The organism is Agrobacterium tumefaciens, assembly GCF_005221325.1.
Taxonomy (GTDB): Bacteria; Pseudomonadota; Alphaproteobacteria; order Rhizobiales; family Rhizobiaceae; genus Agrobacterium.
Genome location: NZ_CP039888.1, coordinates 2,365,172 through 2,595,857 on the forward strand (window position 1 = coordinate 2,365,172; position 230,686 = coordinate 2,595,857).

Below are 230,686 nucleotides of genomic sequence, written 5' to 3' on the forward strand. Positions count from 1 at the left end.
CCCGGACAATTGGCGCCTGTCCTTCCCCTCGCTTGAGGCCTATCGCGACGAGTGGCTGCGGCAGGCGAAAGATTTCCAGACCCAGCAATTCGCGGAAGACCCGCGCCATGCGATTTTTACGACCACCACGCTGGAAGAGATCGAAGTGGAAGGCGAGACCGCGCTGGTGCGCAAGAAGTTCGACGGCGGGCTTCGCAAGGCCGATGGCAGCTTCGACGTCATGAAGTGGCAGACGCTCTATTATTGCCGGCTGCACCAGGGCCGCTGGAAGATCAGCGGCTTTACCGGCTACATGCCCAACCCCATGCCCTGATCCAGCGGGCAGGCACGACAGGCTTGGACGCCGGGCCGGAAGCCCGGTGTTTTTTCGCCTGGCGACGACGGTGGAAAAACGCCGAAAACGGATCGCATCAGGAAAAGCCGGGCATGGAACGACAGAGTGCATGGCCCGGCTCCGTTCCTATTGGATCAGCTTGAGGACTGACAGATCGACGCGCCGATCGAGAGCAATGCCGCTTTCATCGAACAGATGACAATCCGATGCCTTGATGCCGGTGACGATCGTCTCATCCACGACGACAGGCGCAGAGCCGGGAAGCAGGGCGCAATAGTTCTCACCCGTCGGCGCGACGCCATAAGCGATGGTATTCACCCCAAGCCGCTCGATCACGCTCGGCGCGACCTTGATGTTGAGATCGGCCGCTTCGAGACCGGTGTGTTCCGGACGAATGCCGAGCGTCAGCTGCCGACCCTCGAGACCGGCACGGGCCTCCACCGGCACGGTGATCGTCTGGCCCTCATAGGCCACCGTCACGCCCTCGGCGCTGACCGATTTGCAGGTGACCTTCAGGAAATTCATTTTCGGATTGCCGATGAAGCCCGCCACAAACAGGTTCGCCGGCTTGTGGTAAAGCTCGAGCGGCGCACCGACCTGCGCGATTTCGCCGGCATTCAGCACCACGATCCGGTCCGCCATGGTCATGGCCTCTACCTGATCGTGGGTGACATAGATCATCGTCGCCTTGAGCGTCTTATGAAGATTGGTCAGTTCGATGCGCATATCGGCGCGAAGAGCGGCATCCAGGTTGGAAAGCGGCTCGTCGAACAGGAATATCTTCGGCTCGCGAACGATGGCGCGCCCGATCGCCACGCGCTGGCGCTGGCCGCCGGACAAATTGCCGGGGCGCTGCTGCAGGCGCTGGTCGAGCTGGAGAATTTTCGCGACACCCTCGACCTTCTGCTTGATCTTCTCTTCCGCCATCTTCTCGACACGGAGGGGAAAAGCGATGTTTTCGAAAACAGTCATATGCGGATAGAGCGCATAGGACTGGAACACCATGGCGATGCCACGTTTGACCGGCGGCAATTCATTGACCTTCACGCCGTTGATAACGACGTCGCCAGCGGAAATCTCTTCAAGGCCGGCGATCATGCGCAGCAATGTCGATTTACCGCATCCCGAAGGGCCGACAAAAACGACGAACTCGCCATCCCTGATGTCGAGCTGAACGCCCTTGATGACGTCGAAATGTCCATAGTTCTTGCGGACGTTGTTGAGATAAAGCTGACCCAAAACTTGCCTCTCCCGTCACCAGCCGACATCAGGCTGCGTTCAGAGACGTTCCGAAACAGGGACAAAACCGCGCTGGATCGGAACCGTTGAAAAACACGGGGAGGAGCGCCAAAAAAAGGGCGCAGGCATTCCCGCGGCGAAATTGACCGGATGCGGGCGGCCTTGCGCCCGCATCCGTATTAACAAGGAATTATTTATACTGCTCGAGAGTGGCGGATGCCTTCTTCGCGGCATCTTCCGGTGTCGCCTTGCCGGTCACGACAGACTGCACCATCTCGATCATCGTGTCCTGGAAGCCCTTGTAGTCGGTGAAGAGCGGCTCGGGACCGCCATAGGCGATACCGTCGATCAGCGGCTTCCAGAAGGGATCCTTGGCGATGAACTCATCAACCTTCGGCGACGGACGAAGCGGGGTGAGGCCAGCGCCGCCCTGCAACTCGTATTCGCCCTGCGGGCCGGGAGAGGTGATGAACTTGGCGAATTCGGTCGCCTTTTCTTCCACGCCCGTTCCCTTGAAGATGGCGAGGCTGTCGGTGATGAGCAGCGTGCCGGGACCCTTGGCTTCAGGGCCGAGCGGCAGGGTTGCGATGCCCCAGTTGATCTTGGTTGCCTGCAAACGAGTTGCTGCACCCGAGCCGGCCTGGATCATGCCTACCTTGCCGTCGAGGAAGATGGCGCGGATTTCGTTCTGCTCATAGGCCGTCGGACCTTCGACGGAATAGGGCGTGATGTCCTTGTAGGCCTTGAGAGCTTCGAGAACCTGAGGGCTGTCGACGGTGATCTTGTCGCCATCGATGACCTTGCCGTTATTGGTGTAAACCCAATGCATGAACTGGTGCATGGTGTTGTCGAAGGTCTTGGCGGGCAGGCCGTAACCGGCAATGCCGGTTTTTTCCTTGATCTGCTTGGCAAAGGCGATCTCTTCAGCCCAGGTCTTCGGCGGCACTTCCGGATCGAGACCGGCCTGCTTGAACAGGTCCTTGTTCCAGTAGAGCGCCTTGGTCGAGAACGCGACCGGCACGCCCCATTGCGTATCCTCGAAGGTGACCGTGTCGACGATGTTGGGGTAATAGGTCTTCTTTTCGTCTTCTGTCATCGGCACCGGAACGATGAGATCGTTCTGCGCGAACTGCTTCAGCGTGCGCGAGCCGACATAGGCCATGGCGACCGGCGTGCCGGCAGCGGCGAGCGTGGTGGCCTTGTCCTGGCACTGCTCCCAGCCGACAACCTCAGGCACAACCTTGAAGCCTGCGTTCTTGCCTTCCCATTCCTTGATGTATTTTTCATGGATGGGGTCCATCTTGTCGCCGCAATAGATCCAGCTGATCTCCTTGTCGGCGGCATGCGCCACCACCGTGCCAAGGGCGGTGGAACCGGCAAATGCGAAAGCGCAGAGCGCCAATCCGTAATGTTTCAGTGCCATTGTAGTCTCCCGTTTTGGTAGTCGTTCCGGTTATTGCTTATTTCACCGCGCCGGCGGTCAGCCCGCCGACGAGATATCGTTGCATCAGGAAGATCGCGATCATCGCCGGTGCGATGCCCACGAAGCTCGCCGCCATCAGCTCGTTCCAGACGACTTCTTGCCGGCCGAAATAGGCAAACAGCCCGACCGGCAGCGGCATGTATTCCGTCTTCGAGTTGAAGGTCAGCGCGTAGATGAATTGCTGCGCATAGGCCTCGATGAAGGAGGAGATCGCGACAACGGCAATGCCCGGCGTTGCGATCGGCAACACCACCCTGCGAAGCGTATAAAGCCGGCTCGCCCCATCCACATAGGCCGCTTCCTCCAGCTCCCGCGGGATACGGCGCATATAGGTCACGAGAAGCAGGATACCGGTGGGGATGATGAAAGCGACACCGGGAATGATCATCGCGAAATAGCTGTTCAGCACGCCGATGGACCGCATCAACCGAAACAGCGGGATGAGCAGCACCGCGCCGGAGAACATCTTCACCGCCAGGAATATGCCCAGCAAAAGGCCGGCTCCCTTGAACTCGAAACGCGCGAAGGCATAGGCGGCGGGTATGACGAGCACAAGCACGATCAGGGTGATCGAGCCCGCAATGAAGAACGAATTAAAAATATAAAGCGCGAAGCCCGGTACGCTCACCCACATCGTCCGGTAGGCCTCGAAGGAACCGTTCTCCGGCCAGAACCTGTAGGGTGAGGAAAACAGCAGGCTGAGCGGCTTCAGTGATACCAGAAAGCCTTCGACGAAGGGCGCCAGCACGAAGGCCAGGAATACGGCGATACCGCAATAGATTCCGACCATTTCATACCAGGTGTAGCGGTTGATCCTCGCATGTCTGTCGGTCATCGTGTGGCCTCCTGCGAGAAACGGCGGGTGATACGGAAATAGAAGAAGGTGAAGATCGACAGGAAGATGCAGATGAGCACGGCGCGCGCGGCACCTTCACCATATTTGTAGGCGCCGATCGCCGTCTTGTAGGTGTCGATGATCATCGTTGTGGTTTCGCCGTTCGGACCACCACGCGTGAGAATCCAGATGATATCGAAGGAATTGAACGTCGAAATCAGTGACAGGACCGACATGGTGATCATGGCAGGCAGCATCAGCGGCAGCGTGATACGGCGGAAGCGATAGGCGCGGCTGGCACCGTCCGTCCACGCCGCTTCGTAAAGGTCCTGCGGAATGGACTGGATTGCGGCCAGCAGATAAAGCGTCACCATCGGCACGCCGATCCACACATCGGTGACGATCGTCGCCCAGAAAGCGGTTCTGCCATAGGCGAGGAAAGCGACCGGGCCATCCACCAGTCCGAGATTCTGCAGCACACCGGAAATCATGCCGAACTGGCCGTTATACATCCAGCCCCACATGAAAATGCCGATAGCCATCGGCACGATCCATGGCGGCATGGTCAGGATGCGAAACAGCGCACGGCCGGGAACGGCGGAGTTCAGCAACACCGCACCAAATGTGCCGATGATCATCTTTATCGAGACGGAAAAGAACGTCCAGACAAAGGTCCGCGTGATGACATCGGCAAAAGTCGCGTTGAAGATCTTCTCGTAGTTGATGAAGCCGACCCAGTTCGTCACTTTTTTGAGCGACGCATCGGTGAACGACAGGATGAATGTATCCACGAGCGGGTAAGCAACGATAAGCGTGATGTACAGGAGCGCCGGCAGAAGAAGAAACCAGGCGAAAATGACTGCGCTGCGTTTTGCATCCATCGCGCAGTCCCCCTCAAGCCGATTTCACGGCGGGGGATTTCGGCTGACCGTGCAGCGCAAGATCATACTCCTCCCACACCGGTTTGAGATCGACCACCTTGCGGCCATGGCGCGCTTCATCCATGGCAAGCGCCAGAATGCCGGCCTCGATCGCGTCGAGCGCGGAAACCGGCAGGGGCGTAGCCTTGACGATATGGGCGATCACATCCTCGGCCATCTGCTCGTCCGCGCCATAATGCTGCGAGAGCGTGGTCGCCGCAGAATAGGTCTTGGCGACGGTTTTTTCATTGGTGCGGGCATTGTGAACGTTCAGGAAACCACGCACGAAATCACCCTCCGCCATGCCCTTGGCACCGATGACGCAGAAGCGGCGGAAATCGTCGGGGACGTTGAGATTGGTATGGAAGGCAAGCGAGGCGCCGTTTTCATATTCGACGATCGCCGTCTGGTAATCGATGATGTCGCCGTCGCTGTCGAAGACCTTGTCGGAGCCCATCCAGCCGCTCGGCTTGCGATGGTAAACCTCCATGTCGTTGATGCCGTCATTCTGCGGCGCGTTCGCCGGCGTGAAGCTCTTTCGCCCACCGAAGCTTGACACGAAACGCGGCCGCGCGCCGACCACGCCATTATAGAGATCGAGATCGTGGCAGCATTTTTCCAGCATGAAGGAGCCGGAGTAATTCTCGTAACGCCGCCAGTCGCGCATGAAGAATGCGCCGTGATAGGGCGGGATATGTTCGGAAGCCTCAATGGAGACGACATCGCCGAGCTTGCCCTCGGCCTGCGCGGCGCGCAGATCGCGGTAAAGCGGCGAATAACGCAGGACCAGACCGACCAGCAGCCGCTCATGGCCGTGCTTGTTGAGCAGCCGGGCAAGCTCGAGGCTTTCCTCGATGCTGACGACGATGGGTTTTTCCGAGAAGATGGTGCAGCCGGCTTCAAGGCCGATGCGGATATGCTCCAGATGCATGTGGTTCGGAGAGCCGATCATCAGAAGATCGAATTTTTCACCGGCGATCAGCGCTTCCGGGCTTTCATAGGCCTTGCCGGCCGAAATGCCCTTTTCCTGCAGACCCGGCAGACCTGCCGGATGAGGATCAACATAACCGACGATCTCGAAATCCTTGTCGATCTCGTGAAAAACGTAGCCCAGATAACCGAGACGGAATCCGAGTCCGATAATTCCCACCTTCATGAACTTTGTTCCCTGCTCACTCGTAAATAATTTTCGCAGAAGCAACCATTTCTGTGTTGGTTATTCAATTATCTGCGATAATTTCTGACCATGATGAAATTAGTTTTCACAACGGTCAAGCAAAATTCGATTTACTCTGGCAAGTCGCGGATAAGAAACCGATTCTTCCAGGCCAGCGGAGACGCGCAACAGCTATTCACCGGCAACCGATGCCAAAACAATACCAAAAAAATGCCAATCGTCTAGAGCAATTACGGCAATGGGAAAATTTTTTAGTTTAATGCGGAAATTTAGATTATATGGCCTTAATTTAAGGCATCACAACGAAAAAAGCTCCGATCAACCATACAAGTTCGCGAATGGTTCTATTTTGGTATTGCCCATCCCATCTTCTGTGGTATAGCCAGAAGCAGCCATTTCGGATTGTGACAGAGGTTATGGATGAACGGGGCAGCGCTTAATCTGGAGGACCTGCAATCAGGCGGCGGCCCGCTGTACCTGAAATTGCGCCAGACGATCGAAGACGCCATCAATGGCGGCCGCCTGAAGCATGGCGACGCCCTGCCGCCGGAACGTGATATTGCCGAAAGCGCCTGCGTCAGCCGCGTTACGGTGCGCAAAGCGGTGGACGATCTCGTCCGCGACGGCCTTCTCGTTCGCCGGCATGGTTCGGGCACCTTTGTCGTCAAGCCCATCACCCGCATGCAGCAGCCGCTGACCAAGCTCACCTCCTTTACCGAGGACATGCGCCGGCGCGGCATGACGGCAAGCACCCGCTGGCTGGACAGGGGCCTGTTCCACCCGACCGGCGATGAAATGATGGCACTAGGCCTTTCCCAATCCGCCATGGTGGCGCGGCTCACGCGCCTGCGTCTTGCCAATGACCAGCCAATCGCACTGGAAGTCACCAGCCTGCCGGGCGATATTCTGCCCGATCCGCAACTCGTCGAAAACTCGCTCTATCTGGAGCTTGAGAAAAGCGGCATCCGCCCCGTGCGCGCCATTCAGCGCATCTCGGCACGCAATCTCACGGATGAGGAAACCCTGCTCCTTGGGGTTCCGCTGGGCTCGGCAGCGCTTTCCGTTCAGCGCATGGCCTATCTGGAAAGCGGGCGCCTCATGGAAATATCCCTCGCGCTTTACCGCAGTGATGCCTACGACCTCGTCGCCGAACTGACGATGGGTCCAGAGTGAAACATTGACCAAGGACACGAAACGATGACAACCCTGATGCGCCAGGAAATCGATGAGATTCCCGATGCTGTCGCCCGCCTGTTGGATAATGCCAAGACCGACTTCCAGGAGGCCGGCAGCAAGCTGAAGGCCCGTGACCCCGCGGTCGTCGTCACCATTGCCCGCGGCTCCTCCGATCACGCTGCACATTTCCTGAAATATGCGATCGAATTGCAGACCGGTCTGCCGGTCGCTTCTCTCGGCCCCTCGCTCGCCTCCATCTACCAGACGAAACTGCGACTGGAGCGGGCAGCGGCCTTCGCCGTCTCGCAGTCCGGCAAGAGCCCTGACATCGTCGCGCTCGCACAAAGCGCCCGCAAGGGCGGCGCGCTCACCTTCTCGCTCGTCAACACCCTGCCCTCTCCCCTGGGTGAGGCGGCCGACCACGCCATCAATATCCAGGCCGGGCCGGAAAAGGCCGTGGCAGCGACCAAATCCTTCGTCAATTCCATCGTTGCCGGTCTGGCGATCCTTGCCGAATGGACAGAAGACAGCCTGCTTGCCAAGGCCGTCAGCGCCCTGCCGCAGAATTTCGCCAAGGCCATCGCGCTCGATTGGAGCCATATCGGCGAGGCGGTTAAGGGCGAAGAATCGCTTTACATGCTGGGCCGCGGCCCTGCCCTTGCCATTGCCGCGGAAGCCGCACTGAAATGCAAGGAAACCTGCGAGCTGCATGCAGAGGCCTATTCCTCGGCGGAAGTCATGCATGGCCCGGTCTCGCTGGTCGCGCCGCAATTCCCCGTCATCGCCTTTGCCGCGCGCGACCGTGCCGAGACTTCGGTCACGGATATTGCCGCAGGTCTTGCCCATAAGGGTGCGAGTGTTTTCGTCACTTCCACAAAGGGCAGCCCGGCCAAGCCCTTGCCCTTCGTGGAAACCAACCACCCGCTGACCGATGCATTGTTGCTGATCGCGCCGTTTTACGGTTTCATCGAGCAATTGTCGCGCGCGCGCGGCTTCAATCCAGATGCGCCCGTGGCATTGAAAAAGGTCACAGAAACCCAATGAGCGGCACCAAGGCATTTATCGGCGCACGCATTTTCGACGGCGCCGCATGGCACGACGGCAGGGTGCTCCTGCTCGACGACGGCCATGTTGCTGCAATCTCTGACGGCGTGCCGGCCGAAGTCGAACCGATCGATTTAAAGGGACTGCTGATCGCACCTGGATTCATCGATCTCCAAGTCAATGGCGGCGGCGGGGTGATGTTCAACAACCAGCCGGATGTTGACGGCATTGCCCGCATCTGTTCCGCTCACGCCAGATTCGGCACGACAGCGTTGATGGTCACGCTCATCACCGACCGGCCGGATGTCACCTCAAAAGCGGCGCAGGCGGGTATTGCCGCCAGCAAGCGGCAGGTGCCGGGCTTTCTGGGCCTGCATTTCGAAGGGCCGCATCTTTCCGTCGCACGCAAGGGCACCCATGATCCGGCGCTGATCCGCACGATGGAGACGGCCGATCTTGCCGTTCTGACCGGCTGCAAGGCGGAACTTGCCTTCGTGATGACGACAATTGCCCCTGAGAACGTGACCGCTGAACAGGTCGCAGCACTCAGAAAAGCCGGCATCGTTGTCAGTCTCGGCCACACCGATACCGGCCTTGATGTAGCGGCGGCCTATGCTGATGCAGGCGCTTCCATGGTGACGCATCTTTTCAACGCCATGAGCCCGCTTGGCCACCGCGAACCGGGTCTGGTTGGCGCAGCGCTTTCGAACGGCAAGCTGGATTGCGGGCTGATCGCTGACGGATTTCATGTCGATCCGGCCGCCATTGGTATTGCGCTCCGGGCCAAGAATGGTCCGGGCCGAATTTTCCTCGTTACTGACGCCATGTCGACCATCGGCACGGATGATGACGGTTTCGAATTGAACGGCCGGCGCGTCTATCGCAATGGCGGCCGGCTGACGCTTGAAGACGGCACGCTGGCGGGGGCGGATATCGACATGCTCTCCTGCATCCGCTTCGTGCATGAGAAGCTGGACACGCCGCTGGAAGAAGCTTTGAGAATGGCATCGGCCTATCCGGCTGAGGCTGTCGGCGCATCGGACAAGGGAAAACTCCTGCCCGGTTTCGATGCCGATTTCGTTGTGCTGACACCCGACCTCCAGATGCATTCGACCTGGATTGGTGGAGAAAAAATCTACGATGCCGCGCATTCCGGAGTTTAAACCATGATCGTTTGTTTCGATATTGGCGGAACGACCATCAAGGGCGCCATCGCCCATGCCCCGGACGATATTCGCCCGGTGCCGCGCATTCCGACGCCGAAAACCAGTTTCGAAGACTTCGCCGCCGGCCTCAAATCCGTCATCGATGCGAGCGGCGGCACGCCCGGCTGCGTATCGTTGTCGATTGCCGGTGTCATCGATCCCGATACCGGTAAGGCTACCGTCGCCAATATTCCGAGCATTCATGGTCGGGTCTTGAAGGACGAGCTGGAAAAAGCCCTCAACCTTCCCGTCATCGTGTCGAATGACGCGGATTGTTTCGTGATCGCCGAATCGGAAATCGGCTCGGGTCAGGGCCATCGCGTGGTTTTCGGCGTCATCCTCGGAACGGGCGTCGGCGGCGGGCTGGTGATCGATGGCAAGCTCATCAACAGCCATGGCGGTTTCGCCGGCGAATGGGGCCACGGCCCGGTGGCCGCGACATTGGCTGGCAATCCGCCGGTCTCGCTGCCCCGCTTCGAATGCGGCTGTGGCCTCACCGGCTGTGTCGATGCCATCGGCAGCGCCCGCGGCATGGAAAAGCTGCATGCGCATCTTCACGCGCAGGAGATGACCAGCGAGGACATTATCGCCGCCTGGCAGGCGGGCGATGCGCAAGCTGCAAGAACCATCGATGTCCTCGTCGATATTCTCGCCTCGCCGCTGGCGATGGTGATCAATGTGACAGGAGCGACCATCGTTCCCGTGGGCGGCGGGCTTTCGAATTCGCGGGAACTTCTCGCCGCATTGGATGAAGCGGTCAGGGCCCGCATTCTCAGACGTTTAGACCGCCCGCTGGTCGTGCCCGCCATCTGCCGCATCGAACCGGGGCTGATCGGATCAGCCGTTATCGGGTTGAAATATGCGCAGGAGATCGCCCGCCCGTCCTGATGGCCCTCACGGCGTTTCGATCTTTTCCCTTCGAAACCCCAACCCCACCAGCCGCCCCGTCAGGTGGGAAAGAAGCGGAAATCGAATGATCGCCCGCACGAAGGCAGGGGGGCCTTTGGGCTTTTCTGCCCTTTCCTCCTGCCCTTTCTTGCGACCGATACGCATCATCCGCTGCAGAAACTGCGTGGCCTTGGTCGGGAAGGACCGCCGCTTTTCGATTGCGGCGAGGTCGTCGTCACGAATGGCCCGGCCGGACACCAGCACGGGCACCAATATATTGGCAGCGGCAACCGCATCCTGAATGGCCAGATTGACGCCGACGCCGCCGACGGGCGACATGGCATGGGCCGCATCACCGATGCAGATCAGGCCGGGTTTCCACCAGCGCTTCAGACGGTCGATACGAACGGTCAACAGATGCACATCGTCCCAGCTCTTGATCTCATCGAGCCTTTCGCGCGGAAAAGGGCAGATTTCCGCGACCCTGTCCCGGAAGGCCTCAATCCCCTCCAGCTTTATGTCCGCGAAAAATCCCTTGCGCACCACATAACCGCATTGCCAGTAGTCACCCCGGTTGATCATCACGAAACCCTGCCGCGAACCGGCATGCCCCATGGTTTCGGCCGGATCGTCAGGCTGTTTCGAAAGGCGCAGCCACAGCACCTCGGTCGGAATTCCAAAGCGCTGGACCTCGAGCCCCGCCGCTTCGCGGACGATGGAGTTGCGGCCATCCGCACCAACCACCAGATCGGCAGCGATCTCGATGACGTCTTCCGGCGTTTCGACGGTGAGGCCGCCGACGCGCCCGTCCTTCTCGATGAGGCCGGTCACCGGTGCGTTCATCAGCAGGCGGAAATTTTCATATTGGCCTGCCTTGCCGACGATGAAATTGAGAAAATCCCATTGCGGCATGAAGGCGATGAAACGATGCCGGACCGGCAGGCGGGAAAAATCCGCAATCGTCACACGCTCGCCGCCGATAACCGCATTCAACCGCGGCGCACGCGTATGCGGAAGGCTTAAGAACTCATCGATGAAACCGAGCTGTTCCATCAGTTCAAGCGTGGAAGGATGAATGGTATCGCCGCGAAAATCCCGCAGAAAATCCCCGTGTTTCTCGACGACAACAACATCGATACCGCTGCGGGCGAGCAGCAGACCGAGCATCATGCCCGCCGGCCCGCCGCCGGCCACGGCAACGCAGGTGCGGATGGTTTGAACGGCTCTGCCGTCCTTTTCATGCCCGGCTTTCGCGTCTTCCATCACCCTCGCCCCTATCCCATCCCGTCCCGTTAAATGTCTTTACTTTATTTCAGCCGCCGCAGGGCTTGCATTTTTCGGCTGCGGCCAGCCCTGCGCATCGAAACGAAACAGCATTTCGGACCGGGCAAAGATAAAGGCGAAGGCCATGGCCGTCCACAGGCCGAGCAACAGCCCGGCTGCGACATCGCTTGGATAATGCGCACCGACGATGACACGCGAAACGCCGATGACAAGCGCAAGCAGCAGGAACGCCCAGCGGAAGCGCGGCATCAGCATGGCGAAAACACCGAAAAATGCCCCGGCCGCCGTCGAATGGCCGGAAGGGAAGCTCTCATAAAGATTGTCACCGGTGAAAGGCGTGAGGCTGTAGGCACCCATTTCCAGAAAAAGCTCCGGTCGCGCCCGCCCGATCAGGAATTTCAGCGTATGGACGAGAATACTCGCCGTGCCGATCGTCAGGAAAAAATAAGCGAGAAGCCGCCATGCCGTTCTCAGCCGCCCGCCATAGGTCCGCGCCTGCAGGACACGCGCGGCGACATAAGCGAGAATCGCGAGCGCGCCCGTGGAATAAAGCATCCAGCGGAAGGTTCCGAAATCGGTAATCGCGCGATTGAAGGTGACTATTCGGCCCGGCAGGGCCTGCGCGGTTTCGGAAAGGCGTGGATCGAAAGGAATGAAAACCAGAACCAGCACAAGGCTTGCCGCAAAAATCCAGCCGCTGGAAACCACGAAACGTCGCATCAACATCCTCTTGTCATTTTCTTGCATATGGCTTTGACCTTCACAAAAACAATAGCCTGGGCTTTGTCCTTGTTATGGCGGGTTTTCGCGGGTAGAGCCTAAATCTGCCAAATAAACTGACGGTCTGAAGATGACGAATACCGGTGAAGTGCCACGAAAGCTGACCATATTGGGTTCGACGGGTTCGATCGGCACCAATACGCTGGATGTCGTGCGTCAACTGGGTGGCCGCGACGGGTTCGAGATCATGGCTCTGACCGGCGCTGGAAACATCGCGCTTCTGGCGGAACAGGCGCGGGAATTTGGCGCGCAACTCGCGGTCACTGCGGAAGATGACAAATACGAAGCGCTGAAATCGGCGCTGACAGGCACCGGCATCAAGGTCGCGGCGGGCAAGGCCGGCCTTGAAGAGGCAGCCTCGATGGATGCCGGCTGGGTAATGGCCGCGATTGCCGGCACCCCCGGCCTCGCCCCGACACTGACGGCCGCCCGGCGCGGTGCCGATATTGCACTTGCCAACAAGGAATGCCTCGTTTCGGCGGGCGATGTCTTTCTGCGCACGGTTAAACAGGGCGGCGGTCGACTGATCCCGGTCGACAGCGAACACAGCGCAATCTTCCAGTGCCTGACGGGTGAACACAAAGAGGCCGTGGAACGTATCGTGCTGACGGCCTCCGGCGGGCCGTTCCGCACCTGGTCGCGGGACGAGATGTCCAACGTCACGGCGGATATCGCGCGTGCCCATCCCAACTGGTCGATGGGGCTGAAGGTCTCGATCGGCAGCGCCTCGATGTTCAACAAGGGGCTGGAAATGATCGAAGCGAAATATCTCTTCGATCTCAGACCCGATCAGGTGGAAGTGATCGTCCATCCGCAATCGATCATCCATTCGATGGTGGGTTATACAGATGGCTCCTATATCGCGCAGCTCGGCTCTCCCGACATGCGCACCGCCATCTCCTATGCCCTCACCTATCCGCAACGCGGCAATCTGAGCGTCGAGCGACTGGATTTCGCGAAACTGGCGCGGCTCGATTTCGAAGCGCCGGATGAAGCCCGCTTCCCGGCGCTGCGGCTCGCGCGCATGGCGCTGGAGCGTGGCGGTTTGCAGGGCGCTGCCCTGAACGCAGCCGAGGAGACCGCCTTTCACGCCTTCGTCGCTGGAGGCATCGGTTTTCTCGACATGGCCGAAATCGTCGAAACGGTCATGGACCGTATGCATGACGGCCGGACTGCCCAGACTATCGAGGATGTTTTCGCGGCGGACGAGGAAGCCCGCCGCCATGCGCTGGAACTCATCGCCACAAAAGAAAAGGCCGCGTAAACGCGGCCCCGATTTCTTCTACCTGAACTGCGGCCCCTAAGCCACCGCACGCGCCAGTGCGCAATGCGACCAGAGCTGGTGCAGCGCACCGACCAGATGCTCTATGTCAGCATCGCTATGCAGCGGTGTCGGGGTTATGCGCAGGCGCTCGGTCTTGCGCGGCACCGTCGGGTAATTGATCGGCTGCACATAAACGCCGTGACTATCGAGCAGGATATCCGAGATCCATTTGCACTTGGCCGCATCGCCGACCATGACCGGCACGATGTGGCTTGGATTGTCCATATGGGGAATACCGCGGGCATCGAGAAGACCGCGCAGCTTTCGCACTCGGTCCTGATGGCGCGCGCGCTCGAAGGGACTGGCCTTCAGATGCTGGATCGAGGCGATCGCGCCGGCGGCAAGCGACGGCGGCAGGGCCGTCGTGAAGATAAAGCCGGATGCGAAAGAACGGATGAAGTCGCAGACCGCGGTGGAGCCGGTGATATAACCACCCATCACGCCGAAGGCTTTGCCAAGCGTACCCTCGATGATCGTCAGGCGATCCATCAGGCCTTCGCGCTCGGCAATGCCGCCACCACGCGGGCCGTACATGCCGACGGCATGAACTTCATCGAGATAGGTCATGGCGCCGTAACGATCGGCCAGATCGCAGATTTCCTTGATCGGCGCGATATCGCCATCCATCGAATAGACGGATTCAAAGGCGATCAGCTTCGGCGCGTCAGGATCGGCAGCCTTGAGCTTCGCTTCGAGATCTTCGAGATCGTTGTGTTTCCAAATCACCCGCTCGCAACGACCGTAACGAATGCCCTCGATCATCGAAGCATGGTTGAGCGCATCCGAGAAAATGATGAGGCCCGGAATCTTCTGGCCGAGCGTACCGAGGGTAGCCCAGTTGGAAACATAACCCGACGTGAAGATCAGCGCCGATTCCTTGCCGTGCAGATCGGCGAGTTCCTGTTCAAGAAGGACGTGATAATGGTTGGTGCCAGAAATGTTCCGGGTGCCTCCCGCACCCGCGCCACAGTGATCGATGGCGGCCTTCATGGCTTCGATGACTTTCGGATTCTGGCCCATACCGAGATAGTCGTTGGAGCACCAGACGGTTACGTCCTTGCGTTCGCCATTGGCGTTGTACCGTGTCGCGCGGGGAAAATTGCCCTGCTGGCGCTCGATATCAGCAAAAACGCGATAGCGACCCTCAGAATGCAGGCTCTGCAGTTCCGTCGTGAAAAATGCCTCGAAGTCCATGCCATGCTCCAGAATTGACCAGATCGTTTTCTCCCCCGACACCGGGACCGTCAACCCTTGTGGGCCACTTTAACCGCGTCTGCGTCAATTCGCCGTTGTTTTGAACCATTCCAATAAACCGTTTATAGATGCCAATGAAAAGTACAAAATTGATTCACATCAAAAAACCGCGAGATTTGGAACCTTTTTCGCGTGACGCCGTTGTCTGGCACACAATCGATTTACGCTCACAGGAATGCCTGGAAGATGAGGCTTCCCTAAACGACATCGAATTGTTAGTTATCTGTGGCGGTCGGAGGTAGCAGTCGCCGCAGATAAATATGGGACGCCTATCGAGCCAAAGAGCTCATTGTAACGTTGGAGAGAGTTTCATGAAAAAGGCAATCATATTTGCGCTCGTCGGCCTGTCGCTTGCAAGCTGCACGCAGACTGAAAAGGGCGCTTCGATCGGTGCCGTTTCCGGCGCTGTCATTGGTGGGGCCATCACGGGTAACGTTCGCGGCGCAGCAGTTGGCGCAGCAATCGGCGGCGTCGGCGGCGCTTTGATCGGCAATGCATCCGAGCCGGGTTATTGCTATTATCGCGACCAGTACGGTCAGCGTTACACGGCACGTTGCCGTTAATCGCTTCGCGAAATACCGTTGCACAGAAGCCCCGGTCATCCGGGGCTTTTTGCGTTATGACGGGCAAAAACAAGTCAAAGGGTCCTCAAGGCCGTTTATTTATGATTAAATTGCAACGTTAACGGACAGGAAACGGGTTAGGGCGACAATAAAGGCTCAACCATAAAGCAGCTTATGCGAAGAACACGAACTAACCCGAAGACAGGTATTGCGTATCGGAAAGCTGGCACCGCTCTTGCGGTTGCTTTCACACTCGCCCTGTATCCGGCGTTTGCCCGTGATGCTTTCGCCTTCAAACTGTTCGGTATGCGTCTCTGGGGTTCGGAAGAACCGGAGGTCGAGGTTATCAACCCGGTCAAATACGCCGTCACTCTTGATGCGGCTGACGCCGACAAATCCCTCAAGGGCAGTCTGGAAAACAGCTCGCTTCTTCTGGCCGACAAAGACAAACCTGCCTCCGGCGATCTCGGCCTTCTGATTAAGGCGCGCGACGACAGGGACAGGCTGATCGCGGCACTTTATGAAAACGCCCGTTATGGCGGCATCGTCAACGTGACCGTGGCCGGAAAGAACGTTGATGACCTGCCTCCCAACCCGGTGTTCGATCACAGCACGCCCGTACCCGTGGTCATAACGGTGACGCCAGGCCCGAAATTCACACTCGGCAACGTCCGTCTTGAAGGCGATGTAGCGGGCCGTAATCTTGAGGAATATGGCCTGATCAACGGCGGCGATGCCGGGTCTCTGGCAATCATCCGCGCCGGCAACAGGCTGATCGACGATCTGAAGGCGGAAGGCCGGCCACTCGCGAAATTGACGAAGCGCGAGGCGGTCGCAAACCATGCAACGAATACGGTCGACATTACGATGGCAGCCGAGGGTGGCCCCATTGCGCCGCTCGGCACTGTTACCGTCACCGGTGAAAAAACCGTCGAAGGCGACTTCATCCGCCGTTATTCACGCCTCAATGGCGGCGAGCCCTATTCGCCGGAAAAGCTGCGCAAGGCCGCCGACCGCCTGCGCCAGCTCGGCGTCTTTTCCAGCCTGACGATCAAGGAGGCGGGAACGCTCGCCCGCGATGGCTCCATTCCGCTGACCATCGAAGTATCCGAAGGCAAGCACCGTTATTTCGGTGTCGGCGCGCAATATTCCACCACGGAAGGCATCGGCCTGCAGGGTTACTGGGGCCACCGCAACCTCTTCGGACAGGCGGAATCGCTGCGCATCGAAGGCTCGGTCTCGCGCATCGCAGAGGCATCCAGCGTCGAGGGCATGGATTATTCGGCGGGCATCACCTTCACCAAGCCCGGTATGTTCAACCCGCGCACCACATTCAAGACCAGCCTGATTGCCAAGACCGAGCATCCCGATACCTATGAAGCAAAGACGCTGACGGGCACGGCCGGTTTCGCCTATGAGCTGAACGATACCGATACCGCCGCAGCCGGCCTCGAGGTGCAATGGGCCGATACCGAAGACGCCTTTGGCAAGAACGAATATCTGACCACCTCGATACCGCTGGAATTCGTTCGCGACACGCGTGACGACAAGCTGAACCCTACCGAAGGTTTCCGCGCATCCCTGGCCGCCAAGCCAAGCTATGAAGCGTTGAACGGTACGTTCTTCTCCTCTTTCGAGGGCTCCATCACCGGTTATAAGGGACTTGGTGCCGAAGACCGGCTGATCATGGCCGGTAAGCTCTCCGGCGGTGTTCTCGTGGGTGGCAACGATCTGCAGGACATACCGACCACACGGCGGTTTTTTGCAGGTGGCGGCGGATCGGTACGCGGCTACAGCTATCAGGAAATTTCGCCCTATAATGCGGCGGGCGACGCGACGGGTGGCCGCTCCTATGTGGTCGGCTCCGTTGAAGCCCGCATCAAGGTCACCGATACGATCGGCCTCGTGCCTTTCATCGATGCCGGCGTGGTTTCGGATGAAGTGACCCCCGATTTTTCCGATATCCGGGCTGGCGCCGGTATCGGCCTGCGTTACGCGACGCCCTTCGGGCCACTGCGTCTCGATGTCGCCATGCCGCTTGAAAAATACGACGGCGGCAACAATTTCGGCATTTATGCTGGTATCGGCCAGTCTTTTTAAACGCCGCAGTCGAACACCCTTGCAACAGAGTGTAGATTAACCTGGATGAAAACGTTGATTCGATTGCTGAAATGGCTGGGCTACGCTGCACTCTGCTGCGTGGTGCTGGTGTTGCTTGCGGTTTTGTTCATCGGTTTTACGCCGATGGGCGCCCGGATTGCCGCAAAGCAGATTTCATCGCTCGTATCGACACCCGATCAGACGATCGAGATTTCTCCGCCGGCTGGCCTTCTGACCGGTCGCCTGCGGCTCGACAGTGTCACGCTTTCGGACCGTCAGGGGCCCTATGCCCGCCTGAACCAGATCGCCGTCGACTGGTCGCCTCTGTCGCTGCTTGCCGGCACCTTCCATGCCGACCGCGTGTCGGCCGTATCGATCGACGTCGAGCGCCAACCACTGCCGGCTCAGCAGACGACCAGCAAGAGCTCCAGCGGTTCTTCGCTTCCCATTGAAATCGTCATCGATAATTTCAGTTTTCCGGATATCAGCCTTGGGCAGTCGCTTCTCGGCCGTGCTTTCGACCTGACGGCGGAAGGCAACCTCAAGGCCGCGCGGGACGACATGCGGCTTTCACTCACCGCCCACAGGCGAAATGCCGTGGATGCGGAGGTCAATGCCGACGTCGCATTTCTGCCGAATGAGAACGTGCTGAAGCTGAAAGCGGAGATGAAGGAACCCGAAGGCGGCCTGCTCGCCACGCTGCTTTCGCTTCCCGGCACGCCTGCGGTGGCAATAGACCTCAACGGCGAAGGTCCGCTTTCCAGCTGGACCGGCACCCTGCGCGGCAATGTCGCCGGCAATGCGGTGGTCAACGTCACCGGTCGCCATCTCCTTGGCGATGACGGAACGCGCCGTATCGAGATTGCCGGCGGCGGCCAGCCCGATCTGCTGCTGCCGCCTGCCTTCCGCCAGCTTTTTGCCGGCGAGACGAAGCTCGATGCGAATGCCACACTCTTCCCGCAGGGCCGCATCGAAATCGGCAGCAGTACGCTTGAGACCGGCACGCTGCTGTTGACAGCATCCGGCACCGTCGATCCGAACGGTCAGAACGATCTTGCCGCCAATCTCATCGGCACCGCTGGCCCCGTGGATTTCCGTTGGCCGCTCGGCAATGGTGAAATCCAGGCCCTCATCAACGGCCTCGATCTTTCCCTGAAGGGCGGTGCAGATGCCGCGCACCTCAACACCACGGTTTCCCTGCGCAGCCTTGCGCTGCCACAGGGCCGGCTTGACGATGTCAAACTGACCGCCGAAAGCGCCGATCTCAATATTGCCAACCGCAGCGGCACGATCGCCACCGTCCTGTCGGTGGCGCAATCATCCTTCGTCAGTCCCGATATCGACCGGCTGGTGCGTGCGCCTCTCACCATCAAGGCACCGCTCAGTCTCAGCTCCTCCACCATCGGCTTTAACGGCGCAACGCTGGAAAGCGCCAGCGTCGGCGGAACCCTGAACGGCAGTTTCGATCTCACCGATAACCGCCTGACGTCAAGCGTCCAGCTCTTCGCCTTGCCCGCCACGCTTCCACCGGCTCTCGCGGAAAAATTCGATACCACCATCGCCCTTCAGGGCGATATCGATGTCACCATCGGTGGACGCACCAGCGTCGAGAACCTCGTCGTCAAGTCCGGAACGATCGAGGCGGCTGGGAATGTCAGCCTCGAGAATGATGCACTAAGCGCCGATCTCAAGGGTAAATTCCCTGCGCTCGAAAAGCTGACGCCGCAGGCGAAGGGCATCGCTGATTTTGCGATCGAAGCGAGCGGTGCGCTTGCCGCCCCTGATTTCAACGTGACCCTGAGTTCCGAAAGTGCCGTCCTTGCCGGGCGAAAACTCGAAGCACTGAAGGTCAACGCCTCCGGCAAGGCCGACCCGGCTGCACCGCAGGCAAAGCTGACTGCCAGCGGCAGCCTCGACCGGCAGAAAATCGACGCCAACGCCAACGTGGTGCAGACCGAAAATGGCACGGCAATACCCGAGCTCCATGTCGCGGTCGGCCGCAACATTCTGGACGGGAAGCTGCAATTTTCGCAGCAGTTCCTGCCGACGGGCAATCTCTCCTTCAATTTCCCCGATCTCGCCCTGCTGGCAGCACTCGCCGCCCAGCAGGCGGATGGCGATATTGCCGGCGATATCGCGCTTGATAACGCCAATGGCAAGATCGCCGCGACGATAAAGGCAAATGGCGGCAGCATCCGACAGGGTACGACGACGATTTCAAAGCTGGCCGCCGATATTTCCATCGATGACATCAAGGCGCTCGCCATCAACGGCAAGATCAGCGCCGAGAGCGTCAATGCTGGCACGGCTGCGATTTCAGGCCTGAATGCCACCATCGGACATTCCGGCACAACGACCGCGTTCGATGTCAGCGGCCGTTATGACAATGCGCCGCTTGTGGTGAAAGGCAGCGCCGATACCGGCGGTTCACCCATGACGGTGCGGGTCGATGCCTTTTCGGCCGCACCCAAGGGAATTCCCGTACGGCTTGAAAAACCAAGCACCATCGCCATCCAGAATGGTACGGCCCGCATCAGTGATCTGACCATCATCACGGGCGATGGTCGCGTTGAGGTCAACGGCACCGCCGGTTCCACCCTGGACATCAAGGCCGATATCCGCTCGCTTCCTGCGAGCCTGGCAAACGCCTTTGCCGCCGGGCTGGATGCGGCGGGCAGCATATCCGGCACGGTCAGCGCCAAGGGTGCGGCATCCGACCCCTCGGTTGATTATAATCTGAACTGGGCCAACGCAGAGGTTGCACAGACGCGTGCCGCGGGGCTTGCCGCCCTTGGCATCAAGGCCAATGGCCGGTTTGCCGGCGGCAACTTGCAGATCGACACCAACGTGACAGGTCAGGGCGGCATGTCGCTTTCCGGCGGCGGTTCACTCGGCATTGCCGGCAATCGTCCCCTTTCCATGGCTTTTTCCGGCCGGCTGCCTTTCAGCGCAGTCGCGGCACAAACCGCCGCACAGGGCCTCGATGTGGACGGCACCGCCGCCATCGACGTCAAGATCTCCGGCACCGCTTCCGCACCTGTCGTGACAGGCAGCATCACCACCGATGGCACGCGCCTGACGGATGTGCGTCGGAACCTGACGATCAATGGGCTCGGCGCAACAATCACCTTCGACCGCGACCGTGCCGTCATTTCCAGACTGACGGGTAAGCTGGCCGGCGGCGGAACGGTCTCGGGTACGGGCAGCGTCGGCATTGCCGGCGGCTCGGGTTTCCCTGCCGATATTTCGATCACGCTCGATCGCGCCGGTTATAATGACGGTACTCTGGTGACGACGGTGGTGAGCGGCACGCTGACGCTGAAAGGCCCGCTGCTGAGCTCTCCTGTCCTTGGCGGCAACCTGACGCTGGACCGAAGCGCCATCACCATTCCGGAGAAACTTCCGGCCTCGCTGACGGAAATCGATGTCAAACACAAGAATGCACCGCCAAAGGTGCGCGCTCAGGCCAAGGCGCTCGGAGCGGATCAGGGTGGAAGCGGAAGCTCTTCCACCATCAATCTCGATCTGCAGGTGAATGCTCCGAGCGGCATCTTCGTGCGCGGCCGCGGCATCGATGCGGAACTGACCGGCAACCTGACCATACGCGGCACGGCCGCCGTTCCCGTTATCTCGGGCGGCTTTGAAATGCGCCGCGGCCGGCTGGAAATCCTTACCCGCCGTCTGGATTTCACGACGGGCAATATTACCTTCGGCGGCGGCCTTGTCCCGGTTCTCGATATGAAGGCGGACTCGACCGTCGGTTCGACGACCGTCACCGTATCCGTTTCCGGCACTGCTAACGATCCGACCTTCGCCTTCTCCTCCGCCCCGGCCCTGCCGCAGGATGAAGTGATGGCGCAGCTGATCTTCGGACAGTCCATGTCGAAACTCTCCGCCCTGCAGATCGCGCGGCTGGCCGATGCCGCTGCCCAGCTGGCCGGCGGTCGTTCCACCTCGTTGTTCGACAAGCTCCGAAGCAATCTCGGCGTCGACGATCTCGATATTTCCACGGATTCCGAAGGGCAGGCTCGCGTTTCCGCCGGCAAGTATCTCAATGAAAGAACCTATCTCGAGCTGCAACAGAGCGGCGAATCCGGCGCAAAGGCGATCATCAACCTCGATGTCGGGCGCGGCGTGAAGCTGCGCGGCGAAGCGGGCGGCAATGGCGAGGGTGCGGCCGGAATATTTTACGAGAAGGAATATTGAGACGGCTTCGCATTTAGGTTTGCGAAACCATCTCATGCTACGACTCTTCCATTGAAGACGGAAACTTGATTTCCGGCTGTTCAGGCACCAGGCAGAACGCCAAATTCGCACATGCAAGTGTCGGTGCACTTGCGCCGGCCTCCACAGCGAGCATTGGGAAGAATTCTGATGGCAATGATTAACTCCACCAATTTTGGCGGTGAGACGCTCGAAATCATCGCATTCCGCCTGCATGATCAGGAATTCTGCGTCAAGACGACGACCATCCGCGAAATTCGCGGCTGGGCGCCTTCCACGCCCATTCCCCACGCGCCGAAAGACGTCATCGGCGTCATGAACCTGCGTGGCTCGGTCATTCCGATCATCGATCTGGCCCACAAGCTCGGCATGAAGAGCACCGTCGCCAACGAAAGAAGTGCCATCGTGGTGGCGGAAGTGCACAACATGGTCATCGGCATGCTCGTTGACCGCGTTTCCGATATCCTGACGATCCCGGCAAACCAGGTCCAGCCGGTTCCGGAAATCTCGGCCTCTTTCGACAAGTCCTATTCCGAAGGTATCATTGCCAACGAACATGGCATGATCTGCTTCCTGAACCTTGCCAAGATGTTCAAGGGAACCGAAGCCGAAGATCTCGCCGCCTGATCAGGCGATTAAGGTCTGATACACCGTTCACCGCTGTTATCGACAACAGAACCAGACCGCCGAAGCATCTGCCCGGCGGTTTTTGTTTTCCCGTTCGTCCTACAACTTAAATAAGAACATTTTAATATTATGGATATCTAATATTAAAAGCCGACGAACAGTACCTACCCGCATCACATCATAGGGGTCCGATCGCTGACGTAGGCCGCGAAGTCGCAAGTGCCTGCATTGCTGCCTATGGCGGCAAAACCTGTTCGTTGTTCAACATTATACGGCGTAGGACCGCACTTTGCGTGCGGCGAGCCGCTCCGTGGACCGATATTTGGGGGACGTTAATGCTGGGGTTAGGGAAAAGCGCAGATAACCGAAATATGCTCGATGCGATATCCAGATCGCAGGCGGTCATAGAATTCGATCTCAAAGGTAATATTCTCACCGCGAACAAGAACTTCTGCGAGGCGCTGGGGTATGACCTCAGTGAGATCGTCGGTAAACATCATCGCATGTTCTGCGACGCGGAGCTCACTAATTCGCGAGCCTATCAGGAGTTCTGGGACTCTCTTGCCCGCGGCGAATTCCAGGCAAAGGACTACCGTCGCATCCGCAAGGACGGGTCAGTGATCTGGATCGAGGCCTCCTACAATCCGGTTTTCCGCTCCGGTAAACCCTACAAGGTAGTCAAAATCGCTACCGATATCACTGCAAAGAAAATCAAGGCGACGGAGGATGCCGGCAAGCTGGATGCACTATCCCGGTCACAGGCTACCATCGAATTTTTTCCCGACGGTACCATCATCACCGCCAACCCGAATTTTTGCGCCACGGTGAATTACGACCTCAAGGAAATCGAGGGAAGACATCACCGCATGTTCTGCGACCCTGCCTACGCCGCATCTCCGGCTTACGCCAATTTCTGGCAGCGGCTGGCATCGGGAGAATTCATCTCGGACGAATTTGTCCGCTACGGAAAAAACGGCAAGGAAATATGGATTCAGGCCGCGTACAACCCAGTCGTGGACGATACCGGAAAAGTCGTGAAAGTGGTGAAATTCGCCACCGACGTGACCCCGCGTATGAGCGCCATCACCATGCTTGCCGATGCCCTGCAGGCGCTGGCCGAGGGCGACCTCGTGCAACGTCTGGACACCAGCTTTGTACCCAGCATGGAGAAGCTGCGTGCGGACTTCAATGAGGTCGTCGGCAAGCTGCAGGCCACCATGCAGACGATATCGCACAATGCCTCCACAATCGCCTCCGGCTCGGGCGAAATCCGCATCGCCGCCGATCAACTTTCGCAACGCACCGAACAGCAGGCAGCCTCGCTGGAGGAAACCGCCGCCGCGCTGGAAGAGATCACCACCACCGTGACCGATGCCAGCCAGCGTGCCGGCGAGGCGGGCAAACTGGTGCTGCGGACGAGAGAGCACGCCGAACATTCGGGCGAAGTCGTTCAGCAGGCAATTTCCGCCATGGATGCGATTTCGCGTTCCTCCGGCGAGATCACCAACATCATCGGCGTCATAGATGACATCGCCTTCCAAACCAATCTTCTCGCGCTGAATGCGGGCGTTGAAGCCGCCCGCGCTGGGGAAGCCGGCAAGGGTTTCGCCGTCGTGGCACAGGAGGTGCGAGAGCTCGCACAACGATCTGCCGTCGCCGCCAAGGAAATCAAGTCCCTCATCAACACCTCCCGCGAACAGGTCGCCAATGGTGTGGATCTGGTCGGCAGAACCGGTGAGGCCTTGCGAAATATTCAGTCGCAGATGGGTGAAATCGACGTCAATGTCTCGGCGATCGTCGAGGCGTCACGCGAACAGGCAAACGGGCTGAGGGAAATCAATCAGGCCGTCAACGTCATGGATCAGGCGACCCAGAAAAACGCCGCCATGGTGGAAGAAACCACTGCCGCCAGCCACGGTCTCTCCAGTGAGGCCGACAACCTCTACGAATTGCTGCGACAGTTCAGAATATCCGGCGAGGGACAGGTATCACCTGCCCAGCCCATCGATAAAAAACCCGCCAGCGTAACCCAGCTGCCGACACCACAGCCGCGATATGCCACAGCAAGAGCGCACGGCAATGCGGCGGCCGAATGGGCGGAGTTCTAAACCCGCCTATGCCGAAGCCTCACTCCGAGACTACAGAATAATACGGTCCGCACGGGTGAAGATTTCGAAGTCTTCACCCCGGACTAACGCAACAAGCGTGATGCCTGCCTTATCGGCGGTTTCGATAGCAAGCGCCGTGGGGGCGGAGATCGCCACCAGAACCGGACAGCCGAGGATCGCCGTCTTCTGCACCATCTCCACCGACAGGCGGCTGGTGACGGCCACAATGCCCGTCTCGGCAGAAATACCCGCATTCATCACCGCACCCGCCAATTTATCGAGCGCATTGTGGCGGCCGACATCTTCGCGGGCCGCCAAAAGCCCCTCACGCGGACTGTAGAACCCGGCACCGTGAACAGCCCTTGTTTCGCGATTGAGGGTTTGTGCATCGTTCAGGGCCTTCACAGCCGCAACGATGTCGTTGCCATAAACAGACGAGTTCACCCCGCTCAAATCCGGCACGACACGCACCGCCTGCTCTATCGATTCAATACCGCAGAGACCGCAGCCCACCGGGCCAGCCATATGCCGTCGTCTCGCCCGCAGGGCATCGGCCTCGGTATCCGTCAAATCCACCTGGACATCGTAACCCTGCCCCGCCTCGACCACTTCAATAGCCTGGATTTCGGAACGAATCGATATGATGCCCTCGGTAAGGCTGAAGCCGACAGCGAAATCGACGAGATCGGCAGGACTGGCCATCATCACGGCATGGGTGCTGCCGCCGTAAGAAAAGGCAACCGGGACCTCTTCCGGCACGGCTCGCTCGCCTGTGGCAAGTGCGCCCTGTCGCAAAGCGGTTCTAACAACCCTTCGATAACTTGCTTCCACCGACACAGCAATCCATCCCTCCATGACAGGAAACGCACCTTCATCGCGGCCTGTGACCGGTAAAGCGGCATTTCTCTTCGTCTTCACATTTAGCCCATCAACCCAAAAATCGGAATCGATTTCGGCAAACGCGGCACGCAGTCCGAAGGGTGCTTTGCAAGGCCACCATCCGACGTGTCCCAAGCAGTGAAAACAGGAGACAGCCAAAAACAAAAAAGCGACCGAAACGGCCGCTTTCTGTTTTAAATATTTTGTGGGCAGTCATTCTTTCGAACCCGCCCGGTGCTTTCAAGCGGCGACGAGAACCTCATGCAGGTTCGTCAGCTCATAGAGGTGCTTTTCAAGCTTGGTCAGGTGCTCGTGGTGATGATTGCCTTCCTGAATTTCGGCCTTGGCCGCATCGATGCGCTTCTGCAGCGTATCGGGAGACATATCGTCAGCCGAAACGGCGGATTCGGCAAGAAGTGTGCAACCCGTCGGAAGAATATCGGCAAAACCGCCGAACACGACGTATTTGTGCGTTTCTCCAGAGGCGAACTTCACCGTTACCAGACCCGGCTTGATCGTGGTCATCGTCGGCGCATGATTGGCCAGAACCGTCATTTCACCCAGCGTAGCCGGGATGACGACTTCCGTAACCGTTTCGGAAACGAGCAGACGCTCCGGGGAAACGAGATCGAATTTGAAACTGTCAGCCATGGCTATTCACTTCTTTTCAATTACGCGGGCGTCACGGACTTCATTGCTACAACGCTGGCATCACCATTCCGGTTTCGCCACCGTTGCCGGCAAGGCGCGCAGTTGAACCACGCGCCCGCCAATTCATAATCAGGCAGCTTCAGCAGCCAGCTTCTTTGCCTTTTCGATGGCTTCTTCCATCGAACCGACCATGTAGAAAGCAGCTTCCGGCAGGCTGTCATATTCGCCATTGACCAGGCCCTTGAAGCCCTTGATCGTGTCTTCGAGCGCAACGAGCTTGCCCGGCGAACCGGTGAAGACTTCAGCAACGAAGAACGGCTGCGACAGGAAACGCTCGATCTTACGGGCGCGGGCAACCGTCAGCTTGTCTTCTTCCGACAGTTCGTCCATGCCGAGGATGGCGATGATGTCCTGAAGCGACTTGTAGCGCTGCAGGGTCGACTGAACCTTACGGGCAACTTCGTAGTGCTCTTCGCCGACGATCATTGGGTCGAGCATACGCGAGGTAGAGTCGAGCGGGTCAACAGCCGGGTAAATACCCTTTTCAGCGATCGAACGCGACAGAACCGTCGTTGCGTCAAGATGCGCGAACGAGGTTGCCGGCGCCGGGTCGGTCAAGTCGTCGGCGGGAACGTAAATCGCCTGAACCGAGGTGATCGAACCCTTGTTCGTGGTGGTGATGCGTTCCTGCATCTGGCCCATGTCGGTTGCCAGCGTCGGCTGATAACCCACGGCCGAAGGAATACGACCGAGCAGAGCCGACACTTCCGAACCAGCCTGCGTGAAGCGGAAGATGTTGTCCACGAAGAACAGAACGTCCTGGCCTTCGTCACGGAAGTTTTCAGCGATCGTCAGACCGGTCAGAGCGACGCGGGCGCGGGCGCCCGGCGGTTCGTTCATCTGGCCGTAAACGAGCGCAGCCTTGGAGCCTTCGCCGCCGCCGAGCTTGTTGACGTTCGATTCGATCATTTCGTGGTAGAGGTCGTTACCTTCGCGGGTACGTTCACCCACGCCGGCGAATACCGAGTAACCACCATGCGCCTTGGCGACGTTGTTGATCAGTTCCATGATGAGAACCGTCTTGCCAACGCCGGCGCCGCCGAACAGGCCGATCTTGCCGCCCTTGGCGTAAGGAGCCAGAAGGTCGACGACCTTGATGCCGGTGACGAGGATCTGCGCTTCGGTCGACTGCTCGACGTAAGACGGTGCATCCTGGTGGATGGCGCGCTTCTTGGCCGTGGTGATCGGACCGGCTTCGTCAACCGGCTCGCCGATGACGTTCATGATGCGGCCGAGCGTTTCCGGACCGACCGGAACTTCGATCGGTGCGCCGGTGTTGGCGACGGCCTGACCGCGGACCAGACCTTCGGTCGAGTCCATGGCGATCGTGCGGACGACGTTTTCACCGAGATGCTGCGCGACTTCCAGAACGAGGCGGTTGCCGTTGTTCTCGGTTTCGAGCGCGTTCAGGATCGGAGGCAGTTCGCCTTCGAACGCCACGTCGACAACAGCGCCGATAACCTGGGTAACCTTGCCCGCGCCGTTCACCGCTGCGGTTTTCTTGGGGGTAGCTGCCTTAGCCATTATCCTTACCCTCTTTCCTTACCTCAGAGCGCTTCCGCGCCCGAAATGATTTCAATGAGTTCCTTGGTGATCTGAGCCTGACGCTGACGGTTGTAGGAAAGCGTCAGCTTGTTGATCATCTCACCGGCATTGCGCGTTGCATTGTCCATCGCGCTCATCTTGGCGCCCATTTCACCGGCAACGTTTTCGAGCAGAGCCCGGAAAACCTGAACCGAAATGTTGCGCGGAATAAGGTCTTCCAGAATAGAAGCCGCATCCGGCTCATATTCATAGACGGCGCTCTGCGTCGTCTCAGCCGCCTCCACAACAGGCGTTGCGGCCGGAATGAGCTGCAAGCCGGTCGGGATCTGGCTGATGACGGACTTGAATTCCGAATAGATCAGCGTGCAGACGTCGAATTCACCCGCGTTGAAGAGCGAGATCACCTTCTTGGCGATCTGGTCGGCATTTTCAAAACCGACCTTCTTCACTTCGCGCAGTTCGACGCGCTCGATGATGTTGGCTGCAAATTCGCGGCGAAGGCTGTCGTAACCCTTCTTGCCGACCGTGATGATCTTGACCGTCTTGCCTTCGGAAATCAGCTTGCGGGCATGATCGCGGGCAAAACGGGAAATCTGCGAGTTGAAACCGCCGCAAAGACCACGCTCAGCCGTGCAGACGACGAGCAGATGCACGTCGTCCTTGCCGGTGCCGGTCATCAGCGCCGGAGCAACGTCCGCCTCGACCGCCGTGGCGATGTTGGCAAGAACGGCGCTCATACGCTGAGAATAAGGCCGGGCGGCCTCCGCAGCTTCCTGGGCGCGCCGAAGCTTCGCCGCGGCGACCATTTTCATCGCCTTGGTAATCTTCTGCGTCGCCTTCACGGAGGCAATGCGGTTTTTCAGATCCTTTAGTGAAGGCATCCGTTATCCGTCCGAGTAAAAGAGCCCTGATTTAAGAGAAAGACTTGGCGAAGTTATCAAGAGCGCCCTTGAGCTTGCCCTTGGTATCGTCGCTGATAGCCTTTTCCGTGCGGATGGTGTCGAGGATCGCCTTGCCTTCCGAGCGGAGGTAGGAGAGGAAACCCTGCTCGAACTTGCCGACCTGCGCGACCGGGATCTTGTCGAGGTAACCGTTGACACCAGCGAAGATCACCGCAACCTGCTCTTCCGTCTTGAGCGGAGAGAACTGCGGCTGCTTCAGAAGCTCGGTCAGACGGGCGCCGCGGTTGAGCAGGCGCTGCGTGGAGGCGTCGAGGTCCGAACCGAACTGGGCGAAGGCAGCCATTTCACGATACTGGGCGAGTTCACCCTTGATCGAGCCGGCAACCTGCTTCATCGCCTTGATCTGAGCGGCGGAGCCAACGCGCGAAACCGACAGACCGACGTTAACAGCCGGGCGGATACCCTGATAGAACAGGTCGGTTTCAAGGAAGATCTGGCCGTCGGTGATCGAGATCACGTTGGTCGGAATGAAGGCCGAAACGTCGTTACCCTGAGTTTCGATGACCGGCAGAGCCGTCAGCGAACCAGCGCCCATTTCGTCGGAGAGCTTTGCAGCGCGCTCGAGAAGACGGGAGTGGAGGTAGAAAACGTCGCCCGGATAAGCTTCGCGGCCCGGAGGACGACGCAGCAGAAGCGACATCTGACGATAGGCAACGGCCTGCTTGGAAAGGTCGTCGTAGCCGATGAGAGCGTGCTTGCCGTTGTCACGGAAGTATTCACCCATGGCGCAACCGGCAAACGGTGCGAGGTACTGCATCGGAGCCGGATCGGAAGCCGTTGCGGCAACGATGATCGAGTACTGCAGCGCGCCGCGCTCTTCCAGAACCTTTACGAACTGGGCAACGGTCGAACGCTTCTGACCGATAGCGACATAGACGCAATAAAGCTTGTCGCCGTCAGGACCATTGTCGTGAATGGCCTTCTGGTTCAGGATCGTGTCGAGAATGATGGCGGTCTTGCCGGTCTGGCGGTCGCCGATGACCAGCTCGCGCTGGCCACGGCCAACCGGGATGAGGGCGTCGATGGCCTTGAGGCCGGTCGACATCGGCTCATGAACCGACTTGCGCGGAATGATGCCGGGAGCCTTGACATCGACGCGCGAACGCTTGGCGGCATTGATCGGGCCCTTGCCGTCGATCGGATTGCCAAGCGCGTCAACGACGCGGCCGAGCAGTTCCGGGCCGACGGGAACGTCAACGATAGCTCCAGTCCGCTTTACGGTGTCGCCTTCCTTGATGTCACGGTCAGAACCGAAGATAACCACACCGACGTTGTCGGCTTCGAGGTTGAGCGCCATGCCGCGAATGCCGCCGGGAAACTCGACCATTTCGCCGGCCTGAACATTGTCGAGGCCATAAACGCGGGCGATACCGTCACCGACGGAAAGCACCTGACCGACTTCCGAGACTTCCGCCTCGTTGCCGAAATTTTTGATTTGATCTTTCAGAATTGCGGAAATTTCCGCGGCGCGGATATCCATCAGCCAACCTCTTTCAGTGCAAGCTTAAGGGTGGAAAGTTTGGTGCGAAGAGACGTATCGATCTGGCGCGAACCGACCTTGACGATCAGGCCGCCGAGGATCGACGGATCGACGGTAACGGAAATCGTCACATCCTTGCCGGTAACGCTCTTCAGCGCCGCTTTCAGTTCAGTTTCCTGCGCCTCGTCGAGCGCATGTGCCGAGGTGACCTCGGCGGTGATTTCGCCGCGATGGGCGGCGGCAATGGTGCGGTAGGCGCGGATCATGCCGGGAACGGCAAAGAGGCGGCGGTTATTCGCAACAACCTTGAGGAAATTGAGAGCGAGACCAGCGATGCCGGCCTTTTCGCAGATCGCGGTGATTGCTTTGAACTGATCCTCGGCGGAAAACACCGGGCTCGCAACCAGACGCTTCAAATCGCCACTTTCGTCGAGAAGTGCGCCGAACTTGTCCAGTTCGGTCTGAACCGCTTCGACCGTACCCGCTTCCAAAGCAAGCTCGAAAAGCGACGACGCATACCTTTCCGCTACACCGGATGTTCCCTGGGAGGTGTCTGCCACGGGCACTTTTTCCCTGCTAATCGTCCAAGACCATCAGCGATGGGGCTCCACCGCATCAAATTCTTGAAATCGTTTCAATTTCCCCGAAAAAGACCGGAATTCCCCCCTGCCTTTTCCCAATTTCGCGGTCCGTCTAGCATAGGACGCCGGGACTCGCAACACGCGTAATAGCGGAAAGCGCCGTTTGGGCAAGGGGGAATGCGTTTAAATTTTCCGATTTCGCTCAGGATGCGGCGCATCTGCGGCACAAATGCCAAAAAGCCCGCTTCAGACCAGCCCGAAGACGTAGCTCAACGCGAGTGCGGACAGCAGAAAGTGCACAACCAGAAGTAAGAAATTCCGCATGGTTGCGCCACCATCCGACAGTATGGAGAGAATGCCGCCGAACACGCTGAGGCCGAATGCCGCACCAAAGGCGAGATAGACCATGGGCTGGGCGAGAAGCAGGGCCGCCGCACCGAGACCGAGATAGAACCCGGCAAGCGACGAGCGTACGAGCGCATAACCATCCCTGCGCTCGCCGGCCGGCTGCAAACCGAAGGCACGAAGCGTCAAGCCCGGCGCAAACATGAAAAACAGGCCGATGATGGCTGATACCACCGCCGCGCCGAAGGCCAGTTGCTCGCCGAATTCGGCCGGAAAATAAAACTCCATCTCGTTCCCCAAATCATTGTGTTGTTCGCTCGCGTTATGACACGGTCACGACAGCGGGAAAACGCCTTGATTGGCAAAGTTCAAAGGAAACTTTGCGGATCGATATCAAGCTGCACATGCACGCTGCCCCGTTCCTTGGGGCCATTGGCCAGCAGTGTCCGAAGAAAGGACTGCATGTCGGAATTGCGTCGCCCGTGCACCAGCAGACGGAAACGATGGCGGCCACGGATCAGCGCCAGCGGCGCTTCCGCCGGGCCAAGCAGCATGATGCCAGTAACCTGCGGGGCAGCCGCCCTCAAACCCCGCGCATGGGTTTCGGCCTCTCCGCGCGTATCGGCGGAAACGATGATCGAGGCAAGACGTCCAAAGGGCGGCAGAACGGCCTTTTCCCGCTCGACGATCTCTCTTTCATAAAAAGCCGAGGCATCACCCGAAACGATTGCCTGCATGACGGGATGCTGCGGCTGGTAAGTCTGCAGCAGGCCATGGCTCTTCAACCCCGTTCGTCCGGCACGGCCGGTCACCTGCGAAAGCAACTGGAACGTCCGCTCCGCCGCGCGCGGATCACCATTGGCAAGGCCGAGATCGGCATCGACGATGCCGACAAGCGTCATCAGCGGGAAGTTATGTCCCTTGGCGACCAGCTGCGTGCCGATGACGATATCCGCCTCGCCCTTGACGATGGCCTCCAGCTCCAGCCGCAGCCGCTTGACGCCCATGAGATCGGAGGAGAGCACGATGGTGCGGGCTTCCGGGAAATGTTTCTCCACCTCCTCGGCGATGCGCTCCACACCCGGCCCACAGGCCACCAGATGATCGAAGGTTCCGCATTCCGGGCAATGGTCCGGGGTCGGCTCGTTGTGGCCACACTGGTGGCACTGCAATTGATTGCGGAAGCGGTGTTCCACCAGCCAGCTGGAACATTGCGGGCACTGGAAACGGTGACCGCAGACCCGGCAGAGCGTCAGCGGCGCATAACCGCGACGATTGAGGAAGAGCAGCGCCTGCTCGCCCTTTTCGATGGTCTTGCCGATGCCGCGCAGCAGGACGGGTGAGAGAAACCCTCCCCTTTCCGGCGGATGGCGGCGCATATCGACAAGATGCAGGTCCGGCATCGCCGCATCGCCAAAGCGCGTATGCAGGTGAATGGTGTTGTAACGCCCGGAACTGCCATTGACCTGGCTTTCCACCGACGGCGTGGCCGAGACCAGCACGACAGGGAATTCGGCGATGCGCGCCCTCACCACGGCCATATCGCGGGCATTATAAAAGACACGGTCTTCCTGCTTGTAGGCCGGGTCGTGCTCTTCATCGACAATGATGAGACCGAGATTGTCGAACGGCAGGAAAAGCGCCGAGCGCGCGCCGGCCACCACTTTCACCTCACCCGTCACCGCCTGCCGCCAGACCTTTTCACGCATGCGCGGCGACAGATCGGAATGCCATTCCGCCGGCTTCGCGCCGAAGCGATCCTGAAAGCGCTCGAGAAACGCTGCCGTCAGGGCGATTTCCGGCAGCAGGATAAGGACCTGCTTGCCCTGCCTCAGCGTTTCGGCCACTGCCTCGAAATAAACCTCGGTCTTGCCCGAGCCGGTAACGCCATCGATCAGCGAGACATGAAAACCGCCCTTGCGGACATCCTCCAGTATCTCCGAAGCGGCCTGTTTCTGCGGACCTTCCAGACGTGGCTCGACATAGTCAGGGTCAGGCTCGGCGACGACAGGCGGCGCGGGCAGAAAGACCGTCTCGAACACACCCTGCTTGACGAGACCATCGATGACGCTCGTCGAGACGCCGGCAGCATGGGCAAGCCCGCTCTTCGTCCAGCCATACCCTTCCGCCGCCAGCTCCATCACCCGCTCGCGGGCGGGGGTCAGGCGCTCCGGCCGGCCTTCGGTCAACCGCAGCCCCTCGATCATCGGTTCGGGATCGAAGGCCGCGGGCGCGCGCAGTGCCATTCGTGCCACGAGGCCGGGCGGGGACAACGTGTAGGCGGCAACCCAGTCCACGAAGCGGCGCATCTCCGCCTTCAGCGGCGGGCACTCGAAACTCTTGGTAATGGGCCGAAGCTTCTTCGGATCGACGCTCTTTTCTCCGGCATCGTCCCACACCACGCCGAAGACCTGCCGGGGACCAAGCGGCACCTGAACGACGGAGCCGGTCTCCACGACCATATCTTCAGGCACGGCGTAACTGTATGGTCCTGGCGCCGGCATGGGCACGAGAACGGGCACCGTGCGCGTGAGCGACGGCGGGTCGAACAGAGCCCCAAACAGATCGGACGAATCTTTTGCCATGATGTGGCGACCATGCCCCGACGACAGGAAAAAGGAAACCGCCCGGATGTAGTGGGCGCGTCCCACAAAGTCCACCTCTTAACCAAATGCTGACCATAAGCGCATAGTTTTGAAGCATGGAATGGAGCGCCGCGTGACCGAAATCCTGACATTTGCCGAACCCGATCTTCTGAACGAGCGCCAGTCCTGGCTCGCAGCCCTTGCCGGCGAACGCCGTCTTTCCGACAATACCGTCGAGGCCTATGAGCGCGACACACGTCAGTTCCTGATCTTTCTCACCGGCTATATCGGCAGGCCCGCGGCCATAAGAGATATAGCCGATCTGCGCCCTGTCGATCTGCGCGCGTTTCTGGCCAACCGACGCAAGGAAGGCGCCGGCGCGCGTTCGCTCGGCCGGCATCTGGCAGGTCTGCGTTCGTTGCTGCACCACCTGCAGAAAAAGGGACTCGTCAATGCGGCCGGCGCCACCGCGATGCGCGCGCCTAAACAGCCGAAATCCCTGCCGAAGCCGCTCACCGACCGGCAGGCGCTGAAGATCACCACGGCCGAGGCACAATTGAACGAAGAACCCTGGATCGCCGCCCGCAATGCCGCGGTCTTTTCGCTGCTTTATGGCTGCGGTCTGCGCATTTCCGAGGCATTGGGTCTCACCCCGGCCGATTTCCCGCCCGGCGCCCGCAGCCTGCGTATCACCGGCAAGGGCAACAAGACGCGGATCGTGCCGTTGCTCGCAGTTGTCACGGAAGCGGTCGATACCTACAAGAAGCTTTGTCCCTATGCTCTGGCGGCGAATGAACCGATGTTCCTTGGCGCACGCGGCGGCAAGCTTCAGCCCGCCATCATCCAACGGGAAATGCAGAAGCTGCGCGGTGCTTTCGGCCTGCCGGAAAACGCCACCCCGCATGCGCTGCGCCATTCCTTCGCCACCCATCTTCTGGCCGGCGGTGGGGACCTGCGTACCATTCAGGAACTGCTCGGCCATGCGAGCCTCTCCACCACGCAGGTCTATACCGGCGTCGATACTGCGCGACTACTGGAAATCTACGATAACGCCCACCCGCGCGCATGATGCAGGAAATGGTTAACCATAATCATTAACCAGACATCCAAACCGCCGTTCTATAAGCGAACAAGAACCGGATTGGACCGATGCACAGCCTGATAAAACCCCAACATCTCACAGCTACCCTGATGGGCAAGACCGGCGACGCCCTGCTCTGGCTGCTGGCCGCCCTGCATGTCACCGCCGTCGCCATCCTGCTCATGACCTTGCTGTCGCTCAGTAAAGCGGAAGCAGCTGAGCAGAAGATCACCTGCACGGGCAGCGATATTCTCGTGGAGATGCGCAAGACCGATCCGCAAGGCTTTGCGAAAATCGAACAGGAAGCAGCCGCCATCCCGAACGGTAAGGGTAATTTCTGGCGCATCGAAAAGGCAGACACGGCCCCGTCCTATCTTCTCGGCACCATGCATGTCACCGATCCGCGTGTTCTGGAGGTGCCTGCCGCCGCCAGTCCCGCTTTCGAAAAGGCCGCGACTGTTATCGTGGAGTCGGACGAAATCGTCGACGACAAGAAGGTCGCGGCGTCGCTGTTGAGCAAGCCTGAGCTCACCATGTTTCTGGACGGCAAATCGATCACCGACATCCTGTCGCCCGAAAATGTTTCGCGTCTCGAAAAGGGCTTGAAGGAGCGCGGCATTCCGCTGAATGCGGTTTCGCGGATGAAGCCCTGGATGCTTTCGAGTTTCGTCGCCCTGCCCGCCTGCGAGTTCGCCCGCAAGGCGACCGGCCTCTCCTTTCTCGACAAGAAGCTGGCCGAAGACGCGATTGCGGACGGAAAACGGCTTGTCGGCCTAGAGACCATGGTCGAGCAGCTGACGGCCATGTCCGAACTGCCGATGGAATTTCATCTGCAGGCGCTGATCGAAACGCTGGAACTCGGCGACCGTATGGATGACGTTATGACGACCATGACCGATCTCTACGTCGCCGGCGATATCGGCATGACCATGCCCATGCTGAAAAGCCTGGACCCCAAGAAGGCCGCGGCAGAAAGCGAAAAGGGCTACGCCGCCTTCGAACAGCGCATCATCACCGACCGCAATCACGTCATGGCAAACAGGGCCACCCCCGAGCTTGCCAAGGGCAATGTCTTCATGGCCGTCGGCGCGCTGCATCTGCCGGGTGAGGAAGGCTTAGTCGAACTGCTGCGCGCAGAGGGCTTCACCCTTACGCGGGTCGACTGAGCCACTCAGTCCCGGTCCTGACAGGCCGGACATTGGCGCAAAACGGCCGCATCGTCGCCGGCACGATACGGCGGTGAAACGGCCCGACGGCAAGAAGATAGAGCCGCCCGAACAGGTTCTTGCGCCGGACGACGGTGGTGACGCTAACCAGCTGGCGACTTCCCACTTCCTCGAGATCGACGACGATCCGGAAATCGAGATGGCGGTCATCGAAACCCAGCACGGTCCGCTCCGGCGTGGTTGACAGAACCGGAAACCCACCCGCCGAAGTGCCTGCGGCCAACGCGACCGTTTTCAATCCGAGAAGCGAGACGATGCGGTTTCGAAGCGCCATCAGCCCGCTGATCCATGCCGGCGGATGATCGAGGAGAAGCCTGCTCACATCGAGCGAGGTCGTTCCCGGCGTCATCGTCTCCCCCTGAAAGCGATCGCACCAGTCGGCGCCCGGCAATATGTCTTCAATGTTTCGCATCCCTGAACCCCAGCCGCCCGATGCGGCAAGGACCACCATCCTCTTTTTCCAACGGGGCGGAAAGGCGACAAACCGCCGCTTAGACCCTAGCCATGCGTCATGCGCCTCAGGAGATTGGTGCGCCAGTAGAACTGGTGAACCAGAACGGCGGCGACATGGCCGGCGATCAGCACCCACATCAATGCCTTGAACGGGCCGGAATGCAGCTGCCCGGCCGGCTGGGCGCCGAAATAATACGCGGCTATACCGGACAGCGGCAGGACGAAGAACAGGGCGTAGAAGGTGAAATGCGCCACCTTGGCGGCAATCTGAAACGGCCGCGGTTCTTCGGCGGGATGCGGCGGTACACCCTGGAAAAAGCGAAGACAGAGGCGCGGGACCGCAAGCAACAGGATGGCAAAACCGACATAGGCATGGATATTGGCTGCGGAAATCTGATCCGGCGTCAATGTTTCACCCCGCCGCATCAGCCGGTAGGCATGGGCCATGGCGTCGGGAAACAGCAGGTTGAAGAAGATCAGAAGCGCCATCGCCCAGTGAATGACACGCTGCGGAACGGAGAAGGAAACTTGACTGAAAGATGCCATTTTATTGCCTTTTATCAAAAGGTTAGATAGGCCATGGCGCGAGTATGAGAAACCCCGGCCTGCATGGCAAGCCGGGGTTCAACAGATGACTGAAATTTAATATTCGAGCGTCGGGCTCTAGGCCGATCACATATGGATCGGCTTGAAGAAGGTCGCGAGCGCCGCTTCCTTCACGGCTTCCGAAATGGTCGGATGCGCGTGGCAGGTCCGGCCGAGATCTTCCGAAGAACCGCCGAATTCCATCAGCACGGTGATCTCGTGGATCATTTCGCCAGCGCCGAAACCGACGATGTGGCCGCCGAGAACCCGGTCGGTTTCCTTGTCGGCGAGGATCTTCACGAAACCATCCGTCACCTGCATGGCGCGGGCGCGGCCATTGGCGGTGAAGGGGAACTTGCCGACCTTGTAGGCAACGCCAGCGGCCTTCAGTTCTTCTTCGGTCTTGCCGACGGAAGCGATTTCAGGCTGCGTATAGACCACGGCCGGAATGACGTCGTAGTTCACATGGCCGCGCTGGCCAGCAAGAATTTCAGCGAGAGCAACGCCCTCGTCTTCGGCCTTGTGGGCCAGCATCGGGCCCTTCACCACGTCACCGATCGCATAAATGCCATCGACATTAGTCTTGAAGTGACCGTCGATTTCGACGCGACCGCGGCTGTCCAGCACGACGCCGGCTTCCGCGAGGCCGAGACCTTCGGTGTAGGGCTTGCGGCCTGTGGAGATCAGCACGACATCAGCTTCCAGCGTTTCAGCTGCACCACCCTTGACCGGCTCGAATACGACCTTAGCGCCCGCAGCGGTCTTTTCAACACCCGTCACCTTAGCGCCGAGCTTGAAATCGAGACCCTGCTTGGCCAGCAGACGCTGCGACTGCTTGGAAACTTCGCCGTCCATGCCGCCGAGGATGTTGTCGAGATATTCGACCACGGTAACCTTGGCGCCGAGACGCGACCAGACCGAACCAAGCTCGAGGCCGATAACGCCACCGCCAACGACGATGAGCTTTTCCGGAGCCTTGGAAAGAGCAATCGCACCGGTGGAGGACACGATGACGGTTTCATCGATATCGACCTGAACGCCGGGGATGCCGGCAACGTCAGAACCGGTGGCAATGACGATGTTCTTTGCTTCGATTTCCTGTGTCTCACCCTTGTCGTTGGTGACGGAAACCTTGCCGGCGGAAACCACCTTGCCGGTGCCCTGGAAAGCATCGATCTTGTTTTTCTTGAACAGGAAGGAAACGCCGTCGACATTGGCTTTCACCACGCCGTCCTTGTGGGCCATCATCTTGCCGAGGTTCAGCTTCGGCGCGGCAACTTCGATACCCAGCGTATCAACGCCATGGGCAACATGCGCAAAGGTTTCGGAAGCATGCAGCAGCGCCTTGGAAGGGATGCAGCCGACATTGAGGCAGGTGCCGCCATAGGTCGCGCGCTTTTCGATGACAGCGACCTTCAGGCCAAGCTGTGCCGCCTTGACCGCGCAAACATAACCGCCGGGACCCGTTCCAATTACAACTACATCATATGCCATGTTCTTGTTCCTGATTGATATGGGGCAGGATTTTGAACCGCCCTGCTTCCGTTTGACCTGAAACTCAGGCCGCTTTTTCCGTTGCGAGTTTTATACCGAGAGCGATGAAGACCACGCCGCTGGTGCGGTCGATCCATTGGCTGGCGCGCTGAAATGCGGCGCGCATGCGTGGCGTCGTCATGAACAGGCTGACGCCGACGAACCACAGGATAAGGCAGCTTGCCATGACAAGCCCGTATCCGAATTTGATAGCGACCGGCGTATGCGCGTGAACCACCGTCGAAAAGATCGACAGGAAGAAAAACACCGGTTTGGGATTGAGCGCGTTGGCGGCAAAACCTAGCGTGAAGGCTTTGAGCCCTGTCTGGCCGCTTCTGGCCCGAACGCCATCCTCACCTTCGGCCGTCGGCAATTCGGTCTTGCCGGCACGCAGCGCCTTGATGCCGATATAGATCAGATAGGCGACACCGAGCCATTTGACGATATTGAAGAGATAGATCGACTGGGAAATGATGAGGCCAAGTCCGAGGATCGTATAGGTGACATGGAACATCAGTGACGTTCCGACACCGAAGCTGGTGATGATGGCCTGTTTGCGCCCGTGCACCATGGCCTGACGCATGACCATCGCCAGATCGGCGCCGGGGGAAACGATCGCAAAAAAGAAGATCGCCATCAGGGATGCAAGTTCGATGAGATATTGATGCATAGACTCGACCTCAGATCAGCGCGACAAGCATGAGGACCAGACCGACGAGGGAAACCAACCACGCGATCGACCGCACATAGGGAACGCCTGCAAGATAAAGCGGGATGTAGACGACGCGCGCAACGGTCCATATCCAGCCGCCCGTCAGCCCCCAGCCGGAGGCGTCGCCGACGATCGCAAGAGCGAGAACCAGACCGACGAAAGCGGGATAGGTCTCGCGAAAATTATCCGAGGCGCGCTGCGCGCGTCCCGCAAAGACCCCTTTGAGGTCCGGACGCGCATCGCGCGCACCCGCATTCCAGGCAAGACCAACTTCCCGCGTAACGGACATGGCCTGAAGGCAGATATGCAGGAGAAGAAGAATGACGCTGAGCGCCAGCAGGAACACAAAAGCTCCATTCCCGCCGGCCAGGTTTTCCATCCCTCTTCTCCCCTGTTTTAGTCTTAGAGATCGAGAACCAGGCGTTCCGGATCTTCGAGGCTCTCCTTGACGCGCACGAGGAAGGTCACGGCTTCCTTGCCGTCAACGATACGGTGATCGTAGGAGAGCGCAAGATACATCATCGGGCGGATGACGACCTGACCGCCGATGGCGACCGGACGCTCCTGGATCTTGTGCATGCCGAGAATACCCGACTGCGGCGCATTGAGGATCGGCGAGGACATCAGCGAACCGTAGACGCCGCCATTGGTGATGGTGAAGGTGCCGCCCTGCATGTCGGCCATGCCGAGCGAACCGTCACGCGCTGCCTTGGCGAGGCGGCCGAGTTCCTTTTCGACGCCGGCGATGGAGAGCTGGTCGGCATCACGGATGACAGGAACAACGAGACCCTTGTCGGTGCCGACGGCCATGCCGACATGACAATAGTTCTTGTAGATGATATCAGTGCCGTCGATTTCAGCGTTGACGGCGGGCAGTTCCTTCAGCGCGTGGGTCACGGCCTTGGTGAAGAAGCCCATGAAGCCGAGCTTGACGCCGTGCTTCTTCTCGAACACGTCCTTGTAACGGTTGCGCAGGTCCATGACGGCGCTCATGTCCACCTCGTTATAGGTGGTCAGCATGGCAGCGGTGTTCTGCGCATCCTTGAGGCGACGGGCGATCGTCTGGCGCAGGCGGGTCATCTTCACGCGCTCTTCGCGAACCTGATCCTGTTCGGCCGAAACCGGACGGGGCGCGGCAACCGGAGCGGGTGCGGCCGCAGGTGCCGAAACGCCCTTGGCAATGGCAGCTAGAACGTCACCCTTCAGAACCTGGCCACGCTTGCCGGAACCATCGACCTGATCGGCCGAAAGATTGTTTTCAGCAAGCAGCTTGCCGGCGGCAGGTGCCGGCGGCATGGCGCTGGCAGCCGGGGCAGCGACCGCGGCAGGTGCCGGAGCGGCTGCGGCGGCAGCAGGCTTTGCAGCGGGTGCGGAAGTCGCAGCGCCGGCAGCGCCTTCGGCGATCTGGCCGAGAAGCGCGTCGAGACCGACGGTTTCGCCGTTCTGCGCAACGATTTCGGTCAGCACGCCGGAGGCGGGCGCCGGTACTTCGACGGTAACCTTGTCGGTTTCGAGTTCAACGAGCGGTTCGTCGGCCTTGACGGTATCGCCGACCTTCTTGAACCAGGTGCCGACGGTCGCTTCGCTGACGGATTCGCCGAGGGTTGGTACGCGGATTTCAGTGGCCATGATCTAGTTCCGTTATTCGGGTGTCTTTTTTGCGGGGCGATGCGGGAGAGTTCTCACTCTCCCAGCGCGTCTTCCAGGAATGCAGCAAGCTGCGCCAGATGCTTGGACATCAGGCCGGTCGCCGGAGAGGCGGCAGCCGGACGGCCCGTGTAACGGACCTTCTGGTACTTGGCGTCGATATGCGCCAGAACCCATTCCAGGTAAGGATCGATGAACGACCACGAACCCATGTTCTTCGGCTCTTCCTGGCACCAGACCATCTCCGCATGGCGGAACCGGGAAAGCTCGTTGATGAGCGCCTTGGCCGGGAACGGATAGAGCTGTTCGACGCGCAGCAGGTAGATGTCGTCGATACCGCGCTTTTCACGCTCTTCGAGAAGATCGTAATAGACCTTGCCCGAGCACATGACGACGCGGCGGATCTTCGAATCCTTCTGCAGCTTGATCGGACCGTCCTTGATGACCTCCGCATCGTCCCACAGGAGACGGTGGAAGGAGGATTCACCCGCAAGCTCCGCCAGCGAAGATGTGGCGCGCTTGTGACGCAGCAGCGACTTCGGCGTCATCAGGATCAGCGGCTTGCGGAAGTCGCGGCGCATCTGACGGCGCAGGATGTGGAAGTAGTTGGCCGGCGTCGTGACGTTGGCGACCTGCATGTTGTCCTCGGCGCACATCTGCAACCAGCGCTCCAGACGGGCGGAGGAATGTTCCGGGCCCTGACCTTCATAACCATGCGGCAGAAGGCAGACGAGACCGGACATGCGCAGCCACTTGCGTTCACCCGAGGAGATGAACTGGTCGAACACCACCTGCGCGCCGTTGGCGAAGTCACCAAACTGGGCTTCCCAGAGCGTCAGCGCGTTCGGGCGGGCCAGCGAATAGCCGTATTCGAAACCGAGGACGGCTTCTTCCGAAAGCATCGAGTTGATGACTTCGTAACGGGCCTGCGTCGGCGCGAGGTTGGCAAGCGGGATGTAACGCTCTTCGGTCTCCTGATCGTAAAGAACCGAGTGGCGCTGCGAGAAGGTGCCGCGCTCGCAATCCTGACCGGAGAGGCGGATCTTGTGGCCATCGACAACAAGCGAACCGAAAGCCAGCGCTTCCGCCATCGCCCAGTCGATGCCTTCACCCGTCTCGATCATCTGCGAGCGGTTTTCCATGAAGCGCTGGATCGTGCGGTGGGCGCTGAAGCCTTCCGGAATGGTCGACAGCTTCTTGCCGATTTCCTTCAGCTGCTTCATCGGCACGCCGGTCTTGCCACGACGCTGCTCATCGGCATTATCGGCGGCGCGCAGGCCCGACCACTGACCATCCAGCCAGTCGGCCTTGTTCGGCTTGTAGGACTGGCCTGCCTCGAACTCCTGCTCGAGATGGGCGCGCCAATCAGCCTTGATCTTCTCGAAATCGCCTTCGTTGATCAAGCCTTCCGCAATGAGGCGGTCGGCATAGATACGGGCGACGGTCTTGTGGCCACGGATGACCTTGTACATCTTCGGCTGCGTGAACGCCGGCTCGTCGCCTTCGTTATGGCCGAAGCGGCGATAACAGAACATGTCGATGACGACAGGCTTGTGGAACTTCATGCGGTATTCGGTCGCGACCTTGGCCGCATAGACAACCGCTTCCGGATCGTCGCCGTTGACGTGGAAGATCGGCGCCTCGATCATCTTGGCGACGTCGGACGGATAGGGCGACGAACGCGAGAAAGCCGGGTTCGTCGTGAAACCGATCTGGTTATTGATGATGAAGTGCATGGTGCCGGCAACGCGGTGACCGCGCAGGCCGGAAAGGCCGAGAATTTCGGCAACCACGCCCTGGCCCGCAAAAGCGGCATCGCCGTGCAGAAGCAGCGGCAGCACCTTGGCGCGTTCGGAAAGCGGAATGATGTCGCCGTCCCATGTCTTGGCCAGCTGGTCCTGCTTGGCGCGGGCCTTGCCCATGACGACGGGGTTGACGATTTCAAGGTGCGACGGGTTCGCCGTCAGCGACAGGTGAACCTTGTTGCCGTCGAATTCGCGGTCGGAGGAGGCACCCAGATGGTACTTCACGTCACCCGAACCTTCAACGTCATCAGGCTTGAACGAACCGCCCTTGAACTCGTGGAACACAGCACGGTGCGGCTTGCCCATGACATTGGTCAGCACGTTCAGGCGGCCGCGGTGGGCCATGCCGAGCACGACTTCTTCCAGACCGTCCTGGCCGCCGCGCTTGATGATCTGTTCGAGCGCCGGGATCAGCGATTCACCGCCATCAAGGCCGAAACGCTTGGTGCCCTTGAAACGCACATCGAGGAACTGCTCGTAACCTTCGGCTTCGACCAGCTTGGACAGAATGGCCTTCTTGCCTTCCGGCGTGAAGTCCACGCCCTTGTCCGGGCCTTCGATGCGTTCCTGGATCCAACCCTTTTCTTCCGGGTTGGACATATGCATGAATTCGACGCCGAGCGTCGAGCAATAGGTGCGCTCGAGAATATCGACCATCTCGCGCACGGTCGCATATTCGAGGCCGAGGACGTTATCGATGAAAATCTTGCGGTCGTAATCGCTTTCCTCGAAGCCATAGGACTTCGGCGAAAGCTCGTTGTAGTCTTCGACGGCGCTGGCAATGCCGAGCGGATCGAGCTTGGCGTGCAGGTGGCCGCGCATGCGGTAGGCGCGGATCATCATGATGGCGCGAACGCTGTCACGGGTCGCCTGAAGCACTTCGGCCTCGCTGACGGGCTTGCCGGTATCGGCACTCTTCGACTCAGCTTTCGCCTGAACCTTCTTTTCGATGGCCTTCTCGACCGTGGCCCAGTTGCCGTCAAGTGCGGATACCAGGTCGCCATTGGCCGGGATCGGCCAGTTGGCGCGCTTCCAGGAGGCGCCCTGTGCGGCCTTCTTCACGTCTTCCGGATTGTCGGACAACGCCTTGAAGAAGCTCTGCCACTCCGGCGACACGGAAGAGGGATCCTCTTCGTACCGGGCATAGAGCTGCTCGATATAGGCTGCATTCGCGCCGTCCAGAAACGACGTGATCTGAAACTGCTCGTTCGCTTCTTGCCTTGCCATTGTGTTCTTGCGGACTTGTCCGTCCGCCTCCTCGATGCCGTTAGGGCCGTTTCCGGCCTGCCGCTTTGATTATTGCTGTCTGCCGCCGGGGCGGTATGCCGTTCTGTCTGTCGTTCTTTGCGGCATCGGGCAGCGTGGCGTAAAAGCCGCGCCGCCCGTTACCGGTCTCATGTGGTCTCAGCCCTTGAGGACTTCAACCAGCGTCTTGCCGAGGCGCGCCGGGGAAGGCGATACCTTGATGCCGGCAGCTTCCATGGCTGCGATCTTGGACTCTGCGTCGCCCTTGCCGCCGGAAACGACGGCGCCGGCGTGGCCCATGGTGCGGCCCTTCGGAGCCGTGCGGCCCGCGATGAAGCCGGCCATCGGCTTCTTACGGCCCTTCTTGGCTTCGTCGATCAGGAACTGTGCCGCATCTTCTTCAGCCGAACCGCCGATTTCGCCGATCATGATGATCGACTGGGTGGCTTCGTCGGCCAGGAACATTTCCAGGATGTCGATGAACTCGGTGCCCTTGACCGGGTCACCGCCGATGCCGACAGCAGTGGTCTGGCCGAGGCCTTCGTTGGATGTCTGGAACACGGCTTCATAGGTAAGCGTGCCGGAGCGCGAAACGATACCGACCGAACCCTTGCGGAAGATGGAGCCCGGCATGATGCCGATCTTGCATTCTTCCGGCGTCATGATGCCGGGGCAGTTCGGGCCGAGCAGGCGCGACTTGGAGCGGTCGAGGCGAGCCTTGACGCGAACCATGTCCATGACCGGGATGCCTTCGGTGATGCAGGTGATGAACGGGATCTCAGCCTCGATGGCTTCGATGATGGCGTCTGCTGCACCTGCCGGCGGAACATAGATCACGGATGCATCCGCACCGGTCTTTTCCTTGGCTTCGGCAACCGTTGCGAAGATCGGCAGGCTTTCGCCCTTGGAACCGGTCCAGGTTTCGCCGCCCTTCTTCGGGTGAATACCGCCGACCATCTGCGTGCCGTAGTAGGCAAGCGCCTGTTCGGTGTGGAAGGTGCCGGTCTTGCCGGTCAGACCCTGAACGAGGATCTTGGTGTCTTTATTAACGAGAATAGACATTATTTCCGGTCCCTCAATTAGCCGTTGATCGCCGCGACGATCTTCTTAGCTGCGTCGTCCAGGTCGTCAGCAGCCGTAATCGCAAGGCCAGATTCGTTCAGGAGCTTCTTGCCAAGTTCGACGTTGGTGCCTTCGAGGCGAACAACGAGCGGAACCTGCAAACCGACTTCCTTCACCGCGGCGATAACGCCTTCGGCGATGACGTCACACTTCATGATGCCGCCGAAGATGTTGACGAGGATGCCCTCGACCTTCGGGTCAGCCGTGATGATCTTGAAAGCTGCCGCAACCTTCTCCTTGCCGGCGCCGCCGCCGACGTCGCAGAAGTTAGCCGGCTCTTTGCCGTAAAGCTTGATGATGTCCATCGTCGCCATGGCAAGACCTGCACCGTTGACCATGCAGCCGATGTTACCGTCGAGCGCCACATAAGCGAGGTCCCACTTGGAGGCTTCGATTTCCTTGGCGTCTTCTTCGGTCTCGTCGCGCAGCGCCTTGACGTCGTCATGGCGGAACAGCGCGTTGCCGTCGAAGGACATCTTGGCGTCGAGAACGCGCAGATGGCCATTTTCCATGACGATCAGCGGGTTGACCTCGAGGAGAGCCATGTCCTTCTCGTTGAAGGCCTTGTAGAGGATCGGGAACAGCGACTTCGCGTCTTCGGCTGCTGCACCCTCAAGCTCGAGAGCCTTGGAGATCGCCGCAACGTCGGCGTCGCTCACACCCTTTTCCGGGTTGATGGCGATGGTGTGGATTTTCTCCGGCGTGTCGTGGGCGACAGCTTCGATATCCATACCGCCTTCGGTGGAAACCACGAATGCAACCTGACCGACCGAACGGTCAACCAGCAGCGAGCAGTAAAGCTCGCGGGAGATGTCCGCGCCGTCTTCGATATAGAGGCGGTTCACCTGCTTGCCGGCATCGCCCGTCTGCGCCGTTACCAGCGTATTGCCGAGCATGTCCTTGGCGTGGGAGACGACTTCGTCGATCGTCTTTGCCAGACGAACGCCGCCCTTGGCGTCGGGGCCGAGTTCTTTGAACTTGCCCTTGCCGCGGCCACCAGCATGGATCTGGCTCTTGACGACGTAAAGCGGGCCGGGAAGCTGCTTTGCAGCAGCTTCGGCTTCTTCGACCTTGAGGATGGCGACGCCTTCAGCAACCGGCGCGCCGTAGCCCTTCAGAAGAGCCTTGGCCTGATATTCGTGAATATTCATGGAATAATCCCTGTTTGGAGCCGCTTGGAGTATTACTTCAGCGACGGAGCGATGTTGATGCAGGCTTCGCAAAGACCAGCGACAGCGCCGACGGATTTCTGGAAGGCGGCTTCTTCTTCCTTGTTCAGTTCGATCTCGATGATGCGCTCGATACCGCCGGCACCGATGATGGTGGGCACGCCGACATACATGTCATCAACGCCATACTGGCCAGACAGATGGGCGGCAGCAGGCAGAACACGCTTCTTGTCCTTGAGGTAGGATTCAGCCATTTCGATTGCCGAGGCAGCCGGTGCATAATAGGCCGATCCGGTCTTCAGCAGGCCGACGATTTCCGCACCGCCATCGCGGGTGCGCTGGATGATCTGCTCAAGACGCTCGGCGGTCAGCCAGCCCATCTTGACGAGATCGGTCAGCGGAATGCCGCCAACGGTGGAATAACGTGCGAGCGGCACCATCGTATCGCCGTGACCGCCGAGAACGAAGGCAGTGACGTCCTGAACCGAAACGTTAAATTCTTCAGCCAGGAACAGGCGGAAACGCGCGCTATCGAGAACGCCGGCCATGCCGACAACCTTGTTCTTCGGCAGGCCGGAGAACTTCTGCAGCGCCCAGACCATGGCGTCGAGCGGATTGGTGATGCAGATCACGAAAGCGTTCGGGGCATATTTCTTGATGCCGGCGCCGACCTGTTCCATGACCTTGAGGTTGATGCCGAGAAGATCGTCGCGGCTCATGCCCGGCTTGCGGGCGACACCTGCAGTGACGATGCAAACATCAGCACCTTCGATGGCGGCATAATCGGAAGCACCGGAAAGCTTCGCATTGAAACCTTCAACCGGACCGGACTGGGCAATATCCAGACCTTTGCCCTGTGGAATACCATCGGCAATATCGAAGAGGACGATATCGCCCAGTTCCTTCAGGCTGGCGAGATGCGCCAGCGTGCCGCCGATCATGCCAGAACCAATAAGTGCAATCTTTTTGCGAGACATCGAATGCTTCCTCTTGAGCTTCAATTCAATTTCACCGCGCCAAACCGGCAGCCAAATTGTCGCACTTCGATTAGCCCCATTGGCCAAAATTGGCAACAGATTCTTTTCTGATGAATATTTTCAATCGTTTAGATGATTATTTTCTTACGTAAACGTAAGAAAATGCGTCACGAAAGTGTCAAACTTTCTGCCGTTTTTCATGGTGCAGCGCCAGATAATCCGCGCTGCGCATTTCAAACAGACGCGAGGCCGTGCGATCGAATTCAAAACCCTCGGTCCCCTTGCGCTTGCCGAGCAAATCTTCCGGCATGGCTGCGGCGGAGGCGAAAAGCCTGACACTGTGATCGTAAAGCGCATCGATGAGGATGATGAAGCGCTTGGTCTCGTTGCGCTTGTCCGCATTCAGGAGCGGAATATGATCGATGAAGACCGTGTCGAAACGATTGGCGATGGCTAGAAAATCGGAAGCCCCGAGCGGCTTTTCGCAGAGGTCTGAGAACGAAAAGCGGGCAACGCGGCCGCTGGCGCGCGGCACCAGAATGGATCGGCCCTTCATGGGTATCTCTGTCGGCGCAACCAGGTGACCGGCAATCATGTGCCGCCATGCCATGTCCATCGCCTGATCCGCTGAGCCGTCGAGCGGCGTGACATAGACCGGCAGGCTTTCCAGCTTTTCCATCCGGTAGTCGGTCGGGCTGTCCAGCGACACCACATCCACATATTTCTTCAGCAAATCGACGAAGGGCAGGAACAGGCTGCGATTGAGGCCGTCCTTATAGAGATTGTCGGGCACGACATTGGATGTCGTAACCAATGTGCAGCCATTGGCAAACAACTCGCTGAACAGCCGGGCAAGGATCATCGCATCGGCAATATCCGTGACGGTAAACTCGTCAAAGCAAAGAAGCTCGGCTTCCGCCAGAAGCTGCGCCGCGACGGGCGGAATGGGATCGGCCTGCTTGGTTTCGCCATTCTTCAGTTTCTGCCGGTGCGCATGCACGCGATTATGCACGTCCGCCATGAATTCATGGAAGTGGCAACGCCGCTTGGACGAGACGGGCGCCATCTCGTAGAACATGTCCATCAGCATCGTCTTGCCGCGGCCTACGCTGCCATAGACATACAATCCCTTGACGGAGGTGGCAGGCCCGGCCTTGCGTGCGAACATCCAGCCGAGCGCGCTTTTTTTCTTTGCGGGCTTGCGCGCCTTCAGATCGGCAAGGATGCGGTCGAGATGCGCCGCGACGCCAAGCTGGGCGGCATCGGCCTGCAAGGTGCCAGCCGTTGTCAATGCGTTGAGCTGTTCAACGACACTATGATTGTAGTCAGGCAATGGCTTCATGGGAAAACGCCCCGGTCGCGGGCGCAGCAAAGCACCCACGAGGAATGGAATGGCTCAGAACAAGGAAAGCGATCCGGTTGCACCGGAAACGCTCTATCGGCTGAGGCTGAGCGGCTGGCCGCTATTGGTCGTGCCGTCAAAACGCGCATCGGCGCTCTTGTAGACGCGGCCGATCGTATCGCCTGAACGGTTCTTGAAGAGGACCATCTTGCCGGACACTTCCCAGGAACCCATCGCCGTCAGTTCACCGGAGCAACCACGCGTGCCGCCACGCGAACCACTGCCGAGATTGGTAAGCGTCAGGAACATGTCGCAAGTGGCACCGCCATTGGAAATGCGCCAGTTGCCGACCATGGATTCCTTGGTGACATCAAGCGCCGTCGCCGGCGGGGCGGCAGAAGCGACATTCACCCCGCCAGGTGCTGCGGATGCAGGCGCCGATGGGAACTGGCTGCCGGAAGCGCCGCCGGGCGGCGGCAAGGCGCCGGACTGGACCGATGGCACCGGCTGCGCCTGCAAGGGCGGCGTATAACCGGGATTGTTGCTGCCGTTATTGTTGTAATCGTAGGAGGTACGCTGGCAACCGGCAAGGCTCATCACAACCGCAAGGCCCGTCACCACATATCTGAATTGCATATCAAGCTCCCGATTCTCTCGCTTCAGGAAAAACCATGACCAAACAAGAAGGCTGAATTATTACCAAAGCCTTATCTCGTGCAAGCAATGGCAGGGATAATTACCATTTCGGTCGATTTTTACCGAATTTTCCCAGGTCCGGTTGTAAAAAGAGCCGCGGTCGAGACCGCGGCCCGCATAAATCGCCATTGCCAGCGAATCGCCTTAGACGCGGCGCTCGACCATCATCTTCTTGATTTCTGCAATCGCCTTGGCCGGGTTCAAACCCTTCGGGCAGGCCTGCGCACAGTTCATGATGGTGTGGCAACGATAAAGGCGGAACGGATCCTCGAGATCGTCGAGACGCTCGCCGGTTGCCTCGTCGCGGCTGTCGATCAGCCAGCGATAGGCCTGCAGCAGAACGGCCGGACCAAGGTAACGGTCGCCATTCCACCAGTAGCTGGGACAGGACGTGGAGCAGCAGGCGCACAGAATGCACTCATAAAGACCATCCAGCTTCAGACGATCCTCATGGCTCTGCTTCCATTCCTTGGCAGGCGTCGGCGAAACCGTCTTCAGCCAGGGCTCGATGGAACGGTGCTGGGCGTAGAAGTTCGACAGATCGGGAACGAGGTCCTTCACGACGGGCATATGTGGCAGCGGATAAACCTTCACCGTGCCATTGATCTCTTCCATACCCTTGGTGCAGGCGAGCGTATTTGTGCCGTCGATATTCATCGCGCACGAACCGCAAATGCCTTCGCGGCAGGAGCGGCGCAGCGTCAGCGTCGGGTCAATATTGTTCTTGATGTAGAGAAGCGCGTCGAGAACCATAGGCCCGCAATCATCGACATCGATGTAATAGGTATCGATGCGCGGGTTCTGGCCGTCATCCGGGTTCCATCGATAGATGCGGTATTCGCGCACATTCTTGGCACCGTCAGGCTTCGGCCAGACCTTGCCTTCGCTGATCTGGGAGTTCTTGGGGAGAGCGAGTTCAACCATATCCAGTTCCTCAAATCAGTAGACGCGCGCCTTCGGCTCGATCTTTTTGGGATCGATGCCGTCGGCGATCAGGTCGGTGTGAACCGGGCGATAGTCGAGTTTGACGTCCCCTTCCGGGCTGACCCAGGCGAGCGTATGCTTGCGCCAGTTCACGTCGTCGCGACCGGCGAACGGACCGTCGACGAAATCCTCGCGGGCATGCGAACCGCGACTCTCCTTGCGCGCTTCCGCACCGTAGACCGTGGTGATCGCATTGGCCATCAGGTTGTGCAGCTCGAGCGTCTCGACCAGATCGGAGTTCCAGACCATCGAACGGTCGGTAACTTTGACGTCCGGCAGCTCCTTCCAGATGGCAGAAAGGCGCTGGCAACCGCTTTCCAGCGATTCCTGCGTGCGGAACACGGCCGCATCGTCCTGCATGGCGCGCTGCATCTTGTCGCGCAGCACCGCCGTCGGCGTCGAGCCATTGGCGTAACGCAGGCTGTCGAAGCGTTCCATGATCTTGTCGCAGGCAGCAATGTCGAGCGCAGGAACCGGCGCATCGCGGTCGATGACCTGGGCGGCGCGGATCGCGGCAGCGCGGCCGAAGACCACGAGGTCGATCAGCGAGTTGGAGCCGAGGCGGTTGGCACCGTGAACCGAGGCGCAACCGGCTTCGCCGACAGCCATCAGGCCGGGCGCGATGCGTTCCGGGTTGTCGGCATCGGCATTCAGCACTTCACCCCAATAGTTGGTTGGAATGCCGCCCATATTGTAGTGAACCGTCGGCAGAACCGGGATAGGCTCGCGCGTTACGTCGACGCCGGCGAAAATCTTGGCGCTTTCGGAAATGCCCGGAAGACGCTCATGCAGAACCGCCGGATCGAGGTGATCCAGATGCAGGAAGATGTGGTCCTTGTTCTTGCCCACGCCGCGGCCTTCGCGAATTTCCATGGTCATGCAGCGTGACACGACGTCACGCGACGCCAGATCCTTTGCCGACGGCGCATAACGCTCCATGAAGCGCTCGCCTTCGGAGTTGACGAGATAACCGCCTTCGCCGCGTGCGCCTTCGGTGATGAGGCAGCCTGCGCCATAAATGCCGGTCGGGTGGAACTGTACGAATTCCATATCCTGAAGCGGCAGGCCGGCACGGGCAATCATACCGCCGCCGTCGCCGGTGCAGGTGTGGGCAGAGGTCGCCGAGAAATAGGCGCGGCCGTAACCGCCGGTCGCCAGCACCACCATCTTGGCGGAGAAGCGATGGATCGTGCCGTCATCGAGGTTCCAGGCAACGACGCCCGTACAACGGCCGTCTGCCGACATGATGAGGTCTAGCGCGAAATATTCGATGAAGAATTCCGCATTGTTGCGCAGCGACTGGCCGTAAAGCGTGTGCAGAATGGCGTGGCCGGTACGGTCGGCGGCCGCGCATGTGCGCTGAACCGGCGGGCCTTCGCCGTAATTCTGCATGTGACCGCCGAACGGGCGCTGGTAAATCTTGCCTTCAGCATTACGGGAGAAGGGAACGCCGTAATGTTCCAGCTCATAGACCGCCTTCGGCGCTTCCATGGCGAGATATTGCATGGCGTCCACGTCGCCGAGCCAGTCCGAGCCCTTCACCGTGTCGTAAAGGTGCCACTGCCAACAGTCGGGCGTCATATTGACGAGCGATGCGGCAATACCGCCCTGCGCTGCGACGGTATGGGAACGCGTCGGAAAAACCTTGGTGATGCAGGCGGTCTTGAAACCCTGCTCGGCCATGCCGAGCGTTGCGCGCAGACCCGCGCCGCCGGCGCCCACCACGATCACGTCATAGGAGTGATCGACATAGGTGTAGGCCTTGCCATTCTGGGAAGGTGAACTGATCGATGCCATGGCGGACTTATCCTGCGAATGCGATTTTCAGAATGGCGAAGATGGAAAGACCGCCAATCAGAATCGCGAAAAACGTATTGAGCATCAGAAGAACGAGCTTCGAAACCTCGGTGTGAACATAGTCTTCGATGATGACCTGCATGCCGAGCTTCATGTGGATGAGGCCGGACACCAGCACCAGAGCCATGATGACCGCAACGAGCGGGTTCGACAGCGCGGCGACGACTTCCGGATACGGCGCGCCGGCATATTTGATGAGGAAGATCACAAAGAAGATCAGCAGCGGAACGTTGGCGACCGCGGTGACGCGCTGGCGCAGGAAATGGTCAGTGCCTTCCTTGGCGGAGCCGAGACCGCGAACCTTTCCGAGAGGTGTACGCATATCCATGAAAAATCTCCTCAGCGCACGATCAGGACAATGACCCAGATCAGCGCGGTCAGACAGATCGACGCGACCCACGAGGCCTTTGCCAGCTTGGTGGTAAAGTGCTTCTCGAAGCCATGACCCAGATCCCACATGAAATGGCGAAGACCGCCCAACATGTGGTGAACCAGAGCCCAGGTATAGCCGATCAGGATGAGCCTGCCGATGATCGTGCCCATCGCCCAGCTGGCCCAGTCGTAATAGGCAGGACCAGAGGCAAGCGCGATCAGCCACCAGGCAACCAGAAGCGTTCCGAAATAAAGCGCAGCGCCCGTGATGCGGTGCACGATGGATGCAACCATCGTCGGAATCGGTTTGTAAATTTGAAGATGCGGCGACAGAGGCCGGTTATTTGTCACATTCGCCATCAGAACCTCGCGGCGTTTTCCCGTGCGCCCATTCAGACAGGACGCCCCCAAGCAACAGCACATGACGAAAGAATGTGCATTGCACCAACCGCGACGTTTAATCACATGGGGGCGTCATCACAAGCACATTTCATGACCGATTCGAATTTAATCGATTGGTTCACGAATTTTTTTTGGATTTTTTCATGTCAAAATAAAAAATCGAGCGTTTCCAAGATTTACGCCCTCAAAATATTTACCTTTACGTAATTCAGAAAAGGTGTAATTTACGATTGGTTAACCTCGAAAACCGGAGCATGACGCTCATGTTACAGCGCCGAATCGCTGCCCTGGCCATGATGGTCTCAGGCGCCATTTTCACCTTCGCGCCACCGGCAGCGGCAGAGGGTTTTTATGGCCGCCACCCATATCGGCACCATCAATCCGAGGTAAGCTTCTCCACCGATGGGTTGCCATCCGCCCTCCCCGGCGGCACCTATGTCGGCGGCATATCGGCGCTACGGGTGCGCGGAAACGGTAATTATTTCGCGATCAGCAGCGGATTTTCGCGAAGAAGTGTAACGGACAGAGCGGGCGTACAGCTAGCCCCCAAGGCGAAAATCATCTCTGTCCATGCCGAAAACGCAGACGATGCCTGCGCATACGAACATGGCGTCTGCATCATCAGGCCCTGATCAGATAAAACGCCACACCGTGGTCTTCTTCACTTCGCTGTCTTCCAGCGCCCGCGTCACCGGCACCTGATAGGTCGCCTCGGCACGAAGGCGCTCTTTGGGCAGATAGGCCCGTCCCGGATCGCCGACGAGCACGCTCACACCCTTCTCCGTCAGCTCCAGAAACCACGGCACGAGACGGTCGGCAAAGGCGCGGTCGTAGAATACGTCGCCCGCCAGCAGGACATCGGCCTCGACAGGCTTGCCGACCAGATCGAGCCCCGTAAAGCCGATATCCACACCATTGAGCGCCGCATTCAACCGAATGGCCGTTTCCGTCCACGGATCGATATCCGCGGCCAGAACTTCGCTGGCGCCGGCCTTTGCAGCCGCGATGGCAACCAGTCCGGAGCCACTGGCAAAATCCAGCACGCGCTTGCCGCAAACGCTTTCAGGATGATCGAGAACGTAACGGGCAAGCCCCTGCCCGCCCGCCCAGGCGAAAGCCCAGAAGGGCGGCGGCAGGCCGATCTCTTCCAGCTCATCCTCCGTCTTCAACCATAGCTCATGCGCCTCGGTGGCAAGATGAAGACGCAGCTCCGGCACATGCGGCGGATGCATGGTGCCGGTGTTGTCGAGAATGAAGCGCTCGGGATCGGTCCTCACCGAAGCATCAATCCGGCGATTTCGGCGGATTGGTGAGGCCGCCCATGCGGCAGACCTCAAGATATTCCTCTTCCGTCACCGGCTGCACGGAAAGCCGCATGGAGGTGACGAGCGACATCTTCTCCAGCTTCGGGTTCGCCTTCACATCCTTCAGGGAAACCGGCTGCGGCACGTCGCAGACCGCGCGAATATCGACGCAATCCCACTTCAGATCACCTTCCGCAGTCGAATCCGGATGCGACAAGGCGCAGACTTCGACGATGCCGACGACATCCAGCCCTTCATTGGAGTGATAGAAGAAACCCTTGTCGCCGATCTTCATGGCGCGCATGTTGTTGCGGGCCTGATAATTGCGCACACCGGTCCACTCTTCGCCGGCCTCGCCCTTGGCCTTCTGCATTTCCCAGGACCATTTGAACGGCTCGGACTTGTAAAGCCAGTAATTCGCCATGCTCGCTTACGCTCCCGGATTATTGAAGACCCAGTTATAGGGCTTCACGTCAACGCTTTCGAACAGGCCAGCCTTGGCATAGGGGTCGGCCTCGGCGAGAGCCTTGGCCGCTTCGATATCGGCAGCTTCCACGATCACAAGGCTGCCATTCGGCTTGCCTTCCGCATCCAGAAACGGGCCGGCGATCTTCAGCGTGCCCTCGGCATTCAGCCTGTTCAGATGCTCCAGATGAGCGGGGCGCGTTTCCATGCGCACGTTCAGATGGCCGGGCTTGTCCTTGCAGATAAAGGCAAACAGCATTGTCGTCTCCTTATGGTCGGCCAACATTCATTCAGTGGTGATGGGCCGTGTCATCAATTGTTGCATGGCGCTCGCCACATCCAGATTGCCATCGATAATGGCGGCCACCGCTTCGGTAACCGGCATGTCGATTACGTGATCCTCGCCGAGCCGGGCGGCAACGGCTGCCGCAAAGGCGCCCTCCACCAGCCCGCCGGACATGTCCTTGCCCTCACCCCGACCGAGCGCGATGCCGAAACGCAGGTTGCGCGACTGGTGGCTCGTGGCCGTCAGCACCAGATCGCCGAGGCCGGAAAGACCGCGCACCGTATCTGCCTTGCCGCCCATGGCGACGATGAGACGAGACATTTCGGCAAGCCCACGCGAGATCAGCGCCGCCCGGGCGGAATCGCCGAGCCCCGCGCCTTCGACGATACCGGCGGCAATGGCGAGAACATTCTTCAGCGCCCCGCCCAGCTGCACACCAATACGGTCTGTCGAGGCATAAAGCCGGAAGGTCCTACCCGAAATCGTGGTCGCCAGCCGTTCGGCAACCGCCGCGTCCTCTGCCGCGATCGCCATGGCGGTCGGCAAGCCGCGCGCAATATCGGCAGCAAAGCCCGGACCGGACAGAACCGCAATGGGATGATGCGGCAGTTCCGCCTCCAGAAGTTCCGTCAGCAGACGACCGGAGCTGCGGTCGATACCCTTTGCGCAGGTGACGATGATAGAGTCATTAGCCAGATAAGGGCCATAGTGCCGGGCGGCGTCGGCATGGGCCTGCGAGGGCATGGCGAACAACACGATACTGGCGCCAGCCAGCACATCCGGCTCGGCCGAGAATTCAAGTGCATCCGGCAGGTCCACGCCCGGCAGGGCCGCCTCGTGCACCCGGTCGCTCCTGAGATCAGCCACCAGCGCCGGATCGCGACCTAGCAGGGTCACATCATGCCGGTTTTCCAGCGCGATGACGACGGCGAGCGCAGTTCCGAAGGCACCGGCGCCGATGACGACGATTTTTTCCCGCTGCATCAGGCCTTCGCTCCCCTTTTTCCGAAACCGATCAATGTCTCTGCGCTACCGTCAAGCGGCCAGCGAGAGCGCGGCGCGACCTCTAGCGCATCGGCCTCCTTGCCTTCCCCCATGCGCTCCAGCCCCGCCCATGCAATCATCGCAGCATTATCGGTGCAAAGTCGGTGCGGCGGCGCAACGAAGCGGAAGCCGTTGATATCGCAAAGTGTCTGCAGGGTCTGGCGGATTTCCTGGTTGGCGGCTACGCCGCCGGCCACCACAAGAGCCGGCTGCGTTTCCAGATGCGGAAACTCCTGTTTGAAACGCGCAAGGCCACGGCCGATACGGTCTTTCAGGGTGCGCGACACAGCCTTCTGGAAGGAGGCGCAAATATCGGCGATATCCTGCTCCGAAAGCGGTGCGATGGCGGTCGCGGCCTGCCGCACCGCTGTCTTCAAGCCCGAGAAGGAAAAGTCGAGCCGTGCTTCACCCACCATCGGGCGCGGAAGCGGAAACCGGTCCGAGTCACCCATCGCCGCCGCTTTCTCGACCGCAGGCCCACCGGGATAGGGCAGGCCGAGAAGCTTCGCAGTCTTGTCGAAGGCTTCACCCAAAGCGTCATCGATGGTGGTGCCCCAGCGCTCGTAGTCGCCAACACCGCGCACCAGCACCAGCTGCGTGTGGCCACCGGAGACGAGCAGCATCAGATAGGGGAAAGACAGACCATCAGTCAGTCGCGCCGTCAGCGCGTGACCCTCCAGATGATTGATGGCGTAAAGCGGTTTGCCGGCCGCCTTGGCGATGGCCTTGCCGGTCATCAGCCCCACCAGCAGCCCGCCGATGAGACCGGGGCCGGAGGTGGCGGCAATGGCGTCGACATCGGCAAGGGTGACGCCCGCCTGCTCCAGCGCTTCTTCCACCAGCGTGTCCAGCGCCTCGACATGGGCGCGCGCGGCAATTTCCGGCACCACACCGCCATAGGCGCTGTGTTCCTCAAGCTGCGACAAAACGACGTCGGAAACGATCTCGCCACGCCCGTCCGCATGCCGAACCACAATGGATGCAGCGGTTTCGTCGCAGCTTGTCTCTATGCCGAGGATACGAAGAAAGGGGGTCATCAAATCTGTTCGTTCATTGCGATCATGCGCTGAGTTGGTCTAAGACAACTCCGGTAACAATGGATAGACGCGGATGCAAACAAAACCTTTCCGAATCGGCACGCGCGGCAGCCCGCTGGCGCTCGCGCAGGCTTATGAGACCCGCAGCCGGCTGATGGCGGCGCACGGTCTTCCGGAAGAAATGTTCGAAATCGTCGTGCTCTCCACCAAGGGCGACCGGATCACCGACCGCGCCTTGTCGGAAATCGGCGGCAAGGGCCTGTTCACGGAGGAACTGGAGAACCAGCTTCTGTCCGGCGAACTCGATATTGCCGTGCATTCCTCCAAGGACATGCCGACGGTTTTGCCTGAGGGCCTCTATCTTTCTGCTTTCCTGCCGCGTGAGGACATGCGCGATGCCTTCATCGGCCGCACGGCACCGAAGCTTCTGGAGCTGCCGCACGGCGCCGTTGTCGGCTCCGCATCTCTGCGCCGCCAGGCATTGATCCGCCGCCTGCGCCCGGATCTCAGCGTCATCGTTTTCCGCGGCCTGGTCGACACGCGTCTGCGCAAACTCGAAGAAGGCCAGGCGGATGCGACGCTTCTTGCCTTTGCCGGCCTGAAGCGGCTCGGCAAAGACAACGTGCCGACGGAAATTCTCGATCCGAAAGAATTTCCCCCCGCGCCGGCCCAGGGCGCGATCGGGGTCGAGAGTCGCATCGGTGATGCTCGCATGGATGAATTGCTGGCTCCCATAAACGACCGGCCCACCTATGACGCCGTGACTTGTGAGCGCGCCTTTCTGGCAGCACTTGACGGTTCCTGTCGTACCCCCATTGCCGGTTACGCCACCTGTGACGGTGAGGACGTCCGTTTTTCCGGCCTGATCCTCACCCCAGACGGCCAGACAAGCCACGGCATCGAAATCTCTGGCAACCGCAGGGACGCATTGATACTGGGGAAAAAGGCCGGCGAAGAGGTGCGCGCCAAAGCGGGCAGCAATTTCTTCGAAGGCTGGAGCTGAGCCGATGCGGATCGTCGTCACCCGGCCGCAGCGTTCGGGCGAAAGGACGGCCGCAAAGCTCGAAGCGCTTGGCCATGCGCCGGTGCTTCTTCCGCTGTTTCATCCCATCCATCATGGCGAACGCGCCACCTCGGCGCTGTCCACCCCGCTGGCGGCCATCGCGGTAACCAGCGCGGAAGCCGTACAGGCGCTGGACACATTCGGGGGGCAGCTGGCACCGCATCTGTCGAAACCGCTTTTTGCCGTCGGCGGAGCAACCGCGCAAGCGGCGGAAAAAGCTGGCTTCGGGCAGATATTCACCGCGTCAGGAGATGCCCTCGGTCTGACTGCACTGGTGACGGAGCACCGCGCCTTTTTTTCCGAGGAACAACCCCTGCTCTATCTCGCCGGCAGGCCACGTGGCTCAGTCTTCGAGGAAGGCCTTGCCGCAGCGGGCATTCCCTTCAGAACGGTCGATTGTTACGAGATGCTGCCCTCGGACGTCTCCGAAAACATGCTTGAAACGGCCCTTCTCCACACCGCTGCCGATGTAGTCCTGCTCTATTCGTCCGAAGCGGCACGGGCTTTTTTTAGCCATGTGTCGGCGGAAAAATATGTGGGTGCGCTGGCGGCGGTCCAGTTCATCTGCATCAGCCGCAATGTGCTTTCTCTGGTTCCGGAAATTTTCCGCTCAAAATCCATCGCCGCCGAAGAGCCGAGCGAGGCGGCGATGTTCGAACTTCTATGCCAGTACTCTGGAACCTAATTGGCGTTCGCCTCTTTCCTTTGCCGCCGTCACTGACTAGGTTTAGACTACTGCAGGCAGAAATGAGGTTGTCATGGTATCGGGAAAGCCGCCACGCCACTCCAAGTCCAAAGCCGAACCGGTCACAATCGACCTGGACGCGAAAGACGTGAAAGCGATTTCTGCCGACGGGGACACTGCCAGAGTGGACGAAAAACCCGGTGACCAAACGCCGGTCGCAACGACAGAGCCAGGTGTCGCAGAAACAAAGCCCGCAGCAGCAGCAGCGAGCAACCCTGCTCCCATCTGGGACCAGCCGCACAAAACCCCTCTTGAGCCGGAGCCTAATGTCGGCAAGACGGAATCGGCGTCTGCGGCGCCAAAGGCGGAAAGCTCTGCGGACAAGCCGAAGGAACCCGTTTCACCAACTGCCGTCCCACCAAAAGTCGATGCAGGACCGGCAACGGGCACCGCCGGGACGAGCGCCGCTTCGGCTGCCGCAGCGGCTTCCAAGCCGAGCTTTGGCTCCACGGCCTCCTCCAGCACATCCGGCAACGCCTCTTCTTCCGCTGCTGCAAAACCCTCGACCGCCACCTCCTCATCGGGGGCGGCGAAGCCCTCCACGCCGCAGCAAGTGGAGCGCAAACAGGCGGCGACCTCTGGATTGGTTGCGGCTGGCATCGTTGGCGGTCTGGTGGCACTCGCCGCCGCCGGCAGCATGCAATATGCCGGCATCCTGCCTTCCTTTAACGCAGGCAGAGCCGGAAGCGATGAAATCGCAGCGCTGAAAACCGATATCACCGGCCTGCGGCAGCAACTCGCCAACGCTCCGGCGGCAGACACCTCGGCCCTGGAACAGCGCATCGCAACGCTCGAAGGGGCGAAGGGTGAAGCTCCGCAGGTGGATGGCCTTTCGGAAAAAATCACCGCGCTGGAAACTGCCCTGCAGTCGGAGCGATCCGCGCAGGCGGCCGCTTCATCGGAACTGACGCGCCGCCTTGCGGATGCGGAAGCCAAGATCAACGAGCCGCGCGACGATATCGAAGTCGCCCGTGCGATTGCGTCGGCCGCACTGAAGGCAGCGATCGATCGCGGCGGACCCTTCCTCACCGAACTCGACACGCTCTCCAAGGTCACGCCCGACGATCCGGCCATCGCCTCGCTGCAATCCTTCGCCGCCACGGGTGTGCCGTCGCGTTCGGAGCTGATGCAGAAATTCCCTGATATCGCCAATGCGATGCTGTCGGCCATCAACCAGCCCGATCCCAATCAGGGCATCATGGAACGTCTGACCGAAAGCGCCTTTTCGCTGGTGAAAGTCCGTCCGGTCGGAAATATCGAGGGCGAGACAGCCGACGCGATGATCGCGCGCATGGAAAACAAGCTGCGCAACGGCGATCTGCAGGGTGCGGCACTTGAATGGAACGGGCTTCCCGAGGCGCCCAAGACGGCATCCGCCGACTACAAAAAATCTCTGGATGCGCGTATCGAGGTCGAAAATCTGGTGGGCGGCACGTTGAACCGTGCCATTACCAGCACCGGCAGGCAGGGGTAAGGGCATGACCAGAATTCTGACTTTCGCCGTTATCGTTCTGGCGCTCGGTTTTGGTTTCTCCTGGCTGGCGGACAGGCCGGGTGTGCTTTCCATCGTCTGGCAGGGCCAGCTGATTGAAATGAGCCTGATGGTCGCCGCCTCGATCATCGCGGCGCTGGTTGCCGCCGTCATGCTGGTCTGGTGGGTCGTCAACGCCATCTGGACCTCGCCCAATGCCGCTCGCCGCTATTTCCGTGCTCGCAAACGCGACCGCGGTTATCAGGCCCTGTCCACCGGTCTCATCGCCGCCGGCGCCGGCAATGCCATCCTCGCCCGCAAGATGACAGCCCGCACGCAAGGACTGCTCAGCGCCGATCAGGAGCCGCTGATCCATCTGCTCGATGCGCAGGCCGATCTCATCGAAGGCAAATATGACGAGGCGCGCCGCAAATTCGAAGCGATGGCCCGCGACCCCGAAACCCGCGAGCTTGGCCTTCGTGGTCTTTATATTGAAGCACGTCGTCAGGGTGCTTACGAAGCCGCCCAGCAATATGCCGAGGACGCAGCGGAAAAGGCACCCTACCTGCCTTGGGCCGCGCAGGCGACGCTTGAAAACCGTTGTCGCAATGGGCAGTGGGACGATGCCATCCGCCTGCTCGACCGGCAGAAGGCGGCAAGCGTGATTGAACGTGGTGAAGCGGAACGGCTGAAGGCCGTGCTTCTCACCGCCAAGGCCGGCGAAAAGCTGGAAAGCGATCCGGTGAGTGCGCGAGAGGACGCCAAGCATGCTCTCAAGCTCGCAAAGAGCCTCGTTCCGGCAGCGCTGATCGCGGCAAAATCCTATCTGCGCGAAGACAATCTGCGCAAGGCGGCCACGGTTCTGGAGCCCGTGTGGAAGAACGACCCGCACCCGCAGATCGCCCAGCTTTATGTCCGCGCCCGTAGCGGCGATACCGCCATAGACCGGCTGAAACGCGCCGAGCGGCTGGAAAGCCTGAAGCCCAACAATATCGAATCGCTGTTCGCCGTGGCGCAGACAGCGCTCGACGCCAAGGAATTCGCCAAGGCCCGGGCCAAGGCCGAGGCAGCCGCGCGGATCGAACCGCGCGAAAGCATCTTCCTGCTGATGGCCGACATCGAGGAGGCCGAAACCGGGGATCAGGGCCGGGTGCGCTACTGGATGGCGCAGGCGCTGCGCGCGCCGCGGGACCCTGCCTGGGTTGCCGATGGTATCGTTTCGGAAAAATGGCTGCCGGTGTCGCCCGTCACCGGCCGTCTCGATGCCTTCGAATGGAAAGCGCCTTTTGGCCAGCTCGAAGGACCCGTCGAGGACCTGGCGATCGAAAACGCGATTGCCGCAGCACCGGCAAGAGCAGCGCCGGCAAGGGCCGAACCGGCTGTAAAGACAATCATTGTCGAAGCCGCCCCGGAGGCCCGTGCGGAGCCGAAACCCGTCCCGGCCACGCCGATCGAGGTGAAGCCGATCGTCTCCACCGCGAAGGAGAATAAGCCCGTCCCGATCGAAGCGCCGGTGGGAGCCGATGCGTCGGATAAAAAGGCCGACGCCGTGCCGTTTTTCGGCGGTGCGCCGGATGATCCGGGTGTCAAGAAACCCGGCGCGGAAGCCGAACCCAAGACCCGGCTCAAACTCTTCTGACCAACAGGCTATCGATGTTCCAGCAAATACAGTCGTTCATTCAGAACCTCGTCGGCCCGAATGCGGGTGATTTCAGCCCTGATGATCTGAGGGTAGCGGTCGCCGCCCTCTGTTTCCAGGTGATGGAAGCGGATGGCACCGTCTCGAAAAGCGAGCGTCACCGCCTGCGTGAAATCCTGCACGAATATTACCATCTCGATGGCGGCAAGCTCGATGCCCTTCTCACCGCCGGTCAGGAGGCCGGCAAGGAGGCCGTCGATTATTACCGCTTCACCGCCGATATCCGCCGCCATCTCGACGAAGATCAGCGCGTGGAGCTTATTGGAATATTATGGGATATTGTTTACGCTGACGGCGAACGAAGCGAAATGGAAGATCATGTGATCTGGCGGGTAGCCGATCTGCTTGGTGTTTCCGTGCGCGACAGGGTTCTGCAACGTCAGCAGGCCGCCACGAGGTCCGGGCCCGCTGAAGAAAGCGAAAACGAAGACGATGCTGTTTGACCCCTCCAGGCAACAGAGAGAACAACCTTCGCTGCTTGTCGTCCTGCATCAGGAACGTTCCACGCCCGGCCGCGTCGGCCAGATACTGGTGGAAAAGGGATATCGCCTGGATATAAGGCGGCCGGCACTCGGTGATGACCTGCCGCAAACGCTGGCGAAACATGCCGGCGCCATCATCTTCGGCGGCCCGATGAGCGCAAATGACCCGCATGATTATGTCAAAGCCGAAATCGACTGGCTGAAGGTGCCACTGAAGGAAAACAAGCCCTTTCTCGGCATCTGTCTCGGCGCGCAGATGCTGTCCAAACATCTGGGCGGCAGGGTCGAGGCCGACAGGGAGGGCAAGGTGGAAATCGGCTGGTATCCGCTTCACGCCACCGAACACGGGCGACTTCTGATGCCGCATTGGCCGAAGATGGTCTATCATTTCCACAAGGAAGGGTTCGAGCTGCCACGCGGAGCCGAACTTCTGGCATCGGGAGAGACCTATCCCAACCAGGCCTATCGTTATGGAAAAAATGCCTGGGGACTGCAGTTTCACGCCGAACTCACGCGCGCCATGATGCATAGCTGGGTGGTGCGCGGTGCGCAGCGTTTCGGCATGCCCAATGCGCAGGTCGGCAGCCAGCATCTGGAAGGCCGCATGCTGTTCGACACACCGCTCAGGGCATGGCTCGGCAATTTTCTCGATCTGGTTTTTGAAGGCAAGGCGCAGCGCTGAGACCTTACGGTGTCATTGCGGCGCGTCCAGATTGTCGATCTTGCGCAGCTTGGAAAAACCAAGCGCCCAGATGACCGCCACCGCAAGCGTGCCCGCCCCGCCGATGACAACGGCCGGAACCGCCCCCACGACATGGGCCATGGTGCCGGCGCGAAACTCACCCAATTCGTTCGATGCGCCCACGAACACCATGTTCACGGCATTCACGCGCCCGCGCACCTCGTCCGGCGTCCAGAGCGCAATCAGGGTCTCGCGCACATAGACCGACACCATGTCCGATGCACCCATGACCACCAGCGCGGCAATAGACAGCCACGCGGTTTGCGAAAGCCCGAAGACCACGGTGGAAACACCGAAGAGACCGACGCCGACAAACATCAGCAGACCGGCATGGTGCCGGATGGGTCTGAACGCCAGAATGACCGCAACCGTGATGGCCCCAATGCCTGGTGCCGCGCGCAAGAGCCCGAGGCCCCACGGCCCGAGCGTCAGCACTTCCTTGGCAAAGATCGGCATCAACGCGACAGCACCACCCAGCAGGACAGCGAAAAGGTCGAGCGAGATCGCTCCAAGAACGATCTTCTCCTGCGAGATGAATTTGAACCCGGCCAGCATGGTTTCAAGGCTGATCGCTTTTGCCGGGCCGCGTTGTTCCGGCTTGCGGATGGCCACCGCAAGCGTTGCAGACAGGATGAAAAGCACGAACGCCACACTATAGGCGACGGACGCACCGAGGCCATAAAGCAGACCACCGGCAACCGGGCCGAGGATCGACGCCATCTGCCAGGAAGACGAATTCCAGGCGATCGCGTTCGGTAAATCCTCGACGGGCACGAGATTGGGCCCCAGCGACTGGACCGCCGGCCCCATGAAGGCCCGCTCAATGCCGAAGACGACGAGAATGGCGAAGACCGGCCAGGGCGAAAAGCTGTGCGTCAGGGTGAGACTGAGGAGCGCCACAGCACAGAGCGCCGCAATCAGCAGGCATATGGCCATGATGCGCCGGCGATTGTGCCGGTCGGCGACCGTTCCCGTGACAAGGATCAAAAGCAGCGATGGCAGAAACTGGAAAAGACCGATCAGGCCGAGATAGAACGCGTTGCCTGTCACCTCATACATCTGCCAGCCGACGGAAACGCTGACGATCTGGATGGCGAAAGCCGAAAAAAACCGGGCGCTGAAGAAGCGGCGATAGGAACTGTGCCGGAATGCGCCAAAGCGGTTTTCGGCAGAAGGCAGGGACATCGGCTGGGTGCTCGCGAGACAATATGAGAGCTTTGCAATAGAGCGATATGGCAGGAATCACCAGCCCTCAACAGCGGGATGACGAAAAGTGTGAGCGATTTTCGCCTGAAATCCCGCACAAAGCCTTGAATCAGATTGGTCTGATCGCCGGTCGACCAGACCAAAGATCATTACGATCTGGCGGAACACTTGCCGGTTCATGCGTCAATGTCTAAATGTCTAGCAACCAAGATACGGAGATATTGATGCTTGCCCTGTTTCAGACCATCGATCTGGCCTTGAACCTCTATACGTGGGTGCTGATCGCCAGCGCTATTTTTTCCTGGCTTTACGCCTTCAACGTCATCAATTCCCGCAACCAGTTCGTGAACGCCATCGGGAGTTTCCTGGTCAATGTCACGGAACCGGCCCTGCGCCCCATCCGCCGCATTCTGCCCAATCTCGGCGGTATCGATATTTCGCCGATCATCCTGCTGCTGATCATCTTCTTCATCCGCTCCTTCATGTGGAACACGCTTTATCCGATGACCGTTTGAACGGCCTCTGACGAAAACACGATGATCATGTCCGCCTGTCGGTTCGCCTGACGCCGAACGGCGGGCGGGATGTGATCGATGGCGTGGAACAGGATGCGGACGGAAACGCGCATCTGAAAGCCCGTGTCAGCGCCGTGCCGGAAGATGGAAAGGCGAACAAGGCCCTCATTGTTTTGCTGGCAAAAAAATCGGCCTGCCTAAATCTTCAATCACCTTCATTTCAGGCGAAACAGCGCGTAAAAAAATCCTCCGGATCGATACCGACCCGGAGGATTTCGAAAAGCTTTTTAAAAAGCTGGCGGTTTAGGCCTATCAGCCCTGTGCCTTGTAACGCTCGATAGCTTCGATGATCAGCTTCTTGGCGACGTCGACATCCTGCCAGCCGCCCATCTTCACCCACTTGCCGGGCTCCAGATCCTTGTAGTGCTCGAAGAAATGTTCGATCTGCTTCAGCGTGATTTCCGGCAGGTCGGTGTAATTGTGGACCTTGTCGTAACGGCGCGTCAGCTTCGGAGCCGGAACGGCGAGGATCTTCTCGTCCTTGCCGCCATCATCTTCCATGATCATCACGCCGATAGGGCGGACATTGATCACGCAGCCGGGAACCAGCGGACGGGTGTTGCAGATGAGAACATCGATCGGGTCGCCGTCGTCGGACAGCGTGTGCGGCACGAAGCCATAGTTACCCGGATAGGTCATCGGCGTGTAAAGGAAGCGATCGACGATCAGCGCACCGGCATCCTTGTCCATCTCGTACTTGATCGGGTGTCCCCCCACCGGCACTTCAACGATGACATTCACGTCATCCGGCGGGTTCTTGCCTATGGAAATTGCATCGATACGCATTCGCTTCCCTCATTCGACGGGTTGGATTTGGTTTTCGATACTGGGAAAGTCGCCGCATTGCAACACGGCTTTGGGCGCATAGGGCAGAATGAGCGATTTGAGGCCATAGCGATAACGCATCGCCCGCCAAGAAATGAAACCGGTGCTAAAATTCCCCCGTCAGTTCCAGACGAAACCGACCTTGCGTAACGACTTGCCGCCGAAATCTTCCATGCCTTCGGCAATGTCGCGGCCGCCATGCGAACGGAAGAACCGATTGGCGACGTCACTGTCTTCGAGGCACCAAACGACGATGCCATTGCAGCCAAGCGACGTCAGCAGCCTGCGGGCCTCCGTGAACAGCAGTGAGCCGAGCCCAATGCCCTGATATTCCGGCCGCAGATAAAGTTCGTAAATCTCGCCGTCATGCGGCAGCCCGCGTGCGCGGCTCAAGCCCAGCGTCGCATAGCCTGCAACCACACCGGCCACTTCCACCACCAGCATGGTGGCGGAACCTCGGGTCGCCTTCTTCCACCAGCCTTCACCCCGGCGCTCGAGCATTTGCGTCAACGGCCGGTGCGGGATCAACCCCGCATAGGCCTGTTGCCACGAGAGACGGTGCGCCTCGGAGATGGCGCGCGCATCATGCGGCTCGGCACGGCGAACATCGATGGATAACGTTTTCATAACGCGATTCTGGCCCCGGCCACGGAAACTTGCCAGTCATAAAGGTTAACGCCGGCAGGCTTACCCACAGCCTATTCATGTGGACGACCAAGAAAAATTAACGCATCCTTAACCTTTCGCACAAGCTCCTTTCGACTCATGCACACATAAAAACGAAAGCATAAAAAAACCCGGCTCAAGGCCGGGTTTTTCAAATTCGTGACGACTAACCGCAATCAGATTGCGAGCTTGGCCTTTTCAAAGCGCTTGCGGTCGTTTGCATCGAGGAACATCTTGCGCAGACGGATGGACTTCGGCGTCACTTCCATCAGTTCGTCTTCCTGAATCCAGGAGAGGGCGCGGTCGAGCGTCATGCGGATCGGCGGCGTCAGCTTGACGGCTTCGTCCTTGCCGGCGGCGCGGATGTTGGTCAGCTGCTTGCCCTTCAGCACGTTCACTTCGAGATCGTTGTCGCGCGTGTGAATACCGATGATCATGCCAGCGTAAACCTTTTCACCCGGCTCGATGATCATCGGGCCGCGATCTTCCAGGTTGAACATGGCGTAGGCAACAGCTTCGCCCGAACCGTTGGACAGGAGAACACCGTTGACGCGACCGGCAATCTGGCCCTTGAAGGGCTGATAGTCGTGGAACAGACGGTTCATGATGGCCGTACCGCGCGTGTCGGTCAGCAGTTCCGACTGGTAGCCGATCAGACCACGGGTCGGAGCGTAAAACTTCAGACGAACGCGATTGCCGCCGGAAGGACGAAGCTCGGCCATTTCAGCCTTGCGCTCGGACATCTTCTGAACGACGACGCCGGAATGCTCTTCATCGACGTCGATCACGACTTCTTCGATCGGCTCCAAGAGGGTGCCGTTCTCATCCTTGTGCATCACGACGCGCGGACGCGAAACGGCAAGCTCGAAGCCTTCGCGGCGCATGGTTTCGATGAGAACCGCCAGCTGCAATTCGCCACGGCCGGACACGAAGAACGAATCCTTGCCTTCGGCTTCTTCGATCTTCAGCGCGACGTTGCCTTCGGCTTCCTTGAACAGACGGTCGCGGATAACGCGGCTCGTAACCTTGTCGCCTTCGGTACCGGCCAGCGGGCTGTCGTTAACGATGAACGACATGGTAACGGTCGGCGGATCGATCGGCTGCGCGGTCATCGCCTCGGTGACGGACGGATCACAGAAGGTGTCTGCGACAGTGCCCTTGGAAAGGCCGGCGATGGCAACGATGTCGCCCGCATGGGCTTCTTCGATGGCCGTGCGCTCGATGCCGCGGAAAGCGAGGATCTTGGAAATACGGCCGTTTTCGATCGTCTTTCCGTCCTGGCCAAGCACCTTCACGGCCTGGTTCGGCTTGATCGAACCGGAAGCAATGCGGCCGGTGATGATGCGGCCGAGGAAGGGGTTGGCTTCGAGGATCGTGCCGATTAGACGGAACGGACCTTCTTCAACCTTGGGCTCCGGAACATGTTCGAGAACCAGATCGAGCAACGGTGCGAGACCCTGATCCTTCGGACCCTCCGGGTTGACGTTCATCCAGCCGTCGCGGCCAGAACCGTACAGGATCGGGAAGTCGAGCTGCTCGTCGGTGGCGTCAAGGTTCGCGAAAAGGTCGAACACTTCGTTGATGACTTCTTCATGGCGGCCATCCGGACGGTCGATCTTGTTGATCGCGACGATCGGGCGAAGACCAACCTTCAGCGCCTTGCTGACCACGAACTTGGTCTGCGGCATCGGGCCTTCGGAGCTGTCGACCAGAACGATCGCGCCATCCACCATCGACAGGATACGCTCGACTTCGCCGCCGAAGTCGGCGTGGCCGGGGGTGTCGACGATGTTGATGCGAACACCCTTCCACTCCACCGAGGTCGCCTTGGCGAGAATGGTGATACCGCGTTCCTTTTCGAGGTCGTTGCTATCCATCACGCGCTCTGCAACGCGCTGGTTATCGCGGAACGAGCCGGACTGCTTCAGAAGCTCGTCCACGAGCGTCGTTTTTCCATGGTCAACGTGCGCGATGATCGCGATGTTGCGAAGTGCCATTGTTCAAAATCTCTGAGGTTGGGCGCTATATTGATGAGAAACGCCAATTTAGTTTGGCGCGCTCATAACCTTTTTTTTGCAAATGCGAAAGGGGGGGCTCATGTCATAAGCCCCCTGCGCTCAGTTTCTAGCTGAGAATTATGACAGTCTTTTATAGGAGACCGCGCTTCGAAAGCATCGCATCCGGGCTTGGCATCTTGCCCCGGAAGGCGAGATAGGCCTCCTCCGGATCGATTGAACCACCGACGGAATAGATATTATCCTTCAGTCGCCGCGCCATCTCGCCGTCAAAGGCATTGCCGGTTTCCTCGAAAGCGGCAAAGGCATCGGCGTCAAGAACTTCCGACCACATGTAGGAATAATAGCCGGCGGAATAACCATCGCCCGAAAACACGTGCTGGAAATGCGGCGTCGCATGCCGCATGACGATGGATTTTGGCATGTTGAGGCCAGACAGCACCTCGCCCTGAACCACCATCGGATCGGCGACGCTGTCGCGGGTGTGGAACGCCATATCGACGATCGCCGAGGAGGTAAATTCCACCGTGCTGAAACCAGCATTGAAGGTCTGAGCGGCCAGAACCTTGTCCAGCAACGCCTTCGGCATCGGCGCACCGGTTTCGTAGTGGAGGGCGTATTTTTCCAGAATTTCCGGCACCGTCAGCCAATGTTCGTAAAGCTGCGACGGCAATTCGACGAAATCGCGCGAGACACCGGTTCCAGACACCGAGGGATAGGTGACATCGGACAACATGCCATGCAAGGCGTGGCCGAATTCATGGAACAGCGTGCGTGCATCATCGAGCGAAAGCAGCGCCGGCTTACCCTCCGCCGGCTTGGCAAAATTGCAGACATTGTAGATGATCGGAATTTCACCGACCGTGCCGTTCTTCAGCGGCAGCTTGTGCTGCGACTGGAACGAACTCATCCACGCACCTGATCTTTTGGAGGGACGGGCGAAATAATCGCCGAGGAACATGGCCTTCAGATCGCCCTTGTCGTCGCGGATTTCGAAAGTCCGCACATCCGGGTGATAGCCTGCAACGCCCTTCACTTCGACCGCATGAATTCCAAACAGCCGCCCTGCCACATCGAAACAGGCTTCGATGATCTTTTCCAGCTGCAGATAGGGCTTCAATTCCGCCTCGGAGAAATTAAACTTCTGTGCCCGGAGCTTTTCGGCATAATGCCGCCAGTCCCACGGCAGCACCTCATGGTTCTTGCCTTCCGCGGCAATGATGGCGGCAAGTTCAGCCTCTTCCTCGCCCGCCCGCTGAACGGCCTTTTCCCAAACCTGACCGAGAAGACCGTTTACCGCGTCCGGTGTCTTCGCCATCGTATCATCCAGCTTATAGGCAGCGAAATTCGCATAACCGAGAAGCTTTGCCTTCTCCTCGCGCAGTTCAAGCGTGCGGCGAACGATCTCGCGATTGTCGGTCTCGCCGCCATTCTCACCCCGCGCCACCCAAGCCTTAAAGGCCTGTTCGCGCAGGTCGCGCCTTTCGGAAAAGGTCAAGAAGGGCTCGATGATCGAGCGGGAAAGGGTAACGGCAAATTTGCCGTCCTCGCCATGTTCGCGGGCGGCCCCTGCCATCGCATCTCGCAGAAAACCGGGAATGCCCGCAAGCTCTTCTTCGGTGGAAAGCAAGAGCTTCCAGTTCTTTTCATCCGCCAGCACGTTCTGCCCGAATTTCGCGCCGAGACCGGCAAGCTCCTCATTGATCGCGGCCAGCCGCTCCTGCCGATCCCTGGGCAATTTGGCGCCGGAGCGCACGAAACCCTTCCAGTGCCGTTCGAGAACGCGGCTCTCTTCGCCCGTCAGCCCAAGCGCCTCGCGCTTTTCCCACAACGTGTCGATGCGCTTGAACAGCGCCTCGTTCATGCCGATCTTGGAATAATGCCGTGACATTTTCGGTGCGATTTCCCGCTCAAGAGCCTGGATCACAGCATTTGTATTGGCGCCGGCCCTGTTCCAGAACAACGATGAAATACGTGAGAGATCGTCACCGGCGATTTCGAGTGCGGTCACGGTGTTTTCGAAACTCGGCGCCTGCGCATTGCCGGCAATCGCATCGATTTCCTGTTCGTGGGACGGAAGGGCGGCATCGAAGGCCGGCGCGAAATCCTCATCCTTGACCGCATCGAATTTCGGCAGACCATTATGACCGTTCCAGTGAACGAGTGCAGGATAAAGCGCGGTCTTCAATGGCATTTCATCTTCCTTGTGCAATTCCGGTTCAAGCCCATATGGGCACGCCTCCACTACCAATTCAATATGCCGGATGGTGACAGACGATACGGATTTCGACCTTGCCAGCCATTTCCTGTGCCGACCGAAAATACCTTCTTTATCGGCAGGGTGGACGAGGGGGAATAAGGGCCTGAGGCCTGTCTTTTTCGCTTCGGCGTAGCAATCGACTATATTGCCGAATATCCAGCACTTGAACTGACGCATGTTTTACTCGATTTTCGACAATATGATTTATGCACCATTGATTATCGCCCGGAATTTAGTAAGGCTGACTTACGAAAAGGCGAAGCATGGGCACGAAACGCGAAAAAGATTCACTGGCATTTCTGCTGAACAGCGGCGCACGCCTGCTGAACAGTGCTTTTGAGCGCCGAATTTCTGAAGCCGGACTGGGCCTGACCCCCGGCGAAGCCCGCGCATTGCTGACGGTTGCCGTCGTGGATGGCAGCAAGCAGTCGGATATTGCCGCCCGTCTCGGCATCGAGCCCATGACGATCTGCGCCTATCTCGACAAGCTGCAATCCCTCGATCTTATCGAGCGCCAGCAGGACCCGCAGGACAGGCGCTCGAAACGCATCGTGCTGACGAAAAACTCCACCAACATGCTGGAAGCCGTGCGTCAGGAAATCGATGAACTGGTCCGTCACGCCACGCGGGGCTTGAACGAAGAAGAAGTCGCGCTTTTCCGCGACTTCCTGCAGACGCTTCGTGACAATCTCCAGCCGGAACAGCCGGGCCAGAGCTGCTGATCGCAATGCCGCCAGAACCGATCATGTCGACAAAACGCACGGCCATTCTCGGCGCGTTGCTGACGGCGCTGGCGCCGATTTCAATGGCGATCTATACGCCCGCCATGCCGGAATTGACGAGGGTTTTCGCCACGAATGAATCCGCGATAAAACTCAGCCTCTCGCTTTATTTTGCCGGTTTCGCCGTGGCGCAACTGCTCGCCGGACCTGCTTCCGATGCCTTTGGCCGGCGCAAGGCGAGCCTCGTTTTCCTCTCGGTCTTTCTGGGCGGCGGGCTGCTGGCGATTTTTGCCCCGACGATAGAAGTATTGCTCCTCGCCCGGCTCATTCAGGGCATTGGCGCCTCCGTCGGCATGACGGTGGCACGCGCTATCGTCCGCGACCAGTTTACCGGCGCGGAAGCCTCCAGCATCATGAACCTCATCGGCATAATGCTGGCCGTCGGCCCAGCCATGGGGCCGACAATCGGCGGGCTTTCGCTTGCAGCTTTCGGCTGGAAATCGGTGTTTTTCCTGATGGCCGGTCTCGGAGCCGTCGGCATTTTATCCGTCATGGTTTTCCTGCGCGAAACGACGGTCCCAGACAACAGCCTGATCCGCCCCCGCCAGCTCCTATCGGCCTACGGCACCTTGCTGACCGAACCACGCTTTCTTCTCGCCGCCCTCGTGCTCGGCGGCTCCATCGGCGCGCTTTATGCGCAGGCCACCATGCTGACCTTCATCCTTATCAACACGGTCGGCATGACACCCACCGCCTTCGGCATCGGCATGCTGATGCAGACCGGCGCTTATTTCTTCGGCTCCATCGCGCTGCGCTACATCACACCGCGACTGGGTGATCGCCGTTCGGTCATGCTCGGCCTCTGTTTTTCGGGAACAGGCGGTCTGCTCATCATGCTGTCAGTCTTTCTGATACCGCCGTCCTTCCTGTCCATCATGGGGCCCGTGGCGGTCGCAACGGTCGGTATCGCCTTGCTGACACCCTCGATGGTAACGGCGGCGCTTGCCCCCTTCCCGCATATTGCCGGCTCGGCATCGGCAATGATGGGCTTTATCCAGATGGGATCTGGTTTTGCGGGCGGCGCTGCCGCCTCGCTCATCGGTTCGCCCGTGACCGGCTTCGGCATCATCATCCCGGTGATGGAATTCACAGCCGTTGCCAGCTACATCGGCTTCCGCATCGTCTCCAGAAAAGAGACATGAAAAAACCCGCCGGCGTCACCGCCCGCGGGTTTCATTATCCTCACGTCAGCAGAATTACTTGCTGAGGTTACGCTTGGCGAGCGTGCGCAGGCGCAGGGCGTTGAGCTTGATGAAGCCAGCCGCATCCTTCTGGTCGTAAGCACCGTGGTCGTCTTCGAAGGTTACCAGCGCATCGGAATAAAGCGACTTTTCGCTCTCGCGGCCGGTCACCATGACATTGCCCTTATAGAGCTTCAGCGTCACTTCGCCTTCCACATGTTCCTGGCTCTTGTCGATCAGCGCCTGAAGCATTTCGCGCTCCGGCGAGAACCAGAAGCCGTAATAGATGAGTTCGGCATAACGCGGCATCAGGTCGTCCTTGAGATGCGCTGCACCCCGGTCGAGCGTGATGGATTCGATGGCGCGGTGTGCGGCCAGCAGAATGGTGCCGCCGGGTGTTTCGTAAACACCGCGCGACTTCATGCCGACGAAACGGTTCTCGACCAGATCAAGACGGCCGATGCCGTTTTCACGGCCGTAATTGTTGAGCGTGGCGAGAAGCGTCGCCGGCGACATTTCAACGCCGTTGATGGAGCAGGCATCGCCCTTGCGGAAACCAACCTTGATGACGGTTGCCTTGTCCGGAGCCGCTTCCGGGGAAATCGTACGCATGTGCACGTATTCCGGAGCTTCCACCGCCGGGTCTTCCAGAACCTTGCCCTCGGAAGAGGAGTGCAGCAGGTTGGCATCGACGGAGAAAGGCGCCTCGCCCTTCTTGTCCTTGGCAACCGGGATCTGGTTCTGCTCGGCGAACTGCAAAAGATCGGTCCGGCTCTTGAACGACCAGTCGCGCCAGGGCGCGATGATCTTGATGTCAGGGTTCAGGGCATAGGCCGAAAGCTCGAAACGGACCTGGTCGTTGCCCTTGCCGGTGGCGCCATGGGCGATGGCGTCAGCGCCGGTCTTCTTGGCGATCTCGATCAGGTGCTTGGAAATCAGCGGACGGGCAATCGACGTGCCGAGCAGATAGACGCCTTCATAAACGGCGTTGGCGCGGAACATCGGGAAGACGAAATCACGCACGAATTCTTCGCGGACGTCCTCGACGAAGATTTCCTTGATGCCCAGCATCTCGGCCTTCTTGCGTGCCGGCTCAAGCTCCTCGCCCTGACCGAGATCGGCGGTGAAGGTCACGACTTCAGCGCCGAGTTCCGTCTGAAGCCATTTCAGGATGATCGAGGTGTCGAGGCCGCCGGAATAGGCGAGAACGACTTTCTTAACGTCTTTCGGGAGTGCCATAATGATGTCCATCTGCATGATGACGGCATCAGGGCACCGCCATTTCCTTGGGATTTCGGCACTTTTACAGTGCAACCCGAAATGTGTGAAGCGATTTTCCGTGAGATAAGCGACAAAACAATTGATGGGCGCGCATGATGATGAATGGCGAACGGTCCCGCCGACGGGAACGAAGCAATTGTCACATGCATTTAGAAAATTCGCGCTTTATCATAAAGCGGCGCGATCGACTTGAAGACCGTGAATGAAGCCACTCAGGTTCAGGCAACGTTGCAAACCGCTGGAAACAGCAGAAACGACGCGAAGGAGAAACCTATGACGACCATCCACCCCGCATTCAAGGAAGATAATGTCGCTGTCATAACAGGTGCGGCATCCGGCATAGGACTTGCCGCCGCCCGCAAATTCGCCGGTTTCGGCATGAGCGTGGTGCTCGTTGATCTCGATGGCGAAAAGCTCGCCGCAGCACATGCGGATATTCTGACCGTCGCGAAGGACGGCGAAGCGCAGATCGTCGCCATCCCGACCGATGTATCGAAACTCGATGAGCTGGAGGCACTGGAGCGCGCCGTGATCCAGCGTTTCGGGCGCGTCCACGTTCTCATGAACAATGCCGGCATCCAGCCGGGCAGCGCCATCTTCGGACCGCAGGCCAACTGGGAAAAGATTATCGGCGTCAATCTGATGGGCGTCGTGAACGGCAGCCGCGTCTTCGGCCAGGGCATGATCGCCCATGGCGAACCGTCGCTCATCATCAATACAGGTTCGAAACAGGGCATCACCACGCCTCCGGGTGATCCGGCCTATAATGTCTCGAAGGCCGGTGTGAAAACCTTCACGGAAGCGCTTCAGCACGAATTGCGCAATGTGCCTAACACCGCGGTGTCCGCCCATCTCCTCATCCCCGGTTTTGTCTTCACGGGCCTCACTGCCCATGGCAGAACGGAAAAGCCTGAAGGCGCATGGACCGGTGAACAGACCGTCGATTTCATGGTCGAAAGCATCGGCCGCGGCGATTTCTACATTCTCTGCCCGGATGGCGAAGTGGATCGCCCGACGGATGAGAAGCGCATTCTCTGGGCAGCCCAGGACATCGTCCAGAACCGCCCGCCGCTCTCACGCTGGCACACGGAATATTCCGCCGCCTTCACCAGCTTCCTGAAAAACTGAAGTTCCAACCGCCGTGCGTAGAAGGGCGCGGCGGCTATTCTTCCCGCAGGCGCGTCGTCGCGCAAAAACATTGGCAGAAACACGAAACCGCGTTAAGCAACGGCAGTCTCCAGATTTTACGGGTGCCGCGATGGATTTCGTTCCAAGCCTGCCAACATTGATCGCCTTCACCATCGCCATTCTGCTTCTGGCGGTGACGCCGGGACCTGACATGACGCTCTGGATCAGCCGCTCGCTGCGTGAAGGCCGGGCGGCGGGCTTCATGACGCTGGTGGGGACCAATATAGGCATCACCGTGCACACGATGCTGGTCGCCTTTGGTGTAGCCGCCCTCATCGTCGCCTCGCCGACTGCCTTCACGATTTTGAAAACCGGTGGCGCCGCCTATCTGGTCTGGCTCGCTATACAGGCGATCCGCAAAGGCTCAGATTTCGTGATGGTGAAAAGCACCGGTGAAAAGGCGCAAGCCTCCCTGACGTCGGCCTTGCTGAACGGTATCTGGGTCAATCTGCTGAACCCCAAGGTCATCATCTTTTTCATGACCTTCCTGCCGCAATTCGTCAGCGCAACCGATCCGCATGTGACCGGCAAGCTGATCTTCCTCGGCATCTGGTCCATCATCGTGGCGCTGCCGATCGGTATCGGCATCGTTGTCGCCGCCGATGTTCTCTCCGCCTGGCTGCAGCGCAACCGGAAGGTTCTGCGCGGGCTGGATTATACCATCGCCGGCGTCTTCTCGCTTTTTGCAGTCAAGATTTTCTTCACGCAAACGCGCTGAGGGCAAATAAAAAGGCGCCGAAAGGCGCCTTTTCTACAATCAGCCAATCAGCAACTCGTCATCGTCAAGCGTCTGACCGCGTATCTTGCGGAACATCTCGATCAGGTCTTCGACCTCCAGGTCCTTGCGGCTGTCACCGGACACGTCAAGCACGATTTCACCGGCATGCAGCATGATGGTGCGGGTGCCGTAATCCAGCGCCTGACGCATGGAATGGGTGACCATCAGCGTTGTCAGCTTGCGCTCCGACACCACCTTGCGGGTCAGTTCCATCACGAATTCCGCCATGCCGGGATCGAGTGCCGCCGTATGTTCATCGAGTAGCAGCACGTCCGAGCCTGATAGCGTCGCCATGACAAGCGAAACGGCCTGTCTCTGCCCGCCGGACAGAAGGTCCATACGGTCCTTCAGACGATTTTCCAGACCGAGATTGAGTGAGGCGATACGTTCCTTAAAGAAATCCCGCCTGCCGCGTCCAAGCGCCGACGACAACCCGCGACGCTCGCCGCGAGACGCCGCAAGCGCCAGATTTTCCTCGATGGTGAGCGCACCGCAGCTGCCCGCCAGCGGGTCCTGAAACACGCGCGCCACCCGTCCCGCCCGGCTGGCGGTCGGCTTGCGGGTAACGTCGGCGCCGCCGATCATCACCTTGCCCGCCGTTGGCAGGACATCGCCTGCCAGAACACCGAGAAGCGTGGATTTGCCCGCACCATTGGAGCCGATGACGGTGACGAAGGAACCATCTTCAATGGTAAGATCGATCTTGGCCAACGCCTGCTTTTGCAACGGCGTACCGCGTCCGAAGACGACCTGGATATCGGAAAGCGAAATCACGATGTTGCTCCCCCACGGCGCAGTCGCGGCAGGATCAATGCGATGGCCACCAATACCGCCGTTACGAAATTGAGATCGGACGCCTTGAGACCCAGCACATCGCTCGACAAAGCGAGCTGAATGGCGAGACGATAGGCGATGGAGCCGAAGACGCAGCCGATGAGCGCGATCAGGATGCCGCGTGCACCAAACAGCGTCTCACCGATGATGACGGCCGCAAGCCCGACAACGATGGTGCCGACACCGGAGGTCACATCCGCAAAACCATTGGTCTGCGCAAACAGCGCACCGCCGAGAGCCACCAGCGCGTTTGAAAGCGCCATGCCGAGATAGATCTGGTTGCCGGTCTTCACGCCCTGCGCCCGCGCCATCCGCGCATTGGCGCCCGTCGCCCGCATGGCAAGGCCCGCATCGCTTTCAAGAAAGCGCCAGACAAGAATAACCGCGATCAGAACCAGCGCACCAACGAAGAGCGGCCGCACCAGATATTCGGAGAGGCCCAGGCCGTAGAACGGCGATATCATCGTATCCTGATTGAGCAGCGCCACATTCGGCTTTCCCATAACCCTGAGATTGACGGAAAACAGCGCGATCATCGTCAGGATCGAGGCAAGCAGGTTCAGAATCTTGAAACGAACGTTGAGCGTTGCGGTAACCATGCCTGCAGCGGCACCGGCAACCATCGCAACCGCCGTCGCGACCCACGCATTCAGACCGGCGATGATCAGCACGGCGGCCACGGCGGCGCCAAGCGGAAACGAACCGTCCACGGTCAGGTCAGGAAAATCAAGTACGCGGAAAGCGAGATAGACGCCGATCGCCACGAAAGCGAAGACCAGTCCCAGCTCCACGGCACCCCAAAAGGCGATTTGGCTCACGGTAATGTCCTTGTTATTGCCGCCATCAGGCGGATACGGGCACCATCTCGTGCCACGTAAAACGGGCGGCGAAATACCGCCGCCCGCAATTCAGTCTGGTTTCGGTTCAGTCGATGACCTTGGTGGCGCGCTTCGTGACGCTTTCAGGGAAGGTGACGCCAACTTTTTCGGCAACCTTCTTGTTGATCACCAGATCGGTGCCAACAGCCACGGTTGCCGGAATTTCACCCGGCTTTTCACCCTTGAGGATGCGGACAACGACGGCGCCTGTCTGCTTGCCAACGTCGAAATAGTTGAAGCCGAGGGCCGCAACCGCGCCACGGGCAACGGAATCCGTATCAGCGGCATAAAGCGGGATCTTCGCTTCGCTCGCTACACCGGCTGCCGCCTCGAAGGCGGAAACGATGGTGTTGTCGGTCGGAACATAGATCACGTCAGCCTTGCCGACCAGTGCGCGGGTTGCGCCCTGAACTTCAGCGGACTTGGTAGCGACGGATTCGACAACCTTCAGACCGGCCTTGTCGGCTTCGGCCTTCAGCAGGGCGAGCGTCGAAGCGGAATTGGCTTCAGCCGAGTTGTAGATGAAGCCGATGGACTTGGCGGTCGGGGAAATTTCCTTGATGAGCGCCAGGTGCTCGCCAACCGGCAGCATGTCGGAAAGGCCGGTTACGTTGCTGCCGGGCTTTTCCATGCTCTTGATAAGCTGTGCGCCGACCGGATCGGAAACCGCCGTGAAGACAACCGGAATGTCGCGCGTGGCCGCAACGACAGCCTGAGCCGACGGCGTGGAGATCGGCACGATGACGGCAGGCGCGTCACCCACGAACTGGCGCGCAATCTGCGCTGCGGTGCCGGGATTGCCCTGTGCGGACTCATAAAGGAACTTGAGGTTCTCGCCTTCCTTGTAACCGGCCTCAGTAAGGGCAGCCTTGACGCCGTCACGGGCGGCGTCAAGCGCCGGATGTTCAACAATGGCGGTGACGGCAACGGTGACGGTTTCGGCTTTAGCCGGCAGAGCGAGTGCTGTCGCGGCTGCGAGGGCCAGAATGAGTGCGCGCATAGGTGTCCTCCAGTTGGTTTCTTATTGCCGCTTTCTTAAAAACAAGACCGGCCGAAATCAATCGCACAACCGTGGGAAAGCAAGCTTTATGGCGCAACTGTGACTAATTCAGTCGTCCGCACCGTGATTGGCGATCATCATCGCCTCAAAAGCCAGTCTCTCGGTCTTGCGCATGCGTTCCGATTCCGACTTGAGCTGGCCGCAGGCGGCAAGGATATCGCGGCCGCGCGGCGTGCGGATCGGCGACGCATAACCCGCCTGATTGATGAAATCGGCAAACTTCTCGATCTGCGCCCACTCGGAGCACTGGTAATTGGTGCCCGGCCAGGGATTGAACGGAATGAGATTGATCTTGGCCGGAACGCCCTTCAGAAGCTGCACCAGCATCTTGGCATCTTCCAAGCTGTCATTGACGTCCTTGAGCATCACATATTCGAAGGTGATGCGGCGGGCATTGGAAAGACCCGGATAGTTGCGGCAAGCCTCGATCAGTTCCTTTAGCGGATATTTCTTGTTGATCGGCACCAGCATGTCGCGCAAATCATCACGCACCGCATGCAGCGAAATCGCCAGCATCACGCCGATTTCATCACCCGTGCGGAAGATTTCCGGCACAACGCCTGATGTGGAGAGCGTGACGCGACGCTTGGAAAGCGACAGGCCGTCGCCGTCGGTGGCTATCAGAAGTGCGGTCTTCACATGCTCGAAATTATAGAGCGGCTCGCCCATACCCATCATCACGATGTTGGAGACCTTGCGGCCTTCGCTCGGCACATAGGCGCCAACCGGCGTCGAACCATCAGGGAAATCACCCAGCCGGTCGCGGGCGAGCAGAAGCTGGGAAAGAATTTCCTCCGCCGTCAGGTTGCGCACCAGGCGCTGCGTGCCGGTGTGACAGAAGGAGCAAGTCAGCGAACAGCCCACCTGGCTTGAAATGCACAGCGTGCCGCGCCCTTCTTCGGGAATATAGACCGTCTCGATCTCGACGGGACGGCCAGCGCCGCGCGGCGGAAAGCGCATCAGCCATTTGCGGGTGCCGTCATTGGAGATCTGCTCCTCGACGATTTCCGGGCGGGCAATGGTGAAGGCAGCCTTCAGCTTCTCGCGAAGCTCCTTGGCGACATTGGTCATATTATCGAAATCGGAGACGCCGCGCACATAAAGCCAGTTCCACAACTGGCTGACGCGCATTTTCACCTGCTTCTGCGGCACGCCGATCTCGGCCAGCGCCTCGCCCATTTCCTCACGCGTCAGGCCGATCAGCGACGGCTTGCCGGACATGAGATCGCTATTGGCGATCAGCGGAGTTTTGATTGCCAGGCCGGCAGAAGCTTGCATTACGGACATCACGTTATCCCATCGTTCCATGCATCGCACGACCGGCCTGTCGAAAAGGCGGAAAATCGTCTGCATGTCGAGAAAATCAAAGGCGGAGCACTTTTCGCGCATCCGCCTGTCAATGTTGCCGCGCCTTTAGCATCAAACTGGCAAAAACGCAAATGGCCGGTCAAAGACCGGCCAATCACAAATCTGACAAAGCGTCAGGATTACTTGCAGCTCTCGATCTGTTTGAAAGCAGCCGAAATGCCCGACAGCGAATAGGAATATGACGTCGCAGTGCCGCGGCCGGAAACCGCCTTGACGGTCATCGACTTGCCACCCTTCATGGCGGCGACGAGGGCCGGCTCTTCAGCGGCGTTTTCAACCCAGGCGGCCTTGTCCTTGGTGAACATGACGAAGTTCTTGTTGTCGATCGTGACGTTGACCTTGGAGCCCTGCTTCAGCGGATAACCCACCATGGCCTGCGGCTCATAGGAAATGTTCTGGCCGGGACGCTGCGAGACGATGAAGAAGATATCGCCGTGGTCAACGCTTGCCGGTTCCTTGGAGGTGGGGATGGAAAGAACGTAGCAGACGGTGCTGTTGCCCGATTTGTACGAATATGCACCCCAGGCATTGAACTGCTGGATGCGCGTGGGCGACTGTGCAGATGCTACGCCGACGCTGGTCAGCAAAATGGCCGCTGCGGTTGCTACACTTCTTACAAACATAGAATTTCCTGCCGGGTTATTGTCTTCCATTGGCCCGAAGCAGCGGCGGGCTCCATTTTCTGGATCGGCCACGTTCAGGTGCGGATCGTCTTTTCTCATTGTGGTCGGAAAGCGGTTACCAAACCGTCAACAACACGCATAAAATGCCGGAAACGTCTTGCGGTGTTACAGATTGGCGACTTCCCGACGCACTGAGGAGAAAGGCGTGGCACGCCCTTCCCTCGTGTGTAAGACACATAAATTCAGGCAAGAATTTGTCACCCGCCGGGCTCTGCCGGACAGACACATCACAGAGACGTTACCCGGCTTCCTGCTGTCGCTTCAGCATGGCGTCAGCCGCGTCGTAATGCTCCATCTTGATATGGGCACGGATCATGGCGAGCGCGGCGGTGATGACCGCGATATCATCGGTAAAACCGACGACCGCCAGCATGTCCGGCACCGCATCGATGGGCATGATGAAATAGGCAAGGGCAGCCAGAATAATACCCTTGGCGCGCAACGGCGTGTCACGGTCGATCGCGCAATAATAGGCCGCAGCCGCGTCGCGCGCGAAGGGAACCTTCGCCATCACCCGCTTCAGCTTGGGCCAGAATTTGGCGCGCACGACATTCTCGCGCTCCTGCTGCTTGTCGGTTTCACCCGGCAGAAGAATTTCACCGATTTTCACATCATCCATGATCGACGATCCTCCGGTCACGGTTATTATATGGGACTGAACGCCCGCCGTTCAATTCCCCCGGCCCGCAGCCGCCTTCTGCATGGCTTCGGCCAGAAGAAAATCCCGCTCGGTCACACCCTGGGAATCATGGGTGGTGAGGCAGACTTTCACGCGGGAATAGACGTTCGACCATTCCGGATGATGATTGAGCTTTTCCGCCGCAAGCGCCGACTCGGCCATGAAACCGAAGGCTTCGGCAAAACTCGAAAACTTGAAGGAGCGAACGATCGCCGCCCCGTCCTCACGCAGCGACCAGCCCTCGAGTTTCGACAGTGCCTGCCGGATGGCGTCCGGTTCAAGTCTGGGATATTTCATGAATCTTGCCTCCGCTTGATAACCACTAACGCCTCAACGACCGGATCGACGCATCGTACATGAAACATATCACCGTTCTTTTCGTCTGCATGGGCAATATCTGCCGCTCGCCGCTTGCCGAAGGAGTTTTGAAAGACCTTGCCAATGGTGAAGGTATGTCCAACCGGATCACCGTCGATTCCGCCGGCACCGGCGGCTGGCATGCGGGCGATGCGCCCGATCCGCGATCTGTCGCCATGGCCCGGCGACACGGTATCGATATTTCCCGACAGCGGGCAAGACAGGTGACGCGGGCTGATTTCGAGGCCTTCGACCTCATCCTCGCCATGGACGAAAACAATCTGGCGAACCTGCTTCAAGTGAGCCCGGAAGGGCACCGGCACAAAATCCATCTCTTCATGGATTATGCCACGGGCCGCCGGCAGAACGTCCCCGATCCCTATTACGGGGCCGAGGACGGGTTCCTTGATGTTTACAACATGCTCTTAGCGGGATGCAGATCGTTGCTCGAAAAGATGGAGCTGGACCGCGCCTCGTGAAGCGGGAAAGCCTCCTCGACGACATAAGGCCCGCCGCCCACGGATTCCTTCGACGACATCAGCACGAAACGGCCGACCGTGAAGGGCGAGGTACGGAAGTTGCCGCGTCCGGAAAGATAGTGCACCACATCATCCACACGCGAGGAGCGCAGCCGCGCCAGCGTGACATGCGGCATGAATTTGCGCGGATCCGGTGGGAGACCGATCCTCTGACAAATTCGCTCGACTTCCGCTTGAAGCGCATGCATTTCCGGCGAGTGAGAAACCCCCGCCCAGATGGAATGCGGTTTCTTCGAGCCGAAGGAACCCATACCGGTGAGATTGAGCTGGAACTCCGGCCTTTCGATCCGATCCAGCCTATCGACAACCTCATCGGCGGTCCGTCCGTCGATGTCACCGATAAAACGCAGGGTTATGTGATAATTCTCCACATCGATCCACCGGGCTCCCGGCAGACCACCGCGCAACAATGAGAGGCTCATCGCCGCATTGCGCGGAATTTCGAGGGCGGTAAACAGTCTCGGCATGGCGAGCTCCCCGAATCTCTTGGCAGAACAAGCATAGCGAATCACGCAATGCAGACGGGCGCAAGTGCTTATTTTTTTTGCGCACCGATTGTCTTGATGAAGCTTTCAACAGCCGGCAAAGATTTCTCCACCATCATCGCCACGCCCTTGGTGTTGGGATGCATCTTGTCCTCGAGCTTCAGCGCATCATCCGTCACGACGCCATCCAGAAAGAAGGGATAAAGCGGCAGGTTGTATTTTTCGGCCAGCCTTGGAAAGATCGGGTTGAAGCGCCTGGCGTAATCTTCACCCATATTCGGTGGCGCCATAATGCCGACCAGCAGCACGGCTATGTTGCGTTTCTGTAAACCGGAAATAATGGTATCGAGGTTCTTTTCCGTCTGTTCCGGCGCAATGCCCCGCAGCGCGTCATTGGCGCCGAGCTCCAGAATGACCCCGTCGGTTCCATCGGGAACCGACCATTCCGCCCGGGCGAGACCCCCGGAGGAGGTATCGCCGGAGACGCCGGCGTTAGCGATGGCAACATTGATGCCCTTCGCCTTTAATACAGCTTCAAGCTGTGCCGTGTAGCTGTCGGTGGGCGGAAGCTGATACCCCGCCATCAGGCTGTCGCCGAGGCCGACCAGTTGCAATGTCCGCTCCTGTGCCGTCGCCGAAGCAACGGAAAAGGCGCCCGCGATAATGACGATGAAGTGAAACAGGGCAGCTTTAAATCTCATCACGGCTTTCCTAACTTGGTTCACATTGTCTGAAACACCGACCGCATCGACCGCCAGACCGCTTCATCACCCTATATAGGAACGAGAATTGTGACGAAAAGCATCATAGAGCTGAAGAAGGCCGACCTCACCCTTGGTAATGCCGCCGCCTCCGTTCACGTTCTCAAGAACATCGATCTGTCCATCGGCGAAGGTGAAGCGGTCGGTATCGTCGGCCCTTCCGGCTCGGGAAAATCGACGCTGCTGATGGTGCTTGCCGGTCTGGAGCGGCTCGACAGCGGCGAAATCGTCATTGCCGATAAGCAACTGCACAAACTCGGCGAAGATGCGCTAGCGGATTTTCGCGGCCGGAATATCGGCATTGTTTTCCAGTCCTTCCACCTCATCGCCAATATGACGGCGCTGGAGAATGTGGCCGTTCCACTGGAATTGGCCAACGCCCCCAATCCCTTCGAGATCGCTAAGCGCGAACTCATTGCCGTCGGTCTCGGCGAACGTCTCAACCACTATCCCGGCCAGCTTTCCGGCGGCGAGCAGCAGCGTGTCGCCATCGCCCGCGCGCTTGCCCCCTCACCGGCCGTGCTGATCGCCGACGAACCGACCGGCAATCTCGATACCGATACCGGAAAACAGATCGCCGATCTTTTGTTTGCCAAACAGGCCGAGCGCGGCATGACCATGGTGCTCGTCACCCATGATCCGTCGCTCGCCGCCCGCTGCTCGCGCCAGATCAAGGTGCGCTCCGGCGAGATCGAGGGCGACAGCGCCCGCCCCCAGATGGCACGGGCAGTATCGGCATGATCGGCTCGATTTTCCCATCTTTCGCCAACATCAGAAACGCCGCAAGGCTGGCCCGGCGTGAAATCCGCGGCGGTCTGCGCGGCTTTTACATTTTTCTCGCCTGTATTGCGCTGGGAACCGGTGCCATCGCCGCCGTCAATTCCGTGTCCCGCGCGGTCACCAGCGCCATTGCTACCGAAGGTCAGTCCATTCTGGCCGGGGATGTGCGTTTCGAACTGCGCAACAGGGAGGCGACGGCAGAAGAGCGCTCCTATCTCGACAGCCTCGGCACCGTCGCGGTCTCCACAGGGTTGCGATCCATGGCCCGTCTTGCCGACGGCTCCGAACAGACCCTGACGGAGGTGAAAGCCATTGACGGCGCCTATCCGCTCTATGGCACCTTCGCGGCCGACCCCAATGGGCCACTCAGCGAGCTTCTGGCCGGCAACGGCGATACCTATGGCGCCGTCGCAGCACCTCTTCTGCTGGAACGGCTTGGCATCAAGATCGGTGATGAAATTCTGCTCGGCAATACGAAGCTGAGATTGACCGGCACGGTGGTCGACGAGCCGGATGCGCTGTCGGATGGTTTTGGTTTTGCCCCGAGGCTTGTCGTCAGCCGCGATGCACTCTTTGCTTCCGGCCTCATCCAGACCGGCAGCCTCGTTGAACACGCCTACAAGATCAAGCTGAACGACCCGGCGGCGCGGGCAACCATGACAGACGCGGCCAACAAGGCCCTCCCCGACGCCGGCTGGTCCATTCGCACCAGCGACCGGGCAGCGCCCTCGCTCACCGAAAACGTCAACCGCTTTTCGCAATTCCTCACGCTGGTGGGTCTCACCGCCCTTATCGTCGGCGGGGTCGGCGTCGCCAACGCCGTTCGCGCCTTTCTCGATTCCAAGCGTACGACGATCGCCTCGCTGAAATGCCTGGGCGCACCGGCCTCCGTGGTCACCATGACCTATCTCTTCCAGATCGCCTTCATTGCTGCCGTCGGCATCGTGATCGGCCTTGTGGTTGGCGCCATCGCGCCGCTTGTCGCCGTGCGGTTTCTCGAAGGCGTGCTGCCTGTGCCGGAAGGGCTTGCCTTTTATCCCGGCGCGCTGGGTCTCGCCGCCCTGTTCGGCCTGTTGACGACGCTCGCCTTCGCCATCGTGCCGCTCGGCCAGGCGCGCGAGGTGCCAGCAACGGCACTGTTCCGCGAACAGGGTTTCGAGGAGGGTAGCTGGCCATCCTGGCCTTATCTCGCCGCAACCGGCCTGCTTCTGGCGGCGCTGGCCGCACTCGCCATCTTTTCGGCGGAAGACCGTTTCATCGCCTCGGTGTTCCTTGCGGCAATCGCTTTTGCCTTCGTGGTGTTGCGGCTGGTGGCTTCGGGCGTCAAGGCCATCGCCAAACGCAGCCCGCGCGTTCATTCAGCCGCACTTCGGTTGGCGATCGGCAATATTCACCGCCCCGGCGCGCTCACCCCCTCGGTCGTCCTATCCCTCGGCCTCGGCCTCACCCTGCTCGTGACGTTGACGCTGATCGACGGCAATCTGCGCCGCGAACTGACGGACAGCCTGCCGGAAAAGGCACCCAATTTCTTCTTCGTGGATATTCAGGGCAGCGAAGTTCAGGGCTTTCGCGACCTCCTGAAACGGGAAGCGCCCGAGGGAGCGCTGACCGAAGTGCCGATGCTGCGTGGCCGTATCATGGCGCTGAACGGCACGGATGTGACGAAAATGGAGGTGCCGCCGGGAGGACGCTGGCTGCTGCGTGGCGACAGGGGCATAACCTATTCGGAAAACGGGCCCGAAAACGCGACGCTGACAGAGGGAACATGGTGGGAGCAGGATTATAGCGGCGAACCGCTGGTCTCCTTCGCGGCGAAAGAGGCGGGGGATCTGGGCCTCAAGATCGGTGACAAGGTCACCGTCAACGTGCTCGGCCGCAGCATCACGGCCAGGATCGCCAATCTGCGCAATGTCGAATGGGAATCCCTCTCGATCAATTTCGTCATGGTGTTTTCACCCAATACCTTCCGCGGCGCACCCCATGCCTGGCTTGCGACCCTTGCCGATCCCTCGGCAACCGCCAGCGACGAGGGCCGCATATTGCGCGCCGTCACCAACAGCTATCCGACGATCACCAGCGTGCGCGTGAAGGATGCACTTGATGTCGTCAACCGGCTGGTCGGCCAACTCGCCACCGCTATCCGCGCGGCTGCGGCCGTTGCGCTCATCGCATCCGTTCTGGTGCTTGCCGGCGCACTCGCCGCCGGCAATCGCGCCCGCACCCATGACGCGGTCATCCTCAAAACGCTGGGCGGCACGCGAAACCTGCTCATCCGCGCCTTCTCCTACGAATATATGATACTCGGTCTCGCCACCGCCGTCTTCGCGCTTTTTGCCGGCGGCGTTTCCGCATGGTTCGTGGTCGCCCGCATCATGAAACTGCCGTCCAGCTTCCTGCCGGATGTGGCGATCGGTACGCTTGTCATTGCCCTCGTCATGACCGTTGGTATCGGCCTCATCGGCACCTGGCGGATCCTCGGGCAGAAGGCGGCGCCGGTTCTGCGGCAAGCGGGGGAATGATCATCGGTTGTGCGCCGCTTAACTTTAACGATTAATTCTTTGTAATGATCGCCAAAACGTGAGCGCTTTTCGCGCATATGGTGTCTTTTCGGCAGCAAAAGGCCTTGTATCGGACACGTTCTGCCATCATATTCTTGAGCAGGCTTGCTGAAGCTCCGCAGCGGCGCCCGGGAGGTATCCCGACACCGTAGCAATCACGGAGCTCAAAAGAGGAAACAATGGCTGATTTCAATAACTACCAGAACCGCATGGCGCAGACCCGTGCACAGTCTGGTGCGATGATCGATGAAGGTCTTCGCGCCTATATGCTCAAGGTTTACAACCTGATGGCGCTGGCTCTGGTCATCACCGGTGTCGCGGCGTTCGGCTTCGCCATGCTTGCTACGACAACTGATCCCGCTGCCGCGGTTGCAACGCTGCCGAACGGCAAGATGCTGACCTCCCTGGGCGCCCTTGTTTATGCGTCGCCGCTGCGCTGGGTCGTCATGCTGGCACCGCTCGGACTGGTCTTCTTCCTTAGCTTCCGTATTCAGAACATGAGCGTTTCCGCGGCTCAGTCGACCTTCTGGGTTTATGCCGCTCTCATGGGCGTGTCGCTGTCCTCGATCTTCCTCAGATATACTGAAGGAAGCATTGTACAGACGTTCTTCGTGACCGCTGCTTCGTTCGGCGCGCTCTCGCTTTACGGCTATACGACGAAGAAGGACCTCTCCGGCATGGGGTCGTTCCTGATCATGGGTCTGTTCGGCCTCATCATCGCCTCCATCGTCAATATTTTCCTTGGTTCCGGCGCCCTGCAGTTCGCGATCTCCGCGATCGGCGTGCTGATCTTCGCAGGCCTGACCGCCTACGACACCCAGAAGATCAAGGAAATGTATTTCGATGCCGACGATGTTGCCGTGGCTGGCCGCAAGGCTATCATGGGCGCGCTGACGCTCTATCTTGACTTCATCAACCTCTTCACCTTCCTGCTGCAGTTCCTCGGTAACCGCAACGACTAAGGCTGAGAGGCTTTGAGACGGACATGCGAAAGGCGGCCCTTCGGCCGCCTTTTTAATTGCGAATAGCCATTACACACATTGGCGGCCCACCCGTTCTTCATGAGAGGCAGACCCGCCAGTCAAAGTTCACTCGATGAGCTTCAGAACCTTGTCGAAAACCTTGAGAACCTGCGGCAGCTCATGGCCGCGCTTGAGAATGCGCCCGTCCACATTCACCACGCAATAGGCGCCCTGTTTCGTCGCCAGCTTGGGGTTCTTCTCGATCCTGTAAAGCGGCATTTCACCCGAACGTTTGAAGACAGAAAACACCGCCTTCTCCTTCAGATGGTCGATGGCGTAGTCGCGCCATTCTCCCTCCCCCACCATGCGGCCATAGATACGCAGGATGGCATCCAGCTCGCGGCGGTGAAAGGTGACCGGCAAAGGGTCCTTATTCGTCTTATATTCACGGAGATCGATAACGGTGGAATTGTCGCGTGAAGCGGTCTGCACCTGCTGCACATCCGGTTGATCGGTCATCCAATACCTCCGAATCCACCCAAATCATCAGATCAATGTGAGCCCGAGGCAGCGAAATTGCAAGCCTTGCGCCATCAAGAGGGTTTGACAGGCTTCGGGCAGCGATGAAGCAGGAGGCGATGCCGGACCGCCGGCCGCAAGGCCCATAAAGAGGCTGCCGCCATAAAAGCAGAGGTAAAAATTGGTAACCATTTAGGCACCCTTTTTAGGGGAGCCTGCCGTATTTCGGTCAAACCATGGCCTGAATTGGGTGGAATAGTCCTATTGTCAATTGATGCCTAGGCACCAAGATGACCCGGTCCGGTGCATTGACCCTTTACCCCCAGCCCCCAATGCCCGGATCGGATCTTCCATCGCCAGAGCGGCGATTACTGTGTTTCATTCCCCAGCAGAATACTTGCGCCGACGATAGCCGCCGGATCGCCGCTGGCATTTGCCGTCTGCAACAGCACGGCACAGCCACCCTTTTTCACCTTTGCCACCACGCTTGCCGGAAGCTTCACCGTCATCGGTGAACCATCCCACATACCGACGGTCTGCACATCGTAGACGCTGTGCCAGTAGGACATTTTTTTCCCCTGGTTCTCGCCCTTCTGCACGTCCACAGTCTGTTCGCGCGTGAAGTAGGCAACCACGACATCGGCCTTGCCATTGCCCGCGCCAATATCGATCTCCACCTCCTCACCGGCAAATTTCGACGATACTGGAACGTTCAGTCCCTGGCCTTCCCGCTTGAAGGCATCAAGCCTGTCATAGATACCACGGACGTCGGCACCCTTGACGTGGTCCCGGCCGTTCAGAATGGCCTGCGGCGTATAGACCCCGTTGCGGCCGAGCGCGCGCATATAGCCATATTGCCGGTCGGTATTTTCCTTCGATGCCAGCGAATCGGTCCAGCCGAGATAATTCCAGTAATCGACATGGTAGGAAAGACCAACGACATCGCCCTTCTGGATCATCTTGCGCAGGGCCTCATCCGCCGGTGGGCAGGAGGCGCATCCCTGCGACGTGAACAATTCGACAACGCCCTTCACGGCCTCCTGCGCCTGCGCGGAGGTGACGAGGAACGTGCCGAGAAGACATATCGACAGGGGGAATTTCAGCGGCATTACAAAAACCTTTGTCCGGAAGAAATCCAGACGAATTGATGTGATCAATCCTGCCGGGATACAAACCGGAAAATAACGTCTATTGCCCCTCAATAGAAAGTCACGAAGGGGTGAGCGACAATCACAAAAAACGAGCCCAGGAAATGGAAAGACGCCGGGATTTCTCCCGGCGCCTTGGATTGTTGAAGTTCAGGCGGCCAGATCGCGAAGAACGGTCTGCAGAATACCGCCATTGTTCATGTAGATCACTTCATCAAGCGTATCGATGCGGCAAAGAAGCGGAACTTCCTTCACTGAACCGTCGCTGTAGGTGATCTTGGCGATCTTCTTTTCACGCGGCTTGATTTCGCCTTCGAGACCGTCGATCTCGACGACTTCATCACCCTTGAGATCGAGGCTCGCCCACGTCGTGCCCTCCTCGAAGACGAACGGAACGACACCCATGCCGACGAGGTTGGAGCGGTGAATACGCTCGAAGGACTGCGCAATCACAGCCTTGACGCCGAGCAGGTTTGTACCCTTCGCCGCCCAGTCGCGGGACGAGCCGTTACCATATTCGACACCGGCAAAGATGACGAGCGGGACGCCTTCCGCCTTGTATTTCATGGCAGCGTCGTAAATCGACATCTCTTCCTTGGACGGATAGTGGATGGTGTAGCCACCTTCCTTACCGTTCGGGCCGAGCATGTGGTTGCGGATGCGGATATTGGCGAAGGTGCCGCGCATCATCACTTCATGATTGCCACGACGCGTGCCGTACTGGTTGAAGTCGGCAACGGCAACGCCATTTTCCGTCAGATAGGCGCCAGCCGGCGAGGCAGCTTTGATCGACCCGGCCGGGGAAATATGGTCGGTCGTGATCTTGTCGCCGAACAGGCCAAGGACGCGCGCACCCTTGATGTTCTTGAGGCCAGTGCCTTTTTTGCCCATGCCCACGAAGTAAGGCGGGTTCTGGACATAGGTCGACTGGTCATCCCAGGCATAGGTCTGGCCCGGCGGAACCTGAACGGCCTGCCAGTTCGCATCCCCCTTGAACACATCAGCATATTTCGTTTCATAAAGCTCGCGGGTGACGTATTTCAGGATGAATTCCTGGATTTCCTTCGAGGTCGGCCAGATATCCTTGAGATAAACAGGATTGCCATTCTGGTCGTCGCCGATCGGCTCCTTGGTCAGGTCCTTCTGGACCGTGCCGGCAAGAGCATAGGCCACGACGAGCGGCGGCGATGCCAGATAGTTCGCCTGAACGTCAGGCGAAATGCGGCCTTCGAAGTTGCGGTTGCCCGAGAGAACGCCTGATGTGATCAGGCCCTTGTCGTTGATCGTCTTGGAGATCGCAGGCGGAAGCGGACCGGAATTGCCGATGCAGGTAGTGCAGCCGAAACCGACGAGATTGAAGCCGATCGCATCGAGATCCTTCTGCAGACCTGACTTGTCGAGATATTCGGCAACGACCTGCGATCCGGGTGCAAGCGAGGTCTTCACCCACGGCTTTGACTTCAGCCCCCTGGCGACCGCATTGCGGGCGAGAAGGCCGGCGGCGATGAGAACCGAAGGGTTGGAGGTGTTGGTGCAGGAGGTGATGGCCGCAATCGCCACATCGCCATGGCCGAGATCAAAATCTTCGCCCTCAACCGCATAGCGGCTATGGAGCTGGCCGGGCTTCTTGTAGTCGTTCTCAAGAGCCGTCGCGAAATTAGGCGCGATGGTTTCGAGCGGCAGGCGGCCTTCCGGACGCTTGGGGCCAGCCATGGAGGGCACGACGTCACCGAGATCAAGTTCCAGCGTGTCGGTGAAGACGAGGTCGGAACCATCGCCGGTGCGCCACATGTCCTGCGCCTTCGAATAGGCTTCGACAAGGGCAATACGGTCCTTGGCACGGCCGGACATGGTCAGGTAGTTGATGGTTTCACCGTCAACCGGGAAGAAGCCGCAGGTCGCGCCATATTCCGGGCCCATGTTACCGATGGTCGCACGGTCGGCGAGAGACATCGAATCAAGGCCGGGACCGAAGAATTCGACGAACTTTGAAACCACGCCCTTCTTGCGCAGCATCTGCACGACGGTCAGCACGAGGTCGGTCGCGGTGACACCTTCCTTCACCTTGCCGGTCAGCTTGAAGCCGATGACCTCGGGCAGAAGCATGGAGACCGGCTGGCCGAGCATCGCCGCTTCAGCCTCGATACCGCCAACACCCCAGCCGAGAACGCCAAGACCATTGATCATGGTCGTGTGCGAATCGGTGCCGACGCAGGTATCCGGATAAGCGATGGTCTCGCCATCCTCTTCCTTGGTCCACACCGTCTGGCCGAGATATTCGAGGTTGACCTGGTGACAGATGCCGGTGCCGGGCGGAACGACGCGGAAGTTCTTGAACGCCTGCTGGCCCCACTTCAGGAAGCGGTAACGCTCGCCGTTGCGCTCATATTCGAGCTCCACGTTGCGGGCAAAGGCGCTCGGCGTGCCGAATTCGTCAACGATAACAGAGTGGTCGATGACGAGATCGACGGGAACGAGCGGATTGATCTTTTCCGGATCGCCACCCAGCGCCTTGAGGCCGTCACGCATAGCGGCAAGGTCGACCACGGCGGGAACGCCGGTAAAGTCCTGCATCAGAACGCGGGCGGGGCGGTAGGCGATTTCGGTTTCGGTCAGGCCCTTATTGTTCAGCCATTCGGAAACCGCAAGAATGTGCTCCTTGGTGACGGACTGGCCGTCCTCGAAACGCAGCAAGTTTTCGAGCAGAACCTTCATGGAATAGGGCAGCTTGGAAACGCCCTTGAGGCCATTGGCTTCAGCCTTGGGAAGGCTGAAATAGACGTATTCCTTACCATCAACGGTAAGGATGGAACGACATTGAAAACTGTCGAGTGATTTGGGCATGGATTAAAACCCCGCTTACACTGATAGCCAACACGTTCGTGCGGACACCTATGCACTCAAGCACATCAGGATGCGGGTACGACCATTTCCGCTGTCCGCACGTGAAAATTGCTCCTCGCAATCGTCAAGTCCGGCGCAAGATGATGTTCACGCCGGCCGCTGGCGTGTTGACACCCATATAGATAATTTCAGAGAAACGTGCCAGACCATTCAACGAAGCTAATCGATTTTTTTATCGAGATGACGAAATCTTAAACGGAACCGCAGCATGGATTTGACGGCGGAAAATCTTGGCGTGCGACGCGGCGAAGATTTCATATTCATGAACATTTCCTTCAAGTTAAGCGACGGAGAGGCGCTGGTGCTGACCGGCCGCAATGGCTCGGGAAAATCCACGCTTCTGCGCACGGTGGCCGGCCTGTTGCGTCCCGAACAGGGGCGGGTAAAGATAGCCGGCGAAGGAATTGACGCCGAGATGTGGCCGTCGGAGGCCTGCCATTATCTCGGCCATCGCAATGCGATGAAAACCGAACTGACGGTCGCGGAAAATCTGCGCTTCTGGAAGGACTTCCTCGGCGATTTTCCAGGTGGCACGGGCGTGGCGATCGATGAGGCAGCGGAGATCGTCGGTCTCGCCGGCATCACCCACCTGCCCTTTGGTTATCTCTCGGCCGGCCAGCAGCGGCGTTTTGCGATGGCGAAGCTCCTTGTCGCCTGGCGGCCGGTGTGGATTCTCGACGAGCCAACGGCGGCGCTGGACAGGGCTGCGGACGCCATGTTTACCGATCTCGTGAAAAGCCATCTGGGGAAAGGCGGGATCGTGCTGGCTGCGACCCATCAGCCTTTGGGGCTGGACAAGGCGCGGGAGTTGCAGATGACGGGTTTTGCGGGTGTGGAGGCTTAGGCATGATGGTGATGTGCACGCGGCTTACCCCCCTCTGCCCTGCCGGGCATCTCCCCCTCAAGGGGGGAGATCGGCAAGCGGCTCTCCCGCCACTTCATTCTCAAGCTCTTAGATGTGCGAGACCTCACCGCAAATCGATCTCCCCCCTTGAGGGGGAGATGCCAGGCAGGGCAGAGGGGGGTAAAGCCCCAGACGCGGAGCAACCCCAATGACCGCCCTCTTCCTCCGCGATATCAAACTCTCCATCCGCGCCGGCGGCGGCGCCTTGATCGGCGTGCTGTTCTTCATGACCGTGGTTGCCGTCATCCCCTTCGGCGTCGGGCCCGATCTCAACCTGCTCGCCCGCATCGGCCCGGCCATCGTCTGGATCGGTGCGCTTCTATCCGCCCTTCTCGGCCTCGATCGGCTGTTTCAGGCCGAACGGGATGACGGTTCGCTCGATCTCATCCTGATGCAGGAAACCCCGCTGGTGCTCACGGTCTTCGTCAAATGCCTGGCGCATTGGGTCACGACCGGCCTGCCGCTGGTGCTGGCATCGCCGCTGCTCGGCCTGTTCATGAATATGGACGAGGTGGCGATCGGTGCGGTGATGCTCACGCTTCTCGTCGGCTCACCCGCCATCACCTTCATCGGCGCGGTGGGGGCGGCAGTTGCCGTTGCCCTGCCGCGCGGCGGGCTTCTCGTTTCCATCCTCGTCCTGCCACTCGCCATTCCGGTGCTGATCTTCGGCGTCAGCGCTTCCTATGCGGCAGTGCAGGACCCCGCACCCTTCCTGCCGCCATTTCTCATTCTCGGCGCGATCACGTTATTTTCAGCCGTGACCGGCCCTTTCTTTGCCGCCTTGGCACTGCGCAATGTTATGGATTGACGAAACCGTGATGGACGATCCCCTGTTGACAGGGATCAATTGCGGGACGGCCATTCTCGGGTTACACAAACGACATGAACGAGCAGACCTTCACCATCACCAAATTCAGCGATCTCGCCAACCCCACCCGGTTTCTGGCGCTGGCGGCCCGCATTCTGCCCTGGCTCGCTGCACTCACGGCGCTGGTGCTGGCCGCTGGTCTTTATCTGTCCTTCACGTCAGAAGGTGATTACCAGCAGGGTTACACCGTACGCATCATGTATGTGCATGTGCCCTCCGCCTGGCTGGCGATGATGTGTTATTCGGTCATGGCGGTCTCGGCCATCGGCACGCTCGTCTGGCGTCATCCTCTCGCGGATGTCAGCCATAAGGCCGCCGCCCCCATCGGCGCGGCCTTCACGCTGATTGCGCTCATCACCGGCTCACTCTGGGGCAAGCCCATGTGGGGAACCTGGTGGGTGTGGGATGCGCGGCTCACCTCCGTTTTCGTGCTTTTCCTGATGTATCTCGGGCTGATCGCACTCAACCGCGCCATGGACGATCCTTCCAGAGCCGCCCGCGTCAGCGCCGTGCTGATCCTCGTCGGTTTCGTGAATATTCCCATCATCAAGTTTTCGGTCGAGTGGTGGAATACGCTGCACCAGCCGGCGAGTGTCATCCGCATGGGCGGTTCCGCCATCGATGCGGAGTTTCTCTGGCCGCTTCTGACCATGGCGATCGGTTTCACGCTGCTGTTCTTCACCTTGCACATCGCCGCCATGCGTAATGAAATCTGGCGCCGGCGCGTGGCCGCGCAGCGGCGACTTGCCGCACGCATGGCCAACCGGGAGGGCTGATGGGATGACACACGCCTTTTATATCGGCATGTCCTATGCAGCGACCGGCCTTGTCGTTCTCTGTCTCATCGCCTGGGTCGCTATGGACGGTCAGGCGCGCAAACGGGAACTGAAGCAACTCGAAGCATCCGGCGTTCGCCGCAGGGCGAGAGCCGGTTCTGTGGGTGATGCGCAATGACGCAGACCGACCACGACACCAAGGTCAAAACAACAGGCCGCGCCCGTTATGCGCTGGCGCTGTTGCCGCTTCTGCTGTTTGGTGGTTTTGCCCTCATTGCCGGCAAGATGCTCTATGATCAGGATGTGAATGGGCTTGATATCAGCGCCATTCCCTCCGCACTCATCGGCACCAAGGCACCCTCCTTGTCGCTGCCGCCGCTGGAGGGCTCCACCCTGCCGGCGCTCACCGATGCCGCTATCAAGGGCAAGCTGACGCTGGTCAATGTCTTCGCTTCCTGGTGCATTCCCTGCCGACAGGAGCACCCGCTGCTTCAGGAATTGTCAAAGGATAACCGCATCACCGTCGTCGGTATCAATTACAAGGACAAGCCGGACAATGCGCTGCGCTTCCTCGGTGAACTCGGTAATCCATTTGCCGCGATAGGCATCGATCCGAACGGCAAGGCGGCAATCGACTGGGGTGTTTATGGCATTCCCGAAAGTTATCTGGTTGGTGCTGATGGCACGATCCTTTATAAAAAGGTCGGTCCCTTCGATGCCCGCAGCATAGAGCGCGACCTGCTGCCGGCCATCGCGGCGGCGGCAGGAAAGTAGCCGCCGCGCCAGAAGGGTGTCATGCCTTGGTAATGACCCTCAGCGCAGGCCCTTCCGCAGGCAAACGTATGCCTTCCAGCACGACCTGATCGCGACCGCCACGCTTTGCGGCATAAAGACTGTCATCGGCCCGCTTGATGGCATCGTGAATGGAATGATCTCCCCTCGCAACAGCCGAGACGCCGAAGCTTGCAGTGATCTGGCTGGTAACGCCGCGGTTGCGCCAATCGAGAGACGAGAGACCCGTGCGCATGCCATTGGCAAGCTGGCCAGCCGCAGCGGCCGTCTGCCCGGGCAGGAAGACCACGAATTCCTCACCGCCGAAACGCGCCACCAGCGCATTCTCGGGCGCGTTTCGCCTGAGCAGATCGGAAAGGCCGATGAGCACGATATCGCCGGCCGCATGACCGTAAACATCGTTGATGCGCTTGAAGTGGTCTATGTCACAGGCGATGATCGCCCCGTCAGGCGTATCGTTGCGGAAATCGGGAACGCGCCGGTCGAAACCACGGCGGTTCAACACATCCGTCAGCGGATCATGTTCCGCCGCATTCAGGTGACGGTCGACGGTGACGGAAATCTGGCTCGCAAGCACGGACAACGCCAGCAGGAAGCCAAAGATGCTGGCGGCGAGCTGCATGTAGAAGGCATAATCCGACTCGAAGAATTCGCTGAGCTCGATCATCGAGCCACCCGGCGTCATCACCAGCAGCATGCCGATGCGCACCAGCGTTTCCAGCACCACCAGCGAAGCGATCGCCACCATCAGCCTGTCGGCGAGCGCGACGGGCCGCTTGCGCACGAGCCAGATCGGAAAGGCGAGCAGCATGGCACAGACGAGATCGCCGATGACGAGTTCGCGTTTCAGATCCGGCGTGACGAAAACATGGAAGGCGACCAGCAATACCGCCACCGCCACGACCGACAGCCGCGCCTTGGTATAAAGCGGCCGCTCAAAATGGGTGAGCAGCGCGTGGCCATAAAGGAAGAAGGAGGAGAAGAACAGCAGGTTGGAAAGGATCGCCTGAACTTCGAAAGGCAGGCCGCCAAGCACCAGAGGCGTCGCGAAACCAAACGCCGCCGCAAGATATCCGATACCCCAAAAGCGCGCCGAAGCGTGGCCGATCCTCTGCAGGAACAGGAACACCACGCCGAATGTCAGCATGATGAAGGGGAGAAGATAGGCGAAATTGTCTTGCAACGGGGTCTGCCAGGGAGAAACGGGCCTTTGAAGCCGGACGTTACCGCAATGCCCTTAAGAAAGCCTGCATATAACGCGGAGTTTCAGCACCTCTCCGCCCAAAATCCCTGCGAACCCGTTCACATTTGCGGGAGCGCGTTCTGCCATTCCTTGATCGCTTCGACGGGCCAGACCAGCATCACCACGTTCAGCGTCAGATTATCGCGGATCAGCCAGCCCGTGAAAATTTCGAAGAAGATGGCGATCAGAACCGTCAGCCACACCGGCACGCGCGCGGCAAAGAGAAAACCCAGCACCATGAAAACCGTGTCCATCGCCGAATTCAGGATGCTGTCGCCGGTGTACCCCAGCGCCATGGTCGCCGTGCGATAACGATCGATGATGATAGGCGAGTTTTCGAGAAGCTCCCACGCCGCCTCGATCAGAACCGCGAAAGAAAGACGCATGGAAAGCGGTTTGTTGCGGAACAGCAGCCAGGCGAACCAGTAGAACAGGAAGCCGTGAATGATGTGCGAAGGCGTATACCAGTCGGCCAGATGCTGGGAATTGCCCGGTGTGTTCACACCCGGCTCGAACAGCTTCACATAACCGCATTCGCAGATGGGAATACGGCCCATGGCATAGAGAATGACAATCTGCAGGAGAAGCAGCCCGGCGGCCACGCCGAACCATTTGAGCGAACGCGAACGGGAAGCCGACATCTCCGCAATTGTCATTTTTCGTCCTTGTTGAGCGGTTCAAGCGAATGGCGCATGACGAGCGGCATCTGCGCCATGGTGAAGATGATGGTGATCGGCATCGTGCCCCACACCTTGAAGGCTACCCAGGCGTCGGTGGAGAACATGCGCCACACCACCTCGTTCAGCACCGCAAGAAACAGGAAGAATACGCCCCAGCGCAGCGTCAGCTTGCGCCAGCCCTCATCCGTCAGCCGGAAGGCCGAATTGAAGACATAACCGAGCAGCGATTGCCCGAAGAACAGGCCGCCGAGCAGAATGACACCGAACAGCGTGTTGACGATGGTGGGCTTCATCTTGATGAAGGTATCGTTCTGCAGCCAAAGCGTCAGCGCGCCGAACACAAACACCACGATGCCCGATATCAGCGGCATGATCGGCAACTTGCGCGTCAGCACCCATGAGACAGAAAGCGCCAGCGCCGTTGCGATCATGAACAGGCCAGTGGCGATGAAGATCGGTCCGCCGAACTCCGTCAGCACGGGGAAAGTGGAAGCCAGCCATTCGCCGCGGGAATTGGCGAAGAAGAACACCATGAGCGGGCCAAGCTCGAGCACGAATTTCAGAAGCGGGCTGATTTCCGCTACCATCTTTTCGCTTTCCTTGGAATTGCTTTCAATATCCATACTCAAACTCCCGCTATGGCCTTGGCGAAATCTTCCGCCTCGAAGGGCTCCAGATCATCAACGCCTTCACCCACGCCGATGAAATAAACCGGCAGCTTATGTTTTGCGGCAATGGCGACGAGGATACCGCCCCGCGCCGTGCCATCCAATTTTGTCATAATCAGGCCCGAAACACCCGCAACATTGCGGAATATCTCGACCTGGTTCAAGGCATTCTGTCCCGTCGTCGCATCCAGCGTCTGAAGCACGGTATGCGGTGCATCCGGGTCGAGCTTGCCGAGCACCCGCACGATCTTTTCCAGCTCTGCCATCAATTCCGTCTTGTTCTGCAGACGGCCGGCCGTGTCGATGATCAGCACATCGCTTTTCTGCGCCCGCGCCTGCTCGTAAGCGTCGTAGGCGAGACCCGAGGCATCCGCACCGAGCTTGGTGCCGATGAATTCCGAGCCCGTGCGGTCGGCCCAGATCTTCAGCTGCTCGATTGCTGCCGCGCGGAACGTATCGCCTGCCGCGAGCATCACCTTGAGGCCCGAGCCGGAAAGCTTGGCAGCAAGCTTGCCGATGGTCGTCGTCTTGCCCGTGCCGTTCACACCGACAACGAGGATGACATGCGGCTTGTGCGAAAGATCAAGCTCCAGCGGCTTGGCCACGGGCTTCAGGACCTTGGTGATCTCACCCGCCATGATGCGCGCCACATCCTCGCCGCTGACATCCTTGCCGTAGCGTTCCGAAGACAGCGCGCCAGTGATACGCATGGCAGTCTCGACGCCGAGATCCGACTGGATGAGAAGATCCTCCAGCTCGTCGAGCGTGTCCTCATCCAGCTTGCGCTTGGTAAAGAGCGCAGAAATCTGCGTGGTCAGCTGCGACGACGTGCGGGCAAGACCGGCCCGCAGGCGCTGGAACCAGGTCAATTTTACCTGGGGTGCGGCAGGGGCAGGTTCCTGCCGCTCGCTTGCCGATGAAAAGCCCTTGGGCAAGGCGGGAGGAGTGGCAGATGATTCGACCGCGCTCGCGGCTTCCGCCTCATCGAGCAATGCATCCATGGCATCCGCATCGAGCCCGGCATCCAGGGGTTCCGGCAAAGATTTCGTCTGCTCCTCGGCAGCGGCCTCCGCCTGCAGCAAGGATAAGGGCACCAAACCCATATCGCCGGAAAGCTCGGCGCCCGGCAGAAGTGACGCGTCCTCTTCCTCATCGTCTTCAGCCCGGGCAACATCGACGGCGTCGTCAGCAGCCGGCCCGCCGGCCGTCTCCATTTCCAGTTCGGAAACCGGGTCCTTGTCGACAGGGTCATGCGCTTCAGCGTCGCTCAGCGCGGCTTCGAAGGAGGCATTTTCATTGCCGCGCGCGGGTGCGACATCCTCTTGCGGCCGCTCTTCCGTTTCGGCCTTGTCCTTGCCGAACGAAAAGACTTTTTTGATGAAGCCGAGGGCCATGGTTGTTCCCGTGTCTTTTCTCTTTAGCCGCCTCAGGCCGCATCCGCCGCCAGAAGCTTCATGTTCAGATGTTTGCCGTTGTGGCCGGTAATCGCAACCTGCGCAAGAGTGCGCGGGGCAAGATCAGGCGCCGCCACCAGCGTGAAATTGTCGGTATGGGCAAAACCGTTGTTTTCGACGAGGATCGTCTGCACCGAACCGACCATGTTTTGCAAATGCGCCTGTCTCAGCGCCTCACCGCGCGCCCGAAGCCGTGCCGCCCGCTCCTTCACCAGCGCCCGGTCCAGCTGCGGCATGCGCGCCGCCGGCGTGCCGGCACGCGGGCTGTAGGGGAAGACATGCAGGCTGGAAATGCCACATTCTTCCGCCAGCGTCGCGGCGTTTTCGAGCATCTCTTCCGTCTCGGTCGGGAAACCCGCAATCATATCCGCACCGAAGGCGATATCGGGCCGCAGCGATCGCACCTCGTGGCAGAAGCTGATGGCATGGGCCCGCAAATGGCGGCGTTTCATGCGTTTCAGGATCATGTCATCGCCATGCTGGAGGGACAGGTGCAGATGCGGCATGAAACGCGGCTCATCGGCAATCAGATCCATCAGATGATGGTCGACCTCGATACTGTCGATGGAGGAAAGGCGCAGACGCAGAATATCAGGCACCTGCTTCAGCAAAGTCTTGGCGAGGTAACCGAGGGAGGGTCCGCCGGGTAAGTCAGCGCCATAACTCGTGGCATCCACCCCGGTCAGCACGATTTCGCAATAGCCACTTTCCGTCAGCCTGCGGGCCTGATCCACCACCGCACCCATCGGCACGGATCGGGAATTGCCGCGCCCATAGGGAATGATGCAGAAGGTGCAGCGATGATCGCAGCCGTTCTGCACTTGAATGAAAGCGCGCACATGCCCGTCAATATGCTTCACCATCTGCGGCGCGGTCGCCTTGATGCTCATGATGTCGTTGACGCGCAGCTTTTCTTCCGCCGAGACGCCGAAATCCGGAAGCGCGCGATAGGAGGCGCTTTTCAGCTTCTCCTCATTGCCCAGCACCGCATCCACTTCCGGCATATCGGCAAAGGTCTGCTTCTCTGTCTGGGCGGCGCAGCCGGTGACGATGATGCGCGCATGTGGATTGTCGCGCCGGGCGCGGCGGATGGCCTGGCGCGCCTGCCGCACCGCTTCGCCTGTCACCGCGCAGGTATTGACCAGCACGGCATTGTTGAGCCCCGCCTTTTCGGCCTCCGCCCGCATCACTTCCGATTCATAGGTGTTGAGACGGCAGCCGAAGGTTATGACCTCGACGCCACTCATACAGCCCCCCGCTCGACCGCATCCCGCGCCCAGACGCCCGTGACGGGATCGACGGAACCTGACCATTCCCATTCGGCAGGACCAGTCATGATGACGTGGTTATCCTCACGCCAGTCAATGATAAGCGGCACGCGGATGGGGCTGGAGGCAACATCAATGCTGACCTTGCGGCCGGTGCGGCCAGTTCGGGCGGCGGAAACGGCTGAAGCGCAGGCGGCTGAACCACAGGCAAGCGTCAGCCCCGCGCCGCGCTCCCAGGTGCGGGTGCGCAGCGCACTGTCGGAAATCACCTGCGCCAGCGTGATATTGGCCTTTTCCGGGAACATCGGATGGTTTTCGAGAAGCGGTCCGAAACGTTCGAGATCGAACTCCATTGGATCACGATCCACCCAGAAAATCGCATGCGGATTGCCCATGGACATGACGGCCGGCGAATGCAGGATCGGCGCATCGATCGGCCCGATCTGCAATTCGATGCGGCTGGTATCGTGGAATTCTTCGGAAAGCGGAATATCGCTCCAGCGGAACCGCGGCAGGCCCATATCGACCGATATCATGCCATCTTCATGCTCGACGGCGTTCAGAATGCCGGCGACCGTCTGGAAGGTGAAGCTGGTTTTGCCGGTTTCGGAAGACAGCGCCTGCACCACGCAACGCGTGCCGTTGCCGCAAGCCTGCGCCTTTGTGCCATCGCAATTGAGAATATCGATGAAGGCATCCGTGCCGCTGACACGCGGATCGTGGATCGCCATGATCTGATCGAACTCCGTCGCGGGATCGGCATTGAGCGCGATGGCCGCACCGGGCGTGACCATATCCTTGCGGCCGCGCATATCGATAACGAGGATCTTGTTGCCAAGCCCGTTCATCTTCGCAAATTCGACCGTGTCCGCCATCGCCTTAAACCTGAAAACTGCCTGAAAACCGGGTTGCATACGGGATTTTCCCGCGCTTTCGCCCTATATGGCGGAAAGGACGGCAAATTACCAGACTGTTGCGGCGCAAAGGGGGCCGCCGTCAGGCGGAAGGTACGTCGAAAACCTCGCCGGGACGCATCGGCCGGAAACGGCTTTCCTCCACCCCCTGCTCCGTCAATGCCGTCTTGAGGGCCGCAAGCGGCGCATCCACCGCTTCATCGGTAAGCTGTACCGTACCCCAATGGTGGCCGCAGACATGCGCCGCACCGCAAAGCTTCATGCCTTCAACGGCTTCCGCCGGGTTCTGGTGCTGGCCCTTCATGAACCAGCGTGGTTCGTAAGCACCGAAAGGTAGGTTGGCGAGGCGGAACTCACCATGTTTCTTGCGCGCGGCGTGATAATTGCGGCCCTCGTGGAAGCCGGTATCGCCAATATGGTAGATCTTGCCGCCGGGCGTTTCGATGACGAAGGCTGCCCAGAGCGCCATGCGCCGATCATTCAAACCGCGCGCCGACCAATGATGGCACGGTTCGAAGTGAATTTTCACCGAACCCGTCTCCACCACATCGCCCCAGTCCCCCACCTCGATGCGTGCCGCCTGAACGCCGGTGCGGATGATGGCGTCATTGCCGAATGGTGTGATGAAAAGCGGCTTGTGCGCCACATGCAGGCGCTTCAGCGTTTCCATATCCAGATGGTCGTAGTGATTATGCGTCACCAGAACCAGATCGATGGGCGGCAGGTCTTCGAAGCGAATGCCGGGCGGATTGACCCGCTTGGGGCCGGCAAAGCTGAAGGGGCTGGTGCGCTGCGACCACACAGGATCAACGAGAATATTCAGCCCCGCCGTCTGTATGAGAAAGGAGGCATGGCCGACGAAGGTGACGCGCATATCCCTGCCCTCGATCCGCGCTTCCGGCTTCGCGAAGGGAAAGGGGCTCGGATAGCTTTCCGGCCATGTGGCCCGCTCGCCATTGAAGCGCCATTTCAAAAGGCCCATGAAATTGCCGGGCGGCGAACCGCCGGGATTGAAGAAGCGCACTCCGTCGAAATGATCGGAGATCGGGCCGCTATAATAGGCGCTGGCACTCGAACGGCGGGCATAAAGGCCGCCACCCGCCAGAGCGAGCAGGCCAACAGCGGAAAAACGAAAAAATTTTCGACGGTTCATGATGAATCTATAGGGAGCAACAGAGGGCCGTTCAAGCGCCGCCAATGGTGGCCTGCGGCCGATCACGCAAAGATGAAATGCAGGCTCTGTCGGCGGCAAGCCAGCCCCGCCTTGACTTTTCCCGCGCTTTCCTGTTTATCCCGCCCATCAGCTGGCAGTTTCACGACTCCAAGCCGCCGACCGGGACCCGAAAAGGTATAAAGAGATCCCGGAGGTCAACACCCGACAGCGCGTTGCGCCCTCGGGTGCTTTTTGGCTTTGCGTCTTGTTTTTGCCAGCGAAAGCACCGACGTTTCGGAAACCCCGGAACGAAGAAGGAAGAAACGATGTTTGAAAACCTCCAGGACCGCCTTGGTTCCATTCTGAATGGACTGACCGGCCGTGGCGCGCTGACGGAAGCCGATGTTGCCGCCGCCCTGCGCGAGGTTCGCCGTGCGCTTCTGGAAGCTGACGTGGCGCTGGAAGTCGTGCGTTCCTTCACCGACAAGGTGCGTGAAAAGGCTGTCGGCGCGGCAGTCCTGAAATCCATCAAGCCCGGCCAGATGGTCGTCAAGATCGTGCATGACGAACTTGTCGAGATGCTCGGCACCGAAGGCGTTTCCATTGACCTTCATGCGGCCGCCCCCGTCGTCATCATGATGGTGGGTCTGCAGGGTTCGGGCAAGACGACCACGACCGGCAAGATCGCCAAACGCCTGACCGACCGCGATAAGAAGAAGGTGCTGATGGCATCTCTCGACACGCGTCGTCCGGCCGCACAGGAACAGCTTCGTCAGCTGGGCGTCCAGACCGGCGTTGACACGCTGCCGATCATCGCCGGCCAGTCGCCGACCGATATCGCCGCACGCGCCGTGCAGGCTGCCCGGCTCGGTGGGCACGACGTCGTCATCCTCGACACCGCCGGCCGTACCCATATCGACGAACCCTTGATGCTGGAAATGGCCGACATCAAGAAGAAGTCCAACCCGCATGAAATCCTGCTGGTCGCGGATTCGCTGACCGGTCAGGACGCCGTCAATCTGGCACGCAATTTCGATGAGCGTGTCGGCATCACCGGCCTCGTGCTCACCCGCATGGACGGCGACGGACGCGGTGGCGCGGCCCTTTCCATGCGCGCCGTCACCGGCAAGCCGATCAAGCTGATCGGTATCGGCGAACGCATGAACGAACTCGATGAGTTCCATCCGCGCCGTATCGCCGACCGTATTCTCGGCATGGGCGACATCGTCTCGCTGGTCGAAAAGGCCGCCGAAAACATTGATGCGGAAAAAGCCCGCGCCATGGCCGAGAAAATGGCCAAGGGCAAGTTCGACCTCAACGATCTGGCCGACCAGCTTGGCCAGATGAAGAAGATGGGCGGCATGGGCGGCATCATGGGGCTGATGCCCGGCATGGCTGGAATGAAGGACAAGATGGCTTCGGCCGGTATGAACGACAAGATGTTCGACCGTCAGATCGCCATCATCTCCTCCATGACCAAGGCCGAGCGCGCCAACCCGGATATTCTGAAGCACAGCCGCAAGAAGCGCATCGCCGCCGGCTCCGGCACCGATGCCGCTGAAATCAACAAGCTTTTGAAGATGCATCGCGGCATGGCCGACATGATGAAGGCCATGGGCGGCAAGGGCAAAGGCGGCATCATGAAACAGATGATGGGCGGTCTTGCCGGCAAGATGGGGCTCGGTGGCATGATGGGCGGCGGCATGCCTGATCTGTCGAACATCGATCCGAAGCAGCTTGAGGCGCTCCAGAAACAGGCTGAAGCCGCCGGCCTCGGCAAGCCGGGTGCAATGCCCGGTCTTGGTGGCCTGCCGGGCGGATTGCCCGGTCTCGGTGGGGCAAAGCTGCCGGGTCTCGGTGGGATGCCGGGCCTGCCCGGTTTCCCGAAAAAGAAGTGAGGGCGACGCCAATGAACGATGCAGAGGTGAAAGCCCAGCTTTCCGAATACCGCCAGTCGATCGACAATATCGATGCCGCACTGGTTCACATTCTTGCCGAACGTTTCCGCTGCACCAAGGCGGTGGGCGTATTGAAGGCAAAATACAGTTTGCCGCCGGCCGACCCGGCGCGCGAGGAATACCAGATCGAACGCCTTCGCCGTCTTGCGAAGGACGCCAATCTGGACCCGGATTTCGCCGAGAAGTTTTTAAACTTCGTCATCAAGGAAGTCATCCGGCATCATGAAGCAATAGCCGCCGAACATGGCGGTAATGAAAAGACCGCCTGACCGGCGGACAAGCCATCTTAAGGAGTAAATCACATGGCACTTAAAATTCGTCTCGCACGCGGTGGTTCCAAGAAGCGCCCGTATTACCAGATCGTCGTTGCTGATGCCCGTTCGCCCCGCGACGGCCGTTTCCTCGAGAAGGTCGGTTCCTGGAACCCGATGCTTGCCAAGGACAACCCGCAGCGCGTTGAGCTGAAGGCTGACCTCATCAAGGAATGGATCGCCAAGGGCGCACAGCCGACCGACCGCGTTCTGCGCTTCCTCGCCGAAGCCGGCCTTGCCGAGCGCGCCGCTCGCAGCAACCCGGAAAAGGCACTGCCGGGCAAGCGCGCCCTGGAACGCGTTGCTGAAAAGAAGCAGAAGGCTGAAGATGCAGCCGCTGCTGCTGCCGAAGCCTCTGCTGCGGAATAATCTGCACGGAAACTTTTGAAGAACGGGTGGCGTGGTTTTCCATGCCGCCCGTTTTTTGTTTATTTTGGCGTCAACAAACCTTAAAGCTGACGCAACCAACACCAGAAGACGGACGGCCCGATGGCAAAGCTGGAAAACCCGATACTCATGGCAAAGATCGGCGGCGCGCAGGGCCTGCGCGGCGAAGTCCGTGTCAGCACCTATACGGACGACCCGATGGCGCTGGGCGATTACGGCAATCTGGTCACCGCCGATGGCCGCGTCTTTGAAATTCTGGAAGTTCGCGAGGGCAAGAATGTCGTCGTCGTCCGTTTCAGAGGCATCAACGACCGCAATGCGGCCGAAAGCCTGAACGGGCTGGAACTCTTCATTGAACGCGACAATCTGCCGGACGACGAGCTGGACGACGACGAGTTTTATTATGCCGATCTCGAAGGGCTTGAAGCTGTCGATGCCGAGGGGAAAAGCTATGGCGCCGTTAGCGCCGTCTATGATTTCGGCGCCGGCGATCTGCTGGAGCTGAAAGGTGCGGGCCGTCGCCCTGCCCTCATTCCCTTTTCGGAAGCCGCCGTGCTCGAGATCGATCTCGAAGCCGGGCGCATTCTCATCGACCCAATGGCCGCCGGCCTGATCGACAATCCAGACGCCAAGGACGAAAACGGCGTACCGCCGTTCGGTAAGAAATAAATCCATGACCTTCAAGGCGACCGTTCTGACGCTCTACCCGGAAATGTTTCCGGGGCATCTCCAATATTCGCTGGCGGGCAAGGCGCTGGAGCGGGGGCAATGGTCGCTGGATGCCGTGCAAATCCGCGAATTTGCCACCGACAGGCACAGAAGCGTCGATGACACGCCGGCAGGCGGCGGCGCCGGCATGGTGCTGAAGCCCGACGTCTTGGCCGCAGCCATCGATCATGTTTCGAACGGCGACACACGGCCACGGCTGCTGATGAGCCCGCGCGGCAAACCGCTGTCCCAGCACCGCGTGCGCGAATTGGCGGCCGGAGACGGCGCGATCATCGTCTGTGGCCGTTTCGAAGGTGTCGATCAGCGCGTCATCGAGGCCCGTGGGCTCGAGGAAGTGTCGATCGGCGATTACATCCTCTCCGGCGGCGAGCCGGCGGCACTGACGCTTCTGGATGCTGTCGTTCGCATCCTGCCGGGCGTCATGGGCAACGATCTTTCCGGCGTGCATGAAAGCTTCGAGGGCGGGTTGCTGGAACACCCGCATTATACCCGCCCGCAACTCTGGGAAGGCCGCGATATTCCTGCCATCCTCACCTCAGGCAACCACGCCGCCATCGACAAATGGCGGCACGAGCAGGCGGTGGCGCTGACGAAGGAAAGACGGCCCGATCTGCTCAAAAAAACTCAGGCCGAGACGAAATAATAGGTCGTTAGCACCAGCCCGACCGCAATCACCAGCCAGCGGATGATCCATTGCGGCACCCGCCTTGCGGTATGCACGCCCACATAGCCGCCAAGTGCCGCCGCCGGAAACATGATGAGCGCCGCCCACCAGGACACGACGCCGCCGCTGACAAAGATCGTAATGGCGATGACGGCGATCACCACCGATAGCAGGTTCTTCAGCGCGTTAAGATGATGATAGCTGCCGCCCGAGGTTATTCCGAGGATGGCCAGCATCATGATGCCCATGCCGGCCCCGAAAAAGCCGCCATAGATAGAAGCGAGCCCCTGAAAGACGAGGCTCGGTAGATTGCCGGGTGAGCGTTCCGCACTCGTCTTCGGTCGCAGCCATGGGCCGGCGGCGAAAACGGCGGTCGCGGCCAGCAGCAGCCATGGCACCAGCTGGCGGAAGGACGGATTGTCGAGGGACAGCAGAAGCAGCGACCCAGCAAGCCCGCCAACGATGGAAACGGCCGAGAGCAGGATCGCCTCGCGCCAATGCGCACGGATTTCCGGCCCATAAGCGATGACGGAGGTAATATAGCCAGGAAACTGCACGATCGCAGAGGTGGCATTGGCGACGATGGGCGGCAGGCCGGCCAGCGTCATCGCCCCGAAGGTCAGGAAGGTGCCGCCACCAGCGATCGCATTGACGACACCAGATAGAAAACCGGTCGCAAACAGCATCAGAATGACAAATATGGACATGGCCCCTCCCAAGGTTCTCATGCCATATCCGGCAGCAAGCCGCTTCGCAACTGCCGGAGCGCGGCGCGTTATTGATAAAATATTGTCATGAAAGGGATGACAAATGGCGCATGCTAGTATATGTGCGCGCTTGGAATTGGGGTTTACCCCTTTAACCGCAAGCAAAGAATGGCGAACCCGCTCCTGCCGCAAGGCATGGTCTGAAGGCATTGACCGACAGGCGAACCGTTGAGCGCTCTGGCTGTTTCAGAAGAAATCAGAGGTTAACATGACCAATATCATTCAGCAGCTGGAAGCCGAACAGGCTGCCAAGATCGAAGCAAAGCGCACCCTGCCTGAGTTTTCTCCGGGCGACACGTTGCGCGTCAACGTTCGCGTGACGGAAGGTAACCGTACCCGCGTTCAGGCTTACGAAGGCGTTTGCATCGCCCGTTCCGGCGGCGGCCTTTCCGAAAGCTTCACCGTTCGCAAGATCTCCTACGGCGAAGGCGTCGAGCGCGTATTCCCGATCTACTCCCCGCTGGTCGAAGGCGTTGAAATCGTTCGTCGCGGTAAGGTTCGCCGCGCGAAGCTCTATTACCTGCGCGACCGTCGCGGCAAGGCTGCCCGTATCGTTGAAAACACCGGTACGCGCGCACGCAAGCTGAACGAATCCGAGCGCCAGGCAGCTGCCGAAGAAAAGGCACGTCTGGAAGCTGAAAAGGTAGCAGCAGCACAGGCTCTCGCCGCCGAAAAGGCAGCAGCCGAAGCCGCAGAAGCCAAGGCAGCGGAAGAAGCAGCAAAGGCTGCAGAAGCCACGGCGGAATAAGATTTCCATTTCGATGGATGCACGAAAGGCGACCTTCGGGTCGCCTTTTTTGTGGTCTCAGCTTGTCAATCGAAAACCGCAAACGACCAATTCGATATCTGGCCTGAATTACCGGCGGTGGGCCACAAACCGTAAGAGACGCCGTCGCTTCTTCCCCGTTTAATGGTTCCACTTCAGTTTCTTCTGGATAAACCAACATATTCCAAACAGATAACGGATATTTACTTCGTTTTTTAGGCGGGCGTTTTAGCCCACCCTCGAATAGCATTGCCTAATCCCTTTTATTGTGCAATTTTCTTGCTGTTTTAGGTGTTATTATGTTTTTATTTAATTCTTTTTTAACAAAAAATAAGTCCGCTTTTTTCGCGGTTGGCCTCGCCAGCGCGTTGATGAACATCCTTAATCTTTCCGGCTCGCTTTTCATGCTGGAAGTTTACGACCGCATTTTGCCCAGCAAGAGCATTCCGTCTCTTGTGGCACTGGTCGTTCTCCTGATCGTTCTCTACGCGTTTCTGATGGGGTTCGACGCATTGCGAGGCCGCATATTGGCGCGCATCTCCGACAATATGGATGATGCGCTCAATCAGAAGCTTTTCAGGGCATCGATCAGCGCCCCGCTTCTTGCCTCCAGCAAGATCGACGGGCTGCAGATCGTCGGTGATCTCGATCAGATCCGCCAGTTTCTCTCCGGGCCGGGGCCGGCTGCCTTTTTCGATATTCCCTGGCTGCCCATCTATCTCCTCATCTGTTTTGCCCTGCATCCCTGGATCGGCTTTGCGGTGCTCGGCGGGGCCGTGGTTCTCGTCGTGCTGACGCTTCTGACCAATTGGCTGACCGAAAGGGCGACAAAGCAGGCATATACCGCACGGGGCCAGAGAAACGTGCTTGTCGGCAGCAGCCAGCGCAACATCGAATCCATCAAGACCATGGGCATGATGGGTGCGGTGACGTCGATGTGGGACGAATTGCACTCCAGATATCGCTCCGTGACCCTGTCGACTTCAGACACGGCTGGCATGCTCGGCGCCATCTCGCGAACATTCCGCCTGTTGCTGCAATCTGGCGTCATGGCCATCGGCGCCGTACTTGTCATCGACGGCCATGCCTCGGCGGGCAGCATCATCGCCGGATCGATCCTTTCCGCAAAGGCGCTCGGCCCCGTCGAACATGCGATCGCGAACTGGCGCAGCTTCATGACCGCACGGCAGGGCTGGAAACGCGTCAACGAGTTTCTGGAACTGGCGCCGGAGCCTGCACCACCGCTCTCCCTGCCGCGTCCGCAATTTACCGTTGCCGTCGATCGCGTCACCGGTGGCCCGCCGAATGGCGCGCGCGATACGGTTGCCGACATCTCCTTCACGCTGAATGCGGGCGATGGTCTCGGCATCATTGGCCCAAGCGCCTCGGGCAAATCCACACTGGCGCGTTTGATGACCGGCATCTGGCCCTATGAGCGCGGCTCCGTCCGCTTCGATGGCGCCGCACTGAACCAGTGGGACTTCGAGTTCCTCGGCAAATCCATCGGCTACATGCCCCAGCAGGTGGAACTGATGCCGGGAACGGTCGCGCAGAATATCGCGCGTTTCGACCGCAATGCGACCGCGGAATCGATCGTTGCCGCCGCCAAGGCCGCGCAGGTGCATGAGCTGATCCTGAACCTGCCGAACGGCTATGATACCTCCATAGGCGATCGCGGCGAGGCTTTGTCGGGCGGACAGAAACAGCGCATCGGCCTTGCCCGCGCACTCTTTGGCGAGCCCTTCTTCGTCCTTCTCGATGAACCGAATTCCAATCTGGACAACGAAGGTGAGGTGGCCCTGCGCAATGCCATCGGCGACATCAGGGCCCGCGGCGGCATTGTCGTCGTCATTGCCCACCGCCCCAGCGCCCTCGAAAGCATCAATATGGTGATGGTGATAAGCAATGGCCGGATGCTGCGCTTCGGCACCAAGGAAGAGGTGCTCGCGCAAATCCTGCGGCAGAATATCCGCCAGGTGCCCGAGGGGGAAGAAACGCGCAAGATCGAAAACCGGGTGAGCGAGAATGGCTGAGACAGAAAAAACCGGTACAACAAATTCGTCCATTCTCAGGCATTCGGCCGCCGTGGTCGTCCTTGGTCTCGGCCTTCTCGTCGGAATGGGCGGCTGGGCGGCTTTCGCGAAGCTTGCCGGCGCGGTGGTGGCCACGGGCCGAGTGGTCGTTGAAGGCAACTCCAAAAAAATCCAGCATCTTTCCGGCGGCATCGTCAGTGAGATCAATGTCGTCGAAGGCGACAGGGTAGAGGCCGGGCAGGTCCTTTTGCGGCTCAGTGCGACGGTTGTTCAGGCAAATCTCTCCATCGTTGAGAACACGCTTGCGCAACTTTATGCGCGTCGGGCCCGCCTGCGGGCGGAGATTGCCGAAGCACCCTCTTTCACCGTGACCGAAGACCTGACCGCACTGACAAATTCGAAGGCGGCCAAGACCTTCATCGATAGCGAACAGAACCTTTTCAACAGTCGCCGCAACGCGTTGATCGGCATGAAAAAACAGCTTGCCACACGCAAGGACCAATTGGCCGACGAGGCACACGGCCTCGACGTACAAGTTGAAGCCACGGAAAATGAACTCGCCATTGTGAAGGAAGACGTCTTCAAGACAGATGAGCTCCTGAAAAAAGGGCTCGTCACGCTCCAGCGCCTCAATCTCCTCAAGCGCCAGCTTTCCAATCTCGAAGGCCAGCAGGGCCAATATATTGCGGCTCGTGCGCAGACCGTGGGCAAGCTGAGCGAACTGGACCTGCAATTGCTGCAGCTCGATGAAGATCGCAAGTCGGAAGTCACGAAAGACCTGACGTCGATCGAAGCAACCGTTGCCGAATATGAAGAGCGGCTGGCAGCAACACGCGACCAGCTGGATCGTCTCGACATCCGCTCGCCGATTGCCGGTCGTATCTATCAACTTTCAGTGCACAACATAAACGGCGTCATTCAACCGGGTGAAGTGCTGATGCTGGTGGTTCCCGACAAGGATGAGCTTGCAATCGAAGCTAACATAACCCCGCGAGACATCGATCAGATTTACGTCGGACAGCCGGTTACCGTTCGCTTCACAGCGTTCAATCAAAGTACGACACCGGACTTGAACGCGCACGTCGCCGTCGTTGCCCCAGACCTACAGACAGATTCCCGAACTGGCACGTCCTATTATGTTCTGCGCATCAGACCAGACAAAGTCGGCAGGGCACATCTACCTGGCGGGAAGTTGTATCCGGGGATGCCGGCTGAAGTATTCATCCAGACCAGCGAGAGAAGTGTTCTCTCATACTTCGTCAAACCGTTCCAAGATAGGCTCAAAAAGACTTTTGTTCAGGAGTAAGTTACTCCTGAAATCAGCAAAATAGATAAAATCTTCCAATACACCACATACGTGATTTTTTTTAAAATTCGATTCTTCTTATATTGTATTGTGGTTTTTTATGTATTAAATATCACCCGCAATAATTACCAGAAACTTAATTTTAATTCATCGATTTCAAAGAGTTTATAGGAGTTTAAAATGGCGTTAAAAGTAACGTTCGGCAATGGCGGTGCTGCCTCGGTTTCTTCGCTCACCAGCCTCATCGACCAGGAAGCTTACAAGCTTCTCACGGAATCGACGGCCCAGGTTAAAAACGGCTCTTCGCTAGATTCAGGCACTGTCAACGTCGGCGCCGTGTCGGTTCCCGGTACCGGTGCGGGCGGTACGGTTGATGTTGGTTATGATGCCGCTTCGAACGGCTTCAAATTTGACGTGTCTTCGGCATGGAATTCGGTAAAGAACGCTCTCGCCCAGTCCGACACCTCTGAAAACCTTACCTTCAAGGATTTCGTTCAGGTCGACGTTCACCTCGGCGGCACCGGTTCCTCCACCGTGGAAGTTCTCAATGCCAAGCGTGGCAACATCTCAACCGGCGCGGGCAATGACACGGTCACCGTCTCTGTCGTTTCGAATGAAAAGACCTGGGTGAACAATTTCAACATCGACACCGGCGCAGGCAACGACACGATCGTTGTCAAGGCTGGCGCCGCATTCAATGACACATCTGCGGCTGGCACGGGCGGCCTTGCTGCCAATACAGGCGCTGTGAATGGTGGCGCCGGCATCACCGATGGCAGCTTCACCTCTGTCAAGATCGATGCTGGTGCTGGCAACGACTATATCGACCTGAGCGGCGTAAAGCTTGCTTCATCGGTTGTCACCGGCGGCAAAGGTGTCGATTACATTAAGGCAAGCGGTGGTGCCGACACCTTCGTCTTCAATCTCGGCGACATGGCCAAGGGCTCAGCTACAGACAGCATCGAAGGCTTCAACGCCTCTGTGGACAAACTGAAGCTGGTTGGCACGACCATCGATAATTGGGCAGTGAGGTTAGACGATAGCGACACTATTCTGACGTACAACGTCACTGGCGAGCACAAGGGCGAGAAGATTATTGTTTCCGGTGTTCATCTGACGGGTAGCGATTGGTTCACCGCATAATTCTCTCAAAGAGAATTTCATCGATTATCGCTTAAAATGATTGTGGCCCGGAAACATCCGGGCCACAATTTTTTACGTATGCGACGCTCGGCAATCGCGTCGCTGTCGCAATCTTCCAAAATCAGGCAGCCTTGACCTGATTGCCCATTTTACGCGTTGCGATGATGACCAGCACCCCGGCAAGTGCCAGGCAGAAAGCCAGGAAGAACATCGGTGCGATGGTGCTTCCGGTTTGATCCTTGATCCAGGGCACGACATTCTGCGCCACGAAGCCGCCGAGATTGCCAACGGAATTGATGGCGGCGATGCCCGCAGCAGCACCCGCTCCCTTGAGGAAGCGTCCGGGCAGGCTCCAGAACACCGGCTGGCCGGCGAAGATACCCGCGGCAGCGACGCAAAGGAAGGCGAACTGCAACACCGGATCGCTGAGCAATGCCGACATCAGCAGGCAGAAAGCGCCAACGAAAGCCGGGCCGACGATATAGGGCGTCTTGTTCTTCGCCTTGTCGGCTGCCGAAGGCACGACGAACAGGGCGATGGCGACGATAATCCAGGGGATGATATTGATGAAGCCGTTGGTGGTGTTGGAAACACCAAAACTCTTCACGATCGTCGGAAGCCAGTAGCTGAGCCCATAGGCGGCCAGCGGAAAGCCGACATAGCAAAGCGCCATGAACAGAACGCGCGGGTTGACCAGGGCCTTGAAGCCGTCCTCCGCATGTTCTTCCATGCCCTTGTTTTCTTCGGCCAGCCGGTTCTTCAACCAGTCCTTTTCATCCTGCGTCAGGAACTTCGCCTTTTCCGGCGTATCATCCAGATAAAAGAAGGTAACGACGCCGGCGATGACGGCAGGAATACCGGTCGCCAGGAACACCCATTCCCATCCGGCATAACCGAGGAAACCATCGAGATCGAGCAGCATGCCGCCGAGCGGTGCACCAACCGCATTGGCAAGCGCGCTGAAGATCATGAAGAGACCGATCATGCGGCCGCGATAATCGCGCGGGAACCAGAGCGTCATCAGGAACAGCACGCCGGGGAAGAAGCCCGCTTCGCAAAGTCCGAGCAGGAAACGCAGGATGTAAAACATCGTGGCATTCTGCGTATAGGCAAGCGCGATGGTAACGGCGCCCCAGGAAACCAGAATACGGGCAAACCATTTGCTGGCGCCGAAACGGTTGAGGAACAGGTTGCTCGGCACTTCGAAGAGGAAATAACCGATGAAAAACAGCGAAGCGCCAAGACCGTAGGCATATTCGCTCAGACTCAGCGCATCGACCATCTGCAGCTTGGCATAGCTGACATTCTGGCGGTCGATATAAGCGATGAGATAGAGAAGGCCAAGAAACGGCATCAGCCGCCAGGTGATCTTCGAGATGAGGGCCTTTTCGGATACCATATGCTTTCCTCCCTTCGATTTCTCGTCGAATGCAAATGATAAGGGGACCCATCTATATGTGCGCCGCAAAATAGGCAAGTTGCGCCGCACCATATCCATCGGAAAGCATTGCAACGCAGGCGATCCAACTGCGGTGCGGCGCATATGAACGAAACTACTCCATCCTTCCGCGTGTCTCCCAAGCATTCATATTGCCGTAAAACCATCGATCTGCTATGAAAGTTGCCATGGGATCTAAATTCGGATGTCTCGCTCAGAATGTTTATGTGCTGCAGGACCACAAGCGTCTGCCGGCACGGTTCTTTGCGCGCATTTCCGGGGCGCTCAACAGCCGACTTAGGCTCGCCTGACAGCATCCGCTGTCCACCGCCTTTCTGAACCCTGATTACCCTTTTCCATGACAAGGCATAGAGCCATGAGCGCACCCCGCACCTTATATGACAAGATTTGGGACGACCACGTCGTCAACCGTGACCCGGACGGAACCTGTCTTCTCTACATCGACCGCCACCTCGTACATGAGGTGACGAGCCCGCAGGCCTTCGAAGGCCTGCGTATGGCCGGCCGGCCGGTGCATTCGCCGACCCGCACGCTCGCCGTGGTCGACCATAACGTTCCGACCACAGCCGACCGGCTGGAAGGCATCAAGAACGAGGAAAGCCGCATTCAGGTGGAAGCACTTGCGCAGAACGCCAAGGAGTTCGGTGTCGAATATTATTCCGAGCGCGACAAGCGCCAGGGCATCGTCCACATCGTCGGCCCGGAGCAGGGTTTCACCCTGCCGGGCATGACGATCGTCTGCGGCGACAGCCACACCTCAACCCACGGCGCTTTCGGCGCTTTGGCGCACGGTATCGGCACGTCGGAAGTGGAGCATGTTCTGGCCACCCAGACGCTGATCCAGAAAAAGGCCAAGAACATGCTGGTGCGTGTCGATGGCAAGATTCCGGAGGGCGTGACGGCCAAGGATATCATCCTTGCCATTATCGGCGAGATCGGCACGGCCGGCGGCACCGGCCATGTGATCGAATTTGCCGGCGAGGCCATCCGCTCGCTCTCCATGGAAGGGCGCATGACGGTCTGCAACATGACGATCGAGGGCGGCGCCCGCGCCGGTCTCATCGCACCGGATGAAACGACTTTCGATTACATCAAAGACAAGCCGCGTGCGCCGAAGGGTGAGACGCTGAAACAGGCCATCGCGTATTGGAAGACGCTGAAATCCGACGAGGGCGCTCATTACGACAAGGTTGTCATCCTCAATGCTGCCAACCTGCCCCCTATCGTCTCCTGGGGTTCGTCCCCGGAGGATGTCACCTCCGTTGAAGGCATCGTTCCCAATCCCGATGATATCGAGGAAGAAAACAAGCGTACTTCCAAATGGCGCGCGCTTGACTATATGGGCTTGAAACCCGGTACGCGCATCACCGATATCGCCATCGACCGTGTCTTCATCGGCTCCTGCACCAATGGCCGAATCGAGGATCTGCGCGCAGCCGCAAAGATCGTTGATGGCCGCAAGGTGGCTCCCACCGTCTCGGCCATGATCGTGCCCGGCTCCGGTCTCGTCAAGGAACAGGCGGAACAGGAAGGTCTGGACAAGATTTTCCTCGACGCCGGTTTCGAATGGCGCGAACCGGGCTGCTCCATGTGCCTTGCCATGAATGACGACCGTCTGAAGCCCGGCGAACGCTGCGCATCCACCTCGAACCGCAACTTCGAGGGCCGTCAGGGCTATAAGAGCCGCACCCACCTCGTCTCACCGGCCATGGCTGCGGCTGCGGCAATCGCCGGTCATTTCGTCGACGTGCGTGAGTGGCAATAATCCTTGCAGATGCCAGACAACAAAAAACCCCGGAGCGATCCGGGGTTTTTCTTTGGCTCTATTCCGAAATGATCTTCACCCGCTGCCCCGGCTGAATGGTGGCGGTGGCGCTCATTGCATTGATCATGCGGAACATGTCGAGCTTCCGGTCGGTTCCCATCATCCGGGCCGCCATTGTCGCCACCGTTTCACCGGGCTTCACCGTCACCACGCGTACTCTGAGCGGCTTCAGGGAGGCAATCTCCTGTGGCGTCATCTTGCGGAAGCTCGTGCGCAGCACATTGGCGATGGAATCAAGTTGTGCATTGCCCTTCGGCACCGCCGTCAGGAACCGGAAAATCTGCTGACCGACACGAATGACGGTCACGTCGAAATCCCATTTATCAGCACTGGCGCGGGCTGTCGCCGCCTCCAGACCGTTGATCTGCGTTTCCTTGACGGTTTCCGGCAACAGGCCGGCGACCCAACCGCTGGTCAAGTAATTGGCGAGGCTCGTCTGTTTCGGATCGGCCACGCCATCGAAACGGATAGCCATATCCCCTGGGCCCGTCGCCAGAACGGCCTCCACCTTGTTGTCGATGACGAAACCTTCCGGCACGTCGAAACGGATGCCCAACGTTCCATGCAGGAATGTCTGGCCCCGGACATAACCTTCCTGCGGACTATCGCCATAAAGCAGGCCGTCTATGCCATCCAGAAACCAGTCGCGGCCACGATCCCCGACCTGCCCTTCTTGGCCGAAGGCGCGGGCATGACGGCGCGCCAGCTCGATGCGCTGCGGCGTGTTGGGGTGGCTCGAAAGGAAGTCTAGGCTCTGGTCGTTTTCGGGATCGGCCGATGAAAACCGCGCATAAGCCGCCATGGAATCCAGAAAACGCGGCGACGCATAGGGGTCGTAACCGGCTTCACCCAGCATGCGAACCCCAATCACGTCTGCCTGCAATTCCTGCTGACGGGAGAAGGCAGCAAGCCGCAGCTTACCGCGTGCCAGCGCCTGTTTGCCGGCGAGATCGCTCGACAGAACTTCCGCGACCACGCGGCTCGCAATCACCTCCGCCTCTTCGCGGCGCTGGCGTTCGATGCCATGGTTTGCGGTCACATGGCCCATCTCGTGCGACAGCACGGCCGCCACTTCCGAGGCATCATTGGCGAGCGCCAGAAGCCCGCGCGTCACGTAAAGATATCCGCCGGGCAAAGCGAAAGCATTGATGGCGGGCGAATTGAGAATGGTAATACGGTAGGATTGCTGCGGATTTTCCGAGACGGCCGTCAGCGCGCCGGCAATGCGGGCGACCAGCCGTTCCGTCTTCGCATCGCGATATTCGCCCCCGTAACTGGCCACGATGCGCGGGTGTTCGCGTGCACCCATCTGCGCGCGCGGATCATTCTTCTGCACCTGTTCCACAGTCTGCGGATTATCCGAGGGACGCAATGTGGACTGGTAGGCCGGGCTGAACAGGGATTGGCACGATGACAGCAGCACGGCGGACGCCGTCAGCGCGGACCACGCCGCAGCAAGCTGGCCGGAACGGCGAAGGCCTGAACCGGAGAAAAGCCTCCGCTGTGCAGTCATGCTATTTTTCATTCTCTATGCCTGCCCCTTAACGTTCCTGATCATCCGTTAATTGCAGACCAGAATAACAGATTCGCCCCAATGGGCGATGAATGCCAAAACGGTAAAAACGATCCATCAAGTCCGGAATATTCCTGAAGAACGCAATAATTCCCATCTTTTCTCGGGCAACAACTTGAAACTGGCAAGTGCAAATTAGCGCCATTGAAGTTATCTAAAGCGATTGCCAGCGGCACGCGTCGAAAATAAGGCGATCAGCCATTCAGAAAACTGTCGACCGCCTTCACATTTTGTGTGGCGAAGAAATCTGCGGTCGAGCCTGCATAGACAACGCGGCCGCGATCAAGAAAAACCACTCGATGCGCCAGCTTCTTTATGTCGTCGGGGTGATGCGTGACAATAATCACCGTATTTTTTGTTTCCGCGTGCAAGTCGAGAAGCAAAGACGTCATGCCCGCTCGCAGTCCCGGATCGAGCGCGGCGAATGGCTCGTCGAGCAGCATGACCGGTTTTTTCCGCACCAGCGCACGCGCCAGCGCCGCCCTTTGCCGTTCCCCGCCGGAAAGCGTGCCCGGCAGGCGCTTGTCGAAACCCGCAAGGCCGACACGCGCCAGCGCCACTTCGATCCTCTGCCGGTCTTCCGCCCGCAATTTCAGGCCAGCGCTGATGCCGAGAGCGACATTGGTGAAAATATCGAGATGGGCGAAGAGATTATTGTCCTGAAAGATCGATGAAACCGGCCTTTCCGAAGGGTCTTGCGCCGTCATGTCCTGCCCGTCGATCACCACGCGCCCGGAATCCGGCGCCTCGAAACCAGCGACTAGATTAAGAAGTGTCGACTTGCCCGAACCGGAAGCACCCACGACGGCAGTCACCTCACCTTGCGGGAAGGAGCAATCAAGTTCGAAATCCTGCGTTCCGAGCCGCAGCCTGACCTTGTCCAGCTCAACGGCAAAATCATCGCCTGTCATATGCCAGCCCTTGCTGATTGGGATTGCCTGGAAATGCCGCCTGCGGCAAGCAGCAGGCAAACGACGCCGAGGAGGAAGGCATAACCGGCGGCATCATTGGTGCGATAGCTGCCCATATTGCTATAAACCAGCCAGGGCAAGGTGACGAAATTTTCCGACCCGAACAGCGCAACTGCCCCGAGATCGCCGAGCGACAGCGCCATGGCAAAAGAAAGCGCCATCAGCATGGGCCGCCAGAGAACCGGCAGATCGGCAAACCGCAGCCGCGAATAGCCCTGAAGTCCGAGACTGGCAGAAAGCCGGCCAGTGCGCAGGAAATGGCTGGTGAAGGCCGGCTCCATCACCCGCATGGCAAGCGGCAGGGCCATCAGCATATTGATGAGCGCCACGAGAACCGGCGCATAAAAGCTGACATCGCCGAACACCCGCAGCAGCAGGAACCATCCGCTTCCCAGCACGACGGGCGGAACGAGCAGCACCAGCGACGACCCCGCCCCAAGCAGAGCGGAAAGCAGACGGAGAGGCCACGCCACCCTGCGTCTGGAGCCGACGGCCTGGCGTGCGCCGATGATCGCCATGCAGCAGAGGACGACGAGAATTGCCGACAGCACGGCGATTGCAAGACTGGTCGCCGCAGCACGCAGGAAGATCGGCGCTGTGAGCAGACGTGGCAGATCGGCCTGTAACCCCGAAACAGCTATGGCGACAAGCGGCAGCCCGACTAGGAAAACAGCAAAAACGATTGCCGCCCCGTCCCACAGGCGCGCGGCGGTACTTTTGCCGTCGAAACGGCGAATGCTGCGACCAAGCGAGGAGATTTCCGCTTCCGGTGACGGCAGAAAGGCGAGGAGTCCGAGCAGGACTGCGGTGAGGACAATCTGCAGAACCGAGAGCGCAATCGCCCGCTGAGGATCGAAATCGAACCGTAGCGCCTGATAGATCGCCACCTCCAGCGTTGTCGCCGCCGGCCCGCCGCCGAGAAGAAGCACGAGCGTGAAGCTGGTGGCGCACAGCATGAAAACCAGCCCGGCAATGCCGGGAATAAGCCGCGAGACCGCCGGCCACTCGATGAAACGGAAAACCGAAACCGGCCCCATGCCGAGACTTGCCGCCATGCGCCAATATTCCCCCGGAATACGCTCCAGCCCCGCCAGCATCAGCCGCACGGAAAGCGGCAGATTGAAGAAGACGTGAGCAATGAGAATGCCGGAAAGGCCATAGATACTGAAAGGCTCATCCGCCCCGGCAAAAACAAGAGCACTGTTCAAAACACCCTGCCGGCCCCAGATGGTGATGATGCCGAAGGCGCCGACGATCACCGGCAATCCCATCGGCACCGCCATCAATCGGATGATCCAGATTCTTCCCGGAAACTCTTTCCGCCGGGCGAGCGCCAGAGCGACGGGCAGACCGAGAACGATGGACAAAAGGGTGGACAGCGTCGCCTGGTATAGCGTGAAGCGCAGGATACGCAGCGTATAGGCATCCATGATACCAGCGGTGGATGCGCCGGCATCAAAAGACAGCAGCGCAAAAACCGCGAGCGCCATGAACAGGAAAACGGCGGCAAAAGCCGCCGTCCCGAAAATGATCGACCGCCGATAATCGCGACGCAGCATCATGCGCGGGCGTGCCTCTTCCTCAGTTCATGCTCATGGCCGAAAGCCACTCGTCGATCCACGCCTTGCGGTTCTTCGCCACTTCTTCGGGATCCATCAGGAAGGTCTTCTGCGGCACGACGAGTTTGGAAAATGCCTCGGGCAAGGGGACCGACGTTGCCGCGACCGGCATCATCCAGTTGTTTTCGGGAATGGCATCCTGAAAACCTGATGTCAGCGTGAAAGCGAGAAACTGCTTTGCCAGCGCCTTGTGCGGTGCGTTTTTGAGAAGGCCGGACACTTCGATCTGGATGTAATGCCCTTCAGAAAAGGCCGCAGCTTGATAACGGTCCGACTTTTCGACGACCATGTGATAGGCGGGCGAGGTGGTGTAGGAGAGCACCATCGGCACCTCCCCCTTGGTGAAGAGGCCGTAGGATTCCGACCAGCCCGGCGTGACGGTGAGAATACGCTTCCTGAGCTTTGCCCAGGCCTCCGGCGCCTTGTCGCCATAAACCGATTTTACCCACAAAAGCAGGCCAAGCCCCGGCGTGGAGGTACGCGGGTCCTGAATGGCGATCTTCTGCGCCGGGTCGCCTTCCACCAGCTCCTTGAGGCTCGCCGGCGGATTTTTCACCGTCTGCGTGTCATAGATGACAGCGAAATGCCCATAATCATAGGGTACGAAAACATCGTCCTTGTAGCCGCCCGGGACCTTGGCCGCCGATGCATCGATGCCGCTGGCGTCAAAGAGGCCTGTCTGTTTGGCTTCCGCGACAAGATTGGTGTCGAGACCGACCACGACATCCGCCTTGGAACCGCTGCCCTCAAGTTTCAGACGGTTGAGCAGCGCCACGCCATCCGCGACACCCACGAAATTGACGGTGCAGCCGCAGACCTTCTCGAAGGCTTCCTTCACCTTCGGGCCGGGACCCCATTCGGAAACGAAGCTTTCATAGGTGTAGACGGTCAGTTCCGGCTTGTCCTGAGCCACGGCGAAACCGGGCAGCAACAGCGAGGCGGCAATGACGGAATTCAGGAAAAGACGACGGCGCACGGGTATCTCCTCAAAAAACGAAAAGGAATAGCCGCTTGCCTTTAAGCCGTCTAATCCCTCCGCCGGTATGAACCGGATCAGGTTCTTCGGGTTGGCAAGCCTCTCAGCCTTCTGCACACGCGCACAGAAGACACCCCGTTAGATCAAGATGATGGTTTAGTCCCGCCGTCAGTGATTGGCAAGATGGCCGAGATCAGCCCTGCTCCGTCATATGCACCAGCTCCCAGACGTGCCCGTCGGGGTCCTGAAAGCTGCCGGCATACATGAAGCCATGGTCCTGAACCGGTTTCCAGCTGCTGCCACCGGAGGCAAGCGCAGTTGCGATCATGCCGTCGATCTCCTCGCGGCTTCCGGCGGAAAGGCAGGTCAGAACCTCGGTGCTCTGCTTCGCATCGGCGATATCGCCATTGATGAAATCGCGAAACCGCTCCTCCTGAAGGAGCATCACGAAGATGTTCTCCTCCACGATCATGCAGAGCGTGCGGTCGTCGGAATATTCCGGATTGAAGCTGAAACCGAGGGCCGTGAAGAAGCTTCTCGATGCCTCGATATTCTTGACCGGCAAATTGACGAAAATCATGCGCATTTTCAGACCTCCTCCAAACGAACGCGGGCATAGAACGGCAATTCCGCTTGCCTGTCAAAGGCCGAAGAAAGGTTGCGAACGGTGGGCAGCAGGCTTCAGCTTTCCAGTTCCTCGCGCAGCATCTCCAGTTCCAGCCATTCCTCTTCCATGGTCTCCAGCTTGTCGCGCAGCTTTTCCATTTCCTGCGCCAGCTTGTTGAAGGTCGCCTGATCCTTGGCGAAAAGTGCCGGGTCAGCCATGCGCTGTTCGCGTTTTGCGATCTCTTCCTGGGCCTTTTCCATCTCCTTCGGCAGATTTTCGAGGGCGAATTTCTGCTTGAAGGAGAGTTTGCCCTTGGCCTTTGCCGGCTCCTGCGATGGCGAAGCTGAAGATACGGCCTTAGCCTTTTCCTGCCTGTCGGCCTTGCGTTTTTCTTCCGCCGCACCCTTGCGCTGCGCCATCATGTCCGAATAGCCGCCCGCATATTCGATCCAGCGTCCATCCGGCTGATCGGGATTGGCGGGCGCGATGGTAGAGGTGACGGTGCGGTCCAGAAAATCACGGTCGTGGCTGACGAGAATGACCGTGCCGGAAAAACCGGCGACGATCTCCTGCAACAGATCGAGCGTTTCGATGTCGAGATCGTTGGTCGGTTCGTCGAGGATCAGAAGATTGGTCGGCCGGGCCAGAATGCGCGCCAGGATGAGACGGGCGCGCTCACCGCCGGAGAGATTGCGGATGGGGGTGCGCGCCTGCTCCGGCTGGAACAGGAAGTCCTTCATGTAACCAGTGACATGCTTCACTTCGCCATTGACGAGAAGATTGTCACCACGCCCGTCGGTCAGATAATGCGCGAGCGTTTCGTTAGGATTGAGATCCTCACGCTTCTGGTCGAGCGTGGCGATCTCCAGATTCGTGCCGAGCTTCACCGTGCCACTATCGGGCTCAAGCTGGCCCGTCAGCATCTTCAGAAGCGTCGTCTTGCCCGCACCGTTCGGCCCCACGAGACCGATGCAGTCACCACGATGAACCCTGAGCGAGAACGGTGCCACGATCACCCGCTCACCATAAGCCTTGGTGATGGCATCCGCCTCGATGACCAGCTTGCCGGATTCCCGCCCTTCCGTGACGGTCGCCTGCACGGAGCCCTGCGGCCCCTTGTGGCCGCGATAGTCCGCGCGCATGGCCTGAAGCTCGCCGACGCGGCGCATGTTGCGCTTGCGCCTTGCGGTCACGCCGTAGCGCATCCAGTGTTCTTCGCGCTCGATGGCCTTGCCGAGCTTATGCTGTTCCAGTTCTTCCTCTTCCAGCACCTTGTCGCGCCATTCCTCGAAATGGGCAAAGCCGCGATTGAGACGGCGGGACTGACCGCGATCAAGCCAGACAGTCGAGGTTGAGACCTTCTCCAGAAAACGCCGGTCGTGCGAAATCAGCACCAGTGCACTGCGCGTCTGCTGCAGCTCGCCTTCCAGCCATTCGATAGTGGGCAGGTCCAGATGGTTGGTCGGCTCGTCCAGCATCAGAATATCGGGCTCCGGCGCCATGACGCGGGCGAGCGCCACGCGGCGCGCTTCGCCGCCTGAAAGGCTCTCGGGATTTTCCTGTCCGGTGAGACCCAGATGCTCGAGAAGATAAGTTACTCGATAGGGATCGTCACCCGGTCCGAGCCCCGCTTCCGCATAGGCCTGAACGGTGTCGTAACCGGCAAAATCCGGTGCCTGTTCCAGATAACGGATGGTGGCGGCGGGATGCCGAAAAACCTCGCCCGACTGCGCCTCGACCAGACCGGCTGCAATCTTCATCAGCGTGGATTTGCCCGAACCATTGCGTCCGACAAGGCAGATGCGGTCACCGGGCTCCACCTGGAAATTGGCGCCGTCGAGCAGCGGGGTCACGCCGAAGGTCAGCTTGATATCATCGAGTTTCAGAATTGGGGGTGCCAAGGTGTCAGGCTCCGGTCAGATCATAAGGGCGGGCGAGCACGATGGCTTTGCCGCTTTTCAGCGAGAAATGCACAAGGCCGCCATTCGCGACATTGGAAATAGTGCGGGAGGAACCGAAAGCAAGCGCGAAATCATTGAGCGGATAACGCACATTGCCGATATCGAGCCCCTCAAGGGTGGTGAACCCGGCGACGGAAAACAACGATCCGGCCGGCAAATCAATGGCGAGTGAACCGGCAAGCAGCGGCATCGCCTCTTCTTCACCCGAGGTCAGGGTGACCTCGAAACCGCGCTCCGCAAGCGCCACGGCATAAAGAAGGTGCTGAAGCGCATGGTCGCTTCGTGCGCCGCCGAGCGCGCCCACCATCAGAAGCGAATGCGCGCCGCGCGAAAGTGCCTCGGAGACTGCAATTTCACCATCCGTCACGGCCTTTGCGGCCGGATAGGGTTGCCGCGTCACATCGGGCCAGGCCTCAAGCAGCTCTTCGCTGGCGGAATCGAAATCCCCGACCCACAGTTCGGGTGTGAGACCAAGCGGCGCGGCATGGCGCATGCCGCCATCGGCCGCAATCACGCGGCTATCCGCGACCGCCTGTTTCAGACGATCGGTCACCGCGACATCGCCGCCAAGCAGAATGGTGAAGCGCTCTTTGTTCATGCCCTGCCTTACCGCACCTGGCCCGAAAATGGAAAGCCGAAACCCCGATGAAATCAGCCTATATTGATTTTCGCCGGCTTCGGGATTATGAAACGCCTCAGTGGTGATTTGCCGACCGGCTTGCAGCCACTTTAAAGAAGTCGCTAAAGGGTCGAGGAAAAGGGCAATTTCCTGGGACCGGCCGCGATTTCGCTGCCGGTTTTTTGTTTTCGCAACGTTCTTTACGTGATCCGGAAAAGAGAGTTCGACATGCCGATCAAGATTCCCGATACGCTTCCCGCCTTTGAGACCCTCGTTCATGAGGGTGTGCGGGTCATGACCGAAACGGCGGCCATCCGGCAGGATATCCGCCCGCTCCAGATCGGGCTTCTCAACCTCATGCCGAACAAGATCAAGACGGAAATCCAGATGGCGCGCCTTGTTGGCGCCTCGCCGCTGCAGGTGGAATTGTCGCTCATCCGCATCGGCGGTCATCGCGCCAAGAACACGCCGGAAGAGCATCTCCTCTCCTTCTACGAGACGTGGGAAGAGGTCCGTCACCGCAAGTTCGACGGCTTCATCATTACCGGCGCACCGATCGAGCTGCTGGACTATGAAGACGTGACCTATTGGAATGAAATGCAGCAGATTTTCGAATGGACGCAGACCAACGTCCATTCGACCCTGAATGTCTGCTGGGGCGCAATGGCCGCCATCTACCATTTCCACGGGGTGCCGAAATACGAGCTGAAGGAAAAGGCGTTCGGTGTCTATCGTCACCGCAATCTCTGCCCCTCGTCGATCTACCTCAACGGCTTTTCGGATGATTTCCAGGTTCCGGTCTCACGCTGGACCGAAGTGCGCCGCGCCGATATCGAAAAAAACCCGGAACTTGAAATCCTGATGGAGTCAGAGGAAATGGGCGTTTGCCTGGTGCATGAGAAGGCAGGCAACCGGCTCTACATGTTCAATCATGTCGAATATGATTCGACCTCTCTGTCCGACGAATATTTCCGCGACGTGAATTCCGGCGTGCCCATCAAGCTGCCGCATGATTACTTTCCGCATAACGACCCGGAACTCGCCCCGCTCAACCGCTGGCGCAGCCATGCCCACCTGTTTTTCGGAAACTGGATCAACGAGATATACCAGACGACGCCCTATGATCTCCAAGCCATAGGCAAACTGGCCGCGTAACTGCGGGATTGCGAATTGCCGGAAAATGACGCAACGTCCGCCCGGCAATTCGCGACACCATGGAGAATGACGAGATGAGCGACGGTGCGGCACGAGAAGATTTCGGTTTCACGGCGACCGGTGAAAAGGTCGAACGCGTCACCATCTCGAAAGACGGTTTGACGGCGAAAGTCATCACCTGGGGCGCTGTTATCCAGGATCTGCGCCTTGACGGTCACCAGCCGCCGCTGGTTCTCGGCTTCGATAAGTTCGAGGACTACAAATATTCCTCCTATTTCGGCGCCACGCCGGGCCGCAACGCCAACCGCATCGGCAATGGCAGGTTCGCGATCGACGGGCATGAATATCAGCTGGAGCTGAACGAAAAGGGCGTGACCCATCTGCATGGTGGCAGCGACGGCATGGGCAAGCGCAACTGGATGCTGATGGAACATGGCGAAAGCCATGCCGTCCTGCAGATCATCGATCCCGACGGCCGCGCCGGTTATCCCGGCAACTGCACGGTCACGGCCACCTATACGATCCGCGATGGCGGCGTGCTTTCGGTAGTTTATGAAACGGTGACCGACCAGCCGACCATCGCCAATGTCTGCCAGCACTCCTATTTCAATCTCGACGGCGCGGATACCGCACTTGGCCATGAGATCAGCATCGCCGCTGACTTTTACCTGCCGACAAACGAACAGCAGATACCGACAGGCGAAATCCGTTCCGTCGAAGGCACCGTCTTCGACCTGCGTCACCCGACGCCGATGCGGCGCAAGGAGAATGGCGAACAGGTTCTCTACGACCACAATTTCTGCCTTTCGCCCGAGCGTCGCGCCAAGCGCAAGGTCGCCCGCGCCTATTCACCTGCCTCCGATATCGCCCTTGAGGTTCACACGACAGAGCCCGGTGTGCAGTTCTATTCAGCCTTCAAGCTCGACGTTCCCGTTCCGGGCCTCGATGGCCGTCATTATGGCCCGTTCGCCGGTTTCTGCCTTGAAACGCAGATTTGGCCGGATGCCGTCAATCACCCGGATTTTCCGCACGCCATCCTGCGGCCAGGCGAAACGCTGCGTCAGGAAACGGACTATATTTTCAGGAAGGGCTGAGGCAGAGGGCCAAAGGGCAGAGTGTAGAGATCAGTCCAGCACACAGCCGACATAGCCACCCGAGGCGCGGGCACGACGCTCGATAAGGCCGGCCAGCCGCTGCAGGCCGCGCCCGGGTTTGCTCGCAACCCGGTCAATCGGATTGGGCAGGGAGACGGCCAGCAGCGCCGCCTGACGGGAGCTGAGCTTGGCAGCCGGTATCTTGAAATGATGCTGGGCCGCCGCCTCGATGCCGTAGATTCCCGGGCCCCATTCGGCAACGTTCAGATAAATCTCCATCATCCGTTTTTTCGACCAGACGAAATCAGCCGCGATTGCCAGCGGCAATTCCAGCCCCTTGCGCAGGAATGAACGGCCGTTCCATAAGAACAGGTTCTTGGCCGTCTGCATCGGAATGGTGCTGGCGCCGCGGGTGGAGGCTCCATCAAGTGCATTGCTGACGACGGATTGCATCTGGTTCCAGTCCACACCGCCGTGGAAACAGAATTGCCCATCCTCGGACATCATCACGGATTGCACGAGGCGCGGCGAAATATCCTCGAGTGGCACCCAGCGCCTGTCATAACCCTGAAGGGTCACGAGATCGGCAAGCATCAGCGTTGAAACAGGCCGGATAAACGGCAGCGCATAAACCGGGATCAGCAGATAGGGCAGGATCAGCAATGCCAGCAAGGTCATGATGATGCGCTTTGCCAACGTGCGAAAATCCACCTTCGGACTGCTCCGGTCTTCCGCCAGCACGGCGTATTCTGCGTCGCTTTCAGGCGTACTGCTCAATATCCGTCCCCGCGCCCCACGCCAATTGAAGCCTTTCATAGTCCATTGCCGTCTTCAAGGCGAGTCCGGTCACACCGTTGCGGCTCCGGAATCACGAAAAGGTTTGCCTGCATTCGCGCGGCATGCCAAAGAGCGGCATGGACGCTCAGATGACGAATTTCGAAACGAGGCTGCGCGAAAACGCGGCGAAAACCGAAGCACTGCTTGGCCACCTGCTTTCCGGCGAGGCACGCGCGGATGAGATCACACGCCCGCAAAACCTGCTAGAGGCCATGCGCCATGGCGTGCTGAACGGTGGCAAACGCCTGCGGCCTTTCCTCGTCATCGAAAGTGTCGCCCTTCTCGGCGGAGATGCCGAAGCTGCCCTTTATGTCGGCGCAGCACTCGAATGCCTCCATTGTTATTCGCTTGTTCATGACGACCTGCCGGCCATGGACGATGACGACCTGCGCCGCGGCCAGCCGACCGTGCACCGCAAGTTCGACGAGGCAACCGCAATCCTCGCCGGTGACAGCCTGCTGACGCTTGCTTTCGACATCATCGCTTCGGATGAAAATCCGCTGGCGGCCGAGCGCAAGGCCGCACTCGTGCTTTCACTCGCCCGCGCCGCCGGCATTGGTGGCATGGCTGGCGGACAGGCGCTTGATCTTGCTGCCGAAAAGAAAGCACCTGATGAGGATGGCGTTCTTACATTGCAGGCTATGAAAACGGGCGCTTTGCTGCGTTTCGCCTGCGAGGCCGGCGCGATCATTGCCGGCAGCAATCAAGCCGAAAGGCAGCGACTGCGTCTCTTCGGCGAAAAGATCGGCCTCGCCTTCCAGCTTGCCGACGATCTTCTGGACCTGACCGCCGATGCCGCCACCATGGGCAAGGCAACCGGCAAGGATGCCGCACGCGGCAAGGGCACGCTGGTGGCATTGCGGGGCGAAGGCTGGGCGCGCCGCAAGCTGCAGGAACTGGTGGCGGAAGCCAGCGAACTCCTGGCCCCCTACGGCGAAAAGGCCGCGATTCTCATCGCGGCCGCAAGATTCATCGCCGAACGGAAAAGCTGAGCGGATACGTCTCAGCTTTTCATCATCAATCAGCCCTTGAGCGGCGAAATCAGCACTTCGACGCGGCGGTTCTGGGCGCGGCCATCCGACGTGGCATTCGAGGCGATCGGCTGAGACGGGCCAAAGCCGAGCGTCGAAATACGGCGCTGATCGACGCCGCGTGCACCGAGATAGTTTGCAACAGAGGCCGCACGACGCTCGGAAAGCGCCTGGTTGTGCTGCAGGCTGCCGGTGGAATCGGTGTGGCCGTTGATGTCGATCAGCGTGCGGTTGAATTTGTTCAGCACGATGGCGACGGAATCGAGCGTCTGGTAGAACGGCGGAATGACCTGATCCTGATCCGTGGCAAAGGTGATGTTCGACGGCATGTTGAGAACGATGCTGTCGCCACGACGGCTAACGGAAACACCGGTTCCCTGAAGCTGGGCGCGAAGCTCGGCTTCCTGTCCGTCCATGTAGTTGCCGATGGCGCCGCCAGCGAGAGCACCAATGCCCGCACCGATAAGGGCGGCGTTACGGCGACCAACCGGCGAGCCGCCGACAGCCAGACCACCGAGAGCACCAACGACAGCGCCGATGCCGGCACCGCCCGCCGTGTTCGACATCTTCTGCTCGCCCGTATAGGGATCGGTGGTGGTGCAGGCGGAAAGATAGGTGCCGCAAAGGGCGACGATCGCGATTTTTTTGATCATGTATTTTGATGCTCCGAGAGGTTCAGGAGGTAGGACAGTGGAATTCCGGCCTTTTCACGGTACTCTTTACTCCGCCGCGTCTTTCCGGCCAAAACGCTTTTCGATGTAATCGGCCACAAGCGCTTCGAAATCACCGGCAATGTTGGGACCACGCAGGGTGAGCGCCTTTTCCCCGTCGATGAAAACAGGTGCAGCCGGGCTTTCGCCGGTTCCGGGCAGCGAAATGCCGATATCGGCATGTTTGCTTTCGCCGGGGCCGTTGACGATGCAGCCCATGACGGCAACATTCAGCGCCTCGACACCGGGATATTTCTCACGCCAGATCGGCATGTTCTTGCGAATATCGTTCTGGATGTTTTGCGCCAGTTCCTGAAACACAGTGGACGTGGTCCGCCCGCAGCCGGGACATGCCGCCACAACAGGAATGAACTGGCGGAAACCCATGACCTGAAGCAGTTCCTGCGCCACCTGCACTTCGCGGGTGCGATCGCCATTCGGTTCCGGCGTCAGCGAAACGCGGATCGTATCGCCAATGCCATGCTGCAACACGTAACCCATGGCGGCGGACGAAGCGACGATGCCTTTCGAGCCCATGCCCGCCTCGGTCAGGCCCAGATGCAGAGCATGGTTGGATCGTTCCGACAACATCGAATAAACGGCAATCAGGTCCTGAACCTGGCTGACTTTGGCAGACAGAATGATGCGATTGCGCGGCAGTCCGATCTCTTCGGCAAGTTCGGCGGAAATCAGCGCCGACTGAACGATTGCCTCGCGCGTGACCTGACGGGCGGAGAGCGGAAAACCCTGCTCCTTGTTCCTGTCCATCAGCGTCGTCAGCAGTTCCTGATCGAGCGACCCCCAGTTGACGCCGATACGAACAGGCTTGTCATAACGGATCGCCATTTCGACGATCTCGCCGAACTGCTTGTCTTTCTTGTCCTTGAAACCGACATTGCCGGGATTGATGCGATATTTCGCCAGCGCTTCGGCACAGGCCGGATGATCGGCCAGAAGCTTGTGGCCGATATAGTGGAAATCACCGATCAGCGGCACATCCATGCCAAGAAGCAGCAACCGCTCGCGGATTTTCGGCACGGCGGCAGCGCTCTCGTCGCGATCGACGGTAATACGCACCATTTCCGAACCGGCCCGGAAGAGTGCAGCCACTTGGCTGACGGTGGCGTCAATATCCGCCGTGTCGGTATTGGTCATCGACTGCACGACGACGGGCGCACCGCCCCCCACGATGACGCCACCGACGTCTACGGCGACGGATGCACGGCGGGGCTTCGGGTCGTAATCGGCATGTGACGTCATGGCGGTCTCTGGAGCTTGCGGCAAGGTCTTGCAATTGAGGTGAAACAGGCAAGCCTGCTTGTCAACACCCAACGCACTGGAGCTTCTACTTTACCGCAATCATGGCAAAATTCGAGACGCCTATTCCTTGCCCGCACCATCCGCATGACGGGCGAGCCGCGAAAGCAGCAGAACCACCACATGCAGCAACGGCAGAGCGATGAAAACGCTCGCGAGACCCGTATGTTCGGCAATGAAGCCGATGGCGGAAGGAGCCACAAGAATGCCGGAGTATCCCATGGTGGTGACGACGGAGAGCCCGATCCCCGGCGCCAGTCCCGGCATGTTGCCCGCCGCCGAAAAAGCGATGGGCACCATGTTGGAAATGCCGATGCCGGCAATGGCAAAGCCGATAATCACGAAAGTCGAATTGCCGGCGAGGCCGGCAATCAACAGACCGGTGATCGACATGACCGAGCAGAACCGCAGAGTGTTGACCGCGCCGAACTTGTCACGCACTAGGTCGCCGGCAAACCGCATCGCCGCCATGGTCATGGAAAAGGCCGCGAAGGCAAAACCGGACTGCGATACGGAAGCGCCGAGTTCATTGCGCAGATAAAGCGCACCCCAATCGAGGATCGCGCCTTCCGGGATCATCGAGAACAGGGCCATCAGGCCGATGATCCAGGGCAGCGGCGTCAGCGGCAAGCCACCTTTCGGGCGCTCAGTTTCCGGATGCGGACGATCCGCCAGAACCCGCGGCCATGCGATGACCAGAAGCACGAGTGCGATGACGGTGAGTGCAATGGCATGCCCCTGCACGCCGATAGCCGTGATGAGATAACCGCCGAGACCAGCCCCGATGAGACCACCAAGGCTCCAGAAGGCATGGCAGGACGACATGATTGCTCGGCGCATATCGCGCTCCACCGCCACGGCATTGGCGTTCATGGCGACATCCATCGCCCCTGTCAGCCCGCCGAACAGGAAAACCGCAATCACCCCCGCCCAGATGGTGCCGGCCCAGGAAATGAAAAGCAGCGTCGGCAGAAAGATCGCGGCGGTGACGAGGCTCACCGTACGCGAGCCGAAACGGGCGATCTGCGATCCGGCAATCGGCATGAAAACCAGCGAGCCGATACCAAAAACCAGAATGATCAGGCCGAGAGCACTTTCGCTGAGCGACAGGCGTGCGGCAAATTCCGGGATCTTGGGCGCCCATGATCCCATCATGAAGCCATTCATCAAAAACAGCAGCGAGACGCCAAGTCTGTGCCGCGTCAGATAGGATGAGCGTGTGCCTGTCGGCGAAAATGTCGTGGGGCCATTCATCGGCAATATCCTTCAGACTCGACCATGAGAAAACGGGGCAGCGTCATCTTCGCCGCAATGAACATCTACGCCTTTTGCCGACAGCGACTCGACCAATATACGGTCGGCATCCCGTTCCAGCACAAGGCAAAGCGGTGGGGAAAAATCATGGACGTGGAAAGCGGCCTTATGGCCGAGCTTTTCCGTGGTGATGGCGGCGATGACCCGCTGGCTGGCACTACAGGCAAGGCGCTTGAACACCGCATCCTCGAAAACATCCGCCGAAAGGCCCGTCTCGGCTGCAACACCGCAAACACCGAGCACGCACAGATCGGGCCGCATCAATTCAAGCTGCCGAAGAGCCATGGCATCGATCGCCGCACCGACGGCCGGATCGACCTTTCCGCCAATCAGCACCAGACCGATATCGGCCCGGCCCGTCAACTCGGCGGCAATGGCGGGCGTATTCGTCACCACCGTCAGATTGAGGCCGGCCGGGATCGCTCGTGCAATGGCGAGATTGGTGGAGCCGGCATCGATGAAAACCACCATGCCCGGTTCAATGAGCGGAACGACAGCACGCGCCAGCACGGCCTTGCGGTCGGTATCCTCGGCAATCCGCGTTTTGAGCGGCACTGTCGTGCTATCGGAAAGCAGCGCTCCGCCATAAACGCGCAGGCATTCCCCACGCGCCGCCATCTCGCGCAGGTCGCGGCGTACCGTATCTTCGGAGACGCCGAAATTCTGAGCCAGATCCTGCGCCAGCACACGGCCGCTTTGCCGCAACTGCGCAAGGATCAGCGCCTGCCGCTCACTGACGAAATGATCACTCATTGGGACTCATGCATAAACAAGAATAAACGTGCACGAACATGCATAATCAAGTTTCTGCTTGAGTGCAATAAAAAACGCCCGCCGGGAGGGCGGGCGTCTGCAACCTATTGCCGATGAGTTGCGCCGTTATTCGGCGTAGGAGATCAACAAGTCCTTGGCATCGATCTGGTCACCGGGCTTTACCAGAACCTCAGCAATCTTGCCGTCCCGTTCGGCATGCAATGCGGTTTCCATCTTCATGGCCTCGATCGAGAGCAGCACGTCGCCGGCCTTGACCTCCTGACCCTGGTTGATGAAGACGCGGCTGATGACACCAGGCATCGGCGCACCGATATGGGCTGCATTGCCGGGTTCTGCCTTGCGGCGCACCGCGGAGCCGGAGGCGCCATGGGCGCGATCCGGTACCTTGATGCGGCGCGGCTGGCCGTTGATCTCGAAGAACACCGTTACCATGCCCTTGTCGTCCGTGCCGGACGAAGCCTGATTGACGATGACAAGTGTCTTGCCGCGTTCGATATCGGCAAACAGTTCTTCGCCATCCTCCATGCCGTAGAAATAGGCATGGGTGGGCAGCACGGAGACCGGGCCGTATGTCTCGGCGGTCAGCGCGAAATCGGTGAACACCTTCGGATACATCAGATAGGATGCGAACTCGAAGTCATCGACCTTGCGCTCCAGCTTGGTCTCGATCACCTTCCTTTCGGCATCGAGATCGGCATCCGCCAGCAGCGAGCCCGGACGCACCGTATAGGGTGCGTCACCCTTCAGCGCCTTTTTCTGCAGCACTGCTGGCCAGCCGCCAGGCGACTGTCCGAGATCACCCTTCAGCATCGACACCACCGAGTCCGGGAAGGACACTTCACGGTCAGGGTTTTCGACGTCGGCCACTGTCAGGTCCTGGCTGACCATCATCAGCGCCATGTCGCCGACGACCTTGGAGGACGGCGTCACCTTGACGATATCGCCGAACATCCTGTTGGCATCGGCATAGGCCTGCGCCACCTCATGCCAGCGGCTTTCGAGACCCAGCGAACGGGCCTGTTCCTTGAGGTTAGTGAACTGACCGCCCGGCATTTCATGCAGATAGACTTCCGAGGCAGGCCCTTTGAGGTCGCTCTCGAACGCTGCATATTGATTGCGCACGGCTTCCCAATAGAAGGAAATGCGGCGGATCCATTCGGTATCAAGACCCGTATCGCGTTCCGATCCTGCGAGTGCCTCCACGATCGAGCCGAGGCAAGGCTGCGATGTATTGCCGGAGAATGCATCCATCGCGGCATCGACGGCATCGACACCGGCATCCACAGCCGCAAGAACGGTCGCGGCGGAAATGCCCGATGTGTCATGGGTGTGGAAGTGGATCGGCAGGCCGGTCGCCTCGCGCAGCGCCTTGAACAGAACCTTGGCGGCAGCCGGTTTCAGAAGGCCCGCCATATCCTTGACGGCGATGATATGGGCGCCGGCCTTTTCCAGCTCGACGGCGAGGTTGGTATAATATTTGAGATCGTATTTCGGACGTGCCGAATTCAACAGATCGCCGGTATAGCAGATGGTTGCCTCGCAGAGCTTGTTCTCCTCGGCAATCGCATCCATCGACACCCGCATGTTCTCCACCCAGTTCAGGCAGTCGAAGACGCGGAAAAGATCGACCCCGCCCCTTGCAGCCTGACGGACGAAGTACTTCACGACATTATCAGGGTAATTCTTGTAACCGACGCCGTTTGCGCCGCGCAGAAGCATCTGCAACAGCAGGTTCGGCGCACCTTCGCGGATGAGCGACAGGCGCTCCCACGGGTCTTCGGTCAGGAAGCGCATGGAAACGTCGAAGGTCGCACCGCCCCAGCATTCCAGCGATAGAAGCTGCGGCAGCGCCTTGGCGTAAACGCTGGCGACGCGGGCAATATCATGTGTACGGACGCGGGTGGCCAGCAGCGACTGATGTCCGTCGCGCATGGTCGTATCCGTGACCAGCACGCGCTTTTCGTTTCGCATCCAGTCCGCAAAGCCCTTCGGGCCGAGCTTGTCCAGCAATTGCTTGGTGCCGTCAGGCGTCGGCGCATCGATATAGGGCAGGATGGGCTTTGCCGACTTTTCGGAGGGCTTGGCACGACCCTTGGTTTCCGGGTGGCCATTGACGGTCACATCGGCAAGATAGGTCAGAAGCTTGGTGGCGCGGTCCTGACGCTTGACCTGCGCGAACAGCTCCGGCGTCGAATCGATGAAGCGCGTCGTATAGGTGTTGTTGCGGAAACTGTCGTGACCGATGATGGCTTCGAGGAAGGTGAGGTTGGTCGCAACGCCACGGATACGGAATTCGCGCAGCGCGCGGTCCATACGGTTGATCGCCTCATCCGGCTGCGGCGCCCAGGCCGTGACCTTGACCAGCAGGGGATCATAGTAGCGGGTGATAACGGCGCCCGTATAGGAGGTTCCACCGTCCAGACGGATGCCGAAGCCCGAAGCGGAGCGATAGGCGGTGATGCGGCCATAGTCCGGAATGAAGTTGTGTTCCGGGTCTTCCGTCGTAATACGGCACTGGAGCGCATGACCGTTGAGGCGAATATCCTCTTGGCGTGGAACGCCGGATTCCGCCGTACCGATGGCAGCGCCTTCGAGAATATGGATCTGCGCCTTGACGATATCGATGCCGGTCACGACTTCGGTGACGGTATGCTCCACCTGGATGCGCGGATTGACCTCGATGAAGTAGAATTTGCCGGTATCGGCATCCATCAGATATTCTACAGTGCCGGCACCGATATAGTTCGTTGCAGCCGCAATTTTCAGGGAATAGGCGGCCAGTTCCTGACGCTGCGCTTCTGACAGATACGGTGCAGGCGCGCGCTCGACGACCTTTTGATTACGCCGCTGGATCGAACAATCGCGCTCGAACAGATGCACGACATTACCATGCGTATCGCCGAGAATCTGGCTTTCAACGTGGCGCGCACGCTCCACAAGCTTTTCCAGATAGACTTCGTCCTTGCCGAATGCGGCCTTCGCCTCGCGCTTGGCTTCCGTCACCTCACGGGCGAGGTCTTCCTTTTTGCGGATGGCACGCATGCCGCGGCCGCCACCGCCCCAGGAGGCCTTGAGCATGACGGGATAGCCGATTTCCTCGGCCATGCGCTCCACTTCCGCTATATCGTCAGGCAGCGGATTGGTGGCGGGAACAACGGGGACATCAACCGAAATCGCCAGATTGCGGGCGGCGACCTTGTTGCCGAGCTGGCGCATCGTATCCGGCGTCGGCCCGATGAAGGTGATGCCGGCCTTGTTGCAGGCCTCCACGAACTCAGGGCTTTCGGACAGAAGGCCGTAACCGGGATGGATCGCATCCGCTCCGGAGAGCTTGGCCACGCGGATAACCTCCTCGATCGAAAGATAGCTCTCGATCGGTCCCATATCCTTGGCGAGATGCGGACCCCTGCCGACCTGATAGGATTCGTCCGCCTTGAAACGGTGCAAAGACAGCTTGTCCTCTTCCGCCCAAATCGCAACGGTTTTGATCCCAAGCTCGTTCGCTGCCCGGAAAACGCGGATCGCAATTTCGGATCGGTTGGCAACAAGTATTTTCGATATCTTCAAGACGGTCTCCCCACACGCCAAAACAGAATTCTGCTGCACTGCGGAATAAAGCAGCAAAACCAAGTCTTGGAAAGGGCAATTCCGGCGAGAACTGTCCTGTTTGCGCTAGCTCAACAGACCGTGGCGAAAAGCAAGAGCTACGGTGTGCTGCCGGTTCTTGGCACTGAAACGGCGTTGGATTCCGTTGATGTACCAGTCGACCGTGTGGTTGGAGATCGATAGCTGGCGTCCGATTTCGGTGGAGGTCATGCCATCCGCCATCAGCGCCAGCACCTCCATTTCGCGCCGCGTGAGCTCAAGGGCGGAAACATCAGGGGCGTTGCTGAAGTCGTGAGCCTGCCCGGAAAGATCGAGCAGCCGCCAGAAGACGGTGCGGGTGGCCGCATCGAGGAGTTCGACCTGCAAGGAAGGCAATTGCCGGTCCTGCCCGCCAATGAAGACCGCACCGATGAAACCCGCGCGGCCGTGAACGGGAAAGGCGTAACCGCCCTGCAGGCCGTATCGGCCGGCATCGTGAAAAAACACGCTTGCCCTTTTGCGATGCATCGCACGCGGTAGACCCTCAAGCGCCTCTTTCCACTGAAACGGCTTGTGCACCATGCCGATCACCTTGCGGACCGGATCGACGAGATTGTATTTCTTGGCCCTGTAGACCTCCAGCCAGCCGTCAGGAAGATGCTCTGCGAGGATTTGGCCGGCAGAGGCGAGTTCTCCGGTCAGCCGTCTGCTGACGAGAAAATACTCGAAGCCATATTCACGAATGAGCTTGGCAAATTCCGAGCGAACGCGATCGGCGCTTCCTGCCTGAGAACATGCAGAGATGAAGTGAAGAATATCATGCATAAAGACACGGGGTCCGGGCTTGGCTTGAAGGGATGACACGAGGACATGGTCCCGCGATGACGTCATGTTACTCGGGCGCCGGTCGGTTCAGATTGAACATATCGTCGTTAGCAATCCCTGAAACGAAGATGCGAAATCTTGTGATGGCAGGCCCCCGGGAAACATCGGGTTCGGTTTTTCGGTTCGCACGCGCGGTCAATTTGTTAAGCCGCCATTCAGACAGAAAGAGCGATAATTACACAAAATTCGCCGTCTCATGCAACCTTGCTAAAGTAGCATTGCGTTGAGGCCGAACAATCAACCGCTTGAAAAGACGCTCGGACTGGATTGAAAATTTGACCTTGTTTCAGGTTTACACGCGCGCTCTGCGCTATCTGACCGTTCATAAATGGCGTGTGGCCGTTGTCGTCATCGCCAACGTCATTCTTGCAGCGATCACCATCGCCGAACCCGTGCTGTTCGGCCGGATCATCGATGCCATTTCCTCCGGCACCAATGTCACGCCCATTCTCATACTGTGGGCGGGTTTCGGCGTCTTCAACACCGTCGCTTACGTTGCGGTGGCCCGCGAGGCAGACCGACTCGCGCATGGCCGCCGTGCCACGCTGCTGACGGAAGCCTTCGGGCGCATCATTTCGATGCCGCTGTCCTGGCACCATCTACGTGGCACATCCAATGCGCTGCACACGCTGCTGCGCGCCAGCGAGACGCTGTTCGGCCTTTGGCTGGAATTCATGCGCACGCATCTGGCCACCTTTGTGGCGCTGGTGCTGCTCATCCCGACAGCAATGGCCATGGATCTCCGCCTCAGCTTCGTTCTGATCGGCCTCGGCATTGTCTACTGGTTCATCGGCAAGTGGGTGATGGGCCGCACTAAGGACGGCCAGGCTTCGGTCGAGGAACACTATCACAGCGTTTTTGCCCATGTCAGCGATTCCATCAGCAACGTGTCGGTGCTGCACAGCTACAACCGCATCGAGGCTGAAACGAAGGCGCTGAAATCCTTCACCGAAAAACTACTGAGCGCCCAATATCCGGTGCTTGACTGGTGGGCTTTCGCCAGCGCGCTGAACCGCACGGCCTCCACCGTTTCGATGATGATCATCCTCGTTATCGGCACCGTGCTCGTGAAGAACGGCGAATTGCGCGTGGGTGATGTCATCGCCTTCATCGGTTTCGCCAATCTCCTGATCGGCCGTCTGGACCAGATGCGCCAATTCGTGACGCAGATTTTCGAAGCCCGCGCCAAGCTCGAGGATTTCTTCGTGCTTGAGGATTCCGTCAAGGAACGGGAAGAGCCGGGCGATGCCCGCGAATTGGCGAATGTCTCCGGCACCGTGGAATTCCGCAACATCAATTTCGGTTTCGCCAACACCAAGCAGGGCGTTCACGACGTCTCGTTTACGGCCAAGGCCGGCGAGACCATCGCGATCGTCGGACCGACCGGCGCCGGCAAGACCACGCTGATCAACCTTCTGCAGCGTGTCTACGACCCCGATTCCGGCCAGATTCTGATCGACGGCACCGATATTTCGACGGTGACGAAAAACTCTCTGCGCAATTCCATCGCGACAGTGTTCCAGGATGCAGGCCTGCTGAACCGCTCCATCCGCGAAAACATCCGCCTCGGCCGTGAATCGGCCACCGATGCGGAAGTGGTGGAAGCAGCAGCAGCAGCCGCGGCAACGGATTTCATCGACAGCCGCATCAACGGCTATCTGACGCAGGTGGGCGAGCGCGGTAACCGCCTCTCCGGCGGCGAGCGCCAGCGTATCGCCATTGCCCGTGCGATCCTGAAAAACGCGCCCATTCTGGTTCTCGACGAAGCGACCAGCGCGTTGGATGTCGAAACCGAAGCGCGTGTGAAGGCCGCCGTTGATGCGCTGAGAAAGAACCGCACGACCTTCATCATCGCTCACCGCCTTTCCACGGTCCGCGATGCCGATCTCGTCCTGTTCCTCGATCAGGGCCGGATCATCGAGAAGGGCACTTTTGATGAGCTGAGCCAGCGCGGCGGACGCTTCACCTCACTGCTGCGCACCAGCGGTCTGCTGACGGATGACGAAGGCCAGCAGCCCCGACCGAAGGCCATTGCCTCCTGAGGCCATAGCCGAGACAATAAAGCAAGGGCGGGCAACATTGTCCGCCCTTTTTCTTTGCCCGCTTTCCCTAGACCGGCGAAGCATGGATCGCCTATCGGAGAATTCCCGCCAAAAAGTTCGCCAGCCAAATCTGCCCGAAGGGAAGGACCTTCCCTAAGAAGGCAACAAAGCCTGCGGCGATCTCTGTGAAAGATGCACTGAACTGCAAAGCCCCCCTCCCCCACCCGCCGAGTTTACCGAGAAGCCACGGAGACCCCAGCGCTACGGTCGTTTTCTGAAACGGACCATACGTGCGCCGGCTTCCTGCCATGGAACATCTTTTGGGGAATGGCTCGCGCGCGACCGCTGTCTCTGCCCGAAGTGATTGACCATCATGACCTAACAATCCGGCCTCGCTGATCTTCAGCTGGTGATTTCGAAGGCGGTTGAGCATACCGAAGCCGAAGCAAAGGCTGCCCACAAAAGATCAGGCCCCTGCGTCACCGCAGGGGCCTGATTTTAAGGGCGAACATGGACATGCCGTCTCAGTCGAAAGGGATCACCCCATCACCGGCCGCCAGGTCATTGCCATCGACGGACACCGAGACGCCCGCTGTACCTGCCTTGCGGCTGACGACGATGTCTCTTGCCTTGCCGTCGAGCGTGACCCTGATCGAGAAACCGTTCCAGTCTTCCGGTAGCGACGGCAAAATATGCAGCTTGCCGTCGGTACGGGTGATGCCGAGAATACCCTCGACAGCGGCACGGTAGAGCCAGCCGGCGGAGCCAGTGTACCAGCTCCAGCCGCCCCGGCCGGCATAGGCGCCTTCACCGTAAACATCCGCGGTCACCACATAGGGTTCGACCCGATAGGTTTCCGACGATGCCGCATCGAGTGCGTGATTGACGGGGTTGAGAAGCTTGAAGCAATTCCAGGCCTCCTGTGCACGGCCCTGCTTGGCAAGCGCAAGAACCACCCAGGTCGCCGCATGGGTATATTGTCCGCCGTTTTCGCGCACACCCGGCGGATATCCCTTGATGTAGCCCGGATCATGCGGCGCACGCGAGAAGGGCGGGGTGAACAACCGGATGATGCCGGTCTTTTCATCGACCAGATGCTCCATGACGGCATCCATCGCCTGGCGTGAACGGCCTTCCTCACCCTCACCGGAGAGAACGCTCCAGCTCTGGCCGAGCGAATCGATCCGGCATTCCTCGCTTTCGGCAGAACCGAGCGGCGTGCCGTCATCGAAGTAACCGCGACGATAATAGCTGCCGTCCCAGCCGGCTGTTTCGAGAACATTGCGCAGCTTTTCGCGATGCGATGCCCACTTTCCGACCCGGTCGGTATCGCCGCGTTTCTCGGCGATCCCGATGAAATCGCGGAGCGCACCGGACAGGAACCAGCCAAGCCAGACGCTCGTGCCCTTGCCGCCGACGCCCACACGGTTCATGCCGTCGTTCCAGTCGCCGCCGAGGATGAGCGGCAGGCCGTTCTCCCCGGTTCGGTGAATGGCGAGATCGAGCGCCAGCGCCGCATGTTCGTAAAGCGTGGCAGATCTGTCACTCGTTTCCGGCTGGAAGAAAGCATCGTGCTGACCGGGCATCAATGCCGGCCCCTTGAGGAACGGAATGCTCTCGTCCAGGATGGCGGTGTCGCCCGTCGCCGAGACATATTGGTTGATCGCATAAGCGAGCCAGACCACGTCATCGGAGATCGTCGTGCGGACACCGGCCCCCGTCAGCGGCAGCCACCAGTGCTGCACGTCGCCTTCCGGGAACTGGCGGCCTGCCGCGCGCAGGATCTGCTTGCGGGCGAGATCCGGCTGGTAGAGCAGGAAGGCCAGCGTATCCTGCAACTGGTCACGGAAGCCGAAGGCGCCGCTCGACTGGTAAAAGGCGGTACGCGCCAGAATGCGGCAGGCCAGCGCCTGATAGGGCAGCCAGTTATTGACCATGTGGTTGAAGCCTGCATCGGGCGTGGAGACCTGCAGCTGGCCGGTGAAGCCGGTCCAGAATGCCTTGCTCGCGTCCAGTACCGTCTGGAAGTCCGCCTGGCGTGCATCTTTCACCAGCGCTTCAGCCTCTTCCGCATTGTCGGCATCGCCGAGAATGAAGGTCATGTGCCGTTCTTCGCCGGGCTTCAGGTGTATTTCCTGCATCAGTGCCGCGCAGGGATCACCATCGACCTCGGTGGTGCCGCTCAGCGCCGCACCTGATACGATGCCCTGCGGCGCCTGTGCCGAACCGAAGCGGCCGATAAATTCCCGGCGGCTGGTCGTGAAGCCGCTTGCCTCGCTGTCGAGTGTCAGGAACGAAGTGCGGGCGCTATAGTCGATGCTGTAGGGGTTCGACGCGAAGATCGCGTTGCTGCCCGCATCATGTCTGCTCAGGATGAACGGCGCGGATTTCTGACCGTTATTGCCGAGCACCCACTCCACATAGGCATAGACCTTCAGACGGCGGCTTTTCGAACCCTTGTTGCGCACGATGACCTGCGAGAACTTGACCGGTTTTTCACGGTCAACGGTCTGCGTCAGCTCGACTTCGAGCGTATCCGCCACGCCGGTCAGGATGGAATAACCGAGACCATGGCGGGTTTCGAACATGGCTTCGGGATCGCGCGACAGCGCGGCACAGGGCGTATAGAGCTTTCCTGTTTCCACATCGGCGACATAGAAGGCTTCACCCGGCCGGTTGATGACAGGGTCATTGGTCCAGGGCGTCAGCTGATAGTCGCGCGAATTGCGGCTCCAGCTGAACCCGGCACCTTCGGCCGAAATATGGAAGCCGAAATTCTCGTTCGAGATGACGTTGATCCACGGATGTGGCGTCGACTGGCCGCCATTGAGGCGCACCACATATTCCTGGCCGTTCTTGGCGAAGCCGCCAAAACCGTTCCAGAAATCGAGATCGCCCGCATCCTCGACCGGCTCCGCAACCGGGAAGGTTGGCACGGGCAGACGCGCCTGCGCAGCATCAGACGCGCCGTCAGGACCGCGATTGGCCGCAAACAGCGAGACCGCGCGGTTGATCTGGTCGACGATCTTGCCGTTGCGCACATGCAGCACGACGCGGGAAGCGGCGAGAAGCGCGCTCCACGTCTCTTCGTCCATCAGGTCGCGGCGCACGGAGAAGACGTGCGGGCGACCGCCATCGGCAGGATTGATGCGGCGTTGCGTCTCGGAAATATGATCGAGCGCATGCTGCATGTCCTGTGCATAGGACGCAGCCCGTTCGTTGACGATGACGAGATCGAAGATCACGCCGCGCGAGCGCAGATATTCGTGGGCGCTCAGCGCCTCACGGGCAATATCCATGTCCATATCGTCGTTGATGCGCAGGCTGAAGATCGGGAAATCGCCCGAAATGGCAAGCGGCCATAGGGCGCGCTGCGAAGCGAGGCCCGTTTTCAGCGTTTCCGAATCCGCACGCAGATGCATGTCGGGATAGGTCAGATAACGGCCGAGATGCTGGAAGGCGGCCGCCTGCTGCGAGGTGACGCCCACATGGCGCATCTGCACCTGCGTGCGTGTCCAGGCATGCACAAGTTCATGGGCGAAAGCATCCGGATGACGATAACGGTCAATCGCCTTATCGACTTCCTCGCGGCTTGGCGCGGCAATCGTCCAGAAAATCACGCTGACCTTCTTGCCCGCCGGCACGCGCACGGTGCGACGCAGCGACAGGATCGGATCGAGCGTGAAGCCATCGCTGCTGGAAAGCGTCGCACCGGCATCGAATGCCGCCGCTTCGCGCAACGACCGGCCGCGACCGATGAACTTGGCGCGATCAGTCTCAAATTCCGTCGGGCGCGACGGGCCGGCATTGTCGGCGGCGAGATGCGCGATGATAGTGCCGGGTTCATTCGGGCTGCGGCGGTTGCGCCAGGCGCGGATGACATCCCCACGCCGACCGATCTCCGTCTGCACGAACATGCGCGAAAACAGCGGATGGGCGTTGTCGTCATCCTCGGAGGCGATGACCGGCTCCATATAGGAGGTCACTTCAATGTAGCGATCCTCGGAACCGACATTCAGCAGGGTGATACGGCGGCCTTCGGCATCATGCTCGGTGGCGACGATGCATTCGACAACACTCTGCAGATCGCCTATTGTCTTGTGAAACTCGGCTTTGTCATCGGTGAAGATCGTCTTGGTCTTTTCACCCTCGATGACACGCGGCTCAGCCGTCGCACTCCACCATTGTCCATTGGTGGTGTCGCGCAGGAAGATGAAGGTGCCCCACCGATCATCGGTCGGATCCGCCTTCCAGCGAGAAATCGCCTGTCCGTTCCACTTCGAATAACCCGCCCCCGTCGAGGTGAGCATCGTCGAATAATGGCCGTTCGAGAGGAACACCACTTCGCGGTCGCGCGCCGCCGGATCGGCGATGGAGCGTACTTCCGCACGCAACAGGTCGGCCTGTTCCTTGCCGGGGGTTTCCGGCTCGTATTTGGCGCTCATGACCGGCACTTCGCGCGGCGCCTTTTCCTGCAGCAGCAGTTCGGCCGCCTCGATCACCGGATCGGAATGGAAGAGTTCGCGCAGCACGCCATCGAAGGCGACGTTGGCAACGGCCGCAATCGACATGCCGTGGTGGTGCGCATAATAGTTGTAGACCACCGCGCAGACCTTGCCGTCAGGCACACGCGTCGGCGTGAAGTCCACCGCATCGTGGAAACCATACTGGCCAAGCGCACCAAGCTTGCGCAGCTTGTCGAGGTTCTCAAGCGCGCCATCAGGATCATACTGGCTGGCGAGAATAGACGCGTAGGGCGCGATCACCGCATTCTGGCCAAGGCCGCGCTTGAGGCCAAGGGTCGGCACACCGAAGTTGGTGTACTGGTAATTCATGTTGTGATCGCGGGCGTTGAACGCCGCTTCGGAAATGCCCCATGGCGTGCCGAGACGACGGCCATGGTTCATCTGTTCCTTGACGATCAGATTGTTGGTCTGGTTGAGAATACCACCCTGACGCTCCTGCATGACGAGCGGCGGCATCAGATATTCGAACATCGAGCCCGACCAGGAGACCAGCGCGCCCTGCGCGCCGATCGGCACGACCTGGCGGCCGAGACGGTACCAGTGCTCGGTCGGCAAATCGCCCTTGGCGATGGCAAACAAGCTGGTCAGGCGGCATTCGGAGGCCAAAAGGTCATAGCAGGCCTCGTCCAGCTCCTTGCTTTCGACACGATAGCCGATCGAAAGAAGACGACGATCCTTGCGGTAAAGGAAGGTGAAGTCCATCGAGAAGGCGAGGTTGCGGCTGCGGTCGCGCAGCGATGCGAGACGCTGGCGCAGCGGCTCCATATTGGTGAGGTCGATGGCGCTGTCGGAAATATGCGCTTCGCAGGATTCCACCAGCAATTGCGCCCAGCGGGTCACTTCCGCGCTCTGCGCGGACTTCACCTCATGATCGACATTGGTCGCGAGTTTCTGGATATCGCGTGCCAGAACCGCAAGATTGATGACGCGGATCGAGGCGAATTCATGCTCGCGCTTGACGGAGGCGAGCGCATTGGAGAAGCCGATGATACGCTCTTCGAGACGGCGATGCAGCGGACGCAGGGTCTTGCGGTTGTCGGGGAGGGTCTTCAGCGTTTCGCGCAGAATGCCGGCGACATCACCAATACCATCCAGATTGCCCTGAAGATGGGCCGAGGGTGCTTCCGCCCAGTCACGGCAGGCAGATGAAACCGCAATCAGGTGGCCGGCGAGGTTGCCGCTGTCCACCGCCGAAACATAACGCGGTCCCAGCGTCTGCAAGGTGTCGGTGTGATACCAGTTGTAGAGATGGCCGCGATGCTTCTCCATCTTCTCGACGGTCTGGATCGTGTTTTCGATCCGCTCCAGCGTATCGGCAAAGCTGATCCAGCCGAACTGGCGCGCCGAAATGATGGAAAGCAGATAAACGCCGATATTGGTGGGCGAGGTGCGCGAAGCAACGATCGGCTCCGGCGTTTCCTGGAAATTGTCCGGTGGCAGGTGGTTTTCCTGCGGCGTTACGAAAGCCTCGTAATAACGCCAGGTGCGGCGGGCGATCTTGCGCAGTTCGAAGGAAACGTGTTCGGAAACGAACAGCCGGTCTTCGGTTTCAGCCGACTGGCTGACATACCAGGCAACGGCGGGAGACAGAACCCAGAGCAGCGTGAAGGGAATGCCGATCAGGAAGGCATTGTCGCCCGGCAGCGCTGCAAACAGAAGGCCGAGCATCGCCACGACGGGCGCATGCCACATCTGGCGATAATAGTCGATGATGCTGCCCTGCGCACTGGACTGCATGCTGGCGGCCGTGCGCCATTCCAGCATCAGCTTGTGGCTGACGAGCAGGCGATAAAGCGAACGGACAATCGCATCCGTCATCATGCAGGCGGCATCGGCGATGAAGACGATACGCAGCGCAACCTGCGCATTGGTGGCGCGGATTTCCGACCAGATGGTGTGGAAATGCGCCTGCGGCACGATGTCGGTGGAACGCGGCACGAGGCCGGAAAGCAGCGAAAGCGTGGGCGCGACGAACAGCGAGAAGATCAGCAGAATCTGCCAGATCAGCGCGCCGAGCGGATCCATGAAATACCAGCCGAGGATCGAGGCGAAGAACCAGGCGATCGGCGTCAGCGAGCGACGCAGATTGTCGACCATCTTCCAGCGGCCGATGGCGGTAACGCCACGGGCACGGTCAAGTATGAAGGGAAGCAGCTGCCAGTCACCACGGGCCCAGCGATGCTGGCGCGAGACTTCCACCTCGTAGCGGGTCGGGAAATCCTCGACGAGTTCCACATCGGTCACCAGCGCGCAGCGCGCGAAGGAGCCTTCGAGCAGATCGTGGCTGAGGATGGAGTTCTCTTCGATCCGGCCCTTCAGCGCCGCTTCGAAGGCATCCACGTCGTAAAGACCCTTGCCGGTGAAGGTGCCTTCGGAGGTCAGGTCCTGATAGACATCGGACACGGTAAAGACATAGGGATCGATGCCGCGATTGATCGAGAAGACGCGCTGGAAGACGGAGGCGTCCTTGCCGGTCGTCAGCGAAGGCGTAACACGCGGCTGCAACAGGCCGTAACCTTCCACGACGCGACCAGATTCTGGATCGATCTTGGGGCGGTTGATCGGGTGGTGCATCTTGCCGACGAGCTTGGTGACCGCGTCGCGCATCAGGCGCGTATCGGCATCGAGCGTCATGACATATTTGACATCGGCCGGCACGATATTCGCACCGCCAAGGAAGGTCGTATCCTTGTCGCCGCGCAGCAGCATGTTCAACTCATGCAGCTTGCCGCGCTTGCGCTCCCAGCCCATCCAGCAGCCTTCGGCCGAATTATAGATGCGGCGGCGATGCAGCAGGTAAAAACGTGTCTTGCCGTCAAACGCATAACGGCTGTTCAGCGCCGCAAGCTCGCGCTTGGCATAGTCGAGAATCTCGATGTCATCATCGGACTGCTCATATTGCGCATCACGCCAGTCGCTCACCAACGAGAAATAGATTTCGCCATGCGGATTGGCGAGATAATGCACCTCGATATTGCGCATCATCTCGTCGACGCTGTCGCGGCTGGTCAGCATGCAGGGCACGGCAAGCAATGTGCGGGCATCCTCCGGAATGCCGTTCTTGAATTCGTATCCGACGAGCCGGAACGGCTTCACGAAGAAGGTGACGAGGGTGTTGAAGAGGCCGGTAGCACCTTCGGATGCCGGCAATGCGAACATCAGCAGGAAGGCGGTGACGACATACCAGGGCATGCCCGCTTTTGCCAGGAACCAGCCGACCGCAAGCATGGCGACCGCCGTGATGAGAAGCACCGGCGCGGCGATGGCGAGCCAATTGAACTTGCGCATCGAGCGGACGATGTGTTGCGACGCGAGCGGCCGATACCCCAGCGCCTTTTCAAGCTCGAACCGGCGCTGACCGACGAGCACCGAACCGACATTGACGCGATGGTTTTCGTCAGCGCCTGCAGGCAGATCGGAGCGCGCCATTTCGACGGCGGCACGCGCAACCTCCACTTCGGTCTTGGGTGAGCGGCGCGCCAGAAGCTCGATCGTGTTACGATAGGTGTTGCGCGAACCGAAATCGAGAATCTCGTAGTCGGTCTCCTCGCGCAAGACCTTGTCGATATGGCTGACTTCCTCGAACCAAACCGACCATTCGGTATCGTCGATTTCCCGCAGGCTCTTGACGATATTGCCCATTGTCACATTGCCGGACGCCAGCCGGTTATGTTCCGACATCATGACGTTTTCGGCATCCGTGCCGGCGGCATGCAGGCGCTCTTCTAGCCAGGCAACGGCGAAGCCCGATGTCTGCGAACCGTTGCGCAGGCGATAAAGGAACTGCGTCGCAAAGGTCGGATCATCAACCAGCGAATCCACCTGCTTCAGAAGCGCCGCAGACGCTTCGGCGTCGTTCAGCCGGATGATCTCGTCAACGACTTCGTTCGCTTTCTGGCGCATGCGACGCGAGCGCTCCACACGGATGGAGATGCGGCGGAGATTTTCGATGAGGACGAAACGGATGATCGACGGCAGCGCCCACAATTCGCCGATCTGCAGCGTCTTCGACGTCTGGTAGCCATCCACCAGGGCTGTCATGTTCTCACGCGAAACCGTGCTGTGCGTGTAGGCAACATAAAGCCAGCCGAGCGCCATGACCCGCGGGATCGTCACACCGCCCACCGTCATCGTCGGCAGCTGGCGATAGAATTTGCGCGGAAAATCGCGGCGCACTTCCTGGATCGCCTCTTCGATGACGTAATGGTTGTCGAGCAGCCATTCCGCCGCCGGCGTGATCGTCGCGCCATTTTCCGCATCGACGGCCGTCGTGCGGTAGACCCGCAGGATTTCCTTTTCGTTCTCGCGGTGACGCTCGAAGAAATCGAATTCCATGAAGCCGGGAAGACTGTCGGCACCGTCGCGGGAAAGCGCGGCGCCGGCATCATGCAGTTCCTCGATCGTCATATAGGACGCGCGGATCGAATCGTTGTGATCGATCTGCTTCGTCTCGGAATCACGGGCGGCGGCGGTCGGGGTGATATGAAATGACATCGGGCTCGTATTCTGAACTGTATGGAAACTTGTTCGACTTGACCGGCATTTCGTTCACGGCGGGAACGCGCACGAAATCGGGCCACGCTATATTTATGACTTATCCTGAACCTTCGGTGAACCGGGTAAGCCGCCTCAGGAAACGGATGGTTAAACGGTGAATATCCTCAGGCATGGCATTTGGCGGCGCAGTCCGCCGCATATCCTTGCAAAGCCGGGGATTGGTGCGAACAACGGGGTTTCGACGACAAGAAAATTTTGTCCTCCGGCCCGGCAAAGCCGTTCCCACCGGATTTCTCACCTTCCCCCACGGCGAAAATTGTTGGCGCAACGTCCGATAGTCCCCCTTTGACACCTGAAGGGCAACGCGAGACCGATAGAGCCTGCGCTACATCCGAAAGGAGCTAATGCCCCAGGACATCAATAGTTCCATGCCACCTGTCGCGATGCGATGCAAGCGCCGAATTTCAAGGGCTTTCGGCTCCCGACACACCTCTTACATGCGCACACTTATGCTGCTATGCCATTTGCAAAAGACGCTGGAAAAAAGCGGCGTAGCCAGGGACTTCGAAAATGACCATACAGACCGCACACATTGCCTCCTTTGCCAACCATATGCCTGACGTGGTGGCGATCCGCCGTCATCTGCATCGTCATCCCGAGATCGGCCTTTCGGAATTCAAGACATCGGATTTCATTGCCGAACAGCTGGTGGAAATGGGCTACGAGGTGACACGCGGGCTCGCCGGAACCGGCATTGTGGCGACGCTCCGCAATGGTGACAGCAGCCGCACGCTCGGCATTCGCGCCGACATTGACGCGCTGCCGATCCACGAGGAAACCGGGGCGGACTATGCAAGCACCCATCAAGGCGTGATGCACGCCTGCGGTCACGATGGCCATACCGCCATGCTGCTGGGAGCGGCGAAGATCATTGCCGAACGCAGGAATTTCGACGGCACCCTGCATCTGATCTTCCAGCCGGCGGAGGAGAATTTCGGCGGCGCCCGCATCATGATCGAGGACGGCCTGTTCGAGCGCTTCCCCTGCGATGCGGTCTTTGCCCTGCATAATGATCCCGGCCTGCCCTTTGGGCAGTTCGTGCTGCGCGACGGACCGATCCTTGCCGCCGTCGACGAATGCAGGATCACCGTCAAGGGTTATGGCGGCCACGGCGCCGAACCGCAGGATGCGGCCGATCCCATCGTTGCCGGTGCAAGCATCATCATGGCATTGCAGACAGTGGTATCCCGCAACATCCATCCGCAACTGTCGGCCGTCGTCACCGTGGGCGCATTCCATGCCGGCGTGGCGAGCAACGTCATTCCCGAAACGGCGGAGATGCTGCTGACCATCCGCTCCTTCGATCCGGGCGTGCGTGACGAGCTGGAAAAGCGTATCCGGGCCATCGCCGAAGGCCAGGCGGCAAGCTACGGCATGAGTGTGATCATCGACTACGAGCGCGGTTATAACGCAACCGTCAACCACACGGCGGAAACGGACTATGTTGCCGATCTTGCCCGCCGATTTGCCGGACCGGAAAAGGTGGCCGAGATGCAACGCCCGTCGATGGGCGCGGAAGACTTCGCCTACATGCTGGAGAAGCGGCCAGGCTGCTATTTCTTCCTCGGCACGGCGCGTACTGATAACGATCCGCCGCTGCACCATCCGAAATTCGATTTCAACGACGATATTCTGCCGGTCGGAACCGCCTTCTGGGTGGATCTGGCAGAGGATTATCTGAAGGCCCGATAAACATGAAAAGGCCGGTCGGAGGAGCGACCGGCCTTTATTCTCAAGTTGCCTGAAAATTCGGGAGGATCAGGGAACGAGACCAAATATGACGGCAGCGACGAAAGCCACGCACACGCCGACAAGAGCCGCATGAACCGAATCTTTCCAGTTGCGTGGCGACTGGGGCTGAGAAACAAAGTCTTTTACTTTTCCTGCCTTGGAATAAGACATTGTACACTCCCTTCCTGCTCGGCCCTTCAAACGGGCATTGCTCATCTGGGGTAGAGAATAGCTTTATTCCCCACTGTTTCAGTAGAGATAAAATTCCATAAGAAGTGCCAATTGGGAAAAATAGGGGTCGTCACTTGCCTCCCAACAAGCATCAATCTACCCATCACGAACTATTAACGCGGCGGGAGGGAGTTCGTTCAAACGGTCCTTCCGTGGACAGGAAGACATGATCGATATCGACGCCATCATCATCGGAGCGGGCGTGATCGGGCTTGCGACGGCCCGCGAATTGTCGATGCGCGGCCTCTCCGTCATCATTCTGGAAAGCGAAAAGGAGTTCGGTTCGGCCACTTCGTCCCGCAATAGCGAAGTCATCCATGCGGGGCTTTATTATCCAGCCGGAAGCCTCAAGGCGAGGCTCTGTGTCGAGGGCAGGCGGCGGCTTTATGACTTTTGCGAGAGCCACGGCGTTGCACACCGCCGCTGCGGTAAACTCATCGTCGCCACGAGCGAGGATGAAACGCCCCTGCTCGTCGCCCTCAGCGAAAGAGGCAAAGCCAATGGCTGCGACGATCTGGATCTGATCGACCAACGACACGCGCTTTCACTCGAGCCTGCCCTTGCCTGCAGCTCAGCCCTGCTTTCACCCTCGACGGGCATCATCGACAGCCACGGCTATATGCTGGCGCTGCTTGGCGAGGCGGAAGACCATGGCGCGGCCCTTGCGCTCAACGCGCCGTTCGAAAGGGCGGAAGCGATCGGTGAAGGTTTCCGGGTTCATGTCGGCGGCAAAGACCCTGTCAGCCTTACATGCCGGCTGCTTATCAATTCCGCCGGCCTTGTCGCGCCGATAGTGGCAGCCATGATCGAGGGACTGCCGTCAGAGGCGATCCCGCAGGCACGTTTCGCCAAGGGCAGCTATTTCTCGCTGACAGGCAAATCGCCTTTTTCCCGGCTGATCTATCCTGCGCCGCACACCCACGGCCTCGGCGTGCACCTGACACTGGATCTCGCCGGTCAGGCCCGGTTCGGGCCGGATGTGGAATGGGTTGATACCATCGACTATGCCGTCGATCCCCGCCGCATGGAGGGTTTCGGCGACGCCATCAGGCGTTATTGGCCGGGCCTGCCTGAACACGCGCTCATTCCGGCCTATGCCGGCATTCGCCCGAAGATTTCCGGACCGGAGGAACCGGCCATGGACTTTCGCATCGACGGGCCGGAAACCCATGGTCTTCCCGGCCTCGTCAATCTGTTCGGCATCGAAAGCCCCGGCCTGACCGCGTCGCTGGCGATCGCCGGCGAGATCGCGGCACGGCTTGACGCCTGATGTCAGCCGCAACTTCAGCCGAAGCGTGACAGCGCATCCGCCATGATCCCGGGATCGACATTGCCGCCGGAGGCGACGGCGATCACCGTATCGCTTTCCAAGGCGTCTCCGTGGAACAGGGCGGCCGCGAGGGCAACCGCACCGCCCGGCTCAACGACGACCTTCAGCCGGTTGAAGGCGAGCACCATGGCCCTTAGCGCCTCCTCCTCGGTCACGGCAATGCCTTTTCCGCAGAGCCCGGCCATAATCGGAAAGGTGATGTTGCCGGGCTGCGGCGTGATGATCGCATCGCAGAGCGAGCCTGATGTCGTCGCATTGCGCTCTATCCTGCCGGATGCAAGCGAGCGCGCCACATCGTCAAAGTGCTCGGGTTCCGCCGTCCTGACCTTGTAGTTGGGGGCTTTCGCGGCCAGTGCGAGCGAGATGCCGGAGGTCAGGCCGCCGCCGCCGCAGGGCACCAGAACCTCGGCCGCGCCGATGCCCAGTTCAGCACCCTGTTCGGCAATTTCCAGCCCCACGGTCCCCTGCCCGGCAATGACCAGCGGTTCGTCGAAAGGTCTGATCAGCGTCAGCCCGCGTTCACCCGACAGCCGGTCACCGATGGCGTCGCGATCCTCATTTGCCCGATCATAAAGCACCACTTCTGCGCCATAGGCGCGGGTATTGTCGATTTTGATCTTCGGCGCATCCGACGGCATGATGATGACGGCGGGCACGCCGTGCAGGCGGGCTGCAAGGGCCACGCCCTGCGCATGGTTGCCGGAGGAGAAGGCGATCACCCCTTTGGCGCGCACCTCCGCCGGCAGGCCGGACACCGCTGACCAGCCGCCGCGAAACTTGAAGGACCCCGTCCTTTGCAGGCATTCCGCCTTCACGAACAGCTTTCGCCCGGCGATCTCATCCAGAAAAGGCGATGAGACGAGCGGTGTTCGCACCGCATGATTGCCGATGCGCTCACGCGCCGCCTCGATCATCGAAATATCTGTCATGCCCTGCCCCCGGTAAGCGGATGTAACGTGGAATCGCGGGCTACATTAGGAGGTCGCAATCAAATGCGAAACCGCCTCCAAAAGAAAAACCCCCGGTCTTGGCCGGGGGTTTTGTCTTGTTCGGTCAGTGATTGTGCCGGGGCATTTTTTCGGCAATCCGGCGGAAATCCGCAGCGCCTTCCAGCACTGCACCGTCCGAAAGCTGGGTCACCGATTGACGATAGATGCGCTGCCAGGGCGTCGCGTCCGCGGGCACGGCAGGAATGCCATCGGCCTTGCGAGCATCAAGCTCCGCTTCCGGCACCAGCGCGTTGCACTCACCCTTGTTGAAGTCGATGCGGATGACATCGCCGGTGCGCAGCCATGCCAGCCCGCCACCTGCTGCACTTTCCGGGGAAGCGTTGAGGATCGACGGGCTGTCCGCCGTTCCCGATTGCCGGCCGTCGCCGATCGTCGGCAGGCTGGTAATGCCCTTTTTCAGAAGCGCATCCGGCGGCTGCATGTTGACGACCTCGGCCGAGCCCGGCCAGCCGAGCGGCCCGGCACCGCGAATGACGAGAATGGTGCGCTCGTCAATATCAAGTGAGGGATCGTTGATGCGGGCATGATAATCCTCCGAACCATCGAACACGACGCACTTGCCTTCGAAGATGCCTTCGCGGCCCGGTTCGCTCAGATAACGCTGGCGGAATTCCGCCGAGATCACGCTTGTCTTCATGATGGCGAAATCGAAGAGATTGCCCTTGAGAACGAGAAAGCCGGCGCGCTCCTTGAGCGGCCTGTCATAGGGCAGGATCACGTCGCGGTCGGTCGATTCCCGTCCTTCCAGATTTTCCGCCATGGTCTTGCCGGTCACGGTCGGACAGCTTCCGTCAAGCTTGCCCGCCTGCAAAAGCTCCCACATGATGGCGGGCGTGCCGCCGGCGCGGTGATATTTTTCGCCCAGCCATTTGCCGGCCGGCTGCACATTGGCCAGCAACGGAATGTCATAACCGTGGACCTGCCAGTCCTCTTCGCGAAGCTCTACGCCCGCATGTTTGGCCATGGCCGCCAGATGCGGCTGCGCGTTGGTGGAACCGCCAATCGCCGAATTGACACGGATCGCATTCAGGAACGCTTCGCGTGTCATGATGTCGGAAGGCTTGATATTCTCGACAACCAGTTCGACGGCACGACGGCCGGTGCGATAGGCCATCTGGCCGCGCTCGCGGTAAGCGGCCGGGATAGCTCCGCAGCCGGTGAGCGACATGCCGAGCGCTTCGGCAATCGCATTCATGGTGGAGGCCGTGCCCATGGTGTTGCAATGGCCGACCGACGGAGCCGATTCCAGCGCCGCCTGCAAAAACTCCTCGCGGGTAATTTCACCCGCACCATATTTGCGGCGCATGCGCCAGATGACCGTGCCGGAACCGACCAGGTCGCCGTCATGATACCCGTCCAGCATCGGCCCGCCGGAAAGCACGATGGCGGGAATATCCACCGTGCTCGCCGCCATCAGCGCCGAAGGCGTGGTCTTGTCGCAACCGGTTGTCAGAACGACACCATCGAGCGGGTAGCCGTAAAGCACTTCCACGAGGCTGAGATAAGCAAGATTGCGATCCAACGCCGCCGTCGGACGCTTGCAGTTTTCGAACATCGGATGCGTCGGAAACTCGATCGGGATGCCGCCCGCATCGCGAATGCCGTCGCGCACCCGTTTGACCAGTTCCACATGGACGCGGTTGCAGGGCGTCAGGTCGCTGCCGCTCTGCGCGATGCCGATGACCGGCTTGCCGGAACGCAACTCTTCCGGCGTCACGCCGTAATTCATGAAGCGCTCCAGATAAAGAGCCGTCATGTCGAGATGATCGGGGTTGTCGAACCAGTCCTGGGATCGCAGGCGGCGCATGGGTATCTTGTCGTCGCTCATGAGATCGCTTCAGCCCTGTTCCCGGTTGTTGAGTTTTTCGAGGTAAAGCAGGATGCCGCTATGGTCGATATCGGCCCCGCCATCGCCGACGAAATCATCGAATTCCCGCGTGACCTGCTGGGTGAGCGGCAGCGTCAGGGACAAATCCTTCGCCGTTGCCAGCACGCCGTTCAGATCCTTGAGCTGGAACTTGGAAGGACCGCCCGGCACGAAATTGCGCTTCACCATGCGTTCGCCATGCAGTTCCAGTATCCGGCTTTCGGCAAAACCGCCGCGTATGGCATTGCGGAACCCTTCACGGGAGGCGCCGCCCGCTTCCACCAGCATCATGGCCTCGGCAACCGCGCCGATGGTGATGGCGACGATCTGCTGGTTGGCGAGCTTGCAGAGCTGGCCCGCACCCGAAGGACCGACATAGGTAAACCGGCCCATCGGTGCGAAGACATCTGCAAGTCCTGATATCAATGCCTCGTCCCCACCCGCCATAATGGCGAGCGTGCCGGCCGTTGCACCGGGCACACCACCGGAAACCGGCGCATCGACGTGATGAATGCCGAGCGCTTCAAGCCGTGAGGAATGTTCGCGCGCAATCGGCGGTGCGATCGAACTGCTGTCGATCACGACAGCACCCTTTTTCAGCGCGTCGGCCACGCCCGCCTCGAACAGCACTTCGCCCACGGCCTTGCCGTCGCTCAGCATGGTGATGACGATATCAGCACCCTTGGCGGCCTCCGCCGGCGACGCTGCCAGAACCGCACCATCGGCAACCAGCGCCTGCGCCTTATCGACGCTGCGGTTCCAGACCGAAACAGAAAAGCCCGCACCCAGCAACCGCCGGGCCATCGGCCCACCCATCAGGCCCGTGCCGATAAAGGCAACCAACCGCTTCCTCTCCTCCCGGCCAACACTCATTTCAGTGAACCTCCCAGCTCGTCCTCGATATGAACCTGAATGATTTCCTCAAACGAGCTTTCAGCCGTGAAGCCGAGCTCCCGGGCACGCTTGGCTTCGAAACCGGGAGCCCAGCCTTCGCACATGCGCATGATCATCTCGTTCGGCTCGCGGCGGATGAGGGCAACGGCCTGTTCACCGGCCACTTTGCGCAACGCCTCGATCTGTTCGCCAACGGTGGCGCTGAGACCCGGCATGGAAAGGTTGCGGCGCGGGCCGACCTTTTCCACGTCGATTGTTGCACCATGGAGAAGGAAACCGACGGCGGAACGCGGCGACGCATGCCAGTGGCGAATACTTTCCGGCACCGGCAGAACCGCTTCCTGGCCAACCAGCGGCTCACGCAGGATATTGGAGAAGAAGCCGGAAGCAGCCGCATTCGGCTTGCCGGGACGAATGCAGATGGTGGGAAGGCGGATGCCGATACCGTCAAAGAAACCGCGGCGGCTGTAATCGGACAGCAATAGCTCGCAGATTGCCTTCTGTGTGCCGTAGCTGGTCAGTGGTGTGGTGTGGAATTCATCCGGGATCGGATAGGGCAGCGGCGCACCAAAGACGGCGATCGAAGAGGTGAAGACCACACGCGGCTTGTAACCGTCCTTGCCATTGGCAATGCGGATGGCGTCGAAAAGATAACGCGTGCCGTCGAGATTGATGCGGTAGCCCTTGTCGAAATCCAGCTCGGCTTCGCCGGAGACGATGGCGGCAAGGTGGAAGATGACATCAGGACGGGCTTCGACCAGCTTTTCGGCTTCGCCCGGCGCCGACAGATCGGCCGCGCGCGCATCGACCGCACCGGAAAAACCGGCGGGCGCTTCAGGCTGGAACACGTCGATGAGCGTGAAACTCTCGACCGGCTTGCCGCCGAGCGATCCATCCTTGACGAGACGCTGCGTCAGCTTACGGCCAACCATGCCTGCGGCGCCGATGATTGCAATATGCATGTCTTCCTCCTCTATGTCCCGGCCATTCTCCCGGGACCGAAAATCATCATCGGCCTGGCGACCGATAAATTAGCTTGTAAGGTTGTCTGATAACCTTATATGATCCGATTGAAAATAGTATTTTTCACAAACCGGTAAAAGCAAGGGCGAAAGACTCTTGCCCGGATATTTTAGGGCGGATTGGACGGAGAGGGTGGAATGACGGTCGTGAGCGAACACGATATCGAGGAATTGCGATTCTCGTTGAAAAACAGACTGGGGGAAGCCTTGCTGCTGACGTCCCAGGAAGACATGCTGCGTTATTGCCGTGACTGGCACGGCGACGTTACCAGTTCAGCCGTGGCCGTCATCCGCCCCCGCTCGACCAAGGAAGTCTCCGATACGGTGCTCGCCTGCGCCGAACTCGGCCTCGCCATCATCCCCCAGGGCGGCAATACCGGACTGGTGCTCGGCGGCATTCCCGATGCGCCGAAACATCAGGTCGTGCTGAGCCTCGAGCGTATGAATGCTATCCGCACCATAGATGGTGACGATTTTTCGGCCGTGGTCGAAGCCGGCTGCATTCTCTCGGAATTCAAGGATGCGGTTCAGGACAAGGGCATGTTCTTCCCACTGTCACTTGGCGCGCAGGGCAGTTGCCGCATCGGCGGCAACGTCTCCACCAATGCCGGGGGTATCAATGTCCTGCGTTATGGTATGACCCGCGAACTGGTGCTGGGTCTCGAAGTGGTATTGCCGGATGGCACCATCTGGAATGGCCTGTCGACGCTGCGCAAGGACAATCGCGGCATCGACCTGAAGCAGCTTTTCATCGGCGCGGAAGGAACGCTCGGCATTATTACCGCCGTTGCGGTCAAGCTCTACCCCAATCCCGAACATGTCGAAACGGCGCTGCTCGGCCTCAATTCGCTTGATGACGCCATCAAGCTTTACCGCCGCGCCCGCCGCGAATGCTGCGACCTGATGTCCGCATTCGAATTCATGCCGCCTGTCGCCTTCACGCTGGCAATCGAAGCGATACCCGACCTCAAAATGCCGATCGCCAGCGATTATCCGGCCTATGTGCTGATGGAGATTTCCGGCTCCGGCCTGGTGGATACGGCCGACCTTATGGGGCGTTTCCTCGAGGGCGTTATGGAAGATGGCTTGGTGCTGGATGGCGTCATCGCCTCCTCCCGCGCTCAGGCGCAGTCGCTCTGGCTGTTCCGCGAGGGCATGAACGAAGGTCAGGCGCTGCGCGGCAGCCATATGCGCACCGATATTTCAGTGCCGCTCTCAAAACTCGCGGCTTTCGTAGCCGAGGCGGAAGCCGAACTCGCGGAAAAACTACCTGAGTGCCTTGCAGTTTCCTACGGCCACGTCGGAGACGGCAACGTCCACCTCAACGTGCTGCCGCCCAACGGCGCGACACCCGAGGAGCGTGAGGCCTTTATCTACAAGTCCAAGAGGCTCGTAAACGAGGTCCTCGACCGTTACGTCGGCAGCATCAGCGCCGAACACGGTATTGGCCGCCTGAAACGCTCCGATTTCGAAAGCCGGCTATCGGATGTACAGCGTCGGATGATCACGGGTTTGAAAAACGCCTTCGATCCCGATTTGCGGATGAATCCCGGTTGCCAGATAAGCCTGCAACCGGATAGCTAATCGAGAAATAACAAAGGCGGTTGAACACGCCGCCTTTGAAAACCCGCTGGTGGCGAAGGAGGAAGTCGTCGCCGCGGAAAAACGAACCAATCGTTTTTGTGGAACGGGAGCAATCATGACGCTGGAGTTCAATCAGATACATCGCAACGATCACCTGCCCGGCCGTATCGCCGCAGAGATCGCTCGCGAGATCAATGATTCGAAACTCGGGCCGGGCGACAGGCTGCCGACGGAACATGTTCTGGCAAAAACCTTCGGCGTCAGCCGCTCGGTCATTCGCGAAGCCATCGCGCAACTGCGCAACGAAGGTTTCGTCGAGACACGGCAAGGGGTCGGAGCCTTTGTGACCGATCCTCGACAACGATTGTCGATCCGGATCGAGCAATCGACGCTCAACGATCCCGAAAACTTTCGGGACCTGATGCAACTTCGAATGTCGCTGGAGATCGATGCGGCCGGTCTCGCCGCATTGCATCACAAACCCGAACATCTCGAAAGGTTCGACAAGGCCATTTACGGCATGCGCAATGCTATCGAATGGTCTAAGGACGGGGTGGAAGCCGATCTCGATTTCCATCGCACCATGGCGGAAGCCACGGGTAATGAATATTTCCTGATTTTTCTCGGCTTCATTGCCCAACGCATTAGTTCGGCAATCAATACCGCTTTTTCGCGGGCCGTTTACGGCGAAATACTTGAAATTACCATAAACGAGCATGTCGTGCTGCGGGAGGCAATTGCATCGCGAAATGTTGCGCTGGCGCGCGATGCCATGCGCCAGCACATTTTAGGCGCTGCCCGACGGCTGAACATCGATCTCGACATCTTCTGACCTTTGGACGCTGTTGGTATTGAAGCTATAGGACAGCTTCGCCGCATTTGTTGAATGGGGATGGCGAATAACGCGAATTTTTGTCTAATGCACCGCTAGACTCGTCGCAAAAGTCATACTAAGAAGAATGAGATTAGGTTGTCAGACATCCAGACAATAAGACCGCAGGAGGCGGCCTGTCGGGTGCTGAAGGGGAGGACTACATGACCGGCACAAGGTCTATCGACGCTACCGCAATTTTGCCCGACGATTTCGAAAACGCGCTGCTCGTCGGCCGCGTCTGGTCGAAAAGCGAAGGCGGCCCCTGCCCTGTCTTGCTCAAGGGTGGCGTGCTTTATGACCTCACCTCGCTTTCCCCTACCATGTCCGAGCTTCTGGAAAAGACGGATCTGGTGGAACAGCTTGCCGACACCAGCACTTTCGTGGCGCTCGGCGCGCTTGATGCGTTTCTGGACGGTTCCGCCGGTGAGCTTCTTGCCCCCAACGACATTCAGGCCGTCAAGGCCGCCGGCGTCACCTTCGCCGACAGCATGCTGGAACGGGTGATCGAGGAACAGGCCAAGGGCGACCCGCTGCGCGCGCAGGAAATCCGCGGACGGCTGGCGCCGGTTCTCGGCGACAATCTGAGGGGACTTGAGGCCGGCTCCGAGAAGGCCGCCGAGGTCAAGAAGCTGCTCCAGGAAATGGGCCTCTGGTCGCAATATCTGGAAGTCGGCATCGGCCCGGACGCGGAAATATTCTCCAAGGCGCAGGCCATGGCCTCCGTCGGCTGCGGCGCGCTGATCGGCGTTCACCCGAAATCGCAGTGGAACAATCCCGAGCCGGAAGTGGTGCTGGCTATCACCTCCGACGGCCGCATCATCGGCGCGACCCTTGGCAACGACGTCAACCTGCGCGATTTCGAAGGCCGGTCCGCCCTCCTGCTCAGCAAGGCGAAGGACAATAATGCCTCCTGCGCGATCGGCCCTTTCATCCGCCTGTTCGACGGCAACTTCACCATTGAAGACGTGAAGAAGGCGCAGATTTCGCTTCTCGTCGAAGGTGAAGACGGTTTCACCATGACGGGCGTCAGCGCGATGCAGGCGATCAGCCGCACGCCGGAAAACCTCGCGTCCCAGCTCTTGAACCGCAACCATCAATATCCTGACGGCGCTGTCTTTTTCCTCGGCACGATGTTCGCGCCGGTGAAGGACCGCCATGGGCCGGGTCTCGGCTTCACCCATTCCAAGGGTGACCGCGTCGAAATCTCGACACCCAAGCTCGGCAAGTTGATCAACTGGGTCACGACAACAGACGAATGCCCGGAATGGACATTCGGCACCGTGGCTCTGATGCGCAACCTCGCGAAACGAGGATTGCTCTAAATATTTCTTCGGGAGGGGAAAATGCAAAAGACCATCAATCTCTTTTACCGGATTCTCGAAATCATCCTCGTCCTGCTGCTTGCCGGCATGTCGATCATGGTCTTCGTCAACGTCGTCATGCGTTACACGATGAATTCCGGCATCAACGTCTCGGAAGAACTGTCGCGCTATTTCTTCGTGTGGCTGACATTCCTCGGCGCCGTGCTGACCTTCCGCGAGAACAGCCACATGGGCATCGAAACGCTCGTGATGTTCCTGTCGCGCCGCGCCCGCATCGTCTGCATGATCGTATCGAACATCATCATTCTGGCCTGTTCCGCCATCTTCTTCTGGGGAACCTGGAAGCAGTCCGGCATCAATGCCAGCATGCATGCTCCCGTCACCAAGCTTTCGATGATCTGGGTCTATGGCATCGGCATGTTCACCGGCGGCCTGATGTTCATCATCGCACTGGAGCGCCTGTACCGTTATTTGACGGGCGGTGTAACGGACGACGAAATCGCCCAGTTCGCGGGCGAGAACCTGACAATCGAACAGCTTTCGGAGCGCTGATAACATGACACTTCTCGTTTTTATCAGCTCTCTCCTGGGAGCCATGGCGATTGGCGTTCCCGTCGCTTTCTCGCTGATGTTCTGCGGCGTCGTGCTCATGTGGTACATGGGCATGTTCAACACCGCGATCATCGCCCAGAACATGATCTCGGGTGCAGACACCTTCACGCTGCTTGCCATCCCCTTCTTCATTCTAGCCGGTGAACTGATGAATTCCGGCGGTTTGTCCCGCCGCATCATCGACTTTGCGATCGCGCTCGTCGGCCATATCCGTGGCGGCCTCGGCATCGTGGCGATCGTCGCGGCCATCATCATGGCCAGCATTTCCGGTTCGGCGGCAGCCGATACCGCAGCCCTCGCCGCGATCCTCATTCCGATGATGGCCAAGGCCGGTTACAACATTCCGCGCTCCGGCGGCCTCATCGCTGCAGGCGGCATCATCGCGCCGGTCATTCCGCCTTCGATGGCCTTCATCGTCTTCGGCGTTGCCGCCAACGTCTCGATCACCCAGCTTTTCCTTGCAGGTATCGTTCCGGGCATTCTGATGGGCATTTCGCTGATCATCGCGTGGCTGATCGTGGTCCGCAAGGACAACATCAAGCCCCTGCCCAGAACCTCCGCCAAGGAACGTCTGGTTGCCACCGCACGCGCCGGCTGGGCGCTCGGCATGCCGGTCATCATTCTCGGCGGCATCAAGGCCGGCATCATGACGCCGACGGAAGCCGCAGTCGTCGCTGCCGTCTACGCTCTCTTCGTCGGCATGGTAATCTACCGCGAGCTGAAACCGGCCGATCTGTACCACGTTCTTCTGCGAGCCGCCAAAAGCACCTCTATCATCATGTTCCTCGTCTGCGCCGCGCTCGTTTCCGCCTGGCTCATCACGGCAGCGAACATCCCGAACGAGGTCGCAGGCTATATCGAACCGCTGATCGATCGTCCGATGCTTCTGATGGTCGCCATGATGGTTCTGGTCTTCATCGTCGGGACCGCGCTCGACCTCACGCCGACCATCCTCATCCTGACGCCCGTTCTGATGCCCATTGTCAAGCAGGCGGGTATCGACCCGATCTACTTCGGCGTATTGTTCATCATCAACAACGCCATCGGCCTGATTACCCCTCCGGTTGGCGTGGTTCTCAATGTCGTCAGCGGCGTCGGCCGCATCCCGCTCGGCAAGGTTACGATCGGCGTTTGGCCGTTCCTCGTTGCCGAAACCATCGTCCTGGCGCTGCTCGTGATTTTCCCGGACATCGTCATGGTTCCGTTGCAGTACCTTCGTTAATCGAAACTTTTTCTCGAACACAATCCAAGGGAGGATATTATGAGAAAGCTTCTTCTGACCACCACGGCCATCGCTTTCGCCGTTGGCGCCGCAGCTCCGGCAATGGCCGAATTCAACAGCCGCAATATCCGCGTTTCGAACGGCATCAACCAGGACCACCCCGTCGGCAACGGCATCAAGGCCATGCAGGCCTGCCTGGACGACAAGTCGGGTGGCAAGCTGAAGCTGACGGCATTCTGGGGCGGCGCTCTCGGCGGTGACCTTCAGGCAACGCAGGCCCTGCGCTCCGGCGTTCAGGAAGCCGTCGTGACGTCCTCTTCGCCGCTCGTCGGCCTCATCCCGTCGCTCGGTGTATTTGACCTGCCGTTCCTGTTCTCCAACGCCAAGGAAGCGGATGCCGTCATGGACGGCGCTTTCGGCGACATGATGAACAAGAAGCTGGAAGAGCAGGGCCTCGTAAACCTCGCTTACTGGGAAAACGGCTTCCGTAACCTGTCCAACTCCAAGCACGCCGTGAACAAGTGGGAAGATTTCTCGGGCCTCAAGGTCCGCGTGATGCAGAACAACATCTTCCTCGACACCTTCCAGAACCTCGGTGCCAATGCAACGCCGATGGCTTTCGGCGAAGTCTTCTCGGCGCTTGAAACCAACGCCATCGACGCGCAGGAAAACCCCTATGTGACGATCGACACCTCCAAGTTCTACGAGGTGCAGAAATACATCACCGAGACGAACCACGCTTACACGCCGTTCCTCTTCCTCTTCTCCAAGCCGATCTTCGACAGCTACACACCGGAAGAGCAGGCAGCGCTGCGTGAATGCGCAGTTGTCGGCCGCGATGAAGAGCGCAAGGTCATCCGCGACCTGAACCAGAAGTCTCTGGAAAAGATCAAGGCTGCCGGCCTCGAAGTGAATACCCTGTCTGCTGAAGAGCAGGCCCGTATCCGCGAAAAATCGATGGTCGTTTACGAAAAGCACAAGGCTGAAATCGGCGCTGATGTCGTCGACGCCGTTCTGGCGGACCTGAAGAAGATCCGCGGCCAGTAAGCCCATCTGGTTGAAATGAAAAACACCCGGAGGTTTCCGCCTCCGGGTGTTTTTGTTTGCGAAAAGCTTGGGATCAAAAAAGGCTGCCGAAGCAGCCTTTTCAGGAAATCAGGATGCCGTGCGGTTCTGCCGGTTGGCGATGAGATCTTCGACGACGGCCGGATCGGCGAGCGTCGAGGTATCCCCCAGCGCACCGAAATCATCCTCGGCAATCTTGCGCAGGATACGCCGCATGATCTTGCCGGAGCGGGTCTTGGGCAGGCCCGGTGCGAACTGGATCTTGTCCGGTGTCGCAACCGGTCCGATCTCGTTGCGGACGTGCTTCACAAGCTCCTCGCGAAGCGCATAATCGCCGTTCTGGCCCGCCATCAGCGTGACATAACAATAGATACCCTGCCCCTTTATGGGATGCGGATAACCGACCACGGCCGCTTCCGAAACGAGGTGATGCGACACCAGCGCCGATTCCACTTCGGCCGTGCCAAGACGATGACCGGAGACGTTCAGCACGTCGTCGACGCGGCCGGTGATCCAGTAATAACCGTCCTCGTCGCGCCGGCAGCCATCGCCGGTGAAATACTTGCCCTTGTAGGTGGAAAAGTATGTATCGACGAAGCGCTGGTGATCGCCATAGACGGAGCGCGACTGGCCAGGCCAGCTGTCGGTGATGCAGAGATTGCCGTCCGCCGGCCCCTCCAGCACATTGCCTTCAGCATCGACAAGCTGCGGCTGCACGCCGAAGAACGGCCTCGTTGCCGAGCCCGGTTTCAGATCGCTCGCACCCGGCAGCGGCGAAATGAGAATGCCACCGGTTTCCGTCTGCCACCAGGTGTCGACGATGGGGCTCTTGTCCTCGCCGACCACATGGTAATACCACTCCCAGGCTTCCGGATTGATCGGTTCGCCAACCGTGCCGAGAAGCCGCAGGCTGTCGCGTGATGAACGCGTGACGAACTGGTCACCCGCCCCCATCAGCGATCGGAGCGCCGTCGGTGCGGTATAGAAGATATTGACCTTGTGCTTGTCGATAACCTCCCAGAAGCGGCCCTGATCCGGGAAGTTGGGCACACCTTCGAACATCAGCGTCGTCGCGCAGTTCGCAAGCGGTCCATAGACGATGTAGGAATGGCCGGTGACCCAGCCGACATCGGCGGTACACCAGAACACTTCGCCGTCCTTGTAGTCGAACACATACTCATGCGTCATCGACGTATAGACAAGGTAGCCGCCCGTGGTGTGCAGCACGCCTTTCGGCTTGCCGGTGGAGCCTGACGTGTAGAGGATGAACAGCGGATCTTCCGCCCGCATCTTCGCCGGCGGGCAATCCGGTTTCACGGTGGCGATTTCCTGATGGTACCAGACGTCACGGCCGGGCGCCCAGCCGGTCTTGCCGCCGGTGCGGCGCACGACAAGAACCTTGTTGACGATGACATATTGCTTGGCGGCGATGTCGATCGCCTTGTCGGTATTTTCTTTGAGCGGGATCGGCTTGCCGCCGCGCACGCCCTCGTCGCAGGTAATGACGAATGTCGATTCGCAATCGACGATACGGCCGGCCAGCGCTTCCGGCGAGAAACCGCCAAAGACGACGGAATGCACGGCGCCGATACGGGCGCAGGCGAGCATGGCATAAGCTGCCTCGGGTATCATCGGCATGTAGATGGTGACGCGGTCGCCCTTCTTGACGCCGTGCTTCTTCAGCACGTTCGCCAGGCGGCAGACATAGTCGTAGAGCTGGTTATAGGTGATCTTCTTGTCGATATAGGGATTGTCGCCTTCCCAGATGATCGCCGTGCGCTCGCCATGTGTCTTCAGGTGCCTGTCGATACAGTTGTAGGAGACGTTGGTCAGGCCGTCCTCGAACCACTTGATCGGCACCCTGCCCTTGAAGGACGTGTTCTTGACCTTGGTGTAAGGCTTGAACCAGTCGATCCGCCGGCCGTGTTTGTCCCAGAACTTTTCGGGATTCTCGACGCTCTCCTGATACCATTTCTGGTACCGCTCATTGTCAATGAGCGTGCGGGCTTTCGCCGACTTGAGCACCGGATAGATTTTGGCAGACATGAACTCCTCCTGGAACCGGGTATGGCTTTTGACGCGGCCCGAGACTCCCACCTCAGGCATGTGTTGAATTCATAGCAGTTCAAATGCACACGGCAATTAGACAAAGGTCATTTGTTTCGCAAAGAATTGCAATTATGATGCAATCCGGTTATAGAGCGCCAATATCCCGGAAATCAGTGGTTGATACCACGCCCGCGACACCGGCGCGGACGGACAGAAGGACTGTATCTATGGCTCAACAATTGCTCATGCCAAAGGCAACGGCTGTATGGCTGGTTGACAACACGGCGCTGTCGTTCGATCAGATCGCCACGTTCTGCAAACTGCATCCGCTTGAAGTCAAGGCCATTGCCGATGGTGAAGCCGCGCAGGGCATCAAGGGCCTCGACCCGATCGCGACCGGACAGCTTTCCCGCGACGAAATCGCCCGCGCTGAAGGCAATCCCAACCACAAGCTCAAGCTTTCCGAGCCGAAGGTCCGCGTGCCGGAATCCAAGCGCCGTGGCCCGCGCTACACTCCGGTTTCCAAGCGTCAGGACCGCCCGAACGCCATTCTCTGGCTGGTTCGCAACCACCCGGAACTGAAGGATGCGCAGATTTCGCGTCTCGTCGGCACCACGAAATCCACCATCGAGCAGATTCGCGACCGCACCCACTGGAACTCGGCCAACCTGACGCCGATGGACCCGGTAACGCTCGGCCTCTGCAGCCAGATCGATCTTGATCTTGAAGTCGAACGCGCCTCGCGCGGCCGCCCGCTGCCAACAGCCGAAGAGCTTGGCAACACGCTACAGCCGGCAACGGCAACGGAAGGTCTGGATTACAACTTCCAGCGTGAGGAAGAAGAGCAGATCGACGCCGACGCCGTGTTCAAGAAGCTCTCCTCGCTGAAGTCTGCACCGAAGGACGAAGACGAGGACGATCAATACTGATCGAAAGTCTTGCATCGTTTGAAAACCCGGCCGCAGTGCCGGGTTTTTTGTTGGATGATTTATCGCGCGCCGAAGATCGCCGAACCGACCCGCACGCTGGTGGCACCGAATTCGGCTGCGGTTTCGAAATCGCCGGACATGCCCATGGAAAGCTTCTCAAGGCCGCATTCCTTGGCAAGCTTCGCTAGAAGAGCGAAATGCGGTCCGGGATTTTCCTCCGCCGGCGGAATGCACATCAGTCCCTCGACCGGCAGCTTAAGCTCATCCCGGCACAAAGCCACGAAGGCGACCGTCTCGCGCGGATCGATGCCGGCCTTCTGCGGCTCGAGCCCAGTATTGACCTGCACATAAAAACGGAGGCTGCGACCCTGTTTGCCGCATTCCTCGGAAAGCGCGCGGGCGATCTTTTCCCGATCGATACTCTGCACGACGTCAAACAGCGCCACCGCATCCGCCGCCTTGTTGGATTGCAGCGGGCCGATCAGATGCAGCTCGATATCAGGTGTCTTTTCTTTAAGAGCGGGCCACTTGCCCTGCGCCTCCTGAACGCGGTTCTCGCCGAACACGCGCTGACCACTGTCGATGACCGGCTGGATCGCTTCCGCGTCGAATGTCTTCGAAACGGCGACGAGCGTGACCTCGCCTGCCTTGCGGCCGGATTTTTCCGCAGCTTCCGCGATCCGCTGCCTGACATCCTCAAGACGTGCTTCGATTTCCATCACAGGACCTTTTTTAAACCGTTCGAACCGCTAACTAGACGCCGATTGCCCTGATGCCAAGCGGGTTTAGCACCATTTGAGGCACGCTGCCCAAGATTGAACGCCCGAATGCCCCGCCAAACTTGACGCCCCGGTCGTTTCATGGTGAAGGTCAGCGCAAATTTTTCCCCTCGATACCCGGAATTCTAAACAATGGCCATCGAACGTTACAATCCTCGCGACGCCGAGCCGCGCTGGCAGCAGAAATGGAACGAAGACAATGTTTTCGTCACCGACAACAGCGATCCGCGCGAGAAGTATTACGTTCTAGAGATGTTTCCCTACCCGTCGGGACGCATTCACATGGGCCATGTCCGCAACTATGCGATGGGTGATGTCGTTGCACGCTACAAGCGCGCGCGCGGCTTCAACGTTCTGCACCCCATGGGCTGGGACGCCTTCGGCATGCCTGCCGAAAACGCAGCCATGCAGAACAAGGTTCATCCGAAGGACTGGACCTATCAGAACATCGCCACCATGCGCGGCCAGCTGAAATCCATGGGCCTGTCGCTGGACTGGACCCGCGAATTCGCCACCTGCGATGTCGAATATTACCATCGCCAGCAGGCGCTGTTTGTCGATTTCATGGAAAAGGGTCTGGTTTACCGCAAGCAATCGAAGGTCAACTGGGACCCGGTAGACCACACGGTTCTGGCCAATGAGCAGGTGATCGACGGCCGCGGCTGGCGCTCCGGCGCACTGGTCGAACAGCGCGAACTGACGCAATGGTTCTTCCGCATCACCGATTTCAGCCAGGACCTGCTGGACGAACTGGACGAACTGGATCAGTGGCCGGAAAAAGTGCGCCTGATGCAGAAAAACTGGATCGGCCGTTCCGAAGGCCTGTCGCTGCGCTGGCAGACCGTTGCTGACACGGCGCCGGAAGGTTTCTCCGACATCACCGTCTATACGACGCGTCCCGACACGCTGTTCGGCGCGTCCTTCCTGGCAATCGCCGCCGACCATCCGCTGGCAAAAGAACTGTCGGCGACCAACCCTGACATTGCCGAATTCTGCGACGAATGCCGCCGCCATGGCACGTCTTTGGCAGCGCTGGAAACCGCCGAAAAGAAGGGTATCGATACCGGCGTCAAGGTCGTGCATCCGCTGGATCCCAGCTGGGAACTGCCCGTCTATGTCGCCAATTTTGTATTGATGGATTACGGCACCGGCGCAATCTTCGGCTGCCCCTCCGGCGATCAGCGCGACCTGGACTTTGCCCGCAAATACGGCCTGCCAGTCGTGGCCGTCGTCGCACCCGAAGGTCCGGATGCTGAAAGCTTCACCGTTGAGGACACCGCCTTCACCGACGATGGCGTGATGATCAATTCGGGCTTCCTGAACGGCATGAAGACGACAGACGCCTTCGAAGCCGTCGTGCAGACGCTGTCGGCTCAGTCTCTGGGCAACGCGCCGCAAGCCGAACGCAAGGTCAATTTCCGCCTGCGTGACTGGGGCATTTCCCGCCAGCGTTACTGGGGTTGCCCGATCCCGGTCATCCACTGCGAAGTCTGCGGCGTCGTGCCGGTTCCGAAAAAGGACCTGCCCGTCAAGCTGCCCGACGACGTGACTTTCGACGTGCCTGGCAACCCTTTGGATCGCCACCCGACATGGCGTCATGTCTCCTGCCCGCAATGCGGCCATGACGCACGCCGTGAAACGGATACGATGGATACCTTCGTCGATTCCAGCTGGTATTACACGCGCTTCACCGCGCCGTGGGAAGACGCGCCGACCGATCCGAAGGTCGCCAATCACTGGCTGCCGGTGGACCAATATATCGGCGGCATCGAACACGCGATCCTGCATCTGCTCTATTCGCGCTTCTTCACCCGCGCGATGCGCGAGACAGGCCATGTGGACGTCAAGGAACCCTTCAAGGGCCTCTTCACCCAGGGCATGGTGGTCCACGAGACCTATAGCCGCGGTGAAGGCCTGACGCGCGAATGGGTGCCACCTGCGGAACTGAGGATCGAGGAAACCGACGGCGCGCGCCGGGCGTTCCTGCTCTCTTCCGGCGAAGAGGTGAAGATCGGCTCCATCGAAAAAATGTCGAAGTCGAAGAAGAACGTGGTCGATCCTGACGATATCATCGCATCTTACGGCGCCGATACCGCACGCTTCTTCGTTCTCTCAGATTCTCCACCCGATCGCGACGTCATCTGGTCCGAAGCCGGCGTGGAAGGTGCAAACCGATTCGTCCAGCGTGTCTGGCGCATCATCGGTGAAGCCGCCGCACAGTTGAAGGCCGTCAAGCCGAAGCCGGCGACCGAAGGTGAAGGCCTGGCCGCCTCCAAGGCCGCCCACAAAACGCTGAAGGCCGTTCAGGAAGATCTGGACAAGCTCGCGTTCAATAAGGCCATCGCTCGCATTTACGAACTGGTCAACGCGCTGGCGGGTCCGCTGGCCGACGTTGCTTCCGGCGGCAAATCCGACGACGTGAAGGCGGCCGCGCGTGACGCCGTCGAAATCCTGATCCGCATCATCGCGCCCATGACGCCGCATCTTGCGGAAGAATGCTGGTCGGCGCTGGGCAATGAAGGCTTGGTGGCTGAGACGCCATGGCCGACTTTCGTGGCTTCGCTGGTCGAGGAAAACGATGTCGTCATGCCAGTACAGGTCAATGGCAAGAAGCGCGGTGAATTGACAATCGCGCGCGATGCGGATCAAGATGCGGTCCGCACGGCTGCCCTTGCGCTGGATGCCGTCAAATCCATTCTTGCCGGTGGCGAGCCCAAAAAAGTCATCGTGGTTCCGCAGAGGATTGTGAACATTGTTGTCTGACGTTTTTTCGAGATGGAGCCGCGTCGCGGCAGCAATTTCCGTCGTGATGGTGGCTGGTCTTCTGGCGGGCTGCCAGGTGCGCCCGCTTTATGGCGAAGCTTCCGGAACCAAGGAAAGACTGGCGGCCGTCAGCATCTCCCAGACCGGCGGCAGGGTCGGACAGGAAGTACGCAACCATCTGATCTTCCTGACGTCCGGCGGTGCCGGCGAACCGGCCACGGCGCAATATAACGTCAAGATTGCCGTAGGCTCGAGCGCCAGTTCGACGGAAGTGCAGAACTACGATCTGACGACGCGCACGAACAACAACTACGACGGCCCCTATCCCGGCCGTGTCGTGATGAGTGGTCAATACGTTCTGACGCGCGTTTCCGATGGTCAGATTCTGCGTTCCGCACGCCGCAGCGTGACGGCGCAGGTGGATCTACCGCAGCAGGAATTCGCCAAGATCCGGGCGATCCGCGATGCCGAAAACCGTGCGGCCCGCGAACTGGCTGAAATCATCCGCACCGATATCGCCGCCACCCTCGGCCGCTGAGAGCGGCGGCCGTGGCGGAGATAAAGTCCCATGAGTTCGAGCGCTTCGCCGAAAATCCGGCGGAGCGCTTTCGCGTTTTTGTGCTCTACGGCCCGGATCGTGGTCTGGTATCTGAGCGGGCAGGCGTCATCGCGAAGAAGACCGGCATCGACCCCGATGATGCTTTCGCATCGTTGAAACTGACCGCATCCGATCTGCAGGGCGACCCTGGCCGCCTGCTCGATGAAGTGAACTCGATCGGCCTTTTTGGCGGCGAAAAACTCGTCTGGGTCAAAGGCGCCGCCGCCGAAAAGCCGCTGGTGGATGCGCTTCAGATTCTGGCGGACGCACCACCGGAAGCAAGCTTCCTGATCATCGAAGCGGGCGACGTCAAAAAGGGCACGGGGCTACGCAAGATCGCGGATCCGGCTCGCTCCATCGCCGCAATCCCCTGTTATGCGGACGATGCGCGCTCCCTGAATGCATTGATCGATCAGGAGCTCTCCGCGAATAATCTGCGGATTGCACCAGCTGCACGGCAAAGGCTGATCGAGCAACTCGGCGGCGACCGTATCGCCTCGCGTAACGAAATCCGCAAGCTCGCACTCTATTGCCTCGGGGCCGACGTGATCGAGGAAGATGACATTCTGGCCATCATCGGCGATGCCAGTACGGTGTCCGCCGACGACGCCGTCGATGCCATTCTGAAAGGCGACAGAAACGCCTTTTTCCATGCCACCCAGAAGATCATTTCATCGAAAACCCCGATCTTCCTCGTCCTCCAGGGATGCCTCAAGCAATTCCAGCTGCTCGACCAGATGCGGGCCGAAATGGATGAGAAAAAGCAGCAGGCCGGCCAGGTCATGCAGACGCTTGGGCGCCATATCCATTTTCGCCGGAAACCGATCATCGAAAGAGCGCTGCGGACATGGCAGCCAGCGGCGATTGCCCGCGAGATGAACCGCTTGCAGGCAGCCATCCTGCAAAGCCGCCAGCGGCAAAGCCTAGAGGAAAGCGTGGCTCTTCTGACATTGCTATCGACCACGCTTCAGTCCGGCCGGGGTGGATGAACAAAAAGCCCTCGCGCTGGTGCGACGAGGGCTTTTCAAATGTTGATCCGGGAACTTCTGGTTCAGTCGCCCTTGCCGGGTTCGGCAGAGAAATAAAGCTCCAGCTTTCCTTCGACCCCGTCCATTTCCTTGGCTTCCGGCATCGGATCACGCTTGATGGTGATATTCGGCCAGATGGCCGCATATTCGGTATTGAGCTTCAACCACTTGTCGAGACCCGGCTCCGTATCGGGCTTGATAGCCTCAGCGGGACATTCCGGTTCGCACACACCGCAATCGATGCATTCATCGGGATTGATGGCGAGGAAATTTTCACCCTCGTAAAAGCAGTCGACGGGGCAGACCTCAACGCAATCGGTATATTTGCAGCGGATGCAATTGTCGGTCACGACATATGTCATGATGAACTCCAGAATATGCAGGCCGGGTCTTTGGGCTTCGGAACACAAGCCGTCGCCCGGAATTCAGACAGGGCAATTTCGCAAGTGACGTAATGCCTTTGCCTGCAGATAGCAAGGATAACAATTCTGAAAAACGGGATCGACCTGGAGGTTTATTCTAATCTTTGCTTCCGTCACTGTCAGACAGAAACCTGTCGAGCGCCCTGCGCTCTTTTTTGGTCGGGCGTCCGCTGCCAGGCTCGCGCAGCGCCTGTTCGAGAGGGCTCAGCCTGTCGGACGGCTCCCGTGGCGGCGTCTGGTCATCGTAGAGAAGCCTGGCTTCCTCATAAGGTCCGCGCCGCGCTCCGCCGGATTTGACGACGAGCACCTTGTCCATCCGCTCAAAGCGAATCTCCAGCTTGTCCCCCATCTTCACCATATGGCTGGGCTGGCGGATGGCAATGCCGTTGACCTTGACGTGGCCGGACTGGATGTAGCTCTGGGCCAGCGATCGGGACTTGGCCATGCGAGCAAAGAACAGCCACTTGTCCAGACGCTGACGCGTGCTCTCCAGTGGCTGTTCGTTGCTTCCCATGAGCTTACTTCTTCAGCTGCTCCTTGAGCGCAGCAAGCTTTGCGAAGGGCGAATCCGGATCCATCGGCTTCTCCTTGCGCGGTGGCTTGGCTTCGAAGCGCTGCTGACCCTGCGGCTTTCCACCACGGTCATTACGCTCCGGCCGGTCTTTGCGCTCCCCGCGATCATTGTTGCGGTTGTTGCCGCGATCGGGTCTACCGCCGTCACGCTTGCGCTCGCCATCGCCACCGCGATTGGCTGCTTCGCGATTTGCACCGTCGCGATTTGGATTGTCACGGTTTGCACCGTCACGATTGTCGCGGCGGCCTTCGCCGCGACGCTCGCCCTGTTCGCGTGCGCCTTCACGACCCTGACCACGATGGCCGGGGCGACGGTTTTCGCCGCGCTGATTTTCGTTGCGACCACCCGGACGCCACAGAAGAACGGGCTTCGGCTCGGTAGGTTCAGTGCCTTCGGCAGACACGGCCTCGCTTGCGACAACCTCTTCACCGACAACTTCCACGACCGCCGCCTCGGAAGCGTCGCCTTCAGCAACTGCCGCCGTTTCGGTTTCCTGCTCCTCGGAAGCTGGCTCATCCTGCTCGGTCTCAGCGCTTTCCTCTTCGCCCGTCACCGCTTCCGTGGCGACAGGAGCGGCAGCACCAGTCTGGCCGGCGAGGAAGGCCTGCGCCTCTTCCGCCGTGACCTGATCGGCACGGTAACCGAGGCCCTTGAGAATTTCTTCCATGTCGTCGAGCGTTGCGCCGAGAATGGAAAGCATGGCGGTCGTCGTCGTGAAACGGCGACCATCATAAGCACCTTCCGGACGCGGCTGCTGACCGGGCTTCCACTGCAGCAGCGGGCGGATGAGATCGGCCAGACGCTCGAGAATGTCGATACGCACGGCGCGCTTTCCGAGGAAACGGAAACCGGCGAGCTTGTAGAACATCCGCTCGAAGCTGGCATCTGTCACAACCGAGGTGCGGCCCGCGGCCAGCACCGGAATAAGATCGCCATAACCCGGCCTGCCGAGACCATCATTCTTCAGCGCCCAGAGCAGCGTGACAAGCTCGGCCGGGGCCGGCTTCAGCAATGCGGGCAGGAAAACGTGATATGCGCCGAAACGCACGCCATAGCGGCGCATGGAGGCGCGCGCATCCTGATCGAGCGACTTCACGTCTTCGGTGACGTCGCGGCGGAACAGAACGCCAAGATTTTCGACCAGCTGGAACGCCAGTCCTTTCGCCAGACCCTGAAGGTCTTCGGCGCGAGAAATATCGTCCAGCGGCTTCAGCACGGTCGCAATCTGATGATTGACGAAACGTTCGACGCGCGCCAGCGCATGATCGCGGGCATTGCCGCTCAATTGCTCGTCCGCGAACAGGATCACCCGCGGCTTCATGATATTATCGCCTGCCGAAAGGCGGGCCACCGGCTCGCCCAACCAGCGAACCAGACCATCGGAGCTCAAAGCGAGATCACCATTTCCACTGGCATGCAAACGCGCGGCACGCGCCTCATATTCGAGCGCGAGCGCCTTCTGCGCAGCAGCCTGCACGGCCTTCTGATCCGGCCCTTCCATTCCCGACACCGGCGTGAACCGGAATCCGGCCAATTGACCGACGTGATGTCCTTCTACGAAGACATCACCATTTACACTGATTTCAGCTTCAAGCATCGCATTCTCTCTCAGGCGCCTCATGAGCACAGATGTCCTGCGATCAACAAAGCGTTTCGTCAACCTTTCATGTAGCGCATCGGACAATCGATCCTCGATTTCCCGCGTCTTTTCTTGCCAGTGTGTCGGATCGGCAAGCCATCCTGGGCGGTTCGATACATAAGTCCATGTTCTGATCTGCGCAATCCTCGCAGACAATGTATCGATCTCTCCATCCGTACGATCGGCGCGGCGCACCTGCTCGGCCATGAAATCCTCGTTCACCGCCCCGCGCTTGACGAGGTCGAAATAGAGTGTGGAGATCAGATCGGCATGCTGTGCGGGGGCGATGCGGCGATAATCGGGCAGCGCGCAGGCCTCCCAGAGTTTTTCCACCCGCGCATCCGTCGTCGTCACGTCGATGATCTCAGGATAACGAGACAGATACTCCAGCGCCTGCTGATCGATGGCCGGCAGGGCACGCGAAAGCCCCTGGATCGCTGGGGCGGCGTCGAGGCTCGTGCGCAGATTGGCGATGGAGGAAAAATCGAAATTTTTCGTCCGCCATTGCAGCACCTTCACTGCATCGAACTGATGGGTTTCGATACGCTTTACCAACTCATCGTCGAACGGATCGACACGCCCCGTCACACCGAACGTGCCATCGCGAAGATGGCGGCCGGCGCGGCCGGCGATCTGGCCGATCTCGCCCGGATTGAGATTGCGGAACTGGTAACCGTCGAATTTGCGGTCCTGCGCGAAGGCGACATGATCGACATCAAGGTTGAGGCCCATGCCGATGGCGTCCGTCGCGACAAGATATTCCACATCGCCCGACTGGTAGAGACCCACCTGCGCATTGCGCGTGCGCGGCGAAAGCGCGCCCATCACCACGGCCGCACCACCGCGCTGGCGACGCACCAACTCGGCAATGGCATAAACCTCTTCCGCCGAAAAGGCGACGATCGCCGTGCGTTGCGGCAGGCGGGTGATCTTCTTCTGGCCCGCATAAAAAAGCTGCGACAGACGCGGCCGCTCGACCACGGTTATTCCCGGCAGCAGCTTTTCAAGGATCGGGCGCATCGTGCCGGCACCCAGAAGCAGCGTCTCTTCCCGCCCGCGCAGATGCAGCACCCGGTCGGTGAAGATATGACCACGCTCAAGATCGCCGGCCAGCTGCACCTCGTCGATGGCGACGAAGGGGGCGGTTGTCTCGCGCGGCATGGCTTCAACGGTGCAGACGGAATATTTGGCTTTGGACGGTGCGATTTTTTCTTCGCCTGTTATCAGCGCCACATTCGGCGCCCCCACCTTTTCGACCAGACGGGTATAGACCTCGCGCGCCAGAAGACGCAGCGGCAGGCCAATGACGCCGCTGCCATGCGCGACCATACGCTCGATCGCGTAATGGGTCTTGCCGGTATTGGTGGGGCCGAGAACGGCCGTGACACCGCGGCCGCTCAGGATCATGGGGCGAAAATTCAACGTAGTATCCGCGAATCGACTTCATCTGCTTGCCGTGCCGCCCGGCATCACCGGATGCGGGCCGCACGCACCACACATGGCAATGCGCGCCGACAAAGGCAATAGGCCTCACCCGTAAAGTGGCGGAGGGGGGATTCTCAGGCGGAATTTCCATTCAGATTCAGCGGCTTGAGGGTTCAAAAAGAATCCGGCGAAAATGGAATCGATTCGGCTACGGAACAGTCTGCGAACGAATCGAATACGAATCGCTGACTCGCCCTGATTCCGTTTTTGTTCTCCGCAATATCTGGTTGAAGAATTCGTGTCTCATACCAGATTGTGAATCCGGGTAAGTCCTTGCCCGGATTCAGCTTTCCATCACCGGGAAATGCCGCAATGGCCTGTCAAGCGACAATTGCGGAGAGCGCTCTTCACCCTTGGCGAAGGGTCCCGGTCAAAGCGCCTCGCCGGCAAGAAGGCGCGGCGCATTCGCATCCGTCGTACCGGCGGCCTGACCGATGAAATAGGACTTGAGGCCCGGCAAACGATCGACAACACCCAGACCGAAATCGCGCATGATGCGGATGGGACCGACATCGTTGGAAAAAAGCCGGTTCAGCACATCCGTCGTCACACCCATGCGCAACGTGTCGAAACGCCGCCAGGATTGATACCGCTCGAGAACGTTGAGAGAGCCAATATCGAGACCGAGACGGTCAGCCTCGACCACGGTTTCGGCGAGTGCTGCCACATCCTTGAAGCCGAGATTGAGGCCCTGTCCGGAAATCGGATGAATGCCGTGCGCTGCGTCACCAGCAAGCGCAAACCGCGGCGCGACGAAGGAGCGCGCCAGCGTCAGGCCCAGCGGAAAGGCCCGCCGGGGGCCGACCGGACGGACGGGACCGAGCTTGTGGCCGAACCGGCGCTCCAACTCCTCCTCAAATACTAGATCGTCGGAAGCGACCAGCCTGTCAGCATCGGCCGTGCGCTCGGTCCAGACAAGCGAGGAGCGGTTTCCCTTCAACGGCAGGATGGCAAAGGGGCCGGAGGGCAGGAAATGCTCCTCCGCGCAGCCCTCATGCGGCCGTTCGTGCTCGACGGTCGTGACGATGCCGGACTGGTCGTAGGCCCAATGCACCGTCTTGATGCCAGCCATGTCCCGTAGCGCCGAGCGAACACCGTCGCAGGCAATGAGCAATCGCGCGTCCAGCGATGAACCGTCGGAAAGGGTGATGGCTGTCGATTGCGGTCCCGCAGTAAAACCGGAAACACTGAAACCGTGGCGGATTTCAATGCCGAGACGCTCACAAACGCCACGCAGCGCGCCCACCATCGCAACATTCGGGACCATATGGGCAAAAGGCCTGCCCTCCTCCACGGCGCCGTCAAAGGTCAGAAAGACCGGGCGGACGGGATCGGCGGTCTTCGAATCGGTGACCACCATCTTGTGGATCGGCTGCGCCTCGGGCTCGATCTCGTTCCATATGCCGAAAACATCGAGCATGCGCGTGGCCGCCGCAATGACGGCGGAGGCGCGGACATCCTTCTTCCAGACATCATCAGGGGCGGCTTCAATCACCTGTACATTGAGGTGCGGAGCAGCCTGCTTGATTGCGACAGCAGCGGAAAGACCGACATATCCGCCACCTGCAACTACCACGTCCAGCATCGCGCTTCTCCTCAAATCTTGTACACGCATCATCGGCGCACTATAGACCATGTGACGTCTTCCTACAGCCGGAGCAGGCCGAAAAAATGTCGCACCCCTCGCAAACATCAGACCCGATGGTCAATCTCATCGCCACGCTCGATCTTGAGAAGCTGGAAGAGAACCTCTATCGGGGCGAAAGCCCGCAGATCGGCTGGCAGCGAGTTTTTGGCGGCCAGGTCATCGCACAGGCCCTGATCGCCGCGCAGAGAACCGTGGATGACGACCGCTTGGTACATTCGCTACATGCTTATTTCATGCGCCCGGGCGACCCGCTCGTGCCTATCGTCTATCAAGTGGAGCGTATCCGCGACGGCGCAAGCTTCTGCACCCGCCGCGTGGTCGCCATCCAGCACGGCAAGGCGATTTTTTCCATGTCGGCGTCGTTTCAGATCTTCGAGGACGGCTTTAACCATCAGATCAGGATGCCTGATGTAACGCAGCCCGAAAAACTGATGAGCGAGGAGCAGATGCAGGCGGCCTTCCTCGCCAAGGCGCCGGCTTCGATCCGCAAATACTGGAGCAACAAACGGCCGATCGAGATAAGGCCGGTTTCGCTGACCCATTATATCTCGAAGGAAAAGCTGGAGCCGCAGCAGGATATCTGGGTCCGCGCCGTCGGCGACGTGCCTGATGATCCACGCCTGCAATCGGCCGTTCTCGCCTATCTCTCGGACATGACGCTGCTCGACACCTCGCTCTACGCCCATGGAACGACCATCTTCGATCCGTCCATCCAGGTAGCGAGTCTGGACCATGCCATGTGGTTCCACCGCCCCTGCCGGCTGGATGACTGGCTGCTCTACACCCAGGACAGTCCCAGCGCCTCTGGCGCGCGCGGCCTGACCCGTGGCAATATTTTCACCAGACAGGGTGAACTTGTCGCCTCCGTGGCGCAGGAGGGGTTGATCCGCAAAAGGGCAAATGATTAAATAATGTGCTTTTTTCAAAAATCGCACATTTTATAGACGCATTTTTTGGCGACAAATGCCCCTTTTTCAGACGTCAGTCATATAAGTTTTATATTTCAATAAGTTAAGAGAACACTCCAAAACTGGCACGCCCTTTGAATGTATGTCCGCAGTCGCTGTTACTGATCTGCCAGCGGCAAGGAGAGTCGGCTCCATGCCGAGGACAAACAAAGGATGGGAAACCAGATGAAAATTGTGATGGCCATTATCAAGCCGTTCAAGCTGGATGAGGTGCGCGAAGCCCTCACCGGCGTCGGCATCCAGGGCCTGACCGTGACCGAGGTGAAGGGTTACGGACGTCAGAAGGGGCATACCGAGATTTATCGCGGCACGGAATACGCGGTGAGCTTCCTTCCCAAGCTGAAAATCGAGATCGCAGTTCCATCCGACGTCGTCGACAAGGCCGTCGAGGCGATCGCGTCTGCGGCAAAGACCGGGCAGATCGGTGACGGCAAGATCTTTGTCTACTCTATCGAACAGGCCGTGCGCATCCGTACCGGCGAAACCAACACAGAAGCGCTTTAAAGCACGGCTGACAGGGGAGTTTTCCAACTATGCAACTCAACAAGTTTTTGATGCTCGGCAAGCTGGGCGCCGCAGCGACGGCCCTGATGGCCCCGGCCATCGCTTTTGCCCAGGATGCAGCGCCGGCAGTCGCGGCAGCGGCTCCTGTACCGGAAAAAGCCGATACCGCCTTCATGTATATCGCAACGATCCTCGTGCTGTTCATGATCATTCCGGGTCTGGCGCTGTTTTACGGCGGTCTGGTCCGCACCAAGAACATGCTCTCCGTTCTCATGCAGTGCACGGTCATCGGCGCAGTCATGATGCTCGTCTGGGTCATCTACGGTTACTCCTTCGCCTTCGGCGGCGGCACCGGCCCCTATTTCGGCGGCTTCGGCAAACTGTTCCTGTCGGGCGTTTCGCTTGACAGCACCTCGGCAACCTTCTCGCAGGGCGTCGTGATCTACGAATACACCTTCATCGCCTTCCAGATGACCTTTGCGGCCATCACGCCTGCGCTGATCATCGGTGCTTTCGCAGAACGCGTGAAGTTCTCCGCCGTCATCCTCTTCACCATCCTGTGGGCGACCTTCGTGTATTTCCCGATCGCTCACATGGTCTGGGATGCAAACGGCCTGATCTTCGGCATGGGCGCTCTCGACTTCGCCGGCGGCACCGTCGTTCACATCAATGCCGGTATCGCCGGTCTGATCGGCGCGATCATGGTCGGCAAGCGCACCGGCTTCGGCAAGGACATGATGGCCCCCCACTCCATGACCCTGACGCTCGTCGGTGCAGCCATGCTGTGGTTCGGCTGGTTCGGCTTCAACGCCGGCTCCAACCTCGAAGCATCCGGTGGTGCGGTTCTCGCAACCATGAACACCTTCCTCGCAACGGCTGCAGCTATCGTTTCCTGGTCGCTGGTTGAAAGCTTCACCCGTGGCAAGGCCTCCATGCTGGGCGCCGCTTCGGGCATGATCGCCGGCCTCGTCGCCGTCACGCCTGCCGCCGGCTCTGTTGGCCCGATGGGTGCCATCGTTCTCGGCCTTATCGTCTCGCCGATCTGCTACTTCTTCGTCTCCGTGGTGAAGAACAAGTTCGGTTATGACGACACTGCCGACGTCTTCGGCGTTCACGGCATTGGTGGCATCATCGGCGCGCTCGGCACCGGTATCTTCACCTCGCCGCTGCTTGGCGGCACCGGCAAGGCCGATTTCTCCATCGCCTCGCAGCTCTGGACCCAGTTCGTTGCCGTCGCCATCACCATCGTGTGGTGCGCCGTCGTCTCGGCTATCCTCTACAAGATCGTCGACGTGATCGTTGGCCTCAGGGTTCCGGTCGAAGCCGAACGCGAAGGTCTCGACCTCGCAACCCACGGCGAAGCCGCTTACCACTCCTGATATCAGGGAAAAGGGGCTCTCCATCCCCTCTCCCGCAAGAAGGCCCGCTCCGGCGGGCCTTTTCTTTGCCGCAAATCCGCGCTCGGCTTCAAAAATCCGCATGGTTAACACGACATTAACCAGCGAGCGGTTAGTTTTCCCTGTCAATCCGGGACCAGGTCACCCTGCCGGATCTTGCCGAAACCACAAAACAACGGGTTCAGGGACATGGGCAGAATGCATTCTCCGACATTCGATGGTCGTCACACGCGCTTCGTGTTGACGGCATTTTTCGTGCGTCAGATCATGGCTCTTGCCGGTTTTGCTCTTTTGGCCACGATAGCACTGGGTATTGCCGCACTCGCTACATGGAATGTGGCGGATCCGAGCCTCTCCTATGCCACCGGGAACCAACCCACCAATCTTCTGGGTTACAGCGGCGCGATCTTTGCCGATATCGTGATGCAGTTTCTCGGGCTTTCCGCAATCATTTCATTCCTGCCCATCATCGCCTGGGCGATTGCTCTCATCGCCGGGCGCAAGTTCAATCGTATACCCGCCCGCCTCGTCGCATGGGTTGCGGGCGCCATCGTCTGCGCCGCCTCGCTCGGCTGTTTTCCGGCACCGGTCACATGGCCCCTGCCGAACGGCATTGGCGGCGTCATTGGTGACATGATCCTGCGCTTCCCCGCGCTTTTCATCGGCGCTTACCCCACCGGCACCATCGCCACAGTACTCGGCGTCATATTCGCGGCGCCCGCCGCCTGGCTGATGCTGTTTGCCGCCGGTATCGTCGGCGGTCTGGACGACGAGCTGGAGCGGGAAGAAGCTGTCCCGGTCGCCACCAGCAAAGCCCGCGCTGCCCGTGAAGCGGAAGAGGATGATGAGGACGATGGCGAAGGCTTCTTCGCCAACATGCTCGCCTTTGGCGCAATGACGCATTACTGGTACATCACCCAGGCGCGCTTCCGCCGCCTGTTCGGCCTGAAGTCGAAATCCCTGCACGACGAATTCGAACATCCCTACGATTTCAATGAATATGAATTCGGCACGCTGAACGAACCCTCACGCCTGAAGACCGCGATCAATCGCCTCGACCAGCGCGCGGAACCGTCTTTCGAAGAACGCGCCGCATCGCGCCGGCAAATGTCGCCTCCCTCCATCGCGCTCGATCATGACGACGATATGGATGAGGAGCCGCCTTTCGACGCGGACGGACGCCGCCTGCCGAACGGTATTCTTTCCGACGACGAATCCGATGAAAAATTCACCGCCCGACAGGCCCCCGGACGTGGACAGCCCAGAATAACCGCGCCTTCCGCCCGTCCGAAGCCGAGTGAGCGCGTGACAAGAGAGGCGCAGGCCTCTTTCATCGCCGCCGACGGTTTCCAGCTGCCCACCGTCCATCTACTGGCCGAACCGAAGAATGTCGTGCGCGACAACATGCTGAGCGAAGAAGTGCTCGAACAGAATGCCCGCCTTCTGGAAGGCGTTCTCGAGGATTTCGGCGTCAAGGGTGAGATCATCCACGTCCGCCCCGGCCCGGTGGTTACACTTTACGAACTGGAGCCCGCGCCCGGCATCAAGTCTTCACGCGTCATTGGCCTTGCAGACGATATTGCCCGCTCCATGAGCGCGATCGCCGCCCGCGTCGCCGTCGTTCCCGGCCGCAATGCCATCGGCATCGAACTGCCGAACCAGACCCGCGAGACCGTGTTCCTGCGTGAGCTGATTGGCAGCCGCGATTTCGAAAACAGCAAGGCGAAGCTCGCCATGGCGCTCGGCAAAACCATCGGCGGCGAACCTGTCATCGCCGATCTTGCCAAGATGCCGCATCTGCTCGTCGCCGGCACCACGGGTTCCGGCAAGTCCGTCGCCATCAACACCATGATCCTGTCGCTGCTTTACCGCATGTCACCGGAACAGTGCCGCCTGATCATGATCGACCCGAAAATGCTGGAGCTGTCGATCTATGACGGCATTCCGCATCTGCTTTCCCCCGTCGTCACCGATCCGAAAAAGGCCGTCGTGGCCCTGAAATGGACCGTGCGCGAGATGGAAGAGCGCTACAAGAAGATGTCAAAGATCGGCGTGCGCAACATTGACGGCTTCAACAGCCGCGTGCAGCAGGCGCTGGACAAGGGTGAAATCCTCACCCGCACGGTACAGACAGGCTTCGACCGCCAGACCGGCGAAGCGATCTACGAGACGGAAGAATTCGATCTGAAGCCCCTGCCCTATATCGTCGTTATCATCGACGAAATGGCGGACCTGATGATGGTTGCCGGCAAGGACATCGAAGGCGCGGTGCAGCGGCTGGCGCAGATGGCGCGTGCCGCCGGCATCCACGTCATCATGGCCACCCAGCGCCCGTCCGTCGATGTCATCACCGGCACTATCAAAGCCAACTTCCCGACCCGCATCTCGTTCCAGGTGACGTCGAAGATCGACAGCCGCACGATCCTCGGAGAGCAGGGCGCCGAACAGCTGCTCGGCATGGGCGACATGCTCTATATGGCGGGCGGCGGACGCATCCAGCGTGTGCACGGCCCCTTCGTTTCCGATAATGAAGTCGAAGAAATCGTCGCCTACCTGAAGACACAAGGGTCGCCGGAATACCTGGAAGCGATCACCGAAGAAGACGATGAGGACGGCGCCGGCAGCGGCCCGGCCGGCGGTGGCAACTTCTCCGATTCCGAAGACCCCTACGATCAAGCTGTAGCCGTCGTTCTTCGGGATGGAAAAGCCTCCACTTCCTATGTACAGCGCCGTCTCGGCATCGGTTACAACCGTGCCGCCTCGCTGATCGAACGCATGGAGCAGGAAGGCATTATCGGCCCCGCCAACCACGCCGGAAAACGCGAAATCCTCGTACCGACAGAAGCAGACATCATCGAGCGATAAATCCGCAACCAAGCGGGGCTGAGAAGCGTTATTACACGCTTTCACGTCATGAAGCCGCCGCGTTTTATGCGGACAATCGCTGCGATGAAGGAGAACAGAATGAACGACCTGACCACCGGCGAAACGGCCAATGCAAGTGCTGCGCAAAATGGCGTGACGCGGCGTGGGGTGCTGAGAGCATTTTCCATGGCTGCGGTCATCGCGGGCCTGTCGCCGCTCAACGCATTTGCTCAGGCAGGCGGTAATACCGCAACGGCGCAAAAAATCGCCAATCATTTCTCTTCCGTCAAAACCATGATGGGTGAATTTGTGCAGTTCGGCCCGCGCGGCGAACAGACCGGCGGCAAGTTCTACATCGAGCGGCCTGGCAAGCTTCGCTTCAATTATGAAGACCCCTCGCCCATGCGCGTCATCTCCGATGGCAAGAATGTCGTCATCGGTAACATGAAGCTGAAGACATGGGATCTTTATCCGCTGTCGAAGACCCCGCTCAGCCTGCTTCTCTCCGACAAGATCGATCTCAGCAACCAGAAGGTTCGGGATGTAAAAGAAGAATCGGACCTGACCACAATCGTTTTGGGCGACAAAAGCGTGTTTGGCGATTCAACCATCACCCTGATGTTCGATCCGAAAACCTTCGATCTGAGGCAATGGACGACGACCGACGCCCAGAACAAGGACACGACGGTCATGATCTTCAACGTCCAGACCGGCGTGAACCTCGATGAACGTGTCTTCAACATCAATTATGAGGAAGTGCGCAAGCGCGGCTGACACTCCTCGCCCATGCAAGCTCTTCGAAAGGCGGCTCTCAGGTCGCCTTTTTCATTTTGCCGCTAAAATACATTCCCGTTTTCGTCGCGATGTTATAAGCCTGCGCCCCGGAACCATACCTCGAAGCTCTGCTTCGAGGTGATAGAAGCGGAGCCCATGCATGTCGTTTTCGATAACCACCTGGAACATTAATTCGGTCAGGCTCAGAATGCCGATCGTCGAGCAGTTTCTGGTGCGTTACAAACCCGACATTCTTTGCCTGCAGGAAACGAAATGCCCGAATGGCGAGTTTCCGATGAAACCACTGAAAGCGCTCGGTTACGAGCACGTCATCATCCATGGCCAGAAAGGCTATCACGGTGTGGCGATCGCCTCGAAAATCCCGCTGACCGAAGATCACCGGCAGGACTATTGCGGCATCGGCGATGCGCGGCATATTTCCGCGATTTTCCAGGTCGGATCGCGCCGCGTGCGGCTGCATAATTTCTACGTTCCGGCCGGCGGCGACGAGCCGGATCGGTCGATCAATCCGAAATTCGGCCACAAGCTCGATTTCATTGAGGAAATGAAGGCGCTGCGCGCCGATGGCCTGCCCGGAACCTCATCCATTCTCGTCGGCGATCTCAACATCGCACCGCTTGAAAATGACGTCTGGTCGCACAAGCAGCTTCTGAAGATCGTCAGCCACACGCCCGTCGAAACGGAAGGCATGCTGGATATCATGAAGAAGGGCAACTGGCTCGATCTGATGCGCCTGAACGTGCCGGAGACGGAAAAGATCTATACCTGGTGGAGCTACCGCGCCAAGGATTGGGAAGCCGCTAACCGCGGTCGCCGTCTCGACCATATCTGGTCCTCACAGGATCTCGGTTCCTCGCTTGAAAAAATCGAGATATTGCGTGAAGCCCGCGGCTGGAACCGGCCGTCGGACCACGTCCCGGTCACGGCTCATTTCCGCTTCTGACCAACGGAGCTGGCGTCAGACGAAGCGGTTCTGCAAACGGGCCGCACCCGCCGCCAGCGACGCAATATTATCGCGAATGCGCGCCGACACGATATCGGCAACCTCCGGAAACTCCTCCACCAGCCGGTGAAAGAGGATGCGCGTTATCCGGATGACCTCGGAATCTTCCGCTGCAACGGCGGTGAACTTCCTCTCGCAGAGAGTGAAAAGCGCCAGCTCCGAAAGCAGCGCACCCTTGCCGGGAGTCGCCTGCAACAGGGGTTTGCCGTCCCGCCCGGCCGTGAACAGTTCGAAATGACCCGATGTCACCGCAAAGGCGCATTCTGCCGGCGAATGTTCCCGGAACAATGTCTGCCCGGCGGATACCCGGCGGCGTTCCGCACCGAAGGCGATAAGCCGCAACTGATCGTCGCTGAACCCCGCAAATAACGGCACTTGCCCCAGCAGAATGATATCGTCCGTCAAGGCCATGTCGATCACTACTCCGGAAAGCCGCCTGCATCACTATAGCGGTTTTCCAATATCGGTCCTCAAAATACAAGACGTTGAAACGCCGCGCATCTTTTCAGGAGGCGCGGCGTGAGTTTTGCAGCGATGAACGAGCCCGGTCTCAAGGAACGATCTTGTAACCACCGTTCTCGGTCACCAGGATTTCGGCGTTGGAGGGATCCCGTTCGATCTTCTGGCGCAGACGATAGACATGCGTTTCGAGCGTATGCGTCGTCACACCGGAGTTGTAACCCCAGACCTCTTCCAGCAGAACATCGCGCGTTACCACCGTGCTGCCGGCGCGATAGAGGTAACGGATGATTGCCGCTTCCTTTTCCGTCAGCCGGATTTTTTTGCCGTCTTCGGTCGTCAGCAGCTTCTGGCTGGGCTTGAACTGATAGGGACCGACGGTGAAAACCGCATCCTCGCTCTGTTCATACTGGCGCAGCTGCGCCCGGATGCGTGCCAGAAGCACGGCAAAGCGGAACGGCTTCGTCACGTAATCATTCGCGCCCGCTTCCAGCCCGAGGATCGTATCGGAATCGGTGTCGTGCCCGGTGAGCATGATGATCGGTGCCTTGAAGCCGCCCTTGCGCAACAGCTTCACCGCTTCACGGCCGTCCATGTCCGGAAGGCCGACATCCATGATCAGAAGATCGACCTGGGCGGTTTTGGCAGTCTGCATCGCCTGCGCGGCGTTTGCACCGCTCAGAAGCGAGAATTCCTCATAGGGAGATAATTGCTCGGTCAGCGTCTCCCGAAGATCGTCGTCATCGTCCACCAGAAGGATAGTGCGAGCCGTCATTCGGATTCTCAGCCTTTCTTTCTTTAATCGTCAGCCAATTCAGCGATTTGCCGGTAAAAGGTCAACCCATTGCCATCATATGATGAAGTGCTATGACTTCACGTTAAATAACCTGCAAAGCAAAATCTCGTGAAAAACATGAGCAAACGTCCCCCGGAACAACGTAAACGCGTATCGACGCTCATGGTTCGGCCGGCCCCCATGAAAATCAGCCGGGCGATCGTGCAACTTGGGCATCTCACCTTTCACGCCGCCATCGGGCGCAATGGCCGCACCATGCTGAAACGCGAGGGAGACGGGAAATCACCGATTTCCGTTACCCGCCTGCTGCACGGATTTTATCGCGGCGATCGCATTTCCGCTACTGCAACTGCATTGCCAATGCAACGAACGCTAAAGTCCATGTTGTGGTGCGACGAGCCTGGCAATCCCAATTACAACAGGCTGGTAAAGGCACCCTTCACGCCAAGCCATGAAGAAATGATGCGTAAGGACGGCCTCTATGACGTCTGTCTCGTGCTGGACTGGAACATCACCTCGAGAAGCCGCAACCGCGGTTCGGCGATCTTCATGCATCTGATCCGGCCGGGATACGAGCCGACTGCGGGCTGCGTTGCCCTCCACCCTCGCGACATGCGGCGCATCCTGCCCCATATGCGCAAGGGTACGAAAATCCGTATCCTGTGATTTGCCTGCAGCCGATAAGACAACAAAAAACCCGCCATCAAGGCGGGTTTTTTTAGAAGGAAAAGGCCGTTATCAAGCGGCTTCGTCCTGAGAATCGTCCTCTTCAACGGTCTTGCCACGCTTGGGGCCCTTGGCAAGGTTGACTTCCACCAGGCGAACAGCCTCGGTTTCGGACATCTTGTTGACGGCGGCGATTTCGCGCGCCATGCGGTCGAGAGCAGCTTCGTAGAGCTGACGCTCGGAATAGGACTGCTCCGGCTGGTTTTCCGCACGATAGAGATCGCGTACAACTTCCGCAATCGCAATGAGATCGCCGGAATTGATCTTCGCATCATATTCCTGGGCGCGGCGCGACCACATGGTCCGCTTCACACGCGCCTTGCCCTGCACCACTTTCAGCGCCCGCTCGACAAAATCGCCTTCGGAAAGCTTGCGCATGCCGATGCTGACGGCTTTGGCGACGGGAACCTTAAGACGCATCTTGTCTTTTTCGAAATCAATGACAAAAAGCTCAAGCTTCATGCCGGCGACTTCTTGTTCCTCGATGGCAGAAATGGTACCGACACCATGAGCGGGATACACAATCGCTTCACCGGTTTTAAAACCGTGATGTGCTGGAGATTTCTTCTGCTGGGTCGTCATTCGTTCTAAAAACTCCCTGTTACATACCCGGGGATGCCGGGGTTGGGTCGGTCAGGCCCTGATGAGACGGGGGAACCGTCAGGTGACTCCGCACTGGTCCAGCCGTGCACGCAAAAACACACCTACCCGTCTTACGGGGTTCGATAACGTAAACGCTCGATATGTCACGGAAACCGCGTGCAAAAGAGGTGTTGCTTTCGTGGTGTTTTTGGGCACACAAATGCCACGCTGTGGATCAGTGTCGTTGGTGTACCACAAAAATAGGCGCAAATCAATAATTTGCTTCGACCGTGGCCGCAACATCACATGGCAGCTCTAGAACCGCCTAAAATTTAGCCGCTAAAATACTGTCAAATGCTTCGCGACAGACCCTCATGGCAAAAGAAGCAAAAAAATTTCACTTACCGACTGAAGAAACACGAAAGCCTCTTAAACTCTTCGTAATTCCACGCCAATATCCGATTCGACTGAAAAGGCAAATTCCGTAAATTGGCGGTGCTTTTTTATATTAAAGTGTGATTTTTGGAGGAATCCACGTCAAATGGGCTACAGAAACAATCCAAAACGCGAAAAACAGATCGAAAAAGCGCGCCAGCAGGCAATTGCCGAAAATGTCCAATTTCTTGATCCAGGTATTCTTTATGGAAGGGCGAGCGCCGACGATATAGAATATTATTCCGCCGAGATGCTGGCGGCCAGCGCAGCGCACAGCTTCGAGGCGCTTTCACACTGGACCGGAGAGACACCCCACATCAGCATCACCCAGGTGGAGGGCGTTTCGCCGCGGGATATTCCGGTCACGGTTCTGACCATTATCGGCCGCAACATGCCCTTCCTTTACGATTCCGTGATGGGCGAAGTCACCAGCAGCTATCGCGGCCTTTACCTCGCCGTGCACCCCATCCTCGTTCGCGATGACGATGCGCAGGCCGGTTACCGCCTTGCCGAACCCGAGGACGATCCCGCCGAAAATATCAGCCTCATCCAGCTGCATATCGCGCCGCTGACGCAGCAGACGGCCTCAGCGCTGGAAGAGCGGCTGCGCTTCGTGCTGACGCAGGTGCAATCCGCCTATCGCGACTGGCGGCCGATGCTGGCGAAGCTCGATGAAGCGCTGGACGAATTGTCGAAGCGCGGCTCGTCGCGGCGCAAGACCGAACGCACGGAAGCCGTCGAATTCCTCAACTGGCTTCGCAACGACAATTTCACCTTCCTCGGCATGCGCGACTACACCTATTCCGGCAAGGGAAAAAACGCCAAGATCGAGCGCGGTGATGGCGTCGGCCTCGGTAGCCTCAGCGACCCGGATGTGCGCGTGCTGCGCCTCGGCAAGAATGCCGTGACGACGACGCCTGAAATCCTCGCCTTTCTCGACGGCCCGGATTTCCTCATCGTCACCAAGGCGAATGTGAAATCCATCGTGCACCGCCGCGCCTATATGGATTATATCGGCATCAAGCGCTTTGACGAGGACGGCAATGTCATCGGCGAATTGCGCATCGTCGGCCTCTTCACGGCAACGGCCTATACGCGCTCGGTCAAGCAGATACCGCTGCTGCGCGCCAAGGTTGCGGATGTCGAGCGGCATTTCGGCTTCGACCCCAACAGCCATTCCGGCCGCATCCTGCAAAATACGCTGGAAGCCTATCCGCGTGACGATCTCTTCCAGATCGAGACTGACCTCCTGATCCGCTTCATCGAGCAGATCATGGAACTGAGCGACCGTCCGCGCGTGCGGGTTCTTGCGCGTATCGACCGTTTCGACCGCTTCGTTTCCGCCATCATCTTCGTACCGCGCGAGGAATATAATTCTTACGTCCGCGAGAAGATCGGTGACTATCTGAGCCGGGTCTATGACGGGCATATCTCCGCTTATTATCCCGCCTTCCCGGAAGGTGCGGTCGCCCGCGTGCATTTCATCGTCGGCCGCACGGAAGGCAAGACGCCGCGCATCGCTCAGGACAAGCTTGAAGATGCCGTCAGCGATATCGCGGCGCGCTGGATAGACCATTTCGTCGCCCTCTCCGAACCGGGCGCGCCGGTACTGGACGTCGATCAGGCCTACCAGGAGGCCTTCACGCCCGAAGAAGCGATCGGCGACATGCCGGACATTCTGGCGGCCGCCAATGGCGATCCGGTCCGCATTGAATTCTATCAGCAGGAAGGCCAGTCGGCCGACACGCTGTCGCTGAAAATCTTCCACCGGGATGGCCATCTGCCGCTTTCGCGCCGTGTGCCTCTGCTCGAAAATCTGGGCTTCAACGTCATCAGCGAACGGACCTTCGATATCGGTGTCGTTTCGGAAGGCGAAAAGCGCGACATCGTGCTGCATGACATGGAACTGTCAGTCGCAGCCGGCACGACGCTCGACCTACCGCATTACGGACCGAAACTGGAGGAAGCCTTTCTCGCTGCCTTCTCCGGCAAGGTGGACAATGACAACTTCAACCGCCTGATCCTCGCCGGCGGCCTGACCGTGCGCGAAGTCTCCGTGCTGCGTGCCTATGCCCGGTATCTGCGCCAGACCGGCATCGTCTATTCGCAGGAGCATATTTCCGAAACGCTCTATAAATATCCTGATATTTCCCGGAATATCTTCGCGCTGTTCAAGGCTGGTTTCGATCCATCCGTCGAAGAAAAGAAGCGACTGAAGAAACTCGCAGAGATTCACAAGGCCATCGAAGCGGCGCTAAGCGGCGTCCCTAATCTCGACGAGGACCGCACGCTGCGGCGTTACGTCAACGCCATCGATGCGACGCTGCGCACCAACTACTTCCAGAAAAATGCCGATGGCACGCCGCGTGACCTCCTGGCATTCAAATTCGATCCGAAACATCTGGATGGCCTGCCGGATCCCCGCCCCTTCCGCGAAATCTTCGTTTACGGAACCGAGGTCGAAGGCGTGCATCTGCGTTTCGGCAAGGTGGCGCGCGGCGGTCTACGCTGGTCGGATCGCGGCCAGGATTACCGCACCGAAGTGCTCGGCCTCGTCAAGGCGCAGCAGGTGAAGAACGCGGTCATCGTGCCTGTGGGCGCCAAGGGCGGCTTCTTCCCGAAGAGCCTGCCCGTCGGCGGCTCCCGCGACGAGGTGTTTAATGCCGGTCGTGAAGCCTACAAGACCTATATCCGCACCCTGCTCTCGATCACCGACAATATCGTTGATGATGCCATCGTGCCACCGGCCGATACGTTGCGGCTTGATGGCGACGACCCCTATTTCGTCGTTGCCGCCGACAAGGGAACGGCCACCTTCTCCGATACGGCGAACGGCCTTGCCCATGACGCCGGTTTCTGGCTGGACGATGCCTTCGCATCGGGTGGCTCCGCCGGTTATGACCACAAGAAGATGGGCATCACCGCGCGCGGCGCATGGGAAACGGTAAAACGCCATTTCCGTGAAATGGATACCGATATCCAGACCACGCCATTCACCGTGGCCGGTGTGGGCGACATGTCCGGCGACGTTTTCGGCAATGGCATGTTGCTGTCAGAAAAGATCAAGCTGATAGCGGCCTTCGATCACCGCGATATCTTCATCGATCCGGATCCGGATACCGACAGATCCTTTGCCGAACGCAAGCGGCTTTTCGAACTGCCGCGTTCCAGCTGGCAGGACTATGACCGTTCGACCCTCTCGGCCGGCGCGATGATCATCTCGCGTTCCGAAAAATCGGTGACGCTGACGCCGGAAGCCGTCGCCGCCATCGGCCTCGACAAGTCCGTCGCCACACCCTTCGAGATCATGACCGCCATTCTGAAGGCGCCGACCGATCTTCTCTGGTTCGGCGGCATCGGCACCTACATCAAAGCGGCGGTGGAAACCAATGCCGAGGTGGGTGACAGGGCAAACGACCCGATCCGCGTCAATGCCACGGAGCTGCGCGCCAAGGTCATCGGCGAAGGCGCCAATCTCGGCATCACCCAGAAAGGCCGCATCGCCTATGCGCTTGCGGGCGGGCGTTGCAACTCCGACGCCATCGACAATTCGGCAGGTGTCAACTCCTCCGACGTCGAGGTCAATATCAAGATCGCGCTGGCGTCCGCCGTCAACAGTGGTCGCCTGACGATGCCGAAACGTAACCAGCTTCTCGCTTCCATGACGCCTGAAGTCGCGCAGCTGGTGCTGCGCAACAACTACCTGCAATCGCTGGCGATCTCGCTGACGGAGCGGCTGGGGCTGGCGAACCGCGAGGAACTCGGCCGCCTGATGGGTGCGCTGGAGGCCAGCGGGCAGCTGAACCGCAAGGTGGAAACCCTGCCAAACAATGCCGAGTTCAATGAAAGATACGCCTCCGGCAAGCCGTTGACCCGGCCGGAAATCGGTGTGCTTCTCTCCTATGCCAAGCTGACCCTGTTCGATGCGCTGGTGGCAAGCTCGCTTCCGGATGAGCCCTATCTCCAGCATCTGCTGCTCGACTATTTCCCGGCCAAAATGCAGAAGAACTATGCTGACGATATCAAGGCGCATCGCCTGCACAGCGAGATCGTCGCGACCGCCCTTGCCAATGCCGTCGTCAACCGTGGCGGCCCCGGCTTCGTGCAGAAACTTGGCGATGCCAGCGGCCTGCTTGCCGCCGCTGTCGTCAAGGCGGCGGTGATTGTCGAGGATGGTTTCGGCCTCAAACGCCTTTGGGGTGAGATCGATGCCCTTGACGGCAAGATCGGCGGTGAGGTCCAGAACGGACTTTATGCCACCATCACCCGCATCTTCTCCGATGCAAGCAGGCTTTACCTGCAAACCGGCAGCGCCGGCGCGGCAACGGGTGACATGGCGAGCGAGATCGATCGCCTGAAAACCGCGATCAAGACGCTGTCGCCGGCAGCGGCGAAATATCGCCGCGAGCTGGGCGTCACGGAAATCGCCGGTGTGCCCTCCGCTCTTCTAGAGGAGCTGGATACGCTTTCGCTGCTTGTCTATGTGCCTGAAATCATGCGCATTGCCGAAAGTGCCGGGACGACGCTTGCCCGCGCCGCCGAAAGCTACGCCACCGTGTCCACGACATTCCGCGTTGCGCGTCTGCTGGATGCCAGCCAACGCATCACGCCGGCGGATCATTATGAGAGTCTGGCTCTCCTGCGCAGTCAGGACCAGATTTCTTCATCGAGACGCCGCATCGTCATTTCGGCGCTGACGGAATATGCCAAGGAAAAGGACCCGGTTCAGGCCTGGTATGCGGCTGACCGCGTGCGCGTCAACCGCATCGTCTCCGAACTCGGCGCGCTCAGCGAAAGCGGCGACACCAACCTTGCCCGCCTCACCGTGGCGGCGGGGCTGCTTTCCGATATCGTTCAGGCACGCTAAGCGGAAATCTCAAAAATGCCATCCGGGACATCGGCCCGGATGGCGGCCAACGATGTGAACGGCCGATATCACGAATTTCCCGATTATCCGATAGGACGACGAATGACTGCCCCCTCCCAGAACGCGGAAACAGTGGTTGCCAAACGCGGCATCTGGGGTTGGGTCATGTTCGACTGGGCGGCGCAGCCCTTCTTCACTGTTGTCACCACCTTCATTTTCGGCCCCTATTTCGTCGCCCGCCTCACCGATGATCCGATTTCGGCGCAGGCGACGTGGAGCAACATGGCGACGGTCTCTTCGATCATCATCGCCCTCTTCTCCCCCATCCTCGGCTCCATCGCCGATCAATCCGGCGCACGCAAACCGTGGATCGCCTTTTTTTCCGTCATCAAGATCGTCAGCCTGTTTTTCCTCTGGTTTGCAGCGCCGGGGTCGCCGATCATCCTGCCCATCATCTGCATGATCCTCGCTTCCATCGCGGCGGAATTCTCGATTGTCTTCAACGATTCCATGATGCCACGGCTGACCAATCCGCAAAACGTCGGACGCATTTCCAATCTTGCCTGGGGGCTCGGTTATCTCGGTGGCATGGTGGTGCTGATTGCCGTGGTGGCGCTTCTCGCCGCCAACCCGCAGACGGGGCTGACGATTGCCGGCATCAAACCGCTTTTCGGCCTCGACCCGGCCACCGGCGAGGACGCCAGAATAACCGGACCGTTTGCCGCGCTCTGGTATCTTGTCTTCATTCTGCCGATGTTCCTGTTGACCCCGGATGCCGAAAAGGGTCTGCCATTTGCAGCCGCGATCCGCTCTGGACTTGGCGAACTGAAGATTACGCTCCGCGAACTTCGCTACCGCCCCACGCTGCTGCGGTTCCTGATCGCGCGCATGCTTTATCAGGATGGCGTCAATGGCGTGCTCATCCTCGGCGGGGCGTTTGCCGTCGGCATGTTCGGCTGGGCGACAATGGAAATCGGCCTCTTCGGCATCCTGCTCAATGTCGTCGCCATCGTAGGCTGCATTGCTGCCGGCCGCGTCGATCAGAAACTCGGTTCACGCATCACCATCCTCATCAGTCTGGTGCTGCTGCTGCTCGCCACGCTCGGCATCGTCTCGACGGAGAAGGCCTCCACTCTGTTCGGCTGGATACAATTATCGACGACGGATAGTGGCGGCATCTTCGCGACAGGCGCGGAAAAGGCCTATCTGCTCTATGGTGTGCTGATCGGTCTTGCTTTCGGGCCCGTTCAGGCCTCGTCGCGCTCTTATCTCGCTCGCAATATCACCGTGGCAGAAGCGGGCCGTTATTTCGGCATCTATGCACTTTCCGGGCGCGCCACGAGTTTCTTGGCAACGCTGTCATTTTCCATAGCAACCACTATAAGTGGCTCCGCCCATATCGGCATGGCCACGCTCATCGTGTTCCTGGGGGCTGGGTTCCTGCTGTTGCTGCGCGTGCCGGAAAGAACGGCAGGCTGAACGTCTGAAGCAGCAGCCGATGCGGTTGTTCAATCCAGCATCGGCCCGGATAAGACAGGATCAGAGCTGGTCGAGTTTTTGCTGCAATGCGCGCAGCTGCGCCTTCAGCTCATCGATTTCAGATGCATTCGGCTTGCGGGTTTCCTTCGGCACCTGCGGCATTGCGAAAGGCGTAAAACCCTGCATCGCCTGCCGGAAGAGTTCCGTGTTGCGGCGAATCTGCTCTTCCATCATCTGCAGCGGCGCCTGGAAGTTTCGGGCAAGCGAACCGTCGCCGAACGCCTTGGCCATATGCTCCTGCATCTGGCTCTGCTGATCGGAGAAGGTCTTCATCGAATGTTCGAGAAATGTCGGCACGACCATCTGCATCTGGTCACCGTAATAGGAAATCAATTGCCGCAGAAACGCCGTCGGCAGCAGCGTATTGCCGGTTTTGGCTTCTTGCTCAACGATGATCTGCGTCAGCACCGCGTGGGTGATATCCTCTGACGACTTGGCGTCCTGAACCTTGAAGTCCTCGCCGCGCTTGACCATCTGCGCGAGGTCGTCGAGCGTCACATAGGTGCTCGTGCCGGTATTGTAGAGCCGCCGGTTGGCATATTTTTTAATGATTGTTTCGCCGTCGTGTTTCGCCATGCCCGCCTCCTCGCGATGATGGTATTTTCTTGTTTTTTGTTTTTCTTGCTCTTCCCGGCGCAAAGTGTATGCGCAAAACGCGCCGTCTGACAAATGTTTTGTGCATCGCAACAGTTTGTTTTTTGCGCAGCAATTTTTCGCAAGATTCTGGCGTGATTTAGCAACATCTTTTAAAGCAACTTTCGGCATTTGACTTGTATTGAAAGCTTTGCCAGTCTCCGCCCGCATGTGAGGAGAATAGAGATGACCCTGCCTTCAATCGTGATTGCCAGCGCCGCGCGCACCGCCGTTGGCTCTTTCAACGGCCACTTCGCCAACACGCCCGCCCACGAACTCGGTGCCACCGTCATCCGTGCGGTGCTGGAGCGCGCCGGTGTTGCGGCCAATGAAGTGGATGAGGTCATCCTCGGCCAGGTTCTGACGGCAGGCGAGGGGCAGAACCCGGCGCGGCAGGCAGCCATGAAGGCGGGCATTCCCCAGGAAGCAACCGCCTTTGGCATCAATCAGCTCTGCGGTTCGGGCCTGCGCGCCGTGGCGCTGGGCATGCAGCAGATCGTGACCGGGGATGCGGGCATCGTCATTGCCGGCGGCCAGGAATCCATGTCCATGGCACCCCATTGCGCCCATCTGCGCGGCGGCGTGAAGATGGGCGACTTCAAGATGATCGACACCATGATGAAGGACGGTCTGACCGACGCCTTTTACGGATACCCGATGGGCATCACCGCCGAAAATATCGCCCGCCAATGGCAGCTTTCCCGCGACGAGCAGGACCAGTTCGCGGTCGCCTCGCAAAACAAGGCTGAAACCGCCCAGAACGCCGGCCGTTTCACTGACGAGATCGTGGCCTTCACGGTAAAAGGCCACAAGGCCGATATCGTCATCGATGCGGACGAACATATCCGTCACGGCGCATCGCTCGAAACCATGGCCAAGCTGCGCCCCGCCTTCGACAAGGAAGGCACGGTCACGGCCGGTAACGCCTCTGGCCTGAATGACGGCGCAGCCGCCACGCTTCTGATGTCGGAACAGGAAGCGGCAAAGCGCGGCATCAAGCCGCTGGCGCGTATTGCCTCCTGGGCGACGGCCGGTGTTGATCCGCAGATCATGGGCACCGGCCCCATCCCCGCCTCTCGCAAGGCGCTGGCCAAGGCCGGGTGGTCGATAAACGATATCGGCCTCGTCGAGGCCAACGAAGCCTTTGCCGCCCAATCCTGCGCGGTCGTGCGCGAGCTTGGCCTCGATCCTGATATCGTCAACGTCAATGGCGGGGCGATTGCCATCGGCCATCCGATCGGCGCTTCCGGTGCGCGCGTCCTGAATACGCTGATTTTCGAAATGCGCCGCCGCAACGTGTCGAAGGGTCTCGCAACACTCTGCATCGGCGGCGGCATGGGTGTCGCCATGTGCATTGAGGCGCTCTGAAAACCCTCGCCCGGCTTCCCAAAAAGCAATTCCGGTTCGGCGGACAATAGGGTAGAAGCGGCCTCCCATTGGCCGTATTTTTGTGGCCGTTGAGCACGACGAACGAGTTCCGCAATAGGATAGGAGCGCGCGCATATTAAGGCGCTTCTTTGACAGGTCATGGAGGCCGATATGAGCCGGGTTGCTTTGATTTCCGGCGGGACGAGCGGCATAGGTGCCGCAATCGCCCGCGCTCTGCAGGCAGCCGGCTACCGTGTGGTCGTCAACTACGCCTTCACGACGGACCGGGCGGAAGCATTCCAGAAGGAAACCGGCATTCCCGCGTTTCAGTGGGATGTTCGCGATTACGACGCCTGCGTCGATGGCATCACGAAGGTGGAAGAAACCTTCGGACCGGTCGAAGTGCTCGTCAACAATGCGGGCATCACCCGCGACGCGATGTTTCACAAGATGTCGCCGCAGCAATGGCGAGAGGTGATCGACACCAACCTCACCGGCGTCTTCAACATGACGCACCCCGTCTGGCCGGGCATGCGCGAGCGCGGCTTCGGCCGCATCGTCAACATCTCCTCCATCAACGGCCAAAAAGGTCAGGCGGGACAGGTTAATTATTCCGCCTCGAAAGCGGGTGATATCGGCTTCACCAAGGCGCTTGCCCAGGAAGGCGCCAGCCGCAACATCACCGTCAATGCCATCTGCCCCGGCTATATCGGCACGGAGATGGTGCGGGCGATACCGGAAAAGGTTCTGGCCGAACGCATCGTTCCGCAAATTCCCGTCGGCCGGCTGGGCGAGCCGGAGGAGATCGCACGCTGCGTCCTGTTTCTGGTGTCGGACGAGGCGGGCTTCATCACTGGCTCGACGATGACGGCGAATGGCGGTCAATATTTCGCGTGAGCGCACAGTAATTCCGGCACCGCACCTTCGGTGCCGATCACGTTTTCGTGATAACGCAACCATAAATTAGTAACTTCTCATTGATTCAAATATCAATTTTTTATCATTGCCAATCGCTAAACAACTGAAAATACGATATTTTTTATCCAGTTTAGAAATAGTCTAAAATACACATTCCCGTCAGGCTCAGATGTTTTTCTTGACAGTTACTGTCCTGTTTTGGTTTAAGAATGAAAACAACGTGTTGCGTCATACAGGCAGTCCATCATGCTGGTTTGCAGCTGCAATTACATTACCGATCACGATATCCGGGACGTCATCAACGAACTCCTCGATGAGGACTGTTGGCAGCTTATCGTTCCTGCAAAAGTGTATCACGCCATGGAAAAACGCGGTCGCTGCTGCGGCTGTTTTCCGACCGTTGTCGACCTGATCATCAAGACCACAGAAGAATATCACGCCCGTCGCCACTCGACTGAGGCCGATGTTTTTGATTTTATGTCCCGCCTGAAGCGATTCCATGAAGAGAACAGGAGAGCGGACATTGAAAGGCGACAAAAGAGTCATCGAGCGGCTTAACGAAGCCCTTTTTCTAGAACTCGGTGCAGTAAACCAATATTGGCTTCACTATCGACTTCTGAACGATTGGGGTTACACCAAGCTCGCAAAGAAGGAGCGCGCTGAATCCATCGAAGAGATGCAGCACGCCGACAAGATCATCGATCGTATTATCTTCCTCGAAGGTCATCCCAACCTTCAGACCCTTGCTCCCCTGCGCATCGGCCAGAATGTCAAGGAAGTGCTTGAAGCCGATCTGGCTGGCGAATACGACGCACGGACCTCTTACAAGAAGTCGCGCGACATCTGTTCCGAGGCCGGAGACTACGTCTCCATGAAGCTGTTTGAAGCCCTGCTGATCGACGAAGAAGGTCATATCGACTTCCTCGAAACCCAGCTCGATCTGCTCGGCAAGATCGGCGTGGAAAAATATGGTCAGCTCAACGCCGATTCCGCCAACGAAGCGGAATAAGCACTGGCGACAGAACGGAGAAGGCGGCCTTGGCCGCCTTTTTTATTTGCCGGAAAGGTGCTGGAACTCCGCCACGACCTTTTCATAGACCGCGCGCTTGAAGGGCACGATCAGTTCCGGAAGGCTTTCCATCGGCTTCCAGTCCCAGGCGTCGAATTCGGCGGAGTGCCCGGTGGGCGGCGGATCGATCTGGATTTCGCTTTCATCGCCCTCGAAGCGGAACGCGAACCAGCGCTGCGCCTGGCCGCGATATTTGCCCCTGAGGCCGATACCGATCAGTTCGGGAGGCAGATCATAGTGAATCCAGTCGCTCGCCTCCGCAAGCAAGGTCACTGTCTTCATGCCCGTCTCTTCGTGGAGTTCACGAATGGCAGCCGTCAAAGGTCGTTCGCCATCATCGATGCCGCCCTGCGGCATCTGCCACAATTGCGGTGAGCCATCATATTCGGAGTTGCCTTCCTTTATGCGCCGGCCGGCCCAGACCAGACCCTGGGCGTTCAGAACCATCATTCCCGCACAGGGACGGTAAGGCAAATCTTCTGCTTTGATTGTCATGGGAAACCCGCACTGTCTGAGCGCCGGAATGGCGCAAGCAAGGTTTACTGCCCCGCCTGCCCGGAAACAAGCGCAGAAACACCGACAATCTCGATGCCGCGTCCGCCAGCCTCGCGTGACCATTTTGAGATCGCCGCTATGCTTTCATCGAATGCCGACGCCACGCCGATCGCCTGGCCGTTGCGGCGCGCAATCCGCTCCAGCTCGTCCAGCTTGCGCAGAATGGAAGCTTCGGTCACTTCTCCGTCGAGCAGAACATCGGCAAAACCCTGCGGCGCGGAAATGGCTTTCGCAATCCCGCCGCTCAGTGACTGGGCCGAGGAACCATCATCCAGAAACAGCAATCCACGTTTGCCGATATCACGCATGACCGGCTCCAAGGCAGACTGCTCGGCCAGGAAACGTCCGCCGAGATAATTCATGATGCCGGTATAATTGGTGATTTTCGCCATGGAGCGATGCAGCCGGTCAATATTGACCTTGGCAGGGTCGCCCGCCAGCAAGGTGTCAGGACCGGGATTGGTGCCGGGATAACCGAAGGGTTCCAGCGGTATTTGCAGAAGGATTTCATGCCCTTGCCGGCGCGCGTCCTGCATCCAGCGTTGCAGACTGTTGCCGCTGGCGGCAAAACCGAGCGTCACCTCGGCCGGCAGCTCCCGGACCGCCTTTTGCGAACCCGTCTGGCTGAGGCCGAGACCGCCGACCACAATCGCCACACGGGTGCCGCGTGCGCCGGACCATGGGCGGGCATATTGCTCCATGGGCCGAAGGCCATCCGTGCCGACAACGGGCAATTGACCAAAGGCAGTTTCCTCCAGCAGTTCCTCATTGGGCCGCGTCGCCATACGCGGATCCTGACCATAGGTCTGGCCGCTCATCAGCACCGGCCCGTCACTGTCACGGGGCCGGGGAGAATAGACCGATACGACATTACCATCAGGCATGGTCGCACGATTGATATTGGCACCGGAGCGGCCGCCTTGCGGCTGCAACCCCACAGTGTCACCCGCAACAGGCACATCGGCCGGCGCCTTTTCAGGGGGCTTCTCGGCAAGCTGCGGCTGTATGTCCGGCCCCGCCGCTGTTTTCTGCAGATTACCGGGCGACAGCGCCGTATAGATGGACAGGCCACCGATCGACAGAACGGCAAACACCGACAGAAGCATAATGACGGAAAAGCGCCGGTTGATACCGACGCTTTTTTTCTGACGACCCAGAAGCGGTTTTCGCAGGTCCGAAGACAATGAACGATCCGTCCAAATGGTTGGGCAATGAAGAGAACGCGCCGGCGGACCGGCGCATCATCTTACTGCTTGTTGACCACAGCCTTGTCCGGGTTCGGCGGGAAAGACGGATCCGTCTTGGCGCCACGCAACAGGTCCAGCGCATAGTTGAGCTGGATGTCGTCCTTTGCTTCCGGCGGGACGTAGGCGGAAGAACCCGAACCCTCGTCGGTCTCGCTCTGGCCCTTGATATGACCGGAAAGACTGGATTCGCCTTCAGCCGTTACACGGCCCTGCAATTCCGCCGGCAATGGCTGCTCCACCTTGATATCGGGCTCGATGCCCGTACCCTGGATCGATTTGCCCGACGGCGTGTAATAAAGCGCCGTGGTCAGGCGCAGCGCGCCCGCTTCACCGAGCGGAATGATCGTCTGAACCGACCCCTTACCGAAGGAGCGCGTGCCGACCACGGTCGCACGACGCAGATCCTGCAACGCGCCCGCGACGATTTCAGAAGCCGAAGCGGAGCCGCCATTGACGAGCACGATCACCGGCTTGCCATCGGTCAGATCGCCGGCCGTCGCATTGAAGCGACGCGTCTCATCGGGATTGCGGCCACGGGTCGAAACAACCTCGCCGCGCTCAAGGAAAGCGTCGGAGACATTGATCGCCTGATCGAGCAGGCCGCCCGGGTTGAGGCGCAGGTCGAGAACATAGCCCTTCAGCTTGTCGGCCGGCACATCCGCCTTGATCTTCTTGATCGCCTTTTCGAGATCGTCATAGGTCTTCTCGGTGAAGGAGATGACGCGCAGATAACCGACATTGTCACCCTCCACGCGGGACTTGACGGCCCGAACGGCAATCACATCACGCACGACAGTAATTTCAAGCGGCTTGTCGGCCCCCTTGCGGATAACCGTAAGCTTGATCGGCGTCTTGACGGCGCCGCGCATCTTTTCGACGGCCTGTTCCAGCTTCAGGCCGCGAACCGGGGTCCCGTCGATTTCGGAAATATAGTCACCGGCGAGAATGCCTGCACGCGAAGCCGGTGTGTCGTCCATCGGCGAGATGACCTTGACCAGCTCGTTCTCCATGGTCACTTCAATGCCGAGACCGCCAAACTCACCCTTGGTCTGGGTGCGCATGTCGTTGGCATCCTTGGCGTTCATGAAGCTCGAATGCGGATCGAGCGAGCTCAGCATGCCATTAATGGCATTTTCCACCAGCTTCTCGTCATCGGGCGGCGTCACATATTGTGCGCGCACGCGTTCGAACACGTCGCCAAAGATCGACAGTTCCTTATAGGTCGAAGGCCCGGCCGCCTGTGCCGGCATGCTCGCCGAATAAATCACACTCATCGCCGTGGCGCCCATAAGCCCACCGATAAGGAGAAGCGAAACCTTACGAATCATTGTGCGCCCTTCCGGTATTTTTTGCGGTCCACCATGGTTGGGAATCAACCGGCACACCATCTTTCCTGAACTCAATGTAGAGCGTTGGCCGGTCGGTTTCCAGCGCCAATGCTGCTGCACTCGCTACTCTTTTTGCACCCATGGAGGCGATGGGCTCTCCGGAGAACACGAACATGCCCTGTCGTGTCCTCACATTGTCCATGCCCGTCATCACCACATGATATCCATTGCCTGTATTGAGGATGATCATCCGCCCGTAACTGCGAAAATCTCCGGCAAACACCACGAAACCATCCGCAGGCGCCGTCACGATGGCTTCAGGTCCGCTCGCGACAACAATTCCCTTGGAAAAGTGGCCCGTACCATCCGCATCGCCGAAGCGCCGCAATACCTCGCCGGTAACCGGCAGTTCCAGTTTTCCCTTCAAACTCGCGAAGGGATATGCGGGCGCAATGCGGTTTTTATCGGGCATTCCGGCCTCGGCCGCAGCGCGCTCCTTCTCGCGTTCCGCTTCGGAAAGACGGGCCAGGCGCTGCTCTTCCGCCCGGGCCTTTTCCATCGCCTCACGCACCGAGGTAATCTCGCCTTCGAGCGAGCTAACCAGCCCCTCAAGGCTCGTCGCCTTGCCCGCAAGCTCTTCAGAGCGCTTGCGTTCCGCCTCCAGTTCCGCCGCCGTCTGGGTATTCTTGCGGTCGTTCTCGGCAATCAGCAGGTCGAGGCGTTTTTCCTCTTCCAGACTTGCCGTCATCATACCCGTAAGATCATCCTTTTCGCGAGCGATTGCCTGTCTGACATCGGTCAATTCTTTGAGAGCGGCCACCAGTTTGTCGGTTTCACCACGAATGCCGGGCACGACCGCGCCGAGAAGAATGGCACTTCGAACGGACGCAAGCGCATCTTCCGGCGAAACGAGGAGAGCGGGCGGCGGGTTTCTGCCCATGCGCTGCAGAGCCGCCAGAACCTCCGCCAGCACGCCTCGTCTTTCACGAAGCGATGCCTTGACGCCGTCTTCGCGCACCGAAAGCTTGGCCAGACGATCTTCGCCGTCACTGATCTTGGTTTCCAGCGCCTTGCGCCGGGCGGCCGATGCAATCAGTTCCTCGCGGATGCGCGCGCTGTCCTGATTAAGGGAAGCGATGCTTTCCTCAAGCGTCCTTGTCTTGTCTTCCGATAGGCCGATGCTGTCGACCAGCTCCTCCAGATCCTGCCGATTCTGGTCGCGGCGCTTTTCCAGTGTCTGCAGCGCACCCGGCGACGAATCATCGCTTGCCGCCGGGGTAGCACCGGCATCATCACGCGAATGGGCCGCAACCGCGCCCACGACGAAAGCAGCAATAACCGCGCCCGCAAGGGCAGCGTGCCGTTTTCGTTGAGGCCTGGTATCCATTTGAACTTTCTTTGCTGCCGAAGCGGGAGCGCCGATATTAGGGATTTTGCCGCGATCTTCCAAGAGGCCTGAAAAAGGCCCGTCAAAGCCGTGCACATTAGGCGGTGTCGCGGAGCTTCATGTTGAAATTGAGACGATTATTGCAATCGAAACCCCTTCAAACGCGGTGATAGGGATGGCCGGAAAGGATCGTGACAGCGCGGTAAAGCTGTTCGGCAATCAGGATACGAACGATCTGATGCGGCCATGTCAACTTGCCGAGATTGAGAACGGCCGTCGCTTTGTCGTAGAGCGCGGGATCGAGCCCGTCTGCCCCGCCTATGGCGATCACGAGGTCGCGCTTGCCGCTATCGCGCAGATCGCCAAAAAACGAAGCGAAGGCGGGACTATCAAGGGCTTTTCCTCGCTCATCCAGCAAGACGAGAACTGCGCCGTCAGCCAGATGTTTTTCCAGCATCGCCGCTTCTTCGCGCTTGCGGGTCTCGGCATTGGAAGCGCGGCTTTCGCCGACCTCGATCACCCGTAAAAACTCCAGCCCGATCGCCGGGCCGGTCTTAGCCAGGCGCTCGATGTAGCGGGCCGCAAGATCCTTTTCAGGGCCGGATTTCAGCCGTCCCACCGCAAAAATTGAAATCCGCATTGCAAACCTGTGACTGTCGTGACCCAACAGGGTCACGCTTTAACAGCATAGCCTGCCGATTCCTATGCGGCCGGGTCAATTTCCGGCCAGACGCATCACCCCCAGATCATCCGCGATCATCGGAAAGCTCGATGTGCAACGTCAAAGGCTCAGCGCGTCAGTGCAGCGTTTCTTCCGGCATTTCCGGCGTCGCCCACATTTTTTCGATGTTGTAGAAGACGCGGATTTCCGGACGGAACACATGAACGATGATATCTCCGGCATCGATAACCACCCAGTCTCCGGCCTCAAGGCCTTCGATGCGGGCGTTTCCGAACCCTTCATCCTTCATATCCTTGAGAAGATGCTCACAGATCGCCGAAACATGCCTGTTCGATCGCCCGGAGACCACAACCATGTAGTCCGCAAGCGCCGATTTTCCGGCAATGTTGAGAGATACGATATCTTCAGCCTTGGAGTCCTCGAGGCTCGCGAGGACGGTTTCGAGGGCATGATCGGCGGCATCGTCGCCACTGTCCTGACCCTTCGGGATAGCAACAAATGCTTTTCCCTTGGTGTGTACTGTTGTCAGAGGTTTTCCCTTTCCAAGAATGACAAAACAGATACTGAGCGACGCGATTCTCTGCGTCACCCCATGAAGGTGGCATCAAAGCATTAACTTTTCAAGATATGGACCCTAGAACGGCTACCGCATACATCATTTGTGATTATTACGTAGCGCCGTGGAACTGAGCGTCGAGCGCGGACCATGGATGAAGACCCAGGCGGGTGCCCGTTTTTTCCATAAAACGCCCGCGTCGTCCTCATCTATCCGCGCCTGGCTGAAGGCCTGCGCCATGGTGGAGGAAAGGTAAGACAGGGTGGAACCTGGTCGGTCGATCACCGCGATCGGAAAGGTCTCGGCGATCTCTCGCCATTTCTGCCAGCGATGGAAGCTCTTCAGATTGTCCGCTCCCATGATCCAGATAAAGCGGACATGCGGATTTTTCGCCTTCACCTTGGCGAGCGTATTGGCCGTATAGCTGATCCCGAGCGATTTTTCGAAGGCCGTTACCTTGATGCGCGGATCGCTGACGAGTTTTTCACATGCCGCAATACGGTCCTCAAGGGACGCCAGTTCGGAGCGGCTTTTCAGCGGGTTGCCTGGCGTCACCATCCACCAGAGCTGATCGAGACCCAGCCTGCGCAGCGCTATTTCGGCCACGAGCGCATGACCGGCATGCGGTGGATTGAAGGAACCGCCGAATAACCCGACCACCATGCCGCGCTCCGCGTGCGGCATGGTGAGATAACGTCGGGCAAGGCGCTTCTCAGTCGGCAAAATCAGGTCCGTGTCTGGCCGGTGCCATGCACGCGGTATTTGAACGAGGTGAGCTGCTCGACTCCGACAGGGCCGCGCGCATGCATCTTGCCGGTGGCGATGCCGATTTCCGCGCCCATGCCGAATTCGCCGCCATCGGCAAATTGCGTCGAGGCATTGTGCAGCAGAATGGCCGAATCGAGTTCGTTGAAGAACCGTTCGACCACGGATGGGTCTTCGGCGATCACCGCCTCTGTGTGGTTGGACGAATAGGTGCCGATATGATCGATCGCACCGGAAATGCCATCCACGACGGCGACCGAAATGATCGCATCGAGATATTCGGTGCGCCAATCCTCCTCCGTCGCAATCTTCAGACCGTCAACGACATCACGAACCGCCTGCGAACCGCGCACTTCGCAACCCGCCTCAAGCAGGGCTTTGACGACTGGCTCCAGATGTGTGGAAACGGCAGCGGCATCCACCAGCAGGGTTTCCGCCGCCCCGCAAATGCCGGTGCGGCGCATCTTCGCATTCACGACGATGCGTTTCGCCATGTCGAGATCGGCGGATTTATCGACATAGATGTGGCAGATGCCTTCCAGATGCGCGAAGACGGGAACGCGGGCTTCCGACTGCACCCGCGCCACCAGACTCTTGCCGCCCCGCGGCACGATCACGTCAACCGTGCCGTTCAAGCCGCTGAGAAGCGCACCGACGGCGGCCCGGTCGGTCACCGGCACCAGTTGAATGGCATTTTCAGGCAGCCCGGCAATCTTCAGACCCTCCACCAGGCAGGCATGGATAGCACGCGATGAATGTTGCGAATCCGAGCCGCCGCGCAGTATCACGGCATTGCCTGCCTTGAGGCACAAAGCACCGGCATCCGCCGTCACATTCGGGCGGCTTTCATAGATCACGCCGATGACGCCAAGTGGCGTGCGCACGCGCTCGATCTTCAGCCCGTTGGGACGATCCCAGGCGGCGATGACCTCGCCGACCGGATCGGGCAGCGCCGCGACCGAGCGGATGCCTTCAGCGATACCGGCAATCCGATCATCATTGAGTGTCAGCCTGTCAACGAAGGAGGGCGCAAGGCCGGCCTGATCCGCCGCAACCAGGTCTTTCCTGTTAGCGGCAAGGATCGCCTCCCTCGAAGCCTCGATGGCGGAGGCCATGGCAAGCAGTGCACGGTTCTTCTGGTCTGTGCCGGCGATGGACAACGGTCGTGAAGCAGCTTTCGCCTGAGCGCCGATGGTCATCATCAGCGCGTCAATATCATGGCTCTGCTTCACGGCCTGTTCAGGCATGGACCTCATCCTTCTTCGCATGTTTAACTTTGACGGCAGCGCCGGTCATGACAAGATCGTCGCGATGGATCATCGCCGCCCGTCCCACATAACCGAGGATTGCCTCGATCTCGTTGGACTTGTGGCCGATGATGAGGCGCGCTTCCTCCGCATCGTAACCGGCAAGACCGCGAGCGACTTCACGGCCTTCAGCGCCCATGATGGCAATGGCGTCGCCGCGTCCGAAATTGCCCTTCACCTGCCGCACACCGGCGGGAAGCAGGCTTTTACCAGCATAAAGCGCCTTTTCGGCCCCGGCATCCACATGGATTTCGCCAGCTGGCTGCAATTGCCCGGCAATCCAGGTCTTGCGCGCCGTCACCGGCGTGCCCGAGGGAGCGAACCACGACGAACGGGCACCGTTTTCAATAGCCCTCAGCGGATTGAGCGTCTTCCCTGACGCGATGATCATGCCACAACCGGCAGCGGTCGCGATCTTGCCCGCATCGATCTTGGTGCGCATGCCGCCGCGCGAAAGCTCCGAGGCCGCGCCACCTGCCATGGCTTCGATCTCGGGCGTGATATCGGCAATCGTCTCGAGAAATTTCGCATCCGGATCGAGATGCGGCGGAGCAGTGTAGAGCCCGTCAATATCCGACAACAGCACCAGAAGATCGGCACCCGTCATGGTGGCCACGCGCGCAGCCAGACGGTCATTGTCGCCATAGCGGATTTCAGTCGTCGCCACCGTGTCGTTTTCATTGATGATCGGAATGGCGCCGATCTTCAGCAGCTGGTTGATGGTAGCGCGCGCATTGAGATAACGGCGGCGCTCCTCGGTATCGGAGAGCGTCAACAGAATCTGACCGGCGACGATCTCATGCCGCGACAGGCTTTCCGACCATGCCCGCGCCAGCGCAATCTGGCCGACAGCCGCCGCCGCCTGGCTTTCTTCCAGCTTCAGTGCGCCAGAAGGCAGGCCGAGCACGGTGCGACCAAGCGCGATGGCGCCCGAAGAGACGACCTGGACATCCGCGCCGTTTTTCTTGAGCGCCGCGATATCCTCGCAGATGGCATCCAGCCAGTCTTTCTTGAGGCCGGTTTTTCGATCCACCAGAAGCGCCGACCCGATCTTGATGACGATCCGGTGGTGGCTTGCCAGCGGCTTGCGCGTTTGGCTCATAGGCGGTCGTCCTCTTCCTCGACCTCGCTCTCATGCGGCATGGACCGGTCGGGAAGGGCGGTATCGCCGCCATTGCTTGCCGAAACGATGATGTCACGAAGAGCGCGCAGCGCTTCCGTCATGCCGATATGGGCGGCAGCGGACAGCAGGAGCGGAGGACGGCCGCAGGCCTTTTCCAGTTCCTTGGCCTTTTTCTTCAGTTCTTTCTCGTCGAGCACGTCGATCTGCGACAGCGCCACGATTTCCGGCTTGTCGGTTAGCCCGCCGCCATAAGCATCCAGCTCGGCCTTAACAGTCTTATAGGCCTTGCCGACCTTTTCTTCCTGCGCGGAGACGAGGTGCAGAAGCACGCGCGTGCGCTCCACATGGCCGAGGAAGCGGTCACCGATGCCCACACCCTCATGCGCGCCTTCGATAAGACCGGGAATGTCGGCCAGCACGAATTCACGACCGTCGATGGTTGCAACGCCAAGGTTGGGATGCAGCGTGGTAAAGGGATAATTGGCGATCTTCGGACGTGCACGCGTAACCGTCGCAAGAAAGGTGGATTTACCCGCGTTAGGCAGGCCGACGAGACCGGCATCGGCAATCAGCTTAAGCCGCAGCCAGATCGTCTTTTCTTCACCAGCAAGACCCGGATTGGCATGGGTAGGCGCCTGATTGGTGGACGACTTGAAGTAGGCATTGCCGAAACCGCCATTGCCGCCGGCGGCAAGACGAAAGCGCTGACCTTCCTTGGTGAGGTCCATGATCAGCGTTTCATTGTCTTCCTCGAAAATCTGGGTACCGACAGGCACTTTCAGCACCACGTCCGAACCCTTGGCGCCGGTGCGGGTCTTGCCCATGCCGTGCTGTCCGATCGAGGCCTTGAAATGTTGCTGGAAGCGGAAGTCGATCAGGGTGTTGAGACCATTGACCACCTCGACCCAGACGTCGCCGCCGCGTCCGCCATCACCGCCGTCAGGGCCGCCGAACTCGATGAATTTTTCGCGCCGGAAGGATACGGCACCCGCGCCGCCATCACCGGATTTGATATAGACTTTTGCTTCATCGAGAAATTTCATCGGACTGCCGTTCTATCGGTTTGCGGGCGCACCAACCAATCATGCTGCGCCAAACAAAAATATCGTCGTTTCGAATACAAGCGCTTCTTCACGAGGTCAAAGACTATCGTGCGGGAAGCCCCTGCGCGAGACAAGGCCGGTTTGGGGTACACCGGCCTTGTTTTGATTGTCAGCGATGTGGCGGAAGGAAATCCTCAGCCGTGATCACCGTATCGATATGCGCCACCATCGCAGCGCGCGCCGTGGCGTAGATCTGGTGGCAGCCGGTTACCCGAAAGCCGAGTTTTTCCTGCGCACGCAGCGAAGCGGGGTTATCCGCAAACACGCCGGAATGCAGAACCACTCCGGGCATGCGGCGGAAGAACCGCTCCACCACCCCGGCCACCGCCTCGGTCATGTAACCCTTGCCCCAGTAGAAGCGGTTCAGCCAGTAGCCGAGATGCCACTCGCCATGCCTCAACTCCACCGAGACGACGCCGATCAGGGTATCGTCGCCACTGGTGATGGCGAAATCCCAATCGGGCAGGGTGCCGGAGGTTCGCAGGACCAGCCATTCCAGCGCATCCTGCTTGTGATAGGGCGCGGGAACGCGGGCCAGCATTCTGGTCACGGCGAAATCGCCGAGCGATTCCGCGATGCTGCCGGCATCGGAGAGTCGCTGCGGACGCAACACCAGACGCCGCGTCTCGATGACGGGGCAGGGGCCGGGCGGCGCCACCGAAGCGACAGTCCGCCGACGGGTCAGCTCGAGCGCACTCATCCCATGTCCCCCCAGCTCTTCAGTGAAACCCAGGTCTTGCGGTCCAGCCTGTACCATTCGACCGGCACCATGCCGCCAAGCGCCAGAGACCCGACCATGCCGGAGCCCTGGAACTGGAAACCGCACTTCTGGATGACGCGGCGCGAGCCAATGTTGGTGACCCGGCAACGGGCATCGATGTGGTCTATTTCACGCGTGCGGAAGGCCATGTCGATCAGCGCATGCGCCGCTTCGGTCATATAGCCGCGGTTCCAGTAGGGTTCCCCTAGCCAGTAACCGATTTCCAGCGTCTTTTCGTCTTCCTGGGGTTCGAGCGCGCAGCAGCCCAGAAACTCGCCATTGTCCATGCGGGTAATCGCATAGACGCACTTGCCAATCTCGCCAGCTTTGGAGCGTCGCACAAAGTCCGCGGCGTCTTTGGCCGTGTACGGGTGCGGCATACGCGACACCATGGTCGCGATATTGGCATTGTTGGCAAGATGGGCAAGGGCGTCGATGTCTTCTTCGTGAGGCTTGCGTAAAACCAGCCTCTGCGACAGTAAAACGGGGCAATCGCTCCTCGACCGATCGGGCCTCGGCCGCTCTTCGGGTGACCGTGATTGGTCAACCCTCAACAATTCAGCTTGCATGGTTCAGTCCCTCCTTGGGGGTAAAGAAAAAGGGGAGTTGGGTGGTGCCCCATCTCCCCTGTTTTCTTGACTGAACCTGATACGTCTCAGCCGGGTCGATGGGACACCGGCTGCATATGACGCTTACCGGCTTATTCTGCGGCTTCCGCTTTCGGAGCCACGGATACGAATACGCGGCCATTGGCCTTCGTACGGAAGTTCACGTTACCTGCGGTCAGTGCGAAAATCGTGTGGTCCTTGCCGATGCCAACATTGGCGCCCGGATGCCACTGCGTGCCGCGCTGGCGCAGAATAATGTTGCCTGGAATGACAGCTTCGCCGCCGAACTTCTTTACGCCAAGGCGCTTGGATTCGGAATCGCGACCGTTACGCGAGGAACCGCCAGCTTTTTTGTGTGCCATTGGAGTTCTCCTTTAAACCTTGTTTCCCGTGTCGCGCCGATCAGGCAGCAACGATGTCCGTGATGCGGACGACAGTGTGATGCTGACGATGGCCGCGCGAACGCTTGGAGTTCTGACGACGACGCTTCTTGAAGGCGATGACCTTCTTGCCGCGATTGTGCTCGACAACTTCAGCCTTGACGATCGCACCCTTGACGAAGGGAGCACCGAACTTGGCGTCGGCGCCTTCGCCAACAACGAGAACTTCGGTGAATTCTACAGTTGCGCCTGCCTCTGCTTCCAGCTTTTCGATGGTCAGCACGGCGTCGGCCGTTACGCGGTACTGCTTACCGCCGGTCTTGATGACTGCGAACATTTGTTATCCTTTCATGTTCGTTCCGGCTCTGCCCGCAAATGCAAGCTGGCCGTCTTTTTATCAGTCGGAATTTGGTAGAAACCCGTCGGGACAGAATGTCCCTTTGAATATCTGCCGGTGAAGCCGCCTTTTGAAGGACGGAATAAACGGAAGGCGCACTACGCCATCAATTTGGGTGCCGATTACGCGAGACGCCTGTTTATGTCAAGATGACGACGGCTTGAAAAGTAACTGTAACGCCAAGAATTTCATGCTTTTTCGGCAGGTGAAGCAGTCAGGTCTCGAAATTTGCGCAGCAAGTGTTTATATGGGCCTTCAACAAGGAGCAGAAATGGCCCGCATAGACCAGACCGACGATTGGCGGGACCGCCACGCGCCGACACTTTCCGCCTTCGAGTCGCTTGCGATCGAGGCATATGGCCACCTGCCAGAAGAATTCCGCGCATTGACGAAGGATCTCATCATTGAGATCGCGGATTTCCCTACCGACGAAGTCTTCGAGGACATGGCGCTCGAAACCCCCTTCGACCTTCTTGGATTGTTCGAGGGACGCGGCATCTCCGAACGTTTCACCATGGAAACGGGTGAGATGATAAACCGCATCACGCTTTATCGCCGCCCCATTCTCGACTACTGGGCCGAGAACGAGGAAACGCTGGGCGATATCATCACTCACGTCCTCATCCACGAGATCGGCCATCACTTCGGCCTGTCGGATGATGACATGGAGCGGATCGAGGAAAGCGCCGACGAGGCCGCCGCCGATCGCTGATCGGGGCGGCGTCCGCCGTTCACTGCTCGCCGAGCTTCATGTCCGGATGGTATTCCTTGCCCTCGACCACCTTGGTCACGGCCTGGCCGCAATGCATGACGCCGCTTGCGGCGTTGAAGGCATAGCTCGGTGAGCCGGCAAGTTCCCATCCCTTGTTCAGCGCCTCGGTGACCCGATGACAGAATTTGGAGTCGTCCGGACCGGTTATGAAACGATAGACCTTCACGTCTTTCTTGCCTTTCTCTGTGTGATGATATCGGCCATGGCGACCAGCCTTTCGGCCTGCCCCACATGCAGCCGTTCTATCATGCGACCATTCATGTTGATGACGTTCAATTCCACAGATTCCGGTTTTGCGAAAGCGGCAATGATCTCGCGGGCTTCAGCCACAGCAGCCTTATCCGGGCCGAAGTGCCGGTTGGCCGCCTCGACCTGGGCCGGATGGATCAGCATCTTGCCATCGAAGCCCATGGCGCGCCCCTGCTCGCATTCAGCTTCGAAAGCCTCGATATCGCGGAAATCATTCGAGACGCTGTCGATGACATCGAGCCCATAGGCCCGCGCGGCAAGAACCACCTGCATCATCCACGGCACAAGATAGGTGCGGCCGGGAAGGCGCGGGACATGCGTTTCCTTGCGCAGATCGTTGAGACCGATGACGAAAGCGGCAAGCCGGGCATCAGGCGTATGGGCCGCGTCGGCAATCGAGGCGGCGTTCAACACACCAAGCGGGGTTTCGATCATCGCCCAGATTTTCAGATGCTCGGGCGCATCCGCCTCGGCCAGAAGATCGGCCACCTCATGAATATCGGAAGGCTGCTCCACCTTCGGCAATAAAACCGCATCTGGCCGACAGGAAAGCACGAGCTGCAGATCCGCCTTTCCATCCGGTGTCGAGAGCGGATTGATGCGGATAACGGTTTCCTTCCCGTCGAAAGACGGATCTGAAAACAGCTTTTCCAGATTTTTCCGCGCCTCGCCCTTCATATCGGGCGCGACCGAATCCTCCAGATCGAGGATCACGCCATCACAGTCGAGCTCCCGGATTTTCTCGAGTGCCCGGACATTGACGGCCGGAACTGACAGCAAGGAACGACGTGGTCTCACGGAAATATTTTCGGAAAAATTGACGATGCCGCACTTGTGTCAAGCTTTTGTGACATCTGCAAGCTGACAATCCACTGAATCCTCTTGCAAGCCGGAAGAAGAAGGCCCACATTCGTCTGGATAGAAAGGTTTGGATCATGCAAGGCATACGTTCGTTTTTCATCGCCGCATCTGGCATTGCAATTCTGGCGATCGTCGCTCTTTTCACAGCGTCGCTTACGGTGGCTTTCATCGGCGTGCTCGCGGTCCTAAGTGCTGCCCGCCTGCTTTCCGCGCGTCTGAAGCCGGCCCCCATTCCGGTCAAGCCCCGTAACCAGCGCGACATGCGCGTCTGGAACGACGGCAAGGGCACGATTATCGATCTCTGAGGTGGTTTAATCCGGTCAGGATGCGAGAACGTCCGACGAGGCGTACCGAAGAACGCGGGTTTGCGCTTCTAAAGCGCCGAGATTTGCAGTATTTCCCCGTAGAGAACATCCGGCAGGCTTTTGTCAGTGCCGGATTCTGTTCAAGGGAAACACGGGAAGCGACAGATGGAAAAATTCACCAAGCTGACGGGCGTCGCCGCGCCCATGCCGGTCGTCAACATCGACACCGATATGATCATTCCGAAAGATTATCTGAAGACCATCAAGCGCACTGGTCTTGGCAAGGGTCTTTTCGCTGAATCCCGTTATCTCGAAGACGGTTCGCCCAATCCCGATTTCGTGCTGAACAAGCCCGCCTACCAGAACGCCCAGATTCTCGTTGCCGGTGACAATTTCGGCTGTGGCTCCTCGCGCGAACATGCACCATGGGCACTGCTCGATTTCGGTATCCGCTGCGTCATCTCCACCAGTTTCGCCGACATCTTCTATAATAACTGTTTCAAGAACGGCATCCTGCCTGTCGTCGTCAGCCCCGAGAACCTCGAAAAGCTGCTGGACGACGCCTCGCGCGGCTCGAACGCAGTTCTCTCCATCGATCTGGAACGCCAGGAAATCAGCGGGCCTGATGGCGGCACGATTACCTTCGAGATCGACGAATTCAAGCGACACTGCATGCTGAACGGGCTCGATGATATCGGCCTGACGCTGGAACATGCCGGCGCCATCGACACGTTCGAAAAGGCGAACGCCTCGGTCCGCCCCTGGGCCTGACCACATTTCCGCTGTTCAAAAAGCCGATCCCGTACCAAACCGTACCGGATCGGCTTTTGCTTTGCTTGAAAAGCCCTTGAGGCGGAGATAAGAAGCCCTCGATCCCGTCCAGCTGCGATACGACTTGGCATGCGCAGGACGGAACGAGTTTGACGCCGCGTTCGCCGCCATCGAAAACCCTTCATGATGTTTTCCGGCGCGCCGCCCAAGGAGGGTTCTCATGACAGTCCGTTCGCTTTTCCTGCTGCCCGGTGATGGTATCGGCCCTGAAGCCGTGGCTGAGGTCCGCAAGCTGATCGAATATATGAACAGTGCGCACAATGCCGGCTTCACCGTTTCGGAAGGCCTCGTCGGCGGTTCAGCCTATGACGCCCACGGCGTCGCGATTTCCGATGCGGATATGGAAAAGGCGCTTGCCGCCGATGCGATCCTGTTCGGCGCCGTTGGCGGTCCGAAATGGGATGGCGTTCCCTATGAGCATCGCCCTGAGGCCGGCCTGCTTCGCCTGCGCAAGGATCTCGAACTTTTTGCCAATCTGCGCCCGGCCATCTGCTATCCCGCACTTGCCGCCGCCTCCTCGCTGAAGCCGGAGCTGGTCGAGGGCCTCGATATCCTCATCGTTCGCGAGCTGACGGGCGGCGTTTATTTCGGTGAACCGAAGCAGATCATCGATCTCGGCAACGGCCAGAAGCGCGGCATCGACACGCAAATCTACGACACCTTCGAGATCGAACGCATCGCCAGCGTCGCTTTCGAACTGGCCCGCACCCGCGATAACCGCGTGTGCTCGATGGAAAAGCGCAACGTCATGAAATCAGGCGTTTTGTGGAACCAGGTTGTCACCGAAACCCACGCCGCCAAATACAAGGACGTGCAGCTGGAGCATATGCTGGCCGATGCCGGCGGCATGCAGCTGGTGCGCAAGCCCAAGCAGTTCGACGTGATTGTGACCGACAACCTCTTCGGCGACATGCTGTCCGACGTGGCGGCCATGCTGACAGGCTCGCTCGGCATGCTGCCCTCGGCCTCGCTCGGCGCACCCGACGCCAAGACCGGCAAGCGGAAGGCCATGTATGAGCCGGTACACGGTTCGGCTCCTGACATCGCTGGCAAGGGCATTGCCAACCCGATCGCCATGATCGCGTCCTTCGCCATGTGCCTGCGCTACTCTTTCAACATGGTGGATGAAGCCACCAAGCTCGAGGCGGCGATCGCCAACGTACTGGACAAGGGCATCCGAACCGCCGACATCATGGCCGATGGTTGCCGTCAGGTCGGTACATCCGAGATGGGTGACGCGGTTCTCGCCGAATTCAAGGCGCTTTCGGCGTAACGCTTGAAACGGGCTGGGCAGGGGGCACCGCCGTCTGCCCGTCCTCCTTTGGCAGAAGATGCTCGTAACGCCGGTCGGTCAGCGTCTTCAGAAAAGCCACGATGGCATCCACGCGCTTGTCATCCAGCGCCGGCGCGGATGTCAGTTCCGTCAGGGCGATATTCTCGGGCACCTCGGGCGCATCCCATGTCTTGCCCGTTTCCGGATTGATCTGACGGCTGGGTTTCTTACTCTTATATTTTACATAGAACAGCACCACTGTGCGCAGGTCCTTGAACACGCCATTGTGCATATAGGGACCAGTCACGGCGACGTTGCGCAACGTCGGCACCTTGAACTTGCCGCGCTGGGCGGGATCACCGGCGACTGCCGGATTCTGCGCCAGACCCAGATCGACAGCATCCGGCTTTGAGCCGTTCACAGCCCTGACGGATGTATTGGCGGGAACACCGATGTTGAAATATTTGTGGTTGGTGAAGAGGCCATCTTCCAGACCCTTGGCGCCACGGATTTCATGGCAGGTATTGCAATTGGTGAACTGCGTAGACGAAATTAGAACGCGGCCCAGCTCCTCCTGATCGGTCAGCTTTTCTTCGCCGCGCAGGAAGCGGTCATATTTGGAATCGAAGGTGGAAAACTCGTCCGAACGCTCGAAGCTCGCCAGCGCCTTGGTCATCGCGGCATAGGCGGTGTCGTCGTTCTGGAACACATCCTTGCCGAATTGCGTGCCGAAGGCCGCGACGTATTCCGGGTTCTCCCTGAGCCGTTTCACGACAGCCGCCTTGTCCGGCATGCCCATTTCGACGGGATTGAGGGGCGGCCCGCCCGCCTGATCTTCCAGCAGGGACGCGCGGCCATCCCAGAATTGCCCGCCGACATACTCTCCCGCCGCGTTCTTGCCGAAAGGTGGCGTGAACTTCGCGTAAGCAGCGGTTGGCGCGTTGCGGTCGCCAAGAGAAGTCCCGTCATCGCCAAGCGATACATCCCGCCCGACCTTTTCGCTCTCCCGCGCATCGGAAAAACCGGCCGCCTGCATATGGCAGGTGGAGCAGGCCATGGTACGGTTCATCGAAAGATTGGGATCGTCGAACAGGACCGCGCCAAGCTTTTCCAGCGTCGCATAATCCTCACCGCCATGGGCAGCGATGCCACCGAGCCCAGTGCCCAAAGGGGCCAGCAGAATGGCTGCAGCGAGAGCGGCAGAGAGAAAAAATCCGGGTTTCATCATGGTAGGCACGCTCGAAATAAAATGCGCGATAGCAGGTTCGGGCCGGAAAATATGAAGAGGTTTTCGCGCCCGTCGCACTCACCGGATATAGATCGCCGGAGCTAACTCCGCTTTTCCATATCCCATAGAAAGACCTATAGCACTTTCCCGTGATAGCAGCCTAGAAACTTTCGCAGCTTGCTCCACTTTGCCGCACGTCCCCCCCCCCCTGCCGGAACCGCAAACGATCAACCGCCTTTGGCGATGGCGTGGAAGAACGTGCCAGAGACAAAACCTCTCCTGCCGCCCGATGGCCCGAGCGGGCGACCCTGCCCGTCAGCAATCTGGGCGAAGGGCTGATCACGGCCAGGATCGGTGACCCGGGCATAATGAAACTCATGGCCGCGCAGAACATCCCCCGCCATGCCGAGCTGGCCATCTGCCGCGATTGTGGCCTGCCGGTAGCCGAGATTCATCTTGCGTGTCGCAAAGCTCGTGGCGTGCGACAAGAGACCAGTCATGGCATGGGTCACGCCTTCTGCATCCTCTAGCCGCTCACCGAGCACCATGTAACCGCCGCACTCGCCATGCACCGGCTTTGTCTCTGCAAAACGGGCAATACCCGCCTTGAAGCCGGCAGCACCGGCGAGTCTTCCGGCAAAAAGCTCGGGATAGCCGCCCGGCAACCAGCAGATATCGCAGCTCTCATCGGGTGCCTCATCGGCGAGCGGCGAAAACGGCACGATCTCTGCCCCGGCCGCACGCCAATGCTTCCTGAGATGCGGATAAAGGAAGGTGAAAGCCGCATCCTCCGCCAGTGCAATGCGCTGGCCGGGAGGCGCTATAGCCGCCTCCACCGAACCCGAGGACATGTTCACCGGCGCGGCGAGCGAAAACAAGGCATCGAGATCGATGGATTTTTCCATAGCATCCGCGAGCCGGTCTATATGGGAATCGATTTCCGGATGTTCGCTCGCCTGCACCAGCCCCAGGTGCCGCTCCGGCAGGATGAGGGAAGGATCGCGTAGAACGCAGCCGACAACGGGCAGGCCGATTTTTTCGATGGCTTCCGTGCACAGCGTCCGGTGCCTTTCGCTGCCGGCCCGGTTCAATACCACCGCCCCCATCGTGACATCAGGATCGTAGTGGGCAAAACCATGCGCAATGGCAGCTGCCGTCTGCGACTGGCCGGAGACATCCAGCACCAGCAGCACCGGAATGCCGAACAGCCGCGCCAGATCCGCCGCCGAGCCGGTGCGGTTTTCCGCCACGGGAATACCGTCGAACAGGCCCATGGCGCTTTCGATGAGAATGAGTTCCGCGCCCTCGGTCTGCTGCGAAAACAGATGTCGCAGCAGGTCCGGCTGCATGGCCCAGCTGTCCAGATTGAGACCGGGTGTGCCGGTGGCGAAGGCATGAAAACCGGGATCGATGTAATCCGGCCCCGTCTTGATGCCGCGCACTTTGATGCCACGTCGGGCGAAGGCCCGGAGCAGGCCGATGGTCACGCTGGTCTTGCCGGACCCGGAGCGCGGCGCGCCGATGATGATTGCCCGCGCCGTCATGAGCCGGACACTCCAAGACGATCCCGCATCGAAACAATCTCGCCGATAACGATCAAAGCCGGCGCTTCGAAATTTTCCCGCTTTGCATCGTCAGCTATGCTTTGCAATGTGCCGATGAAAATCCGCTCTTGCGCAGTGGTTGCCGACATGATGACAGCGACCGGCGTTTTTCCCGAACGCCCACCCTGCATCAGAAGACCGGCAATCGCGCCGATATTCTTCAGCCCCATATAAACAACGATGGGTTCCTGCGTTTTCGCCAGCGCCAGCCAGTCGAGATCCTCTTCGGTTCCCGCTGCATGACCCGTGGCGAGCGTCACTGCGCGGCTGATACCACGCATGGTGGCGGGAATGCGCGCTGAAGCGAGCGCGGTGAATGATGAAGTCATGCCCGGCAATATGCGAAACGGAATGCCGGCATGGACAAGCGCCTCCGCCTCTTCGCCACCGCGCCCGAAAATAAAGGGATCGCCGCCCTTCAGCCGCAGCACCTTTTTGCCCTGCAGGGCGAAATCGATCAACGAAGCGGTAATATCATCCTGCGTCGCGGAGGGCTTGCCGCCCCTTTTGCCCGCAAAAACAATCTCCGCCTGCGGACCGAGCGCCACGACATCGTCGCTTACCAGCGCATCGCGCACGATGATATCGGCCTGCGACAGCGCAAGCGCCACTTCGAGCGTCAGATAACGCACATCACCCGGCCCCGCGCCCGCGAGCCAGACGTGGCCGGCTTCGAAGGCCGGACCTTTTGCGGCGATGCTGTTCAAAATCTGCGGTATCGACATTGTTCTTGGCTGCTTTTTAACGATGACGGAAAAAGCCGTCCCGGCTATAGGAATTCATATGGAAACGGATGGAAAGACCCTTCGCCGCGGCTGGACCACGGGCACCTGCGCGGCAGCCGCCACGAAGGCGGCCTGCGCCGCCCTTCTGACCGGCGAGTTTCCTTACCCTGTCGAGGTCGAACTTCCAAGCGGTGCGAGGCCGGCATTTTCCCTCGCCACCGAGGAAAAAGGCGAAAACTTTGCCCGCGCCGGCGTCGTCAAGGATGCAGGCGACGATCCCGATGTCACCCATGGCGCACTGATCGAAAGTACGGTCAGACGGGGTGAACCGGGGAGCGGCATCACTTTCAGGGCTGGGAAAGGCGTCGGAACGATCACGAGGCCGGGCCTGCCCCTGCCACCGGGAGAACCCGCAATAAACCCCGTTCCGCGCAGGATGATCGAGACCGCCATTCGCGAAGTGGCCGGCGAGGATGCCGATTTCGAAGTCGAGATTTCCGTCCGTGACGGCGAGAAGCTGGCAGAAAAAACCCTGAATGGCAGGCTCGGCATCCTCGGCGGCATTTCCATTCTCGGCACCACCGGCGTCGTCATTCCCTTTTCCTGCTCGGCCTGGATTCACTCCATCTGGCGCGGCATCGATGTGGCCCGCGCGACCGGCTGCACCCATGTACTGGGCGCGACCGGCAATACATCCGAGAAGGCAGGCCAAGCAGTTTACGACCTGCCGGAAACCGCTCTGATCGACATGGGTGATTTCATCGGCGGCATGCTCAAATATCTGCGCAGCCACCCGGTCGAGCGGGTAACCATCGCCGGTGGTGTTGCAAAGATGACCAAGCTCGCCCAGGGCATGCTCGATGTGCATTCCAAGAAAGGTCTTGCCGACCTTGAAGCATTGGCGGCGTTGGCCACGGAGGCGGGAGGGGACGACAATCTCGCCATTGCCATTCGTGAGGCCAACATGGTCGCGCACGCCTTTCAGCTGGCCGAACGCGCGGGGATAGACCTCGGCGCGATCGTTGCGGAAAAAGCCTGGGTAACTGCCGCCGCGGCCCTGAAGACGCCGGCGATCGCGCTCGATATTCTGGTGTTTGACCGTCAGGGCGCGCTCAAAGGGCGCACCGCCTCCACGCCGTCGCATCAGCCCGCAGCATCCTCCTTCGGAGACCGGAACCGGCGCACATAGTCGGTGCTATAAAGCGCACTTTCGCGGAAATCCGTCGAGGCCAGACCACGCCCGACGAAGATCAGCGCCGTGCGCTCCACCGGCTCGGCCGCAAGCTTGCCCTCTATATCGAAAAGCGTGCCACGAATGACCCGTTCATCCGGCCAGGAGGCACGCACGACAATGGCGACCGGGCAATCGGAACCATAAAGCGGCGTCAGCTCTTCCACCACCTTGCCGATGGCATGAATGGCGAGATGAATGGCGAGTGTCGCGCCTGTCGCGCCGAAAGCCTTCAATGTCTCACCATCAGGCATTTTTGAAGCGCGGCCGGAAATACGGGTCAGCACCAGGCTCTGCGCCACTTCCGGCACCGTCAGCTCCCGCTGCAGGGTGGCAGCGGCGGCGGCGAAGGAGGGGACACCGGGGGTTACGGTATAATCGAGACCCCGGCGCTCCAGCCGGCGTATCTGCTCGCCCATGGCGCTCCAGACGGAAAGATCGCCGGAATGCAGCCGCGCCACATCCTTGCCAGCCTTGGCGGCCGCCACGAACTCCGCCTCGATCTCATCAAGCGAAAGTGCTGCCGTATCAACGATGCGTGCACCCTGCGGGCAATAATCGATGAGGGCCTTTGGAACCAGCGAACCGGCGTAAAGGCAGACCGGGCAGGCGGCGATAAGATCGCGCCCGCGCACCGTGATGAGATCGGCGGCACCCGGACCGGCGCCGATGAAATGAACCGTCATTCTTGTTCTCCCTATTCGATGGCGCTGCGGCTGCCATGCGGCGCATCGCTCGTCGCGATAGCCACAGTGACGTGACCGACCACGAGGCGTGGCGCGACTAGCCTTGCACTTGCTCCAGCCGCCGCAAGAGCCGCTGCTTCGCTGACGCTTGGCGAACTAGCGTGATCGAGGCTGGCCTGTGAAAATGTTATTGTCTCAGCGGCAACCGCTTCGAGCCGTTCCTGCGCCACGATTTCAAGCGACAGCGACAGACTCTTCGCCGCCGCCACAAGACCGGCCTCGTCGGCCTTCAGCGGCGCAGTCGCCAGATAGTCGACCGTCATGCCAAAGGCACGCTCGGCAGCCCGCACAGCCGCGACAATCGCGTCCGACGGGGCACCTTTGCGGCAGCCTATGCCGGCCACGGTCACCATGGCTTCACCCAGCTCCATTGTGTCACCGGCATGGCCGGACGCCAACCGGACATGGAACCGACGGCAGCAGACCGCGAAACTTCCAGCCGGATCATCGAACCGCCGAATTTCGAATGGGCGGCCAGCAACACCGCTTCCATTTCCAGCGTCACCGCATTGGCCACCAGCCGCCCGCCCGGTTTCAGAGCATCGATGGCGGCCTCCAGCACGCCCGTCTCACTGCCGCCACCCCCGATAAAAATCGCATCTGGCGAAGACAAGCCTTCAAAAGCCGCCGGGGCGGTGCCGATCATGACCTCGAGCCCCGGAACACCAAAAGCGTCGGCATTGCGGGCAATCCGCTCAGCCCTTTTCGGATGCTGCTCGATGGCGATGGCGCGCAGCGAAGGGTGCGACAACATCCATTCGATGCCGATCGAGCCGGAACCCGCACCGATATCCCACAGCAGTTCTCCCCGGCGGGGGCCGAGTGACGAAAGCGTCACCGCGCGGATTTCGCGCTTGGTGATCTGTCCGTCATGTTCAAACAGACCGTCATCAAGGCCACAAGCAAAAGGCAGGACGCGCGCACCCTCGTCCGCCACGACTTCGATCGCCACGATATTGAGCGGATCAATATCTTCAAAGCCAAAATCAGCTGCCCGACTTTGCCGCCGCTTTTCACGGTCTCCGCCCAATGCTTCAAGCAGGATGACTTCCGAACGACCGAAGCCGGCATCGGACAGCAGCCGCACAATCAAGGACGGGTCACGCTCATCGGACGTCAGCGCGATGATCCGCGCGCCATGATGCAGATGTGGCCGCAACAGATCGATGGAGCGCCCATGCAGCGAAACGCAATCGGCCGATTGCAGGGCCCAGCCGAGCCGCGAGCCGGCCAGCGAAAAGGCGGAAGGCGAGGGATAACAGACCGTTTCCTCCGCTGGAATCCGCCGCAGAAGCGTGACACCGACGCCGTAGAAGAACGGATCGCCCGAGGCGAGCACACACACCCGGCGGCCGCGCAATGCGAGAACATCGCTCATTTCAACATCGAACGGCACCGGCCAGGCGCGTGCTTCGCCGCGAATAGCCGCAGCCGCCAGTTTCAGATGGCGTTCGCCGCCGAAAACTACCTCGGCCGCCTCTATCGCGCGGAGCGTATTCTCACCCAGTCCCTGAAGCCCGTCCTCGCCGATACCGACGATGGAAAGCCACGGCCTCTCGTTCTTTTCAGTGGAAGCCTTTGCCGTTCGGGAATATTTAGAGGTCATGACACGCTCCATACTCATCCTTGGCGGCACGGCGGATGCCCGCATTCTGGCCGGCCGGCTTGCGGAAGACGCCGGCTACCGAATTTTGCTGTCGATGGCCGGGCGCACGCTCTCGCCGGTGGAACAGCCCGTGCCGATGCGCAGCGGCGGGTTTGGCGGCGCGGCAGGGCTGGCGGATTTCATCCGTGCCGAAAATTTCGATATTCTGGTGGATGCCACTCATCCCTATGCGGCCAGGATTTCCGCCAATGCCGTTGAGGCGGCAAGGCTTGCCGATGTTCCACTGATTGTGCTCTCGCGTCCCGTCTGGCCGCGTCAGCCGGGCGATACATGGCAGAGTGTTCATACCGTCGGACAGGCCGTTGCCGCGCTGGGCACCGCGGGCAGACGTGTGTTTCTGGCGCTCGGCCGTCAGGAGCTTCTTCCTTTCGAAGCCGCGCCCCAGCACAGCTACCTCATCCGCAGCGTCGACCCGGTGGAACCGCCGCTGAAGGCGCCGGATGCGCGCTATATCACCGCGCGCGGGCCTTTCGTGACGGAGAATGAAATCCGCATGCTGGAGGAAAACCGCATCGAGGTGGTTATATCGAAAAACTCGGGCGGCAGCGCCAGTTACGGCAAGATCGAAGCAGCGAGACGGCTCGGCCTGCCGGTCATCATGATCGAACGGCCGCAACAGTTGAACGATACGCCCGCGAACAATGTGACCGTGCCGGATATCGCCAATGCGCTCACCGCCATACGCCATCAGCTTTCCCTTTTCGAAAACCGTGGCGAATAAACGATCGGTTCCTTGCCGGAACGCACGATCAGGCGGGTTTCCACCGAGCCGACGATGATGCAGGTGGCCATGTCGGCCATGTCGCTCGACGCCTCCGAAAGCGGCACAACCCGAATGCGCTCGTCCTTCCTGCCTGCGGCGCGGCCGAAGATCACCGGCACCGAGCCGGGTAAATGTTTGCGCAACAGGTCGAAGGCGGTACCAAGCTGGTGCGGCCGCGCCTTGCTGACGGGATTGTAGAAGGCCATCACAAATCCGGCTTCCGCTGCCGCAATCAGCCGTTTTTCGATGATGCCCCAGGGCTTGAGATTATCCGAAAGCGAAATGGCGCAGAAATCATGGCCGAGCGGTGCACCAGCTTTGGCGGCCACGGCCAGCATGGCGGTCACGCCCGGCACAACGGAAAAATCAATGTCGCGCCATTCGGAAGGGCCGTTTTCAATCGCCTCGCAGATGGCTGCCGCCATGGCGAAAACACCGGGATCGCCACCGGAAACCACGCAGACCTTGCCACCTTGGGCCGCAAGCGTGAGTGCCTGTTCGGCACGGGAGATTTCCTCGCGATTGTCGGAAGCGTGGCGCCGCTGGTGAGCGCCAAGCGACAGACGATCGAGATAGGGAATATAGCCGAAAAAATCTTCCGAAGACTGGACGGCGGTCAGCGCCTCAGGCGTCACCTGATCCACATTGCCGGGGCCGAGGCCGACAACAACGAGTTTACCGGTCATGGCGCTTCACTCCCGGCTGGCCTCGTTTTCCAGCCCGGCACCAGAACCAGTGAAAAATAGGGTGCTGGCGAGGCATCACGCTCGATGAGCCGCACCGCATGGCTGTTCGCCATGGTGCCACGCTCGACATAAAGCGCCTCTTCGAGCTTGCCGGCCACTTCGAGCGCGCGGCGGATTTTCGGCAGATTACGGCCGACCTTCATGATCACGGCACCATCAGTGCCGGAAAGCCGCTCCGCGAGCACCTCTTCCGCCAGCGTGCCGGGAAGCACGCTCAGTATGTCATCGCCCTGCACCAGCGGCAAACCGGCCATGGACCAGCAACCGGACATGGCAGTGATGCCGGCGACGACTTCCGCCTCATAGGACGGCGCAAGCCGCAGATGGAGATGCATATAGGAGCCGTAAAACAGCGGATCGCCTTCAGACAGCACGGCGACATTGCGCCCGGCATCGAGATGCACGGCAATATCCTTTGCCGACTGATCAAAGAATGCAGCAATCGCGCCGCGATAATCTTCGCCGTTCTTGTCGCTTTCGACAGTAACGGGATAGACCAGCGGCATTTCCAGCGTGCCGGGACGAATAAAGGCTTCGACGATGCCACGGCCATTGCCGGCGCTGCCCTTCTTGCAGAAAAAGGCGAGAACATCGGCATTTTCGATGGCGCGTACGGCTTTCAGCGTCAGCAGCTCCGGATCGCCCGGACCGGTGCCGACGCCGACGAGTTTACCCTTGGCATGTTCAAAAAGAGCAGCACTCACAGGCCGGCCCTCGCAATCGCGTTGATGGCGGCGGCCGTCATCGCCGAGCCGCCCAAACGTCCTTTGACGATGGCATAGGGAATGCCAAGCGCACTTGCCTCCAGCGCATCCTTCGATTCCGCCGCACCGACAAAACCGACCGGCATGCCGATGATGGCCGCCGGACGCGGGGCACCTTTTTCCAGCATTTCCAGAAGATAAAACAGCGCCGTCGGCGCATTGCCGATAGCGACCAGAGCACCTTCCAGATGATCCGCCCAGAGATCGAGCGCGGCAGCGGATCGGGTGTTGCCAATATTTTTCGCAAGCTCCGGCGTGCGTGGATCGCGAAGCGTGCAGATGACGGCGTTGTCAGCCGGAAGCCTTGCGTGCGTCACGCCATGGGCAACCATTTGCGCATCACACAGAACGGGCTTGCCGGCGAGCAACGCGCCGCGCGCGGCCGAAACGAAATCCGGCGAGAAGCGGAAATGGCCTGCCGCCTCCACCTGCCCGCAGGCATGGATCATCCGAATGGCGATATCCGCCTGCTCTGCAGTAAAGGCGGATAAATCCGCTTCTTCGCGAATAATGGCGAAAGAGCGCTCATAGATCGCATTACCGTCGCGAATATAATCATAATCGGTCATTGGTTATCCTGTCGAAGCGCAGCACCGATCTCCTCCCGACCCAGACGGGCAAAAAAGATGGCGGCGTTTTCATCGGGCTTATGTTCTTTTTCGTAGAGACGGGCAAGTCGCGAAAGCGCGGTCTTCTGTTGCTCGAAGGGCAAAATCCCGTCCGGCGGGTCACCGGCGCGGCCGGAAATCGAGAATGCCAGACCATGAGAGTCCCCCGAGAGGGTCAGAAGCGAGGACGCGGGATGTGCACAGCCCTTTCCGCAGCCGGAAACATGCAGCGTAAAGGAACCGTCCAGCAACGCGGCACATTCTTCGGCAGCAAAAGCCGCCAGTTCGTGCGTAGGAAGAAAAGCCGAAGCACAGCCCGGCGCCCCCGGACAGACGGCGATGGAAGATCGCGCATCACCTGAAGTCGTGACGAAGCCGGATGCCGCCGCAGCCTCAAGCAACGTATCGCAGGCAGTTGATAATCCAAAAAATAGCAGGCTATGGTTTGGCGCTGGCCGCAGGGTCTTGATACCAAGCGTTTCGGCCCGCTCGCACAGATGCGCCAAGTCGGCACCTCGAACCTGTCCGAAAGCAGGCGCGATACCAGCGGCGAAGCGGTTCTCTCCCGTTATCATCAAACCGAGGGGCAAAAAGGGAAGCTGGGCCTCGCTCCTAGCTGCGCGATCCAGCAGGCGGTCACCGCAAATCGCCTTCACCGTCTGCTGATCCAGATCGCGGCCACGGGCAAGCGGTCCTTTTTCAGCAAGAAAAACAAGAAGCGACAGAACCACACTGGCCGCCGCAACTGGCTCAACCAGTCCCGCATTTAACGCCTTGCTTTCCGGCCCGCCCACAAGCAACTGCCAGAAGGCCCGACCTTCCAGCCGGATTGCTTTCAAACGAATATCGGCCAGCAAATCACCCATGGAGAGGCGTCCGCCGCCATCAATGACAACAGAAGTTTTGGCCGCGAGTTTGTCATGCAGCGCCAAGGCGCCGGAGCATTTTCTGATCTCCTCGGCGAGAAAACAGCCATCCTCGATTTCCGCATCATCCCGGCCGGCAAGGGGCGAAGTCTCGACCGCCAAACCTTCACGTAGCGGAAGATCGAGTGCCAGCACATCTTTTTCCAGAGCGCGGGCGCTTTGCGGCGTCAAGCCACGAAATTGCAGGCTGCCGCGCGCCGTAATATCGATCAACCCGTTGCCGTGGCGTTCGGCGAGACCGCAAAGCGCCACCATCGCACGGGGCGAGATATCCGCCTCGAACGCGACCCGCGACAAAAAACCGTCGCCGGTTTGCATGGGGGCGGACAAGGCCGGGCACAGACCACGGCGGCCAAATGGCTGAACGGGATCGGCAACGGCGGCCATCATGCACCTACCCTTTCGGATCGGGGCAGGATCAGCATTTCCAGTTCCGCATCCACCGCATTGCGGCGGCTGTGCCACAGGCCGCGGCGGCGGGCGGATAAAAAGCGCTCGGCCATTACCTCGGCCGCTTTCGGGTTTTCCCGCAGGATGAAATGGCGCACTTCCTCATTGCCGAAATAGGCATCGTAAAGCGCCTCGATCAGCGAGGAGGACACCGCATGGGTGGTCTCGGCAAAGCCGACCAGCCGGTCCACCGTTTCTGCAAATTCCGCCGCCCCGCGTGGGCCGTGCCGCATCTGGCCGGCAATGAAACGCGGATTGACGGCACGCGCGCGCACCACCCGCGTCAGCGCCTGCGTCATCGACCTGGCCCGCGGGCGCGCCGGATCGGTCGTATCCAGTGCCACGATATCGGCGATACCGCCAAGCGCGGCCTTCGCAGCGGAGAAGCCGCCGATGAAGGCGACATCGGAAGAGCCGTCCAGAAGATCGCGACCGGGGTCATCGCCGGTATGAACCAGAAGATCGGCCCGGCGCACCATTTCCGTAAAGCCGGCATCCTCGAATATCTCAAGCCCATCCGCGCCGCCAAAGGCATGGTTCGCCGCATCGAGATAGGCCTGCCCCAGCTCCTCGCGTTCATCCCACGCACCACTGGCAAGCTTTTCCTCGATACCGGCGCCATAGGTGCCAGGCGCAGAACCGAAGATGCGGGCAGGGATATGCCCAAGCGCTGCCGCCTCTTCCGCCAGCGGATTGTCGCCCGGCGCTTCGTTCCGTCGCGCAACCGCCCTGGCGGCGGCATCGAGAAGCGCGATGAGCGTCGGAAACATGTCGCGGAACAGGCCTGAAATGCGAAAGGTCACATCGATCCGCGGCCGCCCGAGGCTCGCCGACGGCAGAACCTCGATGCCGGTGACCCGGCCGGTGGCGGGATCATGGATCGGCCTTGCCCCCATCAGATGCAGCGCCTGTGCCACATCCTCGCCGCCATTGCGAAGGCTGGCGCTGCCCCAGAGATCGAACACCAGATGTTTCGGCCAATCACCATGGGACTGCAGATGATGGCGCAGCACCTCTTCGCCCGCCATGCGGCCGAGCTCGAAAGCTGTCGGCGTCGGCATGGTACGGGGATCGGCGGCAAAAAGGTTGCGGCCGGTGGGCAGCACGTCGAGACGCCCTCGCGCAGGTGCACCGGAAGGACCGGGGGCGATGTGCCGGCCATCGAGCGCCGCAAGCAGCGCGGCCTTCTCGGCCTTCGCGCTCTGAAGACGGAGAGGATCGGCCTCACCTTCGGGGGAACGGCCGAAAATATGCTGACCGTCCTTGATGGCAAAATCCTTGAGGTCGCAGAGAAAGGCATCGATACGTGACAGGGCCGTATCGGCGTTATCCTTCGCGCCAACGCCCGCCTCCGCCGCAAGCCCGGTTTCCAGCGCCTTTTCAACGATAAGCTTCGCCAGCCGGTCGCGGCGGCGGCGATCAAGGCCATCGGCCTGCGCGTATTCATCGACCAGCTGTTCCAGCGCCAACTGTTCCGGCGAAAGCCCGGCATTAAGAAGCACCGGCGGAACATGGCCGATGGTGACCGCCGCAATGCGCCGCTTGGCAACCGCCGCCTCACCGGGATTGGAGACGATGAACGGATAGACCACCGGCAAGGAACCGGTGACGATTTCCGGGAAACAATCGCGGGAAAGCGCAACCGTCTTGCCCGGCAACCATTCCAGCGTGCCATGCGCGCCCACATGCACGATGGCATGTGCCGCTACCGCGCGCTGCATCCATGCGCCGAAAGCGACGAGCGCGTGGCGCGGCGGCAGGGCGGGATCGTGATAATCCACCCGCCGATCCTCGTTTCGTCCCCGATCCGGCGCGAGCGCCACGAAGACCTGACCGAAACGGGCAACACGAAAATGGAATGCGCCATCGGCGAAAGCTTCGTCCTGTTCCGGAGCTCCCCACGTAGCATTCACCGAGCTGGAGGCGGTCTCAGTCAAACCCGCAAAAAAATCCCGATAGGTGGAAAGATCGACCGTCGCTTCCTGGCTCTCGATACGATCAAGCAGCGCCCGCGCTGTTTCAGGAATATCCTCCACGGCATAACCGGAACCGGCAAGATCGCGCATCATTTCGAGCACGCTTTGCGGCACATCGAGACCGACGGCATAACCGGTGCGCCCCGGCGCGGCACCGGGATAATCCGGCATCAGGATGACGATGCGACGATCCTGCGATGGCGCGGATTTCAATCGCAAAAAGGCCGCGATGCGGTTCGCCACCTGCTCGACTCGATCCGCCTCCGGCACATTCAGAAGGCTGACGCCGCCATCCGTCCGCGCCTGTTTGAACGAAATCGCACCCGCCAGAATCCGCCCATCCAGCTCCGGCAGAACCACATGCATGGCAAGATCGGACGGATTGAGACCGCGCGCATTTTCCGCCCAGCCGTCGCGCCGGGTGGTTGCCATCACCACCTGGAAAACGGGAACGCCGAGGCGGTCGAACAGTGTCTCGCCTCTATCATCCGTCTGGCTGGCAAAGGCCGTGGCGGCGATGATGGCGGCAGGCTGAAGATCGGGCAGCACCGTTTCGAGAAAACGGATCGCTTCCCCATCCTTCAACCCGCTGACAAAAATCGGCAGGGGTGCAAACCCGCGCGCAGAGAGCACCTGAAACAGCGCATCGACGGGTGCTGCATCTTCCGCCAGAAGCATGGAGCGGTAAAAAAGGATGGGCAGAACAGATGCACCGGCAGGAAACCCGGCACAAGCCTCTTCCTGCCCCACGACCCCCAGATCCGGCCGATAAAAGCCGGCTTTCGGCAGGGGTTCGGGCCTTATATCCGGCCATTCTCCGCCGCCCGCCAGAATAGCGAGGCCAGCGGCAAGACGACCCATATTCTCCCCGCCGCCTTCGCGAAAGAAGGAGAGAACGGAGGCAAGCGTCGGCTTATCGAGCGTGGAGGCCGCTTCGAGCTTTTCATCCCTTTCGCTGCACTCCCCCGGCAAAAGCAGAAGCTTGATGCCCCGCCTGCGCGCCAGAATGGCCAGCTGATCGACCCCGTAGCGCCAGCGCTCCGCGCCACCGAGAATCCGGATAAGAATGACGCGGGCATGTTCCGCCGTTTTTTCGATCCAGAGATCGACCGACATCGGATGCCGAAGCTCGGACAGGTTCGCGGCGGAGAGGGAAGGGAGCCTATCTCCAGCCTGCCGCCACGCCTGCTCGAGCCCGGCAAGATCGCTTGCCGAAAAAGACAGCACCACCACATCCGAGCGGGGCTGGTTAAGATCAACCGGCTCGATCAGGTCGTCCAGAGACGAGGATGTGGTGGCGAGAATATGCATCTAAAGCATTTCCAGTAAAAGTGCGCCGCGGTTTTGCGTCCGCACAATGCGCAAATGACTTATGTCAGGCGGCCAGCATCTGTTCGATCTTTTCCCGGTTGATACCCTTTTCACCGATGACGACGAGGCGGCTACGGCGCTCTTCACCCGCCGCCCAGGGGCGGTCGTAATAGTGGTTGACGCGGCTGCCGACTGCCTGCACCTGCAAACGCATGGGTTTAGTGGCGACTTCGATGAAGCCCTTGATGCGCAGCACATTTTCGGCAGCGGCCGTCTCGGCGATACGGGCCGCCAGCGCTTCCGGATCGGTAACGGCTGGCAGGTCGATGACGAAGCTGTCGAAATCATCATGTTCATGGTCAAGTTCGCCATCATGATGGGTGCGGCGGTTTTCAATATCCTCTTCAACCGCAAGGCCGAGACCGATCAGCACGGCCGGATCGATGGCGCCGTTCGAAGCGACAACGATCTTCGCTGCTTTCGGCAGATGTTCGAGGATATGCGCCTTTGCCTTGTCGAGGCCGGCATCATCGAGAAGATCGGCCTTGGTGAGCACGATGAGATCGGCACAGGCGACCTGATCCTCGAAGACCTCTTCGACCGGATCGTCATGGTCGAGCGCCTCGTCATTGGCGCGCTGGGCAGCAAGCGCTTCCATGTCGTGGGCGACCTGACCTTCGGCCAGAGCCGCACCATCCACCACGGCGACCACGGCATCAACAGTTACGCGGCTCTTGATCGCCGGCCACTGGAAGGCCTGCACCAGCGGCTTCGGCAAGGCAAGACCTGAGGTCTCGATGAGAATATGCTCCACCTTCGGCTGGCGGCTGAGGATTTGTTCGATGGCCGGCTGGAAATCATCCGCCACCGTGCAGCAGATGCAGCCATTGGCCAGCTCGACGATGTTTTCCTCCGGGCAGCTTTCAATGCCGCAGCCTTTCAGAATTTCGCCGTCGATGCCGATATCGCCGAATTCATTGACGATGATGGCGAGACGCTTACCGTCAAGCTTTTCGAGAAGGCCGCGCAGCAGCGTGGTTTTTCCGGCCCCCAGAAAGCCGGTGACGATGGTGCAGGGAACGCGGTCCAGAAGGGTGCTCATGATCTCTCCTCGGTAAAATCGAATGGGGGAATGCGCGCCACCATGCCGCGCTTCAAG

At 59.5% G+C, this 230,686-nt stretch carries 203 protein-coding genes, 1 pseudogene and 2 riboswitches (2 of these 206 cut by a window edge); of the genes and pseudogenes, 80 read left to right on the forward strand and 124 right to left on the reverse strand.

Annotated elements, in window-relative coordinates; translation table 11 throughout:
* A protein-coding gene (locus CFBP5499_RS12185; protein WP_080827167.1) for a hypothetical protein crosses the window boundary here: on the forward strand, positions 1 to 313 show its 3' portion. It extends 173 nt beyond the left edge of the window; 313 of the gene's 486 nt are visible here — the last part of the coding sequence; its start codon lies off the left edge, out of view; its stop codon occupies positions 311 to 313.
* Positions 314 to 460: 147 nt separating this feature from the next.
* Here CFBP5499_RS12185 and CFBP5499_RS12190 read toward each other — a convergent pair whose 3' ends face one another.
* The 5 genes from CFBP5499_RS12190 to CFBP5499_RS12210 all read right to left on the reverse strand — a co-directional run bounded on the left by CFBP5499_RS12190 (position 461) and on the right by CFBP5499_RS12210 (position 5,967).
* Complete coding sequence (locus CFBP5499_RS12190) at positions 461 to 1,573, reverse strand: ABC transporter ATP-binding protein (protein WP_080827166.1); 1,113 nt, start codon at positions 1,571 to 1,573, stop codon at positions 461 to 463.
* A gap of 190 nt (positions 1,574 to 1,763) precedes the next feature.
* Positions 1,764 to 2,996, reverse strand: a complete 1,233-nt coding sequence (locus CFBP5499_RS12195) for an ABC transporter substrate-binding protein (protein WP_080827165.1) — start codon at positions 2,994 to 2,996, stop codon at positions 1,764 to 1,766.
* Positions 2,997 to 3,033: 37 nt separating this feature from the next.
* Complete coding sequence (locus CFBP5499_RS12200) at positions 3,034 to 3,891, reverse strand: carbohydrate ABC transporter permease (RefSeq protein WP_080827164.1); 858 nt, start codon at positions 3,889 to 3,891, stop codon at positions 3,034 to 3,036.
* A complete protein-coding gene (locus tag CFBP5499_RS12205) occupies positions 3,888 to 4,772 on the reverse strand; it encodes a carbohydrate ABC transporter permease (protein WP_080827163.1) in 885 nt (294 codons plus the stop codon). Before CFBP5499_RS12205 ends, CFBP5499_RS12200 begins: the two co-directional genes overlap by 4 nt.
* 13 nt (positions 4,773 to 4,785) lie before the next feature.
* Entirely contained in the window at positions 4,786 to 5,967 is a 1,182-nt protein-coding gene (locus tag CFBP5499_RS12210; RefSeq protein WP_080827162.1) for a Gfo/Idh/MocA family protein, read from the reverse strand.
* A gap of 441 nt (positions 5,968 to 6,408) precedes the next feature.
* On the opposite strand from CFBP5499_RS12210, the gene CFBP5499_RS12220 reads away from it, so the two are divergent.
* The 4 genes from CFBP5499_RS12220 to CFBP5499_RS12235 are packed head-to-tail and all read left to right on the forward strand — an operon-like array spanning position 6,409 to position 10,301.
* The gene (locus CFBP5499_RS12220; protein ID WP_080827161.1) at positions 6,409 to 7,161 is read left to right on the forward strand and encodes a GntR family transcriptional regulator; all 753 of its coding nucleotides are present in this window, start codon (positions 6,409 to 6,411) and stop codon (positions 7,159 to 7,161) included.
* Between the two features lie 24 nt (positions 7,162 to 7,185).
* Entirely contained in the window at positions 7,186 to 8,208 is a 1,023-nt protein-coding gene (locus CFBP5499_RS12225) for an SIS domain-containing protein (RefSeq protein WP_080827160.1), read from the forward strand.
* Positions 8,205 to 9,371 (forward strand): N-acetylglucosamine-6-phosphate deacetylase, encoded by a 1,167-nt coding sequence (nagA, locus tag CFBP5499_RS12230; protein ID WP_080827159.1) that lies wholly within the window; start codon positions 8,205 to 8,207, stop codon positions 9,369 to 9,371. The genes CFBP5499_RS12225 and nagA overlap by 4 nt, the downstream gene beginning before the upstream one ends.
* Positions 9,372 to 9,374: 3 nt before the next feature.
* Positions 9,375 to 10,301, forward strand: a complete 927-nt coding sequence (locus CFBP5499_RS12235) for an ROK family protein (protein ID WP_080827158.1) — start codon at positions 9,375 to 9,377, stop codon at positions 10,299 to 10,301.
* A gap of 6 nt (positions 10,302 to 10,307) precedes the next feature.
* Here CFBP5499_RS12235 and CFBP5499_RS12240 read toward each other — a convergent pair whose 3' ends face one another.
* Positions 10,308 to 11,564, reverse strand: coding sequence for an FAD-dependent oxidoreductase (locus tag CFBP5499_RS12240; RefSeq protein ID WP_175416707.1), 1,257 nt, complete (start codon positions 11,562 to 11,564; stop codon positions 10,308 to 10,310).
* A 39-nt stretch (positions 11,565 to 11,603) separates the two neighbouring features.
* Positions 11,604 to 12,305 carry a phosphatase PAP2 family protein gene (locus CFBP5499_RS12245; RefSeq protein WP_175416708.1) on the reverse strand — a complete coding sequence of 234 codons (702 nt, stop codon included), beginning with the start codon at positions 12,303 to 12,305 and terminating at the stop codon, positions 11,604 to 11,606.
* Positions 12,306 to 12,435: 130 nt separating this feature from the next.
* On the opposite strand from CFBP5499_RS12245, the gene dxr reads away from it, so the two are divergent.
* Positions 12,436 to 13,629 (forward strand): 1-deoxy-D-xylulose-5-phosphate reductoisomerase, encoded by a 1,194-nt coding sequence (dxr, locus tag CFBP5499_RS12250; protein WP_080827155.1) that lies wholly within the window; start codon positions 12,436 to 12,438, stop codon positions 13,627 to 13,629.
* A gap of 36 nt (positions 13,630 to 13,665) precedes the next feature.
* Here dxr and hemA read toward each other — a convergent pair whose 3' ends face one another.
* Positions 13,666 to 14,883: a 5-aminolevulinate synthase gene (gene hemA / locus CFBP5499_RS12255; protein ID WP_080827154.1), complete on the reverse strand. Its 1,218-nt coding sequence runs from the start codon at positions 14,881 to 14,883 to the stop codon at positions 13,666 to 13,668.
* Positions 14,884 to 15,254: 371 nt separating this feature from the next.
* Here hemA and CFBP5499_RS12260 point away from each other — a divergent pair, with 371 nt between their 5' ends.
* The 5 genes from CFBP5499_RS12260 to CFBP5499_RS12280 all read left to right on the forward strand — a co-directional run bounded on the left by CFBP5499_RS12260 (position 15,255) and on the right by CFBP5499_RS12280 (position 24,565).
* A complete protein-coding gene (locus tag CFBP5499_RS12260; RefSeq protein WP_003504940.1) occupies positions 15,255 to 15,506 on the forward strand; it encodes a YMGG-like glycine zipper-containing protein in 252 nt (83 codons plus the stop codon).
* Positions 15,507 to 15,680: 174 nt separating this feature from the next.
* Positions 15,681 to 17,606 carry an autotransporter assembly complex protein TamA gene (locus CFBP5499_RS12265; RefSeq protein ID WP_080827153.1) on the forward strand — a complete coding sequence of 642 codons (1,926 nt, stop codon included), beginning with the start codon at positions 15,681 to 15,683 and terminating at the stop codon, positions 17,604 to 17,606.
* Positions 17,607 to 17,651: 45 nt separating this feature from the next.
* Positions 17,652 to 21,812: a translocation/assembly module TamB domain-containing protein gene (locus CFBP5499_RS12270; protein WP_080827152.1), complete on the forward strand. Its 4,161-nt coding sequence runs from the start codon at positions 17,652 to 17,654 to the stop codon at positions 21,810 to 21,812.
* A gap of 168 nt (positions 21,813 to 21,980) precedes the next feature.
* Positions 21,981 to 22,457: a chemotaxis protein CheW gene (locus CFBP5499_RS12275; RefSeq protein ID WP_003504949.1), complete on the forward strand. Its 477-nt coding sequence runs from the start codon at positions 21,981 to 21,983 to the stop codon at positions 22,455 to 22,457.
* Between the two features lie 371 nt (positions 22,458 to 22,828).
* Positions 22,829 to 24,565: a methyl-accepting chemotaxis protein gene (locus CFBP5499_RS12280; RefSeq protein ID WP_175416709.1), complete on the forward strand. Its 1,737-nt coding sequence runs from the start codon at positions 22,829 to 22,831 to the stop codon at positions 24,563 to 24,565.
* Positions 24,566 to 24,595: 30 nt separating this feature from the next.
* On the opposite strand, the gene fdhD is transcribed toward CFBP5499_RS12280, so the two are convergent.
* The 8 genes from fdhD to CFBP5499_RS12320 form a co-directional block, all read right to left on the reverse strand.
* Positions 24,596 to 25,420: a formate dehydrogenase accessory sulfurtransferase FdhD gene (gene fdhD, locus CFBP5499_RS12285; RefSeq protein ID WP_080827573.1), complete on the reverse strand. Its 825-nt coding sequence runs from the start codon at positions 25,418 to 25,420 to the stop codon at positions 24,596 to 24,598.
* A gap of 264 nt (positions 25,421 to 25,684) precedes the next feature.
* Positions 25,685 to 26,095, reverse strand: coding sequence for a F0F1 ATP synthase subunit epsilon (locus tag CFBP5499_RS12290; RefSeq protein WP_006310765.1), 411 nt, complete (start codon positions 26,093 to 26,095; stop codon positions 25,685 to 25,687).
* Between the two features lie 129 nt (positions 26,096 to 26,224).
* Positions 26,225 to 27,679: a F0F1 ATP synthase subunit beta gene (gene atpD / locus CFBP5499_RS12295; protein WP_080827150.1), complete on the reverse strand. Its 1,455-nt coding sequence runs from the start codon at positions 27,677 to 27,679 to the stop codon at positions 26,225 to 26,227.
* Positions 27,680 to 27,702: 23 nt separating this feature from the next.
* Positions 27,703 to 28,581, reverse strand: coding sequence for a F0F1 ATP synthase subunit gamma (locus tag CFBP5499_RS12300; RefSeq protein WP_080827149.1), 879 nt, complete (start codon positions 28,579 to 28,581; stop codon positions 27,703 to 27,705).
* Positions 28,582 to 28,612: 31 nt separating this feature from the next.
* Positions 28,613 to 30,142 (reverse strand): F0F1 ATP synthase subunit alpha, encoded by a 1,530-nt coding sequence (gene atpA, locus CFBP5499_RS12305; RefSeq protein ID WP_046799528.1) that lies wholly within the window; start codon positions 30,140 to 30,142, stop codon positions 28,613 to 28,615.
* Entirely contained in the window at positions 30,142 to 30,708 is a 567-nt protein-coding gene (locus tag CFBP5499_RS12310) for a F0F1 ATP synthase subunit delta (RefSeq protein WP_175416710.1), read from the reverse strand. Before CFBP5499_RS12310 ends, atpA begins: the two co-directional genes overlap by 1 nt.
* Positions 30,709 to 30,969: 261 nt before the next feature.
* Positions 30,970 to 31,356, reverse strand: a complete 387-nt coding sequence (locus CFBP5499_RS12315) for a phage infection protein (protein WP_080827147.1) — start codon at positions 31,354 to 31,356, stop codon at positions 30,970 to 30,972.
* Positions 31,357 to 31,436: 80 nt separating this feature from the next.
* Positions 31,437 to 33,653: a primosomal protein N' gene (locus CFBP5499_RS12320; protein ID WP_080827572.1), complete on the reverse strand. Its 2,217-nt coding sequence runs from the start codon at positions 33,651 to 33,653 to the stop codon at positions 31,437 to 31,439.
* Positions 33,654 to 33,774: 121 nt separating this feature from the next.
* Here CFBP5499_RS12320 and CFBP5499_RS12325 point away from each other — a divergent pair, with 121 nt between their 5' ends.
* Both CFBP5499_RS12325 and CFBP5499_RS12330 read left to right on the forward strand, forming a co-directional pair.
* A complete protein-coding gene (locus CFBP5499_RS12325) occupies positions 33,775 to 34,722 on the forward strand; it encodes a tyrosine recombinase XerC (RefSeq protein ID WP_080827146.1) in 948 nt (315 codons plus the stop codon).
* Positions 34,723 to 34,802: 80 nt separating this feature from the next.
* Positions 34,803 to 35,900, forward strand: coding sequence for a TraB/GumN family protein (locus tag CFBP5499_RS12330; protein WP_080827145.1), 1,098 nt, complete (start codon positions 34,803 to 34,805; stop codon positions 35,898 to 35,900).
* Here CFBP5499_RS12330 and CFBP5499_RS12335 read toward each other — a convergent pair.
* From CFBP5499_RS12335 to sdhC, 16 genes are all read right to left on the reverse strand, one after another.
* Positions 35,884 to 36,372: a DUF2867 domain-containing protein gene (locus CFBP5499_RS12335; RefSeq protein WP_175416711.1), complete on the reverse strand. Its 489-nt coding sequence runs from the start codon at positions 36,370 to 36,372 to the stop codon at positions 35,884 to 35,886. The genes CFBP5499_RS12330 and CFBP5499_RS12335 overlap by 17 nt on opposite strands.
* 86 nt (positions 36,373 to 36,458) lie before the next feature.
* A complete protein-coding gene (locus CFBP5499_RS12340; protein ID WP_080827143.1) occupies positions 36,459 to 36,959 on the reverse strand; it encodes a cytochrome b in 501 nt (166 codons plus the stop codon).
* 126 nt (positions 36,960 to 37,085) lie between these two features.
* Complete coding sequence (lpdA, locus tag CFBP5499_RS12345) at positions 37,086 to 38,492, reverse strand: dihydrolipoyl dehydrogenase (RefSeq protein ID WP_080827142.1); 1,407 nt, start codon at positions 38,490 to 38,492, stop codon at positions 37,086 to 37,088.
* Positions 38,493 to 38,556: 64 nt separating this feature from the next.
* Positions 38,557 to 39,201 carry a LysE family translocator gene (locus CFBP5499_RS12350; RefSeq protein ID WP_175416712.1) on the reverse strand — a complete coding sequence of 215 codons (645 nt, stop codon included), beginning with the start codon at positions 39,199 to 39,201 and terminating at the stop codon, positions 38,557 to 38,559.
* 10 nt (positions 39,202 to 39,211) lie between these two features.
* The gene (locus CFBP5499_RS12355) at positions 39,212 to 39,622 is read right to left on the reverse strand and encodes an MAPEG family protein (protein ID WP_080827141.1); all 411 of its coding nucleotides are present in this window, start codon (positions 39,620 to 39,622) and stop codon (positions 39,212 to 39,214) included.
* 23 nt (positions 39,623 to 39,645) lie between these two features.
* Positions 39,646 to 40,872 carry a 2-oxoglutarate dehydrogenase complex dihydrolipoyllysine-residue succinyltransferase gene (gene odhB, locus CFBP5499_RS12360; protein ID WP_080827140.1) on the reverse strand — a complete coding sequence of 409 codons (1,227 nt, stop codon included), beginning with the start codon at positions 40,870 to 40,872 and terminating at the stop codon, positions 39,646 to 39,648.
* A 53-nt stretch (positions 40,873 to 40,925) separates the two neighbouring features.
* Complete coding sequence (locus CFBP5499_RS12365) at positions 40,926 to 43,922, reverse strand: 2-oxoglutarate dehydrogenase E1 component (protein ID WP_080827139.1); 2,997 nt, start codon at positions 43,920 to 43,922, stop codon at positions 40,926 to 40,928.
* Between the two features lie 177 nt (positions 43,923 to 44,099).
* Positions 44,100 to 45,002, reverse strand: coding sequence for a succinate--CoA ligase subunit alpha (gene sucD, locus CFBP5499_RS12370; protein WP_046799538.1), 903 nt, complete (start codon positions 45,000 to 45,002; stop codon positions 44,100 to 44,102).
* A 17-nt stretch (positions 45,003 to 45,019) separates the two neighbouring features.
* The gene (gene sucC / locus CFBP5499_RS12375; RefSeq protein ID WP_080827138.1) at positions 45,020 to 46,213 is read right to left on the reverse strand and encodes an ADP-forming succinate--CoA ligase subunit beta; all 1,194 of its coding nucleotides are present in this window, start codon (positions 46,211 to 46,213) and stop codon (positions 45,020 to 45,022) included.
* 32 nt (positions 46,214 to 46,245) lie between these two features.
* A complete protein-coding gene (gene mdh / locus CFBP5499_RS12380) occupies positions 46,246 to 47,208 on the reverse strand; it encodes a malate dehydrogenase (protein WP_080827137.1) in 963 nt (320 codons plus the stop codon).
* A gap of 178 nt (positions 47,209 to 47,386) precedes the next feature.
* Positions 47,387 to 48,550, reverse strand: coding sequence for a cell division protein ZapE (gene zapE / locus CFBP5499_RS12385; protein ID WP_080827136.1), 1,164 nt, complete (start codon positions 48,548 to 48,550; stop codon positions 47,387 to 47,389).
* 93 nt (positions 48,551 to 48,643) lie between these two features.
* The gene (locus tag CFBP5499_RS12390) at positions 48,644 to 49,186 is read right to left on the reverse strand and encodes a protease inhibitor Inh/omp19 family protein (protein ID WP_080827135.1); all 543 of its coding nucleotides are present in this window, start codon (positions 49,184 to 49,186) and stop codon (positions 48,644 to 48,646) included.
* A gap of 204 nt (positions 49,187 to 49,390) precedes the next feature.
* Complete coding sequence (locus CFBP5499_RS12395) at positions 49,391 to 50,170, reverse strand: succinate dehydrogenase iron-sulfur subunit (protein ID WP_080827134.1); 780 nt, start codon at positions 50,168 to 50,170, stop codon at positions 49,391 to 49,393.
* 15 nt (positions 50,171 to 50,185) lie between these two features.
* Positions 50,186 to 52,027 carry a succinate dehydrogenase flavoprotein subunit gene (gene sdhA, locus CFBP5499_RS12400; protein WP_080827133.1) on the reverse strand — a complete coding sequence of 614 codons (1,842 nt, stop codon included), beginning with the start codon at positions 52,025 to 52,027 and terminating at the stop codon, positions 50,186 to 50,188.
* Positions 52,028 to 52,034: 7 nt separating this feature from the next.
* Positions 52,035 to 52,415: a succinate dehydrogenase, hydrophobic membrane anchor protein gene (gene sdhD / locus CFBP5499_RS12405; RefSeq protein ID WP_080827132.1), complete on the reverse strand. Its 381-nt coding sequence runs from the start codon at positions 52,413 to 52,415 to the stop codon at positions 52,035 to 52,037.
* Between the two features lie 11 nt (positions 52,416 to 52,426).
* Positions 52,427 to 52,819 carry a succinate dehydrogenase, cytochrome b556 subunit gene (gene sdhC, locus CFBP5499_RS12410; RefSeq protein WP_080827131.1) on the reverse strand — a complete coding sequence of 131 codons (393 nt, stop codon included), beginning with the start codon at positions 52,817 to 52,819 and terminating at the stop codon, positions 52,427 to 52,429.
* A gap of 305 nt (positions 52,820 to 53,124) precedes the next feature.
* Here sdhC and CFBP5499_RS12415 point away from each other — a divergent pair, with 305 nt between their 5' ends.
* Positions 53,125 to 53,493 (forward strand): hypothetical protein, encoded by a 369-nt coding sequence (locus CFBP5499_RS12415; protein WP_175416713.1) that lies wholly within the window; start codon positions 53,125 to 53,127, stop codon positions 53,491 to 53,493.
* Here CFBP5499_RS12415 and CFBP5499_RS12420 read toward each other — a convergent pair whose 3' ends face one another.
* From CFBP5499_RS12420 to tsaD, 5 genes are read right to left on the reverse strand one after another with little or no spacing between them, the layout of a single operon-like run.
* Positions 53,494 to 54,138 (reverse strand): class I SAM-dependent methyltransferase, encoded by a 645-nt coding sequence (locus CFBP5499_RS12420; protein ID WP_080827129.1) that lies wholly within the window; start codon positions 54,136 to 54,138, stop codon positions 53,494 to 53,496.
* 7 nt (positions 54,139 to 54,145) lie between these two features.
* Complete coding sequence (locus CFBP5499_RS12425) at positions 54,146 to 54,589, reverse strand: EVE domain-containing protein (protein ID WP_080827128.1); 444 nt, start codon at positions 54,587 to 54,589, stop codon at positions 54,146 to 54,148.
* A 6-nt stretch (positions 54,590 to 54,595) separates the two neighbouring features.
* Positions 54,596 to 54,889 (reverse strand): YciI-like protein, encoded by a 294-nt coding sequence (locus CFBP5499_RS12430; RefSeq protein WP_080827570.1) that lies wholly within the window; start codon positions 54,887 to 54,889, stop codon positions 54,596 to 54,598.
* Between the two features lie 27 nt (positions 54,890 to 54,916).
* A complete protein-coding gene (locus CFBP5499_RS12435) occupies positions 54,917 to 55,900 on the reverse strand; it encodes an NAD(P)H-dependent glycerol-3-phosphate dehydrogenase (protein WP_080827127.1) in 984 nt (327 codons plus the stop codon).
* Positions 55,900 to 56,997, reverse strand: a complete 1,098-nt coding sequence (gene tsaD, locus CFBP5499_RS12440; RefSeq protein ID WP_080827126.1) for a tRNA (adenosine(37)-N6)-threonylcarbamoyltransferase complex transferase subunit TsaD — start codon at positions 56,995 to 56,997, stop codon at positions 55,900 to 55,902. The genes CFBP5499_RS12435 and tsaD overlap by 1 nt, the downstream gene beginning before the upstream one ends.
* 73 nt (positions 56,998 to 57,070) lie before the next feature.
* Between tsaD and hemC the strand changes: the two genes are divergently transcribed.
* The 6 genes from hemC to CFBP5499_RS12470 all read left to right on the forward strand — a co-directional run bounded on the left by hemC (position 57,071) and on the right by CFBP5499_RS12470 (position 63,139).
* Entirely contained in the window at positions 57,071 to 58,000 is a 930-nt protein-coding gene (gene hemC / locus CFBP5499_RS12445; protein WP_137066289.1) for a hydroxymethylbilane synthase, read from the forward strand.
* Between the two features lie 4 nt (positions 58,001 to 58,004).
* A complete protein-coding gene (locus tag CFBP5499_RS12450; RefSeq protein ID WP_080827125.1) occupies positions 58,005 to 58,745 on the forward strand; it encodes a uroporphyrinogen-III synthase in 741 nt (246 codons plus the stop codon).
* Positions 58,746 to 58,818: 73 nt separating this feature from the next.
* Complete coding sequence (locus tag CFBP5499_RS12455; protein ID WP_080827124.1) at positions 58,819 to 60,279, forward strand: COG4223 family protein; 1,461 nt, start codon at positions 58,819 to 58,821, stop codon at positions 60,277 to 60,279.
* Positions 60,280 to 60,283: 4 nt separating this feature from the next.
* Positions 60,284 to 61,915, forward strand: a complete 1,632-nt coding sequence (locus CFBP5499_RS12460; protein WP_080827123.1) for a heme biosynthesis protein HemY — start codon at positions 60,284 to 60,286, stop codon at positions 61,913 to 61,915.
* Positions 61,916 to 61,929: 14 nt separating this feature from the next.
* Positions 61,930 to 62,418 (forward strand): TerB family tellurite resistance protein, encoded by a 489-nt coding sequence (locus CFBP5499_RS12465; RefSeq protein ID WP_006310818.1) that lies wholly within the window; start codon positions 61,930 to 61,932, stop codon positions 62,416 to 62,418.
* A complete protein-coding gene (locus CFBP5499_RS12470) occupies positions 62,408 to 63,139 on the forward strand; it encodes a glutamine amidotransferase (protein ID WP_080827122.1) in 732 nt (243 codons plus the stop codon). Before CFBP5499_RS12465 ends, CFBP5499_RS12470 begins: the two co-directional genes overlap by 11 nt.
* Before the next feature lie 12 nt (positions 63,140 to 63,151).
* Here the strand turns inward: CFBP5499_RS12470 and CFBP5499_RS12475 are convergent, their stop codons facing one another.
* Positions 63,152 to 64,384: an MFS transporter gene (locus tag CFBP5499_RS12475; RefSeq protein WP_080827121.1), complete on the reverse strand. Its 1,233-nt coding sequence runs from the start codon at positions 64,382 to 64,384 to the stop codon at positions 63,152 to 63,154.
* A gap of 245 nt (positions 64,385 to 64,629) precedes the next feature.
* Between CFBP5499_RS12475 and CFBP5499_RS12480 the strand changes: the two genes are divergently transcribed.
* Positions 64,630 to 64,920 (forward strand): YggT family protein, encoded by a 291-nt coding sequence (locus CFBP5499_RS12480; protein WP_003492418.1) that lies wholly within the window; start codon positions 64,630 to 64,632, stop codon positions 64,918 to 64,920.
* A 35-nt stretch (positions 64,921 to 64,955) separates the two neighbouring features.
* A pseudogene (locus CFBP5499_RS12485) lies at positions 64,956 to 65,227 on the forward strand (DUF167 family protein).
* 5 nt (positions 65,228 to 65,232) lie between these two features.
* On the opposite strand, the gene ppa reads toward CFBP5499_RS12485, so the two are convergent.
* The 4 genes from ppa to CFBP5499_RS12505 all read right to left on the reverse strand — a co-directional run bounded on the left by ppa (position 65,233) and on the right by CFBP5499_RS12505 (position 70,680).
* Entirely contained in the window at positions 65,233 to 65,766 is a 534-nt protein-coding gene (ppa, locus tag CFBP5499_RS12490) for an inorganic diphosphatase (RefSeq protein WP_080827120.1), read from the reverse strand.
* 159 nt (positions 65,767 to 65,925) lie between these two features.
* Positions 65,926 to 66,432, reverse strand: coding sequence for a GNAT family N-acetyltransferase (locus CFBP5499_RS12495; RefSeq protein ID WP_080827119.1), 507 nt, complete (start codon positions 66,430 to 66,432; stop codon positions 65,926 to 65,928).
* Positions 66,433 to 66,647: 215 nt separating this feature from the next.
* Positions 66,648 to 68,468 carry a translational GTPase TypA gene (gene typA, locus CFBP5499_RS12500; protein ID WP_080827118.1) on the reverse strand — a complete coding sequence of 607 codons (1,821 nt, stop codon included), beginning with the start codon at positions 68,466 to 68,468 and terminating at the stop codon, positions 66,648 to 66,650.
* A gap of 151 nt (positions 68,469 to 68,619) precedes the next feature.
* On the reverse strand, positions 68,620 to 70,680 hold the full coding sequence (locus tag CFBP5499_RS12505; protein ID WP_080827117.1) for a M3 family metallopeptidase: 2,061 nt from the start codon (positions 70,678 to 70,680) through the stop codon (positions 68,620 to 68,622).
* A 329-nt stretch (positions 70,681 to 71,009) separates the two neighbouring features.
* Between CFBP5499_RS12505 and CFBP5499_RS12510 the strand changes: the two genes are divergently transcribed.
* Both CFBP5499_RS12510 and CFBP5499_RS12515 read left to right on the forward strand, forming a co-directional pair.
* The gene (locus CFBP5499_RS12510; RefSeq protein ID WP_080827116.1) at positions 71,010 to 71,468 is read left to right on the forward strand and encodes a MarR family winged helix-turn-helix transcriptional regulator; all 459 of its coding nucleotides are present in this window, start codon (positions 71,010 to 71,012) and stop codon (positions 71,466 to 71,468) included.
* Positions 71,469 to 71,473: 5 nt separating this feature from the next.
* The gene (locus CFBP5499_RS12515; RefSeq protein WP_175416714.1) at positions 71,474 to 72,670 is read left to right on the forward strand and encodes a multidrug effflux MFS transporter; all 1,197 of its coding nucleotides are present in this window, start codon (positions 71,474 to 71,476) and stop codon (positions 72,668 to 72,670) included.
* Positions 72,671 to 72,724: 54 nt separating this feature from the next.
* On the opposite strand, the gene CFBP5499_RS12520 is transcribed toward CFBP5499_RS12515, so the two are convergent.
* Complete coding sequence (locus CFBP5499_RS12520) at positions 72,725 to 73,948, reverse strand: argininosuccinate synthase (protein WP_080827568.1); 1,224 nt, start codon at positions 73,946 to 73,948, stop codon at positions 72,725 to 72,727.
* A 315-nt stretch (positions 73,949 to 74,263) separates the two neighbouring features.
* Here CFBP5499_RS12520 and CFBP5499_RS12525 point away from each other — a divergent pair, with 315 nt between their 5' ends.
* Together CFBP5499_RS12525 and CFBP5499_RS12530 are read left to right on the forward strand one after the other, a co-directional pair.
* Positions 74,264 to 75,118, forward strand: coding sequence for an SDR family NAD(P)-dependent oxidoreductase (locus CFBP5499_RS12525; protein ID WP_080827115.1), 855 nt, complete (start codon positions 74,264 to 74,266; stop codon positions 75,116 to 75,118).
* A gap of 130 nt (positions 75,119 to 75,248) precedes the next feature.
* Complete coding sequence (locus tag CFBP5499_RS12530; protein WP_080827114.1) at positions 75,249 to 75,896, forward strand: LysE family translocator; 648 nt, start codon at positions 75,249 to 75,251, stop codon at positions 75,894 to 75,896.
* Positions 75,897 to 75,935: 39 nt separating this feature from the next.
* On the opposite strand, the gene CFBP5499_RS12535 is transcribed toward CFBP5499_RS12530, so the two are convergent.
* From CFBP5499_RS12535 to CFBP5499_RS12565, 7 genes are all read right to left on the reverse strand, one after another.
* Positions 75,936 to 76,730 (reverse strand): ABC transporter ATP-binding protein, encoded by a 795-nt coding sequence (locus CFBP5499_RS12535; protein WP_080827113.1) that lies wholly within the window; start codon positions 76,728 to 76,730, stop codon positions 75,936 to 75,938.
* The gene (locus CFBP5499_RS12540) at positions 76,727 to 77,608 is read right to left on the reverse strand and encodes an ABC transporter permease (RefSeq protein ID WP_080827112.1); all 882 of its coding nucleotides are present in this window, start codon (positions 77,606 to 77,608) and stop codon (positions 76,727 to 76,729) included. Before CFBP5499_RS12540 ends, CFBP5499_RS12535 begins: the two co-directional genes overlap by 4 nt.
* 106 nt (positions 77,609 to 77,714) lie before the next feature.
* Positions 77,715 to 78,668 carry an ABC transporter substrate-binding protein gene (locus CFBP5499_RS12545; RefSeq protein ID WP_080827111.1) on the reverse strand — a complete coding sequence of 318 codons (954 nt, stop codon included), beginning with the start codon at positions 78,666 to 78,668 and terminating at the stop codon, positions 77,715 to 77,717.
* Between the two features lie 108 nt (positions 78,669 to 78,776).
* Positions 78,777 to 79,949: a 23S rRNA (adenine(2503)-C(2))-methyltransferase RlmN gene (rlmN, locus tag CFBP5499_RS12550; RefSeq protein ID WP_080812279.1), complete on the reverse strand. Its 1,173-nt coding sequence runs from the start codon at positions 79,947 to 79,949 to the stop codon at positions 78,777 to 78,779.
* A gap of 266 nt (positions 79,950 to 80,215) precedes the next feature.
* A complete protein-coding gene (locus CFBP5499_RS12555) occupies positions 80,216 to 80,719 on the reverse strand; it encodes an invasion associated locus B family protein (RefSeq protein ID WP_080827110.1) in 504 nt (167 codons plus the stop codon).
* A gap of 298 nt (positions 80,720 to 81,017) precedes the next feature.
* The gene (locus tag CFBP5499_RS12560) at positions 81,018 to 81,398 is read right to left on the reverse strand and encodes a YkvA family protein (protein ID WP_080827109.1); all 381 of its coding nucleotides are present in this window, start codon (positions 81,396 to 81,398) and stop codon (positions 81,018 to 81,020) included.
* 51 nt (positions 81,399 to 81,449) lie between these two features.
* Entirely contained in the window at positions 81,450 to 81,755 is a 306-nt protein-coding gene (locus CFBP5499_RS12565) for a 4a-hydroxytetrahydrobiopterin dehydratase (protein WP_006310845.1), read from the reverse strand.
* 59 nt (positions 81,756 to 81,814) lie between these two features.
* Here CFBP5499_RS12565 and CFBP5499_RS12570 point away from each other — a divergent pair, with 59 nt between their 5' ends.
* Positions 81,815 to 82,294, forward strand: coding sequence for a low molecular weight protein-tyrosine-phosphatase (locus tag CFBP5499_RS12570; RefSeq protein ID WP_080827108.1), 480 nt, complete (start codon positions 81,815 to 81,817; stop codon positions 82,292 to 82,294).
* Here CFBP5499_RS12570 and thpR read toward each other — a convergent pair.
* Together thpR and CFBP5499_RS12580 are read right to left on the reverse strand one after the other, a co-directional pair.
* A complete protein-coding gene (gene thpR / locus CFBP5499_RS12575) occupies positions 82,228 to 82,821 on the reverse strand; it encodes an RNA 2',3'-cyclic phosphodiesterase (RefSeq protein ID WP_080827107.1) in 594 nt (197 codons plus the stop codon). The two genes, CFBP5499_RS12570 and thpR, sit on opposite strands and share 67 nt — an antisense overlap.
* A 68-nt stretch (positions 82,822 to 82,889) precedes the next feature.
* The gene (locus CFBP5499_RS12580; protein ID WP_080827106.1) at positions 82,890 to 83,540 is read right to left on the reverse strand and encodes an arylesterase; all 651 of its coding nucleotides are present in this window, start codon (positions 83,538 to 83,540) and stop codon (positions 82,890 to 82,892) included.
* A gap of 90 nt (positions 83,541 to 83,630) precedes the next feature.
* Between CFBP5499_RS12580 and CFBP5499_RS12585 the strand changes: the two genes are divergently transcribed.
* The 3 genes from CFBP5499_RS12585 to CFBP5499_RS12595 all read left to right on the forward strand — a co-directional run bounded on the left by CFBP5499_RS12585 (position 83,631) and on the right by CFBP5499_RS12595 (position 87,900).
* Positions 83,631 to 84,341, forward strand: coding sequence for an ABC transporter ATP-binding protein (locus tag CFBP5499_RS12585; RefSeq protein WP_080827105.1), 711 nt, complete (start codon positions 83,631 to 83,633; stop codon positions 84,339 to 84,341).
* Positions 84,338 to 86,899 (forward strand): ABC transporter permease, encoded by a 2,562-nt coding sequence (locus CFBP5499_RS12590; protein WP_080827104.1) that lies wholly within the window; start codon positions 84,338 to 84,340, stop codon positions 86,897 to 86,899. Before CFBP5499_RS12585 ends, CFBP5499_RS12590 begins: the two co-directional genes overlap by 4 nt.
* 218 nt (positions 86,900 to 87,117) lie before the next feature.
* The gene (locus CFBP5499_RS12595) at positions 87,118 to 87,900 is read left to right on the forward strand and encodes a Bax inhibitor-1/YccA family protein (RefSeq protein ID WP_080827103.1); all 783 of its coding nucleotides are present in this window, start codon (positions 87,118 to 87,120) and stop codon (positions 87,898 to 87,900) included.
* A gap of 126 nt (positions 87,901 to 88,026) precedes the next feature.
* On the opposite strand, the gene CFBP5499_RS12600 is transcribed toward CFBP5499_RS12595, so the two are convergent.
* The 4 genes from CFBP5499_RS12600 to acnA all read right to left on the reverse strand — a co-directional run bounded on the left by CFBP5499_RS12600 (position 88,027) and on the right by acnA (position 92,411).
* Complete coding sequence (locus CFBP5499_RS12600) at positions 88,027 to 88,419, reverse strand: DUF2794 domain-containing protein (protein ID WP_080827102.1); 393 nt, start codon at positions 88,417 to 88,419, stop codon at positions 88,027 to 88,029.
* Between the two features lie 27 nt (positions 88,420 to 88,446).
* On the reverse strand, positions 88,447 to 88,611 hold the full coding sequence (locus CFBP5499_RS30030) for a hypothetical protein (RefSeq protein ID WP_158523281.1): 165 nt from the start codon (positions 88,609 to 88,611) through the stop codon (positions 88,447 to 88,449).
* 176 nt (positions 88,612 to 88,787) lie between these two features.
* The gene (locus tag CFBP5499_RS12605) at positions 88,788 to 89,528 is read right to left on the reverse strand and encodes a DUF1223 domain-containing protein (RefSeq protein WP_130932500.1); all 741 of its coding nucleotides are present in this window, start codon (positions 89,526 to 89,528) and stop codon (positions 88,788 to 88,790) included.
* Between the two features lie 189 nt (positions 89,529 to 89,717).
* On the reverse strand, positions 89,718 to 92,411 hold the full coding sequence (gene acnA / locus CFBP5499_RS12610; protein WP_080827101.1) for an aconitate hydratase AcnA: 2,694 nt from the start codon (positions 92,409 to 92,411) through the stop codon (positions 89,718 to 89,720).
* 268 nt (positions 92,412 to 92,679) lie between these two features.
* Between acnA and ccmA the strand changes: the two genes are divergently transcribed.
* From ccmA to CFBP5499_RS12640, 5 genes are all read left to right on the forward strand, one after another.
* A complete protein-coding gene (ccmA, locus tag CFBP5499_RS12615; RefSeq protein ID WP_080827100.1) occupies positions 92,680 to 93,315 on the forward strand; it encodes a heme ABC exporter ATP-binding protein CcmA in 636 nt (211 codons plus the stop codon).
* Between the two features lie 208 nt (positions 93,316 to 93,523).
* Positions 93,524 to 94,183: a heme exporter protein CcmB gene (ccmB, locus tag CFBP5499_RS12625; RefSeq protein WP_080827099.1), complete on the forward strand. Its 660-nt coding sequence runs from the start codon at positions 93,524 to 93,526 to the stop codon at positions 94,181 to 94,183.
* 74 nt (positions 94,184 to 94,257) lie between these two features.
* On the forward strand, positions 94,258 to 95,019 hold the full coding sequence (locus CFBP5499_RS12630; protein WP_080827098.1) for a heme ABC transporter permease: 762 nt from the start codon (positions 94,258 to 94,260) through the stop codon (positions 95,017 to 95,019).
* A 4-nt stretch (positions 95,020 to 95,023) separates the two neighbouring features.
* Positions 95,024 to 95,197 carry a heme exporter protein CcmD gene (ccmD, locus tag CFBP5499_RS12635; protein ID WP_080827097.1) on the forward strand — a complete coding sequence of 58 codons (174 nt, stop codon included), beginning with the start codon at positions 95,024 to 95,026 and terminating at the stop codon, positions 95,195 to 95,197.
* Positions 95,194 to 95,793 carry a DsbE family thiol:disulfide interchange protein gene (locus CFBP5499_RS12640; protein ID WP_130932499.1) on the forward strand — a complete coding sequence of 200 codons (600 nt, stop codon included), beginning with the start codon at positions 95,194 to 95,196 and terminating at the stop codon, positions 95,791 to 95,793. Before ccmD ends, CFBP5499_RS12640 begins: the two co-directional genes overlap by 4 nt.
* Positions 95,794 to 95,812: 19 nt before the next feature.
* On the opposite strand, the gene CFBP5499_RS12645 is transcribed toward CFBP5499_RS12640, so the two are convergent.
* The 7 genes from CFBP5499_RS12645 to CFBP5499_RS12675 all read right to left on the reverse strand — a co-directional run bounded on the left by CFBP5499_RS12645 (position 95,813) and on the right by CFBP5499_RS12675 (position 103,191).
* Positions 95,813 to 96,994: a GGDEF domain-containing protein gene (locus CFBP5499_RS12645; RefSeq protein ID WP_175416715.1), complete on the reverse strand. Its 1,182-nt coding sequence runs from the start codon at positions 96,992 to 96,994 to the stop codon at positions 95,813 to 95,815.
* 119 nt (positions 96,995 to 97,113) lie between these two features.
* Positions 97,114 to 97,710, reverse strand: coding sequence for a DUF2585 domain-containing protein (locus CFBP5499_RS12650; RefSeq protein ID WP_080827096.1), 597 nt, complete (start codon positions 97,708 to 97,710; stop codon positions 97,114 to 97,116).
* Positions 97,707 to 98,357: a septation protein A gene (locus tag CFBP5499_RS12655; protein ID WP_080827095.1), complete on the reverse strand. Its 651-nt coding sequence runs from the start codon at positions 98,355 to 98,357 to the stop codon at positions 97,707 to 97,709. The genes CFBP5499_RS12650 and CFBP5499_RS12655 overlap by 4 nt, the downstream gene beginning before the upstream one ends.
* Before the next feature lie 2 nt (positions 98,358 to 98,359).
* Complete coding sequence (gene ftsY / locus CFBP5499_RS12660; protein ID WP_080827094.1) at positions 98,360 to 99,796, reverse strand: signal recognition particle-docking protein FtsY; 1,437 nt, start codon at positions 99,794 to 99,796, stop codon at positions 98,360 to 98,362.
* A gap of 32 nt (positions 99,797 to 99,828) precedes the next feature.
* The gene (gene mtaB / locus CFBP5499_RS12665) at positions 99,829 to 101,103 is read right to left on the reverse strand and encodes a tRNA (N(6)-L-threonylcarbamoyladenosine(37)-C(2))-methylthiotransferase MtaB (protein WP_080827093.1); all 1,275 of its coding nucleotides are present in this window, start codon (positions 101,101 to 101,103) and stop codon (positions 99,829 to 99,831) included.
* The gene (gene dapF, locus CFBP5499_RS12670; protein ID WP_080827564.1) at positions 101,100 to 101,999 is read right to left on the reverse strand and encodes a diaminopimelate epimerase; all 900 of its coding nucleotides are present in this window, start codon (positions 101,997 to 101,999) and stop codon (positions 101,100 to 101,102) included. The genes mtaB and dapF overlap by 4 nt, the downstream gene beginning before the upstream one ends.
* A 121-nt stretch (positions 102,000 to 102,120) precedes the next feature.
* Complete coding sequence (locus CFBP5499_RS12675) at positions 102,121 to 103,191, reverse strand: MBL fold metallo-hydrolase (protein WP_080827092.1); 1,071 nt, start codon at positions 103,189 to 103,191, stop codon at positions 102,121 to 102,123.
* 326 nt (positions 103,192 to 103,517) lie between these two features.
* Between CFBP5499_RS12675 and ffh the strand changes: the two genes are divergently transcribed.
* The 5 genes from ffh to trmD all read left to right on the forward strand — a co-directional run bounded on the left by ffh (position 103,518) and on the right by trmD (position 107,219).
* Positions 103,518 to 105,089, forward strand: coding sequence for a signal recognition particle protein (gene ffh, locus CFBP5499_RS12685; protein ID WP_080827091.1), 1,572 nt, complete (start codon positions 103,518 to 103,520; stop codon positions 105,087 to 105,089).
* An 11-nt stretch (positions 105,090 to 105,100) separates the two neighbouring features.
* Positions 105,101 to 105,418 (forward strand): chorismate mutase, encoded by a 318-nt coding sequence (locus tag CFBP5499_RS12690; RefSeq protein WP_080827090.1) that lies wholly within the window; start codon positions 105,101 to 105,103, stop codon positions 105,416 to 105,418.
* Between the two features lie 33 nt (positions 105,419 to 105,451).
* Entirely contained in the window at positions 105,452 to 105,829 is a 378-nt protein-coding gene (rpsP, locus tag CFBP5499_RS12695; RefSeq protein ID WP_003492498.1) for a 30S ribosomal protein S16, read from the forward strand.
* A gap of 120 nt (positions 105,830 to 105,949) precedes the next feature.
* On the forward strand, positions 105,950 to 106,516 hold the full coding sequence (gene rimM / locus CFBP5499_RS12700; protein ID WP_080827089.1) for a ribosome maturation factor RimM: 567 nt from the start codon (positions 105,950 to 105,952) through the stop codon (positions 106,514 to 106,516).
* A 4-nt stretch (positions 106,517 to 106,520) separates the two neighbouring features.
* A complete protein-coding gene (trmD, locus tag CFBP5499_RS12705; RefSeq protein ID WP_080827088.1) occupies positions 106,521 to 107,219 on the forward strand; it encodes a tRNA (guanosine(37)-N1)-methyltransferase TrmD in 699 nt (232 codons plus the stop codon).
* Here trmD and CFBP5499_RS12710 read toward each other — a convergent pair.
* Positions 107,201 to 107,947: a sulfite exporter TauE/SafE family protein gene (locus tag CFBP5499_RS12710; protein WP_080827087.1), complete on the reverse strand. Its 747-nt coding sequence runs from the start codon at positions 107,945 to 107,947 to the stop codon at positions 107,201 to 107,203. The genes trmD and CFBP5499_RS12710 overlap by 19 nt on opposite strands.
* Positions 107,948 to 108,215: 268 nt before the next feature.
* Here CFBP5499_RS12710 and rplS point away from each other — a divergent pair, with 268 nt between their 5' ends.
* The 4 genes from rplS to CFBP5499_RS12735 all read left to right on the forward strand — a co-directional run bounded on the left by rplS (position 108,216) and on the right by CFBP5499_RS12735 (position 113,255).
* Positions 108,216 to 108,755, forward strand: coding sequence for a 50S ribosomal protein L19 (gene rplS / locus CFBP5499_RS12715; RefSeq protein WP_006310880.1), 540 nt, complete (start codon positions 108,216 to 108,218; stop codon positions 108,753 to 108,755).
* A 317-nt stretch (positions 108,756 to 109,072) separates the two neighbouring features.
* Positions 109,073 to 110,806 (forward strand): type I secretion system permease/ATPase, encoded by a 1,734-nt coding sequence (locus tag CFBP5499_RS12725; RefSeq protein ID WP_080827086.1) that lies wholly within the window; start codon positions 109,073 to 109,075, stop codon positions 110,804 to 110,806.
* Complete coding sequence (locus CFBP5499_RS12730) at positions 110,799 to 112,112, forward strand: HlyD family type I secretion periplasmic adaptor subunit (RefSeq protein ID WP_080827085.1); 1,314 nt, start codon at positions 110,799 to 110,801, stop codon at positions 112,110 to 112,112. The genes CFBP5499_RS12725 and CFBP5499_RS12730 overlap by 8 nt, the downstream gene beginning before the upstream one ends.
* A gap of 180 nt (positions 112,113 to 112,292) precedes the next feature.
* Positions 112,293 to 113,255, forward strand: coding sequence for a rhizobiocin (locus CFBP5499_RS12735; protein WP_080827084.1), 963 nt, complete (start codon positions 112,293 to 112,295; stop codon positions 113,253 to 113,255).
* Positions 113,256 to 113,376: 121 nt separating this feature from the next.
* Here CFBP5499_RS12735 and CFBP5499_RS12740 read toward each other — a convergent pair whose 3' ends face one another.
* Positions 113,377 to 114,654, reverse strand: coding sequence for an MFS transporter (locus CFBP5499_RS12740; RefSeq protein ID WP_080827083.1), 1,278 nt, complete (start codon positions 114,652 to 114,654; stop codon positions 113,377 to 113,379).
* A gap of 415 nt (positions 114,655 to 115,069) precedes the next feature.
* Between CFBP5499_RS12740 and leuC the strand changes: the two genes are divergently transcribed.
* Positions 115,070 to 116,479, forward strand: coding sequence for a 3-isopropylmalate dehydratase large subunit (leuC, locus tag CFBP5499_RS12750; protein ID WP_080827082.1), 1,410 nt, complete (start codon positions 115,070 to 115,072; stop codon positions 116,477 to 116,479).
* A gap of 58 nt (positions 116,480 to 116,537) precedes the next feature.
* Here leuC and CFBP5499_RS12755 read toward each other — a convergent pair whose 3' ends face one another.
* The 7 genes from CFBP5499_RS12755 to CFBP5499_RS12790 form a co-directional block, all read right to left on the reverse strand.
* On the reverse strand, positions 116,538 to 118,052 hold the full coding sequence (locus CFBP5499_RS12755) for a M48 family metalloprotease (protein ID WP_175416716.1): 1,515 nt from the start codon (positions 118,050 to 118,052) through the stop codon (positions 116,538 to 116,540).
* Positions 118,053 to 118,306: 254 nt separating this feature from the next.
* Positions 118,307 to 119,023 carry an ATP-binding cassette domain-containing protein gene (locus CFBP5499_RS12765; protein ID WP_080827080.1) on the reverse strand — a complete coding sequence of 239 codons (717 nt, stop codon included), beginning with the start codon at positions 119,021 to 119,023 and terminating at the stop codon, positions 118,307 to 118,309.
* Entirely contained in the window at positions 119,020 to 120,645 is a 1,626-nt protein-coding gene (thiP, locus tag CFBP5499_RS12770; protein WP_080827079.1) for a thiamine/thiamine pyrophosphate ABC transporter permease ThiP, read from the reverse strand. Before thiP ends, CFBP5499_RS12765 begins: the two co-directional genes overlap by 4 nt.
* Before the next feature lie 19 nt (positions 120,646 to 120,664).
* Positions 120,665 to 121,678, reverse strand: a complete 1,014-nt coding sequence (gene thiB / locus CFBP5499_RS12775; protein ID WP_080827078.1) for a thiamine ABC transporter substrate binding subunit — start codon at positions 121,676 to 121,678, stop codon at positions 120,665 to 120,667.
* Between the two features lie 37 nt (positions 121,679 to 121,715).
* A riboswitch (TPP riboswitch) is annotated at positions 121,716 to 121,826 on the reverse strand.
* 45 nt (positions 121,827 to 121,871) lie between these two features.
* Positions 121,872 to 122,264, reverse strand: a complete 393-nt coding sequence (locus CFBP5499_RS12780; protein ID WP_080827077.1) for a VOC family protein — start codon at positions 122,262 to 122,264, stop codon at positions 121,872 to 121,874.
* A 95-nt stretch (positions 122,265 to 122,359) separates the two neighbouring features.
* On the reverse strand, positions 122,360 to 124,186 hold the full coding sequence (locus CFBP5499_RS12785) for an ABC-F family ATP-binding cassette domain-containing protein (protein WP_080827076.1): 1,827 nt from the start codon (positions 124,184 to 124,186) through the stop codon (positions 122,360 to 122,362).
* Between the two features lie 4 nt (positions 124,187 to 124,190).
* Complete coding sequence (locus CFBP5499_RS12790) at positions 124,191 to 124,844, reverse strand: thiamine diphosphokinase (RefSeq protein WP_080827075.1); 654 nt, start codon at positions 124,842 to 124,844, stop codon at positions 124,191 to 124,193.
* Positions 124,845 to 124,934: 90 nt separating this feature from the next.
* Positions 124,935 to 125,011, forward strand: a riboswitch (SAM riboswitch).
* A gap of 82 nt (positions 125,012 to 125,093) precedes the next feature.
* Between CFBP5499_RS12790 and metA the strand changes: the two genes are divergently transcribed.
* Both metA and CFBP5499_RS12800 read left to right on the forward strand, forming a co-directional pair.
* Positions 125,094 to 126,020, forward strand: coding sequence for a homoserine O-acetyltransferase MetA (metA, locus tag CFBP5499_RS12795; protein WP_080827074.1), 927 nt, complete (start codon positions 125,094 to 125,096; stop codon positions 126,018 to 126,020).
* A gap of 74 nt (positions 126,021 to 126,094) precedes the next feature.
* Positions 126,095 to 127,114 (forward strand): aldose epimerase family protein, encoded by a 1,020-nt coding sequence (locus tag CFBP5499_RS12800; RefSeq protein WP_080827563.1) that lies wholly within the window; start codon positions 126,095 to 126,097, stop codon positions 127,112 to 127,114.
* 30 nt (positions 127,115 to 127,144) lie between these two features.
* Here the strand turns inward: CFBP5499_RS12800 and mtgA are convergent, their stop codons facing one another.
* Positions 127,145 to 127,792, reverse strand: coding sequence for a monofunctional biosynthetic peptidoglycan transglycosylase (mtgA, locus tag CFBP5499_RS12805; protein WP_370363052.1), 648 nt, complete (start codon positions 127,790 to 127,792; stop codon positions 127,145 to 127,147).
* A 236-nt stretch (positions 127,793 to 128,028) separates the two neighbouring features.
* On the opposite strand from mtgA, the gene CFBP5499_RS12810 reads away from it, so the two are divergent.
* Positions 128,029 to 128,943: a polyprenyl synthetase family protein gene (locus tag CFBP5499_RS12810; protein WP_080827562.1), complete on the forward strand. Its 915-nt coding sequence runs from the start codon at positions 128,029 to 128,031 to the stop codon at positions 128,941 to 128,943.
* 29 nt (positions 128,944 to 128,972) lie between these two features.
* Here the strand turns inward: CFBP5499_RS12810 and CFBP5499_RS12815 are convergent, their stop codons facing one another.
* The 6 genes from CFBP5499_RS12815 to CFBP5499_RS12840 all read right to left on the reverse strand — a co-directional run bounded on the left by CFBP5499_RS12815 (position 128,973) and on the right by CFBP5499_RS12840 (position 137,507).
* Complete coding sequence (locus CFBP5499_RS12815) at positions 128,973 to 129,635, reverse strand: OmpA family protein (RefSeq protein ID WP_080827073.1); 663 nt, start codon at positions 129,633 to 129,635, stop codon at positions 128,973 to 128,975.
* A 66-nt stretch (positions 129,636 to 129,701) separates the two neighbouring features.
* Positions 129,702 to 130,952, reverse strand: a complete 1,251-nt coding sequence (gene ispG, locus CFBP5499_RS12820) for a flavodoxin-dependent (E)-4-hydroxy-3-methylbut-2-enyl-diphosphate synthase (RefSeq protein WP_080827072.1) — start codon at positions 130,950 to 130,952, stop codon at positions 129,702 to 129,704.
* A gap of 120 nt (positions 130,953 to 131,072) precedes the next feature.
* Positions 131,073 to 132,263 carry an MFS transporter gene (locus CFBP5499_RS12825; RefSeq protein WP_080827071.1) on the reverse strand — a complete coding sequence of 397 codons (1,191 nt, stop codon included), beginning with the start codon at positions 132,261 to 132,263 and terminating at the stop codon, positions 131,073 to 131,075.
* 12 nt (positions 132,264 to 132,275) lie between these two features.
* Complete coding sequence (locus CFBP5499_RS12830) at positions 132,276 to 133,076, reverse strand: DeoR/GlpR family DNA-binding transcription regulator (RefSeq protein WP_080827070.1); 801 nt, start codon at positions 133,074 to 133,076, stop codon at positions 132,276 to 132,278.
* A gap of 126 nt (positions 133,077 to 133,202) precedes the next feature.
* Positions 133,203 to 136,664, reverse strand: coding sequence for a pyruvate carboxylase (pyc, locus tag CFBP5499_RS12835; RefSeq protein ID WP_137066291.1), 3,462 nt, complete (start codon positions 136,662 to 136,664; stop codon positions 133,203 to 133,205).
* A 105-nt stretch (positions 136,665 to 136,769) separates the two neighbouring features.
* Positions 136,770 to 137,507 (reverse strand): helix-turn-helix transcriptional regulator, encoded by a 738-nt coding sequence (locus CFBP5499_RS12840; RefSeq protein ID WP_080827069.1) that lies wholly within the window; start codon positions 137,505 to 137,507, stop codon positions 136,770 to 136,772.
* Between the two features lie 335 nt (positions 137,508 to 137,842).
* Between CFBP5499_RS12840 and CFBP5499_RS12845 the strand changes: the two genes are divergently transcribed.
* Positions 137,843 to 139,609: a glucan ABC transporter ATP-binding protein/ permease gene (locus CFBP5499_RS12845; protein ID WP_080827068.1), complete on the forward strand. Its 1,767-nt coding sequence runs from the start codon at positions 137,843 to 137,845 to the stop codon at positions 139,607 to 139,609.
* Between the two features lie 524 nt (positions 139,610 to 140,133).
* On the opposite strand, the gene CFBP5499_RS12855 is transcribed toward CFBP5499_RS12845, so the two are convergent.
* A complete protein-coding gene (locus CFBP5499_RS12855) occupies positions 140,134 to 148,629 on the reverse strand; it encodes a GH36-type glycosyl hydrolase domain-containing protein (protein WP_080827066.1) in 8,496 nt (2,831 codons plus the stop codon).
* Between the two features lie 573 nt (positions 148,630 to 149,202).
* Between CFBP5499_RS12855 and CFBP5499_RS12860 the strand changes: the two genes are divergently transcribed.
* On the forward strand, positions 149,203 to 150,384 hold the full coding sequence (locus CFBP5499_RS12860) for a M20 aminoacylase family protein (protein ID WP_175416717.1): 1,182 nt from the start codon (positions 149,203 to 149,205) through the stop codon (positions 150,382 to 150,384).
* Between the two features lie 66 nt (positions 150,385 to 150,450).
* Here CFBP5499_RS12860 and CFBP5499_RS12865 read toward each other — a convergent pair whose 3' ends face one another.
* Positions 150,451 to 150,594 (reverse strand): hypothetical protein, encoded by a 144-nt coding sequence (locus CFBP5499_RS12865; protein ID WP_003505150.1) that lies wholly within the window; start codon positions 150,592 to 150,594, stop codon positions 150,451 to 150,453.
* A 226-nt stretch (positions 150,595 to 150,820) separates the two neighbouring features.
* Here CFBP5499_RS12865 and CFBP5499_RS12870 point away from each other — a divergent pair, with 226 nt between their 5' ends.
* Positions 150,821 to 151,924, forward strand: coding sequence for an NAD(P)/FAD-dependent oxidoreductase (locus tag CFBP5499_RS12870; RefSeq protein WP_080827064.1), 1,104 nt, complete (start codon positions 150,821 to 150,823; stop codon positions 151,922 to 151,924).
* A gap of 14 nt (positions 151,925 to 151,938) precedes the next feature.
* Here the strand turns inward: CFBP5499_RS12870 and CFBP5499_RS12875 are convergent, their stop codons facing one another.
* From CFBP5499_RS12875 to denD, 4 genes are all read right to left on the reverse strand, one after another.
* Positions 151,939 to 152,913 (reverse strand): threonine ammonia-lyase, encoded by a 975-nt coding sequence (locus CFBP5499_RS12875; RefSeq protein WP_080827063.1) that lies wholly within the window; start codon positions 152,911 to 152,913, stop codon positions 151,939 to 151,941.
* A 124-nt stretch (positions 152,914 to 153,037) separates the two neighbouring features.
* Positions 153,038 to 154,822 carry an IlvD/Edd family dehydratase gene (locus CFBP5499_RS12880; protein ID WP_080827062.1) on the reverse strand — a complete coding sequence of 595 codons (1,785 nt, stop codon included), beginning with the start codon at positions 154,820 to 154,822 and terminating at the stop codon, positions 153,038 to 153,040.
* 9 nt (positions 154,823 to 154,831) lie between these two features.
* On the reverse strand, positions 154,832 to 155,734 hold the full coding sequence (locus tag CFBP5499_RS12885) for an NAD(P)-dependent oxidoreductase (RefSeq protein ID WP_080827061.1): 903 nt from the start codon (positions 155,732 to 155,734) through the stop codon (positions 154,832 to 154,834).
* Positions 155,731 to 156,717 (reverse strand): D-erythronate dehydrogenase, encoded by a 987-nt coding sequence (denD, locus tag CFBP5499_RS12890; protein ID WP_080827060.1) that lies wholly within the window; start codon positions 156,715 to 156,717, stop codon positions 155,731 to 155,733. The genes CFBP5499_RS12885 and denD overlap by 4 nt, the downstream gene beginning before the upstream one ends.
* Before the next feature lie 198 nt (positions 156,718 to 156,915).
* On the opposite strand from denD, the gene CFBP5499_RS12895 reads away from it, so the two are divergent.
* From CFBP5499_RS12895 to CFBP5499_RS12920, 6 genes are all read left to right on the forward strand, one after another.
* Positions 156,916 to 158,361 (forward strand): FAD-binding oxidoreductase, encoded by a 1,446-nt coding sequence (locus CFBP5499_RS12895; protein ID WP_080827059.1) that lies wholly within the window; start codon positions 156,916 to 156,918, stop codon positions 158,359 to 158,361.
* Positions 158,362 to 158,476: 115 nt separating this feature from the next.
* Complete coding sequence (locus CFBP5499_RS12900) at positions 158,477 to 159,193, forward strand: FadR/GntR family transcriptional regulator (protein WP_080827560.1); 717 nt, start codon at positions 158,477 to 158,479, stop codon at positions 159,191 to 159,193.
* Between the two features lie 203 nt (positions 159,194 to 159,396).
* Entirely contained in the window at positions 159,397 to 160,557 is a 1,161-nt protein-coding gene (locus tag CFBP5499_RS12905) for a fumarylacetoacetate hydrolase family protein (RefSeq protein WP_080827058.1), read from the forward strand.
* 21 nt (positions 160,558 to 160,578) lie between these two features.
* Positions 160,579 to 161,109 carry a TRAP transporter small permease gene (locus tag CFBP5499_RS12910; RefSeq protein WP_080827057.1) on the forward strand — a complete coding sequence of 177 codons (531 nt, stop codon included), beginning with the start codon at positions 160,579 to 160,581 and terminating at the stop codon, positions 161,107 to 161,109.
* Between the two features lie 4 nt (positions 161,110 to 161,113).
* A complete protein-coding gene (locus CFBP5499_RS12915; protein WP_080827056.1) occupies positions 161,114 to 162,391 on the forward strand; it encodes a TRAP transporter large permease in 1,278 nt (425 codons plus the stop codon).
* Between the two features lie 39 nt (positions 162,392 to 162,430).
* A complete protein-coding gene (locus CFBP5499_RS12920; protein ID WP_080827055.1) occupies positions 162,431 to 163,438 on the forward strand; it encodes a TRAP transporter substrate-binding protein in 1,008 nt (335 codons plus the stop codon).
* Positions 163,439 to 163,546: 108 nt separating this feature from the next.
* Here the strand turns inward: CFBP5499_RS12920 and acs are convergent, their stop codons facing one another.
* A complete protein-coding gene (gene acs / locus CFBP5499_RS12925; protein WP_080827054.1) occupies positions 163,547 to 165,502 on the reverse strand; it encodes an acetate--CoA ligase in 1,956 nt (651 codons plus the stop codon).
* A gap of 230 nt (positions 165,503 to 165,732) precedes the next feature.
* On the opposite strand from acs, the gene CFBP5499_RS12930 reads away from it, so the two are divergent.
* Positions 165,733 to 166,434 carry a DUF1013 domain-containing protein gene (locus CFBP5499_RS12930; RefSeq protein WP_046799628.1) on the forward strand — a complete coding sequence of 234 codons (702 nt, stop codon included), beginning with the start codon at positions 165,733 to 165,735 and terminating at the stop codon, positions 166,432 to 166,434.
* A 59-nt stretch (positions 166,435 to 166,493) separates the two neighbouring features.
* Here CFBP5499_RS12930 and CFBP5499_RS12935 read toward each other — a convergent pair whose 3' ends face one another.
* Positions 166,494 to 167,153, reverse strand: coding sequence for a YggS family pyridoxal phosphate-dependent enzyme (locus tag CFBP5499_RS12935; protein ID WP_175416718.1), 660 nt, complete (start codon positions 167,151 to 167,153; stop codon positions 166,494 to 166,496).
* Between the two features lie 192 nt (positions 167,154 to 167,345).
* Between CFBP5499_RS12935 and leuS the strand changes: the two genes are divergently transcribed.
* The 3 genes from leuS to holA are packed head-to-tail and all read left to right on the forward strand — an operon-like array spanning position 167,346 to position 171,563.
* The gene (gene leuS / locus CFBP5499_RS12940) at positions 167,346 to 169,976 is read left to right on the forward strand and encodes a leucine--tRNA ligase (RefSeq protein ID WP_080827051.1); all 2,631 of its coding nucleotides are present in this window, start codon (positions 167,346 to 167,348) and stop codon (positions 169,974 to 169,976) included.
* The gene (gene lptE, locus CFBP5499_RS12945) at positions 169,969 to 170,514 is read left to right on the forward strand and encodes an LPS assembly lipoprotein LptE (RefSeq protein ID WP_233284151.1); all 546 of its coding nucleotides are present in this window, start codon (positions 169,969 to 169,971) and stop codon (positions 170,512 to 170,514) included. Before leuS ends, lptE begins: the two co-directional genes overlap by 8 nt.
* Before the next feature lie 11 nt (positions 170,515 to 170,525).
* Positions 170,526 to 171,563: a DNA polymerase III subunit delta gene (gene holA / locus CFBP5499_RS12950; RefSeq protein ID WP_080827050.1), complete on the forward strand. Its 1,038-nt coding sequence runs from the start codon at positions 170,526 to 170,528 to the stop codon at positions 171,561 to 171,563.
* 62 nt (positions 171,564 to 171,625) lie between these two features.
* On the opposite strand, the gene fdxA is transcribed toward holA, so the two are convergent.
* The 4 genes from fdxA to CFBP5499_RS12975 form a co-directional block, all read right to left on the reverse strand.
* On the reverse strand, positions 171,626 to 171,964 hold the full coding sequence (fdxA, locus tag CFBP5499_RS12955; protein ID WP_080827558.1) for a ferredoxin FdxA: 339 nt from the start codon (positions 171,962 to 171,964) through the stop codon (positions 171,626 to 171,628).
* A gap of 157 nt (positions 171,965 to 172,121) precedes the next feature.
* Positions 172,122 to 172,538 (reverse strand): RNA-binding S4 domain-containing protein, encoded by a 417-nt coding sequence (locus tag CFBP5499_RS12960; RefSeq protein WP_080827049.1) that lies wholly within the window; start codon positions 172,536 to 172,538, stop codon positions 172,122 to 172,124.
* A gap of 4 nt (positions 172,539 to 172,542) precedes the next feature.
* Positions 172,543 to 175,644 (reverse strand): helicase-related protein, encoded by a 3,102-nt coding sequence (locus CFBP5499_RS12965; RefSeq protein WP_080827048.1) that lies wholly within the window; start codon positions 175,642 to 175,644, stop codon positions 172,543 to 172,545.
* A gap of 448 nt (positions 175,645 to 176,092) precedes the next feature.
* Positions 176,093 to 177,307, reverse strand: a complete 1,215-nt coding sequence (locus CFBP5499_RS12975) for a ubiquinone biosynthesis hydroxylase (RefSeq protein WP_233284152.1) — start codon at positions 177,305 to 177,307, stop codon at positions 176,093 to 176,095.
* Positions 177,308 to 177,393: 86 nt separating this feature from the next.
* On the opposite strand from CFBP5499_RS12975, the gene tesB reads away from it, so the two are divergent.
* From tesB to CFBP5499_RS13005, 6 genes are all read left to right on the forward strand, one after another.
* Positions 177,394 to 178,278, forward strand: a complete 885-nt coding sequence (gene tesB / locus CFBP5499_RS12980) for an acyl-CoA thioesterase II (RefSeq protein WP_080827047.1) — start codon at positions 177,394 to 177,396, stop codon at positions 178,276 to 178,278.
* A gap of 213 nt (positions 178,279 to 178,491) precedes the next feature.
* Positions 178,492 to 178,842 (forward strand): P-II family nitrogen regulator, encoded by a 351-nt coding sequence (locus tag CFBP5499_RS12985; protein ID WP_004444057.1) that lies wholly within the window; start codon positions 178,492 to 178,494, stop codon positions 178,840 to 178,842.
* A 29-nt stretch (positions 178,843 to 178,871) separates the two neighbouring features.
* Positions 178,872 to 180,221 (forward strand): ammonium transporter, encoded by a 1,350-nt coding sequence (locus tag CFBP5499_RS12990; protein WP_130932497.1) that lies wholly within the window; start codon positions 178,872 to 178,874, stop codon positions 180,219 to 180,221.
* Between the two features lie 216 nt (positions 180,222 to 180,437).
* Complete coding sequence (locus tag CFBP5499_RS12995) at positions 180,438 to 183,104, forward strand: FtsK/SpoIIIE family DNA translocase (RefSeq protein WP_175416719.1); 2,667 nt, start codon at positions 180,438 to 180,440, stop codon at positions 183,102 to 183,104.
* Between the two features lie 48 nt (positions 183,105 to 183,152).
* Positions 183,153 to 183,878, forward strand: a complete 726-nt coding sequence (locus CFBP5499_RS13000) for an outer membrane lipoprotein carrier protein LolA (protein ID WP_175416720.1) — start codon at positions 183,153 to 183,155, stop codon at positions 183,876 to 183,878.
* 160 nt (positions 183,879 to 184,038) lie between these two features.
* The gene (locus CFBP5499_RS13005; RefSeq protein WP_080827045.1) at positions 184,039 to 184,842 is read left to right on the forward strand and encodes an exodeoxyribonuclease III; all 804 of its coding nucleotides are present in this window, start codon (positions 184,039 to 184,041) and stop codon (positions 184,840 to 184,842) included.
* A gap of 15 nt (positions 184,843 to 184,857) precedes the next feature.
* Here the strand turns inward: CFBP5499_RS13005 and CFBP5499_RS13010 are convergent, their stop codons facing one another.
* Together CFBP5499_RS13010 and CFBP5499_RS13015 are read right to left on the reverse strand one after the other, a co-directional pair.
* Positions 184,858 to 185,313, reverse strand: coding sequence for a cyclic nucleotide-binding domain-containing protein (locus CFBP5499_RS13010; RefSeq protein WP_080827555.1), 456 nt, complete (start codon positions 185,311 to 185,313; stop codon positions 184,858 to 184,860).
* 139 nt (positions 185,314 to 185,452) lie between these two features.
* Positions 185,453 to 186,136 (reverse strand): response regulator transcription factor, encoded by a 684-nt coding sequence (locus CFBP5499_RS13015; protein ID WP_003505216.1) that lies wholly within the window; start codon positions 186,134 to 186,136, stop codon positions 185,453 to 185,455.
* A 183-nt stretch (positions 186,137 to 186,319) separates the two neighbouring features.
* On the opposite strand from CFBP5499_RS13015, the gene CFBP5499_RS13020 reads away from it, so the two are divergent.
* Positions 186,320 to 186,823 carry a L,D-transpeptidase family protein gene (locus CFBP5499_RS13020; protein WP_130932517.1) on the forward strand — a complete coding sequence of 168 codons (504 nt, stop codon included), beginning with the start codon at positions 186,320 to 186,322 and terminating at the stop codon, positions 186,821 to 186,823.
* 72 nt (positions 186,824 to 186,895) lie between these two features.
* Here CFBP5499_RS13020 and CFBP5499_RS13025 read toward each other — a convergent pair whose 3' ends face one another.
* Entirely contained in the window at positions 186,896 to 187,465 is a 570-nt protein-coding gene (locus CFBP5499_RS13025; protein ID WP_003505223.1) for a CarD family transcriptional regulator, read from the reverse strand.
* Between the two features lie 541 nt (positions 187,466 to 188,006).
* Between CFBP5499_RS13025 and CFBP5499_RS13030 the strand changes: the two genes are divergently transcribed.
* Together CFBP5499_RS13030 and CFBP5499_RS13035 are read left to right on the forward strand one after the other, a co-directional pair.
* Positions 188,007 to 192,767: an NAD-glutamate dehydrogenase gene (locus CFBP5499_RS13030; RefSeq protein WP_080827044.1), complete on the forward strand. Its 4,761-nt coding sequence runs from the start codon at positions 188,007 to 188,009 to the stop codon at positions 192,765 to 192,767.
* Positions 192,768 to 192,869: 102 nt separating this feature from the next.
* Positions 192,870 to 194,246, forward strand: coding sequence for an MFS transporter (locus CFBP5499_RS13035; RefSeq protein WP_080827553.1), 1,377 nt, complete (start codon positions 192,870 to 192,872; stop codon positions 194,244 to 194,246).
* 60 nt (positions 194,247 to 194,306) lie between these two features.
* On the opposite strand, the gene phaR is transcribed toward CFBP5499_RS13035, so the two are convergent.
* On the reverse strand, positions 194,307 to 194,882 hold the full coding sequence (gene phaR, locus CFBP5499_RS13040) for a polyhydroxyalkanoate synthesis repressor PhaR (protein ID WP_080827043.1): 576 nt from the start codon (positions 194,880 to 194,882) through the stop codon (positions 194,307 to 194,309).
* A 243-nt stretch (positions 194,883 to 195,125) separates the two neighbouring features.
* Between phaR and CFBP5499_RS13045 the strand changes: the two genes are divergently transcribed.
* The 4 genes from CFBP5499_RS13045 (at position 195,126) to bfr (ending at position 198,234) form a co-directional block, all read left to right on the forward strand.
* The gene (locus tag CFBP5499_RS13045; protein WP_080827042.1) at positions 195,126 to 196,307 is read left to right on the forward strand and encodes an acetyl-CoA C-acetyltransferase; all 1,182 of its coding nucleotides are present in this window, start codon (positions 195,126 to 195,128) and stop codon (positions 196,305 to 196,307) included.
* 171 nt (positions 196,308 to 196,478) lie between these two features.
* Positions 196,479 to 197,204, forward strand: a complete 726-nt coding sequence (gene phbB / locus CFBP5499_RS13050) for an acetoacetyl-CoA reductase (RefSeq protein WP_080827552.1) — start codon at positions 196,479 to 196,481, stop codon at positions 197,202 to 197,204.
* Between the two features lie 267 nt (positions 197,205 to 197,471).
* Positions 197,472 to 197,783, forward strand: coding sequence for a (2Fe-2S)-binding protein (locus tag CFBP5499_RS13055; RefSeq protein ID WP_080600126.1), 312 nt, complete (start codon positions 197,472 to 197,474; stop codon positions 197,781 to 197,783).
* On the forward strand, positions 197,749 to 198,234 hold the full coding sequence (gene bfr / locus CFBP5499_RS13060; protein ID WP_130932496.1) for a bacterioferritin: 486 nt from the start codon (positions 197,749 to 197,751) through the stop codon (positions 198,232 to 198,234). Before CFBP5499_RS13055 ends, bfr begins: the two co-directional genes overlap by 35 nt.
* A 42-nt stretch (positions 198,235 to 198,276) precedes the next feature.
* On the opposite strand, the gene CFBP5499_RS13065 is transcribed toward bfr, so the two are convergent.
* From CFBP5499_RS13065 to rplU, 14 genes are all read right to left on the reverse strand, one after another.
* Complete coding sequence (locus CFBP5499_RS13065) at positions 198,277 to 198,789, reverse strand: RNA pyrophosphohydrolase (RefSeq protein ID WP_080827040.1); 513 nt, start codon at positions 198,787 to 198,789, stop codon at positions 198,277 to 198,279.
* Between the two features lie 44 nt (positions 198,790 to 198,833).
* Entirely contained in the window at positions 198,834 to 200,033 is a 1,200-nt protein-coding gene (locus CFBP5499_RS13070) for a divergent polysaccharide deacetylase family protein (protein ID WP_080827039.1), read from the reverse strand.
* Between the two features lie 62 nt (positions 200,034 to 200,095).
* A complete protein-coding gene (locus CFBP5499_RS13075) occupies positions 200,096 to 201,424 on the reverse strand; it encodes a S41 family peptidase (RefSeq protein WP_080827038.1) in 1,329 nt (442 codons plus the stop codon).
* Positions 201,414 to 202,811: a murein hydrolase activator EnvC family protein gene (locus tag CFBP5499_RS13080; RefSeq protein ID WP_080827037.1), complete on the reverse strand. Its 1,398-nt coding sequence runs from the start codon at positions 202,809 to 202,811 to the stop codon at positions 201,414 to 201,416. The genes CFBP5499_RS13075 and CFBP5499_RS13080 overlap by 11 nt, the downstream gene beginning before the upstream one ends.
* A 157-nt stretch (positions 202,812 to 202,968) precedes the next feature.
* Positions 202,969 to 203,451 (reverse strand): 23S rRNA (pseudouridine(1915)-N(3))-methyltransferase RlmH, encoded by a 483-nt coding sequence (gene rlmH / locus CFBP5499_RS13085; RefSeq protein ID WP_080827036.1) that lies wholly within the window; start codon positions 203,449 to 203,451, stop codon positions 202,969 to 202,971.
* 157 nt (positions 203,452 to 203,608) lie between these two features.
* Positions 203,609 to 204,082 carry a ribosome silencing factor gene (gene rsfS / locus CFBP5499_RS13090; protein ID WP_233284153.1) on the reverse strand — a complete coding sequence of 158 codons (474 nt, stop codon included), beginning with the start codon at positions 204,080 to 204,082 and terminating at the stop codon, positions 203,609 to 203,611.
* Between the two features lie 66 nt (positions 204,083 to 204,148).
* Positions 204,149 to 204,772, reverse strand: a complete 624-nt coding sequence (locus tag CFBP5499_RS13095) for a nicotinate-nucleotide adenylyltransferase (protein ID WP_175416721.1) — start codon at positions 204,770 to 204,772, stop codon at positions 204,149 to 204,151.
* Positions 204,773 to 204,774: 2 nt separating this feature from the next.
* A complete protein-coding gene (locus CFBP5499_RS13100) occupies positions 204,775 to 206,061 on the reverse strand; it encodes a glutamate-5-semialdehyde dehydrogenase (RefSeq protein ID WP_175416722.1) in 1,287 nt (428 codons plus the stop codon).
* Complete coding sequence (gene proB, locus CFBP5499_RS13105; RefSeq protein WP_080827034.1) at positions 206,054 to 207,223, reverse strand: glutamate 5-kinase; 1,170 nt, start codon at positions 207,221 to 207,223, stop codon at positions 206,054 to 206,056. The genes CFBP5499_RS13100 and proB overlap by 8 nt, the downstream gene beginning before the upstream one ends.
* Positions 207,220 to 208,287 (reverse strand): GTPase ObgE, encoded by a 1,068-nt coding sequence (gene obgE, locus CFBP5499_RS13110; protein ID WP_006310970.1) that lies wholly within the window; start codon positions 208,285 to 208,287, stop codon positions 207,220 to 207,222. Before obgE ends, proB begins: the two co-directional genes overlap by 4 nt.
* Before the next feature lie 169 nt (positions 208,288 to 208,456).
* A complete protein-coding gene (locus CFBP5499_RS13115) occupies positions 208,457 to 209,047 on the reverse strand; it encodes a GNAT family N-acetyltransferase (RefSeq protein WP_080827033.1) in 591 nt (196 codons plus the stop codon).
* Positions 209,044 to 209,676 (reverse strand): GNAT family N-acetyltransferase, encoded by a 633-nt coding sequence (locus tag CFBP5499_RS13120; RefSeq protein WP_006310979.1) that lies wholly within the window; start codon positions 209,674 to 209,676, stop codon positions 209,044 to 209,046. Before CFBP5499_RS13120 ends, CFBP5499_RS13115 begins: the two co-directional genes overlap by 4 nt.
* A 131-nt stretch (positions 209,677 to 209,807) precedes the next feature.
* On the reverse strand, positions 209,808 to 210,077 hold the full coding sequence (rpmA, locus tag CFBP5499_RS13125; protein ID WP_003492686.1) for a 50S ribosomal protein L27: 270 nt from the start codon (positions 210,075 to 210,077) through the stop codon (positions 209,808 to 209,810).
* A 40-nt stretch (positions 210,078 to 210,117) separates the two neighbouring features.
* Entirely contained in the window at positions 210,118 to 210,432 is a 315-nt protein-coding gene (gene rplU, locus CFBP5499_RS13130; RefSeq protein WP_080827032.1) for a 50S ribosomal protein L21, read from the reverse strand.
* Between the two features lie 331 nt (positions 210,433 to 210,763).
* On the opposite strand from rplU, the gene CFBP5499_RS13135 reads away from it, so the two are divergent.
* Positions 210,764 to 211,204, forward strand: coding sequence for a metallopeptidase family protein (locus tag CFBP5499_RS13135; RefSeq protein WP_080827549.1), 441 nt, complete (start codon positions 210,764 to 210,766; stop codon positions 211,202 to 211,204).
* A gap of 19 nt (positions 211,205 to 211,223) precedes the next feature.
* On the opposite strand, the gene CFBP5499_RS13140 is transcribed toward CFBP5499_RS13135, so the two are convergent.
* The gene (locus CFBP5499_RS13140) at positions 211,224 to 211,430 is read right to left on the reverse strand and encodes a DUF1737 domain-containing protein (RefSeq protein ID WP_003492695.1); all 207 of its coding nucleotides are present in this window, start codon (positions 211,428 to 211,430) and stop codon (positions 211,224 to 211,226) included.
* Positions 211,427 to 212,338: an HpcH/HpaI aldolase/citrate lyase family protein gene (locus CFBP5499_RS13145; RefSeq protein WP_175416786.1), complete on the reverse strand. Its 912-nt coding sequence runs from the start codon at positions 212,336 to 212,338 to the stop codon at positions 211,427 to 211,429. The genes CFBP5499_RS13140 and CFBP5499_RS13145 overlap by 4 nt, the downstream gene beginning before the upstream one ends.
* A 110-nt stretch (positions 212,339 to 212,448) precedes the next feature.
* Here CFBP5499_RS13145 and CFBP5499_RS13150 point away from each other — a divergent pair, with 110 nt between their 5' ends.
* The 3 genes from CFBP5499_RS13150 to leuB all read left to right on the forward strand — a co-directional run bounded on the left by CFBP5499_RS13150 (position 212,449) and on the right by leuB (position 214,783).
* The gene (locus tag CFBP5499_RS13150) at positions 212,449 to 212,679 is read left to right on the forward strand and encodes a hypothetical protein (RefSeq protein WP_020809819.1); all 231 of its coding nucleotides are present in this window, start codon (positions 212,449 to 212,451) and stop codon (positions 212,677 to 212,679) included.
* 165 nt (positions 212,680 to 212,844) lie between these two features.
* Entirely contained in the window at positions 212,845 to 213,450 is a 606-nt protein-coding gene (gene leuD / locus CFBP5499_RS13155; protein ID WP_010972565.1) for a 3-isopropylmalate dehydratase small subunit, read from the forward strand.
* A 220-nt stretch (positions 213,451 to 213,670) separates the two neighbouring features.
* The gene (gene leuB, locus CFBP5499_RS13160; protein ID WP_080827030.1) at positions 213,671 to 214,783 is read left to right on the forward strand and encodes a 3-isopropylmalate dehydrogenase; all 1,113 of its coding nucleotides are present in this window, start codon (positions 213,671 to 213,673) and stop codon (positions 214,781 to 214,783) included.
* Here the strand turns inward: leuB and CFBP5499_RS13165 are convergent.
* From CFBP5499_RS13165 to cobA, 3 genes are all read right to left on the reverse strand, one after another.
* A complete protein-coding gene (locus tag CFBP5499_RS13165) occupies positions 214,764 to 216,011 on the reverse strand; it encodes a cytochrome-c peroxidase (RefSeq protein ID WP_130932495.1) in 1,248 nt (415 codons plus the stop codon). The genes leuB and CFBP5499_RS13165 overlap by 20 nt on opposite strands.
* A 227-nt stretch (positions 216,012 to 216,238) precedes the next feature.
* Positions 216,239 to 217,555 carry a cobyrinate a,c-diamide synthase gene (locus tag CFBP5499_RS13170; RefSeq protein WP_080827029.1) on the reverse strand — a complete coding sequence of 439 codons (1,317 nt, stop codon included), beginning with the start codon at positions 217,553 to 217,555 and terminating at the stop codon, positions 216,239 to 216,241.
* Positions 217,552 to 218,340 (reverse strand): uroporphyrinogen-III C-methyltransferase, encoded by a 789-nt coding sequence (gene cobA / locus CFBP5499_RS13175; RefSeq protein ID WP_080827028.1) that lies wholly within the window; start codon positions 218,338 to 218,340, stop codon positions 217,552 to 217,554. Before cobA ends, CFBP5499_RS13170 begins: the two co-directional genes overlap by 4 nt.
* Before the next feature lie 58 nt (positions 218,341 to 218,398).
* Here cobA and CFBP5499_RS13180 point away from each other — a divergent pair, with 58 nt between their 5' ends.
* Entirely contained in the window at positions 218,399 to 219,529 is a 1,131-nt protein-coding gene (locus CFBP5499_RS13180; protein WP_175416723.1) for a cobalt-precorrin-5B (C(1))-methyltransferase, read from the forward strand.
* On the opposite strand, the gene cobM is transcribed toward CFBP5499_RS13180, so the two are convergent.
* The 3 genes from cobM to cbiE are packed head-to-tail and all read right to left on the reverse strand — an operon-like array spanning position 219,484 to position 221,923.
* Complete coding sequence (gene cobM, locus CFBP5499_RS13185; RefSeq protein WP_080827027.1) at positions 219,484 to 220,257, reverse strand: precorrin-4 C(11)-methyltransferase; 774 nt, start codon at positions 220,255 to 220,257, stop codon at positions 219,484 to 219,486. The two genes, CFBP5499_RS13180 and cobM, sit on opposite strands and share 46 nt — an antisense overlap.
* A gap of 11 nt (positions 220,258 to 220,268) precedes the next feature.
* Complete coding sequence (locus tag CFBP5499_RS13190) at positions 220,269 to 220,670, reverse strand: cobalamin biosynthesis protein (protein WP_175416787.1); 402 nt, start codon at positions 220,668 to 220,670, stop codon at positions 220,269 to 220,271.
* Positions 220,664 to 221,923 carry a precorrin-6y C5,15-methyltransferase (decarboxylating) subunit CbiE gene (cbiE, locus tag CFBP5499_RS13195; RefSeq protein ID WP_080827025.1) on the reverse strand — a complete coding sequence of 420 codons (1,260 nt, stop codon included), beginning with the start codon at positions 221,921 to 221,923 and terminating at the stop codon, positions 220,664 to 220,666. Before cbiE ends, CFBP5499_RS13190 begins: the two co-directional genes overlap by 7 nt.
* On the opposite strand from cbiE, the gene CFBP5499_RS13200 reads away from it, so the two are divergent.
* Positions 221,922 to 222,704: a cobalt-precorrin-6A reductase gene (locus CFBP5499_RS13200; protein WP_080827024.1), complete on the forward strand. Its 783-nt coding sequence runs from the start codon at positions 221,922 to 221,924 to the stop codon at positions 222,702 to 222,704. The two genes, cbiE and CFBP5499_RS13200, sit on opposite strands and share 2 nt — an antisense overlap.
* Here the strand turns inward: CFBP5499_RS13200 and CFBP5499_RS13205 are convergent.
* From CFBP5499_RS13205 to CFBP5499_RS13235, 7 genes are all read right to left on the reverse strand, one after another.
* Complete coding sequence (locus CFBP5499_RS13205; protein ID WP_080827023.1) at positions 222,671 to 223,432, reverse strand: precorrin-3B C(17)-methyltransferase; 762 nt, start codon at positions 223,430 to 223,432, stop codon at positions 222,671 to 222,673. The genes CFBP5499_RS13200 and CFBP5499_RS13205 overlap by 34 nt on opposite strands.
* A complete protein-coding gene (locus CFBP5499_RS13210; protein ID WP_080827022.1) occupies positions 223,429 to 224,196 on the reverse strand; it encodes a precorrin-2 C(20)-methyltransferase in 768 nt (255 codons plus the stop codon). Before CFBP5499_RS13210 ends, CFBP5499_RS13205 begins: the two co-directional genes overlap by 4 nt.
* Positions 224,193 to 224,825, reverse strand: coding sequence for a precorrin-8X methylmutase (locus CFBP5499_RS13215; protein ID WP_080827021.1), 633 nt, complete (start codon positions 224,823 to 224,825; stop codon positions 224,193 to 224,195). The genes CFBP5499_RS13210 and CFBP5499_RS13215 overlap by 4 nt, the downstream gene beginning before the upstream one ends.
* A complete protein-coding gene (gene cobG, locus CFBP5499_RS13220; protein ID WP_080827546.1) occupies positions 224,822 to 226,177 on the reverse strand; it encodes a precorrin-3B synthase in 1,356 nt (451 codons plus the stop codon). Before cobG ends, CFBP5499_RS13215 begins: the two co-directional genes overlap by 4 nt.
* A complete protein-coding gene (cobN, locus tag CFBP5499_RS13225; RefSeq protein ID WP_080827020.1) occupies positions 226,177 to 229,527 on the reverse strand; it encodes a cobaltochelatase subunit CobN in 3,351 nt (1,116 codons plus the stop codon). Before cobN ends, cobG begins: the two co-directional genes overlap by 1 nt.
* Before the next feature lie 64 nt (positions 229,528 to 229,591).
* Positions 229,592 to 230,629 (reverse strand): cobalamin biosynthesis protein CobW, encoded by a 1,038-nt coding sequence (gene cobW, locus CFBP5499_RS13230; RefSeq protein ID WP_080827019.1) that lies wholly within the window; start codon positions 230,627 to 230,629, stop codon positions 229,592 to 229,594.
* Positions 230,626 to 230,686, reverse strand: the final stretch of a protein-coding gene (locus tag CFBP5499_RS13235; protein WP_175416724.1) for a DUF1636 family protein. It continues 365 nt past the right edge of the window; the window shows 61 of its 426 coding nt (coding positions 366-426); its start codon lies off the right edge, out of view; its stop codon occupies positions 230,626 to 230,628. The genes cobW and CFBP5499_RS13235 overlap by 4 nt, the downstream gene beginning before the upstream one ends.

Bases quoted from the DNA above. Each gene is read 5' to 3' on its own strand.
- CFBP5499_RS12195 (WP_080827165.1), bottom strand. From the start codon at position 2,996: ATGGCACTGAAACATTACGGATTGGCGCTCTGCGCTTTCGCATTTGCC.
- CFBP5499_RS12200 (WP_080827164.1), bottom strand. From the start codon at position 3,891: ATGACCGACAGACATGCGAGGATCAACCGCTACACCTGGTATGAAATG.
- CFBP5499_RS12205 (WP_080827163.1), bottom strand. From the start codon at position 4,772: ATGGATGCAAAACGCAGCGCAGTCATTTTCGCCTGGTTTCTTCTTCTG.
- CFBP5499_RS12210 (WP_080827162.1), bottom strand. From the start codon at position 5,967: ATGAAGGTGGGAATTATCGGACTCGGATTCCGTCTCGGTTATCTGGGC.
- CFBP5499_RS12220 (WP_080827161.1), top strand. From the start codon at position 6,409: ATGAACGGGGCAGCGCTTAATCTGGAGGACCTGCAATCAGGCGGCGGC.
- CFBP5499_RS12225 (WP_080827160.1), top strand. From the start codon at position 7,186: ATGACAACCCTGATGCGCCAGGAAATCGATGAGATTCCCGATGCTGTC.
- nagA (WP_080827159.1), top strand. From the start codon at position 8,205: ATGAGCGGCACCAAGGCATTTATCGGCGCACGCATTTTCGACGGCGCC.
- CFBP5499_RS12235 (WP_080827158.1), top strand. From the start codon at position 9,375: ATGATCGTTTGTTTCGATATTGGCGGAACGACCATCAAGGGCGCCATC.
- CFBP5499_RS12240 (WP_175416707.1), bottom strand. From the start codon at position 11,564: ATGGAAGACGCGAAAGCCGGGCATGAAAAGGACGGCAGAGCCGTTCAA.
- CFBP5499_RS12245 (WP_175416708.1), bottom strand. From the start codon at position 12,305: ATGCGACGTTTCGTGGTTTCCAGCGGCTGGATTTTTGCGGCAAGCCTT.
- dxr (WP_080827155.1), top strand. From the start codon at position 12,436: ATGACGAATACCGGTGAAGTGCCACGAAAGCTGACCATATTGGGTTCG.
- hemA (WP_080827154.1), bottom strand. From the start codon at position 14,883: ATGGACTTCGAGGCATTTTTCACGACGGAACTGCAGAGCCTGCATTCT.
- CFBP5499_RS12260 (WP_003504940.1), top strand. From the start codon at position 15,255: ATGAAAAAGGCAATCATATTTGCGCTCGTCGGCCTGTCGCTTGCAAGC.
- CFBP5499_RS12265 (WP_080827153.1), top strand. From the start codon at position 15,681: ATGCGAAGAACACGAACTAACCCGAAGACAGGTATTGCGTATCGGAAA.
- CFBP5499_RS12270 (WP_080827152.1), top strand. From the start codon at position 17,652: ATGAAAACGTTGATTCGATTGCTGAAATGGCTGGGCTACGCTGCACTC.
- CFBP5499_RS12275 (WP_003504949.1), top strand. From the start codon at position 21,981: ATGGCAATGATTAACTCCACCAATTTTGGCGGTGAGACGCTCGAAATC.
- CFBP5499_RS12280 (WP_175416709.1), top strand. From the start codon at position 22,829: ATGCTCGATGCGATATCCAGATCGCAGGCGGTCATAGAATTCGATCTC.
- fdhD (WP_080827573.1), bottom strand. From the start codon at position 25,420: ATGGAGGGATGGATTGCTGTGTCGGTGGAAGCAAGTTATCGAAGGGTT.
- CFBP5499_RS12290 (WP_006310765.1), bottom strand. From the start codon at position 26,095: ATGGCTGACAGTTTCAAATTCGATCTCGTTTCCCCGGAGCGTCTGCTC.
- atpD (WP_080827150.1), bottom strand. From the start codon at position 27,679: ATGGCTAAGGCAGCTACCCCCAAGAAAACCGCAGCGGTGAACGGCGCG.
- CFBP5499_RS12300 (WP_080827149.1), bottom strand. From the start codon at position 28,581: ATGCCTTCACTAAAGGATCTGAAAAACCGCATTGCCTCCGTGAAGGCG.
- atpA (WP_046799528.1), bottom strand. From the start codon at position 30,142: ATGGATATCCGCGCCGCGGAAATTTCCGCAATTCTGAAAGATCAAATC.
- CFBP5499_RS12315 (WP_080827147.1), bottom strand. From the start codon at position 31,356: ATGGAGTTTTATTTTCCGGCCGAATTCGGCGAGCAACTGGCCTTCGGC.
- CFBP5499_RS12320 (WP_080827572.1), bottom strand. From the start codon at position 33,653: ATGGCAAAAGATTCGTCCGATCTGTTTGGGGCTCTGTTCGACCCGCCG.
- CFBP5499_RS12325 (WP_080827146.1), top strand. From the start codon at position 33,775: ATGGAGCGCCGCGTGACCGAAATCCTGACATTTGCCGAACCCGATCTT.
- CFBP5499_RS12330 (WP_080827145.1), top strand. From the start codon at position 34,803: ATGCACAGCCTGATAAAACCCCAACATCTCACAGCTACCCTGATGGGC.
- CFBP5499_RS12335 (WP_175416711.1), bottom strand. From the start codon at position 36,372: ATGCGAAACATTGAAGACATATTGCCGGGCGCCGACTGGTGCGATCGC.
- CFBP5499_RS12340 (WP_080827143.1), bottom strand. From the start codon at position 36,959: ATGGCATCTTTCAGTCAAGTTTCCTTCTCCGTTCCGCAGCGTGTCATT.
- lpdA (WP_080827142.1), bottom strand. From the start codon at position 38,492: ATGGCATATGATGTAGTTGTAATTGGAACGGGTCCCGGCGGTTATGTT.
- CFBP5499_RS12350 (WP_175416712.1), bottom strand. From the start codon at position 39,201: ATGCATCAATATCTCATCGAACTTGCATCCCTGATGGCGATCTTCTTT.
- CFBP5499_RS12355 (WP_080827141.1), bottom strand. From the start codon at position 39,622: ATGGAAAACCTGGCCGGCGGGAATGGAGCTTTTGTGTTCCTGCTGGCG.
- odhB (WP_080827140.1), bottom strand. From the start codon at position 40,872: ATGGCCACTGAAATCCGCGTACCAACCCTCGGCGAATCCGTCAGCGAA.
- CFBP5499_RS12365 (WP_080827139.1), bottom strand. From the start codon at position 43,922: ATGGCAAGGCAAGAAGCGAACGAGCAGTTTCAGATCACGTCGTTTCTG.
- sucD (WP_046799538.1), bottom strand. From the start codon at position 45,002: ATGTCTATTCTCGTTAATAAAGACACCAAGATCCTCGTTCAGGGTCTG.
- sucC (WP_080827138.1), bottom strand. From the start codon at position 46,213: ATGAATATTCACGAATATCAGGCCAAGGCTCTTCTGAAGGGCTACGGC.
- mdh (WP_080827137.1), bottom strand. From the start codon at position 47,208: ATGTCTCGCAAAAAGATTGCACTTATTGGTTCTGGCATGATCGGCGGC.
- zapE (WP_080827136.1), bottom strand. From the start codon at position 48,550: ATGAAGCCATTGCCTGACTACAATCATAGTGTCGTTGAACAGCTCAAC.
- CFBP5499_RS12390 (WP_080827135.1), bottom strand. From the start codon at position 49,186: ATGCAATTCAGATATGTGGTGACGGGCCTTGCGGTTGTGATGAGCCTT.
- CFBP5499_RS12395 (WP_080827134.1), bottom strand. From the start codon at position 50,170: ATGGTTGAACTCGCTCTCCCCAAGAACTCCCAGATCAGCGAAGGCAAG.
- sdhA (WP_080827133.1), bottom strand. From the start codon at position 52,027: ATGGCATCGATCAGTTCACCTTCCCAGAATGGCAAGGCCTACACCTAT.
- sdhD (WP_080827132.1), bottom strand. From the start codon at position 52,415: ATGGATATGCGTACACCTCTCGGAAAGGTTCGCGGTCTCGGCTCCGCC.
- sdhC (WP_080827131.1), bottom strand. From the start codon at position 52,819: ATGGCGAATGTGACAAATAACCGGCCTCTGTCGCCGCATCTTCAAATT.
- CFBP5499_RS12415 (WP_175416713.1), top strand. From the start codon at position 53,125: ATGTTACAGCGCCGAATCGCTGCCCTGGCCATGATGGTCTCAGGCGCC.
- CFBP5499_RS12425 (WP_080827128.1), bottom strand. From the start codon at position 54,589: ATGGCGAATTACTGGCTTTACAAGTCCGAGCCGTTCAAATGGTCCTGG.
- CFBP5499_RS12430 (WP_080827570.1), bottom strand. From the start codon at position 54,889: ATGCTGTTTGCCTTTATCTGCAAGGACAAGCCCGGCCATCTGAACGTG.
- CFBP5499_RS12435 (WP_080827127.1), bottom strand. From the start codon at position 55,900: ATGCAGCGGGAAAAAATCGTCGTCATCGGCGCCGGTGCCTTCGGAACT.
- tsaD (WP_080827126.1), bottom strand. From the start codon at position 56,997: ATGACCCCCTTTCTTCGTATCCTCGGCATAGAGACAAGCTGCGACGAA.
- hemC (WP_137066289.1), top strand. From the start codon at position 57,071: ATGCAAACAAAACCTTTCCGAATCGGCACGCGCGGCAGCCCGCTGGCG.
- CFBP5499_RS12450 (WP_080827125.1), top strand. From the start codon at position 58,005: ATGCGGATCGTCGTCACCCGGCCGCAGCGTTCGGGCGAAAGGACGGCC.
- CFBP5499_RS12455 (WP_080827124.1), top strand. From the start codon at position 58,819: ATGGTATCGGGAAAGCCGCCACGCCACTCCAAGTCCAAAGCCGAACCG.
- CFBP5499_RS12460 (WP_080827123.1), top strand. From the start codon at position 60,284: ATGACCAGAATTCTGACTTTCGCCGTTATCGTTCTGGCGCTCGGTTTT.
- CFBP5499_RS12465 (WP_006310818.1), top strand. From the start codon at position 61,930: ATGTTCCAGCAAATACAGTCGTTCATTCAGAACCTCGTCGGCCCGAAT.
- CFBP5499_RS12470 (WP_080827122.1), top strand. From the start codon at position 62,408: ATGCTGTTTGACCCCTCCAGGCAACAGAGAGAACAACCTTCGCTGCTT.
- CFBP5499_RS12475 (WP_080827121.1), bottom strand. From the start codon at position 64,384: ATGTCCCTGCCTTCTGCCGAAAACCGCTTTGGCGCATTCCGGCACAGT.
- CFBP5499_RS12480 (WP_003492418.1), top strand. From the start codon at position 64,630: ATGCTTGCCCTGTTTCAGACCATCGATCTGGCCTTGAACCTCTATACG.
- ppa (WP_080827120.1), bottom strand. From the start codon at position 65,766: ATGCGTATCGATGCAATTTCCATAGGCAAGAACCCGCCGGATGACGTG.
- CFBP5499_RS12495 (WP_080827119.1), bottom strand. From the start codon at position 66,432: ATGAAAACGTTATCCATCGATGTTCGCCGTGCCGAGCCGCATGATGCG.
- typA (WP_080827118.1), bottom strand. From the start codon at position 68,468: ATGGCACTTCGCAACATCGCGATCATCGCGCACGTTGACCATGGAAAA.
- CFBP5499_RS12505 (WP_080827117.1), bottom strand. From the start codon at position 70,680: ATGCCATTGAAGACCGCGCTTTATCCTGCACTCGTTCACTGGAACGGT.
- CFBP5499_RS12510 (WP_080827116.1), top strand. From the start codon at position 71,010: ATGGGCACGAAACGCGAAAAAGATTCACTGGCATTTCTGCTGAACAGC.
- CFBP5499_RS12515 (WP_175416714.1), top strand. From the start codon at position 71,474: ATGCCGCCAGAACCGATCATGTCGACAAAACGCACGGCCATTCTCGGC.
- CFBP5499_RS12520 (WP_080827568.1), bottom strand. From the start codon at position 73,948: ATGGCACTCCCGAAAGACGTTAAGAAAGTCGTTCTCGCCTATTCCGGC.
- CFBP5499_RS12525 (WP_080827115.1), top strand. From the start codon at position 74,264: ATGACGACCATCCACCCCGCATTCAAGGAAGATAATGTCGCTGTCATA.
- CFBP5499_RS12530 (WP_080827114.1), top strand. From the start codon at position 75,249: ATGGATTTCGTTCCAAGCCTGCCAACATTGATCGCCTTCACCATCGCC.
- CFBP5499_RS12545 (WP_080827111.1), bottom strand. From the start codon at position 78,668: ATGCGCGCACTCATTCTGGCCCTCGCAGCCGCGACAGCACTCGCTCTG.
- rlmN (WP_080812279.1), bottom strand. From the start codon at position 79,949: ATGTCCGGCAAGCCGTCGCTGATCGGCCTGACGCGTGAGGAAATGGGC.
- CFBP5499_RS12555 (WP_080827110.1), bottom strand. From the start codon at position 80,719: ATGTTTGTAAGAAGTGTAGCAACCGCAGCGGCCATTTTGCTGACCAGC.
- CFBP5499_RS12560 (WP_080827109.1), bottom strand. From the start codon at position 81,398: ATGGATGATGTGAAAATCGGTGAAATTCTTCTGCCGGGTGAAACCGAC.
- CFBP5499_RS12565 (WP_006310845.1), bottom strand. From the start codon at position 81,755: ATGAAATATCCCAGACTTGAACCGGACGCCATCCGGCAGGCACTGTCG.
- CFBP5499_RS12570 (WP_080827108.1), top strand. From the start codon at position 81,815: ATGAAACATATCACCGTTCTTTTCGTCTGCATGGGCAATATCTGCCGC.
- thpR (WP_080827107.1), bottom strand. From the start codon at position 82,821: ATGCCGAGACTGTTTACCGCCCTCGAAATTCCGCGCAATGCGGCGATG.
- CFBP5499_RS12580 (WP_080827106.1), bottom strand. From the start codon at position 83,540: ATGAGATTTAAAGCTGCCCTGTTTCACTTCATCGTCATTATCGCGGGC.
- CFBP5499_RS12590 (WP_080827104.1), top strand. From the start codon at position 84,338: ATGATCGGCTCGATTTTCCCATCTTTCGCCAACATCAGAAACGCCGCA.
- CFBP5499_RS12595 (WP_080827103.1), top strand. From the start codon at position 87,118: ATGGCTGATTTCAATAACTACCAGAACCGCATGGCGCAGACCCGTGCA.
- CFBP5499_RS12600 (WP_080827102.1), bottom strand. From the start codon at position 88,419: ATGACCGATCAACCGGATGTGCAGCAGGTGCAGACCGCTTCACGCGAC.
- CFBP5499_RS30030 (WP_158523281.1), bottom strand. From the start codon at position 88,611: ATGGTTACCAATTTTTACCTCTGCTTTTATGGCGGCAGCCTCTTTATG.
- CFBP5499_RS12605 (WP_130932500.1), bottom strand. From the start codon at position 89,528: ATGCCGCTGAAATTCCCCCTGTCGATATGTCTTCTCGGCACGTTCCTC.
- acnA (WP_080827101.1), bottom strand. From the start codon at position 92,411: ATGCCCAAATCACTCGACAGTTTTCAATGTCGTTCCATCCTTACCGTT.
- ccmA (WP_080827100.1), top strand. From the start codon at position 92,680: ATGGATTTGACGGCGGAAAATCTTGGCGTGCGACGCGGCGAAGATTTC.
- ccmB (WP_080827099.1), top strand. From the start codon at position 93,524: ATGACCGCCCTCTTCCTCCGCGATATCAAACTCTCCATCCGCGCCGGC.
- CFBP5499_RS12630 (WP_080827098.1), top strand. From the start codon at position 94,258: ATGAACGAGCAGACCTTCACCATCACCAAATTCAGCGATCTCGCCAAC.
- ccmD (WP_080827097.1), top strand. From the start codon at position 95,024: ATGACACACGCCTTTTATATCGGCATGTCCTATGCAGCGACCGGCCTT.
- CFBP5499_RS12640 (WP_130932499.1), top strand. From the start codon at position 95,194: ATGACGCAGACCGACCACGACACCAAGGTCAAAACAACAGGCCGCGCC.
- CFBP5499_RS12650 (WP_080827096.1), bottom strand. From the start codon at position 97,710: ATGACAATTGCGGAGATGTCGGCTTCCCGTTCGCGTTCGCTCAAATGG.
- CFBP5499_RS12655 (WP_080827095.1), bottom strand. From the start codon at position 98,357: ATGGATATTGAAAGCAATTCCAAGGAAAGCGAAAAGATGGTAGCGGAA.
- ftsY (WP_080827094.1), bottom strand. From the start codon at position 99,796: ATGGCCCTCGGCTTCATCAAAAAAGTCTTTTCGTTCGGCAAGGACAAG.
- mtaB (WP_080827093.1), bottom strand. From the start codon at position 101,103: ATGAGTGGCGTCGAGGTCATAACCTTCGGCTGCCGTCTCAACACCTAT.
- dapF (WP_080827564.1), bottom strand. From the start codon at position 101,999: ATGGCGGACACGGTCGAATTTGCGAAGATGAACGGGCTTGGCAACAAG.
- CFBP5499_RS12675 (WP_080827092.1), bottom strand. From the start codon at position 103,191: ATGAACCGTCGAAAATTTTTTCGTTTTTCCGCTGTTGGCCTGCTCGCT.
- ffh (WP_080827091.1), top strand. From the start codon at position 103,518: ATGTTTGAAAACCTCCAGGACCGCCTTGGTTCCATTCTGAATGGACTG.
- CFBP5499_RS12690 (WP_080827090.1), top strand. From the start codon at position 105,101: ATGAACGATGCAGAGGTGAAAGCCCAGCTTTCCGAATACCGCCAGTCG.
- rpsP (WP_003492498.1), top strand. From the start codon at position 105,452: ATGGCACTTAAAATTCGTCTCGCACGCGGTGGTTCCAAGAAGCGCCCG.
- rimM (WP_080827089.1), top strand. From the start codon at position 105,950: ATGGCAAAGCTGGAAAACCCGATACTCATGGCAAAGATCGGCGGCGCG.
- trmD (WP_080827088.1), top strand. From the start codon at position 106,521: ATGACCTTCAAGGCGACCGTTCTGACGCTCTACCCGGAAATGTTTCCG.
- CFBP5499_RS12710 (WP_080827087.1), bottom strand. From the start codon at position 107,947: ATGTCCATATTTGTCATTCTGATGCTGTTTGCGACCGGTTTTCTATCT.
- rplS (WP_006310880.1), top strand. From the start codon at position 108,216: ATGACCAATATCATTCAGCAGCTGGAAGCCGAACAGGCTGCCAAGATC.
- CFBP5499_RS12725 (WP_080827086.1), top strand. From the start codon at position 109,073: ATGTTTTTATTTAATTCTTTTTTAACAAAAAATAAGTCCGCTTTTTTC.
- CFBP5499_RS12730 (WP_080827085.1), top strand. From the start codon at position 110,799: ATGGCTGAGACAGAAAAAACCGGTACAACAAATTCGTCCATTCTCAGG.
- CFBP5499_RS12735 (WP_080827084.1), top strand. From the start codon at position 112,293: ATGGCGTTAAAAGTAACGTTCGGCAATGGCGGTGCTGCCTCGGTTTCT.
- CFBP5499_RS12740 (WP_080827083.1), bottom strand. From the start codon at position 114,654: ATGGTATCCGAAAAGGCCCTCATCTCGAAGATCACCTGGCGGCTGATG.
- leuC (WP_080827082.1), top strand. From the start codon at position 115,070: ATGAGCGCACCCCGCACCTTATATGACAAGATTTGGGACGACCACGTC.
- CFBP5499_RS12755 (WP_175416716.1), bottom strand. From the start codon at position 118,052: ATGACTGCACAGCGGAGGCTTTTCTCCGGTTCAGGCCTTCGCCGTTCC.
- CFBP5499_RS12765 (WP_080827080.1), bottom strand. From the start codon at position 119,023: ATGACAGGCGATGATTTTGCCGTTGAGCTGGACAAGGTCAGGCTGCGG.
- thiP (WP_080827079.1), bottom strand. From the start codon at position 120,645: ATGATGCTGCGTCGCGATTATCGGCGGTCGATCATTTTCGGGACGGCG.
- CFBP5499_RS12780 (WP_080827077.1), bottom strand. From the start codon at position 122,264: ATGCGCATGATTTTCGTCAATTTGCCGGTCAAGAATATCGAGGCATCG.
- CFBP5499_RS12790 (WP_080827075.1), bottom strand. From the start codon at position 124,844: ATGAACAAAGAGCGCTTCACCATTCTGCTTGGCGGCGATGTCGCGGTG.
- metA (WP_080827074.1), top strand. From the start codon at position 125,094: ATGCCGATCAAGATTCCCGATACGCTTCCCGCCTTTGAGACCCTCGTT.
- CFBP5499_RS12800 (WP_080827563.1), top strand. From the start codon at position 126,095: ATGAGCGACGGTGCGGCACGAGAAGATTTCGGTTTCACGGCGACCGGT.
- mtgA (WP_370363052.1), bottom strand. From the start codon at position 127,792: ATGACCTTGCTGGCATTGCTGATCCTGCCCTATCTGCTGATCCCGGTT.
- CFBP5499_RS12810 (WP_080827562.1), top strand. From the start codon at position 128,029: ATGGACGCTCAGATGACGAATTTCGAAACGAGGCTGCGCGAAAACGCG.
- CFBP5499_RS12815 (WP_080827073.1), bottom strand. From the start codon at position 129,635: ATGATCAAAAAAATCGCGATCGTCGCCCTTTGCGGCACCTATCTTTCC.
- ispG (WP_080827072.1), bottom strand. From the start codon at position 130,952: ATGACGTCACATGCCGATTACGACCCGAAGCCCCGCCGTGCATCCGTC.
- CFBP5499_RS12825 (WP_080827071.1), bottom strand. From the start codon at position 132,263: ATGAATGGCCCCACGACATTTTCGCCGACAGGCACACGCTCATCCTAT.
- CFBP5499_RS12830 (WP_080827070.1), bottom strand. From the start codon at position 133,076: ATGAGTGATCATTTCGTCAGTGAGCGGCAGGCGCTGATCCTTGCGCAG.
- CFBP5499_RS12840 (WP_080827069.1), bottom strand. From the start codon at position 137,507: ATGCATGATATTCTTCACTTCATCTCTGCATGTTCTCAGGCAGGAAGC.
- CFBP5499_RS12855 (WP_080827066.1), bottom strand. From the start codon at position 148,629: ATGTCATTTCATATCACCCCGACCGCCGCCGCCCGTGATTCCGAGACG.
- CFBP5499_RS12860 (WP_175416717.1), top strand. From the start codon at position 149,203: ATGACCATACAGACCGCACACATTGCCTCCTTTGCCAACCATATGCCT.
- CFBP5499_RS12865 (WP_003505150.1), bottom strand. From the start codon at position 150,594: ATGTCTTATTCCAAGGCAGGAAAAGTAAAAGACTTTGTTTCTCAGCCC.
- CFBP5499_RS12870 (WP_080827064.1), top strand. From the start codon at position 150,821: ATGATCGATATCGACGCCATCATCATCGGAGCGGGCGTGATCGGGCTT.
- CFBP5499_RS12875 (WP_080827063.1), bottom strand. From the start codon at position 152,913: ATGACAGATATTTCGATGATCGAGGCGGCGCGTGAGCGCATCGGCAAT.
- CFBP5499_RS12880 (WP_080827062.1), bottom strand. From the start codon at position 154,822: ATGAGCGACGACAAGATACCCATGCGCCGCCTGCGATCCCAGGACTGG.
- CFBP5499_RS12885 (WP_080827061.1), bottom strand. From the start codon at position 155,734: ATGAGTGTTGGCCGGGAGGAGAGGAAGCGGTTGGTTGCCTTTATCGGC.
- denD (WP_080827060.1), bottom strand. From the start codon at position 156,717: ATGCATATTGCAATCATCGGCGCCGCAGGCATGGTTGGCCGTAAGCTG.
- CFBP5499_RS12895 (WP_080827059.1), top strand. From the start codon at position 156,916: ATGACGGTCGTGAGCGAACACGATATCGAGGAATTGCGATTCTCGTTG.
- CFBP5499_RS12900 (WP_080827560.1), top strand. From the start codon at position 158,477: ATGACGCTGGAGTTCAATCAGATACATCGCAACGATCACCTGCCCGGC.
- CFBP5499_RS12905 (WP_080827058.1), top strand. From the start codon at position 159,397: ATGACCGGCACAAGGTCTATCGACGCTACCGCAATTTTGCCCGACGAT.
- CFBP5499_RS12910 (WP_080827057.1), top strand. From the start codon at position 160,579: ATGCAAAAGACCATCAATCTCTTTTACCGGATTCTCGAAATCATCCTC.
- CFBP5499_RS12915 (WP_080827056.1), top strand. From the start codon at position 161,114: ATGACACTTCTCGTTTTTATCAGCTCTCTCCTGGGAGCCATGGCGATT.
- CFBP5499_RS12920 (WP_080827055.1), top strand. From the start codon at position 162,431: ATGAGAAAGCTTCTTCTGACCACCACGGCCATCGCTTTCGCCGTTGGC.
- acs (WP_080827054.1), bottom strand. From the start codon at position 165,502: ATGTCTGCCAAAATCTATCCGGTGCTCAAGTCGGCGAAAGCCCGCACG.
- CFBP5499_RS12930 (WP_046799628.1), top strand. From the start codon at position 165,733: ATGGCTCAACAATTGCTCATGCCAAAGGCAACGGCTGTATGGCTGGTT.
- CFBP5499_RS12935 (WP_175416718.1), bottom strand. From the start codon at position 167,153: ATGGAAATCGAAGCACGTCTTGAGGATGTCAGGCAGCGGATCGCGGAA.
- leuS (WP_080827051.1), top strand. From the start codon at position 167,346: ATGGCCATCGAACGTTACAATCCTCGCGACGCCGAGCCGCGCTGGCAG.
- fdxA (WP_080827558.1), bottom strand. From the start codon at position 171,964: ATGACATATGTCGTGACCGACAATTGCATCCGCTGCAAATATACCGAT.
- CFBP5499_RS12960 (WP_080827049.1), bottom strand. From the start codon at position 172,538: ATGGGAAGCAACGAACAGCCACTGGAGAGCACGCGTCAGCGTCTGGAC.
- CFBP5499_RS12965 (WP_080827048.1), bottom strand. From the start codon at position 175,644: ATGATCCTGAGCGGCCGCGGTGTCACGGCCGTTCTCGGCCCCACCAAT.
- CFBP5499_RS12975 (WP_233284152.1), bottom strand. From the start codon at position 177,307: ATGCTGGACGTGGTAGTTGCAGGTGGCGGATATGTCGGTCTTTCCGCT.
- tesB (WP_080827047.1), top strand. From the start codon at position 177,394: ATGTCGCACCCCTCGCAAACATCAGACCCGATGGTCAATCTCATCGCC.
- CFBP5499_RS12985 (WP_004444057.1), top strand. From the start codon at position 178,492: ATGGGAAACCAGATGAAAATTGTGATGGCCATTATCAAGCCGTTCAAG.
- CFBP5499_RS12990 (WP_130932497.1), top strand. From the start codon at position 178,872: ATGCAACTCAACAAGTTTTTGATGCTCGGCAAGCTGGGCGCCGCAGCG.
- CFBP5499_RS12995 (WP_175416719.1), top strand. From the start codon at position 180,438: ATGCATTCTCCGACATTCGATGGTCGTCACACGCGCTTCGTGTTGACG.
- CFBP5499_RS13000 (WP_175416720.1), top strand. From the start codon at position 183,153: ATGAAGCCGCCGCGTTTTATGCGGACAATCGCTGCGATGAAGGAGAAC.
- CFBP5499_RS13005 (WP_080827045.1), top strand. From the start codon at position 184,039: ATGTCGTTTTCGATAACCACCTGGAACATTAATTCGGTCAGGCTCAGA.
- CFBP5499_RS13010 (WP_080827555.1), bottom strand. From the start codon at position 185,313: ATGGCCTTGACGGACGATATCATTCTGCTGGGGCAAGTGCCGTTATTT.
- CFBP5499_RS13015 (WP_003505216.1), bottom strand. From the start codon at position 186,136: ATGACGGCTCGCACTATCCTTCTGGTGGACGATGACGACGATCTTCGG.
- CFBP5499_RS13020 (WP_130932517.1), top strand. From the start codon at position 186,320: ATGGTTCGGCCGGCCCCCATGAAAATCAGCCGGGCGATCGTGCAACTT.
- CFBP5499_RS13025 (WP_003505223.1), bottom strand. From the start codon at position 187,465: ATGACGACCCAGCAGAAGAAATCTCCAGCACATCACGGTTTTAAAACC.
- CFBP5499_RS13030 (WP_080827044.1), top strand. From the start codon at position 188,007: ATGGGCTACAGAAACAATCCAAAACGCGAAAAACAGATCGAAAAAGCG.
- CFBP5499_RS13035 (WP_080827553.1), top strand. From the start codon at position 192,870: ATGACTGCCCCCTCCCAGAACGCGGAAACAGTGGTTGCCAAACGCGGC.
- phaR (WP_080827043.1), bottom strand. From the start codon at position 194,882: ATGGCGAAACACGACGGCGAAACAATCATTAAAAAATATGCCAACCGG.
- CFBP5499_RS13045 (WP_080827042.1), top strand. From the start codon at position 195,126: ATGACCCTGCCTTCAATCGTGATTGCCAGCGCCGCGCGCACCGCCGTT.
- phbB (WP_080827552.1), top strand. From the start codon at position 196,479: ATGAGCCGGGTTGCTTTGATTTCCGGCGGGACGAGCGGCATAGGTGCC.
- CFBP5499_RS13055 (WP_080600126.1), top strand. From the start codon at position 197,472: ATGCTGGTTTGCAGCTGCAATTACATTACCGATCACGATATCCGGGAC.
- CFBP5499_RS13065 (WP_080827040.1), bottom strand. From the start codon at position 198,789: ATGACAATCAAAGCAGAAGATTTGCCTTACCGTCCCTGTGCGGGAATG.
- CFBP5499_RS13075 (WP_080827038.1), bottom strand. From the start codon at position 201,424: ATGATTCGTAAGGTTTCGCTTCTCCTTATCGGTGGGCTTATGGGCGCC.
- CFBP5499_RS13080 (WP_080827037.1), bottom strand. From the start codon at position 202,811: ATGGATACCAGGCCTCAACGAAAACGGCACGCTGCCCTTGCGGGCGCG.
- rlmH (WP_080827036.1), bottom strand. From the start codon at position 203,451: ATGCGGATTTCAATTTTTGCGGTGGGACGGCTGAAATCCGGCCCTGAA.
- CFBP5499_RS13100 (WP_175416722.1), bottom strand. From the start codon at position 206,061: ATGCCTGAACAGGCCGTGAAGCAGAGCCATGATATTGACGCGCTGATG.
- proB (WP_080827034.1), bottom strand. From the start codon at position 207,223: ATGAGCCAAACGCGCAAGCCGCTGGCAAGCCACCACCGGATCGTCATC.
- obgE (WP_006310970.1), bottom strand. From the start codon at position 208,287: ATGAAATTTCTCGATGAAGCAAAAGTCTATATCAAATCCGGTGATGGC.
- CFBP5499_RS13115 (WP_080827033.1), bottom strand. From the start codon at position 209,047: ATGAGTGCGCTCGAGCTGACCCGTCGGCGGACTGTCGCTTCGGTGGCG.
- CFBP5499_RS13120 (WP_006310979.1), bottom strand. From the start codon at position 209,676: ATGCAAGCTGAATTGTTGAGGGTTGACCAATCACGGTCACCCGAAGAG.
- rpmA (WP_003492686.1), bottom strand. From the start codon at position 210,077: ATGGCACACAAAAAAGCTGGCGGTTCCTCGCGTAACGGTCGCGATTCC.
- rplU (WP_080827032.1), bottom strand. From the start codon at position 210,432: ATGTTCGCAGTCATCAAGACCGGCGGTAAGCAGTACCGCGTAACGGCC.
- CFBP5499_RS13135 (WP_080827549.1), top strand. From the start codon at position 210,764: ATGGCCCGCATAGACCAGACCGACGATTGGCGGGACCGCCACGCGCCG.
- CFBP5499_RS13150 (WP_020809819.1), top strand. From the start codon at position 212,449: ATGCAAGGCATACGTTCGTTTTTCATCGCCGCATCTGGCATTGCAATT.
- leuD (WP_010972565.1), top strand. From the start codon at position 212,845: ATGGAAAAATTCACCAAGCTGACGGGCGTCGCCGCGCCCATGCCGGTC.
- leuB (WP_080827030.1), top strand. From the start codon at position 213,671: ATGACAGTCCGTTCGCTTTTCCTGCTGCCCGGTGATGGTATCGGCCCT.
- CFBP5499_RS13165 (WP_130932495.1), bottom strand. From the start codon at position 216,011: ATGATGAAACCCGGATTTTTTCTCTCTGCCGCTCTCGCTGCAGCCATT.
- CFBP5499_RS13170 (WP_080827029.1), bottom strand. From the start codon at position 217,555: ATGACGGCGCGGGCAATCATCATCGGCGCGCCGCGCTCCGGGTCCGGC.
- cobA (WP_080827028.1), bottom strand. From the start codon at position 218,340: ATGTCGATACCGCAGATTTTGAACAGCATCGCCGCAAAAGGTCCGGCC.
- CFBP5499_RS13180 (WP_175416723.1), top strand. From the start codon at position 218,399: ATGGAAACGGATGGAAAGACCCTTCGCCGCGGCTGGACCACGGGCACC.
- cobM (WP_080827027.1), bottom strand. From the start codon at position 220,257: ATGACGGTTCATTTCATCGGCGCCGGTCCGGGTGCCGCCGATCTCATC.
- CFBP5499_RS13190 (WP_175416787.1), bottom strand. From the start codon at position 220,670: ATGGTGACCGTGGCCGGCATAGGCTGCCGCAAAGGTGCCCCGTCGGAC.
- CFBP5499_RS13200 (WP_080827024.1), top strand. From the start codon at position 221,922: ATGACACGCTCCATACTCATCCTTGGCGGCACGGCGGATGCCCGCATT.
- cbiE (WP_080827025.1), bottom strand. From the start codon at position 221,923: ATGACCTCTAAATATTCCCGAACGGCAAAGGCTTCCACTGAAAAGAAC.
- CFBP5499_RS13205 (WP_080827023.1), bottom strand. From the start codon at position 223,432: ATGACCGGTAAACTCGTTGTTGTCGGCCTCGGCCCCGGCAATGTGGAT.
- CFBP5499_RS13215 (WP_080827021.1), bottom strand. From the start codon at position 224,825: ATGACCGATTATGATTATATTCGCGACGGTAATGCGATCTATGAGCGC.
- cobG (WP_080827546.1), bottom strand. From the start codon at position 226,177: ATGGCCGCCGTTGCCGATCCCGTTCAGCCATTTGGCCGCCGTGGTCTG.
- cobN (WP_080827020.1), bottom strand. From the start codon at position 229,527: ATGCATATTCTCGCCACCACATCCTCGTCTCTGGACGACCTGATCGAG.
- cobW (WP_080827019.1), bottom strand. From the start codon at position 230,629: ATGAGCACCCTTCTGGACCGCGTTCCCTGCACCATCGTCACCGGCTTT.